The 228466-nt window shown below is 63.1% G+C and carries 214 protein-coding genes and 3 tRNA genes (2 of these 217 cut by a window edge); 107 read left to right on the forward strand and 110 right to left on the reverse strand.

The window, feature by feature from the left end:
* A protein-coding gene (locus SVXhr_RS07855) for a chorismate mutase (RefSeq protein ID WP_345799478.1) crosses the window boundary here: on the forward strand, positions 1-189 show its 3' portion. 117 nt of this gene lie to the left of the window's left edge; 189 of the gene's 306 nt are visible here — the last part of the coding sequence; the start codon falls outside the window, past its left edge; its stop codon occupies positions 187-189.
* 18 nt (positions 190-207) lie between these two features.
* Here the strand turns inward: SVXhr_RS07855 and SVXhr_RS07860 are convergent, their stop codons facing one another.
* Positions 208-597 carry a response regulator gene (locus SVXhr_RS07860; protein ID WP_275736665.1) on the reverse strand — a complete coding sequence of 130 codons (390 nt, stop codon included), beginning with the start codon at positions 595-597 and terminating at the stop codon, positions 208-210.
* A gap of 334 nt (positions 598-931) precedes the next feature.
* Between SVXhr_RS07860 and SVXhr_RS07865 the strand changes: the two genes are divergently transcribed.
* From SVXhr_RS07865 to SVXhr_RS07880, 4 genes are all read left to right on the forward strand, one after another.
* The gene (locus SVXhr_RS07865) at positions 932-1471 is read left to right on the forward strand and encodes a cob(I)yrinic acid a,c-diamide adenosyltransferase (protein WP_275736666.1); all 540 of its coding nucleotides are present in this window, start codon (positions 932-934) and stop codon (positions 1469-1471) included.
* A 52-nt stretch (positions 1472-1523) separates the two neighbouring features.
* Positions 1524-1781 carry a hypothetical protein gene (locus SVXhr_RS07870; protein ID WP_275736667.1) on the forward strand — a complete coding sequence of 86 codons (258 nt, stop codon included), beginning with the start codon at positions 1524-1526 and terminating at the stop codon, positions 1779-1781.
* A gap of 48 nt (positions 1782-1829) precedes the next feature.
* Positions 1830-1904, forward strand: a tRNA-Val gene (locus tag SVXhr_RS07875).
* A gap of 187 nt (positions 1905-2091) precedes the next feature.
* A complete protein-coding gene (locus SVXhr_RS07880; RefSeq protein WP_275736668.1) occupies positions 2092-3543 on the forward strand; it encodes a response regulator in 1452 nt (483 codons plus the stop codon).
* Between the two features lie 165 nt (positions 3544-3708).
* On the opposite strand, the gene SVXhr_RS07885 is transcribed toward SVXhr_RS07880, so the two are convergent.
* Entirely contained in the window at positions 3709-4656 is a 948-nt protein-coding gene (locus SVXhr_RS07885) for an NAD-dependent epimerase/dehydratase family protein (RefSeq protein WP_275736669.1), read from the reverse strand.
* A 134-nt stretch (positions 4657-4790) separates the two neighbouring features.
* Here SVXhr_RS07885 and SVXhr_RS07890 point away from each other — a divergent pair, with 134 nt between their 5' ends.
* Positions 4791-5876 carry a galactokinase gene (locus SVXhr_RS07890; protein ID WP_275736670.1) on the forward strand — a complete coding sequence of 362 codons (1086 nt, stop codon included), beginning with the start codon at positions 4791-4793 and terminating at the stop codon, positions 5874-5876.
* A 36-nt stretch (positions 5877-5912) separates the two neighbouring features.
* Here SVXhr_RS07890 and SVXhr_RS07895 read toward each other — a convergent pair whose 3' ends face one another.
* Positions 5913-6758, reverse strand: a complete 846-nt coding sequence (locus SVXhr_RS07895) for a universal stress protein (protein ID WP_275736671.1) — start codon at positions 6756-6758, stop codon at positions 5913-5915.
* 79 nt (positions 6759-6837) lie between these two features.
* Positions 6838-7935 carry an NADH:flavin oxidoreductase/NADH oxidase gene (locus SVXhr_RS07900; protein WP_275736672.1) on the reverse strand — a complete coding sequence of 366 codons (1098 nt, stop codon included), beginning with the start codon at positions 7933-7935 and terminating at the stop codon, positions 6838-6840.
* A 142-nt stretch (positions 7936-8077) separates the two neighbouring features.
* Between SVXhr_RS07900 and SVXhr_RS07905 the strand changes: the two genes are divergently transcribed.
* Positions 8078-8701: a ribonuclease H gene (locus SVXhr_RS07905; RefSeq protein ID WP_275736673.1), complete on the forward strand. Its 624-nt coding sequence runs from the start codon at positions 8078-8080 to the stop codon at positions 8699-8701.
* Positions 8702-8711: 10 nt separating this feature from the next.
* Here the strand turns inward: SVXhr_RS07905 and SVXhr_RS07910 are convergent, their stop codons facing one another.
* Entirely contained in the window at positions 8712-10967 is a 2256-nt protein-coding gene (locus tag SVXhr_RS07910; RefSeq protein WP_275736674.1) for an NADP-dependent malic enzyme, read from the reverse strand.
* A gap of 134 nt (positions 10968-11101) precedes the next feature.
* Here SVXhr_RS07910 and SVXhr_RS07915 point away from each other — a divergent pair, with 134 nt between their 5' ends.
* On the forward strand, positions 11102-11914 hold the full coding sequence (locus SVXhr_RS07915) for a COX15/CtaA family protein (protein WP_275736675.1): 813 nt from the start codon (positions 11102-11104) through the stop codon (positions 11912-11914).
* Here the strand turns inward: SVXhr_RS07915 and SVXhr_RS07920 are convergent.
* From SVXhr_RS07920 to SVXhr_RS07940, 5 genes are all read right to left on the reverse strand, one after another.
* Positions 11911-13392 (reverse strand): replication factor C large subunit, encoded by a 1482-nt coding sequence (locus SVXhr_RS07920; RefSeq protein WP_275736676.1) that lies wholly within the window; start codon positions 13390-13392, stop codon positions 11911-11913. The two genes, SVXhr_RS07915 and SVXhr_RS07920, sit on opposite strands and share 4 nt — an antisense overlap.
* A 57-nt stretch (positions 13393-13449) precedes the next feature.
* Positions 13450-13824 carry a PIN domain-containing protein gene (locus SVXhr_RS07925; RefSeq protein ID WP_275736677.1) on the reverse strand — a complete coding sequence of 125 codons (375 nt, stop codon included), beginning with the start codon at positions 13822-13824 and terminating at the stop codon, positions 13450-13452.
* On the reverse strand, positions 13825-14055 hold the full coding sequence (locus SVXhr_RS07930; RefSeq protein ID WP_275736678.1) for an AbrB/MazE/SpoVT family DNA-binding domain-containing protein: 231 nt from the start codon (positions 14053-14055) through the stop codon (positions 13825-13827).
* A gap of 117 nt (positions 14056-14172) precedes the next feature.
* Positions 14173-15063: a Vms1/Ankzf1 family peptidyl-tRNA hydrolase gene (locus tag SVXhr_RS07935; protein ID WP_275736679.1), complete on the reverse strand. Its 891-nt coding sequence runs from the start codon at positions 15061-15063 to the stop codon at positions 14173-14175.
* 26 nt (positions 15064-15089) lie between these two features.
* Positions 15090-15509 (reverse strand): DUF5802 family protein, encoded by a 420-nt coding sequence (locus SVXhr_RS07940; protein WP_345799479.1) that lies wholly within the window; start codon positions 15507-15509, stop codon positions 15090-15092.
* A gap of 1452 nt (positions 15510-16961) precedes the next feature.
* On the opposite strand from SVXhr_RS07940, the gene SVXhr_RS07945 reads away from it, so the two are divergent.
* A complete protein-coding gene (locus SVXhr_RS07945) occupies positions 16962-17612 on the forward strand; it encodes a metalloregulator ArsR/SmtB family transcription factor (protein WP_275736680.1) in 651 nt (216 codons plus the stop codon).
* Between the two features lies 1 nt (position 17613).
* Here the strand turns inward: SVXhr_RS07945 and SVXhr_RS07950 are convergent, their stop codons facing one another.
* Positions 17614-18195 (reverse strand): hypothetical protein, encoded by a 582-nt coding sequence (locus SVXhr_RS07950; RefSeq protein WP_275736681.1) that lies wholly within the window; start codon positions 18193-18195, stop codon positions 17614-17616.
* Positions 18196-18278: 83 nt separating this feature from the next.
* On the opposite strand from SVXhr_RS07950, the gene gatD reads away from it, so the two are divergent.
* Positions 18279-19562: a Glu-tRNA(Gln) amidotransferase subunit GatD gene (gene gatD, locus SVXhr_RS07955; RefSeq protein ID WP_275736682.1), complete on the forward strand. Its 1284-nt coding sequence runs from the start codon at positions 18279-18281 to the stop codon at positions 19560-19562.
* A 36-nt stretch (positions 19563-19598) separates the two neighbouring features.
* On the opposite strand, the gene SVXhr_RS07960 is transcribed toward gatD, so the two are convergent.
* The 3 genes from SVXhr_RS07960 to SVXhr_RS07970 form a co-directional block, all read right to left on the reverse strand.
* Entirely contained in the window at positions 19599-20924 is a 1326-nt protein-coding gene (locus SVXhr_RS07960; protein WP_275736683.1) for an FG-GAP repeat protein, read from the reverse strand.
* 118 nt (positions 20925-21042) lie between these two features.
* Positions 21043-22674 carry a hypothetical protein gene (locus SVXhr_RS07965; protein ID WP_275736684.1) on the reverse strand — a complete coding sequence of 544 codons (1632 nt, stop codon included), beginning with the start codon at positions 22672-22674 and terminating at the stop codon, positions 21043-21045.
* Positions 22671-23909 carry a TrkA C-terminal domain-containing protein gene (locus tag SVXhr_RS07970; protein WP_275736685.1) on the reverse strand — a complete coding sequence of 413 codons (1239 nt, stop codon included), beginning with the start codon at positions 23907-23909 and terminating at the stop codon, positions 22671-22673. The genes SVXhr_RS07965 and SVXhr_RS07970 overlap by 4 nt, the downstream gene beginning before the upstream one ends.
* 111 nt (positions 23910-24020) lie before the next feature.
* Between SVXhr_RS07970 and SVXhr_RS07975 the strand changes: the two genes are divergently transcribed.
* Positions 24021-25187 (forward strand): NAD-binding protein, encoded by a 1167-nt coding sequence (locus tag SVXhr_RS07975; RefSeq protein WP_275736686.1) that lies wholly within the window; start codon positions 24021-24023, stop codon positions 25185-25187.
* A gap of 55 nt (positions 25188-25242) precedes the next feature.
* On the opposite strand, the gene SVXhr_RS07980 is transcribed toward SVXhr_RS07975, so the two are convergent.
* The 3 genes from SVXhr_RS07980 to SVXhr_RS07990 all read right to left on the reverse strand — a co-directional run bounded on the left by SVXhr_RS07980 (position 25243) and on the right by SVXhr_RS07990 (position 28476).
* Positions 25243-26769, reverse strand: coding sequence for an HPP family protein (locus SVXhr_RS07980; RefSeq protein WP_275736687.1), 1527 nt, complete (start codon positions 26767-26769; stop codon positions 25243-25245).
* Between the two features lie 60 nt (positions 26770-26829).
* A complete protein-coding gene (locus SVXhr_RS07985; RefSeq protein ID WP_275736688.1) occupies positions 26830-27555 on the reverse strand; it encodes a nucleoside phosphorylase in 726 nt (241 codons plus the stop codon).
* An 87-nt stretch (positions 27556-27642) separates the two neighbouring features.
* A complete protein-coding gene (locus SVXhr_RS07990; RefSeq protein ID WP_275736689.1) occupies positions 27643-28476 on the reverse strand; it encodes a DUF63 family protein in 834 nt (277 codons plus the stop codon).
* Between the two features lie 147 nt (positions 28477-28623).
* Between SVXhr_RS07990 and deoC the strand changes: the two genes are divergently transcribed.
* Positions 28624-29265 carry a deoxyribose-phosphate aldolase gene (gene deoC, locus SVXhr_RS07995; protein ID WP_275736690.1) on the forward strand — a complete coding sequence of 214 codons (642 nt, stop codon included), beginning with the start codon at positions 28624-28626 and terminating at the stop codon, positions 29263-29265.
* Positions 29266-29490: 225 nt separating this feature from the next.
* On the opposite strand, the gene SVXhr_RS08000 is transcribed toward deoC, so the two are convergent.
* Positions 29491-31488, reverse strand: coding sequence for a PGF-CTERM sorting domain-containing protein (locus tag SVXhr_RS08000; protein WP_275736691.1), 1998 nt, complete (start codon positions 31486-31488; stop codon positions 29491-29493).
* 151 nt (positions 31489-31639) lie between these two features.
* Between SVXhr_RS08000 and SVXhr_RS08005 the strand changes: the two genes are divergently transcribed.
* A complete protein-coding gene (locus SVXhr_RS08005) occupies positions 31640-32914 on the forward strand; it encodes a tRNA (N(6)-L-threonylcarbamoyladenosine(37)-C(2))-methylthiotransferase (protein WP_275736692.1) in 1275 nt (424 codons plus the stop codon).
* Here SVXhr_RS08005 and amrB read toward each other — a convergent pair whose 3' ends face one another.
* From amrB to SVXhr_RS08025, 4 genes are all read right to left on the reverse strand, one after another.
* Complete coding sequence (gene amrB, locus SVXhr_RS08010; protein WP_275736693.1) at positions 32915-33766, reverse strand: AmmeMemoRadiSam system protein B; 852 nt, start codon at positions 33764-33766, stop codon at positions 32915-32917.
* A 140-nt stretch (positions 33767-33906) separates the two neighbouring features.
* Positions 33907-35652, reverse strand: coding sequence for a hypothetical protein (locus tag SVXhr_RS08015; protein WP_275736694.1), 1746 nt, complete (start codon positions 35650-35652; stop codon positions 33907-33909).
* Positions 35653-35713: 61 nt separating this feature from the next.
* On the reverse strand, positions 35714-35890 hold the full coding sequence (locus SVXhr_RS08020; RefSeq protein WP_275736695.1) for a hypothetical protein: 177 nt from the start codon (positions 35888-35890) through the stop codon (positions 35714-35716).
* A gap of 81 nt (positions 35891-35971) precedes the next feature.
* Positions 35972-36949 carry an aldo/keto reductase gene (locus SVXhr_RS08025; protein ID WP_275736696.1) on the reverse strand — a complete coding sequence of 326 codons (978 nt, stop codon included), beginning with the start codon at positions 36947-36949 and terminating at the stop codon, positions 35972-35974.
* 115 nt (positions 36950-37064) lie between these two features.
* Here SVXhr_RS08025 and SVXhr_RS08030 point away from each other — a divergent pair, with 115 nt between their 5' ends.
* The 4 genes from SVXhr_RS08030 to SVXhr_RS08045 all read left to right on the forward strand — a co-directional run bounded on the left by SVXhr_RS08030 (position 37065) and on the right by SVXhr_RS08045 (position 38835).
* Entirely contained in the window at positions 37065-37352 is a 288-nt protein-coding gene (locus SVXhr_RS08030) for a DUF433 domain-containing protein (protein ID WP_275736697.1), read from the forward strand.
* A complete protein-coding gene (locus SVXhr_RS08035) occupies positions 37349-37684 on the forward strand; it encodes a DUF5615 family PIN-like protein (protein ID WP_275736698.1) in 336 nt (111 codons plus the stop codon). The genes SVXhr_RS08030 and SVXhr_RS08035 overlap by 4 nt, the downstream gene beginning before the upstream one ends.
* A 105-nt stretch (positions 37685-37789) precedes the next feature.
* Positions 37790-38329: an ArsR family transcriptional regulator gene (locus SVXhr_RS08040; protein WP_275736699.1), complete on the forward strand. Its 540-nt coding sequence runs from the start codon at positions 37790-37792 to the stop codon at positions 38327-38329.
* Entirely contained in the window at positions 38329-38835 is a 507-nt protein-coding gene (locus tag SVXhr_RS08045; protein ID WP_275736700.1) for a hypothetical protein, read from the forward strand. The genes SVXhr_RS08040 and SVXhr_RS08045 overlap by 1 nt, the downstream gene beginning before the upstream one ends.
* A gap of 56 nt (positions 38836-38891) precedes the next feature.
* Here SVXhr_RS08045 and SVXhr_RS08050 read toward each other — a convergent pair whose 3' ends face one another.
* Positions 38892-40235 carry an FAD-dependent oxidoreductase gene (locus SVXhr_RS08050; RefSeq protein ID WP_275736701.1) on the reverse strand — a complete coding sequence of 448 codons (1344 nt, stop codon included), beginning with the start codon at positions 40233-40235 and terminating at the stop codon, positions 38892-38894.
* Positions 40236-40374: 139 nt separating this feature from the next.
* On the opposite strand from SVXhr_RS08050, the gene SVXhr_RS08055 reads away from it, so the two are divergent.
* A complete protein-coding gene (locus tag SVXhr_RS08055; protein ID WP_275736702.1) occupies positions 40375-40587 on the forward strand; it encodes a hypothetical protein in 213 nt (70 codons plus the stop codon).
* A gap of 83 nt (positions 40588-40670) precedes the next feature.
* Positions 40671-41648: an oxidoreductase gene (locus tag SVXhr_RS08060; RefSeq protein WP_275736703.1), complete on the forward strand. Its 978-nt coding sequence runs from the start codon at positions 40671-40673 to the stop codon at positions 41646-41648.
* 30 nt (positions 41649-41678) lie between these two features.
* Here the strand turns inward: SVXhr_RS08060 and SVXhr_RS08065 are convergent, their stop codons facing one another.
* From SVXhr_RS08065 to SVXhr_RS08080, 4 genes are all read right to left on the reverse strand, one after another.
* Positions 41679-42830, reverse strand: a complete 1152-nt coding sequence (locus SVXhr_RS08065) for a radical SAM protein (RefSeq protein ID WP_275736704.1) — start codon at positions 42828-42830, stop codon at positions 41679-41681.
* Between the two features lie 74 nt (positions 42831-42904).
* Entirely contained in the window at positions 42905-43990 is a 1086-nt protein-coding gene (locus SVXhr_RS08070; protein ID WP_275736705.1) for an ABC transporter permease, read from the reverse strand.
* Positions 43983-45839, reverse strand: a complete 1857-nt coding sequence (locus SVXhr_RS08075; RefSeq protein ID WP_275736706.1) for a PrsW family glutamic-type intramembrane protease — start codon at positions 45837-45839, stop codon at positions 43983-43985. Before SVXhr_RS08075 ends, SVXhr_RS08070 begins: the two co-directional genes overlap by 8 nt.
* Positions 45840-45841: 2 nt before the next feature.
* Entirely contained in the window at positions 45842-46762 is a 921-nt protein-coding gene (locus tag SVXhr_RS08080; protein WP_275736707.1) for an ABC transporter ATP-binding protein, read from the reverse strand.
* A 250-nt stretch (positions 46763-47012) separates the two neighbouring features.
* Between SVXhr_RS08080 and SVXhr_RS08085 the strand changes: the two genes are divergently transcribed.
* From SVXhr_RS08085 to SVXhr_RS08105, 5 genes are all read left to right on the forward strand, one after another.
* Complete coding sequence (locus SVXhr_RS08085) at positions 47013-47783, forward strand: SDR family oxidoreductase (protein ID WP_275736708.1); 771 nt, start codon at positions 47013-47015, stop codon at positions 47781-47783.
* A gap of 56 nt (positions 47784-47839) precedes the next feature.
* A complete protein-coding gene (locus tag SVXhr_RS08090; protein ID WP_275736709.1) occupies positions 47840-48553 on the forward strand; it encodes an SDR family oxidoreductase in 714 nt (237 codons plus the stop codon).
* A 145-nt stretch (positions 48554-48698) separates the two neighbouring features.
* Positions 48699-50180, forward strand: a complete 1482-nt coding sequence (locus SVXhr_RS08095) for a sodium-dependent transporter (protein ID WP_275736710.1) — start codon at positions 48699-48701, stop codon at positions 50178-50180.
* Complete coding sequence (locus tag SVXhr_RS08100) at positions 50177-50335, forward strand: MetS family NSS transporter small subunit (protein WP_275736711.1); 159 nt, start codon at positions 50177-50179, stop codon at positions 50333-50335. Before SVXhr_RS08095 ends, SVXhr_RS08100 begins: the two co-directional genes overlap by 4 nt.
* The gene (locus SVXhr_RS08105) at positions 50328-51794 is read left to right on the forward strand and encodes a sodium-dependent transporter (RefSeq protein ID WP_275736712.1); all 1467 of its coding nucleotides are present in this window, start codon (positions 50328-50330) and stop codon (positions 51792-51794) included. Before SVXhr_RS08100 ends, SVXhr_RS08105 begins: the two co-directional genes overlap by 8 nt.
* A 312-nt stretch (positions 51795-52106) precedes the next feature.
* On the opposite strand, the gene SVXhr_RS08110 is transcribed toward SVXhr_RS08105, so the two are convergent.
* The 4 genes from SVXhr_RS08110 to SVXhr_RS08125 form a co-directional block, all read right to left on the reverse strand.
* Positions 52107-52760, reverse strand: a complete 654-nt coding sequence (locus SVXhr_RS08110; protein WP_275736713.1) for a uracil-DNA glycosylase family protein — start codon at positions 52758-52760, stop codon at positions 52107-52109.
* A gap of 42 nt (positions 52761-52802) precedes the next feature.
* Positions 52803-53807 (reverse strand): DUF5784 family protein, encoded by a 1005-nt coding sequence (locus SVXhr_RS08115; protein ID WP_275736714.1) that lies wholly within the window; start codon positions 53805-53807, stop codon positions 52803-52805.
* Between the two features lie 37 nt (positions 53808-53844).
* Complete coding sequence (locus SVXhr_RS08120; RefSeq protein WP_275736715.1) at positions 53845-54669, reverse strand: inositol monophosphatase family protein; 825 nt, start codon at positions 54667-54669, stop codon at positions 53845-53847.
* A gap of 129 nt (positions 54670-54798) precedes the next feature.
* Positions 54799-56226 (reverse strand): flippase, encoded by a 1428-nt coding sequence (locus SVXhr_RS08125; protein WP_275736716.1) that lies wholly within the window; start codon positions 56224-56226, stop codon positions 54799-54801.
* A gap of 280 nt (positions 56227-56506) precedes the next feature.
* Between SVXhr_RS08125 and SVXhr_RS08130 the strand changes: the two genes are divergently transcribed.
* The gene (locus SVXhr_RS08130; protein WP_275736717.1) at positions 56507-56782 is read left to right on the forward strand and encodes a hypothetical protein; all 276 of its coding nucleotides are present in this window, start codon (positions 56507-56509) and stop codon (positions 56780-56782) included.
* 36 nt (positions 56783-56818) lie between these two features.
* On the opposite strand, the gene SVXhr_RS08135 is transcribed toward SVXhr_RS08130, so the two are convergent.
* The 5 genes from SVXhr_RS08135 to SVXhr_RS08155 form a co-directional block, all read right to left on the reverse strand.
* Entirely contained in the window at positions 56819-57775 is a 957-nt protein-coding gene (locus tag SVXhr_RS08135) for an alpha/beta hydrolase (protein WP_275736718.1), read from the reverse strand.
* Positions 57776-57837: 62 nt separating this feature from the next.
* A complete protein-coding gene (locus SVXhr_RS08140) occupies positions 57838-58662 on the reverse strand; it encodes an ABC transporter permease subunit (RefSeq protein WP_275736719.1) in 825 nt (274 codons plus the stop codon).
* Positions 58659-59468: an ABC transporter ATP-binding protein gene (locus SVXhr_RS08145; protein ID WP_275736720.1), complete on the reverse strand. Its 810-nt coding sequence runs from the start codon at positions 59466-59468 to the stop codon at positions 58659-58661. The genes SVXhr_RS08140 and SVXhr_RS08145 overlap by 4 nt, the downstream gene beginning before the upstream one ends.
* The gene (locus tag SVXhr_RS08150; RefSeq protein ID WP_275736721.1) at positions 59465-61366 is read right to left on the reverse strand and encodes a NosD domain-containing protein; all 1902 of its coding nucleotides are present in this window, start codon (positions 61364-61366) and stop codon (positions 59465-59467) included. The genes SVXhr_RS08145 and SVXhr_RS08150 overlap by 4 nt, the downstream gene beginning before the upstream one ends.
* A gap of 2 nt (positions 61367-61368) precedes the next feature.
* Entirely contained in the window at positions 61369-61989 is a 621-nt protein-coding gene (locus SVXhr_RS08155; RefSeq protein ID WP_275736722.1) for a nitrous oxide reductase accessory protein NosL, read from the reverse strand.
* Between the two features lie 140 nt (positions 61990-62129).
* Between SVXhr_RS08155 and SVXhr_RS08160 the strand changes: the two genes are divergently transcribed.
* Genes SVXhr_RS08160 through SVXhr_RS08175 form a run of 4 tightly spaced genes read left to right on the forward strand, consistent with a single transcriptional unit; the run spans position 62130 to position 64725 of the window.
* On the forward strand, positions 62130-62828 hold the full coding sequence (locus tag SVXhr_RS08160) for an SCO family protein (protein WP_275736723.1): 699 nt from the start codon (positions 62130-62132) through the stop codon (positions 62826-62828).
* 2 nt (positions 62829-62830) lie between these two features.
* Entirely contained in the window at positions 62831-63343 is a 513-nt protein-coding gene (locus SVXhr_RS08165; RefSeq protein WP_275736724.1) for a TlpA disulfide reductase family protein, read from the forward strand.
* A complete protein-coding gene (locus SVXhr_RS08170; RefSeq protein WP_275736725.1) occupies positions 63340-64014 on the forward strand; it encodes a cytochrome c biogenesis protein CcdA in 675 nt (224 codons plus the stop codon). The genes SVXhr_RS08165 and SVXhr_RS08170 overlap by 4 nt, the downstream gene beginning before the upstream one ends.
* A 48-nt stretch (positions 64015-64062) precedes the next feature.
* Positions 64063-64725, forward strand: a complete 663-nt coding sequence (locus SVXhr_RS08175; RefSeq protein ID WP_275736726.1) for a DUF420 domain-containing protein — start codon at positions 64063-64065, stop codon at positions 64723-64725.
* 29 nt (positions 64726-64754) lie between these two features.
* Here the strand turns inward: SVXhr_RS08175 and SVXhr_RS08180 are convergent, their stop codons facing one another.
* The 6 genes from SVXhr_RS08180 to SVXhr_RS08205 form a co-directional block, all read right to left on the reverse strand.
* On the reverse strand, positions 64755-65948 hold the full coding sequence (locus tag SVXhr_RS08180) for a heptaprenylglyceryl phosphate synthase (RefSeq protein ID WP_275736727.1): 1194 nt from the start codon (positions 65946-65948) through the stop codon (positions 64755-64757).
* A gap of 176 nt (positions 65949-66124) precedes the next feature.
* A complete protein-coding gene (locus SVXhr_RS08185; RefSeq protein ID WP_275736728.1) occupies positions 66125-67669 on the reverse strand; it encodes a hypothetical protein in 1545 nt (514 codons plus the stop codon).
* An 83-nt stretch (positions 67670-67752) separates the two neighbouring features.
* Positions 67753-68241, reverse strand: a complete 489-nt coding sequence (locus SVXhr_RS08190) for a hypothetical protein (RefSeq protein WP_275736729.1) — start codon at positions 68239-68241, stop codon at positions 67753-67755.
* 1 nt (position 68242) lies between these two features.
* Positions 68243-68719, reverse strand: coding sequence for a hypothetical protein (locus SVXhr_RS08195; RefSeq protein WP_275736730.1), 477 nt, complete (start codon positions 68717-68719; stop codon positions 68243-68245).
* A gap of 77 nt (positions 68720-68796) precedes the next feature.
* Positions 68797-69723: a polyprenyl synthetase family protein gene (locus SVXhr_RS08200; protein WP_275736731.1), complete on the reverse strand. Its 927-nt coding sequence runs from the start codon at positions 69721-69723 to the stop codon at positions 68797-68799.
* A 71-nt stretch (positions 69724-69794) separates the two neighbouring features.
* On the reverse strand, positions 69795-71048 hold the full coding sequence (locus SVXhr_RS08205; protein ID WP_275736732.1) for a hypothetical protein: 1254 nt from the start codon (positions 71046-71048) through the stop codon (positions 69795-69797).
* Between the two features lie 205 nt (positions 71049-71253).
* Here SVXhr_RS08205 and SVXhr_RS08210 point away from each other — a divergent pair, with 205 nt between their 5' ends.
* The 3 genes from SVXhr_RS08210 to SVXhr_RS08220 all read left to right on the forward strand — a co-directional run bounded on the left by SVXhr_RS08210 (position 71254) and on the right by SVXhr_RS08220 (position 74333).
* The gene (locus SVXhr_RS08210) at positions 71254-72627 is read left to right on the forward strand and encodes a geranylgeranyl reductase family protein (protein WP_275736733.1); all 1374 of its coding nucleotides are present in this window, start codon (positions 71254-71256) and stop codon (positions 72625-72627) included.
* Between the two features lie 115 nt (positions 72628-72742).
* Positions 72743-73531, forward strand: a complete 789-nt coding sequence (locus tag SVXhr_RS08215; protein ID WP_275740902.1) for an aldo/keto reductase — start codon at positions 72743-72745, stop codon at positions 73529-73531.
* A gap of 64 nt (positions 73532-73595) precedes the next feature.
* Positions 73596-74333 carry a hypothetical protein gene (locus tag SVXhr_RS08220; RefSeq protein WP_275736734.1) on the forward strand — a complete coding sequence of 246 codons (738 nt, stop codon included), beginning with the start codon at positions 73596-73598 and terminating at the stop codon, positions 74331-74333.
* A 42-nt stretch (positions 74334-74375) separates the two neighbouring features.
* Here SVXhr_RS08220 and SVXhr_RS08225 read toward each other — a convergent pair whose 3' ends face one another.
* Positions 74376-75134 (reverse strand): hypothetical protein, encoded by a 759-nt coding sequence (locus tag SVXhr_RS08225; RefSeq protein ID WP_275736735.1) that lies wholly within the window; start codon positions 75132-75134, stop codon positions 74376-74378.
* Between the two features lie 108 nt (positions 75135-75242).
* On the opposite strand from SVXhr_RS08225, the gene SVXhr_RS08230 reads away from it, so the two are divergent.
* Positions 75243-76394: a DUF63 family protein gene (locus SVXhr_RS08230; RefSeq protein ID WP_275736736.1), complete on the forward strand. Its 1152-nt coding sequence runs from the start codon at positions 75243-75245 to the stop codon at positions 76392-76394.
* 30 nt (positions 76395-76424) lie between these two features.
* On the opposite strand, the gene SVXhr_RS08235 is transcribed toward SVXhr_RS08230, so the two are convergent.
* Positions 76425-78137 (reverse strand): YcaO-like family protein, encoded by a 1713-nt coding sequence (locus tag SVXhr_RS08235; protein ID WP_275736737.1) that lies wholly within the window; start codon positions 78135-78137, stop codon positions 76425-76427.
* Positions 78138-78174: 37 nt separating this feature from the next.
* Positions 78175-78993: a DUF5821 family protein gene (locus SVXhr_RS08240; RefSeq protein ID WP_275736738.1), complete on the reverse strand. Its 819-nt coding sequence runs from the start codon at positions 78991-78993 to the stop codon at positions 78175-78177.
* 159 nt (positions 78994-79152) lie between these two features.
* On the opposite strand from SVXhr_RS08240, the gene glyA reads away from it, so the two are divergent.
* The 3 genes from glyA (at position 79153) to SVXhr_RS08255 (ending at position 84018) form a co-directional block, all read left to right on the forward strand.
* Positions 79153-80400: a serine hydroxymethyltransferase gene (glyA, locus tag SVXhr_RS08245; protein WP_275736739.1), complete on the forward strand. Its 1248-nt coding sequence runs from the start codon at positions 79153-79155 to the stop codon at positions 80398-80400.
* 133 nt (positions 80401-80533) lie between these two features.
* Entirely contained in the window at positions 80534-83020 is a 2487-nt protein-coding gene (locus tag SVXhr_RS08250; protein ID WP_275736740.1) for a hypothetical protein, read from the forward strand.
* Positions 83021-83124: 104 nt separating this feature from the next.
* Positions 83125-84018 carry a bifunctional methylenetetrahydrofolate dehydrogenase/methenyltetrahydrofolate cyclohydrolase gene (locus SVXhr_RS08255; RefSeq protein ID WP_275736741.1) on the forward strand — a complete coding sequence of 298 codons (894 nt, stop codon included), beginning with the start codon at positions 83125-83127 and terminating at the stop codon, positions 84016-84018.
* A gap of 19 nt (positions 84019-84037) precedes the next feature.
* Here SVXhr_RS08255 and SVXhr_RS08260 read toward each other — a convergent pair whose 3' ends face one another.
* Positions 84038-84757, reverse strand: coding sequence for a TFIIB-type zinc ribbon-containing protein (locus tag SVXhr_RS08260; RefSeq protein WP_275736742.1), 720 nt, complete (start codon positions 84755-84757; stop codon positions 84038-84040).
* 521 nt (positions 84758-85278) lie between these two features.
* Here SVXhr_RS08260 and SVXhr_RS08265 point away from each other — a divergent pair.
* Positions 85279-85554: a PadR family transcriptional regulator gene (locus tag SVXhr_RS08265; RefSeq protein ID WP_275736743.1), complete on the forward strand. Its 276-nt coding sequence runs from the start codon at positions 85279-85281 to the stop codon at positions 85552-85554.
* Positions 85555-85576: 22 nt separating this feature from the next.
* Here SVXhr_RS08265 and SVXhr_RS08270 read toward each other — a convergent pair whose 3' ends face one another.
* The gene (locus SVXhr_RS08270; protein ID WP_275736744.1) at positions 85577-85906 is read right to left on the reverse strand and encodes a hypothetical protein; all 330 of its coding nucleotides are present in this window, start codon (positions 85904-85906) and stop codon (positions 85577-85579) included.
* Between the two features lie 132 nt (positions 85907-86038).
* On the opposite strand from SVXhr_RS08270, the gene SVXhr_RS08275 reads away from it, so the two are divergent.
* On the forward strand, positions 86039-86956 hold the full coding sequence (locus SVXhr_RS08275; RefSeq protein ID WP_275740904.1) for an A/G-specific adenine glycosylase: 918 nt from the start codon (positions 86039-86041) through the stop codon (positions 86954-86956).
* A 14-nt stretch (positions 86957-86970) separates the two neighbouring features.
* Here SVXhr_RS08275 and SVXhr_RS08280 read toward each other — a convergent pair whose 3' ends face one another.
* Entirely contained in the window at positions 86971-88887 is a 1917-nt protein-coding gene (locus SVXhr_RS08280; RefSeq protein WP_275736745.1) for an ABC transporter ATP-binding protein, read from the reverse strand.
* A 112-nt stretch (positions 88888-88999) separates the two neighbouring features.
* Positions 89000-89263, reverse strand: a complete 264-nt coding sequence (locus SVXhr_RS08285) for a helix-turn-helix domain-containing protein (RefSeq protein WP_275736746.1) — start codon at positions 89261-89263, stop codon at positions 89000-89002.
* 141 nt (positions 89264-89404) lie between these two features.
* Here SVXhr_RS08285 and SVXhr_RS08290 point away from each other — a divergent pair, with 141 nt between their 5' ends.
* The 11 genes from SVXhr_RS08290 (at position 89405) to SVXhr_RS08340 (ending at position 101553) form a co-directional block, all read left to right on the forward strand.
* On the forward strand, positions 89405-90382 hold the full coding sequence (locus tag SVXhr_RS08290; RefSeq protein WP_275736747.1) for a branched-chain amino acid transaminase: 978 nt from the start codon (positions 89405-89407) through the stop codon (positions 90380-90382).
* Positions 90383-90536: 154 nt separating this feature from the next.
* Positions 90537-91115, forward strand: a complete 579-nt coding sequence (locus SVXhr_RS08295; protein ID WP_275736748.1) for an NAD(P)H-dependent oxidoreductase — start codon at positions 90537-90539, stop codon at positions 91113-91115.
* 85 nt (positions 91116-91200) lie between these two features.
* The gene (locus SVXhr_RS08300) at positions 91201-91785 is read left to right on the forward strand and encodes a YIP1 family protein (RefSeq protein ID WP_275736749.1); all 585 of its coding nucleotides are present in this window, start codon (positions 91201-91203) and stop codon (positions 91783-91785) included.
* A 73-nt stretch (positions 91786-91858) separates the two neighbouring features.
* A complete protein-coding gene (locus SVXhr_RS08305; RefSeq protein WP_275736750.1) occupies positions 91859-94054 on the forward strand; it encodes an OB-fold nucleic acid binding domain-containing protein in 2196 nt (731 codons plus the stop codon).
* A gap of 80 nt (positions 94055-94134) precedes the next feature.
* Positions 94135-95796 carry a tRNA uridine(34) 5-carboxymethylaminomethyl modification radical SAM/GNAT enzyme Elp3 gene (locus SVXhr_RS08310; RefSeq protein ID WP_275736751.1) on the forward strand — a complete coding sequence of 554 codons (1662 nt, stop codon included), beginning with the start codon at positions 94135-94137 and terminating at the stop codon, positions 95794-95796.
* 125 nt (positions 95797-95921) lie between these two features.
* A complete protein-coding gene (locus SVXhr_RS08315; RefSeq protein WP_275736752.1) occupies positions 95922-96149 on the forward strand; it encodes a hypothetical protein in 228 nt (75 codons plus the stop codon).
* On the forward strand, positions 96146-96556 hold the full coding sequence (locus tag SVXhr_RS08320; RefSeq protein WP_275736753.1) for a PIN domain-containing protein: 411 nt from the start codon (positions 96146-96148) through the stop codon (positions 96554-96556). Before SVXhr_RS08315 ends, SVXhr_RS08320 begins: the two co-directional genes overlap by 4 nt.
* A 47-nt stretch (positions 96557-96603) precedes the next feature.
* A complete protein-coding gene (rqcH, locus tag SVXhr_RS08325; RefSeq protein WP_275736754.1) occupies positions 96604-98721 on the forward strand; it encodes a ribosome rescue protein RqcH in 2118 nt (705 codons plus the stop codon).
* A gap of 69 nt (positions 98722-98790) precedes the next feature.
* Positions 98791-99858: an mRNA surveillance protein pelota gene (locus SVXhr_RS08330; protein ID WP_275736755.1), complete on the forward strand. Its 1068-nt coding sequence runs from the start codon at positions 98791-98793 to the stop codon at positions 99856-99858.
* A 71-nt stretch (positions 99859-99929) separates the two neighbouring features.
* Positions 99930-101087, forward strand: a complete 1158-nt coding sequence (locus SVXhr_RS08335; protein WP_275736756.1) for an ATP-binding protein — start codon at positions 99930-99932, stop codon at positions 101085-101087.
* 61 nt (positions 101088-101148) lie between these two features.
* Positions 101149-101553, forward strand: a complete 405-nt coding sequence (locus tag SVXhr_RS08340) for a PPOX class F420-dependent oxidoreductase (protein WP_275736757.1) — start codon at positions 101149-101151, stop codon at positions 101551-101553.
* A 10-nt stretch (positions 101554-101563) separates the two neighbouring features.
* Here SVXhr_RS08340 and SVXhr_RS08345 read toward each other — a convergent pair whose 3' ends face one another.
* Positions 101564-102319 (reverse strand): MBL fold metallo-hydrolase, encoded by a 756-nt coding sequence (locus tag SVXhr_RS08345; protein WP_275736758.1) that lies wholly within the window; start codon positions 102317-102319, stop codon positions 101564-101566.
* Positions 102320-102428: 109 nt separating this feature from the next.
* Between SVXhr_RS08345 and leuS the strand changes: the two genes are divergently transcribed.
* Positions 102429-105122, forward strand: a complete 2694-nt coding sequence (gene leuS / locus SVXhr_RS08350) for a leucine--tRNA ligase (protein WP_275736759.1) — start codon at positions 102429-102431, stop codon at positions 105120-105122.
* A gap of 8 nt (positions 105123-105130) precedes the next feature.
* Here the strand turns inward: leuS and SVXhr_RS08355 are convergent, their stop codons facing one another.
* Positions 105131-105742, reverse strand: coding sequence for a TetR/AcrR family transcriptional regulator (locus tag SVXhr_RS08355; RefSeq protein WP_275736760.1), 612 nt, complete (start codon positions 105740-105742; stop codon positions 105131-105133).
* 138 nt (positions 105743-105880) lie between these two features.
* The gene (locus SVXhr_RS08360) at positions 105881-106729 is read right to left on the reverse strand and encodes a hypothetical protein (RefSeq protein WP_275736761.1); all 849 of its coding nucleotides are present in this window, start codon (positions 106727-106729) and stop codon (positions 105881-105883) included.
* A gap of 218 nt (positions 106730-106947) precedes the next feature.
* On the opposite strand from SVXhr_RS08360, the gene SVXhr_RS08365 reads away from it, so the two are divergent.
* Positions 106948-110553 carry an MMPL family transporter gene (locus SVXhr_RS08365; protein WP_275736762.1) on the forward strand — a complete coding sequence of 1202 codons (3606 nt, stop codon included), beginning with the start codon at positions 106948-106950 and terminating at the stop codon, positions 110551-110553.
* 36 nt (positions 110554-110589) lie between these two features.
* Here the strand turns inward: SVXhr_RS08365 and glmU are convergent, their stop codons facing one another.
* Positions 110590-111771, reverse strand: a complete 1182-nt coding sequence (gene glmU / locus SVXhr_RS08370; RefSeq protein WP_275736763.1) for a bifunctional sugar-1-phosphate nucleotidylyltransferase/acetyltransferase — start codon at positions 111769-111771, stop codon at positions 110590-110592.
* 212 nt (positions 111772-111983) lie between these two features.
* Here glmU and SVXhr_RS08375 point away from each other — a divergent pair, with 212 nt between their 5' ends.
* The 6 genes from SVXhr_RS08375 to SVXhr_RS08400 all read left to right on the forward strand — a co-directional run bounded on the left by SVXhr_RS08375 (position 111984) and on the right by SVXhr_RS08400 (position 118074).
* A complete protein-coding gene (locus SVXhr_RS08375) occupies positions 111984-112661 on the forward strand; it encodes a LiaF domain-containing protein (protein WP_275736764.1) in 678 nt (225 codons plus the stop codon).
* A 297-nt stretch (positions 112662-112958) separates the two neighbouring features.
* Positions 112959-115076, forward strand: a complete 2118-nt coding sequence (gene metG / locus SVXhr_RS08380; protein ID WP_275736765.1) for a methionine--tRNA ligase — start codon at positions 112959-112961, stop codon at positions 115074-115076.
* A 73-nt stretch (positions 115077-115149) separates the two neighbouring features.
* The gene (locus tag SVXhr_RS08385; RefSeq protein WP_275736766.1) at positions 115150-115425 is read left to right on the forward strand and encodes a hypothetical protein; all 276 of its coding nucleotides are present in this window, start codon (positions 115150-115152) and stop codon (positions 115423-115425) included.
* 85 nt (positions 115426-115510) lie between these two features.
* The gene (locus tag SVXhr_RS08390) at positions 115511-116140 is read left to right on the forward strand and encodes an NfeD family protein (protein WP_275736767.1); all 630 of its coding nucleotides are present in this window, start codon (positions 115511-115513) and stop codon (positions 116138-116140) included.
* Positions 116141-116218: 78 nt separating this feature from the next.
* Positions 116219-117355 (forward strand): SPFH domain-containing protein, encoded by a 1137-nt coding sequence (locus SVXhr_RS08395; protein WP_275736768.1) that lies wholly within the window; start codon positions 116219-116221, stop codon positions 117353-117355.
* Positions 117356-117471: 116 nt separating this feature from the next.
* Positions 117472-118074, forward strand: a complete 603-nt coding sequence (locus SVXhr_RS08400) for an ArsR family transcriptional regulator (RefSeq protein ID WP_275736769.1) — start codon at positions 117472-117474, stop codon at positions 118072-118074.
* A 28-nt stretch (positions 118075-118102) separates the two neighbouring features.
* Here SVXhr_RS08400 and SVXhr_RS08405 read toward each other — a convergent pair whose 3' ends face one another.
* The 4 genes from SVXhr_RS08405 to SVXhr_RS08420 all read right to left on the reverse strand — a co-directional run bounded on the left by SVXhr_RS08405 (position 118103) and on the right by SVXhr_RS08420 (position 119990).
* The gene (locus tag SVXhr_RS08405) at positions 118103-118351 is read right to left on the reverse strand and encodes a hypothetical protein (protein ID WP_275736770.1); all 249 of its coding nucleotides are present in this window, start codon (positions 118349-118351) and stop codon (positions 118103-118105) included.
* Between the two features lie 153 nt (positions 118352-118504).
* Positions 118505-118903, reverse strand: coding sequence for a TRAM domain-containing protein (locus SVXhr_RS08410; protein ID WP_275736771.1), 399 nt, complete (start codon positions 118901-118903; stop codon positions 118505-118507).
* Positions 118904-118971: 68 nt separating this feature from the next.
* A complete protein-coding gene (locus SVXhr_RS08415; protein WP_275736772.1) occupies positions 118972-119628 on the reverse strand; it encodes a YkgJ family cysteine cluster protein in 657 nt (218 codons plus the stop codon).
* Between the two features lie 83 nt (positions 119629-119711).
* Positions 119712-119990, reverse strand: a complete 279-nt coding sequence (locus SVXhr_RS08420; protein ID WP_275736773.1) for a helix-turn-helix domain-containing protein — start codon at positions 119988-119990, stop codon at positions 119712-119714.
* A gap of 142 nt (positions 119991-120132) precedes the next feature.
* On the opposite strand from SVXhr_RS08420, the gene SVXhr_RS08425 reads away from it, so the two are divergent.
* On the forward strand, positions 120133-120837 hold the full coding sequence (locus tag SVXhr_RS08425; RefSeq protein WP_275736774.1) for a methyltransferase domain-containing protein: 705 nt from the start codon (positions 120133-120135) through the stop codon (positions 120835-120837).
* A 70-nt stretch (positions 120838-120907) separates the two neighbouring features.
* Positions 120908-121810, forward strand: a complete 903-nt coding sequence (locus SVXhr_RS08430) for a glycosyltransferase family 2 protein (protein WP_275736775.1) — start codon at positions 120908-120910, stop codon at positions 121808-121810.
* Here the strand turns inward: SVXhr_RS08430 and SVXhr_RS08435 are convergent, their stop codons facing one another.
* Positions 121811-122620: an amidohydrolase family protein gene (locus SVXhr_RS08435; protein ID WP_275736776.1), complete on the reverse strand. Its 810-nt coding sequence runs from the start codon at positions 122618-122620 to the stop codon at positions 121811-121813. It abuts the gene before it with no gap.
* Positions 122621-122779: 159 nt separating this feature from the next.
* Here SVXhr_RS08435 and thsA point away from each other — a divergent pair, with 159 nt between their 5' ends.
* The 3 genes from thsA to SVXhr_RS08450 all read left to right on the forward strand — a co-directional run bounded on the left by thsA (position 122780) and on the right by SVXhr_RS08450 (position 125425).
* On the forward strand, positions 122780-124333 hold the full coding sequence (gene thsA, locus SVXhr_RS08440) for a thermosome subunit alpha (protein WP_275740906.1): 1554 nt from the start codon (positions 122780-122782) through the stop codon (positions 124331-124333).
* 101 nt (positions 124334-124434) lie between these two features.
* The gene (locus tag SVXhr_RS08445; RefSeq protein WP_275736777.1) at positions 124435-124875 is read left to right on the forward strand and encodes a hypothetical protein; all 441 of its coding nucleotides are present in this window, start codon (positions 124435-124437) and stop codon (positions 124873-124875) included.
* Positions 124876-124939: 64 nt separating this feature from the next.
* A complete protein-coding gene (locus SVXhr_RS08450) occupies positions 124940-125425 on the forward strand; it encodes a carotenoid biosynthesis protein (RefSeq protein WP_275736778.1) in 486 nt (161 codons plus the stop codon).
* A gap of 25 nt (positions 125426-125450) precedes the next feature.
* On the opposite strand, the gene SVXhr_RS08455 is transcribed toward SVXhr_RS08450, so the two are convergent.
* Positions 125451-126221 carry an SAM-dependent chlorinase/fluorinase gene (locus SVXhr_RS08455; RefSeq protein WP_275736779.1) on the reverse strand — a complete coding sequence of 257 codons (771 nt, stop codon included), beginning with the start codon at positions 126219-126221 and terminating at the stop codon, positions 125451-125453.
* Positions 126222-126284: 63 nt separating this feature from the next.
* Complete coding sequence (locus SVXhr_RS08460) at positions 126285-126842, reverse strand: nicotinamide-nucleotide adenylyltransferase (RefSeq protein WP_275736780.1); 558 nt, start codon at positions 126840-126842, stop codon at positions 126285-126287.
* 171 nt (positions 126843-127013) lie between these two features.
* On the opposite strand from SVXhr_RS08460, the gene lonB reads away from it, so the two are divergent.
* On the forward strand, positions 127014-129152 hold the full coding sequence (gene lonB, locus SVXhr_RS08465; RefSeq protein ID WP_275736781.1) for an ATP-dependent protease LonB: 2139 nt from the start codon (positions 127014-127016) through the stop codon (positions 129150-129152).
* A gap of 2 nt (positions 129153-129154) precedes the next feature.
* Positions 129155-129997, forward strand: a complete 843-nt coding sequence (locus tag SVXhr_RS08470) for a CPBP family intramembrane glutamic endopeptidase (protein ID WP_275736782.1) — start codon at positions 129155-129157, stop codon at positions 129995-129997.
* 39 nt (positions 129998-130036) lie between these two features.
* Here the strand turns inward: SVXhr_RS08470 and SVXhr_RS08475 are convergent, their stop codons facing one another.
* Together SVXhr_RS08475 and SVXhr_RS08480 are read right to left on the reverse strand one after the other, a co-directional pair.
* Positions 130037-130501 carry an MGMT family protein gene (locus SVXhr_RS08475; RefSeq protein ID WP_275736783.1) on the reverse strand — a complete coding sequence of 155 codons (465 nt, stop codon included), beginning with the start codon at positions 130499-130501 and terminating at the stop codon, positions 130037-130039.
* Between the two features lie 77 nt (positions 130502-130578).
* Positions 130579-132609, reverse strand: a complete 2031-nt coding sequence (locus SVXhr_RS08480; protein WP_275736784.1) for a hypothetical protein — start codon at positions 132607-132609, stop codon at positions 130579-130581.
* A 174-nt stretch (positions 132610-132783) separates the two neighbouring features.
* On the opposite strand from SVXhr_RS08480, the gene SVXhr_RS08485 reads away from it, so the two are divergent.
* A complete protein-coding gene (locus tag SVXhr_RS08485; RefSeq protein WP_275736785.1) occupies positions 132784-132987 on the forward strand; it encodes a hypothetical protein in 204 nt (67 codons plus the stop codon).
* Positions 132988-132992: 5 nt separating this feature from the next.
* Here SVXhr_RS08485 and SVXhr_RS08490 read toward each other — a convergent pair whose 3' ends face one another.
* Positions 132993-134087, reverse strand: coding sequence for a rod shape-determining protein (locus SVXhr_RS08490; RefSeq protein WP_275736786.1), 1095 nt, complete (start codon positions 134085-134087; stop codon positions 132993-132995).
* 81 nt (positions 134088-134168) lie between these two features.
* On the reverse strand, positions 134169-134918 hold the full coding sequence (thyX, locus tag SVXhr_RS08495; protein WP_275736787.1) for an FAD-dependent thymidylate synthase: 750 nt from the start codon (positions 134916-134918) through the stop codon (positions 134169-134171).
* A gap of 116 nt (positions 134919-135034) precedes the next feature.
* On the opposite strand from thyX, the gene SVXhr_RS08500 reads away from it, so the two are divergent.
* A complete protein-coding gene (locus SVXhr_RS08500) occupies positions 135035-135469 on the forward strand; it encodes a DUF5788 family protein (RefSeq protein WP_275736788.1) in 435 nt (144 codons plus the stop codon).
* 43 nt (positions 135470-135512) lie between these two features.
* Here the strand turns inward: SVXhr_RS08500 and SVXhr_RS08505 are convergent, their stop codons facing one another.
* A complete protein-coding gene (locus tag SVXhr_RS08505) occupies positions 135513-137993 on the reverse strand; it encodes an MMPL family transporter (protein WP_275736789.1) in 2481 nt (826 codons plus the stop codon).
* Complete coding sequence (locus SVXhr_RS08510) at positions 137953-140811, reverse strand: hypothetical protein (RefSeq protein WP_275736790.1); 2859 nt, start codon at positions 140809-140811, stop codon at positions 137953-137955. Before SVXhr_RS08510 ends, SVXhr_RS08505 begins: the two co-directional genes overlap by 41 nt.
* A gap of 191 nt (positions 140812-141002) precedes the next feature.
* Here SVXhr_RS08510 and SVXhr_RS08515 point away from each other — a divergent pair, with 191 nt between their 5' ends.
* Complete coding sequence (locus SVXhr_RS08515) at positions 141003-141812, forward strand: helix-turn-helix domain-containing protein (protein ID WP_275736791.1); 810 nt, start codon at positions 141003-141005, stop codon at positions 141810-141812.
* A gap of 44 nt (positions 141813-141856) precedes the next feature.
* Here SVXhr_RS08515 and SVXhr_RS08520 read toward each other — a convergent pair whose 3' ends face one another.
* Complete coding sequence (locus SVXhr_RS08520; RefSeq protein ID WP_275740908.1) at positions 141857-142510, reverse strand: hypothetical protein; 654 nt, start codon at positions 142508-142510, stop codon at positions 141857-141859.
* A gap of 13 nt (positions 142511-142523) precedes the next feature.
* The gene (locus SVXhr_RS08525) at positions 142524-143108 is read right to left on the reverse strand and encodes a response regulator transcription factor (RefSeq protein WP_275736792.1); all 585 of its coding nucleotides are present in this window, start codon (positions 143106-143108) and stop codon (positions 142524-142526) included.
* 145 nt (positions 143109-143253) lie between these two features.
* On the opposite strand from SVXhr_RS08525, the gene SVXhr_RS08530 reads away from it, so the two are divergent.
* The gene (locus SVXhr_RS08530; protein ID WP_275736793.1) at positions 143254-143829 is read left to right on the forward strand and encodes an MBL fold metallo-hydrolase; all 576 of its coding nucleotides are present in this window, start codon (positions 143254-143256) and stop codon (positions 143827-143829) included.
* A 21-nt stretch (positions 143830-143850) separates the two neighbouring features.
* Here the strand turns inward: SVXhr_RS08530 and SVXhr_RS08535 are convergent, their stop codons facing one another.
* Entirely contained in the window at positions 143851-144654 is an 804-nt protein-coding gene (locus SVXhr_RS08535) for an ATPase (RefSeq protein ID WP_275736794.1), read from the reverse strand.
* Positions 144651-144923, reverse strand: a complete 273-nt coding sequence (locus SVXhr_RS08540) for a DUF5827 family protein (RefSeq protein WP_275736795.1) — start codon at positions 144921-144923, stop codon at positions 144651-144653. The genes SVXhr_RS08535 and SVXhr_RS08540 overlap by 4 nt, the downstream gene beginning before the upstream one ends.
* 118 nt (positions 144924-145041) lie before the next feature.
* On the opposite strand from SVXhr_RS08540, the gene SVXhr_RS08545 reads away from it, so the two are divergent.
* The gene (locus SVXhr_RS08545; protein WP_275736796.1) at positions 145042-146700 is read left to right on the forward strand and encodes a histidine kinase N-terminal 7TM domain-containing protein; all 1659 of its coding nucleotides are present in this window, start codon (positions 145042-145044) and stop codon (positions 146698-146700) included.
* A 76-nt stretch (positions 146701-146776) separates the two neighbouring features.
* Here the strand turns inward: SVXhr_RS08545 and sod are convergent, their stop codons facing one another.
* Both sod and SVXhr_RS08555 read right to left on the reverse strand, forming a co-directional pair.
* The gene (sod, locus tag SVXhr_RS08550) at positions 146777-147388 is read right to left on the reverse strand and encodes a superoxide dismutase (RefSeq protein ID WP_275736797.1); all 612 of its coding nucleotides are present in this window, start codon (positions 147386-147388) and stop codon (positions 146777-146779) included.
* Positions 147389-147608: 220 nt separating this feature from the next.
* Positions 147609-149021, reverse strand: a complete 1413-nt coding sequence (locus tag SVXhr_RS08555) for a deoxyribodipyrimidine photo-lyase (protein ID WP_275736798.1) — start codon at positions 149019-149021, stop codon at positions 147609-147611.
* A 112-nt stretch (positions 149022-149133) separates the two neighbouring features.
* Here SVXhr_RS08555 and SVXhr_RS08560 point away from each other — a divergent pair, with 112 nt between their 5' ends.
* Positions 149134-149916 carry an enoyl-CoA hydratase-related protein gene (locus SVXhr_RS08560; RefSeq protein WP_275736799.1) on the forward strand — a complete coding sequence of 261 codons (783 nt, stop codon included), beginning with the start codon at positions 149134-149136 and terminating at the stop codon, positions 149914-149916.
* Between the two features lie 112 nt (positions 149917-150028).
* Here the strand turns inward: SVXhr_RS08560 and SVXhr_RS08565 are convergent, their stop codons facing one another.
* From SVXhr_RS08565 to SVXhr_RS08580, 4 genes are all read right to left on the reverse strand, one after another.
* The gene (locus SVXhr_RS08565) at positions 150029-150307 is read right to left on the reverse strand and encodes a UPF0058 family protein (RefSeq protein WP_275736800.1); all 279 of its coding nucleotides are present in this window, start codon (positions 150305-150307) and stop codon (positions 150029-150031) included.
* A 158-nt stretch (positions 150308-150465) separates the two neighbouring features.
* Positions 150466-150681: a ribbon-helix-helix domain-containing protein gene (locus SVXhr_RS08570; protein ID WP_015790599.1), complete on the reverse strand. Its 216-nt coding sequence runs from the start codon at positions 150679-150681 to the stop codon at positions 150466-150468.
* Positions 150682-150766: 85 nt separating this feature from the next.
* Positions 150767-151738, reverse strand: a complete 972-nt coding sequence (locus tag SVXhr_RS08575) for an aldo/keto reductase (RefSeq protein ID WP_275736801.1) — start codon at positions 151736-151738, stop codon at positions 150767-150769.
* 312 nt (positions 151739-152050) lie between these two features.
* Positions 152051-154240, reverse strand: coding sequence for an elongation factor EF-2 (locus tag SVXhr_RS08580; protein WP_275736802.1), 2190 nt, complete (start codon positions 154238-154240; stop codon positions 152051-152053).
* Positions 154241-154596: 356 nt separating this feature from the next.
* Between SVXhr_RS08580 and SVXhr_RS08585 the strand changes: the two genes are divergently transcribed.
* Both SVXhr_RS08585 and SVXhr_RS08590 read left to right on the forward strand, forming a co-directional pair.
* Positions 154597-155346 (forward strand): DUF5781 family protein, encoded by a 750-nt coding sequence (locus tag SVXhr_RS08585; protein WP_275736803.1) that lies wholly within the window; start codon positions 154597-154599, stop codon positions 155344-155346.
* A gap of 250 nt (positions 155347-155596) precedes the next feature.
* Positions 155597-157885 (forward strand): vWA domain-containing protein, encoded by a 2289-nt coding sequence (locus tag SVXhr_RS08590; protein WP_275736804.1) that lies wholly within the window; start codon positions 155597-155599, stop codon positions 157883-157885.
* Between the two features lie 37 nt (positions 157886-157922).
* On the opposite strand, the gene SVXhr_RS08595 is transcribed toward SVXhr_RS08590, so the two are convergent.
* The 9 genes from SVXhr_RS08595 to SVXhr_RS08635 all read right to left on the reverse strand — a co-directional run bounded on the left by SVXhr_RS08595 (position 157923) and on the right by SVXhr_RS08635 (position 168941).
* A complete protein-coding gene (locus SVXhr_RS08595) occupies positions 157923-158747 on the reverse strand; it encodes a hypothetical protein (RefSeq protein WP_275736805.1) in 825 nt (274 codons plus the stop codon).
* A 1-nt stretch (position 158748) separates the two neighbouring features.
* Positions 158749-160485 (reverse strand): RICIN domain-containing protein, encoded by a 1737-nt coding sequence (locus SVXhr_RS08600; RefSeq protein WP_275736806.1) that lies wholly within the window; start codon positions 160483-160485, stop codon positions 158749-158751.
* A complete protein-coding gene (locus tag SVXhr_RS08605; RefSeq protein WP_275736807.1) occupies positions 160482-161483 on the reverse strand; it encodes a hypothetical protein in 1002 nt (333 codons plus the stop codon). The genes SVXhr_RS08600 and SVXhr_RS08605 overlap by 4 nt, the downstream gene beginning before the upstream one ends.
* Entirely contained in the window at positions 161477-162154 is a 678-nt protein-coding gene (locus SVXhr_RS08610) for a hypothetical protein (RefSeq protein WP_275736808.1), read from the reverse strand. Before SVXhr_RS08610 ends, SVXhr_RS08605 begins: the two co-directional genes overlap by 7 nt.
* Before the next feature lie 2 nt (positions 162155-162156).
* Positions 162157-162600 carry a hypothetical protein gene (locus SVXhr_RS08615; RefSeq protein WP_275736809.1) on the reverse strand — a complete coding sequence of 148 codons (444 nt, stop codon included), beginning with the start codon at positions 162598-162600 and terminating at the stop codon, positions 162157-162159.
* A 31-nt stretch (positions 162601-162631) separates the two neighbouring features.
* Positions 162632-164674 (reverse strand): type II secretion system F family protein, encoded by a 2043-nt coding sequence (locus SVXhr_RS08620; protein ID WP_275736810.1) that lies wholly within the window; start codon positions 164672-164674, stop codon positions 162632-162634.
* On the reverse strand, positions 164671-167199 hold the full coding sequence (locus SVXhr_RS08625; RefSeq protein WP_275736811.1) for a type II/IV secretion system ATPase subunit: 2529 nt from the start codon (positions 167197-167199) through the stop codon (positions 164671-164673). Before SVXhr_RS08625 ends, SVXhr_RS08620 begins: the two co-directional genes overlap by 4 nt.
* Before the next feature lie 111 nt (positions 167200-167310).
* Positions 167311-168456 carry an aminotransferase class I/II-fold pyridoxal phosphate-dependent enzyme gene (locus SVXhr_RS08630; RefSeq protein ID WP_275736812.1) on the reverse strand — a complete coding sequence of 382 codons (1146 nt, stop codon included), beginning with the start codon at positions 168454-168456 and terminating at the stop codon, positions 167311-167313.
* Positions 168453-168941 (reverse strand): Lrp/AsnC family transcriptional regulator, encoded by a 489-nt coding sequence (locus SVXhr_RS08635; RefSeq protein WP_015790580.1) that lies wholly within the window; start codon positions 168939-168941, stop codon positions 168453-168455. Before SVXhr_RS08635 ends, SVXhr_RS08630 begins: the two co-directional genes overlap by 4 nt.
* A 106-nt stretch (positions 168942-169047) precedes the next feature.
* Here SVXhr_RS08635 and SVXhr_RS08640 point away from each other — a divergent pair, with 106 nt between their 5' ends.
* The 5 genes from SVXhr_RS08640 to SVXhr_RS08660 all read left to right on the forward strand — a co-directional run bounded on the left by SVXhr_RS08640 (position 169048) and on the right by SVXhr_RS08660 (position 172468).
* Complete coding sequence (locus SVXhr_RS08640) at positions 169048-169362, forward strand: hypothetical protein (protein WP_015790579.1); 315 nt, start codon at positions 169048-169050, stop codon at positions 169360-169362.
* Positions 169363-169420: 58 nt separating this feature from the next.
* Positions 169421-170002, forward strand: a complete 582-nt coding sequence (locus SVXhr_RS08645) for a thioredoxin family protein (RefSeq protein WP_275736813.1) — start codon at positions 169421-169423, stop codon at positions 170000-170002.
* Between the two features lie 91 nt (positions 170003-170093).
* On the forward strand, positions 170094-171038 hold the full coding sequence (locus SVXhr_RS08650) for a mechanosensitive ion channel family protein (protein ID WP_275736814.1): 945 nt from the start codon (positions 170094-170096) through the stop codon (positions 171036-171038).
* 68 nt (positions 171039-171106) lie between these two features.
* Entirely contained in the window at positions 171107-171769 is a 663-nt protein-coding gene (locus SVXhr_RS08655) for an O-methyltransferase (RefSeq protein ID WP_275736815.1), read from the forward strand.
* Positions 171770-171865: 96 nt separating this feature from the next.
* On the forward strand, positions 171866-172468 hold the full coding sequence (locus SVXhr_RS08660; RefSeq protein WP_275736816.1) for a chemotaxis protein CheC: 603 nt from the start codon (positions 171866-171868) through the stop codon (positions 172466-172468).
* 83 nt (positions 172469-172551) lie between these two features.
* On the opposite strand, the gene SVXhr_RS08665 is transcribed toward SVXhr_RS08660, so the two are convergent.
* Both SVXhr_RS08665 and SVXhr_RS08670 read right to left on the reverse strand, forming a co-directional pair.
* On the reverse strand, positions 172552-172965 hold the full coding sequence (locus SVXhr_RS08665) for a universal stress protein (protein ID WP_275736817.1): 414 nt from the start codon (positions 172963-172965) through the stop codon (positions 172552-172554).
* A gap of 128 nt (positions 172966-173093) precedes the next feature.
* Positions 173094-174125, reverse strand: a complete 1032-nt coding sequence (locus SVXhr_RS08670) for a HAMP domain-containing sensor histidine kinase (protein WP_275736818.1) — start codon at positions 174123-174125, stop codon at positions 173094-173096.
* A 122-nt stretch (positions 174126-174247) separates the two neighbouring features.
* On the opposite strand from SVXhr_RS08670, the gene SVXhr_RS08675 reads away from it, so the two are divergent.
* The 7 genes from SVXhr_RS08675 to SVXhr_RS08705 all read left to right on the forward strand — a co-directional run bounded on the left by SVXhr_RS08675 (position 174248) and on the right by SVXhr_RS08705 (position 183625).
* Complete coding sequence (locus SVXhr_RS08675; protein WP_275736819.1) at positions 174248-175324, forward strand: Gfo/Idh/MocA family oxidoreductase; 1077 nt, start codon at positions 174248-174250, stop codon at positions 175322-175324.
* Between the two features lie 260 nt (positions 175325-175584).
* Positions 175585-177480 carry a 2-oxoacid:acceptor oxidoreductase subunit alpha gene (locus SVXhr_RS08680; RefSeq protein WP_275736820.1) on the forward strand — a complete coding sequence of 632 codons (1896 nt, stop codon included), beginning with the start codon at positions 175585-175587 and terminating at the stop codon, positions 177478-177480.
* Positions 177481-177482: 2 nt separating this feature from the next.
* The gene (locus tag SVXhr_RS08685; RefSeq protein WP_275736821.1) at positions 177483-178418 is read left to right on the forward strand and encodes a thiamine pyrophosphate-dependent enzyme; all 936 of its coding nucleotides are present in this window, start codon (positions 177483-177485) and stop codon (positions 178416-178418) included.
* Between the two features lie 98 nt (positions 178419-178516).
* Positions 178517-178945 carry an HTH-type transcriptional regulator LrpA1 gene (gene lrpA1 / locus SVXhr_RS08690; RefSeq protein ID WP_275736822.1) on the forward strand — a complete coding sequence of 143 codons (429 nt, stop codon included), beginning with the start codon at positions 178517-178519 and terminating at the stop codon, positions 178943-178945.
* A gap of 124 nt (positions 178946-179069) precedes the next feature.
* Positions 179070-181085 carry an acetate--CoA ligase gene (gene acs / locus SVXhr_RS08695; protein ID WP_275736823.1) on the forward strand — a complete coding sequence of 672 codons (2016 nt, stop codon included), beginning with the start codon at positions 179070-179072 and terminating at the stop codon, positions 181083-181085.
* 70 nt (positions 181086-181155) lie between these two features.
* Positions 181156-182775, forward strand: coding sequence for a bifunctional oligoribonuclease/PAP phosphatase NrnA (locus SVXhr_RS08700; RefSeq protein WP_275736824.1), 1620 nt, complete (start codon positions 181156-181158; stop codon positions 182773-182775).
* 49 nt (positions 182776-182824) lie between these two features.
* Complete coding sequence (locus SVXhr_RS08705; RefSeq protein ID WP_275736825.1) at positions 182825-183625, forward strand: CBS domain-containing protein; 801 nt, start codon at positions 182825-182827, stop codon at positions 183623-183625.
* Between the two features lie 12 nt (positions 183626-183637).
* On the opposite strand, the gene SVXhr_RS08710 is transcribed toward SVXhr_RS08705, so the two are convergent.
* Positions 183638-185344 (reverse strand): glycoside hydrolase family 2 TIM barrel-domain containing protein, encoded by a 1707-nt coding sequence (locus SVXhr_RS08710; RefSeq protein ID WP_275736826.1) that lies wholly within the window; start codon positions 185342-185344, stop codon positions 183638-183640.
* Between the two features lie 310 nt (positions 185345-185654).
* Between SVXhr_RS08710 and SVXhr_RS08715 the strand changes: the two genes are divergently transcribed.
* Positions 185655-185915, forward strand: coding sequence for a hypothetical protein (locus tag SVXhr_RS08715; protein WP_275736827.1), 261 nt, complete (start codon positions 185655-185657; stop codon positions 185913-185915).
* Between the two features lie 7 nt (positions 185916-185922).
* On the opposite strand, the gene SVXhr_RS08720 is transcribed toward SVXhr_RS08715, so the two are convergent.
* On the reverse strand, positions 185923-186405 hold the full coding sequence (locus SVXhr_RS08720; protein ID WP_275736828.1) for a DUF309 domain-containing protein: 483 nt from the start codon (positions 186403-186405) through the stop codon (positions 185923-185925).
* A 121-nt stretch (positions 186406-186526) separates the two neighbouring features.
* Between SVXhr_RS08720 and SVXhr_RS08725 the strand changes: the two genes are divergently transcribed.
* Both SVXhr_RS08725 and SVXhr_RS08730 read left to right on the forward strand, forming a co-directional pair.
* Positions 186527-186610, forward strand: a tRNA-Leu gene (locus SVXhr_RS08725).
* Positions 186611-187600: 990 nt separating this feature from the next.
* A complete protein-coding gene (locus tag SVXhr_RS08730; protein WP_275736829.1) occupies positions 187601-188797 on the forward strand; it encodes a PQQ-like beta-propeller repeat protein in 1197 nt (398 codons plus the stop codon).
* A gap of 479 nt (positions 188798-189276) precedes the next feature.
* Here SVXhr_RS08730 and SVXhr_RS08735 read toward each other — a convergent pair whose 3' ends face one another.
* Both SVXhr_RS08735 and SVXhr_RS08740 read right to left on the reverse strand, forming a co-directional pair.
* A complete protein-coding gene (locus SVXhr_RS08735) occupies positions 189277-189504 on the reverse strand; it encodes a type II toxin-antitoxin system HicA family toxin (protein ID WP_275736830.1) in 228 nt (75 codons plus the stop codon).
* The gene (locus tag SVXhr_RS08740) at positions 189501-189755 is read right to left on the reverse strand and encodes a type II toxin-antitoxin system HicB family antitoxin (RefSeq protein ID WP_275736831.1); all 255 of its coding nucleotides are present in this window, start codon (positions 189753-189755) and stop codon (positions 189501-189503) included. The genes SVXhr_RS08735 and SVXhr_RS08740 overlap by 4 nt, the downstream gene beginning before the upstream one ends.
* Positions 189756-190003: 248 nt before the next feature.
* On the opposite strand from SVXhr_RS08740, the gene SVXhr_RS08745 reads away from it, so the two are divergent.
* The 5 genes from SVXhr_RS08745 to SVXhr_RS08765 all read left to right on the forward strand — a co-directional run bounded on the left by SVXhr_RS08745 (position 190004) and on the right by SVXhr_RS08765 (position 195841).
* Positions 190004-192232, forward strand: coding sequence for a glycoside hydrolase family 3 C-terminal domain-containing protein (locus SVXhr_RS08745; RefSeq protein WP_275736832.1), 2229 nt, complete (start codon positions 190004-190006; stop codon positions 192230-192232).
* Between the two features lie 93 nt (positions 192233-192325).
* A complete protein-coding gene (gene sdhC, locus SVXhr_RS08750; protein WP_275736833.1) occupies positions 192326-192715 on the forward strand; it encodes a succinate dehydrogenase, cytochrome b556 subunit in 390 nt (129 codons plus the stop codon).
* Positions 192716-192718: 3 nt separating this feature from the next.
* Positions 192719-193087: a succinate dehydrogenase hydrophobic membrane anchor subunit gene (locus tag SVXhr_RS08755; protein ID WP_275736834.1), complete on the forward strand. Its 369-nt coding sequence runs from the start codon at positions 192719-192721 to the stop codon at positions 193085-193087.
* The gene (locus tag SVXhr_RS08760) at positions 193084-194007 is read left to right on the forward strand and encodes a succinate dehydrogenase/fumarate reductase iron-sulfur subunit (RefSeq protein WP_275736835.1); all 924 of its coding nucleotides are present in this window, start codon (positions 193084-193086) and stop codon (positions 194005-194007) included. The genes SVXhr_RS08755 and SVXhr_RS08760 overlap by 4 nt, the downstream gene beginning before the upstream one ends.
* A gap of 4 nt (positions 194008-194011) precedes the next feature.
* Positions 194012-195841: an FAD-binding protein gene (locus tag SVXhr_RS08765; RefSeq protein ID WP_275736836.1), complete on the forward strand. Its 1830-nt coding sequence runs from the start codon at positions 194012-194014 to the stop codon at positions 195839-195841.
* Positions 195842-196433: 592 nt separating this feature from the next.
* Here the strand turns inward: SVXhr_RS08765 and SVXhr_RS08770 are convergent.
* Positions 196434-196518 (reverse strand) — tRNA-Leu (locus SVXhr_RS08770).
* Between the two features lie 430 nt (positions 196519-196948).
* Here SVXhr_RS08770 and SVXhr_RS08775 point away from each other — a divergent pair.
* Together SVXhr_RS08775 and SVXhr_RS08780 are read left to right on the forward strand one after the other, a co-directional pair.
* Positions 196949-197200, forward strand: a complete 252-nt coding sequence (locus SVXhr_RS08775) for a hypothetical protein (RefSeq protein WP_275736837.1) — start codon at positions 196949-196951, stop codon at positions 197198-197200.
* A gap of 117 nt (positions 197201-197317) precedes the next feature.
* A complete protein-coding gene (locus SVXhr_RS08780; protein ID WP_275736838.1) occupies positions 197318-198457 on the forward strand; it encodes an aldo/keto reductase in 1140 nt (379 codons plus the stop codon).
* A gap of 36 nt (positions 198458-198493) precedes the next feature.
* Here SVXhr_RS08780 and uppS read toward each other — a convergent pair whose 3' ends face one another.
* Positions 198494-199423: a polyprenyl diphosphate synthase gene (gene uppS / locus SVXhr_RS08785; protein ID WP_275736839.1), complete on the reverse strand. Its 930-nt coding sequence runs from the start codon at positions 199421-199423 to the stop codon at positions 198494-198496.
* A 101-nt stretch (positions 199424-199524) separates the two neighbouring features.
* Between uppS and SVXhr_RS08790 the strand changes: the two genes are divergently transcribed.
* From SVXhr_RS08790 to SVXhr_RS08830, 9 genes are all read left to right on the forward strand, one after another.
* Complete coding sequence (locus SVXhr_RS08790; protein ID WP_275736840.1) at positions 199525-199719, forward strand: cold-shock protein; 195 nt, start codon at positions 199525-199527, stop codon at positions 199717-199719.
* A 2-nt stretch (positions 199720-199721) separates the two neighbouring features.
* Positions 199722-199916, forward strand: coding sequence for a cold-shock protein (locus SVXhr_RS08795; protein ID WP_275736841.1), 195 nt, complete (start codon positions 199722-199724; stop codon positions 199914-199916).
* A 145-nt stretch (positions 199917-200061) separates the two neighbouring features.
* On the forward strand, positions 200062-200460 hold the full coding sequence (locus SVXhr_RS08800) for a DUF5778 family protein (RefSeq protein ID WP_275736842.1): 399 nt from the start codon (positions 200062-200064) through the stop codon (positions 200458-200460).
* 124 nt (positions 200461-200584) lie between these two features.
* A complete protein-coding gene (gene hemA / locus SVXhr_RS08805; protein ID WP_275740910.1) occupies positions 200585-201904 on the forward strand; it encodes a glutamyl-tRNA reductase in 1320 nt (439 codons plus the stop codon).
* Between the two features lie 84 nt (positions 201905-201988).
* Positions 201989-202267, forward strand: coding sequence for a 4a-hydroxytetrahydrobiopterin dehydratase (locus SVXhr_RS08810; protein WP_275736843.1), 279 nt, complete (start codon positions 201989-201991; stop codon positions 202265-202267).
* A gap of 126 nt (positions 202268-202393) precedes the next feature.
* A complete protein-coding gene (locus tag SVXhr_RS08815; protein ID WP_275736844.1) occupies positions 202394-203014 on the forward strand; it encodes a hypothetical protein in 621 nt (206 codons plus the stop codon).
* The gene (locus SVXhr_RS08820) at positions 203011-203685 is read left to right on the forward strand and encodes a hypothetical protein (RefSeq protein ID WP_015790544.1); all 675 of its coding nucleotides are present in this window, start codon (positions 203011-203013) and stop codon (positions 203683-203685) included. Before SVXhr_RS08815 ends, SVXhr_RS08820 begins: the two co-directional genes overlap by 4 nt.
* A gap of 31 nt (positions 203686-203716) precedes the next feature.
* On the forward strand, positions 203717-204652 hold the full coding sequence (locus tag SVXhr_RS08825) for a metal-dependent hydrolase (protein WP_275736845.1): 936 nt from the start codon (positions 203717-203719) through the stop codon (positions 204650-204652).
* Between the two features lie 54 nt (positions 204653-204706).
* The gene (locus SVXhr_RS08830) at positions 204707-207463 is read left to right on the forward strand and encodes an ATP-dependent helicase (protein ID WP_275736846.1); all 2757 of its coding nucleotides are present in this window, start codon (positions 204707-204709) and stop codon (positions 207461-207463) included.
* Between the two features lie 32 nt (positions 207464-207495).
* Here the strand turns inward: SVXhr_RS08830 and SVXhr_RS08835 are convergent, their stop codons facing one another.
* Positions 207496-207849: a helix-turn-helix domain-containing protein gene (locus tag SVXhr_RS08835; RefSeq protein ID WP_275736847.1), complete on the reverse strand. Its 354-nt coding sequence runs from the start codon at positions 207847-207849 to the stop codon at positions 207496-207498.
* A gap of 139 nt (positions 207850-207988) precedes the next feature.
* Here SVXhr_RS08835 and SVXhr_RS08840 point away from each other — a divergent pair, with 139 nt between their 5' ends.
* Positions 207989-208405: a DoxX family protein gene (locus SVXhr_RS08840; RefSeq protein WP_275736848.1), complete on the forward strand. Its 417-nt coding sequence runs from the start codon at positions 207989-207991 to the stop codon at positions 208403-208405.
* A 22-nt stretch (positions 208406-208427) separates the two neighbouring features.
* On the opposite strand, the gene SVXhr_RS08845 is transcribed toward SVXhr_RS08840, so the two are convergent.
* The 3 genes from SVXhr_RS08845 to SVXhr_RS08855 form a co-directional block, all read right to left on the reverse strand.
* Complete coding sequence (locus SVXhr_RS08845) at positions 208428-209363, reverse strand: ring-cleaving dioxygenase (protein ID WP_275736849.1); 936 nt, start codon at positions 209361-209363, stop codon at positions 208428-208430.
* 90 nt (positions 209364-209453) lie between these two features.
* Positions 209454-211952, reverse strand: a complete 2499-nt coding sequence (locus SVXhr_RS08850; protein WP_275736850.1) for a type II secretion system F family protein — start codon at positions 211950-211952, stop codon at positions 209454-209456.
* Positions 211949-213622, reverse strand: a complete 1674-nt coding sequence (locus tag SVXhr_RS08855) for a type II/IV secretion system ATPase subunit (RefSeq protein ID WP_275736851.1) — start codon at positions 213620-213622, stop codon at positions 211949-211951. The genes SVXhr_RS08850 and SVXhr_RS08855 overlap by 4 nt, the downstream gene beginning before the upstream one ends.
* A gap of 211 nt (positions 213623-213833) precedes the next feature.
* Here SVXhr_RS08855 and SVXhr_RS08860 point away from each other — a divergent pair, with 211 nt between their 5' ends.
* Complete coding sequence (locus SVXhr_RS08860; protein WP_275736852.1) at positions 213834-214262, forward strand: DUF5793 family protein; 429 nt, start codon at positions 213834-213836, stop codon at positions 214260-214262.
* A 54-nt stretch (positions 214263-214316) separates the two neighbouring features.
* Positions 214317-214490, forward strand: a complete 174-nt coding sequence (locus tag SVXhr_RS08865) for an HEWD family protein (protein WP_275736853.1) — start codon at positions 214317-214319, stop codon at positions 214488-214490.
* A gap of 57 nt (positions 214491-214547) precedes the next feature.
* On the opposite strand, the gene SVXhr_RS08870 is transcribed toward SVXhr_RS08865, so the two are convergent.
* The 8 genes from SVXhr_RS08870 to SVXhr_RS08905 form a co-directional block, all read right to left on the reverse strand.
* Positions 214548-215564, reverse strand: a complete 1017-nt coding sequence (locus tag SVXhr_RS08870) for a hypothetical protein (protein ID WP_275736854.1) — start codon at positions 215562-215564, stop codon at positions 214548-214550.
* Between the two features lie 116 nt (positions 215565-215680).
* Entirely contained in the window at positions 215681-216757 is a 1077-nt protein-coding gene (locus SVXhr_RS08875; protein WP_275736855.1) for a glycosyltransferase family 4 protein, read from the reverse strand.
* 57 nt (positions 216758-216814) lie between these two features.
* A complete protein-coding gene (locus SVXhr_RS08880; protein WP_275740912.1) occupies positions 216815-217708 on the reverse strand; it encodes a DUF368 domain-containing protein in 894 nt (297 codons plus the stop codon).
* 84 nt (positions 217709-217792) lie between these two features.
* Positions 217793-220927 (reverse strand): oligosaccharyl transferase, archaeosortase A system-associated, encoded by a 3135-nt coding sequence (locus SVXhr_RS08885; protein WP_275736856.1) that lies wholly within the window; start codon positions 220925-220927, stop codon positions 217793-217795.
* Between the two features lie 150 nt (positions 220928-221077).
* Positions 221078-221899: a hypothetical protein gene (locus tag SVXhr_RS08890; protein WP_275736857.1), complete on the reverse strand. Its 822-nt coding sequence runs from the start codon at positions 221897-221899 to the stop codon at positions 221078-221080.
* A 73-nt stretch (positions 221900-221972) separates the two neighbouring features.
* A complete protein-coding gene (locus tag SVXhr_RS08895) occupies positions 221973-222698 on the reverse strand; it encodes a ribosome assembly factor SBDS (RefSeq protein ID WP_275736858.1) in 726 nt (241 codons plus the stop codon).
* 72 nt (positions 222699-222770) lie between these two features.
* Positions 222771-223055, reverse strand: a complete 285-nt coding sequence (locus SVXhr_RS08900) for a hypothetical protein (RefSeq protein ID WP_275736859.1) — start codon at positions 223053-223055, stop codon at positions 222771-222773.
* A 52-nt stretch (positions 223056-223107) separates the two neighbouring features.
* Complete coding sequence (locus SVXhr_RS08905) at positions 223108-223386, reverse strand: winged helix-turn-helix domain-containing protein (RefSeq protein ID WP_275736860.1); 279 nt, start codon at positions 223384-223386, stop codon at positions 223108-223110.
* A 317-nt stretch (positions 223387-223703) separates the two neighbouring features.
* Between SVXhr_RS08905 and SVXhr_RS08910 the strand changes: the two genes are divergently transcribed.
* Positions 223704-225152 (forward strand): DUF4397 domain-containing protein, encoded by a 1449-nt coding sequence (locus SVXhr_RS08910; protein WP_275736861.1) that lies wholly within the window; start codon positions 223704-223706, stop codon positions 225150-225152.
* A gap of 80 nt (positions 225153-225232) precedes the next feature.
* Here the strand turns inward: SVXhr_RS08910 and psmA are convergent, their stop codons facing one another.
* The 5 genes from psmA to SVXhr_RS08935 form a co-directional block, all read right to left on the reverse strand.
* Positions 225233-226048 (reverse strand): archaeal proteasome endopeptidase complex subunit alpha, encoded by an 816-nt coding sequence (gene psmA / locus SVXhr_RS08915; RefSeq protein ID WP_275736862.1) that lies wholly within the window; start codon positions 226046-226048, stop codon positions 225233-225235.
* Between the two features lie 2 nt (positions 226049-226050).
* A complete protein-coding gene (locus tag SVXhr_RS08920; protein WP_275736863.1) occupies positions 226051-226530 on the reverse strand; it encodes an Rpp14/Pop5 family protein in 480 nt (159 codons plus the stop codon).
* A complete protein-coding gene (locus SVXhr_RS08925; RefSeq protein WP_275736864.1) occupies positions 226527-227165 on the reverse strand; it encodes a class I SAM-dependent methyltransferase in 639 nt (212 codons plus the stop codon). Before SVXhr_RS08925 ends, SVXhr_RS08920 begins: the two co-directional genes overlap by 4 nt.
* A gap of 87 nt (positions 227166-227252) precedes the next feature.
* Complete coding sequence (gene dph2, locus SVXhr_RS08930) at positions 227253-228302, reverse strand: diphthamide biosynthesis enzyme Dph2 (protein WP_275736865.1); 1050 nt, start codon at positions 228300-228302, stop codon at positions 227253-227255.
* A gap of 146 nt (positions 228303-228448) precedes the next feature.
* Positions 228449-228466, reverse strand: the final stretch of a protein-coding gene (locus SVXhr_RS08935; RefSeq protein WP_275736866.1) for a hypothetical protein. It continues 129 nt past the right edge of the window; only the last 18 of its 147 coding nucleotides appear in the window; its start codon lies beyond the right edge, outside the window; its stop codon occupies positions 228449-228451.

Below are 228466 nucleotides of genomic sequence, written 5' to 3' on the forward strand. Positions count from 1 at the left end.
GTCGCCGATACGATCGCGGCGGTCAAGGAGGATCGAGACCTGCCAACGACGGACGAAAAACAGGAACAGCGCGTGATGGACCGTGCCGGCGAGAACGCCGAACAGTTCGACGTCGACGCCAACCTGGTAAAGGCAATCTTTCGGCTGTTGATCGAGTTGAACAAGGTCGAGCAGCGGGAAAGTCGATAGCGGCTGGTTGGGAGTTTTTCACTCCTCGACAGCGGATCGGATCTCGGCGGCGAGTTGTGCGTACTGCTCGGTTCCGGCTCCTTTTTTGATGTATCCGGTGAACGACTCCTCGTCGAGTTGGGCTTCGACATCCTCACGCTCTCGGCCGCTGAAGACGAAAAACGGCATGTCCGAATCCACCCCGCGAACAGCCTCCAGAAATGCCGCTCCAGACAGTTCCGGCATCGTATAATCGCTGATAACGCAGTCCGCAACAGTCGGGTCTGACTCGATCGTGCGGAGTGCCTCAGTTGCGCTCTGGTAGATCCTGACGTCGAGGTCGTCATCGGCCCGTTCGAGAAACGTCGCCGTAATGTCGAGGATATCGCGATCTTCGTCGACGAGGAAGACTGTGATTTCGTCTGGCATCGCCGTACGTCCCCCTTCATGCGCTATCCTATGTAATGTATCGGACTAAAAATCAAATATGATAATTAGGAGGGCTCGCGACCCGGCGATGCCAGTGGCACCTACACTGTCGAGGACCAGGGACCGATAACAACCGGAATGGGGACTTTCGGCTGCTGCAATCGGCGATTCATCTGATTCCATCCAGGGCGGTGGATACGCAGGTGTCCCGGGGTTGTAGACACGACTGCTCAGCCCCATTCAAATATGAGAATTAGTACCGATACCGCCCTCATTACCTGGGAGCGTCCAGATTCGCTCCAATATTCAAGGGCGTCGGCACCGTAGCAATGCTATGTCACTCTACACTGGCCGTGGCGACGAGGGAAAGACAGACCTCCACTCCGGCGACCGGGTCTCCAAAACGAGTCCGCGCATCGAGGCATACGGAACAATCGACGAACTCAACGCACTCATCGGGACGATCCACCCGACCGAACACGACGACGTGGCGGAGGTCCTTCGGAGCGTGCAAAATGATCTTCACGTGGTACAGGCGGAGTTCGCCACGCCAGCGGCGACTGACGACGATCCACTGATCGAAACTGAACACGTCGCGCAACTCGAAGCCTGGATCGACGGGTTTGATGCTGATCTACCGACGCTTGAATCGTTTGTCCTGCCTGGCGGGGGCGACGGCGCGAGCGCTCTCCATCACGCCCGGACGGTCTGTCGACGTGCGGAACGCCGCGCCATCGCGCTCGCGGAGACAGCGGACGACGGCGTTCGGAAGCCGCCGCTGGTCTACCTCAACCGGTTGTCGGACCTGTTGTTCGTCCTCGCCCGGACGCTCAACGACCGGGCGGGGGGTACGGAACCGACCCCGACATACTGACTCCTCCGGGACCGCCACAATGATTTTATCGCTGGTCCCCGTATCAATAGATATGAACAAGCACTTCGAAGACGCACGGTACTACCTCAAGCGAGCCGGCGAAACCGCAAAAAAGGGCGTCGAGGAAGAGCTCGAACCCGTCCGGGAACGATTCACGGAGCTGACCGGCGAAGACGAACCCGAGCCGGAACCTGGTCGCTTAGAGAAGATACGTACAGATCTCAAGGGGGTGCAGGAGAACGCCGAGGGGGAGGCCAAGGAAGCCATCAAAGACGCCCGGAAAAAGATCGACGACTACCGGACGGAGTGAGAGCGCTAAAGCAATTCTTAAGTTCGCCCTGCCAGTAGCGGGTGATGCGGGTTGGTGATCTAGTCCGGTTATGATACCTCCTTCACACGGAGGAAGTCGGCAGTTCGAATCTGCCCCAACCCACTTTTGCCGCGAACAATCCGTGAGCGGATGTAATGCAGGCAGATTCGAATGCAATAATGTACCCAGTGAGATCGACTGGTCATCGGATATTGCACTGCGAAGAGTACTATCTCCCGATTAGAACGAAGAGTATCGGATTCGAGAACCTCGGAGGCAGATATATTACCGCCTCTATGCTAGGCGGGGTATGAATGAGCCGTCGTCGATCGACGTGTTACTCGTCGACGACAGTGGATTCTTTCGGACTGTCGTCTCGGATAAACTGGCCGGTTGGGAAGGGTTATCGGTCCGAAAGGCGAGTTCAGGGCCGGAAGCCCTGGAAGTGTTGGAACGTGAAGCGATCGATTGCGTCGTGAGTGACTTCGAAATGCCGGAGATGACCGGCCTCGAACTGTACGAGCGCGTCGAAGCGGCGTACGGTTTGCCGTTCGTGTTGCTGACCGGCCAGGGCGACGAGGAAACTGCGAGCCGCGCGATCGGCACCGGTGTCGACGACTATCTGCGGAAAGAAGAGATCGCCGAGAGCGGACAACTGGACCTGCTGGCGAACCGCATCCGGAACGTCGTCGCACAGCGCCAGGCACGCGAGAAGTACGAACTGTTGGTGAACAACACGCCCGACGAGATATCCCAGGTCGGCAAGGACGGGACGATCATGGCAGCCAACGAGGCGACGGCACGGTCGTTCGACACAACGCAATCTGCGCTGGTCGGAAAACACCTGACGGATATCCTCCCGAAGGAGACGGCGGCCAGCCGCCTAGAAGAGGGGCGGAGAGCCCTGACGATCAATTCGGCAGTCACATTCCAGGACAGCGTCGGGTATCGCCACTTCCACAACGTCGCCGTGCCAGTGAGCGTCGGCAGCGAAGCGGACTCCTTCCAGTTGATCACGCGGGACATCACCCAACAAAAGCGACGCGAACAGCAACTCGAAGAGCGGACCGAGAAGTTAGCGGTCATCAATCGGCTCGTCCGCCACGACATCAACAACGACATCCAGTTGCTCATCGGGTGGGCCGATGGCGTCAGCGACCACGTCGACGAGGAAGGCCAGGCGTATTTAGACCGCATCCAGAACACCTGCGACCACATATCGGAGTTGACGACGATCGCGCGTGACTTCGTCGAGTCGATCGGGAGCGACACCGATCTGGAGTACTCAAGCGTGAATCTGCGGTACATCCTCCAGTCCGAAGTCGAAAAGGCCGAACGGCGACACGAGAATCTCGTCGTTTCGGTCGACGGCGAGGTCCCAAAAGCAACCGTGAGAGGGAACGAACTCCTGTCGTCGGTGTTCGGCAATCTCCTGAGCAACGCTGTCCGTCACAACAACGGGAGCGAACCGCGGGTAAACATCCGCGTCGAGGAGGGCGAGACGGACGTACGAGTCCACGTCGCGGACAACGGCCCCGGTATCCCTGAAGCGACTATCGACGGAATCTTCGGCAAAGGTGAAATGGGTCCCGAAAGCCCCGGAACCGGAATCGGTCTCTATCTGGTTCACACCATCGTCGATCGCTTTGGCGGGCAGGTCAGCGTCGAAAACACTTCAGATGGACTCGCTGGCGAGAAAGCGGCTGTGGCCGAAGACTCCACCGGCTGTGTGTTCACGGTCGAACTCCCGAAACACGTCTGAGCACTCGGTGTAGGGCAGTTTCTCGGGTACAGCTGGGTATGGTAGCGCCTCGAAACGACGGGCCAATGCAGGGTCGAAGTGTGCTAGCTGCGTCCGGAGTGGTGGCCCAACCAGACTGAATACGTGCCGGACCTGCCGTGTACAGAGAATCGTCGGCTCCGGAACTCAACCGAGGTGTGGCTCGTTCTCGGGATCGTTGAGAAGTTGGCGGACGCCCTGGCGGATGGCCTCGTCACTGGATGCGGACGGTTCCCAGCCGAGCGCGGCGAGTTTCTCGATCGAGAGTCGCATCTTGGGCACGTCGCCGGTCCAGCCGCGGTCGCCGCCGGTGTACTCGTAGTCGGGATCGACGCCCATCTCGTTGCTAATGATATCGGCGATCCGGTTGACCGACGTGGTCGTGCGCGTGCCCAGATTATAGGTGTTGACCGCGTCGTCGGCGTGCTCGACCACGTAGCACATCGCGTCGATGCAATCGTCGAGCGTCATGTAGGACTTCTCCTGGCGGCCGTTCCCGCGGATCGTTAGCGTCTCCGGGTCCTCGGAGAGTTTATATATGAAGTCGGGGACGACCCCCGCCCCATAGCGCGGGCCGACGATGTTCGCAAACCGGAAGTTCCAGACCGAGAAGTCGTGGCTGTGGGCGTACACCGACAGGAGACTCTCCTCGGATAGCTTCGCCGCGCCGTACTCGCTGATCGGTTCGAGCGGGGCGTAATCCTCGGGCGTGGGTCGCGGCGCTTCGCCGTAGACAGTCGAGGAAGACGTGAACGCAATCGACTCGACGCCAACGTCGTCCATGCGTTCGAGGACGTTGTACGTCATCTCGCCGTTGGCCTCGAACTGCTCGCGAGGCGCGTCGGCGTTGACGTATTTGTCCGCTGCGAGATGAAAAACAAGGTCGACGTCACCCGTAATAGCGTCGGCGACGACCGCCTCGTCGGTCAGATCACCCTCGATAAAGGTCGCTTCGTCAGGCACGGACGACCGGATTCCGTTCGATAGATTGTCGACGACGGTAACGTCGTTGTCCGCCACCAGTCGCCGGGTGAGTGCCGCACCGATCAGTCCGGCACCACCGGTCACGACGACCTGCTTGTCAGCCAGCTCCATATCCCCAAGCCAGGGCATAGCTGGAAAAACATATCGGAGTGGCCATGGCCGAGGGGACTTTCCCTGAGCCGTTCGTGCAGTCCGCGAAATTCCCACGGCGGCCTTTTTGCTGGTCGAGTCAAACAGAGAGGTACATGGTCGATTTCGAAGGGGACTATACCGTCCGTTCCCCGGGTCGCGTCAATCTGATCGGGGGCCACACTGACTACACACTCGGGTACGTGATGCCACTGGCGACGGATCTGCAGACGCGACTCGAAGCGACCGTGAGCGAGGACGTACACGTGTCTTCGAGCGCGCTCGAATCGAGCTATTCGTTCGCGACCGACGATCTGGAACCGGTCGAGGACTGGGTCGACTACGTCAAAGGCTGTTATGCTATCTTACAGGCGGCGGGATACGATCCCGGCGGCTTTCGCGGCGACATCACCACGACACTGCCGATCGGGGCCGGGTTGAGTTCCTCGGCGAGCCTGGAGCTTGCGGTCATGGCACTGTTGAACGAGGCGTACGATCTCGGCCTCTCGCGGGAGCGAATGGCGCGGCTGAGTCAGCGCGTCGAGAACGACTACGTCGGGGTCGCCTGTGGGATCATGGACCAGTTTGCCGTGGCACTCGGGCAGGACGGCCACGCACTCTCGATCGACACTGAAACACTGACGTACACGCCAGTCCCGTTTCCGGACGGAATCGAGATCCTGGTCTTTCACACCGGAGTCTCCCGGGGATTGGTCGAGTCGGCCTACAACCAGCGTCGGGAGACCGTCGAGGGTGCGCTCGAGAAGCTGGACGTCGATTCGTCGACGGCCGTGACCGAGGCCGATCTCGTCGGACTGCCCCCGCGAGAGCGAGAGCGACTCGGGTACGTCGTCCGGGAGAACGCTCGCGTCCAACGGGCGCAGGCGGCACTCGAAGACGGGGAGATTCAGACGTTCGGGGAGATTCTTCTCTCCGCACACCGGGACATCGCCGACCACTACGACGCCAGCTGTAAAGAACTGGATTTCGTCGTCGAGACGGCCCTCGAGGCTGGAGCCTACGGGGCACGATTGACTGGTGCTGGGTGGGGTGGGGCGGCGATCGCCGTCGTCGACACTGAAACCGTCGAATCGGTCGCCACGTCCATCGAAGCGGCGTATCGAGAACAGTTCCCGGAACACGATCCCCACTACTACCGCATCGAAGCTTCGGACGGCGTCCGAGTGACACACACTGGTTGACCGACAGCCCTACCGTGATCGATCGTGTGGGCGACGTCACTCACCGTCGGGTTCGCGGACGGTGAGTACCGGGACGTCGGCGGTTCGAACCAGTTTCTCGGTGACGCCACCGAAGAGATACCGGTCGATCCCGGTCCGGCCGTGGGTTCCGACGACGATCAGATCGATCGGGTTCGCCGCGACGTACGAATCGATCTCTGCGTGGACGGAGGAACCGCGAACGACGGTCGTCGAGACGTCGGAAATCGACGCCTCCCTTGCCACCTCACCAGCGGCCTCGACGGCGTCGTGGGCACGCTCGTCCATTCGATCCCGGCTGGCCGTCGAGCGGACGTTGGCGTCGTGACGTGAGGGTTCGACGACCGAGAGGGCGGTCAGCGGGACGTCGGCCACGCTGGCGAGGGTAACGGCAACGTCGAGTGCCGCTCTGGCAGACTGGCTGCCGTCGGTCGGCACCAGCACTCGACGGTAGGGATAGCGCAACTCGGCGTCAGGACAGGCAGTCAGCACGGGAACGTCCGCAAGCCGGATGACGCGCGCCGTGACACTCCCGAGGAGGAGTCGTTCCAGCCCAGTCCGGCCGTGGGTCGGCATCACGATGAGGTCGACGTCTTCCGCGTCGGCGTATTCCAGAATCCGCTGATAGGGGCGCCCCGACCGGATCGCCGTTCGTGGCGTGAGTCCGCGTTCGCGCACCCGATCGGCCGCGAGTTCGACGAGTGCAGTCCCGTCAGCCGCCTCGGCGTCGGCTGCGGACTCCTCATCCCGTACAGTGAGGACATCTACGGTCGCATCGTGGTCGGCTGCCAGATCCAGCGCGTGTTCGAGCGTCGACATCGCCCCCGCGCTCCCATCGGTCGGAAAGAGAACTCGATCCACCATGTGTCTACGAGAACTGACAGCGGGAGGTGCCAAAAGTGTGCGTGCCGAAGGTGCTTGAAGGCCGTGGCCGACGCTCCGCTCAGAACGCCCGATCGTACTGTGGCGGTACGTCGACGCGATCCAGCGCGTCGAGTTGATCGGCAGCGCGGATCGTGAAGTACGGGTCCCGAAGGTGCTCTCGGCCTACGATCGCGAGATCTGCCCGACCGTTGGCGACGATGCCGTCGGCCTGTTCGGGCGTCGTGATCTTGCCCACGGCCCCGACGAGCAGGTCCTCGGGCGTGCCGTCGCCGATCCGCTCGGCGTGCGGGACCTGATAGTTCGGTCCCGCTTCGTCGGGATACGAGGCGGGGGCAATCCCGCCGGAACTCACGTCGATCAGATCGACGCCCGCCTCATAGAGGCCCCTCGCCAGTCGGACCGACTGCTCGACTGTCCAGGACTCGCCATCGTCGATCCAGTCAGTCGCGGAAATCCGAACGAAAACGGGTTTCTCGTCGGGCCAGACGTCCCTGACTGCGGAGACAACCTCCCGAAGGAATCGCGTTCGGTCCTCGAAGCTCCCACCGTATTCGTCGGTCCGGTCGTTCGTCGCCGGCGAAAGAAACTCGTGGAGGAGATACCCGTGAGCGGCGTGGATCTCTGCAATCTCGAACCCGGCCTCGAGTGCGCGTTCGGCCCCGGTCCGAAACGATTCGATCACGGTCTCGATGTCGTCGTGATCCATCCGCCGATGGGGCGGGGCTTCGCCGTCGTACGGCCAGGCGTTGCCGCTCGGGCCGATCGTCTCCCAGCCGCCCGAATCGGGCTGGACGGGAGTGCTTCCTTCCCAGGGTCGACGCTTGGAGGCCTTCCGGCCGGCATGAGCCAGTTGGATCGCTGGAATCGAGCCTTCCTTGGCGATGAACGCCGTGACCGGCTGCCAGGCCTCGACGTGCTCGTCCGACCAAATGCCGGTATCCTCGGGTGAAATCCGGCCGCGGGGTTCGACCGCCGTCGCCTCGCTCATGACGATCCCAGCACCGCCGACGGCCCGGCTGCCGAGGTGGACGCGATGCCAGTCAGTCGGGAGACCGTCCCGATCGTCACAGGAATACTGGCACATCGGCGAAACCATCACACGGTTCGGCGCGGTCGTGTCACGCATGTCGAGCGGCGAGAAGAGATCGGGTGTCATCAGACTCGGATTGGGCTCCGGGACTGATGAACGTCCCGACTCGGGTGACACCGGTCCCGGTAGTGGGACCGCTGGTCGGATATGTTTGGCAATGATTGGCATCCAAGGAAGATTTACAAGGGCTCGACCGCGTAGATTTCATATGGCCGCATACGGCCGGCCGAACCTGAGAGACCTGTTCGACGATTCTCCGACGCCCCACATCGCCCACCCGCCACGGACTCATCATCGGGATTTCTATCTCGCCACCGACGGGTCCTTCCACGGGAACACGGGTGGTCTCGGCGTCGTGATCGAGACCCGTGATGGCGAATGTGTCGCTCGCCTGTCAGTTCCGGATAGCGTTCCGGACAACAACATTGCGGAATATCGGGCACTCCACTTCGGACTGGATGTCCTGGCTGCCAGGACACCGTCCCGCTCGCGCGTTGGCGTCCTCGTTGATCACGACGAACTGGCGGCAAACGTCAACGCGGCCATACTGGACTTCGAGACGCCCGACGAGCCGTCCCCACACCGGATGTCGATTCCGCCGTCCATTACCAACCACTGGCGGGGCATCCAGGCGCGGGTGAGCGGCTTTCACGAACTCAGGGTCGCCCGGATCGAGAGCGACCGTAATCCCGCCCATCCGCTGGCGAACGCGCCGGAAGAATACGCCCACGTGAACGACGAATGCGAACAGTGTCTGCGCCCCGAACCGCCGGCAGATGGCGACCGTCGTATTCCGCCGCCCTCACGCGCAGATCGATCAGCCAGTGATTAGGCGACTATCGCTACGTTTCCGACTGAGCGTCGACCACAGCGACACCGGCAAGGTGGACGATATCCTCGACGTCGTCGCCACGCTGGACGACGTGCACCGGGCAGTCCATGCCGGCCAGCATCGGCCCGACCGCGTCGGCGCCGCCGAGTTCTTCGAGGAGTTTGTACGCAACGTTGCCCGCTTCGAGATTCGGGAAGATCAGCACGTTCGCCGGTTCGTCGAGATCGGCAAACTCGTAGGTACCTGTCAGGACCTCTTCTACCAGCGCCGTGTCGGCTTGCATCTCACCGTCGACCGGGAATGTCACTGAGGGATCGCTCCTGAGGCGGCGAGTTGCTTCCCGCGGAACAGCCGTGTGTTCGTCCTCGACACTCCCGAAATCGCTATAGGATAGCAATGCAGCGCGAGGATCGACGTTGAACTGTCGAGCCAGGTCGGCCGTATGCTGGGTTACCTCGGCCAGCACTGCCGCGTCCGGCTCGGGATTGACGGTCACGTCGGCGACGAAGATAACTCGATTCCGGAAGGTGAGCATGTACACGCCCGCTGCGTAGTTGGCATCCGGGGCCGTCCCGACGACCTCGAGCGGCGGTCGGAGCGCAGAGGGGTAATGATCGGTCGCGCCCGTCAGCATGGCGTCCGCATCGCCGGTTTCGACCATCGCACTCGCGAGATAGTTGCCGTCGGTCAACAGCTCACGGGCCTCGTCCCGGGTGACCCCCTTTCGGTTGCGAAGTTCGTACAGTCTATCCGCATAACAGTCGACGGCATCGCCACCGGGATCGACGATCGTCGGATCGAACGAGAGCCCGAGTCTATCGGTGCTGGATCGAATCTCCGCACGATCGCCGACGAGGATCGGCTCGGCGATGCCGCGGTCGAGAAGTTGGTACGCGGCCCGGATCATCGTATCGTCAGCCCCTGCCGCGAGGACGATCCGCTGTGGGTCGCTTTTGGCTTTGTTGAGAATGATCCGCATCATCTCTCTGGACTTGCCAAGGCGCGCTTCGAGGGACTCGACGTACGTCCCGAAATCGGGCTCCCGTCGTGCGGCACCGGACTCGACTGCGGCCCTGGCGACGGCCGGGGCGACTTCGAAGAGAACCCGTGGATCCAGCGGTTTCGGGATCACGTATTCCGGGCCGAACTGGATCGGCTCGCCTCCGTAGGCCGTCACGACGGCATCGGGAACGTCCTCCCGGGCGAGTGCCGCGAGTGCCTCGGCGGCCGCGACTTTCATCTCCTCGTTGATCCTCCGGGCGCGGGCGTCCAGTGCGCCCCGGAAGATGAACGGGAACCCGAGAACGTTGTTGACCTGGTTCGGGTAGTCAGATCGGCCGGTCGCAACGATCGTGGTACCCTCCCCGGCGGCTTTGGCGTCGTCGTAATCGATCTCCGGGTCCGGATTCGCCATCGGAAACACGATCGGATCCGCGGCCATCGAGGCAACCATCGACCGATCGACGATCCCACTGACCGAGAGGCCGACGAAGACGTCCGCGCCGGCCATCGCGTCGGCCAGGTCACCCGCCGGCCCCTCGGTCGCAAACTCGGCCTTGTACGCGTTGACGTCGCCGGACTCGGCCCGCTTCTCGGTGACGATTCCGCCGGAGTCGACCATCGTGATCGCCGATCCGGGGACGCCGAGCGATTCGAAAAAGCGGGCGGTCGCGATGGCACTCGCGCCAGCGCCCGAAAAGACGACCTCCAGCTCCGAAAGGTCCTTCCCGAGGATATCGATGGCGTTCAACAGTGCCGCACCGGTGATGATGGCCGTCCCGTGTTGGTCGTCGTGAAACACCGGAATCGACAACGACTCCTGAAGCTTTTCTTCGATGGTGAAACACGCCGGCGCACCGATGTCTTCCAGGTTGACGCCGCCGAACGTGGGTTCGAGTGCCTCGACGACGTCGATCATCCGTTCGGGATCGTCGGCGTCGACCTCCAGATCGAAGACGTCGATGTCGGCAAAGCGCTTGAACAGCACTCCCTTGCCCTCCATCACCGGTTTGGATGCGAGCGGGCCGATGTCGCCCAGTCCGAGCGTGGCACTGCCGTCCGAGACGACGGCGACGAGGTTGCCCTTTGCCGTGTACTCGAAGGCGTCGGCGGGATCCGCGTCGATCTCCCGACACGGCCCGGCGACGCCGGGCGAATACGCGAGGCTGAGATCCCGCTGGGTGTTCGTCGGCTTCGTCGTGGCGATCTCGAGTTTCCCGGGCGGGTCCCGTTGATGGTAATCGAGTGCGTCCTCTTCGAGGCCCATACGGGGAACCTCTCAGGCATGGACTAAAAGGTAGGTGACAGTCGCCAAATCTTGCGATGGCGCGGAAACGACCGGGACGACGTTCGGTCGCCGGAATGACGGAGGCTAAGTGAGTTCCGGACGAAGGGGACGCCATGAACCGTCGATTTCGCTCTCTCGTCGCCACGACGCTGCTGTTCGTCTTCGCGACGATATTGCTGGGCGTCGCCACGAAGTCCTACGGCGCTGGCCTGGCCTGTCAGGCGCGCTGGCCGGTCTGTGACGGCGGACTCCTGAATCTGTTTCCGGAATCGTTTCCGAGTTTCTTCGAGTGGATCCACCGGGTCGTGGCCGGCATTGGCGGGCTGTTCATCGTCGGGTCCGCCATCGAATCCTGGCGTCGTGAGACGCCCACGAGGATCCGGTACGCACTGACCCTCGGTGCGCTGTTGACGCCGCTGCAGGTGCTGCTCGGCCAGCAGACGGTCACCAATTTCGGGATGTCCGAGGTACTGACGGCGCACTTCTGGACCGCCTTCACCATCTTTGGAGCGTTCGCCTTCGCGTTCGTCGCGACCTGGGCGGACTCGATCCGGTCGAGCCACCTCGCCGCCGCTGCGGTCGGGGGGCTCGTGCTCTTTCCGGCCAACGTCCTGTTGACGCCACCGTTCATCAGCAGCTACACGCCCGTTCTGGGCACCCTGCAGTACGCGGTGTTGCTCGTGTTGGTCCTTGCTGTGCTCGTCCTCGTCGTCGTGGGCCGCGAGAAATTGTCCGGCACGTTCCGACACGCGCCGCTCGCTTCCCTGGCCGCGTTGCCGGTCGCGGTCTATCTCGGCCGCCATCTGATCGCCGCCTCACCACTCCACCAGACGGCGTATCTGCTCGCCGGTCTCGTCGTCTATGGCGGACTGGTCGGGAGTACTGTGGGTCTATGGCGGACTGAGAATAGCGCCGACCGGATCTAGACGAAGTCGCCGAGACCGGTCTGTTGATCGTCGGCCTCATCTTCCTCGACGCTCGTCTCAGCCTCGTCCGGAGCACTGCGTTCCTCGGCTTCTTGTGAGTCGATCGGTTCCGGTTGGCCGTCCCGTTGCTCACCGTCAGTGCCCTGGGCCGACGAACTGTCGGTTTCACCCGGGTCGAACGCGCCTTCCGAGGCGTCGACGGCGGCCGTTTCCCGGCGTTCTGCCGCGTCCTCGATGATCGAGGCGATCTTGTTCGTGTCCGCACCGCTGCCCGTAATGAACGCCACGTGGTCGGCGTCGAGATCGTAGGCGGCAGTCATCGAAACCGTCAACTCGCGGTTCTTGCAGTGGTGGGTCATCGTCTCCAGATACGGCAACACCTCGCGGCGCGCGGTGGACATGCTGACGCCGCTGGTCGTCGCAATGGCGCGGGCGACATCGTCGCGCGTGTCCCGTGCGCCCCTGGTTCGACCGAGCTTCGACCAATAGCTCGGCGGGCCATAGCGCGTCCAGCCGCCCTTCTCACCGCTCCGGGCGGCGGCGACGCCGGCCGTCATGGCGTCGGAGGCGTATCGCCAGAAGGAGTAGTTCTGGGTGGCCCGCACGCGACCGAGCCACCGGTCGGCGTTCGCGAGCGAACGGTAGGCTCGCGCGAGTTCCGCGCCCTCGTAGTCCTTGGGCACGTTGTCCTCGATCCAGGAGATGAGGTCGTCGGGCGTCTCGTCGACGTCGTAGGACGCTTCGAGGGCTTCCTGGGCGTCTGCTTCCTTCAGGACGGTATCGAGAAACGAAAAGATGTCAGTGGTCCGGTCGCGTTCGCTGGTCACGACGTCGTCTTCGGTCACCGTGTCCCGGCCCTCCGCGATGGCCTGCAGATCGTTGATCGCTCCCCGAAGATCACCGTCGTTCATTTCCGCGATCTTTCGGAGTGCCTCCTTCTCGAAGCCGACATCCTCCTGTCGGCAGATATCACGGAGGACAGGGACGATCGACCGGGTGGAGACGTCCCGAAACTCGATGTCCCGGCAGGCGTTCCGGAGGCCCTTGCTCATCTCGTAGAACTCGTTGGCGATGAGGACGATCGGCTGTTGGGCCTCCTTGACCAGGGCTGTGATCGCCCGCGTCCCGCCGCGGTCGACGTTGCCGTGGAGGTTGTCGGCCTCGTCCAAGATGACGAGTCGCCGGCCCGAACCACCCTGGGCGAGCGTACCGCTTTTGGCAGCCTCGCCCGCGACCTGCTCGATGACGTCTTTGGTCCGGGAGTCACTGGCGTTGAGTTCGATCGTCGGCCAGTCCATGTCGTTGGCGAGCGCGTGGGCCGCCGAGGTCTTCCCGATGCCAGGCGAGCCATAGAGGACGACTGCCTCGCGGTGGTCGGGCCAGGACTCGGCCCACTCCCGAAGGGCGTCGCGGGCCTTGTCGTTGCCCCGCACCTCCGCGAGCGTCGAAGGACGATGAATCTCCGTCCAGTCAGTCATTGTCGGGGGAAGGTGCGACCGGCGTTTAGCTTCTGCGGTGACGGCCGGAAGGGTGAGTCACTCTTCGAGAACTGTCCTCAGATCGAGTCGGGATGTGACTTGATCGTAGGTGTCATCGCTGGAGACGATTGTCTCGCCGTCTGACTCGATATAGTGGAGCGCATCAAACGGTGTAAATCCGTAGTCATCGACGTACGTTGCCGCGGTCACGACCGTTTCGACGTCGCCGTCAACCTCAACAAGCGCGGCAGCGTTCGTCACGACTCGTTCTGCGTCCCGATCTTCGCGGTACGCGACGAGGAGCAGTTCAATAAGTGTCAGCTGAGATGTCCAGAGGTCCTCACGGTGAGTGGTATACACCTCCTCGGCAGCCTCCCCTAACCAGTCGTCGTCCTTGATCAGTGCCAGCAGAAAGTCAGCCTCGACGTACATTCACCGACCGGCCTCCTCGATGGCACCCGCCCGTGCCCCCTCACGAAGTTCACTGGCCGTCTTCTCTACGTCCGAAAACTCGTCTCGAAGCGCCCCAAGCGGATCGTCCGCGACGGGAACCAGCTTGATACCGTCATGGAGAGAAACAACGTAGTACGTCTCACCATACTCTTCACGCACTTCTTTTGGCAACGTCAACCGCCCCCGGTCGTCAAGCGTCGCTTGGGTCATGTTCGCTACTACGAGGGGCGAGTCAATAAGTATTCCCCAGATGACCGCCCACACCCAAAAAATTACTATTTACCCACCAGTGCTGGCATAGATGGACGGCAACCCAGCGTCTACCAATCAGATCGCCCACAGCGTCGTCGTCCAGAAGTCATAGAACGCATCGTCCAGCGCCGGTTCGGGATCGCCAGTGGCGTCGACAGTCGCCGTCGCGTCCGCTTCGTCGGTAAACGCGTCCAGCACGGTCCCCTCGCCGACGACGTACAGCCGGTCGGTCGAGCGCTCCTCGAGGGCTACCTGGCACCGTTCGAGGTGTGAGTCGATCTGCTCGTCGCGAAGGCGTTCAAAGCGCGCCTGCGAGAAGCCGCCTTTCGAATGATTCCGCCCCAGATCACTGTCGAAGCCGTGAAATGCGATCCGTTCGCGCCCGTGGTACTCTCCCATGGCAAAGAGGTCAGAACGGACCAGCGCCAGGGTGAATTCCCCCGTCGGCTCGAAATACGATCGATCGAAGACGAACCCGTCATCCCAGGTGACGAACGGGTCAGGCTCGATCGGCGGGTCCAGCGCCACGCTGAGGAGGCCGGCGTCGTCGGTGAACACGAAGCACGGGGCGGCCCGGGAGACAAGGCTCGCATGGTCGCCGAAAGCATCGCTGACAGCGTCCGGGAGCGGCCCGTCGTCGACGAACGCGGTTAGCGCACCTTCGGGACCAGTTTCGAACGAATCGAGACGGTCCAGGACCGCCGTGAGCCGGTCACCGCGGAGTGTCTCACGGCGTCGAACCGACAAGTCCCGATCCGATCCAGAGAGCCGTTCGACGCGATCTTCCAGTTCCTGGACCCGGTCATCGAGCCGGTTCGCGCGGCGTTCGGCCGCCTGGCGCTCCGTCTCGACGTCCGCTCGCCGGTCGGACTCAGCGTCCAACTCGCGCTTGAGATGGCGATTTTCGTCTTCGAGTTCCTCGATGCGCTCCTTGAGCCGGGCGCGCCCGAGTAGCTCGTCGAGCATCACTCTGACTCGACGGGCCTGACGGGTTAAATCCCCGTGGGTTGCCCGCCATCAGAACGGAGTCCCGACGGGGCGCCGGTGAATCTATCAGGCGGATCCACGCTGCTGGTCAGCGATAACAGCTGATCGGCTCGATCCGCCGTCGCGAGCAGCACTTCCCGCAACGATGGCGGATGCTCGACCTGGGACTCCGATAGTATCTCGGGAGGCACTGCGAGTGTGTCCGCCGGTACGGACTCGACGCCAGTTACCGGGAAGTGCTGCTGGTCGAGTTTCATCACCAGCGGCGTATCTCGACCGCCCGCATCCGGGTCGTAGAGTTGTCGTCGAACCGATTCATACTGATATCTGGCTATCGCTGGGGTCTCTCCATCACGCGGTTCGACGTACAACCGGCCGAGGTAGTAGGCTCCCGAGAACGGTTCGAACATGCTATACAATAACATACACCACACCATCGGATATAAATCTTCGGCAAACCGGTCCGAACGAACCGATAGGTGGCGGTTGGTAGTGAAAATTCCGAGCATCAAACGGATGCAGACCATAGGATGAACGCTATTGGACGATATGAGCCGCTCCTTTCGATCGCTGAACGGTGCAAACAAATATCCGGGTTTATACGTGGACAGACACAAGCAGGTGATATGAGATATCGGGTTCCCATTGCCGTGTTGTTGCTTGCGATCGGCGTTGCAGTGGGGCCATCGCTTGCGTCCGCCGTCGTCGCTTCCGCAACTGACGGGCCGGTCACCATCGCGGGAGACCCGGTCACCAACACGACGACAAACGAGAGTGTATCCTCCACTAACGAGACAGCTCCGACACTCGGGAGCAAAATGAGTGCGTTCATGCAATCAAGTACCGTCTCAGCCGATGCATCTGTCGAAAGCGGCATGTGGAAGGCGGGGGTGGCACGAGCGAACGCATCGACAGCTCGCGATGCAGTCGAACGACGTACCGCATCGCTCGAACGGCGACTTCAGGAGCTCAGGACGCGACTTGCCGCCCTCGAAAACGAAAGCGTCGACGTGCGGAATCCGAATTCCGCCGCGACCATCTCTCGGCTCGCCGCGAGGATTCAGGCGCTGGAACGATCGATCAACGAAACGGGAGAGACAGCGCGGTCGATCGGTGTCAACACGACACGTCTCGAAACGCTCCGATCGCAGGCGTCGAACATGAGTGGCCACGAGGTCGCATCGATAGCCCGGAATCTCTCCGGGGGCCCCCCACCGGGAGTGCAGCGAGGCCCGCCGGTTGAACCGCCCGGCCGATCCAATGGATCCGACAATACCGGTCCAAACGGGCCCAACGGACCGGTGGCCCCCTCGGAGCCGAATGGCGCGACGGCACCCGGAACGAACGGTTCGGTCCAGGGGGCAAACGGCACGATGTCAACGGGCCCGAATCGGACGAAGGCACCGGCGGCGAACGGAACTACCCAATCCACAGGAAACGAGACAGCGCCCGGTCCGAGCGGCGGTGATGGAAAAACGCCGGGCCAGGGTGGCGGCATGGCAGGGCCATCAAGTTCTGAAAGTGCAGTAAACGAAACTCGGTCCCCCGCAAACGGGAACGCTGAGAACAACGGGCCCGACAGGAACCGCTCACCAACCGGGACCGACACTGAACCGTCGTTCGGGAGCATACTAGCGGACATCTCTCTCGGAGAATTAGCCAATGTGGGGGACCGGACAGGCGGAGTTTTCACCGACCACCAGACGTCGGTCGGGGCCTGGTGAGTCAATTACTGGCTCTCCTCAAAGACGGGCAGTACCGCGATTGCCGAACACGCATAGAGGAATGCAGAATAGTATAGCCACGTGGCCACCAGTTCGCGGGGTGGACCCTCCCAAAAGATAGAGTTATATGTTAGAATCACTAACGTCACGTGAATGGAATCCGCCGAGTTACTCGATCTTCTGGGAAACGCGAACCGTCGACGCATCCTGCGTCTGCTGGCGCGCAAACCCTGCTACGTCACGGAGATCAGCGACTACCTCGGCGTGAGTCCGAAAGCCGTCATCGACCATTTACGACAGCTCGAAGAAGCCGGCCTCGTCGAGAGCCGAACCGACGAACGCCGTCGCAAGTACTTCTATATCTCACGCGGGTTCCGACTCGAAGTCACGGCCTCGCCGTACGATTTCGGGACCAAAACCGCGTATCCGGCCAGTTCCGGGTTGGACATCACCTCGTGTAAGCACCTCTCGATCGACGTCGACCCGGACGGTGCGTCCGAGTTGCCGGAACTCGCCGTCGAGATGCGTCGGCTCCGTCGGCTCCGCAACGAACTCTCGCTCGCCCAGCGGTGGGTCCAGGGCCGGCTGACGGACGTCATGGAGCGAGTTAGCGAGGAGATAGACGACAGCGACGATCGTCTCTACGTCGAGGTCATGGGAGCGATCGCCGATGGCGGTGCCGATCTCGATTCGATCAGTCGCCAGGTCGAGGTTCCGCCGCCGGTCGTCGAGGACATTCTCGGGTCGCTGCAATCGCGTGGCGTCGTCCATCGTGACGGCGATCAGTGGATGCTGCGACGGTAACTCAAATATCTCGCGTCAGACCGGAGCGCAGATCACGGCCCACGTAGTGGCCGATCACGGCCGCGAGCAGGCCGCTGCTGACGCCGAACAGCACCACCAGGTCACTACGACCGGCCAGCGCGACGACCAGGAATTCCATCACAGCACCCAGTACGGCCGTGGCCGCGCCCGCGAGTCCGAGTTCGAGGTACTGCCGGCGATCACCCACGAGGCCAAATCCGAGTCCAACGGCGAAAATACCGACCAGCGCGCCGAGTGTATCGACGAAGGGAATCGCGAACCCGAAACCGATCGCCGCGACGATACTTGCAACGAGGGCGGTCCCGAACGTTCGCACGGAAAAGAGTTGCCCCAGTCGGGAGCGAATCGATGCGAACGGCCGAGACACCGCTCCACCGACAGCCGACCCGAGGCGATCACGGAGGCCTGAGACCAGCCCCGAGTCAGCGTCCGCCGAGCGTGGGGCGTCAGTCGAGTCGCCCGCCACGTCGTCGACATCCGGGCCGGTGTCGAGGAGCTCTTGGAGGTCCTCGGTATCGACTTGCGATCGCTCGCGCGTTCGCTGGTCGGATCGCTCGGCCATACCCTTGCTGGGGCGGCCAGCGATATGGGCCTTTCCCGTGAGAGAAAGATGGTTTGAAGTCCACCGGTCCGGTAGCCCGGAGCATGAACCCAGGAGATCGCGTGGCGGTCGAGGACGGCGGCCGGACGTTCGAGGGTGTGTTACTCCCCTCCTCGGACGCGGAGACGCTCGTCGTCAAACTCCCGAATGGCTACAACGTCGGGATCGACCGGGCAGCGGCCGAAGCAGATGTCCTCGAATCGGACGTCTACGACATCGAGCCGGGGGAAGCAAGCGAGGAATCGAAAATCGAGTTCGACGAGGACCTCCCGACAATCTCGTTGATTTCGACCGGCGGCACCATCGCCTCCACCGTCGACTACCGGACCGGCGCGGTCACGGCGCAGTTCGACGCCGAGGACGTCCTCCGGGCCGTCCCCGAACTCGCCGGCCTGGCCAACTACCGTGGGCGCGTCGTCGCGAACATTCTCTCGGAGAATATGACGCCCGAGGTCTGGATCGATCTCGCCGAAGCCATCCACGAGGAGATCGAAGCCGGGGCCGACGGCGTCGTCGTCATGCACGGCACCGATACGATGCAATTCACCGCGAGTGCGATGGCGTTCATGCTGGAAACGCCAGTGCCGATTGTCTTCACCGGCAGCCAGCGATCGGCCGATCGCCCCTCCTCGGACAACGTGATGAACGCCGTCTGCGCGGTCGAGGCCGCCAAAAGTGACGCCGCGGAGGTCATGATCGCCATGCACGCCTCCGAGAGCGACGACACTTGCGCCCTCCATCGAGGCACCCGCGTCCGAAAGAACCACACCTCCCGACGCGACGCCTTCGAGACGATCGGCCGGGAGCCCCTGGGGGAAGTCGACTACGAGACGAGCGAGGACGACGCGACCTCGGACAGTCGAGCGGCCGACGGCCGCGAGATTGCGTTCAACCGGGCGTACGAGGAGCGCGGCGACACCGAACTGGCACTGCGGGCTGACCTCGAAACCGACGTCGACCTCGTGAAGTTCACGCCCGGTGCGGGTCCAGCGATGCTCGACCCCGTCGATGGATCAGCGGGCGTGGTGATCGAAGGGACCGGCCTGGGCCACGTCAACACGGACTGGATCGACCGGATCGACGCGCTGGTCGAGGACGGCACGACGGTCGTGATGACCAGCCAGTGCATCGACGGCCGGGTCTGCGATCGGGTCTACGACACCGGGCGCGATCTGCTCGACGCCGGCGTGATCGAGGGCGAGGACATGCTTCCCGGGACGGCGATGGTCAAGCTGATGTGGGTGCTGGCCAACCGCGACGACCCCGCGAGTGCGATGTGCGAACCGCTGGCCGGCGAGATCACCGACCGATCGACACCCTGGGAATAGGGAAGACGACTCGAAGCGCGTTCTGTCGTAACCTGTTTACTCGAAAACAAACGCCGCACCGGTGGGGATGCCGTTCTCCGTGGCTGCCCGATCAGCGCCGACGACGGCCGTGGTTCCGTCACCGGCGAGTGCCAGTGACCGCCCGAATCGACCGTCCGACCGGCCGCCCCCGGCGTCGAGTACCGCTCCCCGAGGCCACGATCCTCCCGACCGAGTGACGGCCTCGACAACATTCTTCCGTTCGGTACTCGGCCTGACGATGAGGGCCCTCTCGCCGTCGGCGGAGAGCGCGACGTGTGCGTTCTTCCCGGGGTTGTCCGTCTGGCCGGGTGAGAGTGTCGCCGACCGGGTCCACTCGCCGTCTACCCATTCGAAGACGGACGCCGGGCCGCCGTAGTCCCCGACGACCGCCATGGTGCCGTCACTGGAGATGCCGATCACACCGTCGCGGTACAGGAAGGTATCGTCGTCGATCGGGAGCGTCGATGCTTCGGCCCAGGACTCCTCAACGCGCTCGAAGACGGTGACCGAACCGCCCCCCTGGGAGGCGACGAAGGCTTTCGACCCATCACCTGTGAGTGCGACCGCCGATCCAACGTGGTCTGGCCCCCACCGTTCCTCGGGGGCGAACGTCGCGGCCTGGTGCCACTCGCCGCCGGATCGCTCGAAGACGAACGCCGCTCCCGGTGTCGGGCCGATCGAGTCGTTCACGGACGCGACCACGTCGTCGACGGCCGATCCAACGGAGACCGGCGGGCCGCCGCTGGTCGTACTGAAGGCGTGGTAGGGTGCGCCGGCCAGCACCGTCCCCCCGTCGGCCGAGACCGCGACGGATTCGCCGAGCGCATTGGCAAACGCTACTGACCTGTCGGTGGCGTCATCCGCCACGTCCTCGGTCAGTCTCGCCCCCTGGCTCCACTCGCCGTCGACCCGTTCGAAGACGTACACTGCCCCGGATATCTGCATCTCGCGTCGCTCGTCGAACCCACACCCGACGACGGCCGTCGTGCCGCCGGCCGACAGCGCCACGCCGGCCCCGAACGAGTGGATGTCTCGCGAGGCGTCGGGAACGAGTGTTTCAGCTTGGGTCCAGGACCCATTCTCGCGTTCGAAGACGTAGACTGCGCCCGTTTCCGTTCCACTGGAGGTGTCGGCTTGATACGCACTGACCAGAATCGTCGATCCGTCCCGGGAAACGGCGACTTCGTTGCCGAACAGGTCGTCCGCGTTGCCGTCATCGGGCCAAAGCGTCCGTCGGTTGCCAAAGGACTGGCCGGGGGCACCAATGCCGCTGCAGCCAGCAACCGCCGTGAGACTGGCTGTTCCAACGAGTTTGAGGGCGGTCCGACGGCTTGGGTTCATATTCGGAGGCAGTATTCGCCCCGTGATATTTTTTGGTGATACTTCCGGAAGACGGTAGCCATCTCCGTCGTAACGGGTGCTGGGCCACGCGAACGCTGACGCGTCCGTGCTGAGGAACTCAGGCGCGTTCGTCCCCGTTGGTTTCCGTTGTCGTCTCCCCCGTGGTCTCAGCGGTCTCCTCGGGAGCCGCATCTACTGCCTCACTCGTCTCCGCCGTCTCTTCGCTCGTCTCACCTGTCCCCTCACCAGTTTCGTCCGATTCCGTGGACGCCGGTTCCCCGTCGTCTGCAGCCTCTTCACCCGACTCACTCGATCCAGCGGGCGACTGTTCGGTCCGTCCGTCGCCATCAGCGTCCGCCGACTCGACGGACTCGGCCTCGTCTTTCTCGGCAGGTTCACCTTCCGTGTCGCTCGATCCGTTCGGCTCGTCGCGCGGATCGTCGTGGGTTTCAGTCGTCGTCTCGGCCGATCCGGTGGACGATCCCTCGGATTCGGAACTAGCATCGTCGACTGGCTGGGCGGACTCGACAGATTGGGACGCACGGACCTCGGAGATGGTGCTTGATGCGGACTCTCCCTCGCCGACGCCTTCGGCAGTGCCGGCCGCCTCCATCCGACGGATGGACTCCGGCCGGGCGATGACGTACACCGAGTCACCGCCCGAAAGCACGCGGTCGCTGGCGGGCAGTGCCTCGATGCGATCGTCCGGGCCACCGGCGTGGATCGCGACGACGGTGGCATCGAGCGCCCCGACCGGCACCCCGGCCAGCGAACTTCCCTCAGCGATCTCGACGACACCGAGAGTCTCGTCGGCTGCCCGGAGCAGTTCCGTGAGTTCGCGATCGGCCCGTTCCTCGACGGGGAGGGTGGCGAGTTTGTACCGCGCCTCGGCCGACAGCTTCGAGGCGTCGGCGGCGTCGATCGCAAGCGTGACGACCTCGCCGGCCGTCCCCCGGACCTCGGCGTTCAGGAGTCGGCGCTGTGGATCGCGCTCCCACACCTGGACGAGATCGCCGGCGCTGGCCGCATAGGCGGGATCGGCGCGGATCGCCATCGCCGCGCTCTCCGGGGGTAGCGTCGGCCCGATCCCCGCGGCACGACTCCCCAGTCCAAGGTGCGTGACAGTGCCGCCGTCGTCGATCTCGATATCGACGTGGCCGACGCGATAATCCTCGCGCAGACGACGGGTGAGTCGGTCGCGCAATGCGTCGACCGTGAGACCGCGCGGGAAGACGAACGTCTTCCCTTCGAGGGTCGCCCTGGTGTCGGCGTCGACGGGATCGTACCCCGGCACGTCCTCGATTTCGTCCGGAAGGTTGACAGTGATGACCCGACCGACAGCCCGGACGACACGACTCACCGAATCGTCGAGTGCGACCTGATCGGTCCCGCCGAGCACAGTTTTCGCCAGGTGATCGCCCACGGTGATTCCGAGCAGCGCCGCGGCCGTGCCGACCGCGAGGGCGCTCACGTTGAACATCGCAGCGCGGACGGTCAGGACGGCGGCCCCACCCGTTGGGCCCACGACCTGTCCGAGTGCTGTCATAGCATTGAGCAGTAGGGCGACCGCGCCAAGAGCGATGAGAACGGCCGGCGGGTTCGAGACGCGCTCACGGGCGTACCAGCGGTACGCGATCGCGACGCCGCCGGCTACCGACGCGGCGACGACAGCGAGCCCGCCGATTTCGGCGGCCGCTTCCAACACGGTGCTCGCCCTGGCGCTGATCTGCAACGGACGGGCGGGTATCACGCTACCACCGCCCCGAGACTGTCGAGTCCGTCACGCGTTCCGACGACGTACAGCTCCGTCCCTGGTTCAATCGAGCGAGTCCCCGGCGGGTCGAACTCCCACCCACTCCCGTCCCGGACGGCCAGCACGACGACGCCAAACCGGTCCCGGAGGCCGGCCGACCCGAGCGTCCCCCCCGCGAGTTCGCCGCCCGCCCGGACGGTCAGGCGGCGAAACCGCTTGCCTGCTCGCCGAAGCAACGAGATTAGCGCGTACTCCCGGCGAGTGCCCCGCGCTTCGACGATGATCGTCGCCCGGTCCGACCGGAGCAGCGCTTCGGCGTCGGTCCGACCGACAGCGACGGTTACCTGGCCGTCACCGCCGGTCGTCGTCGGTGCACGGACCGATTTGGCGGGCTGTTGCTCCGGTCCGGAAGCCGATTCCACCGGTTGCTCCGGCGAGTCCGCCGGGCGGGGCGGGCCACTGTCGTCGTGGGAAGAGCGGGCACTCAGGACCGTCCCGCGGACCTGTGCGTCGGCCGTCGCGACCGTCACCACGTCCCCGCGGGCGAGACCGGTCGGAACCAGCGCGTCGACGGAGACGGCGCGTTTGCCTGACTCGACGCGCTTGGAAAGCCCCGAGAACGGCGGTGCGGCCGCGACGGTCGCCCGGCCGCGCTTGTCGATCGTGACCGAGACGTCACCCAGGGCAAATTCGTTGGTGAGTCGCTCCGCCAGCCTGGTCTCCAATTCGGGCAGGTCGAGGTCGGCCGGGAACGTCCACTCGCCGGCCCGTATCTCCGCCCGGAGATCGTCCGGCAGCGGGGGGTAGCCTTCCACGTCGGCCACCTCACCGGTCACCCGCACGCGGACCTCGTTGCTGCCGACGGATTCGATCAGATCGAGAGCGAGCGTCCGTTCACCGAGGTTCCGAAGCGAGAGCTTCCGCGGCATTGCCGCGCCGAGTTGGTCGCCCTTGCTGTGGGCGTACAGCACCATCATCATGATTACCAGCAGGGCGAGGAGGATCGTCGGCGCATTGGCCGACCCCGTGATCGAGGGGTCCGCAAGTGCGAGCAACCCGCCGTTGACGCCAGCCAACGCGACCCCGAGGACGACCACACCGAACCCCGGCAGCGTGACACCGGTGAGATATTTGAACAGGAACCCGAGTACCCAGGCGACCAGCGCCGGGATGATGCCGGTAAGCACGCCCAGGTAGACGCCAAAGAGCAGGGCAACTGGTAGCGATGGCATGTGCGCTGATGGACGGCCCTCGCTCAAATCAGTACCGGCGATCACCCTCACCACCTGGCATGCTCCCGCCGTCCCGGCAGACTTTACTCCCGGCCTGCGGTGTGTGCGACTATGGACGAGATTCGGGATTGGTTGGGCTCAAGGCCGGCGATCTATCTGACGTCAGTCGTAGCCGTCCTGTCGGTCGCGACGGGGCTCGTACACGTCGGCTCAGCGTCGGTCTCGGGTCCTCTCGCGGAGATAATCCCGTCGACGCTTCAGCAGACTGCCGGATTTACCGGATCACTGACCGGCTTTCTCATGTTGGCGTCGGTCTTTGGCCTTCGGCGACGACTTCGGATCGCGTGGTTCTCGACGGTTGTCCTGTTGCCGGTGACAGCTTTCCAGGGACTCGTGCAGTCCTCAGTCGTCTCGATGCCGCTGGTCGTCCTCTCGGTACTGTCGGTCCCGACTGTCCTGTTGAGTTACCGGCGGTTCGACCGGAAGATCGACCTCTCGCTCTCACAGCTTGCGGCACTGGCCGCGCTCGTCGGAACGATGACCTACGGCACTGTCGGCACCTATGCGTTGCGCGAGGAGTTCGCACAGGTCGAGACACTCACGGACGCGCTGTACTACACGGTCGTGACCGCGTCGACTGTCGGCTATGGCGACGTGATCCCGTCCAGTTCCGACGGCACTCGACTGTTCGCGCTGTCAGTCGTCGTTCTCGGGACGGCGTCGTTCGCGCTCGCCCTCGGCTCGCTGATCGGCCCGATGATCCAGGCCCGGTTTGCACGCGCACTCGGCACTATGACACGCACACAACTCGACCAGCTCGAGGATCACGTCCTCGTGCTGGGGTACGGCGACCTCACGGAACCGATCCTCGAAGAACTTCAGTCCGAGACGGCCTTTATCGTCGTCACGCCCGACGACGACGCGGCAACCGCACTCGGCAATCGGGACATCAATGCGATCGTTGGCGATCCCAGCGACGACGAACCCCTTCAGCGGGCCGGCATCGATCGCGCCCGCGCGGTGCTGGTGGCAACCAACGACGACGCCCAGGATGCTCTCGCGATCCTGACCGCGAGACAACTCAATCCCGAAGCCCGGATCGTCGCCGCCGCGACTGACCGCGCAAACATCGAGAAACTCCGGCGAGCGGGGGCCGACTCGGTCATCAGCCCGGCAGTCATCGGCGGGCATCTTCTGGTCCAGTCGGCCATGGGCGGGGACGGTATGGAATCGATCGCCGACCGACTGCTCGCGGTCAAGGACGAAAACGATCTCTGAGATACAGGGGGTCGGGACCGGCCCCAACCACGGCATTCCGATCAGTGACGGAGCGCTAACGGTCGTCGACGTAATTCCGATCGACGATCGCGACATCAGTCGCTACGTCTTCGAGGCGTTCGAAGGTCGGCGGCGAGACGAACCGCGAGGTCGTACTCCGGTCCTGACTTGAGCCGATGATGACCAGATCGTATCCCGGCGCGTTCTCCGTGAGAAACGACTGGAGATCCTCGGCCGCAACCCGGGTTTCGATCCGACCGGTAAACGTCTCGACGAGGTCGGCGAGCAATTCCTCGGCCTGGCGACGTTGTTGGGCTGCGGTAATACAGTGACACACGCTGACGTGACCGGTCCGTCCAGCGAGCCGCGTCGCGAAGTCGATCATGCTGTGGGCAACGCCTTTCGTCCGGACCGGGACGAGGATTCGCTTCCAGCGGGTGCGACCCTCGTGAGATCGATGGACCAGCACGTCGATATCACCAACGAACAGCTGTTTGATCGTCGGCGACAGCCCGCCGTGGCGTTCCTGGTACGGGACGGCGATCAAGTCACAGTTTGCCTGCTTGGCAGTGCGGGAGATCGTATCTGCAGGTGAGTCACCGTCGGCGGCGACGATCACGTCACATGGTACGCCAACCTTCGTCTCGATACGGGCAGCATCGGTTTCGAGACGGTCCGCCGCGGCCGAGACGGCATGTTTCTCCGCAATATCGTCGAGCGTCGCTGCATCGAAATCGGCCGCTTCGAGATCATCCCGATCCGCTTGAGTCAGCGACGCATCGCCCGCGTTCGCCAGCCAGTCCGCATCGCCGCTGTAGGTCGCGTCAGTGTCGATGAGTTCGCGCTCGACGCTGGCGACCGCTTCGTCGTCGACGATGTCGAGCAGGACGACTTTGCCGGCGTCGTGGGCCCCAGCGAGTCGAGCGGCGAGCATCGCCGTCGCGTCGGCCTCCTCACAGAGCAACGGAACGAGCACGCGATCGTCGCCGCGGATCGAATCGTAGAGCAACTCCGCCCGGTTTTCGTAGACGCCACGACGCCAGGCAACGAAGACACCGGCGACGATCGTCGACGACACGAAGACGCTCAGGACGTACTCGATCTGTGCCGTCCCGGTGACGTGAACGAGCAGCGCCGTCGAATACGCCGATGCCTCGCGCAGGTTTAACGCCCACGTGACGGCCCCGGTCAGAAAGAGGCCAAGCGCAACCGCCCCACCGTGAACCTGATACTGTCCCGGTGGGACCTGATACCAGTACCGGGCCGTCACGGCGAGTGCGATCCACCCACAGAGTGCGCCGGCGGTCAGCCCGCCGATGAACCGGCGTGGGGAGGACGCGGGGCTTTCCGGGTTCGTGAACAGCGAGTACGACCCGGAGGCCAGCGGCGGGAACAGCAGATACGGGAGAATCCCGAGAAAGTTCGAGAGCCACGTCACGACACCCATCAACAGCGGGATCGCAACGAGGACCGAAAGGTGGACGAGATTCCGGGTGTGCTCGACCCAGCGGCGAAACGCGCCGGCTCGATAGCGCATGCGCCGACGCAATCTGCGGTAGGCAGCCCCCGACCGTCCACTCATGTGACTCGGCTATTCGAGCCGTGCATGAAAACTCCCCCGATTCCGTCAGCACCGACTGGGTTACAGTTCCGTCACGGCCGTGAGCGCGATCTCGATCATTCGTTCGACGTTATCGTGTGCTTTCGCCGGCAGTTCGTCGTCCTCGGTTTCGCCCTTCTGGGTCCCCTCGACCAGATTCCCGTCGACGGTGCAGATCGCGCCCGAGCGAAGTCCCTTCCGACGCGCCAGCGAGAAAATCGAGGCCGCTTCCATCTCGACGGCGAGCAAGCCAGCGGCTTCCCAGTCGGTGACGGCCGAGTCGTCCTCCGCGTAAAAGGCATCGTCTGTCACGATCGGCCCGACGTGGACCGGCTCGTCGCGTCGTCTGGCCGCCTCAACCAGCGTCGACACCACCTCGTGGTCCGGGACGGCCGGAATCGTCGCCGACTCGTAGCGTTTCGTGGTCCCTTCGTCCTTGGCCGCGCCGGTTGCGACGATCACGTCGCCGATCTCGATGTCGGACTGGAGTGCGCCGGTCGTCCCCACGCGCAGGAACGTCTCGACGCCGACGGCCGCGAGTTCCTCGATGGCAACTGCCGCCGACGGACTCCCGATCCCGGTCGAACAGATCGCCAGTTCCCGGCCCTCGTAGGTCGCGGTGACGATCCGGTATTCGCGGTTGTGCGTCACCGTTTCGACGTTCTCACAGTGGTCGGCGATGCGATCGACGCGGCCCGGATCACCGGGAAGTAACACGACGTCGGGCAGGTCGCCCTCCTCGACGAGCAAGTGCGGTTGTTTCGCCATGCGTGTGGCTGTGATCGCGGGGACTAAAACAGTTGAGAACTGCCATCACTCCGCGCCGTCGCCCCCGTCACGACGATCGCCACCGGATTATCCCAGCGTGAACAGCACGAAGTTGTTCACCGCCGGTCCGAGCCCGACAGCCGTGATGACAACGAAAAAGAGGCTGCCGTAGGTCGGTTCCTCCTCAACGTAGTCGGCAAACGTGACGACAACGAACGTCGCGATGAGTACCTTCACGACGAGAAACAGCCATCCGGAGCCGATGTATGCGGCTGTCGGCAGCGAGCCGGCGAAATCCATGATCGCCGCCGGGATCGGCGTTCGCTCAGTCGATCCCAGGATGTCGTAGCCGATCATCGTGATCACACCGTCGAACGTGTGGGCGAAGACGACGGCCGCGCCGGCGATCCCCGTCCGAGCGACCGCCCCGGTCCAACGGAGACTTACCAGGAAGTACGTGACTGCCGTCACCGCAAGCGAGATTACGAACGCGAGGGTCGGCCACATCGGCGAGAACTCGACCGCCGGAGCGATCCCCTGCCAGACCATCGCGCCGAGGAAGACGATCAAGACACCGAGACCAGCCGCCCCGAGATACGTCCCGACGCGACCGAGATTGCCGGTGGCTGTCCCGAGGAGGATCAACAGCAGCCAGACAGTCGCCACCAGGACGTAGGTCGTCACGTACACTGTCGGAGCTGAAAACAGCGGCGCGACCCACGCCGGGTACAGTCCCGGCACCTGATAGAACCCGTGTGTGATCCCCCCGATCGCCATCCACGGAAGCAACGCAACGACGTGTCGTTTCCCCACCGGCGGCTCGAACCCAAACAAAAGCAGTGTCGTCAGCAGCGCCCCCAGCCCGAGTACCACCAGATACGGCAGCCCCGGAGCGACCAGCCCGCTTGGAAGAATTGCCATATGTTGGTTTACTTAGGCATCCATGGAAAACGTTCCGGTCTTGGGAAACCGACGCTCCATTGTCGTGGATCGAGTTCGCCAGTCCGGTGGACCCACGACGGAAATGAGACAGTTGACCTTTATGTCCTCCGGGTTCCTCCCAGAGGTATGCTCCCGGAAGACGTTCCCGCACGAATCGAACACACCGTGCTCGGCCCGGAAACGACACCAGCTGCCGTCATCGACGTGCTCGATGACGCGATCGAGTACGGGATGGCTGCCTGCGTCCCGCCGTGTTACGTCGCCCAGGCGGGTACATACGCACCCGAGGTCAGACTCGCGACTGTCGTCGGGTTCCCCCATGGACAGCATGCGTCGTCGGTCAAAGCGGCCGAGGCAGCCCAGGCCGGCGACGACGGTGCCGACGAACTCGACATGGTCTGTAACATCGGGCAGCTCAAAGCCGGCGAAGACGAGCTCGTGAGGACGGACATTGCGGAAGTCGTCGCGGCCACGTCGCTGCCAGTCAAAGTCATCGTCGAAGCACCGCTGTTGACTGACGCCGAACTCGACCGCGTCGGGCAACTGACCGCTGAAGCTGGCGCTGACTTTCTCAAGACATCGACCGGATTCAACGGCGGTGCGACAGTGGCCGATGTCGAGCGGCTGAGTCGGTATCTTCCGGTCAAGGCCAGCGGCGGGATCGGCTCCTGGGAGAAAGCAAAGGCGATGTTCGAGGCCGGGGCTGAACGGATCGGAGCCTCACGCGGCGCGACGATCGTCGACGAATACAGACAATCCGAGTCGTAAACTACGCCACCCTACTCGCGTCGCCCTTCCGACTGGCGTCGGAAGTCCTCGCTCTCTTCTCACGGGCGCGAAGCGCCCGTTCGAACGGTCAAGAGGGACCTCCGGTCCCTCACGACTTGAGGCCGGAGGCTCCGCCTCGAAATTGCTGACACGCGGGGCGAAGCTACTCATTTCTCATCACAGCTGACGGTTCGGATAAATGACGCGAGAAAATCGAGGGCGTCGTCAGTGACGACGCAAGCCGATCATCGCCACGGCGAGCGTGGCGACCACGGCGACGACGACGCCGAACCCGGGACCAGTCGAGGTGGTCGTCTCGGTGGGTTCGTCGGTCGTCTCAGTATCGTCCTCGCTCGATTGGTCGGTCGGTTCATCGGTGGACGACGACTCACTCGTCTCGTCGTCGGTCATCTCATCGTCGGATTGCTGGGCGTCGTCGTTTGCTACCGGCAGCGCCATACTCGTCTCGGCCGAGGAGTCCGGGACCGTGACGGACTGTGTCTCGGTGTCCCATTCTCCCGGCAGGTAGATGTTCGTCTCGTCGGAGATCATCTCGTGTTCCCGGAGCGTGGTTTTGTCGGGACTGTCAGACTCGACGACGTTCTCCAGTCGGACGTACGTCGTTGCACTGTCGCCTTCCGCATCGACGTAGATCTGTTCCATCGAGCCGGCGTCCATTTGTTCGTCCATCAGGCTCGTCAGCGCCGAGAGGTTGCCGAATTCGGCGTGTCCATCCATAGCCACGGCGGTCTCGTTAACCGAGGCGTCGAGGCGCGAGCCAACGAAGTCAGCCGCGTTGAGTCGCGCGAACGGGTTGATGTCAGGCGTCCCTGCGACGGAGGAAGACTGTTCGAAACTCCGTTCGAGGCTCTGGAGGGTCTGTCCGTACATGTCCTCGCGCTGGACGAGGAACGACCCGTTCATGACCACCTGATCGGCCTCCGTGGCTGCGTCGAAGGCGAACCGCTGGGTGCCGACCGCCGGCAGGTCACGGGCATCCCGTTCGGCGACGTACGCCTGCCAGTTGTCGGTCCGCTGTTCCATCGAGGCATCCGCCTGGATGGCTCCGTCAGTCGTCGTCGAAACGGCGATATCCCACGATCCAGTCTGTGAGTAGTTCGCCGATTGCATGGCTGCGAACTGCGCTTCGAGACGATCCGACTGGTTGGCGATCATGCCACTATCGTCGGTGGCCTCCATGACATCCATGTACGCGAGCATGAGCTGGTCGTAGCCGTCGACAGCCACGTCCCAGCTTGCGGATCCGGATCCCTGATTGACGTCAACTGAAACCGAGACTCGGTCGATCGAGACGTCGTCAAGTTCGACGTCGAGGTCGTTCATCGAGTCGCCGAACTGTGGGCTCTCGGACAGGGACTCCGCAAGCCCCTGCTGGAGGAATTGGTGGATCCCCTGGAGTTCGACGGTGTATTCGACATCGAGATGTCCGCCGTCCTCGGTCGACTCGAAGTCATACGCGTCCATCGTGAGATTGCTGGACCCATTGACCATCTGTGCGACCATCGAGAACTGCCCCTCGAGGGACTCGGTGGCCTTCTCGCGAGTGTTCCACTGCTCGGCCGCGAACGAGCTGACGTTGTAGGACTGGCTGGCTTCCAGCACGTGTCCCTTCTCGGTCGCCCGCAGGTCGAACGAATGCTCCTGGGCGTCCATGCCGAGCGCGGCCGACCAATTGGCACTCCCCTGCATCTCGAGGGCCGAACCGCTCGTTGTGGCCGTGCCAGTGGTCGTGAACTCGTCGAACAGCATCGTGAGGGCACTGGAGTCCTCGGGGAGGGCAACGGTCGCTTCGAGGTCCATGTCGCTGCGGGAGTTCTCGGCATTGGTGGTGCTTTCGATGGTCGCATCAAGCGACTGGAGGTTCTCGGGCCGTGGCATCGCGAGCGAGCCCGACGCGTTGACTTGTGACTTGTTGGCGGCCATCGCGAACTCGCCCGTCACGTTTGTCTCGACTGGTTCGTGGTAACTGCCATACACCAGTCCCTCCGTGACGTTCATCCCGAGTTCACCGGTGCCCGCGGCACCCTCACTCTGAGAGACGACGATCACGCTGCCATCGTCAGTGACGTATGCCCCATCCGCAGTGTCTGTCTCGTTCGTTATCGGTACGCCTGGATCCCCATTGTCCGCAGCCGCGACGGCTGTGCCGGCGAGGACACACGCCGCGACCACTATCAGGACGGCAAGGTTTCTCTTCGTCATCGTTGCGCCTAGGTGTACTGTAATCGGCCCAATAATTGTTACGACACGATACCTGTCGAGAAACAACGCGTGAACAAGTACCACGAGATGGGTGTCTGAGACCACCGCTTTCGCCGTGCTTTTGCCTCCCGGACCGTAGTGACACCTACGGATGGCCCGCTATCACATCGAGACGTACGGGTGTACGTCAAACCGCGGCGAGAGCCAGGCGATCGAGCGCCGGCTCCGCCAGGGCGGCCACTACCCCGTCGACAGTCCCGCGCGGGCCGACGTCGCGATCCTCAACACCTGTACCGTCGTCGAGAAGACCGAACGGAACATGCTCCGACGGGCAGCGGAACTCGACGAGGGGACGCCCGGGGATCTCGTCGTCACCGGCTGTATGGCGCTCGCCCAGGGCGAGGCGTTCGACGATGCCGACGTGGACGCCGAGATTCTCCACTGGGACGAGGTCCCCGAGTACGTCCGCAACGGCGAGTGTCCGACGGCGACACCGGATACCGACGCCGTGCTCGACGACGTGACTGGCATCTTGCCGATCGCCAGGGGCTGTCTCTCGGATTGTTCGTATTGCATCACCAAGCAGGCCACCGGCACGATCGACTCCCCGCCGGTGGCGACGAACGTCCAGAAGGCCCGTGAACTCCTCGCGGCCGGCGCGCGCGAGATCCGGATCACGGGCCAGGACACCGGCGTCTACGGCCTCGAAAACGGCGAGCGAAAGCTCCCGGAGCTCCTCACCCGCATCTGTGAGCTCCCGGGCGAGTTCCGCGTCCGAGTCGGCATGGCGAACCCGAAAGGCGTCTACGGCATGCACGAGGAACTCGCCGATGTCTTCGCAGCCCACGACGAACTCTACAACTTCCTGCACGCGCCGGTCCAGTCGGGCAGCGACGATGTCCTCACTGACATGCGCCGCCGTCACCGGACGCCGGAGTTCGAGGAGATCGTCGCGGCCTTCGACGACCGCCTTGACTACTGGACGCTCGCGACAGACTTCATCGTCGGCTTCCCGACCGAAACCGACGCGGACTTCCAGCAGTCGCTGGAGCTCCTTCAGGAAGTCGAACCCGAGAAGGTCAACGTGACGCGTTTCTCGAAGCGTCCAGGGACGGACGCCGCCGAGCTGGACGGCCTCGGCGGGACGATCAAGAAAGAGCGGTCCTCGGCGATGACCGATCTGAAGATGGACGTCGTCGGCGCGGCCCACGATGCGATGGTCGGCGAGGAGCACACGGTGTTGCTGACCCAGGACGGCACCGAGGACTCACTGGTTGGCTACGACGAAGCCCACCGTCAGGTCGCCATCCCTGAGGCAGAATCGATGGGGCTGGAGTTGGGGGACTTCGTCGACATCGAGATCACCGGCCACAACACCGTCTATGCGCTCGGCGAGCCGATCCGCGCCGTCGCGAAGACGGCCTGATCAGGCTGCCTCGCTGGCCCCGTCACGGACGGCGACCGACGCGTATCCGACTACTTCGTCTCGCGAACCGGCGGTGTCGCCGCTGGTGGCGTGTGCGAGGACGTCGACCTGACTGTCCGCACCACTCGCCCACAGCATCGCGGCGATCGCCCCGTAGCCACAGACCGACAGTCCCTCGCGTTCGACGGTCTCGATCAGCCCCGCCGGATCGGTCGCGTCGATCCGATCCAGCGCCAGTTCGTCGCGGTCGATCGCCACCTCGTGTGGCTCGTAGTGGGTGAAGTCACTCGAAGCGATAACGACCGCCCCCTCGCCGGCATGTGTTTCGAGGACGTCACCGAGTGCTTGGGCCACGTCGGCGTCCTGTCGTCGGAGGGAGATCGGGAGCACCGCCAAATCGTCGTAGAGGTGTTGCAGGAAGGGGAGTTGGACTTCAGCGGCGTGCTCGCTCGCGTGAGCACGGTCATCAAGACTTGCGTCGGTCTCGGCGACAATTCGATCGCGGAGTCCTTTGTCGATCGGAACTGAGCCAAGCGGCGTTCGCCACTCGTCGTCGCCGGGAACGGCAACGGCCGCGCCGACGCCCGTGTGGTTCGGCCCGACGATGACGACCGTCTCGGGCGTTCCGGACTCGGCGAGTGCCGCGTAACTGTGGGCGGCGACGGGACCGGAGAACGGCAGGCCGGCGTGTGGCGCGACGACTCCGGCGATGTCGGGCGAGCCCGCCGCCGGCGTCGGTACCGATCCGGGACCGATCTCGTGGGCGAATGCTGCTTTGACCTGCTTGCGGAGCGACGGCTCGTCGCCGGCGTAGAACCGTCCGGCGACCGCGGGTTGGCGGGTGCTAGCCATCTCGCTCACCTCCGACCGGTCCGTCGAAACAATGCGTCGCTGTAATGGTGGTGTACGGGCGAGCCATACGAGACAGTACGACCGCCAGTAGTTCAACGTTGAGGGGGATCCCCCGATCTCGCGACAGATTGGGACAGCGTTCAGGGGCTGGTTTCGTTCGCGGCGCGCTCGTCGTCGGGCGCGACGATCTGGGTGTCCTGGCCGCGTTCGACCGGGATACGATCGACGATGTCGCCGTTCTCGTCGGTGATGAGGACGTAATAGAGGATGTTCTCGTCGTCCGGTGCCGGTTCGACATCGGTCCCGTTCTCGCCGGGTGTGAGGTCGCTATCGTCGATGTCGCCACGGAGGAACTCCCGGATCGCCGCGTCATCATTGAGTTCGATCGCATTGTTGGCATCGGCGTTGACGAAGACGCTACGGGTCACATCTGTGAAGTCGACCGGCGCGACCTTGATGTGCCACCAGAGGTCGCCGTCGACAGTCACCGGTACTGGCTCAGTGACCACGAAGTTATCTCCCCAACCAGTCTGGGAGTCTGCGTTCCGGGCCATTCCCATCGCTTTTTCTGGCCCCGTCAGCGTCTCCTCGTCGGTGCCGAAGTAGGTGTACTCCCCGGTGTCGGCGTCGGCGAACCACACCTCGTCGAGGCCGCGGGTGTCCTCGCCGTAGGGTTCCATGGCCGTGACGTAGGACATCTGCTCGCCCTCGAGATCGATCACGAACGGCTGTTCGTTGTCGGCACCCTCCGGCAGATGAGCGACCTCAATTTGTCCCTCGTGTGCGCCGATGACCGGCATCTGGTTGATGATCCCTTCGCGGTAGCCGAGCGAACCCGTCTCCGAGCGCGTCAACGTCATCGGATAGAGGCGCTGGCCATCGAGAATCTCGTTCGCCTGTGCCTCCTCGGGCGAGAGGTGCTCGATGGTCCCGTCGGGATGGACCAGGGCCCCGCCGTTCCACTTCGGCGTCGTGTGCGGGAACGGAAGGAGGTGCCACTCGTGGCCCGTCTTCGGATAGTAGAGGTACGGCGTGCCGTCGTGGCTGAACTCGACGGCATCGTCGTTGTACTTCGAGAAGAACCCGCCGAGTTTGACGTTCCACCGTGCCGAACGGTGCAGCCACATCCCCTCGCCGTACGTGAAGTCTTCTTCGTAGACGTTGATCTGTTGGGCGTCCATCGACGTCATGTTGGCGACGAGGACGCCGCGTTGGTTGTCCAGTAGCTTGTTCCGGGCGCCGTCCGGTTCGATGGGATAGGACCACGCCAGCGAGCCGTCTTCCTGTCTGGCGATGTCGCTCGTCCCGAGACGGTGCGTTCGGTAGGACACCGACCCGCGGGTCGTCACGTCCGAGACTTCACGCGGAATAACACGCGGGTTGTTCGCATTGGCCTGTGGGAACTCCTGAACCTCGGTCGCGTCGGCCATCGTCTGCTGGGCCAGGGTCCGCTGTTCGAGCGCGCCCGCCGGCACGCTTGCGAGGATCGAGAGGACGAACAGCACGCTGAGGACAGCCCCCAAAATCCGAAGTTTTCGCATCGCCGATCCACCACCCACGACGATCCCGTCGACTGACGTCTGGTCGTCCTCGAACAGCATCGAGACAAGGTTCGATTCTCGTTTCTCACGTTCGAGTCGCCAGGGCGGGTAAAACCACAGTGTCAGCGCCGTGATGGTGCCACCGCCAATCAGGACCAGTCCGGAGGGGGAAAACAGCGCGGCGTAGACCACACCGTGGACCAACGGCCGAACCAGGAATACGATTCCCACGACGATCGCCAGTATCACGATTCGCTTTCCCAGGAAGTACGGCAGCGGGGATCCGGACGACGGGGCATCCACGTCGGACCCATCGTCGTCACCGGAGATGTCGATTTCAGCCATGTATGGGGGGTCGGCCGGTTCGATTAAATACTATGGGTTGTCCGGATCGTCGAGTCCTTCCTTACCGCGATTTCGATTCCTCCCGTCGAAGGCGCGGCGGTTCGGTCTCATCTGAGAGAAAGATGCTGTCGGCGTCGGGGTCGAAGTACACTTCGAGCGCGCGAAGTGCGCCGGCGTACGCCGAAATCATGATGAAGGCGAACACGAACACGGCAGGCAGGACAAGTTGGAGGACCATACCATCAATAGGGACCCTCGTTCCCGAAAACCTTGATATTTCGGCCGCGGCCGAACGCCGTCATCTCACGCCTCGAAACGATTACTCGTGACCGGAAACCGGAACTGGCTCGTACGGTTCTTCCAGATAGGCCTGATCGGATTCGCTGAGGTCGATCTCCAGGGCTTCGACGGCGTCTTCGAGGTGCTCGACGCTCGTCGTGCCGACGATCGGCGCGTCGACGGCGTCCTGATGGAGGAGCCACGCCAGCGCGATCTGGGCCATCGTCACGCCGTAGTCGGCAGCGAGTTCGGCGACGCGTTCGTTGATCTCCCGCCCACCACCCTCGAAGTAGGGGTGCTCGCGGGCGTAGTCGTCGGTCTCGCCGCGCGTCGTGGCGTCGAATTCCTCGTGTGGCCTGGTGAGATAGCCACGCGCCAGCGGACTCCACGGGATCACGCCTATCCCCTCGCGTTCACAGAGGGGCAGCATCTCGCGTTCCTCCTCCCGATATAGCAGGTTGTAGTGGTTCTGCATCGTCTGGAAGCGCTCGAGTCCCTCGCGCTCGCTGGTCGCCAAGGCGTCGGCGAACTGGTGGGCCCACATCGAGGAGGTGCCGACGTGACGGGCCTGCCCGCGGCGGACGGCATCGTCCAGCGCCCCGAGCGTCTCCTCGATCGGCGTGTCGTAGTCCCAGCGGTGGGTCTGGTAGAGGTCGACCGTCTCCATGCCCAAGCGATCCAGGGAGTTGGCCAGTTCCTGCTCGATGGCCTTCCGGGAGAGTCCGCCCGAGTTCGGGTTGTCGTCGTCCATCTGGAAGAAGCCCTTCGTGGCGACGACCTGCTCGTCGCGGTCGTAGTCGGCCAGCACGTTCCCGAGGACACGCTCGGATTCGCCCAGCGAGTACATGTTGGCCGTGTCGAAGAAGTTGATTCCAAGGTCGATCGCGCGCTCGATGATTTCCAGACTCTCCTCCTCGTCGAGGACCCACTCGCGCCAGTCGCTGCTCCCGAAGCTCATGCAGCCCAGACAGATCCGGCTGACCTCCATGCCAGTGGAGCCGAGGGTCGTGTACTCCATGGCCGGGGCAGGTCCGGCGAAGACAAAAGGGTTCGGCCGGTGGAGCCCGGGTGACAGTCGACTGAGACAGCTTCCCGACCAGAGTTTATTAGCGATCACGGCCTACTGGGATGTAATGAGCGAAATCGTCTCGACAGCTGACGTGCTCGGCGGTGCTCCCCGGATCGAGGGGAGACGCATTGGCGTCCATCACATCGCCAAACGGGTCATTGACGCCGGTGAGTCCACGGAACAGGTCGCTGCTGATTACGACCTTGACATCGCTGATGTCCACCGCGCTCTCGTCTATTATTACGACCATCCGGACGAAATGCGTACGGTGCAGACGGAGTCTGTCTCGGACGATCTCACTATCGTTCGCGGCCCGGACGATCTCGACGAAGAGGCACAGCAACAGGCATGAGGGTGCTGGCTGACGAACACATTCCGCCAGCGTACGTTTCTGCGCTCCGGGGCGAAGGACACGATGTCGTGACCGTCGGTGACGAGATTGAACTGGGTGCAGAGGATACGACGCTGTTGGCATATGCCCGTGAGACAGATCGAGTAATCTTGAGTGAAGACACAGACTTCCGGGGAGTCGATCCTGAACTCAAGGTCAGTGACCATCCCGGCGTCCTCGCGTGTGACACGGCCGCGACGCCAGGAGAGATTGCTACAGCAGTTCGGCGGATCGAGGGGTTTGCCGACGATCTCATGGACACTGTCTTTTTCGTGCCAGGCAATTGGCTGTGAATGTGTTCAGTTCTCCATTGGGATCTACAGTGAAATTCGGCCAGGGATTTGTATATTTGACCGAGGCCAAATTATTTGAACGAGCGGCGGCAACCACGCATAGAGATGGGCGAATCGGATCAGCGAACGTGGACGGAGACGCTCAGTGGCCGTGAGCGCGTGCGCCGAGTCGCCGAGACGCTGGAGGGGGCGACACCGGTGGGGGAAATCGCCGACAGGGCGGACGTCTCCCGGGCGACGGCCGACGACGAACTCGAACAGCTGGCGAGCGACGACTGGGTCAGTGAAACGACAGTCGAGGGGACCAAAGCCTACGATCTGAACCCTGTCCGCCTGCTCTTCGACGAGGTGACGGATCTCATCAAGGAGCATTCGCGGGAGGAACTCGAATCACAGCTCGCCGAGTTGACCGAGGAGCGAGAACAGTTAGCGGCGGAGTTCGATGCCGACTCGCTGTCGGAATTTCGGGATCAGCTGGCGGAGGCGGAATTGAGTGCGGCGGAGATACGCGAGCGTCGCAACGTCATCGAGACCTGGGAAGCCATCGAGACGGAACAGCGGCTCGTCAGGCACGCCCTCCAGTTGTACGACGACGTTGTCGAACTGTCTTCACCACGGACTGACGTTCCCTCGACCTTCGCATAATGGTCGTCTTTCTCGCAAACCGAGGGAACCTCCAGAGCAAGCGCCTCCACGACCGCATCCGCAATCGGCTCGACGGCGAACTCACGGACGTGCGACGGCGACGGGCCGAACCGCGAGATGCTGGCCAGTACCGCGTGGTCGGTGAGGTGGATCCCCGACAGTTCCTCGAGAATCCGGACTATCCGGCAACGACGGCACGGATCGAAGTCGGATTTCGCCTTCGGACGGGCGACTCGTCCGAGCACTACTGGTTCAACTGGATCGAACCGGACCGGGACGTACTGGTCGGGTGGCATCAGGACGACACGCACGACGATCTCGGTCCGGTTCACGTTCAGGTGAATGACGGATCGAGGACTGTCGAGCACAGACCGACCCGGTTCATCGACGCGCATCCACTCGACGTTCTCGAACGTCGGTTCGACGCGTTGTCCGATCTCGTCAATGCTGTCGAGTGGGATGATGGACGGCCAGTCGGTTTAGACACCGCCGTCGAGTCGCTGTGACTCTTGAAGAAGTGGTGAGCGTCCACGGATAGCGCGAAACGGTCCCTGAAACAGCTCTATTCGGCCAAGCCACGCGGGAAGTTCCCGATTGTCGCCTCGCGGAAGGCCTCCTCGTCGAAGTCGACGTCGAGCCACTCCGTCAGCTGTTCGGCGTCGCGCATCGCGTTCTTCAGGCACGTCGAGGCCCCGGGCGAGGGCGTGATGTTGAAGATGACGTCGTTTCCGGTGATCTTGGCCTCGCCCATGTCCAGGGACTTCGTCTCCGTGTTGACGATCTGCGGGCGGACACCGCCGTAGCCCTTCGCGCGTTCGATGTCACCTGCCTCGACGGTCGGCACGACCTTCTGGACGTGCGGGAGGAAGGCCCGCTTGCCGACCGCGGGCAGGTCATAGAGCAGGTTCTCGAGGACGTACGGCAACAGCGTCCGATCGGCGAGGATGTTCGCGTAGCTGAGGAACGAGTCCGGCGAGAGTTCGAAAACGTCGAAGAAGTCGGCGACCGTCGAAAGGCGACCCCGCTCCAGTGCGGGCACGACCTTCGCCGTCGGGCCGAACCGGGTCAGTCCCTGATCGTGGACCTCGGCGTCGCCGTGGACCGCCGCGAAGGGGAGTTTCGCCATCTGGAGGGTGTAGACCTTGCCGTTCAGCAGGCCCTCCTCGGCGACGAAGAAACTGCCCGCGACCGGGAGCAAGGACATGTGCTCGCCGTAGCCCATCTCCTTGGCGATCTGGAGGCTGTGGGAGCCGGCGGCGACGACCGCCGCGTCGCTCTGGTACCACCCGCGCTCGGTCTCGACCAGGAACTCGTCGTCGGTTTCGTTGACCGACTCGACTTCCGTGCCCGTGAAGACGTCGACGCCCTCGTCGCCTTCGACTTCACGGACGAAGTCGATCGCGAGTTCGCCGTAGTCGACCGTGTAGCCGTCGGGCGTCTGGAGGGCGAGCATCTCGGTGTCCGGCTCACGCCCCTCGACGACCTTCGGTTCGATTGCTTCGATCTCCTCACGGTCGATCGCGTCGAGTTTCGGGAAGAGATCGCCAAAGCCCTTCTCGTGATAGCGGGCGTCGAGACGGTCGACTTCCTCGTCGCCGACCGCCAGTGCCATCTTGGAGCGCTTTGCGTGCATCTCTCGGTCGGAATCGTTGGCTTCGAGATAGCCAGCGACCATCTCGGCACCCTCCTTTACTTCCTGGGCTTTCTCCAGGGAGTAATTCGTCTCGATGTCCCCGAAGTGCAGCGTCTGGGAGTTGTTCGTGTGGTGGGAGTTGATCGCCGCGATATCAGGCTCCTTCTCGAACAGTGCGACCGACTCGATGTCGGTGAATTTCGAGACCGTATACAGCAACGACGCCCCGCTGATGCCCCCGCCGACGATGACCAGGTCGTATTCGCCTTGCATGGTAGAAGTGTCCACAAAGATGGGTGTCGGACACTTATGTCATCGGGCCGGGGAAGCCACTGCCTCGATAGCCATAGCCCACACTGCCAGCCAGGACCACGACGACAGACACTTCACGGTCATTTCCCTACCACCGGTCATGCCAGAATATCCGGTCATCGTCCGCGAGATCGGCGGCCAGAATCGACTGGGAGTCGAGGAAGCCGACGATCTGGAGGCGGATGTTCGGGAAATCGTCACCGAGGGATACGAACAGATCAACGTCGAGCGGCGGGACGACGGCGAGGTAGTTGGAACAGTGGTGGCGAGTGACGATCGCCAGCGGATCGAAGACGTCCACTGGGACGCCTAATCGAGCCGATTCGCCGGCTTCTCAGCGAATCAGGGTCCGTTTGGGGCGATCCACTTATCGGCCTGACAGCCGTTCACTGCACAATGAGTACCGAGACCGGCGATCGCCATGCGATGGGCGACCAGTCAGGACGGACTGTCGTCGTCACGGGAGCCAACAGCGGAATCGGCTTCGAAGTGACGAAAGCCTTCGCCGAGAGGGGTGCTGACGTGGTCATGGCGTGTCGAAGTCTCGATCGCGGGAATGCGGCCCGGCAGGAGATACGGAACGAAGCCGAGGTCGACGACGCAGCACTCGCGGTCATGGAACTCGATCTGGCCGACCTCGATTCGGTGCGATCGTTCGCGGAGGGCGTCCGATCGACGTATTCGGATCTCCACGTCCTGTGTAACAACGCCGGCGTGATGGCGATTCCGCGGAGTGAGACCGCAGACGGCTTCGAGACCCAATTCGGCGTCAATCACCTCGGTCACTTCGCGCTCACGGGTCTCCTTCTCGACCGGCTTCGGGACACCGAAAGTGAGACGCGGATCGTTACCCAGAGCAGCGGCCTTCACGAGCGAGGGGAGATCGATTTCGATGACCTCCACGGCAAGAACTCCTACGACCGGTTCGACGCCTACGCCCAGTCGAAACTCGCGAACGTGCTGTTCGCCTACGAACTCGATAGACGGCTTCAGGCGGCCGACGCGGACGTCACGAGCGTCGCCTGCCACCCCGGTTTCGCCGCGACGAACCTCCAGCGACGGGGGCCCGAACAGTCGGGTTCACGGCTTCGACTATGGATGATGAAAATTGCCAACGCCGTCTTCGCCCAGTCCGCCGCCACGGGCGCACTCCCGATGCTCATGGCCGGGACCGATCCTGCCGTCGACGGCGGAGAATACGTCGGGCCGGGCGGCTTGCTGAACATGCGCGGTACCCCGGAGATGCAACGATCCAGTGACCGGTCCTACGATGAGGAACTCGCCAGGGAACTCTGGGACGTCTCGGTCGATCTCACTGGGGTGGGCTATGACCTGCCGGATCCCCGCCAAACGGATGCTGCTGGCGCGGACTGATCGCAACGGGAGTGTCTCACCCAGCGGCTTTCAGACGGTGTCTCCCACCTGCCCGACCCACGGACACAGCGGGTCGCTCGCGAGCGGATTTCCGGTAACGGCGTGGGCGCGGGATCGCGAACCGCCACAGAGATCCAGATACTCACACTCCCCACAGGAACCGACGAACTGGTCAGTATCGCGGAGTCGCTCGAACAGATCGGCGTTGCGGTAGATGTCCACGAGGCTCCGGTCCGTGACGTTCCCACCGCTCTGCGGGAGAAAGCCTGACGGGTAGACCTCACCCTCGTAGCTGACGAACACGAAGCCCTTCCCAGCCCGCGTCGAACCGACGCGGACGCCATCGCCGGACTCCCGACGTTCGAGTTCGTCGGCAACCCGCCGGTAATGTGGCGCTTCGACAGTGATAACGCGATACGGGGCCTCCCGACCGCGGCGGTAGAGCCACTCCATCACCTCGACAGTCCGATCGGGATCGAGCTGGGCGAGTTCCTCGCCGCGGCCGATGGGGACGAGGAAGAACACTTCCCACATAGCGGCGTCAAACGCTTCGACCATGTCGGCGATCGCGGGCAGATCCTCGACGGTGTTCGCGGTGACGGTCGTGTTGATCTGGATCTCCATCCCTGCCTCGCGAGCCTGGCGGGCGGCCTGCTCGACGCGGGCAAACGAGCCGTCCTCGCCGCGGAACTCGTCGTGGGCGTCGGCGGTGGCCCCGTCCAGTGAGAGCGCGATCCGCTCGACGCCGGCGTCGGCGAGTTTGCCGATCACGCTCTCTGTCAGGTTTGCCGTCGGCGCGGGCGTCACAGCCGTCGTGATGTCACGGTCGGCTGCGTGATCGAGCAGTTCGAAGAGGTCCGGCCGCTCCAGGGGATCGCCGCCGGAGAACACGAGAATCGGCTGTGGGCTGGCGAAGTCAGCGATCGAGTCGATGAAGTCTTTCCCGTCCGCCGTCGAGAGCTCCGCCGGGTCGCGTTCCGGTTGTGCTTCCGCCCGGCAGTGATCACATTCGAGTTCGCAGGCCTGGGTCACCTCCCAGGTGACGATCAGCGGGCGCTCGTCGTAGTTCCGGGTCCCGGGATGACCGCCAGGGTGGCCCGGATTCGACGCTCCGGGAGGGCCGCCGTGACCCCGGCTCGATGCCGACGGCGGGTCGTCACCATGTGGATGCTCCTCGGTCATTCGTCTCGGTGGAGTGTCGTCCCAGATCGTCAAAAGTCCATGGTCGATTCCCACCGGTCAGGACCGCTCCAGGATCAATATCGTTCGGGATCGATCCGCGTCACATAGCGGCGCATCGCGGCGTACCCGACGACGGCACTCAACGTTACACCAGCGACGGTCGCGATCGTCACCGTCGTCGCGCTGCCGACAGCGAGTTTCGCCGCGACAGTAGCCAGGTGCTCGGGCAACAGGGCGAGCGCGCCGAAGGCACCCAACACTAGCACCGAGTACAGTAGCTGTGCCTGCTGGCGTTTCCCGGTCAGCAGCCCCAGGACGATCCCGAAGACGACGACCAGGACTGCGGTGGCTGCCACCAGAAGTACCAGTGCCGGGACGTTCCGGATCGCGATGCCGTTGGCACCGAGCAACACGATCCAGAGGATCGCCTGAAGTGGTGCCAGGATCGCCATCCCCAGGGCTTTCCCGTCGACGATATCCACGAGAGAGACCGGCGCGACGCGCAGGAGTTCGAGCGTCCCGCGTTCGATCTCCTCGGTGATCGCGTCGACGGCGATCGACCCGCTGATGAACGGAGGCAAGAACAGCAGGAGCGGCACGAGCACGGTGTAGGTGAACCCGAAGTACGGACTCGAACTCGTCTCCGCCGGAAGCGTGACGGGCGGCGCATCGAGGAAGTCACTTCGGTCGATCCGCTCGGTCCGTTCGAGCTCTTCGAGGACCGACCGAAGCTGGACGACGACCAGCGTCGACTCGATGCTCCCCTCGGGGACAGTTGCCGTCACCCGTATCTCTCCCCCGACAGTCTCGGCGTGTACTAGCCCCCGGACGGTCCGAGCCTGGAACCCTGCCATCGCCTCGGCCCGGTCGGCGTACGGCGTGACCTCGACCCCGTCGACGGCCGCCGCGGCGTCTTCGAGTTCGGCCGTCGCGTCACCTGAAACGCCGATATCGATCCCGCTTGCCTCGACGGACCCGGGATCGTACAACGAGGTCAGGCCCACGACGAGGAACGACGAGAACGCGGCGATGAACAACTGGATGACCAGCGCGAGGATGATCGTCTTCTCCCGGGAGAGCGAGGCCACGTCCCGCTTTGCGATGGTCAATCGGCTATCGCCGAGGAACGAGTCGCTCGATCCGGATTCTTGGTCAGGCAAGGAACGTCACCACCGTGAGGTTGTAGGCCAGGTGAATGACGATCGCGGCCAGGAGTCCGACAGCGTATCCACGTCGGCTCCGGGCCGCCCCGATGGCCGAGGTCGTCGCCGTAACCGCGTGCAGCGCGAGCGGCGCGAGCAGGAGTCCAACGGCCAACAACGGTGAGACGCCGTACTCCGCACCGCCGGTGACGAACGCGGCCTGCTGGACGGCCGGCAGGTCGGTCCCGAGCAACTGGACGATGAGGCCGAGTTTCTCCGCGAGGAAAAAGCCGAGTCCAGATAGCGACCCGACGATGACCGCGTTGAGGATCGTCCGTTCATACTTCCGGTGGACGAACCCGGCGTAGAGGTGGAGACTCTTGGCGACCTCCTCGATGACGGCGACGGCGACCAGCACGAAGACCACCGCAAGTTCAGGTGCGCCGAGCCAGATCGGATAGGCCATCGCGACCGCGACCAATTCGATCACGAGGACGAACGGCAACAGGATGATCGAGAGTTTCGCCGCGCTCGTCCGGCGCTTGATCCGGCCGGACAGTGAATCAAGCACTTTCAGCGGGACCGGCCGCTGGGTGAACATGTCCTCCTCGCGGTACAGCCCCGCGCCGAGGCCGAACAGCACGGCCGCCGTCAAAAGCGGCGGGAGCGTCGAGAAGACGAACTCCATGAGTCCGACCGCCTGACCCTGGATATCCCGGACGACGATCGTCAGCGGCGAGATGAGCGCGATCGGCGTCACGTCGGTGAAGATCGCCGGGACGAACGCATAACTGGTGAGGCCGACGGTGATCGTGACCGTCAGGAAGGTAAGCTCCTTGAACGACCGGGCGAACATCCCCGCGAGAAACGTCGCCCCGAGGAAGAGGAGCACCAGCGGTATCACCGCCAGAACGGAGATGACCCCGTTTGCCCCGTCGGTCGCAAAGACGACGAGCCCGGCAGTGATGAGTACCTCGAAGGCCATCGCCCCGAGGAAATACGGCAGCGTCTTCCCGGCGATGATATCCCCGCGAGTGACCGGCGAGACCAGCATGAGTTCGCCGCGGCGTTTGAGTCGTTCACTGAGAATCGAACTCCCGTAGGCCTGAATGATGAAATTCAGCGGGAGGACGAAGACGAACGCCAGCACGAGCGAGCCAAACGGGAAGGGGGGCGCGATGTCCGACGGCGACCCGGTCGTGCTCCCGCCACCGAGGCTGCCAGCCAATCCCCCGAGGCCGCCGGCCAATCCACCCCCACCACTGCCCGTAGTGTCACCGTCAGTTCCACCGGTACCACCGCCGGTATCGCCATCGCCGGCTCCAGGGGCGTCTCCGGATGCATTGCTGTTGCCACCGGTGTCGTCTCCGCCGGACGCTCCTCCGTCGCTGGCTCCGTCGTCAGTGCCTGTAGAATCAAGCGGTCGCCGCTCGACGGAGGTCAGCGTCACTGAGACTGGGTAGGCTGCGGTCTGGTTATCGTCCTGGTCCATCAGCCAGTCGTTGTACGCCTGAACCGAACTCCGCAGTTCCGTCAGTGCAGCGCTCCCCTTCGGCGAGTCGGTGGGTGTGACCACGGTTCCGTCGATCAGTAGGTCGACTCGGCCACTCGAAATGCCGTCCCGAGTCGGCGGCTTGACGGCGAACGTCGGGTCTCGCTCAACCACGTCGTGGTAGGGGCTGGACTCGTCGACGCCGACGCGGTACAGTCCGGCGTCGAGCGCGACGCCCTGGCTGGCAATGAGTGGCGCAAGCGCGCCGAGGACGACGAGCGCACCGATCGTGACAGCCGCCGTCCGGCGGTCGATCCCGCCGGCGTTCTTCGTGACTTCCCACCAGCCGATCCGGAGGACCTTTCTGAGACGCACGTTCACTCCCCCGGTTCGACGGCACCCGTGCCCGTCGTCCCGGTCGCGGCCGCACGGGCGGGTTCGTCGGCGACGTTCAGGAACACCTCTTCGAGACTCGCCTCCTCGGTCCGGATATCGACAACCTCGCCATCACGGTCGGCGGCCGCGGATCGGGTTTCCTCGACCTCGTCCATCGTGGCGACGCTGCGAACGTACCGTCCGTTCTTTGCTTCACTGCCGGGCAGTTCGACGGTCGTGTAGACGTGATAGGTCGTTTTGCCGTGCTCCTCCCGGAGGGTTTCGAGTGGTCCCCGGGCGACGATCGAGCCCTCGTTCATGATCGCGACCCGATCACAGATGCTCTCGACGTGAAAGAGATTGTGGGCGCTGAAGACGATCGTCTTGCCCGCCTCGGCGAGTTCGGTCGTGAACTCGATGATGAAGTTCGTCGTCAGCGGATCAAGACCGCTCGCGGGTTCGTCGTAGATCAACACGTCGGGATCGTTGATCAGCGACCGGGCGATCGCGACCTTCCGTTTCATGCCCTTGGACATGTCTCCCAGCGGCCGATCGCGGTGCTGGAGATCCAGTCTGTCGAGGGTGTCGTGGATACGCGTGATCGCCTGGTTCTCGGGAACGTCGTAGAGGTCAGCGAAAAAGGAAAGGTACGAAATCGGCGTCATTTCCTCGTACAGCGGCGACTCCTCGGGGAGAAAGCCCAATCGCCGTCGCATCGCCGAATCGTCGGCAGCGAGGCCGGCGATCCTGACGTCGCCTGCAGTCGGTTCGATCAGGCCGGCGAGCATCTTCAGCGTCGTCGTCTTGCCCGCGCCGTTGGGGCCGATGATGCCGAACACCTCGCCGCGGTCGACCGAAAAGGTACTCCCCTCGACGGCCGCGAAGCCGCCGTACTCCTTGCGGAGATCGTCTACCTCGATCATTGACCGTTCTTGCGGTCGGACGAACCTATATGTTGGCTCCAGTCATCAGATTCGATATTGGGACAGGCCCGACGGCCGAACGCGGGCCGTCACCGAGCGAGGATCGGCCCGCGAGTGATCTCAGAACATTGGAAAGGAAACTACCAGTAACATTCTCTGGAACCGACAGCGTGGAGTACTATTCGACGATCCTCAGCCTTTGAGGCCATGGTAAACCCAGATATACGGGAGAGGCGTGTATGATAACGTCATGACAAAATATGACTTCGATGGCCGCGTCGCGGCCGTCACGGGCGGAGCTTCCGGAATCGGCCGAGAGACAGCGATTCAGTTCGCCGAAAACGGAGCCGCGGTCGTGATCGGGGATGTCGACGACGAGAAAGGTGGGGCCGTCGTTGCCGACATCGAGGACGCCGGCGGCGAGGCCGTCTACGTTCGGACGGACGTGACGGAGATGGACGAGGTCGAGGCGATGGTCGAGACCGCTGTCGAGGAGTTCGGCCGGATCGACTACGCGGTCAACAACGCGGGTATCGGCGGTGACCAGGTGCCGGCGGGCGATGTCGAGGAAGACGGCTGGGAGCAAGTCGTCGACATCAACCTCAACGGCGTCTGGCGCTCGCTGAAAGCCGAACTTGCGGAGATGACCGACCAGGACGACGGCGGCGTCGTGATCAACATGGCGTCGGTCCTCGGGAAAGTCGGCTTCGAGAACTCCGCGGCGTACGTCTCGGCCAAACACGGGGTGCTCGGGCTTACAAAAACTGCAGCCTGGGAGTACGCCGAGGACGGCATCCGTGTCAACGCAGTCTGTCCCGGGTTCATCGAGACCCAGATGCTGGACGACGCCGGCATCACCACCAACGATGACGTCCGCGAGTGGATCGCCGGGATGCACTCTGAAGGGCGTCTCGGACAGCCCGATGAGATCGCTGACGCGGTCATGTGGCTGTGTTCCGACGGGGCTTCGTTCACCAACGGCGAGGCACTCACCGTCGACAGCGGCTTCACCGCTCGATAACAGTAACTTGATTCGGCGGGGCAGTTTTTATCGGTGTGACGCGCTAACGTGACACGATGTCAGTCCAGTTTGATTTCAGCGATTACGTGGTACTGGTGACCGGTGCTGGCGGCGCGCTCGGGAGTGCCACAGTCGAAGCGTTTCTCGATGCGGGCGCGACAGTGTGTGCCGCCGACGTGATCGGCCCGGACGACGAGGGATACCCCCTCGATCCCGACCAGGATCGACTCCGGACATACCAGGCCGATTTCACCGACGAAGCGGCCGTACAGGCCGCCGTCGAGGACATCGTCGCCGAACACGGTCGGTTGGACACCCTCGTCACCGTGGCGGGCACCTGGCAGGGCGGCGATCCCGTCGAGGAGACGAGTACTGAGACGTTCGATCTTCTCGCTGATGTGAACGTCCGGACGGCGTTTCTCGCTGCCAAGCACGTCCTTCCCCACCTTCAGACGACCGGCGGGTCGATCGTGACGGTCTCCTCGACGTCGTCGCTTCAGGGTGGTTCCGGGGACGGGCTCTACCGTGCCTCGAAGGCCGCCGTTCGATTGCTAACTGAATCCATCGCTGCCGAGAACGAAGGGACGGTCAGGGCGAATACCGTCATGCCCGACGTGATCGACACGCCGGCTAACCGGGAGATGATGCCCGACGCCGACCACGACGTGTGGGTCGACCCCGCGGATATCGCCGACGTGATTCGGTTCCTGTGTAGCGAGGTGGCGTCGCCGATCACGGGCGGCGCGATTCCGCTCGATCACTCGGGGTGATTCCCGCCACGACTGTCAGCTGTCGTGCGTTCCGAACGGCTGTGCATTCCATCCACGTATACGCTCCGAAAAATAGACGCCTGTCCGAACGGACCCGGCAAATATCGACGACTTAATTGGGACGGGTACGGAAGGGACGTGGCGTATGAGTGTCGACGAAACAGAGGGAGGATCGTGGTCGACCCGGATCGGGTTCATCCTCGCGGCAGTGGGATCGGCAATCGGACTCGGGAACATCTGGCGGTTCCCGTACCAAGTCCACGCCAACGGCGGCGGCGCCTTCTTGATCCCGTATTTCGCCGCGTTGCTCCTGGCGGGCATACCGGTGCTCCTTGTGGAGATCTGGCTCGGCAGTGAGACGGGACTGACGACGCCGCTCGCGATCCGCGAGAAGTTCAAAGAGAGCGAGTTCCTCGGGTGGTGGGCCGTCCTGAACGGCTTCATCGTCAACGCCTACTACGTCGTCATCCTGGGATGGTCGGCGGCGTTCATCGTGTTCTCGATCACGCATGGCTTTGATCTCGCCACCGGGGATTTCTTCACCAACTTCAAGTCCTTCCTCACGTCGTGGTATCCGGTCGCCGGCGTGATCGCGATCTGGGCGGTGAATTACGTGATCCTGCAGTTGGGCATCGAGGACGGCCTCGAACGGGCGAACAAACTGTTCGTCCCGTTCATCTGGGTGCTCGTCATCCTGCTCGCGGTTCGGGGGATGCTGCTGCCCAGCGGCCTCGAAGGTCTGGAGTTCTATCTGACGCCTGACTTCGGGGCGTTGACTGATCCGGGTATCTGGATCAGTGCGTTCGGACAGATCTACTTCACACTCAGCGTCGCATTGGGGATTATGATCACCTATTCGTCCTACCAACCGGAGGGCCAGGACATCACCAACAACGCCTTCATCATCGCCTTCGCGAACTCCGGCTTTGCATTCCTGGCTGGCTTTGCGATCTTCCCGTATCTGCTCGCGGCGGACGCTGGGGCGACCGACAGCATCGGTCTCGCCTTCGTCGTGCTCCCGCAAGCGTTCCAGACGATTCCGTTTACACCGATCGTCGGCGCGATATTCTTCCTCTTGCTGACGCTTGCGGGACTCTCCTCGTCGCTCTCACTCGCGGAGGCCCAGGTCGGCCCGCTCCGGCAAAAACTCGGATTCGGCCGCGCGACAACTGTCAACGCCGTGGCGCTGGCGGGCGTCGCCCTGAGTCTCGTGATCGCCCTCGAAGGACCGCTCGGGTTGCTCGGCAGTGGGGAAGCGGTCGGCGATTCGCTGCAGTTGCTCTCGATGTTCGATACCTCGAGTGCGACCTACACGCTGCCGATGATCGCGCTGGGCGAGACACTCATCTTCGGGTGGGTCTACGGCGTCGGTGCGTTCGACGGCGGCCAGCGGATCGCCACTGCCGCCAATGCTGTCAGCGACTTCTCGATTCCACCGCGGCTGTACGCGGCCGTCCTCCAGATCGTCGTCCCGACGGCACTGGGCTATACGATCCTCTCCCAGATCGTCGTGGATGGCAAAACCGGCCTGATTGCGCCGCTGGTGATTATTTTCTCCGCGGCGATATCCTCTTATGTCACCCAACGGGCGGACACCGTCGCCGCGAACGGAGGTGATGGTGCATGACGGCGATCGATCCGGGGGCGCTCGCGATGGCCATCTTCGGCTTCGTGTTCCTGTTTGGCGGCCTCGCCGTGACGCTGTGGATAGCCCTTCAGTCGGGTGGATATGGCGACGACGAATCGATGGATGGCGACAAAGCGACAGCGGACGATGAGTGATCGCGACGCCTGGACGACCCGGATCGGGTTCATCCTCGCGGCCGTCGGATCAGCTGTCGGACTGGGGAACGTCTGGCGGTTCCCCTGGATGACCGCCGAGAACGGCGGGAGTGCGTTCCTGGGCGTCTATCTCGTGATCGTGTTCGCGATCGCACTCCCGGGTTTGATCGGCGAGTTCGTCATCGGCCGACGCGGGGAGCGCAATCCCGTCGGGACGTTCGAACGACTCCAGTCGTCGTCGTGGCGACCCATCGGCTGGATCGCAGTGTTCACGTCGCTGATCGTCCTGACGTTCTACAGCGTCGCCGGTGGATGGGTGCTCCGGTACGTCTTCGACAGCCTGGGTGGCGACCTTCTTTTAAAAGGCATCGGCCTCGCCGAGACCACCGCCTTCGGCGCGCCGAGCGCGCACTTCGGGGCGATATCGTCCGGTCCTGCCGCCCTGGTCGCGCATCTCGTCTTCATCAGCTTCACCGGCGGAATCGTCTATTTCGGCATCGCCGACGGCATCGAACGCGCGACGAAGGTGATGGTGCCGGCGATCGTCGCCCTGTTGGTCGGCCTCGCCGTGTGGGCGTTCACCCTGGACGGGGCTGGCGCTGGCCTGTCGTATTACCTCTCGCCGGATTTTGACTACCTCGCAAACAACTTCGTGTCCGTCGTCGAGGCCGCAACGGGACAGGCCCTGTTCACCCTCTCGGTGGGCGCGGGTGTCATGTTGACCTACGCCTCCTATCTCGACGAGGATCGGTCGCTGTTCGTCGACGGCGGGTCGATCGCCGTGCTCAACACCGCGATCGGCGTCCTCGCTGGCTTCGTCGTCTTCCCGATCATCTACTCCTTCGGGTCGATCGAAGCGGGGACGGGTGGCCCGGGCGTGATCTTCGTCAGCCTCGCACAGGCGTTCAGTCAGTTGCCCTTCGGGCGAGCGCTCGGGGCGATCTTCTATCTCATACTCGCGATGGCGGCGCTGTCGAGTGCGATCTCTATCATGGAGGTGCTCGTCGCGTACCTCGTCGACGAACACGCGATCGAGCGCGAACGGGCGACGGTCGGCATCACGCTGTTGTTCGCGTCAACCGGCACGGTGTGTGCGCTCAGAAGTGACGTGTTCGCGCTGTTCGCCGACAATCTCGCGAACCTCGGTCTCGCGAGCGGCCTGCTGGCGTTCCTGCTGTTTGCGGTGTGGATCCTGCGCGAGGAGGCGACCGAGGAACTCCGCCTCGGCGGCGGGGCAGTCACCGACGCGCTCGCGCGCCCCTGGGCCGTGTTGATCGCCACGGTGCTCCCGATCTTCCTGGCGTTCTCTATTTTCAGCGGCCTGCCAGCCGCGCTGACGACGCTCGGAGAGGTACTCGGCGGCGTTCCCGCATGGGGCTATCTCGCCGGCGCGATCGTCGTGATCGGCCTCGCCCACGCGCTCGTCTTCCGGTCCGAGATCGCAGCGATCGCCGAGTGATCGGTCCCGAAACCTCTCACGCTTGGACAGTCCCGCCGCCGGCATTCTGCTCGTACTCGGGGGACTCTTGTTGCTATCGATCGTGAGGATCTGCCACACTCAGGACGGACGCAAAGAGGTGACGAAGGGATCGGTGAACTCGGCTGGATCGGTGACCGGTATCTGGAAATCGGCGGCGAGTCGGTCGTCGTCACACTCGGCGTTTCGCTGGTGCTTGGCATCGACCGGTACGTCCAGATCCTGCGGGGAGACTTCGCCAAATTCCGTGGGGACCTGGGCTGAATCGCGGCGGTCGTCCCACCGAGTCGTGGCTCATCGGACGTAATACGCCCCGCCGCCACCGGCGAGTCGACCCAGATCGGCCTCTCGTCGATAATCCTGCTGCTGGAGTTCACGGAGTGCGTCTGCGAGTTTCTGCCCGTCGTCTTCGTCCCACGTGTCCGGATCGGCGATGGGCATGACGAGCCACCCGCTGCCGACGATCTCTGTGGCGTGTAGCGCCGCCATGTCGATGTCGTGGCTCGGTTCCGTCGTCATGTTCTCGAAAACCCACCTGGTCGCACGCTCGCCGACCGGCAGGAGAACGTGGGCCGCGATCGCACGGACTTCGGCCTCGAGGAACGTCTCCTCGCGAGTGTACTCGTCGTCGCTCGGTGCTCGCTCGGGCACACTCGGGTGAAGGTACGAGAGATACGTCGAATCGACCGTCGGTGGCGTCCCTGCCTTCCGAAGCAATCCGCCCCGAACCAGCGCGTCCTGCAGGCGGTCCGCGCCAGCTGTTTCCGTGAACGGCACGCTGGTCGTGACGCCGCCGTGAATCCCTGGATGGTCGCCGATCACCTGGAAGTCCGCCTCGACGTCACCGTATCCGGGGACGAATCGCTCACCGTCAGGATCGAAACCGAATGGATTGAACGCCGCGTCCGAAACGTAAGTCACGTCGTCCACTCGGCACCTGGGTTGCATGAATCTCTCGATCACGGACGATCGAGGATACCTCGGCCCCGCTTACGCCAATTCGACGTCATCCGGGAGGTCGATCGGCACGGACCCGAGCGTGTAGGCTTCGGTGTTGCCACCGGGCCGCACGCGAAAGACGACAGCCGGCCGGTGACCGATCTCGGGCTGTTCGTCGAGGATTCGAGCCCATTCGCCGTCATCGAACGACGAGCAGTCGACGAACAGCGTCACCCCACCGCCGTGATCGGCGAGTTGCCCACCGGTCTTGGTCGCGACAGTCTCCTTGATCGCGGCGACGGCCGACCCGGCCGAACGTTTCGAGGGGGGAAGCGGGCGCGTCACTTCGACGAGTCGGCCCGTCTGTTCGTCGCCATCGACCCGGAAGTCGATCGAGTGGCCCGAGGACACCTCGTTTTCGGGGGCGAGATCGTAGCCCGCCTCGTCTAAGAGTTTCGCGACGGTAAACTCACTCATCGTCGCGCTCATCCGCGTCAGGTTGAGCGTCTCCGCGGTCCCGAGTTTCGCGGCCATCTCGTAGCGATCCGGGAAGACGCCGCCCTCCAGTAACTCCTCGTAATAGGACAGCGCCGTCTCACGGTCGCAGTCCGGAAACCCCGCGGCGTGGTCCCTGAAGAACTCCCTTGAGGTGTGTCGGCCGTCCTTCGAGAGCAACACCGGCAGGAAAAACCACGAGAGCGTCGGATACTCGGCGAGCCAGGGGGCTTCCTCGTGGAGTTGTGCGAGCAGTTCGCGTTCGGCCCACTCGGCCACGGCGTCGGGCACCTCCTCGAACGTGTACTTCTCGGTCTGCCAGAGCGCCCGCGGCGTCTCGGTGTTGCCCATCCAGTAGGCGACGTCGTCGCTCCAGGTGAACAGCGCCACGTCGCCGTTGTCCATGTCGAACCGGCGGGCGTCGTACCCCTCGGGCTGGCGGAACCACGGTCGGCCCATCGTCGCACCGATGGCCTGGTTCAGCGACTGATAGAGGGCGGATCGAACGCGGTCGGCGGTCCAGCGCTCGTTCGAACGCCGGAATCGAAGCGGCTTCGCCACGGAAACGGATAGTCCAGTGACTGATTTACGTGTTTGGTTACCGCCGGTCACCAACGACCTGGTCAATCAGGGTTTCGAGGGCGCCCTGAATCGACCCGTTCGAGGCGATCACCTGGCGGGTGCCATCCTCCAGCGCCCGATCCCGAACCCCGCCGCCGGCCTCTCGGAGGATGACTTCGCCCGCAGCGACGTCCCAGTCGTTGATCGACAGCACGACGTAGCCGTCGGCGCTCCCATCCGCGATCTGGCACATGTTGAGTGCGGAGCTCCCGGGCCGTCGAACCATGCTCTCGCGTTCGAGGAGGGATGTCGCGACCGCGAGGTCCGACGCGAGCCAGGCCCGACTCCGCTCGCTCAACCGGGCGAACACCATGCTACCGGCCAGCGTGTCGTGTTCGGAGACGGCGATCGGCTCGCCGTCGAGCGTGTGGTCGTCGCTCCGGTAGGCCCCCTCACCAGCGGCGGCGTACCACGTCCGGCCGAGCGCAGTGTCAGGCGAGTGGACGACGCCGACGACGCCCCCACCGTCGATGCGAAGGGCGACCGAGACACAGTAATACGGATACCCGGTGGCGAAGTTCGACGTGCCGTCGATCGGATCGACGATCCACTCCCGGCCTTCGCCGGTGACACCGATCTCGTTTTCCTCGCCGACGACGCGGTCGTCCGGGAAGGCCTCGGCAATGATGTCGGTGACTCGCTGTTCGCACTCGCGGTCGACGGCGGTGACGAGGTCGTTCCCGCTGCTCTTGGATTCGGTATCCTTGGAGTCACGGAAGTCAGTGCCAGCGTGTTCAGCGGCGATCGATCCGGCCTCGCGGGCCGCCCGGAGGGCGACCTGGAGTTCCTCGGAAGCGTCCATGTCCCCGGTTGCGTCCGGGGTGGGTTAGCCTTGACGTTCCAACTGAGTGGCGTCGTCGTGCTGTCAAGCTCCAATCCGTCGTACCGGCGTACGGTGAATTGCATGGGACATCACCGTCTCCAAGCCCCCTCACTCGGCGACGCCACGGGCCAGCGACTGCATCTCGCCGACGAACTTCCGGCGCATCGAGGGGTTTGCCAGGGTGAGGAGTCCGTAGACGACGACACCCACCACCAGGATACCGAGCAACCGCGGCAAGGTGTCGATCGGGATGACGACACCGATGGCGTGAATGGCCCCGGCCATCACGGCGGCCGCACCGGTCAGCCATCCGATCTCGAGCCACGGGAAGTCGATCGTCACGAACCGCGAGAGGAAGTACGCGTGCAGGACGGTGTTGAGGACGAACGACGAGGCCGTCGCGACCGCCGCGCCGGCGATGCCGAACTCCAGGATGAGCACGACGTTCAGGACGAGGTTGACGGTGATGGAAGCGACCGTCGCGTAGGCGGCCAGGTCCGGCCGGTCGACCGCCTGCAGGGACCGACCGAGGATCGTATGCACCGACTGGAGGAGCTTTTCGCCCATCAGGATGATCAACACGACCCATGCGACGGCGTACTCCGGCCCGAAGACCAGTCCCAGGATCTCCTTCGCGTAGACCAGCGTGATGAAAAACGAGGGGATCACCAGCGCCATCGAGGGCGTGATCGTCTTCCGGATCATGTCCTCGATCCGGTCGTAGGCCTCCTCGGCGTCCCAGCGGCTAGCCTGGGGGAACAGCGTCGTCGCGATCGAGCGGCTCAACAGCATCACGACCAGCGTCACCCGCCAGGCGATCTCGTAGGCCCCGACGTCGGCCTGGGTCATCAGCAGACCGATGATCGCGACGTCCATCCAGGAGTAGAAGTACCAGCCGACCCGCGAGATCACGCCCCACCGGCCGTACTCGAACAGCGACTTGGCGTGCTCGAGCGAGACGGTCCCGAGCGGGATCGACACCCGATACCAGCCCCAGACCAGCATGACGCTCAACCCGGCGAGCAGGCCGTAGATCAATGCCTCGACGCCCATGCCCTGGCTGACGAGCAGTCCGCTGACGCCGAACCAGACGACCCACCGGGTCACCCGGAGGATCGCCGTCTCGCCGACCCGAAGTTCGCCCCGGAGGACGATGGTCGACAGTCGGGAAACGTCCTGGATCACGATGGCGATGGCGAGGAAGACCGCAAACTCCGCGCCGATGTAGCCGTTGATAGCGTCCTGGAAGACGAGGATGAGCCCTACCACCAGCGCCATCGGGACGAGTTTGACGGCCAGCGCACTCGTGAGATACGTGCTCTGCTCGCTGCCCTCGCTGATGCGCTTCTCGATGGCTCCACGGAAGCCAAAGTCCGCCGGGATGGCGATCATGCCAAGCAGTGCCTGAAACAGGAAGAACATCCCCATCTCCGAGGCCCCGAGCGCCCGCGCGAACACCGCGATCCCGAGAAACCGGATCGTGGTCCGGCCGACGTTGCTCGCAAACAGCTTGAGACTAGAGCGTGTGAAGTCCATCGCTACACCCCCCGTCGGTGTCGCGGGCCGGCCCCTGTCAGCGACCGCGACGGTATGGAACGACCACCGTGCCACCAACCGATTCGCTTCCCCCACGCAGCCGTCCCCTGTTTCACGGGCGATACCTCCGCGACCCGTCGCTACGCGTAGACAACAGCATAAAAAATCGTCACCCTCACGCCTTCCTATATCTTTCGAGATACAGAAGTGACAACGGGTCCGATAAAGGGGGCAGCGATCGGACCGACACCTTCGACAGGCTGGCGTCCAAACACGACATATGACAGCGACGGAGCAGACGGATGGCGACATCACCGCCACCTACGAGGAAACGGAATCCGAACGCGTACTCGTCTTCGAGCGCCGTGGAAAAACGGCCGCTATCGCCCAGAACCGAGAAGGCTATGCGATGTTGAAGGTCCGACCGACAGCCGAGGGTGACGAACTCGAACGCTACTACGGGTTCGACATGGCGTTGGATCACGCTGGGGAGCTACTGGACGTTTCCCCGGCACAACTGCCGGTTCCCGAAGCGGCCGAAGACATGGGGATGTAGCAGGTACGTGCTTCCAGGAAAGACGCCACAGCCCCCTCAGGTGGTCGAAACAGCCGTCGAGGGGGCCTCGTCGATATCGTCGGCGACGACCCCGACGAACGCGGCGGGATGTTCGACGTGTGGGAGGAGCTTCGCGTCGTCGAAGACCACCAGGCGGGAGTCGGTCTTCTTTGCCAGCGCACGGCCGGCGGAGACGGGCGTGATATCGGCGTCCCGTCCCCAGACGAGTGTCACCGGGGCGTCGACCGCAGCGAGTGTTTCCGCCAGCGACGCATCCGGATCGAGGTAGCCGCTGACGAACGACGCCGGGGCGTAGCGTGCGCCGGGCTGGTGGGCCGTCTTCCACTGGTATTCGAGGGTCTCGTCCGTCAGGTTGTCCATGTTCGCGTAGCCGTGATCGCGGTGGAAATATTTGATCCCCGGTTTGCTGACCAGCAGATTGAACAGGCCGGTACCCACCAGCGGCGCGCGGAACACCGTCCGGAGCCACGACCGGGGTGAGTCGCTCATCGTCGAGTCAGTCGGGGCGATCAACACGAGCGAATCGACATCCGTTTCGGCCGCGGCGCTGGCGGCGTAGCCACCGGACAGCGACGACGCGACGATCCGCGGTTCCTCGACGAGACTTCGAATGGCGTCCCGCAGGAACGTCTCGTACAGCGACGACGAGTACAGCAGCGGTGGGCGATCCGACCGGCCAAAGCCGGGGAGATCAGGGGCAATGACGTGGTACTCCCGGGAGAGGGATTCGAACACGTTAGCGAACTCGCGGCTGGAGGAAGCCGCCGAGATGCCATGGACCAGCAGGACATCAGGATTGTCAGGATCGCCAGCCTCGGTGTAGGTAATGTCGAAGCCGCGCCAGCGGTAGGTTCCGTCGGCCCCGACCAGTGGCGGTTCGAGGTCGCCGGCACGGGCCATGAGAACGCGATTGACGCCAGCGATCACGCCGGCAGTGCCGACAGCCGTCGTGAGGAGGTTCCGGAGCTTCATACCAATACTCACGGGCGTACCCGGCATATAGGTGATGCTCCGGGGAGTCGCTCGCGGTCGGACTACCGCGAGTTCGTTCGGAACGCCGACCGGACCGCGACGGCAAGCGCGCCGCCCGTCCAGACGACTAGCCCGGCGAGTGCAGCCGGCGGATCGACGCCCCCGGCGATCGTGTCGCCAGCCACTGGTCCAATGGCGACTTCGAGGACGAGTCCGCGATAGGCCGAGAGCGGACTCACAGCGGCGAGCGTCGACAATGCCTCCCCGGGAACGAAGCCGCCCGCGAGACCGGCAACGAACCCGAGATCCAGGCCGACGACCAGTACCAGAACGCCGCCGATGGCCAGCGTGATCGCATTGCGGGTCGTCCGGGCGATCGCCGAGACGGCGATGGCGACCGCAAGCGCCACCGGCACGAAGATCGCGGTCAATACGACCGTCCGCAGGTAGACCAGCGGGGAATCGGCGGTCGCGTGGGTCGCCAGGACGGAAATGGACTCCGCACGGAACACACCCACGGATCCCCCGGCGATCAGCAGGGGAACGAGAACGACCGGCAGAACCGTCGCCAGCCGACCCAGGAACACGCCGAGGACGTACGATCGAGCCGACAGCGGATACGTGCGAACGATGGCGAGTTCACCCCGGACGCGATCGTCGAGGATCGACCGGTAGCCGACCGCGAAGGCCACCACGGGCACCAGCACTTCAAGCGGTGTGAGCAGCGATAGCGACAGCGAGAGATAGCCACTGCCCCGAGTCGTCCAGGCGATGGCGAAGATCACGAACGCATAGCCCGCACCAACCGCGAGGAGCGCTCGACTCCGGACAGTCGCGTCGAAAGCGCGCTGGGCCACTGCGATCGTCCGGGTCCAGGATTCGTTCATCCGCGATCACCCGTCCCGGCCCGGACGCCGATGGCGTCCTCGCGGTCGATCAGAGCGTCGATGGCGGCCCCGAGCGATTCAGCAGCCGTTGCGGACTGGATCTCCGACGGCGACCCTCCGGCGACGAACTCGCCGTCGTCGAGGACACGGATGGCGTCGGCGATTCGCGCGGCCGCGTCGAGATCGTGGGTCGCCATGAGCACGGCCGCCCCATCGGCGGCGAGATCAGCGATCACGTCGGCGATGTGTCGACGAAGTTGGGGGTCGAGACCACTGGCCGGCTCGTCGAGCACCACAACCGGTGGCGAGCCGACGGTCGCCTGTGCCAGCCCGAGGAGCCGAACCATCCCGCCCGAGAGATGCTCGACCCGGCGGTCGGCAACGGCTTCGAGCCCCACTTGCTTGAGGATCGAAGACTCGTCGACATCCATCACCACGAGGGAACCGTAGAATTCGATCGTCTCGGCGACCGTGAAGCGGGGGCGAAACGCCGGGCGCTGGGGGAGATACCCGACCTCGCGTGGGGCATCGGTTCGTCTGGTAACTGTCCCGTCATCCGGCGTTCGGAGGCCAGCCGCGATCGAAAGGAGCGTCGACTTCCCCGAGCCATTCGGCCCGAGCAGACACGTCACCGAGCCGGGCTGGACGTCGAGTGATACCCCGTCGAGGACGGAGACATCCCCAAACGCCTGCTGAATTCCCTGGAGCGTCAGGACGGCTTCCTTCCCGTCATGCGAGTCCGGTTCGCCATCAGTCGACTCGGCATTACTGGACTGTCCGGCAGCCCCGGAACCACTATCGCTCACGGCAGCACCCCCTCATTGGCAGCCGACCCGTTCCGTGCCGCCGCGATTTTGTCGGGGTTGATCGGCTCGATCCGCGGCTCGTCGTCGATCACGTTCGCGGACCGGAGACCTGGGACAGCGGCCTGGAAGCGACGAAGCACCGCGACGGCGGGCGAAGTCGCGAGCGTCGCCGCTCCCTCGGACGTCCCCACGGCGCTGTCGACTGGCCCTGTCGGTCGAAATGCCCGGTCGAACCGGCCGTCAGCGTCGGCATCACGGCCCGGAAGAGGCCCCCAGTAGTTGCCTGTCCACACCCGAACCGGGCCGCGTCCGGTGTCGACGTATCGATCGTTGTCGATCACGTCGTTGCCCGTCACGCGGTTGGTCGGGACGATCGTCCCCGTTCGAAGGCCCACCTCATTGTCGAGCAAGACGTTATATTCGACGGTCGATCGCTGGGCACCGAGATCCATGCCGTAGCGATTAGCCACGAGCGTGTTGTTGGCTACGAGCGAGACGCTCCCGCCCACCGAAATGCCCACGTCACTCGCCGAAACCCGATTGTCGAGGATCGCGTTCGATCGCGGTCGCGTCATGACGACGACGCCGATGTCCGCGTCCCGGACAGTGTTGTTCGCCACCACCGTCCCGGACGTGTACATCTCGTGGACACCAAAGCGCATCCCGGTCATGCGGTTGTTTCGGACGACGAGTCCGTCGGCGTGGTGGGTGTAGACGGCGTCCCGGCCGCCGGTGAACGTGCTGTTTTGGACCACGATCCGGGAGTCCATCGCGAGGACGCCCATGAACCCGTCCTGCCAGTGGGTTGTCCCGTCGATCGCGATGTCCTCGACGACCACGCCGTCGCTGTCCCGAACGATTGCGCCGCTTGCCGGCGTCTCGATGGCGACATTCGACAGCAGCGAGCGGTTCGCCCCGTCGAAGACGACCGCGGCGTCGCCGTAGCCGTAGGTCGTCCGAACACCCTCGTCCCAGTCGCCGGCGGTCCCGGACGCGTTGGCTGGCGTGCCCGTGTTCGCCCCACCCACACCGGTGATCGACAGTCCGGCGAGGCTGACGTTCGGTTCGGTTACCCGAAACACCGTCCCGTTGTCGCCGACGACGCGCGTCCGTTCGCCCGCTCCCCGGATCGTGATCGGCTTCTCGACGGTGACGTTCCCGTCGTAGATTCCAGGCGGCAGTCGGATCGTGGTGTTCGGCGGCGCGGCGTCGATCGCTCCGGCGAGCGTCGGGACATCCTGGCCGACCGTGACTGCGACTGGCCGATCCAGCAGTGGCCGACGGTGCGTGACGGTCCGGTCGGCCCAGGCCGCGCGATCTGTCGACGCGTTGCGGAGCCACGACGACCGCGGTTCGTCCTCGCGCGGGTGGAGGTCCTCCCAGTCCCGAACACTGCCCCCGTAACGCTCGGCGAAGTCCCCGGCGTCGGTCCCATCGCTGAACGGGACGATCGCCGGACCGCCAGGGGTCCGCGCGGGAGTCTCGACGACAAATGACGCCTCGCTGGCTCGCGTCCACCCGACTGCGGGATCGGACGCGACGGTGAGATAATCGTCGTCAGTGAGTCGGGGATCGGCACCCGAGTAGTCACTGACGTAGATGGCCACGGGACGCCCGAACTGCCGGGTCGTGGCCTCGCGGGACAGCGCCGAAACTGCCGAGTCAACGCCATAATAGCCGACGATGTACTGATACTGGGAGTAAAACACCTCGACCCGAGGGATCTCAGTGCCCGCGGCGCGGGCCTGCTGGACGTCGACGCCCGTCAGGCCGGTCGTGAGCGTGTCCGAGAACGGCACCGGCTGTGCGCTCGCGCTCGCACCGGGATCGGCCGCGAACGCGAGGCTCGCCCCGCCGATCACGACCCCGAGCACGGCGAGGACGAGCGTGACGCGCATCGCTACGTCTGGGCCAGTTCGCCGATCATCGATCTGGTCACGTCGCCGAACTGTGCCCTCGACCCGCCGTACTCGTCGGCAAACGCCGTCGCGTCGTCATCGCTGGAGAATCCAATGAGGTCCCGGCCCATCGCGCCCTCGACGGACGACGCCACGACGAACGTGACTTCGGAAGCGTGCGTGAACGCCTCGGCCGACGGATGCGTCGAGATGAACGTCGTGCCGTCGTCCGTGAAAATCTCGTATTCGACGCTCGAATAGTCAGTCACGTAAAACGCTGCGCGGGACCAGCCGCGGTCGCGGCGCTCGAAATCGTACTGGAATGCCTCCCAGGTACTGTCGAATCGAGCCGGGTTCTCGTGACCCGACGGGTCGTGGTTCCGGTAGAACACCTCGGCGCTCGGGCCGGGATGTTGGGGGATGATCATGCCACAGACGTCACAGGCGTCGTCGTCACGCACGGTGACCGGTTCGGGGGTTTGCGTCGAGAGACAGCCCGCGGCGCTGACCGCCGCGCCACCGCCGATCGCCGCAAGAAGTCCTCGCCGTGTGAGCCCATGCTGCACACACTCGGCGTGCTCCCGTGCGCTGACCTGTCCCTCGTGCCCACGGGGCCCAGGCACATAGCGACAGCCGTCCCCAGACCGCTCGCTCCTCGTCATACGTCAGTATTGGGAGTGTGCCACAATGAATCCGGTGGTCGCTCCCTGCAATTCTTTCGGATTCGCGAACGGTTTAGTGCGCTGGATGCAAGTATGCGAGCGTGAACAGACGACAATATCTCGGGGCCATCGGCGGTGGGATCGCCGCGCTTTCGGCCGGGTGTTCGACCGCCGAGTCGGATACCACAGTGACGAGCGAGCGTTCGATCGATGCATCGAATACCTATCTCGATACACCCGATCTGCGGGCCGAACCGTCGATTCTGCCGTATCCAGCGTACGGACAATCACTCCCCGATGTCACGCTGTCAGATCCGCTTGCAGGCGACTCCGTCTCGATCGACAGCGACGGTCGCGACACGCTGATCACGTTCTTCTATAGCCACTGTCAGACGGTCTGTCCCCGGTTGATCTCTGCTCTGCGAAACGTGCAGGCGAAGGCAATCGAGGACAACCGCATCGACACGACGGCCTTCCAGGCAGTCACGTTCGATCCCGAACGCGACGACGCGGATCGGCTGGGAGGCTACGCTGACCGAATGAACGTCGCCCTGGACGAGAACTGGCGGTTTCTGGCCCCGGATTCGCCCGAAGACGCCAAGGACATCGTCATGGACGAGTTCGGCGTCCGGTTCGAGCGGACCCATCCCGAGGAGATGGACAAGTACATGTTCACGCATCGCTCGCTCATTTTGCTGGTCAACGCCGATGGATACGTCGAACGATCCTACACCGACTCGACGCCGTCGTGGCAGTCGATATACGACGACCTCCGGACCCTCCGAGATCGGGAAGCATAGCGATGCGACGGCGCGATTTCCTCGCTGGCGTGGGCGGCGCGGCGATCGTCGGGGCTGGCGGGTATCTGGCGGTCTCCACCGACGACGGCAGAATCGATCCAGTCGCCGTCGACACATTCGAGACGCCGAACAGCGCTGCTGCCGAACTGCGGGTCCCCGTCGAAGGACAGGTCACCGTCGTCGATCTGTTCGCGACATGGTGTCAACCGTGCAAGCCCACTCTCGACGCACTCCGGGCAGTCCAGGCGGAAACCACTGATGTCGCGTTCGTCTCCGTCACCAACGAAGTGCTGGGCCGAGAACTCTCCCGGGGCGACGTGCTCGCGTGGTGGGACGCGTACGGCGGGGCCTGGCCCGTCGGCCACGACCCCGAGGGGAGCCTGCTGGCGAGTCTCGGAGCATCGACGTTGCCATACACGGCTGTGGTGGACCCGAGCGGGCGAGTCGTCTGGGCGGAGACGGGCGTGCCCGACCCGCAGAGAGTGAGCCAAGCGATCGCCGACGCCCGGCCATGAGCGGCCTCACGCTCGGGGCGACCGTCGCCTTCGCAATCACGACCGGCGCAACGACGTTTTTCGCGCCCTGTGCCTATCCACTGCTCCCGGGGTACGTCGGTTACTTCATGCAGGCCGAGTCCACGGAGGGGGGCTCGCTACTCACTGGGGCTCTGGTCCGCGGCCTGGCAGCGAGCGTCGGCGTGCTGGTGACCTTCGGGCTGTTGGCCGTCGCGGCGATCACGGTCGGCCGGCCGCTCCAGGCACACCTCTCGGCGCTCGAAGTGGTCGTCGGCGTCCTGCTGGTGTTGTTCGGGCTGGTGACGCTGTCAGGCCGGACGATCGGCTGGCACGCGCGACTGCCCGAACGAACCACGTCGATCAGTGGATTCGTCGGGTTCGGGGGACTCTACGCGATCGCGGCGACGGGCTGTGTCGCGCCCGTCTTTCTGGCTGTCGTCTCCCAGGCACTGACGTTCGGGCCGGCTGGGACAGCCGCAGTCCTGGGTGGATACGCCGCCGGGATGGCGGTGCTGATGATCGGAGCCACCGTCGCAGTCGCGGTCGGCGTCGAGATCACGACGGATCGGTTCGCGGGATTGACCGACCGCCTCACGCCGGTCGCGGGCGGGATTCTCGTCGCGGCCGGCCTCGCCCAGATCGGCCTCGCCGTCTTCGTCTACACTGGGTAGGGGTGCCGGAAGCCGAACACAAAAGCCGCCGGCGATCCAGGGTCGCGTATGCAGACAGATTCAGGCTCCTGGCTCCGACGAGTAGCTCGGGAGCGGCCCCTCGGCGTGACAGCCGTCCTTTCGGCGATCGGGTACGCCCTCGTGGCGGGCGCGTTCGCGGGGGCGATCCCCCTGTTCCCGCCGCTCGAACGGTCGACGGTCAACCTCTTCGGTCACCTCATCGCCGTCGTCAACGCGAGCGCGCTAAGCGCGATTCTCGTCGGCGTCTACTTCATCACGCACGACGAAGTCGAAAAACACCGCGCGGCGATGCTGACGGCGTTCGCCCTCATCGCCGTCTTCCTGGTGCTGTATCTCTGGAAAGTCGGCGGCGGCTTCGAGAAGTCGATCACCGTCACCGGCCCCCCGGAGATCGCCTACCTGCTGATGCTGGCCGTCCACATTATTCTGTCCGTCGTCGCCGTCCCGGTCGTCCTCTATGCGGTGATTCTCGGACTCACGCACACGCCGTCCGAACTCCGATCGACGGCTCACGCCCGGGTCGGTCGGATCGCCGTCGCCGCCTGGTCGATCAGTCTCTTTCTCGGGATCGTGACCTACGTTATGCTGAACCACGTCTACGGCTGGGTGCCCCGTGAATCAATGCTCCTGCTGGTTGCCGTGCCACGACCGGTATGGGATCTGGGCGGGGAATCCGGCGGTCGCGAATAGGTACGAAACCGACGAGAAAGAGCGGTCGTTTACGCGACGCTGATGTGCTCGACCGGCAGCGTCTCGGCGTCGAGGTCGAGCCGTTCGGCGAGCAGCCCAGCCACGAGCTCGCGCGGGAACGACTGCTCGTCTTCCTCCAGGACGTTCGAGAGTTCGATACCACCGGGCAGTTCGTCGCGTCGATCCAACGCAGTAGCGAGTTCGGCTTCGCTCGTCACCTCGCCCTCCAGGTCGGCTGCAAGACCCTCCAGAGCGAGGGCTGCCTCGATGGTCGCGACGAGGTATTCCCGCGCCCGGGCAGTCGGGTTCGACAGCGATGGGATCGTCGAGAGATACTCGGCGGCACTCGTCGCCGCGACGTCGCACTCGTCGCTCAACCAGGACTCGATGTCGCTCCGGGTGGCATCGGCCGAGAGGGTCTCGACAGCGTCGGCACACAACGCGGCCTCCTCGTCGGCGATTTCGTGGAAAACGTTGCCGACGACGACCGCGTCCGCGCCGGCCTCGAGGACCGCCTCGACGTGTTCACGTGAGTCGAGGCCGCCGCCGTACCAGAGCCGCGACCACGAGAGCGAATCAGAGACCTCGTCCAAGATGTCGATCGCCTCCTCGCCGCCGAACGTGCCCGAGTACTCCAGATACACGATCTCCGATTCGAAGACCGTCTCGGCGACCATCGCTCGTTGTTTGGCCGCCCGCGGACTCAGGAGATCGTCTTCCGTGACTGAGGCCTCTCTGGCGGCCGCACTATCGAGGTTCATGATGATGTACGCCTCGAAGACGGCTTCCTGGAGCGTCCACGCCGAGAACAGCGAGACGACCCGCCGTTCGAGCCCCTCTCCGAGCGGGATCGGGAGTTTGTCGTCGAGGTAGTCCGGGCCGAGTTCCTCGCGGAGATACTCGATCCCGGAGCCGAGCGTCCCGACGATGGCCTCCGTGTCGCCGTTGAGCACCTGTGGGACGGCAAAGTAATCGGCCTGCTCGCGGGTCCGCTCGGTCACCTGTCGGACGCCGCTTGGTTCCTGAATGGCAGGGCGCGGCCGTCCGGAAACGAGTTCGAGGGTCTCCTCGGTGTTCTGTCCGGTCACGTCCTTCGAGCCCCCGACCTCCAGGGCACCCGTGTGCTGGAGATAGAGCGGAAACAAAAGCGGGAGTTTCTTTTCTTCCTCCGGGTCGATCTTCGTGATGTGCTCCCACTCAGCGGGCACGGGGTTCGTGTCCACGGGGAGAACCGTTCGACCGGCCAGGGAGATCGTTCTCGTCGCCGACTCAAAGGTGCGGGCGATAGCGTCGAAACTCGGCATTGATAGCTGGTTGTGGTCGCCCCGGTATTATACCCCCCGTTCTCGACTGTCGGGTCCGTTCGATCGATCGATCCAACAAATATCCGCGCCGACGCTCAAAACAGGACGTTCGAGACGGGAAACAGCAGGGGGACCACGTTCGACGAGAGGAGACTGGCCATCTTGTTCACGTCAAGCGGCCAGGTCGGGGCGTCCTGGAGGGCAGCCCACTCGGGCCCCTCCGAATCGTCGAAAGAGTGGATCCGGTCGCCCGCGGCCGGCGTCCTGGACGCGTCAGTCTCCCGATGGGTCCCCTGGTACTTTCGAGCGATCCGGTGTTTGTCCCGGACCATCTTGGCGTGCATCGACCAAAACGAGTAGTAGCCCCACGCGCCGGCACCGAGCGCGTACCCGACGACCGGGCCGACGAAGCTGATCAGCCAGACGGCGGTCGCCAGCGGATCGCCGATCGCCATGACGCCCTCGGGCGGAACGGCCCGGCCGCCGACGACGTACAGCCGGTAGACCAGATAAAGCCCGGCCATCGAGAGGAGCAGGTTGATCCGGATCGCAAAGCGGCCGAGATCCCGGAAGCCGCCGTACCCGTCGACGTGGAACGGTTCGTAGGTTAGATCGACGTCGCTGTACTCCCCGTTTGCGTTCAGGAGCCGGTTGAAATACCGGACGACGACCAGAAACTGGAACGCAACAGTGCCGAGGACGGCGTTGAGCGAGGCGTTGACGACCAATCCAAGCCCGTACTCCAGTTCCTGTGGGCCGTTCCCGATCAGCCAGATGATGGCAAACTGGGCAGCAACGAGCACACCGAACACCCGGGACGGGGAGAACCCGTAGGCGCTCAACCGGAGGTTATCATGGAGGTCAGTCAGGAAGTGCCGGTAGGCCAGTTCGTCACCCACGATGTCGTTGGTCCGCGTGCCAAGCGTGACAAACAGATGCTCGATCCGAAGCGTCGCTTCGTAGAGAAACTGTCCGGCAACGAGCAACAACAGAAGATAGCCCGAGACGAAGACGACGTTCGGGGCAACGCTGCTGGGATGACCGGCAGAGACAGTCAGAAACACTGACGCCCCGACGCCGGCCAGCAGCCCCCCGACGAGTCCGTAGATGGCAAGTGCGGTCGGGAACTCCCGGTACTCGACGACGTCGACCATCGACAGCAGCCAGAGCAACACCGGCGTGATGGCGAGATAGAGTCCAAACAGTCCCGCATCCGGCCCCGCGATCGTCGGGACCAGGTCAGTAATGGGGGCCACGGATGGGTCGATCCGCGCCCCACCGACGAGGAGGGCACTCGCCACCAGAATCACGAACGGTGTGTGCCGGAGGAGCTGTCGTGGAACCCCGTCGATAAATGCGAACTGTGCCTCCTCACCGGTCTCGCGGTAGGTTCCGTCCGGCTCGCGCTCGACCCGCTCGAACGTCGGCCGCGCACCCGACTCGGGGCTGACCGCAAGAAACGGAAACGAGTCGCGGCGAGTGACCTGAGGGACGATCTCACAGATCCGGTGGAGGTGCAAGTCCGAGCCGCCGTCAGTCCACCGGATCCACAGCGACCCGAGCAGTTCGTCGTCGTCCGGCCGATCGGCCCGCCAGTCCTCCCGCGCCGTCGACCTGTCGGTCGCGTCCGGCTCACCCATTCGTGGTGGGTTTTCCTGCGTAGGCGGTGAAAAAAGTTCCTGTGAACCAGCCGAATGGATACGATTCGTTCGTATAAATAAATCTATAGGAACTTGCCGGAGTCGAAGTAGTGGGCGAGCACATAACCGCCGAGGAACATGCCGCTGCCGACGTTCCCCAGGAGGTGATTCTCCAGGCGGACGTACCACGCCAGAATCGCGATGCCGGCTACGAGAATCGCGATCCCGGCAAGAAAGCCAAAGGCAGCGGGTCCATCCGGCAGGATCGCCCGGAGTTGCCAGAGGACGCCGCTACCCGCGTCGCCCGAATCGGCGGCCCCGTTCATCGTCGGGGCGTCGGCACTCCCCTCACTCATGTCGTCGACGAAGACGCCCTCCTCGGCGTAGTGAGCGATGAGATAGCCGGACCAGGAGGTGAACCCGGCGACGTAGACCAGCAGCACGTGTCCCTGGCTGGCCCAGATGAAACCCGAGGACATCGAGGCGGCGGTGACCGCCAGGCCGACGATCAGGCCCAAAGCACTCCCAACGCGAGCAAGCGACGAGTCACGTGGGCGTGTCCCGGCAGCCATCTCAGAGCGTCACCCCGTTGATCCCGATGTGCCCGAAGATGTACCCCCCGATGCAGACGACGCCAGCGGCGACGCCGAGGGTCGCGTCCCAGGACTGGATCGTGAGGGCGAACAGCCGCATCCCCGCGCCGAGGCCGACGACGCCCAGAACGACGAACCCACCGCGGGCCAGGAGGACGCCGTCGACGCCACCCGAGCCACTCGTGGCGAGTTTGTCGGGGCCGTCGTCGGGAACGGGAACGAACGCCGAAACGAACGATTCGTTGGGATCGAGGTACGTCCCGACCTGCGTGAGGTGATACCCCACGAAGAAGATCGCAAAACCGATCGAGACAACGCCGACCCTGATCGCCGGATTCGAGCCGTCGAGCAACGGGAGCGACGGCGAGAACGCCGACAGCGTCGCGGTCCCCGCACCGATGCCGATCACCAGGTTTCCGGTCAACGCCCAGAACAACGCCTTCGGCTCCGGTAACATGCACGAGTCACGCCGGCAGGTTCACATAAAGCCACCGCTCCCGTCGATTTCGGCCGCGGTTGTGCCGCCAGTGAACCCTAGACGTCCCGTTCGGTAATGAACTGTCCGAGAGCTTGGAGTTTCTCCCGCTGTGGCGAGTCCGGGAGCTCGGTGATCGCCCCGCGAGCCTCCTCGATCAGGTCGTTCATCCGCTGCTCGGCGAACGCCATGCTCCCCTCGGCTTCCAGGATTTGCATGACCGTCCGGACGTCCTCCTTGGTCGTCTCGTCGAACGGTTTATCGAGGATGTCATACACTCGCTCGTCGTCGGCGTGGACAACCATCAGCGTCCGTTTGCCGGCCCGGACGTCGTTGCCGATCTGCTCGCGGCCCTTGCCCTCCTGGAAGTCCAGCAGATCGTCCCGGATCTGGAAGGCCGGCCCTAGCGACGTGAATCCGGAGAGGTCGAGGTCCGAGTCGGCGAGGGCCAGCGGCGCGTCGACACAGAGTTCCAGCAGCGCGCCCGTCTTGCGCCGGACCATCGTCATGTACTCCTCGACGGTGGTGTCACGACGGTCGGCGAAGTCGATGTCCATCTGCTCGCCGTTGGTGACCGTGATGACCGTATCGAGCGCGAGATCACGGGTTTCGGCGGGGAAACACAGGATCGCCTTCGCGAACATCATATCGCCGAGGTTGATCGCGCTCCCCTCGCCGTGTTCGGCCCACAACGTGGGTTCGCCGCGACGATACTCGTCGCCGTCGATGATGTCGTCGTGGACCAGCGTGAAGTTGTGGAGGAGTTCGACCCCTGCGGCGATGTCGAGTGCGTCCGCCTGCGGGACGTCGACCATCTCCGAGACGAGGAACACGAGCCCCGGTCGGATGCGCTTGCCGCCGGTGTCGATCGGATACCAGAGGCGCTCGGCGTACTCGAACTCCTCGAGCCACTGGCGTATTCGATCGTCGACCGTCGGTTTGACCTCGTCTTGCAACCAGGCGAAGACGTCTTCTTCGTCAGTCATTATCTCCACCGTCAGGCGCAGGGAACCTCGGTCTTTCGGTCGGTGACAATTAGCCCTTCCCCGGGGTTCGCTCACTCGCCGGCGGCGGCCCCGGGCAACACGGTCGGATCGCCGGAGCGATAGATATACTCGGTGGCGATGCCGGTCAGCGGCGAGTCCGTCTCGGTCGCGAACGTCTCGGCGAGATCGAAGTACCCCTCGCTGATCGAGACGATCCGGTCGTAGGCCGTCTCGGCGTCCTCGGCGAGGACGTATTCGGCGGTGACAGGCGTGAGTTGCCCATCGACACGGTCGTCGGCGTAGTCGTCGACATCGTCGAGCCAGATCTGTGCGCCGATGATCGCCAGCACGATCGAGCGCTTGAACGCCTCGTCGACGGGCAACCCGGCACGCCGATACATCTCGATCATGCCGTCGTAGATGACGCCGACCCGGGCGTACTGGGTTTTGAGGTACGGCAACGCCTCGATGTCTTCAAAGAGCGTAACCTCCGCGTCGAATTCCGACAGGGACGCGTCGCGGTACTCCGTTCGGATGTCCTCACGAGCCGAGGAATCACCGTCACGGGCAGCCCGAAAGAGGTCCCGGAAGTGCGGATCGCGATCCTGGTGGCGCTCCGAAAGGTCGACGGCCCACTCGTAGATCTCCCGGACTTCCCCGGGGAGGCGGTCAAATGTCGCATCAAGCTCCGACGCGAGGGTCTCCTGGGCGATCTCGGCGACGCGGCGTCGCTCCGCCGGAGTGATGTCGAAGCCGACGGAGAAATCCTCGAACTCCGCGTCGTTGATCGCATCCCGCATGTCACCGTCGATCAACGCGGCGAGCACGAGCCGAGTGAGGTAGTCCCCACCATCGACAAGATCCTGTGGGGAAGTCGGGCCGGTGGCCCACTGCTCTTCAGTGATCGACTGTCGAAAACTGACCGGTCCGGCCACGTCGTTCTCGGCGAGGTCCGTGGCTTCTGGAGTCTCGTCCTCCCACATACTCAACGCGACGGGATCGGCACCGTCGTCGGCGCGATTCCTCGCCGTCCGATAGATCTGACCGAGTGTCAACTCGGCCGGCATCGTCAACTTGGTATCGTAACTGAACGAGACGGCCCCAGGAGCCACGTCGAAGGCATCGGCGATCGCGTCTTCGACCGGCTTGAAGGCATCGTCGATCATCGCTTCGGTCCGTCGATCGACGATGCGTTTGAGCTGAATACTTTCGCGATCGAAGACGCCGGAGCCGGCATAATACCCGAAGACGGCCTGGCCAGTTGTCGGTACTGTGTCACGCTCGGCCAGCCAGCCGGCGAATCGCCGGCGAAGTGTCGTCCTCATTACGAGATCACCATCCGAATCCGGCCTGATCGTCGCCGGCACATTGGTGGCGTTCTGGCCGGTGTGAATATCATCTTTTCGCCACGGCGGCCACTCCGTCACGGGACCGTAAAGCCCGCCAAAAAATGCAAAACAAGTGTTAAGTGGCAATATTTCCTACGGATACACGGCAGTTTTTTGTGAACCCCAAGTTTACCAATGGTTCATGTCCGCAGACGCGTACGACATCGTCATCGTCGGTGGTGGGACTGCTGGTGCGTTCGCAGCCGCCAGTGGCGCCCAACAGGATCTCGATGTCGTCCTCCTGGAGCGAAAGAGCGAACAAGAGGCGGGACACATCGCGTGTGGTGACGCGATCAAGGGCAAGAGCACGTTCCCTGATGTGATCGATCTGGACTATCTACGCGAGGAAGCGTTTACCAACGAGAACATTCAGAAGGCAGTGTTCGAGGTGCCCGACGGCGGCACGATCGAGTATCCCTTCGCGACCGGCTCAGGATCGATCGTCGACCGGAAGCGCTACGGCGAAGTGTTGCTCGAAGAGGCCGACCGCGTCGGCGCGGACTTACACTTCGACACCGTCGTCCAGGATGTCGTCCAGACCGACGACGGCCGTGTCGAGGGCGTGCAGGCGACCCGGAAGGGCGACCGGAAACGCTACGACGCCGAGGTCGTGATCGACGCCGCGGGCGCGCTGTCGCTCCTGCAGGACAAGGCCGACCTCGCCGACGCCACCTTCGATACGAACGTCACCCACCGACAGTTCTGCTCGGCCTATCGCGAGGTCATCGAGGTTGAGGAACCGGTCGACTTCGAGGACGCTATCGTGTTCAAACCGACCGAAGAACTGGGGTATCTGTGGTATTTCCCGCGGACGCCGACCGAGATCAACGTCGGGCTGGGCTTCCAGATGGACCAGGAACCGATGGAACTCGTCGAGGTCCTTCGCGAAGATATCGAAGACCGCGAGGAGTTCCAGAACGCCACAGTCACGGACAAACTCGGCGCGGCGCTACCGACCCGGCGGCCCTATGACTCTGCGACTGCGCCCGGATTCATCGCAATCGGTGACGCTGCGGCCCACGTCAACCCGACCACTGGCGGCGGGATTCCGGGTGCGGCCAAAGCCGGGCACTGGGCAGCCGAGGTCGCTGCCGACGCCATCGCCGAGGGGGACGTCAGTGAGGCCGCGCTGTGGGAGTACAACCACCGCGTCCTGACGGACTTCGGCAAGCGGTTTGCGGCGATGGATCTGTACAACATCTTCGGCACGACACTGTCCGTCGAGGACATCTCAGACGTCATCTCGGCGCTGCCCGCCCAGCAACTCATCGACATCCTCGGCCGGAGCGGGACCTCCTCGATGGGCTGGGGGCTGAAAATCAAGACGATGGTCCAGACGTTCGGTCACTGGGGGACGCTGTACGACGCATACAAAGTCAACCAGCGCGCCTCACAACTCAAAGCGATCTACGACGAGTATCCGACATCGCCCAGCGGGTTCGAAGACTGGCGGGAGAAGCGCGACGCCTTCATGGACGACTTCTTCGCGGAGTTTGGGGCCGATCCGAAATACTGACGGCCAATTGACGGGCGGCCGGGAGCCGTATCCGCACCCTTTTTTCGGTGTGCCTGCTACGGCTACCCCGATGACAGGCCAGACGACTCACGACGACGTGCCGGTTCGCGATGCCATGCCCATGCTCGGGCTTGGGACCTGGCAAAACGAAGCCCCCGAACAGTGCGCCGAGAGCGTCCGGACGGCCCTGGAAATGGGGTATCGCCACGTCGACACGGCCAAGGCGTACCACAACGAGGCGGCCGTCGGCGACGGCATCACCGCCGCCGATGTCCCGCGTGAGGATATCTTCCTCGCAACGAAGGTCTGGGCGGGCGATCTCGCCCATGATGACGTCATCGAAAGCGCCGAACGGAGCGCCGATCGCCTCGGCGTCGAGACGATCGATCTGCTGTACATCCACTGGCCGTCACACGCCTATGACCCCGAAGAGACGCTGCCTGCGTTCGACGAACTGGTCGACCGTGGCGTGATCGATCGCGTCGGCGTGAGCAATTTCACCCCCGAACAGGTCGAGCGCGTCCAGGAGGTACTTGATGCACCCCTGTTCGCCAATCAGGTCGAAATGCACCCCTACCTACAGCAGGATGAACTCCGGGCGTTCGCCGCCGAGACTGATCTCAACCTCGTGGCCTACTCGCCGCTCGGACGGGGAACCGTCCTCGACGACGGAACGCTCGCCGACATCGCTACAAAACACGATGCAAGCGTGGCACAGGTCAGCCTGGCCTGGCTACGAGAGAAAGGGGTCACGGCGATCCCGAAAGCGACCAGCGAGGCCCACATCCGGGACAATTTCGAGAGTGTCGCACTCGACCTTGCGGACGAGGATATCGCGGCCATCGACGATATCGAGCGGACCGACCGCCAGATCAACCCGGACTGGGCACCTGCCTCCTGGTAACTCGGGTCCAAGCGCCGGGGACGGCTCGTAGCAATTATACGCACTGGCGATCAATCGGATACACATGTCGGGCGGGAACGCGACGGGAATCGTCGCCGGGATTCGTATCGACCTCAAGCGGCTCCACGAGACGTGGATGGAGATCGTCTATCCACGCCAGCGCAACGCGGCGGACACCGTCCTCGGGAAGTGGACCCCCAACTCACAGTCGGGCTGGTTCGCCTACCGGCTGTGGGGTGCCATCGGGGCGCTGCTGGTCGCAATACTCTACCCACTGGTGTTGCTTGGCTACGTGTTCCGCGCCCAGACGAGACGCATCGACCTGGCGGCGGCCCGGATCGGCGCGATCGGCGTGTTCGTCGTCCTGGCCGTGCTATGGGGGGCGCTGAGTGCGTTCGCCAGATATCAGTTCTCCACCAGCGGGTTCATCGCCGTCCTGGCGGCAAGCGTCGTCGCGATCGTCGCCGGTCTGCTCGCCTACGTCTTCAGCCGCATCGGCGGCCGAGTGACGACCGTCCTCCTTGCGTATCCCTTCGGTGTGACCGCGCTCTTGCTTCCACCCGTCGTCGCCGCGCTGTACTCGCCGACGCTCGCCGAGACTGTCTTCTCCCGGAGTGAAGCGATCGCCCGGTGGATCAACGACACGCTGCTCGATGTCTACAACATAAACGAGCGCCTGCGAAGCACGTACGACCTCCGTGGAGTCGCTCACGCGGTCATGTGGTTCGCCATCTCGATCCCCGTCGGTTGGCTGCTGGGGACCGTGGTCACGCTGGCAAACTACGTCCGCCCGAGTACCTGAGAGGGGTCCGTCCGGGTTTCTGTTGACTCCCGTGTGGTACTATCACGAATTCCCGATGCTGATCGATCGCGGGTCGATCCCGTCCGCACCGATCCGAACCGTCTCGTCGTCGGTACCGACCAGCATCGTCCCGCCGGCGAGTAGTGGAGCGAGAACTCCACCGACGACTGTTCCCGGTTCAGAGAGGGTGCTATCGATGGCGACGCTATCGGCGGCCGTGAGAGACGCTTGATCGAGGAAAGCCTCAGCAGCTCCGAGCAGCGTCCGGTGATCGAACTGCTGGTCGTCAGTAATCAACAGCGGTGCGTCCGGCGAAACCGTTTCAGGTGGGGCGATCGGCGTCTCGCTCCAGACTTCGGTTTCGAAGTGGACTATAGACGGATTCTCCGGCGGCCCGCCGTAGGCGATCGACGTACTGGCCGGTCCCGGTTCGTAGTCGTCCATCCAGGCGGCCGGGCCGACCAGCGCGTCGGCTTCGAGGTCCCGCGGTGGATCGAACCGGACGGTCGCGCCGAGCAACGCCGCGCCGAGCAACGCGAAGATGACCTCCGGAATCGGCGTGTCTTCGGTTCGTGACGGCGGCGTTCCCGGTTCGTAATCGGGGTGTTTGGGCGCATCGACGACACCGACGATCGATCCGTCGTGGACGCCATAGAGCCGGAGCAGATTCGCCGTTTTCCAGGCAGTTGCACAGACGCTATCGTAACTGTGTGATCGCGCCCGGTCGCCGACCACCCGATACGCGAGGTCGTCGCTCCGTCTTGCCGGGGCAACCAGATCGCCGATCACCGCTGCGTCCATGGGTGGCGTTTGTGGGCAAGCGCCAAAAGCGTTCGCGGACGGGGCCACCACGACGACATGCGCGCCGGGACCGGAACGCTAAACAGGACGGCTGACACCTGCATGAACATGGACGACCAAGCGTTCACGCTGACGCCCGGGCGGGCGTGGCTCGCGATGTTCGGGGCCGCGATCGTCGCGATCGGGGGCGCGTCGATCGCGTTCACGCGGCAGGTGTGGGACGAGTTCATCTGGCAGTACTTCTGGGGGCCGGTGTACGCCGACGCCCACAACGCCGGCTGTGCGATCAAAGACGGCGGGCAAACGCTTCTGGGCGGTAGCGGTTTCGCCGAGAACTGCGGGATCGCGATGGAACAGGGCCATATCGTCGCCGAACCGGGCTATACCCTGGTTTCGGAAGCGGGTTACATGGTCATCGGACTGTTCTTCCTGATCGGCGTCTACCTGCTCCTGAAGAATCTCGACGTTTCGTTCGGTCGGGAGTACTTCTACGCGCTGTTCCCGTTCATGCTGTTCGGCGGCGCGCTCCGGGTCGTCGAGGACGCGACCGACGCCGCCGTCGAGGCCGGCGTCGAACCGGTCGCCTCGTATCCGCTCAACACGCTGTTCATCAGCCCTATCATCTACTTTACCGTGTTCGGGATCGCCATCGGCGCGCTCGTCGGGAGTCTCCGGCTCGCCGATCGCGGGATTGTCTCTTCGGCCGAACGGGCACTCGGGATCATCGGGAGCGTCGCCTTCGGTGTGACGTTTGGCTATCTGGTCGTGCTCGGAGTGACTGTCGAACACGTCGACTTCCTTCCACACGTCCTGCTCATTATCGTCGGCGGCGCGACGGCGATGGCCTACGGCGTCTACGCCCTCACCGAGCGGTTCGCCCCATACATCAACAGCGGGACCGGCTACGTTGGATTGATCGTCCTCTGGGCGCACGCGATCGACGGCGTCGCGAACGTTCTCATCACCGACTGGGCGGATACGCTTGCCCTCCCCGTCTCGTATTACCCGAAGCATCCGGCCAACGAGATCATCATGAACGTGACCGAAGCGGTCCTGCCGGCCGGGATTTTCGAGGCGATCGGCAGCGCGTGGCCATTCCTGCTCGTGAAGCTCGGCGTCGCCCTGGGCATCGTCTGGCTGTTCGACGAGGCGTTCATCGAAGAGAATCCCCGGTACAGCTACGTCCTCCTGGTCGGGGTCGTCGCCGTCGGCCTCGGGCCCGGATCCCGTGACATGCTCCGGGCTGCGTTCGGCATCTGAGAATTTTGCCAGCAAGTCGTTGCTGTCTGCTCAAGGGAACGGATGGAACGCACGGTCCGGCCGTGCCTCGAATCCGAGACGGTCCGGGACTGTTTCGAGTCGTTCACCGAAGTACGGATCGCCGAGAAACAGCGGCTGGGCCGACGGAACAAGCACGCGAACGGCCTCGAATCCGATCGCTTCGATGTCGCGGGGCGTAAGTCGCACCGCGTACGGCGAGAGACCGGCGTCGGTGACCCGTTCGACGACGGCCGACAGCGCCTCACCCCCATCGTCGGGCGCATCGGGTGCGACATCGGCTGCCGGGACAGTGCCCGCGGCGTCGACGAAGTCCGCGACAACGTCGGGGAATGTCGCGTAGTCACCGATCGCGCCGCTGGCGTCGACGGCACCGTCCGGCCCCATCTGGCGGAGTTCGAACCAGTTCTGGACCGCTTCGGCCAGCGCCGAGCGCGCAGCGGCGGCGGGATCGAGATTCGCGCTCGATCCGAGGGCGAACCGGGGCCACTCGCCGTCCGCCCGGTGGACGGCAACCGCCACGACCGGCACGTCAATATCCTGGGTGAGCAGGAGTGGCGTGACCGAGAGCCCCTCGACGTTTACCCGCCTGGCGAGCGTCTCGAAACGATCGTCCGAAACGTCGAGTTCCAGCGGTTCGAACGTCGAATACCACGACAGCATCGACGCGTCGCGCTCGATCACCTCGTACAGTCCCGACAGCAACGCCTCGACCATCGCGTTGCCAAAGCCGAGCCCGGTCGTGTTCGCGGGCCGGAAGCGATCGTCGGACGGCGGATAGACGGTCACCGACGCCGGCACCTGCACCCCCTGGCCGGTTGCGAGATCCTGCCCCTCGATCCAGTCATAAGGGCCGTCTCCGGGCGGCTCCGGCGTCACGAACGACGACGGCGCGATCGGTCGGGCCAGCTCCTCAATGGTGGCTGTCCGGAAGCTTTCACGCCGATAGACGCCGGCACTGTATCGCTCGTAGGCTTCCCCGAGCGCTTTCATCAGTGCAGCGTTCCAGTTGACGTCGACGCCCGCGGCCGGGCCAGTCGAGGAGACGTCGCTGAACCCGTCCGTGTCGCCGTTCCGGGCGAGGTAGTAGGGGGCAGGGAAGGACTCGATCTCGCCGACCTCCTGGACGATCCCGAGACGGTCATCGAGCCCCTGCTCGGCCCGCGCGATCGTCGCCTCAAGGTCGCGGTCGACGGCCGTTCGCTCGATGGTCCGTGACGGCTCCGTCCCGCATGTACAGTGCGGGACAGGGAGCAAGCGGCGCGTCGCATCCGGAATTTCCGTTACGAACCCGAAGACCTCCGGAGCGTCGACGGAGCGATCAAGCGTGCTCGCAGCCACCCGGCCGGCGATTGCCCCGGCGAACCGTGCCGTCGTCGGCGGTGGGGCTTCCGTCGGCTCCTCCGCCGGATCGACGTTCGCCCGGACGCGCTTGCGGAGACACTCGTAACACGCTGTCTCCGGCCCAAATCCGGTGATCGCGGCGTCGACAACCGGGACGCCGCCGACACCGCCGAGTTCGATCGCGATCCAGGATGCTTCTGTTTCGAGCGCGCGCTCGTTCGCCCGTTCGAACGTGCCTGCACCGGCAACGTCGACGACGATCCCCAGGTCGTAGTCCTCGATTTCATCGGGTTCACACGTCGACACGGCGCTATCAACGTCACCGAGCGCGGATTCGACCGCCTCGACGGCCGGACCGGCACCCACGAGACCAACAGACATGGTCCTCCGTGGATGCCCGAGCGGCAAAAAGGTCGCGCTACTCCGAAAGCAGGTCAATGGCAACGCCGGCAAGTTCCGTCGCGTCAGCGTGCTGGAGTCGTTCGTCGCCGAGCAGCAGGCGGAGTCGGGGGCGGCCGACGTCGATCGGGACCTTCTCGGTGTTGAGCAGTCCCTTGTCTTCGAGTTGGGTCTTCGTCCGGGAGAACGTCGCCTTGCTCGCGAGGCCGACGTCCTCGCCCCACTTGCTGATGTCATAGAGCAACTCGCGGTTCCGGGCGGCCACGAGCAGACTGATCGTCACCTCGTCGATTCCCTCGCCGTCGCTACGGGCGGTCGACAGCGAGTCGAGGACGGCGTCGAAATCCGCGCGGGCTTCCTCGCTGATCTCCGCGGCGAGCGTGGATCGAACGCGCGACAGCGGCGGCGTCCGAAGCGTGAACTCGCCGGCTGTCTCCCAGTGGTCAGCGTAGAATTCAGCGGTCGAGGAGACGAACGACCCGTCGTCGGTCCGGAGTCCGGCCGCCCCGTCGGTCGCTGTCACGAGCGAGACGACGTTTTCGTCCGTCACGAGCAACGAGTTGACCGGCTGTTCGTCGAGCAGCCGTAGCGACAGCGTCCCCTCGTCGATCAGATCCGCGGCCGTACTTGCCACGATGAAGTCGTCCATCACCTGTTTGAGCGGGCGCTCGGGCGCGAGAAGTCGAACTGTCGGCGGCGAGTCGAGGGCATCCAGCGTGTTGACGAGAGCGACGATCGTCTCCTGGGCCGGATTGACGACGTAGATGTCTTCGGGAGACGAAACAGTCTCTGCGAGGACGTGTTCGATGTCAGACGCGATCGTATTCTCTATTGTCATGAAGTGGCCTGTCTTAAAGGCCACTAATATTTAAGGATATCGCCGTTGAGATATATCGTTCATCAAAAGCGGGGCCTCATCGAAGATTTACAGGTTGACCCGGACCAGGCCCAGCGTCGAAAGAGTAGCTTATTCAAGACTGGCCATCGAGGAACAGATATGGACGACGACAGCGTCCGTGAGACGGATCCGGCCGTCGCCGACGCGCTGGCCGGCGAACGCGACAGACAGGAAGACACGCTCGCGATGATCGCAAGCGAGAACCACGTCAGCGAGGCGGTCCTCGAAGCCCAGGGGTCGACGCTGACGAACATCTACGCCGAAGGGTATCCGGGCAAACGCTACTACGCCGGCTGTGAGTACGCAGACGACGTCGAGGAACTCGCCATCGAGCGCGCTGAGGAATTGTGGGGAGCCGACCACGTCAACGTCCAGCCACACTCGGGCAGCCAGGCCAACATGGGCGTCTACCTGGCCGTCCTCGATCCCGGCGACAAGATCCTCTCGCTGGATCTGACCCACGGCGGCCATCTCTCCCATGGCCATCCCGCGAACTTCGCCGGCCAGGTCTACGAGGTCGAACAGTATGAGGTCGACGCCGAGACGGGCTATCTCGACTACGACGGCCTCGCCGAGATCGCCGACGAGTTCGATCCCGACATGATCGTCTCGGGGTACTCCGCGTACCCCCGCGAGGTCGAGTGGGAACGAATTCAGGACGTCGCCGACACAGTCGACGCCTATCACCTGGCCGATATCGCCCACATTACGGGCCTCGTCGCGGCGGGCGTCCACGCCTCGCCGGTCGGTGTCGCCGACTTCGTGACCGGGTCGACCCACAAGACGATCCGGGCCGGCCGCGGCGGCATCATCATGTGCGACGACGAATACGCCGACGACATTGACTCGGCCGTCTTCCCCGGTATGCAGGGCGGCCCATTGATGCACAACATCGCTGGGAAGGCCGTCGGCTTCGGCGAGGCACTCGACCCCGAGTTCGAGGAATACGCCGAACAGACCGTCGCCAATGCGAAGGCGCTCGCCAACCGCCTGCAGGAACACGGCCTCGAACTCGTCTCCGGCGGAACCGACAACCACCTCGTCCTGATCGACCTCCGGCCCTCGCACCCGGACACGCCGGGCAAGGACGTGGAGGAAGCACTCGAGGACGCCGGAATCGTGCTCAACGCCAACACCGTCCCCGGCGAGACGCGCTCGGCGTTCAACCCGTCGGGTATCCGTGCCGGGACGCCCGGTCTGACGACCCGTGGCTTCGACGAGGACGCCTGCCGCGAGGTCGCCGACCTGATCTACGAGGTGGTCGACGCACCCGGCGACGAGGGCGTCATCGCCGAGGTTTCCGAACGCGTCGACGAACTCACCGACGAGTACCCGCTGTACGCCTGATTCCGCGCGGACCCATCGACGAACGCTGAATCGTCGACGCTGAGAGTTCTGCCCGTTGCCGCCGAAATGGTGTCGACAGGGGATACATTCGCATTCGAAATACTTAATCACAGACTGGTGTAATAACCCGGGTATGGTGGATCTTACCCGCCGCCGGCTTCTCGCCGGTGTCACCACGACCGCCCTGGCTGGTTGTATGGGCGACCCAAACAACCAGTCATCCGTCCCTCCAGCATCGACCGCTTCGGACACAGAGACGCCGACACCGACAGACGAACCAACGCAGACTGAAACGCCCACACCCGAGGCGGACGAGATTTCCATCCCCGAGGATGTGGTTGCGGTACTTGATCCGATCCCGGAATCAGTCGACGGCACGTCGGTATCTCGGATCAGGAGTACTGCCCCATCCCCGGACAACGACGAAAGCTTCAATCAGTTGCCGGCGTTCGGATCAGTGTCACAGATCGGTCTCGAACTGGACGAGATCGATCGTGCGGCGGCTGCCAGATACGGCGACTACCAGACACAGATCGTTACGATAGTCGGCTCGTTCGACGCCGGGAAGCCGACGCTGCCCGAAGAGGCCCCGATCGAACAGCTCCATCGCGAGGACGGCCGTTTGATCGTGGCGATGGACGACACCAAAGACGGCTGGAAGGACGGGTTGACGGCGGCGACCGAGGCGGCGGACGACGGCGAGCTTCCGCTGTCCGAGGACGCCCGACTCGCGTTATCACCGGTCAGCGAGTCAGCCGTCATCCAGTTGCTGCCATCGATCCCTGCGGACGAGACCGGGCAGCTCGACGGGGTCAACACCGACGTGATCGAGGCCTTCGCCTTCGGTGGGGATCGACTCGATCCGATGACGGCACGCGTCTCGATCACGACCGTCTACACCGAGCAATCGGACTTCGACACCGAGGAATTCAAGACGTTCGCCAAAAATATCGGCGCGGGCAACACTGACGACTTAACGGTCGAGCGCGACGGTCGCGTCGGCATCGGGACACTCACCGTGCAAGCGCCGACCCAGGAGATCCGCGAACGGGCACCGGATCCCCACCTCACGGTCAGCTACGAGCAGGAACGCGGAACGGCCAGGCTGGAGCACTACGGTGAGCAACCGCTTCAAACGGAGTCGTTGACACTGTTTGTCGACGACGAACCGGTCGAAGACGCCTGGAACGGCGACCCGATGGAGCCCGACAGTTCGATCTCCGTCGACGCCGATCCGCTCTCGTCGATCATGATCGAGTGGACCGATCCCGAGAACCCCGAATTCGAACGGATCGTCTTCCACGATGTGATCGCCAGGGGAGTAACCTTCGAGGAAACGTACGATATCGAATCAAAAACGCTGACGGTGACGTACACCGGCTCCGAACCGGTCGATCGCACGGACCACGTCGAAATCGAGCATCGGTCACCCGAGGAAGACGAACCAAGCAGCGACGAGACGACCGAATCACTGGCGGATCGTCACGACCGACTGACTGAAGGAGACCAAATCACCATCGAGGGCGTCGCGTTCGGCGATCGAGTAACGTTGATGGCCACCCACAGCTACGAGCGAGCGGGGGCCAGTGGATCGCTGTCGTCGTCGGTCTACACCTTCCGGGCACAGGTTCCGGGACACTTCAGACTCGAGACGGAAGAGGGGCCGAGACTCGTCTACTACGGCAAGGAGGGCCGTGATCCGGCGAACTTCCGGGTGACTGTCGGCGGCGAGGAGCCTGCAACGGGATTTGCTGAGAAATACGACACGCTCGAACGGGTCGATACGTTACAGCTCGACGCCGAGACGGGCGATGAAGTCGTCGTCGAGTGGGTCGGCAACGGCGGGCCGACGGAAACGTTCAGCGAGTACGTCCGGCCGTCAGCGTCCTTCGAGCTGACGCGGACCACCGACGGGTTCGAAATCGTCTACCGGAGCGAAGTGACCTACGACGCTGATGCCTTCGCCGTCCGAACGGGTGGTGGCGAGTCCGATCCCGTCTTCGCTGATGACTACGACACCCTCGAAGACGGCGACAGCGCCCCCATCGAACTGGACGGGGCAAGGCCCGTCCACGTGTACTGGACGGAGCCGGAAGAGCGGATCACTCTCACCTGGCTCCACCTGGACAATATGCTCCAGTTTGAGCTTGACGGATCCTCGCTGGTGTTCTCGGGCCAGGGTGAGTGGCCCGCCGAGGAGTTCGATGTGACCGTCGACGACGAGGACGTCGATGGATTCACGGACACCGTCACGAACGGCGACAGCATCGATCTGAGCGCCGAAACTGGATCCACCGTCGAGGTCACGTGGACCGGAACCGACGATCCGAGGACAGTGTTCTCCGAGACGGTCCATCCGCCCTTCGAGTTCACGTTCGCGTACGACGCCGAGAGCGAATCGCTTTCGATCACCTCGAAGACGGATGCGGAACTCGACCCCAGCGAGCTTGAAATCGTCGTCCACCGCAGTGACGATCGGCAGACGTACGTCGACGCCTGGAGGGAAGCGTACGATGTCGTCGAGACTGGTGACGCGGTTACGCTGTCGGTTTCCGGGGTCGAGGCAGCGGTGGTCGAACACGAATCCTGGAACGTCTACGCCCACGAGGAACTGGAGTAAGCGCCCAGCTGGTCGCGTCCATTGGACACGCCATCACGACAATCGGGGCGAGCCCGGACACGGATACTGGGCCTTTATGTTCCGCGGCCGCCCTGAATTCCGTAATGGCAAACAGCATCGACGGGAACAGAGTGGCACAGTCGATCCGCGACGACCTCGGCGACGCGATCGGCAAACTCGAGAGCGAAGGCGTGACGCCGACGCTGGCAACGGTATTGATGAGCGACGATCCGGCCAGCGAGACGTACGTCTCGATGAAGCAGGACGACTGCGCCGAGGTCGGCATCGAGGCGATCGACGTCGAGATCGATCCCGAGGCACCCGCCGAGGAACTGTTCGACGAGATCGATCGACTCAACGCCGACGAGACCGTCAACGGCATCCTCGTCCAGATGCCGGTCCCCGATCACGTCGACAAGCAGTCCGTTCTCCGTCGAATCGACCCCGAGAAAGACGTCGACGGGTTCCACCCCGAGAACGTCGGTCGACTGGTCGCGGGCGACGCCCGATACAAACCCTGTACGCCTCACGGTATCCAGATGCTGCTTGATGATGCCGGCGTCGATCCCGAGGGCAAGGACGCGGTAATCGTCGGCCGGTCGGACATCGTCGGCAAGCCGATGGCGAATCTCCTCCTTCAGAAAGCGGACGGCGGCAACGCGACCGTGACCGTTTGTCATTCCAGGACCGATGACCTCGCGGCGAAAACCCGCGAGGCGGACATCGTCGTTGCGGCCGCGGGCGTCCCGGAAATGATCGACGGCGACATGCTCACCGAAGGCGTGACGGTCATCGACGTTGGGATCAACCGTGTCGATGCGGACACCGAGAAGGGCTACGAACTGGTCGGCGACGTCGATTTCGACAGCGCAGCGGGGAAAGCAAGCGCGATCACGCCGGTCCCCGGCGGTGTCGGGCCGATGACGCGGGCGATGTTGTTGTATAACACTGTCAAAGCCGCTGGCCTCCAGCACAACGTCGACGTGACGCTTCCCTGAGCAGCAGACTGCATACGCGCTATCGCCCCGGATCGAGTTCCGTAAGCCGGTCACGGGCGCGGTCGAGCGCGTCCGGATCATCCTCGATCAGGTAGGTACCGACTGCCCGGGCGGCCTCGATCAGCGCTTCAGCCCGCTCAGGTGGGATATCCCCGTCGAGAGCAGCCACCCGTGCCCGGTGATCTTCGACGCTGCCGAGGACGGTTCGGGCCTGGTCGTCGGGTTCGTCTTCGAGATACTGACGGAGGTCTCGCCGATAGTCCGCGACCGTCGCGGCGGCAGCGAGCCCCCGAAGGGGAATCAGCGAGTCGGGCACCGACGACGGGTCCGGTCGCGTTCCCGATTGTGCCCCGTCCAGCAGTGCGAGCAAGTATCGCTGCTCAGCCTCGGAAACGTCCATCGATCGGGCGATGGCCCGGCCGACGTGTTTGAGTTCCATCGTCGCGACGAACTGCTCCGAAAGGGGCTGGAGTTTCCCTGCGTCGATGAATCCATGACGGCGGACGAACTCGGATGCGCTCTCGGCGGCGCGGGTCGCGACCGTCCCGATCGGCTCAGAATCGACCGCCGCACGAGCGTGTCTCAGGTCAAGTGAGACTGGACTGGCAGTGTGGCGCGTCCGCTCGTCGACGCCGACGCTGCGTAGGCTGCCACAGTCGGGACACTCGACACTGCCCGTCTCGTAGTACGTCCACCGACGACCACAGTTTTGACACTCGCGTTCGCCACGAATCCGCATACCTACTCAAGATGCCTCCGAGTATAAAACGGGCCTGCTACCTCGACCCGACGCCGAACGACACCGCTGTGTCGCCCGGGGGTCACTGGTTCCCCCGAGCGGCGCTAAATATCGACTGAGGTCGGTACTTTTAAGTCCATCCATCGGTGATGTTATGATGACGCTTCGCTTGGAGGGCCGAAGCGTCAGCGGGGACCAATTCAGGGCGGCAAGCGTTCACGCGGGACTTTTCCCCGCGTGAACTGCTTTCCACTCTTTCGATACTCGGAAGCGATGTGTCCGTACCCTGGCCGATCCGATATATTCCTTAGACGACTACTCCGGTAACGTAACTTACCAGTCGTCTTGACGATACGGGATGGATATGATACCAGTTCACAAGATTTGGGTGATTACTCATATCTATTATCTTTTGAAGAGGTGAGGATCGGCGGCAATAGCGACGTGAAAACCGAACGTCTCGGTGAACGAAGCGGTATATTTATACCAACCCGATAATAATCATGATGTGGACTTTACCGATGTACGACCTGACAGGATTTCAGCGTGACCTCCTATATGTCATCGCGGGGGAGGAGGAACCGCACGGGCTGGCGATCAAGGATGAGCTTGAAGACTACTACGAGAAGGAGATCCATCACGGCCGTCTCTATCCCAATCTCGACACGCTTGTTGACAAGGGACTCGTCGAAAAGGGCCAGCGCGATCGGCGGACGAACTACTACAGTCTAACACGTCGAGGGCGGCGTGAGATCGAAGCACGAAGCGACTGGGAAGACCAATACATCGACCTGTAACGGAACCCACCGAACGCCCAGTTTAAAACTGGTAGCGGCGATCGTCCGGATCGCCTTTCTGGGGGAACTGATTCGCGCTAGTCATCTCGTCGAATGTCATCCCCGAGAGGTATTCGTCGTAGGTGACGTCGTACCCACTCCGGAGGTGAAAATCGAGCGTCCCGGTCTCGACGGTGCTCTGAAAGAGCATGTGGACGGCACGCCGCAGGAGTTCGTCAGTCGACTCCGGCTGGAGTGCCGCTTCGAGCATCGCAAGCTCGTTGCGGGTCTCGCGGTCAAGATCAACGGCAATCTCCTCGCCCAGCGCACTGTACTCCGCAGTGACGTCCTCGGACAGCGCGTCGAGTGTCATATCCGAACCTGTCGATGGGTGGGCAAACTCCTTTCGGCTCGGCGGTGGGTGAGAGCGGATGCCGACCGACTCTCGCCGGGGGAACTGCCGGTGACGCCAGAGGTAAACGCCGGAATTGCCTACGACACGTCGATGAGTGAGGCCGCCGTGAATCTGCCTGCCGACAGAGATTCGATCCAGCGTGCGCTAATCGAGTGGTACGAGGCCGACCACCGCGAGTACCCCTGGCGCGAGACCGACGACCCGTACGCGATCCTCGTCTCGGAGGTCATGAGCCAGCAGACCCAGCTCGACCGCGTCGTCGACGCCTGGGCGGACTTCCTCGATCGCTGGCCGACGGCCGCGGACCTGGCGGCCGCCGACCGAGCTGACGTCGTCGCATTCTGGTCGGGACACAGCCTCGGGTACAACAACCGCGCGAAGTACCTCCACGAGGCGGCAAGCCAGGTCGTCGAGGACTATAACGGCGAGTTTCCGGACACTCCCGACGAACTGTCCGAACTCATGGGCGTCGGTCCCTACACCGCCAACGCGGTCGCGAGCTTCGCGTTCAACAACGGCGACGCCGTCGTCGATACCAACGTCAAGCGCGTGCTGTATCGGGCCTTCTCGATCCCCGACGACGACGCGGCCTTCGAGGACGCCGCGAGTGCCCTCATGCCGGACGGGGAGTCCCGGGTCTGGAACAATGCGATCATGGAACTGGGCGGCGTGGCCTGTGAGAAGACGCCGCGCTGTGACCAGGGGGGCTGTCCCTGGCGGGAGTGGTGTGACGCCTACGCGAGCGGCGACTTCACCGCGCCGGATGTCCCGACTCAGCCGAGTTTCGAAGGGAGTCGGCGACAGATGCGGGGGCGCGTGATCGGCGCGCTGAAGGAACACGATGACCTCGCGATCGACGACCTCGGGCCGAAAGTGCGGGTCGATTACGTGCCGGAGGGCGAGTACGGGCGGGAATGGCTCCGCGGCCTGCTGGAGGATCTGACTGACGACGGGCTTGTCGAGACAAGGCAACGTGACGGCGAGACCGTGGCCCGCCTACGGCGATGAGCCTTCGTGGGGGTTCACTCGCCCTCCAACCCCTGCTGGGCGACGCGCTGGCTTGCCTCCTCGAGGAACTCCTCCGGCAGCGCGCCGATCTCGCCCGCCTGCACCCGCCAGAGATTGGCGTAGAGGCCGTCGGCGTCGATCAGGTCGTCGTGGGTGCCGCGCTCGACGATCCGGCCGTCCTCGACGACGAGGATCGTATCGGCGTCCCGAACTGTCGAGAGCCGATGGGCGATGACGAACGTCGTCCGGTCGGCCGCGACGTCGTCGATGGACTGCTGGATCAGCAGTTCCGTTTCGGTGTCGACGGCGCTGGTCGCCTCGTCGAAGACCGTGATCGCCGGCCCCTGCAGCAGGGTCCGGGCGATGGCGACGCGCTGGCGCTGGCCGCCGGAAAGCTTCACGCCGCGCTCGCCGACCTCGGTGTCGTAGCCCTCGGGCATGTTGGTGACGAACTCGTGGGCCTGGGCGCGTTTGGCCGCCTCGATCACTGCCTCGCGGTCGGCGTCGAACGCGCCGTACTTGATGTTCTCGGCGACCGTGCCGTCGAATAAGAAGTTCTCCTGGCCGACGTAGCCGATCGAGTTTCGCAGGCTTGATAACGTCACGTCCCGGACGTCTTGGCCGTCGACCCGCACCGCGCCCTCGTCGACGTCATAGAGCCGCAGGAGGAGTTTGACGAAGGTGGTCTTGCCGGCACCCGTCGGCCCGACGAGCCCGACGGTCTCGCCGGGTTCGACCTCGACATCGATGTCTTCGAGGACAGTCTGGGTCTCGTAGCCGAAGGTCACGTCGTCGAACTGGACGTGACCCTCGACGTCCTCGAGTTCCGTCGCGTCCTCGGCGTCCTGGATGTCGACGGGGAGGTTCATGATCCCGAGGATGCGCTTGGTCGAGGCGCGGGCGTCCTCGTAGCGGTCGATGATGGTGCTCATCTGGGCGAGGGGCTCGACCAGGCGCTGGGTGAGCAGGAGGAAGATCACGAGGGTCCCCTCCGAGAGGTCGCCGGTGAGTGGCCCCGGCGGTCCCTCCAGGATCCAGACCCCGCCGACGATAAACGTCGCGACGAACGAGATGGAGGTCAGCGCCTGGAGGCCGGGCCGGTAGATGAAGTTCAGCCGGAGGGCGAGCCAGTCGAGCCGGAAGTACTGATAGGAGTGCTCGCGGACGCGTTCGTCCTCGTGATCCTCGGTGTTGGCGGACTTGATGACCTCGATGCCGTTGAGGTTGTTCTCAAGGCGGCTGTTGAGGTCGCCGACGGACTGGCGAACGTCGGTGTAGCGTTCCTCGGCCAGCCGCATGAACCAGTAGGTGAACACCGCCGCCAGCGGGATGACCGCGAGCGTGACCACGGCGAGCTGGGCGTTGAACCAGAACAGAATCAGGGAGATGCCGACGATGAGGACGCCGAGCTGGATCGACTCCCCGAACATGTTGTCGAGAAAGCGCTCCAGGCGGTTGGTGTCGTTCGAGAGGATCGACATGAGTTCGCCGGTCTGGACCTCGTTGAAAAATTCCATGTCCAGGCGTTGCATCCGCTGGTAGGTTGCGGTCCGGACTTCGTGTTTGACGCGGTGGGAGAAGAGGTTCAGCGACGACGCCCGGACGAAGTTGAGGATGGCCTGGCCGATCATAAACACGGCCATGAGGGCGATCACGAACCAGAACTGATCCATCGTCTCGTTTGGGAGCACCGTCCCCGGAATCAGGGGCAGCGCGAAGGGTTCGCTTCGGAAGATAGCATCGAGCGCTACGCCGAGGAGGACGGGTGGCACCAGCGACGCGAACCGGGAGCCGATCGACGCCAGGATACCGACGAGAAACCATCGGCGACTCCCGTGGCCGTAACGCTGGAACAGCTGCCACAGCGGGTGTTCGACCGCGTCACGATATCGTTCGATGTACTCGATGTCCACGTGATCGTCTGTGCTCATTCTGGGTCAGAGAGACGCCCCTCTCTCCGAGCAGGCCCCCGTTAACACTTTCGCGACTCGTAGCCGCAGAATCACGAGCAATCGACCGGTTGAGGGGCGGAGACGAGAACACCTACATCGACATGAAGTCGACGCCGTCGATGTCGCGGCCCATCTCGCCGTCCCCGCGATCCCAGTCGTACTCGTTGCGGATGATCGCACAGAGCGTCTCGCGGGGTTGATCACTGTTTTCGACCACAGAGTCGGTCCGCTCCAGATATTTTCGTACTGTCGTCCGGGAGAGGTCGAGCGCCTCGGCGATCTCCGAGCGGGTCTCACCGCGGGCCGCCCGGAAGACGATCTCCGCGCGCGTCGCGTCGTCGATGGCTGCCGGCATGGATATATCTATGCAATACGAACAGATAACGGCGTCGAAGTCCGGATTCGAGGCCGATATTCGGCCCATTTCCCACCCGCATCTACGCAATTTGGACAGATGGCCGAAATTACTTTCATCCATTCGGGATTCGCCACGGGCATGGCAGACGGGACAGGTCCGACTGGCTTCGAGGCGAAACGCGAGGCGAACGACGCCCTGGATACCATCTGGATGGACGGGGAGTTCCGACCCTGGGAAGAGGCGACGATCCACGTCCTCGCACACGCGCTGCACTACGGGACGAGCGTCTTCGAAGGAGTCCGCTGTTACGAGACAGCCGACGGGCCGGCGCTGTTCCGGTGGGACGCCCACCTGGATCGCCTCTATGATTCGGCCGCCGTCTACGATCTGGATATCGGGTTCGACCCCGAAGAGTTGACAGCGGCGACAATTGAGCTGATCAAACGCCAGCAGCTCGATTCGGGTTACGTCCGGCCGATCGCCTTCTACGGCTACGACCGGCTGGGCGTGAGTCCGACGACGCCGACGAGGGTCCCCGAGCGGGTCGCGATTGCCGCCTGGCCGTGGGAATCATACCTGGGAGAGTCGGCCCTGGAAGACGGGATCGACGCCGGCGTCTCCTCGTGGCGAAAGTACGGCCACGACGCGATCCCGCCGACGGCGAAGACCACCGGCGCGTACGTCAACGGCGTGCTCGCGACCGACGAAGCGGCGCGCAACGGCTACGACGAGGCGATCGTGCTCAACGGCGAGGGCAACGTCGCCGAGGGCCCCGGCGAGAACCTCTTTCTCGTCGACGACGGCGAGGTCTACACCCCCGGACTCGCCGAGGCCGCGCTCAATGGAGTTACCCGGCGGAGCGTCATCGAACTCGCTCGCGAGGCGGGATACACCGTCCACGACGACGCCCGGATCGGCCGCGGCGAACTCTATACGGCGGACGAACTGTTCTTCACCGGGACGGCCGCCGAAGTGACGCCGATCCGGTCGGTCGACGGCGTCGAGATCGGCGGGGGATCGAAGGGGCCGGTGACCGACGACCTGCAAACCCGGTTTTTCGATCTCGTGTCGGGACCGATGGACACCCACGAGGCGTGGTTCACGCGCGTGCGCTGACCGGGACAGCTACGTCATGTCGGCGGGTTCTTCGACTCCCAGAAGTGTGGTGTTTTGTTTCGCAGGAATCGCTTCCAACAGCCGCGACTCGCGTAACTAACCACCACCCCCCAAAACCAGGAAACCTAACACCCACGCGTCAGTGTCTTTCGCCATGAACGAGACACACGTCCTCGCCATCTGTGGGAGTTTACGGGACGGCAGTTATACCCGAAAATCACTCCGAATCGCGCTCGAAGCGGCCGAAAACGCCGGCGCAAGCACGGAACTGCTCGACCTCAGAGAGTGGGACCTGCCGGTGCTCGACGCTGACGCGGAAGACGCGGGCGAGGCCGACGCGTTTCGCGATCGGGTGCGGGCAGCGGACGCGGTACTCCTGGGGACGCCGGTCTATCACGGCTCGTTCAGCGCGCCGCTGAAGAACGCCCTGGATTACTGTGGGTTCGACGAGTTCGAGCACACGACCATCGGCCTACTCGCCGTCGCCGGCGGGCGCTTCCCGATCACCGCCCTCGAACATCTCCGGACGGTCGGGCGCTCGCTGGACGCCTGGGTCATCCCACACCAGGTCGCGATCCCGCGCGCGTCGAGTGCCTACGAGGATGGTGACCTCGTCGACGAGGAACTCCGGGAGTGGATCGAAGTGCTTGGCCGTGAGGCCGTCGAGTACGCCCACATCGAGCCGGATCCCGCGTCCTTCGAGAGCGGCGAGAACGTTGGTGCCGACGATTAAGTGATCCATCCGGTTCGAGGGTTGCCGACCCGAGCACCTTGACGAGACCCAAACCGACAAAGCCCCCGGAGGACAACGACTGGTCGTGACGCAGTGGGTCGATCCGGCAGGGCACGGTCGCGAACGCGGACCGGTCGGGTTGTTCCGGGCGTGGATCGGGATACTGACCACGCCGCGCAAGTTCTTCCGGCAGGCTGTCGCGCCGGGCGATCAGGCACCGGGGCTGGTGTTTCTGGCCGTCGTCGTGGCGATCGAGGAGAGCGTGCGGTACGTGCTGGTCCCGGGTGCGGCGCCAGTCGTGGGAAACCGTCCGGTGGCGACGGCTGTGCTGGCTGTCCTGGTGACAGTCGTCCTGATCGCGCCGACTGGACTCCACCTGCTGGCGGCGATCCAGACCGTCCTGCTGTGGCCGGTGGCGGCGGATCGCGCGGGCATCAGCGAGACCGTTCAGGTACTCGCGTACGCCACTGCCCCCTGTGTGGTAGCTGGGGTGCCGTGGCCCCCTCTTCAGGTAGCAGCTGCCGGGTACGGCTCCCTGCTGTTGATCCTCGGCCTGTCGACAGTACACGATGTCAGTTACGTGGAAGGGACACTCACGGGCGTGATCCCCGTGGTGCTGCTGTATGGCGTCGCCTTCGGTGGGTTCGATGCGCTGAGCGCCGTCGTCTGAGCGGTGGTCTTCGACAATCAGGGCCAGCGACGTTTCGACAACCGTTTTAGGCCGGACCCGTTTGCTCACATCAATGGGTTCGTGTATCATCTGCGGTACGTCTGTCGAAGGGCACATCTGTGACATCCACGAGGAAGACGCGGTCTTCGAGTTTCGTGGGAGTACACCGGAACAGTTGACGCCGGGTCGATACTACCGCGGCACGGTCGACGGCTTCGCCGAGTTCGGCGTCTTCGTCGACATCGGCGATAGTGTCACTGGACTGTTACACCAGAGCGAGCTGGATAGTCGACTGGAGAGTCTCGACTGGCAACCCGGCGATACCGTTTACGTGCGCGTCACGAACGTGCGCGACAACGGCAACGTCGACCTCAGCTGGTCGATCCGCCAGGCCGATGAGGAATTCCGCGGCGTCTTGATCGACGATCCGGACGAGGATCACGAGTTGTTGCCCGAGGAGACAGACGAACCGATCGAAGAGGAATCGACACCCGAAGACAGTGCTGAATCAACCGAGACCGAGTCGACGGAATCGAAACCGGCTGAAGCGACTGCGGCCGGTGCCGTGCGGACGCGTGACGAAGCTCAGACCGGCGGCGGGACCGTCGGCGCGGAAGAATCTGAACCGGAACCAGCTACGGAGACATCGATCACGAACGAGTCGGCGGAGGTCGAGGAAACTGCCGACACGGCAGATACCGAGAGCGAAGTAACCGAAACTGAACGCACCCCGGAACCACCGAGCGTCGATGTCGGCGACCTCGACGGGTGGGTCGGCGACACCGTTCGGATTACCGGCGAAATCGTCGACGCCCGCCAGACGAGTGGGCCGACCGTATTCGAACTCCGGGACGGCACCGGCAGCGTCGACTGTGCGGCCTTCGTCGAGGCCGGCGTCCGCGCGTATCCGAGTGTCGAGGAAGGTGCCGTCGTCGAGATCGACGGCGAAGTCCGCGAACGTCGCGGCGAGCTCCAGGTCGAGACCGAGGAACTGGAACTGTTCGACGAGGACAAACGCGAGGCAGTCCTCGAAGAGATCGAAGCGACGCTCAGCGAACGCGCCCGCCCCGACGAGATCGACCCGCTCGTCGACGACGAGGCGGTCGCCGCCGAAAGCGAATCGATCCGGGACGTCGTCGGCGAGATCCGGCGGGCTGTCCTCGAGGACCGGCCGGTGATCGTGCGCCACAGCGCGACGACCGACGGGTACGTCGGGGGCGCGGCGATCGAGCGCGCCGTCCTGCCGCTGGTTCGCGATCGCCACGACCGTCGTGACGCGGAGTATCACTACATCGATCGGCGGCCGCTCGAAGGTGACGTCTACGGCCTCGACGACGCGACCACCGACGTGACGCGGATGCTTGGCGACCGCGAGCGCCACGACGAGAACCTTCCCCTCCTTGTGTTCGTCGCCGTCGGCGGGACCGAGGAGTCCCTCGATGGGTTCGACCTGCTTGACGTCTATGACGCCCAGCGGGTGGTCATCGACACCGTCGCCGAACCGGCCATCGTCGAGGCTGTCGACGCGGCACTCGCCCCGCAGGCCGATGCAACCTCGATTGCCGTCGCCGACGGAACGACGCGTGGGCCGACCGCGAGCGCGCTTGCGGCGACGGTCGGTGCTCACGTCGAGGAAGACGTCCGACCCGATCTGGCGCACCTGCCGGCCGTGAGTTACTGGGGCGAAGTGCCCGACGCCTACGCCGAGGCTGCCGCCGAGGCCGGCTATGACGGGACGGCCGTCAGCGAGATCCGCGAGGCAGTTGCGCTCGAAGCCTACTACCAGTCCTACGAGGACAAACGCGAACTCGTCACGGACCTGCTCTTTGGCGGTCGCGAGACCACCGACGCCGACGTCCGCGGGCTGGCGAGTCACGTCAGCGAGCAGTTCCGTGAGAAACTCGACGTCGCCGTCGAAACGGCCCAGGAGAACCTCGACCGACGCAGTGTCGGCGACGAAACGATCGGCGTGCTCGACATCGATCGGTTCACCCACACCTACGACTTCCCGCCCGCCACCCTGCTGCTCGACGAACTCTACCGCCGGTGTGACGATCTGACGGCGATCGTCGGCGTCGACGAGGACGAACTCCACGTCCGGAGCGGCCACGAACTCGACGTGCGCCAACTCGTCGAGATGGCCGACGAGACCGTCGAAGGGGCCGACCTCGAACCGCTCAGCACCCGGTCGCATCGCATCGAGTTCCTCGCCGGCCAGCGCTCGACGGTCGTCGACGCCGTGCTCGACGCGATCGTCGACAGCATCTGATCGCGGCTGCTTTCTCTTCCGTTCGCTATCGCCCGTAGCGACACCCTTATTCGGGCGAAACGGCGACCTTGAGCCACGCAATGAGCACCGACGCGCCCGAGGCAGTCGAGGATCCGTTCGAACGCGCCTGTGAGGAGTTGATCGAACGGATTCTCGATGGCAATCTCGACCGCGACGGCCTCGAAGCTGCCAAACGCGAGGTCTGCTCGAAGCACTCCTCGCCGACGGTGCCGAAGAACTCGGATCTGCTCGACCGTGCGCCGGACGGTCGCCGCGATGAGCTGGCAGCTGTCGTGCGTCGCAAGCCAATGCGGACGGCCTCCGGCGTCTCGCCGGTCGCGATCATGACTTCACCGGAGAACTGCCCGCACGGAAAATGTCTCTACTGTCCAGGCGGGCCGGATTCGGAGTTCGAGAGTGCCCAAAGCTACACCGGTCAGGAACCCGCCGCGGCCCGCGGGGTGCAAAACGACTACGACCCCTACGGACAGGTGACGCTACGGCTCCACCAGCTTCGGAAGATCGGCCACCCGATCGAGAAGGTCGAACTCATCCTGATGGGCGGGACGATGACCGCCCGGAGTCACGACTACCAGGAGTGGTTCGTCAAGCGGGCACTCCGGGCGATGAACGAGTACGACCCCGACTGCGATCCCCAGCCCTCCGAGACCGAGAGCTTCGCCCAGGACCCCGAAGCGTACGACTTCCGGTACCTCGAGGACGTCATCGCCGACAACGAGACCGGGGAAATCCGCAACGTCGCCACCACCTTCGAAACCAAGCCCGACTGGTGTGGCCCCGAACAGGTCGACCGGATGCTTCGGCTTGGCGGGACGAAGGTCGAGGTCGGCGTCCAGACCACCTACGAGTCGATCAACCGCGAGATGCACCGCGGTCACGGCGTCGACGCGAGCATCGAGGCCAACCGGCGTCTTCGGGACGCGGGGTTCAAAGTCGGCTTTCATATGATGCCGGGCCAGCCTGGCATGACCGAGGAGATGGTCCGGGAGGACTTCCGGCGGCTGTTCGAACGGCCCGAGTGGCGGCCGGACTACCTCAAGATCTATCCGACGCTCGTCGTCGGCGGGACCGTCACGTACGATATGCATCGCCGCGACGAGTTCGACCCCCTCACCAGCGAGGAGGCCGCTGAACTCGTCGCCGACGTCAAGCCGATGATCCCCGAGTACACGCGCCTCCAGCGCGTCCAGCGCGATATTCCGGCCCCCCTTATCGAGGCTGGTGTCCAGAAGTCCAACCTCCGCCAGCTTGCCCGACAGCGCATGGAATCCCGTGGCGAGTCGTGTTCGTGCATCCGGTGTCGAGAGGTTGGCCACAGCGACGAGGAACCCGGCGACGTGACGCTGGACGTCGAGAAATACGAGGTTGCCGGTGGTACGGAGCACTTCATCAGCTTCGAGGATCGTGACCGGGATCTGCTGGTCGGGTTCTCACGTCTCCGGTTCCCCGGCGAGGTCGTCCGGCCGGAACTCGAAGAGGCGGCTGTCATCCGAGAACTCCACGTCTACGGCAGCGAGATCCCGATCGGCGAGGCGGGCGAGGACGGCGACGACTGGCAACACCAGGGCTACGGTCGTCGGCTCATCGAGCGCGCGGAGGAACTCGCCGCCGACGCCGGATACGGGAAGATCGCCGTCCTCAGTGGGATCGGCGCGCGGGAGTACTATCGGGAGCAACTCGGATATCGCCAGGACGGCCCGTACGTGAGCAAGCGGCTGTAATTCAGTTTTTGTCCAGAAGCGGAGCACGTCGCTGTGAGATTCGATTCGTTCCACGCCAGCAGCTACTGGGTGGGGAAAGGCATATGATGTCTGTGCGTGAATATACATGCACAGGTGATTGAGCCATGCCAAACATGACGATCCGCGTTCCTGACGACCTGAAAGCGTCCCTCGACGAACACCCCGAGATAAACTGGAGCGAGGTGGCCCGCCAATCCATGCGGGAATACCTCGCCCGGCTGAACGTCGCCGACGAGATCGCCTCCCGGAGTGAACTGTCCGAGGAAGACGCCCGCGAGTTGAGCGAGGACGTGAAGGCGGACATCGCAGCCCACTACCGTGATGACGAATGAAGCTGGTCTGTGATACGAACGTCGTCTTCTCCGCGTTGATCGCCGGCGGGAAAACCCGCGAGTTGATTCTCAGTGACCGAACCGATCTCTACGCGCCGGAGTTCTTCTTCACGGAACTCGACAACCATCGAGCGGAAATCCAGGAGAAGTCCAAGCTCCCGGGGGACGACCTGGACTTGCTACTCGCCATGTTGTTCGAGGAGACGGATATCGTCCCACGTGAGGAATTCGAACCGGAACTTCAGAAAGCACGCCACCACATCGCCGGAGCCGATCCCGACGACGTTCCGTTTCTTGCCCTCGCCCTTCATCTCGATGTTGACGTCTGGAGCGACGATAGCGACTTCGAGGACCAACGAGCCGTCACCGTCTGGAAGACCCACGACCTCGTCGAGCGTTTCGACTGAGCGACCACGAGCGACACGCTTACCACGCGCGCCCGACCAGTCCGGGCATGGACCGCAAGCGGGAACTCACCAGCGTGGACTGTGCCGCACTCGCCGGGGAACTCCGGGCGTTCGTCGGCGCGTACCACGAGAAATCCTATCTCTACGACGACGATCTGCTCCGCCTCAAGCTGAGCGGCCCGAACTTCGGCCGGATCGAACTGCTGATCGAGGTCGACGACCCCAAGCGCGTGCACACAATCGACCCGGATCGGGTTCCCAACGCGCCCGAGCGGCCGCCCAATTTCGCGATGATGCTCCGGAATCGGCTGGAGGGTGCACAACTCGAGAGCGTCGAGCAGTTCGAGTTCGACCGCATCCTCCAGTTGCGCTTCGAACGCAGCGACGACCACACGACGATCATCGCCGAGCTGTTCGGCGACGGGAACCTCGCCGTGCTCGACGAGACGGACAACGTCATCGATTCGCTGGAAACCGTCCGGCTGCAATCCAGAACAGTCACGCCGGGCTCTCAATACGAGTTTCCGTCGGCGCGGTTCAACCCGCTCACCGTCGAGTACGAGACCTTCGTCGAGCGGATGCGACAGTCAGACGCCGACGTGGTGCGGACGCTGGCGACTCAGCTCAACTTCGGCGGGCTCTACGGCGAGGAACTCTGCTCGCGGGCCGGCGTTCCCTACAACCAGGCCATCGGGGAGACCACCGACGCGGAGTTCGAGGCGCTATACGACGCAGTGAATGACCTCTCGACACGACTCCGCGAGGGCGATCTCGACCCCCGACTCTACTTCGAGACCGACGAGCAGGAGACGCCCGTCGACGTGACGCCGGTGCCGCTGGTCGAGTACGAAGACACGCCAGGCGAGTCCTTCGACTCGTTCAACGACGCCCTCGAAGCGTACTTCCTCGGCCTGGAACAGGAGCCCGACGAGGAGGAAACCGGATCGAATCGACCGGACTTCGAGGCGGAGATCGAGAAGCAAAAGCGGATCATCCAACAGCAAGAGGGGGCCATCGAAGACTTCGAGGCCGACGCCGAGGCCGAACGCGAGAAGGCCGAACTCCTCTATGCGAACTACGACCTCGTCGACGAGGTGCTTTCGACGGTCCAGGACGCCAGAGCGGCCGAAACACCCTGGGACGAGATCGAGGCGACGCTTTCGGCCGGCAAGGACCAGGGGATTCCGGCCGCCGAGGCCGTCCGCGATGTCGACGGCAGCGAGGGGACGGTGACGGTGCAGATCGACGACCACCACATCGAACTCGACGCCGATACCGGCGTCGAGAAGAACGCCGACCGCCTCTACCAGGAGGCAAAGCGCATCGAGGGCAAGAAGGCCGGCGCGGAGGAGGCGATCGAGAACACCCGCGAGCAACTTGAGGCGGTCAAGCAACGACGTGAGGCGTGGGAAGCCAGCGACGGGGACGGTGGTGACGAAGCGGACGGCGAGAGCGAGGAGGGAGCCGATGTCGACTGGCTAACTCGCGAGTCCATTCCGATCCGGACGAGCGAGGAGTGGTACGAACGGTTCCGATGGTTCCATACCAGCGATGGCTTTCTCGTGATCGGCGGCCGAAACGCCGACGAGAACGAGGAACTCGTCAAGAAGTACCTCGATCGGGGCGACCTGTTCTTCCACACCCAGGCCCACGGCGCGCCGGCGACCATCCTGAAAGCGACCGGGCCGAGCGAAGCGCCACCGGACGACATCTCGATTCCCGTATCCAGTCAGGAGGAGGCCGCCCAGTTCGCCATCTCCTACTCGACGCTCTGGAAGGAGGGCAAATATGCGGGAGACGTCTACTGCGTCGGCCCCGACCAGGTCACCAAGACGCCCGAGAGCGGCGAGTATCTGGAGAAGGGGAGCTTCGCCATCAGAGGCGACCGGACCTACTACGACGACACGCCGGTCGGCGTGGCTGTCGGGATTACCTGCGAACCCGAGACGCGTGTGATCGGCGGCCCGCCGAGCGCGATTGCGGGACAGGCCGAGACTGCGATCGAAGTCGAACCGGGGCGGTACGCCCAGAACGACATCGCCAAGCGACTCTACCGGGAGTTCAAGGGCCGTTTCGCCGACGAGAGCTTCGTCCGGAAGGTCGCCAGTCCCGACCTGCTCCAGGAGTTCCTCCCGGCAGGTGGCAGCCGGATGGTCGAGGAGTGAGGGCGTCAAGAGAGCGCGCTCCGACGACGAACCAGCAGGCACTTACTCGCCGCACGCTCACTCCGAGACATGCGCATCGCCGAGCGGGAGCGCGTCGAGGGCGGTCGCGAGCGCCTGACGCTCGTCCCCGAGAGCCTCGACGACCTCTGGCATCTCACCTACGTGATCGAGCCGGGCGACCGGGTGGCCGGCGACACGACGCGCCGAATCCAACGCAACGACGACCAGATGCGGGACACGGGTGGCGAGCGCGAACACATCTGGGCGGCCCTCGACGTCGAGGACGTCGAATTCGCCCGCTTCGCCGATCGACTCCGGGTCAGCGGCGTGATCGACGACTGTTCGCGGGAGGATCAACTCGGCCAGCATCACACGATCAACGTCGAGCAACACGACGAACTCGACGTCGAGAAGACCTGGAAGCCCGACCAGATGGATCGGATCGAGGAGGCCGTCGAGGCGACCGACGTCCCGGACGTTGCCATCGTGACCGTCGAGGAGGCCCAGGCGTACGTCCACACCGTCGAACAGTACGGCACCGAGGAACGGGCGTCGATTGCGGGGCCGACCGGGAAGGGCGAATACGCCAGACCCCGTGAAGAGTTATTCGGGGAACTCACGGACGTGCTCAAGCGAACGAACGCCGACGCGATCATCCTCGCTGGCCCGGGTTTCACCAAGCAGGACGCGCTCGCCTACATCGAAGACGAGGCACCGGAAGTAGCTGACTCGATCCGCACGGTCGATACAAGCGCCGTCGGCGATCGGGGCGTCCACGAGGTGCTCAAGCGCGGGGCCGTCGAGGAGGTCCAGGAGGAAACCCGCATCGCCGAGGAGGCGACGCTGATCGACGAGTTGATGGAACGGATCGCGACCGGTGCGAAAGTGGCCTACGGCCCGGATCCAGTGGCTGAGGCCGCCGAGTACGGTGCCATCGAGCACTTGCTGGTCCTCGATGAACCGCTTCGCCGGGCGCGTGGCGACGGCGACCAGTGGGACATCGATGTCGATCGCGCCATCGAGCGGACTGAGCAGCAAGGCGGGGACGTGACCGTCTTCTCACGGGAGTTCGATCCGGGACAGCAACTCTCGAATCTCGGCGGGATCGCCGCGCTGTTGCGATATCGCCTGAATTAGTGATAACGAGCTTCCAAAACGATTTTTTGATGTGGGTGTGATGCTAAGCCGACGGAGTATACTCACCCGAAATGTCATTCGAGAACCAGCCGGATTTCGCCAGCCAGGTTGCCGATCTGAATCGATACGGTCAGGCACTCAATAGTTGTGAGAGTGTCGACGAAGTCGTCTCGCTCACACTGGAAGCGGTGTCGCTGTTGTTTGATTTTCCCTACGCAACGTTCGTCGTGGTTCGAAACGGACATCCGGAAGTCGCAGACAGTACGAACCCCCACTTCGATCCAGGGGACGAGTCGACGCCGGTGGTGACCCAGGCCATCGACACCGGCGAGACGGTTCGTCGGACGGGAGACGAAGCCGGTGTGGTTGAGGATTCGGACGTAACGGCTACGCTTGCCGTCCCGGCGAGTATCGTCGACGAGGTCATCGTGGTGCTGGTCACACGAGCGACATCAGTCGACGAGATCGGCGCCGAACACGCCGAACCGCTCGAAATTCTCGCCTCCCACGCCGCCACCGCGATCAGTAACATCCGGTCGAGAGAACAACTCGAACGCGCACGAAAGGATCTCGAAACCCGCAAGGAGATGATCGAGCTGTACGACCGGCTCCTGCGACACGACCTGGGCAATGATCTGCAAGTGATCTCCGGATTCACTGATTTCGTCGCGGACAGCGTCGACGGTGAAACCCTGGAGTACGTCGAACGCATCAACCACGCGGCCGAGGACGCGGCCGACCTCATCGAACGCGTCGGAGATCTCGTCTCCACGCTGGAGGAGGCCGACGAACCCGAGCCCAAATCACTCCGGCGAGAACTCGAAGAGACAGTCTCGACTGTCGACACACAGTACGACGATCTCACTGTCGAGTTCGACCCCGCGGACTTCGAATGCCAGGTGTACGGTGGTGATCTACTCGATTCGGTGTTCACGAACATCCTCTCGAACGCGGCGATCCACAACGACGAACCCGTAACGGTCTCGATCTACGCTGAGGAAGTGAATGCGGATGCGGTGGTCGTCGGCCTGGCTGACGACGGTGCCGGCGTTCCCGGGGAGATCCGCGACGAGATCTTCGAGATGGGGCGAAAGGGGCCGGACAGCGAGGGGACCGGTCTGGGGCTGGGATTCGTCCGCGCGTTGACCGAATCCTACGGTGGGACGGTCGAACTCCGTGAGAGTGACGCCGGCGGGGCCGACTTCCGGGTCGTTCTCGAGCGCGCCTGAGGGGTGCGTGGCTGACACCCGCGGCGATACTGTTAATCTCCAGCGACGACAACGCCCGGCCATGGCGAGCATTCCCGCCGCGTTTCAGGACCTCTTCGAGAAACGGACCTTCGCCCACCTGACCACGATGACCGCAGACGGGGAGCCCCACACAACACCCGTGTGGGTCGACTACGACGCCGACGACGACCGGATTCTGATCAATACCGAACGCGGGCGACGCAAGGAACGGAACGTGGCTCGCGACCCGACAGTTTCGGTGAGCATGACAGACCCGGACAACCCCTATCGGTTCCTGTCGGTGACCGGCGAAGTCGAATCGACGACGACCGAGGGCGCACGTGAGCACATCGACGCGCTCGCACAGCGATATCTCGACGAGGAGGAGTATCCGACACCGATCGAGACCGAGCGGGTCATTCTTCGGATCAGCGCTGTGGAAGTCATCACGGGTGACGTAGAGTGACCCGCCTGGCCTACAACTCGGCGGTCAGCCCGTCGCGAGCGACGGCGACCGCGCCGTCGTAACGCTCGCGAACCGACGCGACCATTTCCTGATGCCGACCGTCAGTGTGGGGGTAGAGGTGGGTGAGATACAGCGTCCCAACAGTAGCGTCGGCTGCATCGAGGGCTGTCCCCAGTGACGCAGGCGTCGCGTGGTTGTCCGTCTCGATGTCGTCCGGGAACGAACAGTCGTGAACCAAAACCTCGGCCCCGTCGGCGACGGTGAGAAATTCGGGAACCGCCACGGTGTCGCCGCTGAAGACGACTGCGGGACGGTCAGTGCCGGTCGGCGAGAGTCGGTAGCCAAAGCCGGCCATCGTGTGGTGGATCTCCCGCGCCGAAATGTCGAAACCTGCGAGCATCGTCTCACCGACCTCGATGTCGGCCACCGTCGGCTCGACGTGTTTCCGGAGGTAGCCGTGGATATCGAGGAGTTCGTCGAGGAGGGATTCGGTACCGGATGGGCCGACGATCCGGAGCGGCGGGGCGTCAGCCAGCCAGCGGGCCTTCAACAGGGGTAGCAGATCCGCGACGTGGTCGAGGTGGTGATGGGTGAGAAGGACGGCGTCGAGGTCGGTGTACCCTGAGTCGGTCGCTGCCAGCGCGTCGAGGATACCGCTCCCGCAGTCGATCAGCAGTCGGTTGCCGTCGGCTTCGAGCAACAGTCCGGTCTGGTTGCGGTCGCCGGTGGGCATGGCACTCCCCGTCCCCAGAAACGTCAGTTGCATACTCGTGGGTGCGCCGACGAACACAAAAGCATTCCCGGGACTATGGGGGCTATTTGAGGAGATCGTCCCGCAAGTTTTTGTCTCGACTCCGGTAAGGACGAGCAAGGAAATGTCTCACCGAGATCGGTATTCCTCCCAGGCAGTCCAGGAGATCTGGCAGTTCGAGTGGGATCGCAAAGACATCTACGAGTGTCCACCGGACGCCGAGAATCCGACGTACGTTCTCGGCATGTTTCCCTATACGTCCGGGAATCTCCACATGGGCCACGTCCGCAACTACGCGATCACCGATGCCTACGCCCGGTATCGGCGGATGTGTGGGGACGATGTCCTCCAACCGATGGGCTGGGATGCGTTCGGGTTGCCCGCCGAGAACGCCGCCGAGCGCCAACTGACGGACCCCCAGTCCTGGACGGAGACCTGCATCGAGGACATGCGCGAGGAGATGGAGGCGATGGGGTTTGGCTACGACTGGAGTCGGGAGTTCACGACCAGCGACCCCGAATACTACCAGTGGAACCAGTGGTTCTTCGAGCGGTTCTACGAGGAAGGGCTGGTGGAGTACGAGGCTGCCGCTGTCAACTGGTGTCCGAACTGCGAGACCGTGCTGGCGGACGCCCAGGTCGAACCGGCACCCGACGAGGACGACCACGATCACGACGCCGGCGTCGACGGGCCGGTTTCGAGCCAGGGTGTCTGCTGGCGGTGTGAGACGCCGGTCGAGACCCGTGAACTCGACCAGTGGTTCTTTTCGATCACCGACTACGCCGAGGAGTTGCTTGCAGGCCTCGACGAACTCGACGGGTGGCCAGAGAGCGTCCGGGAGATCCAGCGCAACTGGATCGGCAAACAGGACGGGGCGAACGTGACCTTCGAGGTGCCCGAGTACGGCACCGTCGACGCGTTCACGACCCGTCTGGATACGATCTACGGCGCGACCTTCCTCGCCGTCTCGCCGGGTCACGAACTGGCCCGTGAACTGGCCGCGAAAGACGATGCAGTGGCGACGTATCTGGACGGAACGCGGGGACGATCGGAAGCCGAGCGGCGGTCAACGGCGAGTGGCGTCGAAACCAGCGTCCGCGCGATCCACCCACTGACCGGCGAGGAGATGCCGATCTACGTCGCCGAGTACGTCCTCGACGGCGTGGGGACGGGGGCTGTCATGGGCGTGCCCGCCCACAACGAGCGCGATCACGCCTTCGCGAGCGAACACGACCTGCCGATCGAGCCGGTCCTGAAAGGCGATACCGACGAACACGACTTCTCCTCGGCCGCCGATACCGGCGAGGGCACTCTCGAAAACAGCGAGGCGTACGACGGCCTGGACACCGAGACGGCCCGCGACCGATTGCTCGCCGACCTGGATGTCGCCGAGTCCGCCGTCACCTATCGGCTGCGGGACTGGCTCATCTCCCGGCAGCGCTACTGGGGGACGCCGATCCCGGTCGTCCATTGTGAGGCGTGTGGCCCCGTCCTGGTTCCAGAGGACGAACTCCCGGTCGAGTTGCCCGAGTACGAACCGACAGCAGGGAACCCGCTGGCCGAGAACAGCGAGTTCGTGGAAACGACGTGTCCGGAGTGTGGCGCGGACGCCCGCCGGGAGACCGACACGATGGACACCTTCGTCGACTCGTCGTGGTACTTCCTGCGATTTCTCTCGGCCGCACAAGCGGACACACCGTTCGACACGGACCAGGCAGCCGAGTGGCTGCCCGTCGACGTCTACGTCGGCGGCGAGGAACACGCCGTCCTCCACCTGCTTTACATCCGGTTTTTCGCCCGCGTGCTCTCCGATCTCGGTCTCCTCGAGGAGAGCGAGCCCGTCCAACGACTCGTCAACCAGGGGACGGTACTGCACGGCGGCGAGAAGATGTCGACGGCGAAGGGGAACGTCATCACGCCCCACGAGTACGGCCCGGAGACGACCCGATTGTTCGTCCTCGGGGCCGCTCACCCGCGCCAGGACTTCGAGTGGACTGCCAAGGACGTGAGTTCGGCCTACGATCTCCAGCAACAGCTCTACGAGATGGTACAGTCGTTCGTCGGGCGCGAAAGCGATCGGGACGAGCGCGAGCCCAGAGACGACTACCTCGACCGGGAGATCGACCGGACGATCGCCGCGACGACCGAAGAGTTCGACGCGTTCCGATTCCACCGGGCGATTTCGGAGATTCGATCGCTTGCGGGCGTGCTCGGACAGTACACCGAAGTGGGGCCAGTCCACGAAACAGTGTATCGACGTGGACTCGAGACGATTGCGGCGCTGATCGCGCCGATCACTCCCTATCTGGCCGAAGAGCTCTGGAATCTGCTACGATGTGACGGGCTCGCCGCCGAGGCCGACTGGCCACAGCCGGCGGCGGCGGTCGGCGACTACCGGATCGAGCGCTCGCTGATCGAGACGACGCGGGCCGACGTCCGGGACATCTGTGAGGTTGCCGGGATCGACGACCCCGAAGCGATCACGTTGGTCATCGCCCCCGAGTGGAAGTACCGCGCCTACGAGACAGTTCGGAGGGCCGATCCCGAGAGCGCGGTCGTCAGCGAGGCGTTCGAAGACGACCTTGTCGCCGACCACCGGGACGTAGCGGGGCCGTATCTCGCCGACTTACAGGAGCGTCGTCGGTCGCTGGAACCCGTGCTTGAACCGACCACTGAGCAGGCGGTCCTGGAACGGGCAGCGTGGCTGCTCCGAGAAGAGTTCGACGCGTCGATCAGCGTCGAGACGGCGGAAGCGACGCAAGACGCTGACCTGGCCGAGCGTGCCGATCCCGGCAAACCCGCGATCCACATCGAGTGAGCGGCTGGTTAGTCCTCGGCGACATCAGCCAAAAGCGTCGTCTCGATGTACCGGTCGAGTTCGCGACGAGTCTGGTCGAACAGTTCCCACTCGCCCAGTGTGACACACCGATCGAGCGTGCCGTACAGTGTCGAATAGAGGAAAGCAGCCGTCCGATCGGCATCGACTTCGACAAAGGTTCCTTGTTCGATACCGGCCTCGATCGTCTCGGTGAGCTCGGCGACGATGAGCGCGTCCGAGCGTTCGAATTGATCCCGATATGCCGGGTTGTGCGGCGTCTGGGCGCGCATCTCGAGCAGCGCCTGGAAGAACTGTCGCTGTGCCTCGTCCGGATCGGACGGGGCGAGTTTCTCGAAGAGCGCGGTGAGTCGCTGTCGGGGTTCTGTCATCTCGGTGTCCTGCAGATCGGCCTCGAGTCGATCGAGTAAATAGGCCAGAAAGTCCGCCAGGAGATCGTCCTTGTCGTCGTAATGATAGTACAGCAGCGACTGACTCTTCTCGAACTCCTCGCCGATTCTGGAGATGGTTGTCCCGGCGTACCCGTGGGCACACAGTGCTCGATAGGTCGCCGCCATGATCTCCTCGTCGGTCGAGTCCGTCGTCTCGAACCACCCGGTCACTGTATCACCCCCTGCCACGGTTGTGGTCGCCGGTCACGGAACCGTTTCGAAGCGGAAATCGGCTTCCGGTCGGCGTCCGTCCGGGTCACGGGATGCCGACCGATCGGGTTCGTGGCGACAGCAGTCGCCGCAGGTAACTCACTCATGGATGTTGGGGCGATGTTCGACGGCGTTCGGACACCGTGAGGTGGCAAACGACCGAAGCGTCTCGGTCGCGGACGACTGTGGGAGTGGATCCAAAAGCCCCCTGAGACGATCCGGATCGCCGACAGAGACGACATCACCAGCCGACCACTTGCCGGGCATCGTCTCGGCGACGACATCCGTCTGGTCGTCGGCAGGAGACTGTCCGTCAGGTCGCCAGCGAGCGATCCCGAGTGCCGCGCCGGCTTCTCGGAGCGCCGATCGCGAATCCGGGTCGCTACCTCCCAGCAGTCCGGCGAGATCACCCGCCGTCGCCATCACGATCGGATCGATCGGGACCGAGTCCGGCGCTGAGGAATCCTCGGCCCGTGTTTCTTCCAGTCGGCTCCACAAGGAAGCAAGCCGTTGACTCGCGTCCGAGAGTGAATCGAAACAGGCCTGGCGGACTGACGGGTCACTTTTGACGGATCCCATCGCCGTGTACGCGAGCGAATGGAGATAATCGCTGGTCAACAGCGCCTGGTCACGGTCCAACGCCCCAGTGTCGAAGCCGGCCGCTTGAGCGTTAGCTACTGCCTGTCCGTAGACGAGTTCGACACTCGTTGCTGCCGGGAGGATGTCCTCAATATCGATGTCCGCCGAACCAGTCTGTGCGCCCACGACGAGCCACTGGCCACGGATCCGGTCCGACATCTTTCCAAGCAATGTACGTGCATCGTCGACGAGGGCGTCCGGTGCGCTCGGCAGGACAGATCCGAGATGATCGTCGACTGTCTCGCCGATCACACCCGGATCGAGTGGATCGGACGAGCGCATGCTACCCACTGGCGTATTGTTCCCCATGCCGATAATTGAACGGTTAGTCAATGATCAATCTTTGGATTTTATGTATCAGCTGTTCGCGGAGACGGGGGGTAGGTTCGAAGCTCGGGTGCTGAACTCCCGAGAAAGCGGAACTATTTGAACGAACATTCAGTAAATTCCGGAAAGCCTATAACCAACTCGCCCGGAAAGGCGATACTACGAATGACTGGTTTCAGATATCGTATTGGAGGTCCACAATGAGCCTGACCGACAGGGTCGTCGACGCGATCACCGATCATACGAAAGCAGCGATCGCGGTGATGCTCGTCGTGACAGTCCTCGTCGGCGCGGGGGCCGCTCAGGTGGACCAGACGTCGTCGCTCGATCAGTTCCAGTCGGACACACCCGAAGCAGCGGACCTGGATTATATCGACCAGAACTTCTCGACTGGGGCTGAGAACACGACCACGGCACAGATTATCGTTCGTGGGGACAACGTCCTCAGCAACGAGACGTTGATCGAGACGGTAGAATACCAACAAGCCCTCAGGAACAACGCGACTGTCGGGCCCACCTTGGCCGAAGGGTCACCCACAACCGGTATCGCCAACGCGATCGCAACGGCCGCGATCCAGCGCGAACGAGGGGCCGAGTTGCAGGCCACGCTCGCGGAGTTCCGGCAGCTGAACGCGACCGTCCAGGAGCAACGGACCCAGCTACAGGAACAACGCGCTGCGCTCCAGGCGAATCGAACTGAATTCAACCAAACGCGGGAGGCGGTCGCGACACGAGCGGCCCAGCTGAACGCGACGGCCCAGAGCCTCCGGACCGCCCTCAGTACGCTCCGTGAGGACCCATCGGCGAGTGTTCGGGACCGGTTCGACGCGGTGGCCCAGAATGCGCCAGTGACGTTGAACGAAACCCACTACGCGACGTTCCGGACAGCCGCTCAGGATCTCCGGAACGCGACCGACCAGGAGTCGATCCAGTCGGCGTACGAACTCGGCACGCAGGGGGTCCTCGCCGCGGAGTACCAGGCGCTTCAAACTCGCCAACAGTCCCTCGAAGCGTGGGGCCAGGCCCTCCAGGAACGGGGCGCTGCCCTCCAAGAGCAAGGAGCGTCACTTCGCGAGCAGGGTGAACGCCTCGAAGAACTCGGCGCGACTCTCCAGGAGCAGCGTGCAGCCCTCGAGAACGTCTCCGGGATCACACTCGACGAGCAGATCACCCAACTTGCGTCGATGAACACCACCGAGCTCGAATCGACGATCGAACTCGTGCTCGGCGACGGCGAAAACGGTGGCGGGAACGGCGCCCTGGGGCTCATGTCCAGCGAGTACGAGCAGGGATCGACGACCGCCGAGGCGACGATGCTGCTGGTCACCCAGCGGACCGACAGCGCTGTCGCGCCCGGCGGGACTGTCTCCGACCGGATCGTCGACTCCCAGCTTGCGATGCAGGACCTCGGTGGGGACTTCGACGAGGAGTATCTGGTCTTCGGGAGCGGGTTGATCACCGACGAGATCAACCGCTCGATGAGCGACAGCATGCTGATCGTTGGCCCGCTCGCGCTGATCTTCGTTCTGGCAGCGCTGGCGATCGGGTACCGTGACATTCTCGATATCCTGCTTGGCCTGTTCGGTATCGGTGCGGTCCTGATCTGGACGTTCGGGTTCATGGGCTGGGCCGACATCAGCTTCAACCAGATCTTCATCGCCGTGCCCGTACTGTTGATCGGGCTCTCGATCGACTACGCGATCCACATCTTCATGCGCCATCGCGAGCGACGCAACGACGCGGACCGCGGTCCACGCGAGGCGATGCGGGTCGCATTGGGTGGCGTCGGCGTCGCGCTCACGCTGGTGACCGCGACGACAGTCATCGGCTTCCTCTCGAACCTGACGAGCCCGGTCCCCCCGATTCAGGACTTCGGTATCGTGAGCTCCGTCGGAATCGTGGCTGCGCTGTTGGTCTTTGGCGTCCTGATTCCGGCGCTCAAAGTCGAACTCGACGAGGTTCTCGAAGGCTTCGGCATCGACCGCCGCAAGCGAGCGATCGGAACCGGTGGCGGCCGACTCAGCCAGCTACTCAAAGTCGGGTCGATCGGCGCACGGAAGATCCCCTACGTGATCATCGTCCTCGCCGTGTTGCTCTCGGTCGGCGGTGCGTACGCCGGGACACAGGTCGACACGAGCTTTGCTCAGGAAGACTTCCTCGCCGAGGATCCACCGGGATGGATGGAAGACCTCCCGGAGCCGTTCAAACCCGGCGAATACACCGCGAAGAACAACCTCCAGTACGTCAACGAGCGGTTCGTCCGGGAGGACTCACAGGCCCAGTTGCTTATAAAGGGTGACGTCGCAACACCCGACGGGATCGAACGGCTAGCCGGGGCACGTGAGACTATCGCAGGGAAAAACGTCACACAAAAGCTCCCCGGGGGTGAACCCGACGTGCAGTCACCGCTGTCGGTCATGGAAACCGTGGCCGCCCAAAACGAGACGTTCAATGCGACGTTCACCGCTGCGGACACCGACAATGACCGCGTTCCGGACGAGAACGTCGCCGGCGTCTACGATACGCTCTATGACGTCGCACCCCAGCAGGCCCAGTCAGTTCTCGCTCGGGACGACGGGAAGTATACAGCTGCCCGGATCGTCGTGACGATCCAGGGGACCGCATCGAGTACTGACGTGACTGACCAGATGCGGTCGGTCGCCGATACGCTCTCGGAAAACGGCCTCGAAGCGTCCGCCACCGGCCAGACGATCATCTTCGAGATCGTCCAGAATCAGCTCCTGGAGACGGTGATCCAGAGTCTGTTGATCACGCTCGTGGCCGTCTTCGCGTTCCTGATGGTCGTCTACCGGATCAGCGACGGGAGTGCGACCCTCGGGTTCGTGACGCTGTTGCCGGTCGTCCTCAGCGTGGCGTGGATCCTGGGAACGATGTACGCCTTCGACATCCCCTTTAACGTGATGACGGGGATGATCACGAGCCTGACTGTCGGGCTCGGGGTCGCCTACAGTATCCACCTCAGCGAACGATACAACCAGGAGCTCGAAGAGACCGGTTCGGTCTTCGAAGCCCTCGACCGGGCAGTCACCGGGACCGGCGGGGCACTGCTGGGTAGTGCCGCGACGACGGTCGGTGGGTTCGGCGTGCTCGTGTTCGCCATCCTGCCGCCGCTCCAGCAGTTCGGGCTGATCACCGGCCTGACGATCATCTATGCGTTCCTCGCGAGCGTGCTCGTCCTCCCGAGCCTGCTGGTCGTCTGGACGCGCCTCTTTGGCCCCGAAGACGCGTTCGGGGGCGGCGGAGACTCCGACGATGACACAACCGATATCGAGACCGCGGAACCGACGGATGCCCCAGGACCGAGCGTCGAACGCGATCTCGCGCCCAGCCACGTGGCTCCGGGTGGCGAGGTGGCAGTGACGCTTTCGATCGACAACCCACCGGAACGACTTGCGATCAGAGAACGGCTGGCCGGTACCGAGCTGGCACTGTACGGGACAAGCCCCGATCCGACGGAGTTTGCGACCCAGGGATCGACGTTGTTTCTGGCCTTCGAGGACGTCGACGGCCGCATCGTCGTCGAATACGACGCGACAGTGCCGGCGGATACCGCCGGCGGCACGACTCTGCCGATCGACGGTGCCGTCTTCGTCGACGGTGACGACATCGCGATCGAGGGGGCGGACTCGGTTGCGGTCGTCACCGATGTCCTCGAGCGCGTCCTGGCCGAGGGACAGGTCACCGACAACGATCTGCGACTGGCGGCCGATCACTTCGCGACAGGACAACTCTCCGACGACGAGTTCGAGCGCGTCTGTCAACTGTGGGTAGCGGACCAAAACTGAGACAGCCATCAAAGTCGGGCCAACCGGTGGCGACAATCAGCGATCGCGGCTCACGCGCTCGCCGGGTTCGGTACGCACGCCGCCCGAAAGCGTGACACCGGGTTCGAGGCTCGTGTTGATACCGGTCTTGACGCCGTCGCCGACAACGACACCGAACTTTCGCCGTCCCGTCGAGAGCCGATCGCCTTTGACTGTGAGTCCAACGTCGTCGCCGTCGTGGCGGAGGTTCGCGACGTTCGTTCCGGCCCCGAAGTTCACGTCCTGGCCGAGGACGCTGTCGCCGACGTAGGAGAGATGCGGGACGTTCGTCCCCGACCGGATCACGCTGTTTTTGATCTCGACGCCGTTGCCGACGTGGACGTTCTCGCCGAGATAGGTCGCCCCGCGGAGGTAGGTGTTCGGGCCGACCGACGCGCCGGCACCGACGTACACTGGCCCCTCGATCACGACGCCCGGTTCGATCGTTGCGCCAGCCTCGACGACCACGGTCCCCCGGAGGTCAGCGTCCTCACTGACCGTCCCCTGGACGTCGCCATCGAGTTCAGCCAAGAGGGTTTCGTTGGCTTCAAGCAATTCCCAGGGACGGCCGACGTCACGCCAGCGTGAAAGCGTCACCGGCGTCACTTCGTGTTCGTCGACGACGCGGGAAACGACGTCAGTGATTTCGTACTCGCCGCGCTGGCTCTCTGGAACGTCGAGCCAGTCGATGGCCGCTTCCGGGAAGACGTACGCACCGGTGTTCGCGAGGTTCGTCGGCGGGTCGGCGGGTTTCTCGACGATGTCGGTAACGATGCCGTCGGTGACGGAAACGACGCCGTAGTTCGACGGATCGGCGACCTCGTAGGTCGCCAGCGAGGGGGCGTTGTCGAACAGCTGTTCGATCGCCCCCGGATCGTAGAGATTGTCGCCGTTCAACACCGCGAACGCGCTGTCGAGTTCCGGGCGGGCGGCCCGGACGGCGTCGGCGGTGCCCGCCTGTGTCTCCTGGACGGCGAACGTGACCGGTACGCCGCGATACGTATCGCCGAAGAACGACCGAACTGCCTCGGCCTCGTAGCCCACGACGACGACCAGCTCCGACGCGCCAGCCTCGACGGCTGCGTCCGCGACGTGGGCGACGAGCGGCCGCCCGGCGACGGGGAGCATCGGTTTCGGCGTCGACTCCGTCAGCGGTCCCATTCGGGTGCCCTGGCCGGCAGCAAGAATGACAGTTTGCATGGTCGATCTGTTTACCGGCCAACCATTAACAGTGTCGTCTCATCGTGAAACAACGGCACTTCGACTGGCCGTCGTCCGGTTGCAGACGAGTGGCGGCGCAGATCAGGGACGGCTTTGGCAGGCAACCCGACAGAAACGATTCTGTAATCCAGTGAGCGTGGTCCGGATCGGGGGAACATAGCTTTATAGAGTTTCCCGGCGATTGAGGCGGTATGAACCGTCGAAATCTGACGAATCAGTTCGTTCTCGGGGCGATCATGATCGTCGTCGGCGTGACGTTGCTCGTCGAGACCACCGACACCTACGACGCGTCGATACTGCTACAGTACGTCCCCTCGTTGTTCGTCCTCCTGGGGGTGTACGCCCTGATCAGCAGCGACTTTCGGAACCTCTTCGGGCCGATCGTGGTCGTCGCCGTGGCCGGGGCCTGGCAACTGGTCGCCCTGGATTACGTCGCGGCCGAGCAGGTCACGCAGCTCTGGCCGTTGCTCCTCGTAGCCGTCGGCATCTCGATCATCGCCGGTCACTTCCGGGGGGATTCGCGGGTGATCACCGACACCTACATCAGCTCGGTCGGGGTCTTCGGGGGCAGTGGGCAACGCACGACTACGGCGGCGTTTGCGGGCGCGGACCTGACGGCGCTGTTCGGCGGCGTCGAACTCGACCTCCGGGAGGCGAACATCGAGGATCGACCGGCGACGATCAACGCGACCGCCATGTTCGGTGGCTGTGAGATCGCCGTCCCGCCGGCGTGGAACGTTCGGATGGACATCCTGCCGATCTTCGGCGGGGCCGAAGACGAGCGGAAACGTCACGAACGTGACCACGACGAGGTTGATCTCGTCGTGACGGGCTTTGTGGCGTTCGGGGGCGTCAGCGTCACGGATTGAGCAACGTTTTTTCTCCGGCCACGAAGTGAGGGGGGTCTGACGTGGGTCTCGCTCACCCGCCAGATGCACATGCCATCCTGCTAGGGCCGGGTGGACCCTGTTCTCGCCGCGATGGACGCATACTCCACGTCCCGAATCGCCATTGGGCGGTCGGACTCGGGACAGCCCGCTCGCTGACAGTCCCGTCCACTCCGAGGCGTCGACCGTCCCGAGTCAGAAACACACCCACGGCAAACTCATCGAACCCCACGACCGCAAACCATCGCGTTAATGAATCCACTGGCGGTACACTGTAGCATGAGCCACGACGCGTTCCCCACCGAGAATCCCGCAGTGGTGACCTGCGGGTTGCCATACGCCAACGGCGACCTGCACATCGGCCACCTGCGAACCTACGTCGGCGGCGACGTCCTGACCCGTTCCCTGGAGAAACTCGGCCAGCAGACGGCCTTCGTCTCCGGGTCGGACATGCACGGGACCCCGATCGCCGTCCAGGCGATTCAGGACGATATCGACCCCGAAGCGTTCGCTCTGGAGTACCACGAACAGTACGAGGAGACGTTCCCGCAGTTCGATATCGACTTCGACAACTACGGGCACACCCACCAGGAAACAAATCGGGAATTGACCCACGAGATCGTCGAAACCCTGGAGGCGGAAGGCTACATCGACGAGCAGGAGATCAAGGTCGCCTGGGACCCCCAGGACGACCAGCCGCTGCCCGACCGCTACGTCGTCGGGACCTGTCCCTACTGCGGCGAGACCGCCCGCGGTGACGAGTGCGACGAGGGCTGTGGGCGTCACCTCGAGCCCGGCGAGATCGAGGATCCCGTCTCGAAGATCTCGGGCAACCCCGCGGAGTACCGCGAGCGTACCCACAAATTCTTCACGGTCTCGAAACTCGCGGAGTACCTCTCGGAATTCCTCGACCGCCTCGAGGGAACCGCCAACGCGAAAAATCAGCCCCGCCAGTGGATCGAGGAGGGCCTACAGGACTGGTGTATCACCCGCGATATGGACTGGGGCTTCGACTATCCGGAGGTTGACGACGCAGGTGAGGACACTGTCGAAGACCTCGTCCTGTACGTCTGGGTCGACGCGCCCATCGAGTACATCGCCTCGACGAAGCAGTACACCGATCGAGTGAGTCCCGAGACCTACGACTGGGAGGGGGCCTGGAAGGCCGACGAGCCGGCCGGCCCCGATAGCGGGGAGATCATCCACGTCATCGGCCGGGACATCATCCAGCACCACACCATCTTCTGGCCCGCCATGCTCCACGTCGCCGACTACAACGAACCCCGGGCCGTCGTCGCCAGCGGGTTCATGAGTCTGGCCGGCGATGCCTTCTCGACCAGTCGCAATCGCGCGATCTGGGCGCAGGAGTATCTCGATGAGGGGTTCCACCCCGACCTCCTGCGGTACTACCTGACGACTGTCGGTGGGTTCCAGGACGACATCGACTTCTCGTGGGATCGCTTCCGCGAGCGGGTCAACGGCGAACTCGTCGGCACGGTCGGTAACTTCGCCTACCGGTCACTGCTCTTTGCCGACCGCAACTACGGTGGTACGCCCGATGTCGAACTCTCTCCGGAAGTCGAGGATCGCATCGAGGCAGCCATCGAAGACTTCGAGGCGGGCGTCAACGACTACTCGATCCGGACGGCCACTCAGGCAGCGGTTGAACTCGCGCGCTTTGGCAACGAGTACATCCAGCGCCACGAGCCCTGGAATCTGGATGACGACGAAGCAGCGCCGGTCATCCGTGACTGCGTCCAGATCGCCAAGGCCGTCGCCGTCTTGCTCCAGCCGACCACCCCTGACACGTCCCGACGCCTCTGGGAACAACTCGACGAGGACGGGTCGATCGCGGACGTGACCCTCGACGCCGCACTCGAAGCGCCACCTGCCGAGTTCGACGAACCGACGGAACTGTTCGAGAAAATCCCCGACGAGCGCGTCGAAGCACTCAACGAGAAGCTCGAAACCCGCGTCGCGGAAGCGACCGACGGCGAGGCCGAAGACGACGCGGAAACCGAAAGCGACGACGGCGACGGGGCCGAACCGACTGGCATGGATCTCGAACCACTCGCCGAGGAACGGATCGGCTTCGATGACTTCCAGGAACTCGACATTCGCGTCGGCGAGATCGTCGAGGCCGACCCCATCGAGGACAGCGACGATCTCGTCCGGCTAGAAGTCGACATCGGGCTCGAAACTCGCCAGGTCGTCGCGGGGATCAAGCAACTCCACGACGTCGAGTCCCTCCCCGAAACCCGTGTCATCCTGCTCGCGAACATGGAAAAGGCCGAACTGTTCGGCTACGAGTCAAACGGGATGGTGCTGGCTGCCGGCGAGGAGGCCGACCTGCTGAGAACCCACGAGGACGCGCCGCTCGGATCGAAAATTCGGTAGTGACGCCACAGCCAGGTTCCGGCGGATTCGGGAACGACCAAGCACTTTAGCCGCGTGATCCGATAGTCACGGTATGGACGACGACGAGTGGAACGATGACCCAGTCGAGTTCGACGAGGCGGGGGACGGACGGAACGGGGAACCGGGAGACGGTGCGGACGACACCGCCAGTGACGACGAGTGGCGGTTCACTCTCGAGGATCTGGCCGATGACGACGGGGAGGACGACACGGACGGGTTCTCGCTGTACGCCGAGATCGAGGCTGGCTCGCCCTCGGCGGAGAACGCGCTGTTTGTCGGGCTTGGCCTCGCGTTTGGACTGGTCGTCGTCTGGCAGCTACTGTTTTGAGTCCCGCGCCGGCGAACCGGACCAGTTGGGAGAGCGACTGGTCGGTGACCGAACTGTTAACCCGGTTGGGGTCTAACTCGCGGGCATGGTATCGGTCCTGGGCGCAGACCTCTCGCTGATATTGCTGTTGGTAGGAGCGCTACTGGTCATTGGGGAAGCGTTCGTCCCGGGGGCACACTTCATCGTCCTCGGGATCGCGCTGCTGGTCGCCGGCCTCGTTGGCCTCGCCCTTCCGTCGTCGCTCGGGATCCTCTCGGTCGTGATCATGGCCGGGTTGGTGTTGGGTGTCGGGAGTATTGCGCTGTATGCCTACCGTCAATTCGACTTCTACGGCGGGAAAGGGGCCGGCCAGACGAGCGATTCTGACTCGCTCAAGGGGAAAACAGGTCATGTGACCGAGCGCGTCACCGGCACAGGCGGCGAGGTCAAACTCGACAGCGGTGGATTCAACCCGCACTATCAGGCCCGGGCGTTCGACGACGAGATCCCGGAAGGCGAAGAGATCATCGTCGTCGATCCGGGTGGCGGCAACGTCCTCACGGTCGAATCGATGGCCGTGCTGAGTTCCGACGATATTGAGGCGGAACTCGAACGGGGCCGCGAGGCGGGCGAGCAGTCACAGGCGACGGACTCGGGCTCGTCGACACGGGAGGCTGGAGACGAATCCGAAAACGAACCGACGGGCGAACTCGACCGCGAAACCGAATCCGCGTAAGCGGCGGCCGTCGGCTCTGGGATATTCCGTCGGCACGAGCCCAACACTTTTGTTGTGTTCCTCCTAAGACAAGTGCGTATGTTATCAAGTATCCCGCTACAATTGGGGGGTGCGGAACTGTTCCCCATTGTCGCCCTGGTACTGCTGGCAATTGCTGTGGTGACCGTCTGGCAAATGGTGGTCATCACCGATGCCACGGAGAAGAAGGCCCTCACGGTACTCGGGGAGTACCGGAAGCTGCTCGAACCCGGGATCGCGTTCGTCCCGCCGTTCGTCTCGGCGACCCACACGTTCGACATGCGGACACAGACGTTGGACGTGCCACGACAGGAGGCGATCACCCGTGACAACTCGCCGGTGACCGCCGACGCCGTCGTCTACATCAAGGTGATGGACGCAAAGAAGGCCTACCTCGAAGTCGACAACTACAAGCGCGCCGTCTCGAACCTCGCACAGACGACACTCCGTGCGGTGCTTGGCGACATGGAACTCGACGACACGCTCAACAAGCGCCAGGAGATCAACGCCAAGATCCGCAAGGAACTCGACGAACCCACCGACGAGTGGGGGATTCGCGTCGAGAGTGTGGAAGTCCGGGAGGTCAACCCGAGCAAAGACGTCCAACAGGCCATGGAGCAACAGACCTCCGCCGAGCGCCGCCGGCGTGCCATGATCCTCGAGGCGCAGGGTGAGCGTCGTTCCGCCGTCGAGGAGGCCCAGGGTGAGAAGCAATCGAACATCATCCGCGCCCAGGGTGAAAAGCAGAGCCAGATCCTCGAAGCACAGGGTGACGCCATCTCGACCGTGTTGCGCGCCAAATCCGCCGAAGCGATGGGCGAGCGCGCAGTCATCGAGCGTGGCATGGAGACCTTAGAGGAGATCGGCAAGGGCGAGTCGACGAAGTTCGTCCTGCCCCAGGAGCTGACGTCGCTCGTCGGCCGGTACGGCAAGCACCTCACCGGCAGCGACGTCCAGACGGACGGCGAATCGGCCCTCGAAGGCCTCGACTTCGACGACGAGACCCGCGAGATGCTCGGCCTCGACGACATCGAGAAGATCCTCGGCCAGATCGACCAGGAGGCCGAGGTCGACGTCGAAGAAATGGAAGAGCAGGCACAGGCGGTCAAATCCGGCAAAGAAACGGCCGACATCAAAGATCCGGACGAGGTCATCGAGGAGATGGACAACGAGTTCAATACCGACGAGGAGTCCTGAGAGGATCGCGTCGGTCAACCTTTGACGCCAACGGGTTGACGAACACAGCCCCGCTTTTCGTGACGAACGTCGGATCGAGCGAAGGCGTTTTGTAACTCGATGCTAATGAGTGAACAATGGCTGGGGATGGTGTCGACGAGAGCAAGCGCGCGACGCTCCGTCGGTTCGCCGCACTGGGGGCCGCCAGTCCACTCGTTCGACTGGCGGATTCGGGGAGTGACAGCACCGCCCCGGGAGCGATCGTCGGGTACCTGTCGACGACGCCGGGGGCACATTTCTCGAAGCTTCGTGACGATCTCCAACTCGGGACCGGCGAGACACAACATCACCTTCGCGCGCTGCTACAGGACAACACGATCGAAAGTCAACGCGACGGTGAATATCGACGGTTCTTCCCGGCGGATCGTTTCAGCGAGTTCGAACGGACGGCACTCGGCTATCTCCGTCGGGATACCTCCCGAGGGATGATCATCGAACTGCTCCGGGATCCGAGTGCCACCGCGAACGAACTCGCCGAACGGCTGGATGTCTCGAACCCGACCGTCAGCAAACACGCGACACAGCTAGAGGAAGCCGGCCTGCTGACACGCGAGGACGGGTACGCGCTTCGCCACCCCGAGACGCTATTGATGCTGGTCGTCAGATACGCCGAATCATTCGGCGAGGACGCCATCGTCTTTGCCGCCGAAGCTGACGAGTACGTCGCCTACGACGGTTGAAACAGTTGCTCCGTCCGGGGCTCTCTTTTCAGGCGTCGACCATCCAGGTCGTCGAGGAGGAGTACCCCCACTTCTCGACGGTCAAATCGTACTCGCCCTCCTGGAGGGCGGCCATGTTGGTCCCGACTTCCTTCGCCGAGAGACCGAGTTCTTCGCCGATGAGCCTGGACTTGAAATACGTCTGGTCGTCTGCGTTGGCTCGCAGGTAATCAAGGATCCGGCGTTGTTTCTCCGAGAGCGGTCCATCGTCGTGGGTGCCAGCCGCACTCGTGCTCATGTTTCACTGTAGTGACGAGAGTGGTATAGGCGATTTGGTATGGTCGGTTAATCGACCCACGTCTTGCGATTATCTCCGTGGCAGATGGTGTGTGGCCGTCGGGAGAAGCCCAACGGGCCTGAATGTGGTACGACTGGGAAACGATATCGTCGGTCAGATGTCCTCTTCGATGATCTCGCCCACGGCGAAGTTCGACTTCACTTCGGTGACTTCCACCTTGACGCGGTCGTTGATCTCCGCGCCGGGGACGATGATGACGTACCCGCGTTCGACGCGAGCGATGCCGTCGCCCTGCTTGCCGATATCCTCTATCTCGACGTACCGGATCTCGCCGCTCTCGACTGGCGGCTGTGGTTCGCTCGGCGCAGTATCGGTGCTCGGTTGCTCGTCTGTCGGTTCGTCCTCGCCCGAAATCAGCGCAATCCGATAGGTCTCACCGGGTTCGATCGAACCGGTTTCGATCTCCCGTCGCGGTACCTCGACGACATACCGGTCGTCCTCGGCAGTTACGTCCGCACTGAACAGACACAAGAGTTTCTCTGAGATTTCCAAGGTTAAACCTCCGTTCTCGGCGTCGGAGGCCTCCCTAAAGAACTTGTCGACCGCCTTGTGGTGTGGTGTCACTCGCTGATGGGCGTGCCATCCGGTCGCTTCTGCCCCTCGGAGTCGTGGACGACCACGCCGTCGACGTCGCGTGGCTCGTAGTTGTCACGGACGCCGATAGCCTCCTCGCGTTCGCGGATCGCCCGTCGTTTGAGCGTGGCCGCCAGTTCCTCCGCGTCCTCCCGCGAGATATCGCGTCCCAGTCCCTCACATTCGTGGGCGTGGACCGGCCCCGCACGATCGACGACACTTCCCATCGGCGAGGTCGTCCCATCCCCCTCATCCTCGATCGAGAGACTGAACGGGTAGGTCCGACAGATGAGCGGGCGGCGGTCGTAGATCGAGCACGCCTCGCTCTCGTCGTCGTAAAACGTACAGTCCCCGCAGGCATCGGTCTGGAGTGCCCACTCGAAGGTTTCGCCGGTCGTCGGCTCGCCGTCAGTTTCCGAGAGGCCAAAGGGCATTGGCCGGGCGACATCGCGCCAGTTATCCGCGCCGTCTCGTTGGATCTCTCTGATCTCGTCGGGGAAGACCGTCGCCGTGTGTTCCGCCTCGCCGAGTCCGCGACAGCAGTGGCCACACCGGGTGCACTCGAAGCCGATCGACTCGATCGCGTCCGCGATGTCTGCGACGTCGACATCCCGGGCAGCGGCACGTTCGGCTTCGAAGGTCATGGGCCCGATAATTCGTCGAAACGCAAAAGCGCGTCGGGAAGGACGGCGTCGGGGGCAGGAAGCCGGATCCAGAAAGAGGTCGTTTACTCGGTCGTAAGGTAGTATACCTGTTTGCGGGCGTCACGGTAGCTGTATCGCGAGGAAACGAGGTCAGCATCCTCCAGGCGGTTTAGCGCGTATCGGACGGTCCGATCCGGCAGCAGCGATTCGGTGGCGAGTTCGCCCTGTGAGAGCGGTTGGTCCGTCTCAAGGACCTTGGCGATCAGCTTCGCACTCGGCGGCAACTCACGGAGGCGCTCGCGAAACTCCCCCTCCGTGAGGATGATCTCCGTCCGTGACCCGTCTTCGATCGTCGTGCTCATATCCGGATTGAGTCGGAACCGACGGATAAGCATTGGCTATATGGAGGGTATAATACCTTGTATTCTTGGGTATCCCCTTATATTGCCTGTCGCGGATCGATCCAATACCGTTTTAATCACCCCGTGGTGAACAATCCATAGCGTGAAAGGACAGGAGTGGTACCAGGCCGACGAGATCGCCGAGGCCTACGAGGAGAAGCGGTTTTCGGGTGGCGGTCGGCTCATCGATCGGCGGGAAAAGCAGGCCGTACTGGACGCCATCGGACCGGTCGAAGACTCGCGCGTGCTCGAAATCGCCTGCGGGACCGGTCGATTCACCGTGATGTTGGCCGAGCGTGGGGCGGACATCGTCGGCCTCGACATCTCTTCGGCGATGCTCCAACAGGGTCGCCAGAAGGCCCAAACTGCCGGGGTCGAATCCCATCTCGATTTCATGCGGGGCGATGCCGGACGGCTGCCGTTCCCTGACGACCACTTCGACGCGGTCATCGCGATGCGGTTTTTCCACCTGGCGGATACGCCAGCATCGTATCTCAGCGAGATGCGACGGGTCTCCAAAGACGTCGTGTTCTTCGATACGTTCAACCGCTTTAGCACCCGGTCGATCTACAACTGGGCGTTGCCGATGGGATCGCGGTTGTACTCCCGATGGGAGATCGACCGTTTGCTCGGGGAGTCCGACCTCGATCTGGTCGGGGCGACCCACGACTTCATCGTTCCGTACGGGCTCTACCGGGCGATCCCGGACAGCCTGGCATCGGCGTTCCGGACACTTGATCGAGCGGTGGGTCGTGCCCCAGGCGGCGATCGCCTCTCGTCGGTCTCGTACTGGCACTGCCAGGTCTAAGCTGACGGTTGGTTGTCAGAGACGATCGATCACGCGATGTTTTTAGTCATCCGGATCCATATTGAGGTGTATGGAACTCTCGGTAGTCGTCCCGACGCTCAACGGACGAGAGCAACTCGCACGGACGCTCGACTCCGTCAACGCACACGTCTCCGAGGGTGAGGTGATCGTCGTCAACGGCCCCTCGGCGGACGGGACGACCGGAATGGTCCGTGATCGCGAAGACGTCGATGTCCTCGTCGAAATCGCGGACCGGTCGACCAACGCCGCGCGCAATGCGGGCATCGACCACGCGACCGGGGACGCGATTGCGTTCGTCAACCAGGGGCTGTCAGTCACTGACGACTGGGCAACGGCGATCCGTACGGGCCTGAGCGAGACACCGATCGTCACTGGACCGACTCACAAACGCGTTCGGGCCGGAAAGACGACCGAGTGCGCCACATCACGGACCGTTGCCGGTCGGTCCATCACGTACGTCAATCCCGACAACATGGTCATCACGCGGAAGCTTCTCGCCGATCTCGATGGGTTCGACGAATACCTGGACGTCAACGACGCACGTGACCTTTCACACCGGGCGGCCGGGATGAATCGGGCCGTCTCATGGCGGTCGGACATGGCCGTCGAGCGGCCGGTCGGTGCCGACGGTGGCACCAGCGAGACGAACTGGAACCGGGAGTATCGATCGCTCGCGTACCTCCTGGCGAAAAATTACGGATTTCGACCCGCCGTGGTCGCGAGCGTCTGCCAGCAGGCTCTTTCGGACGCTAGTGGTGGGCTCCGTGACGTCCTCGCCGGGAAGAAGTCGGCCACGGACTGGTTCAGTTCCGGCCAGGGCGTTGTGACTGGGATCCCCGTCGGTTTCAAAGACGGGCTGGCCGCCAGAGCCAGGGACCGAAGCGACCGTCGAAACCCGGGTGGCCGCTCGACCGGTCGAAATCGTGCCGTGGCGGTCTACGATTCGCGGTGACTACGGGGCAAGTGCGTCGATCACACGGCCCGGATTGTTCGAGAACGCTTTTCGCATTGCGTCTTCCGGAACGTCGAGTGTGAGGATCTCCATGATCGCCACGCTGGGGTGAGCACTCGGCGCACCACTGCCGAACAGCACGCGATCCGGATGTTCCCGGAGTGCCCGTTCGAGTGGTTCCCGGAGCCTGACGAAACTCGTGTCGAGATACAGATCGTCGTGATCGTCGAGGAGTGCGATCGTCCGTGCCATCCGGTCACGATCGAGCGGATACCCACCGAAATGGGCGATGATCGTCGGAAAGTCGGCAGTCAACAGCGTCCGTTCGATGGAGTCCGGCCCGAACACCTGACCGCCGTGAACGAGGACTGGCAGGCCGACTGCTTCGAGCGCGTCGATCACTGCTTCGTCGGGTAACCCGTCGGCCGGCGGGTGCACTTTGAACCCGACAAACCGATCGTCGTAGGCGAACTGTTCGATGTCCTCGGGGGCCGTGTGCTCCGGGGCCCGGCTTGTGGCCAGGTTGCGGAGTCGCGCGCCCGTCCCGCCGGTGGGGTCACGCGGACCGTTGATCCGGGCCAGCGCGACGAAGGGCCGCCCCACGCTCATGCGTGCGATCGCATTGTTGGCTTTCAGATACGATCCGTCACGTTCGCCCGGATAGACGAGCGATCGGACAATCCCGGCCTGGTGCATCTCCCGTTCGAGCCGCTCAGGTGTCCCTGGGCCGTCCCCCGACCGCTGGTCGGCGTCGGGTTCGAGACGGACGTGGGTGTCGACGACCCTGAACCCGTGCTCCAACTCCAGCATCTACCAGACCGTCGAGCGGTCCCGACATTAAATCATCGCTCTCCGTGATGAGCCGGACCACGCTGCAGCCCGATGCCGCCCGGTTCAAAACACTTATATAGAACCGCAAACGAGGGATAAGACGAGGCTACACATATGTCACAATCCGGTCAGCAGCGCATGGGTGGATCGCCCATGTTCATTCTCAGCGAGGACTCTCAGCGGACACAGGGAGACGACGCACAGAGTTCGAACATCTCCGCGGGCAAGGCCATCAGTGAGGCCGTACGGACGACGCTTGGTCCACGCGGGATGGACAAGATGCTCGTCGCGGACGGCGACGTCGTCATCACGAACGACGGGGCGACGATCCTCCAGGAGATGGAGATCGAGCACCCGGCGGCAAACATGCTCGTCGAAGTCGCCCAGACACAGGAGGAAGAAGTCGGTGACGGCACGACGACCGCTTCGGTACTTGCCGGGGAACTTCTGAGCAAGGCCGAGGAGTTGCTCGAGGACGACGTCCATCCGACGACGATCGTCGAGGGGTATCACGAGGCGTCCTCGCTCGCCCGCGAGGCGATCGACGATCTCGTCCTCGACGGCGATCTCGATGCCGAGGACTTGATCACCGTCGCCGAATCGAGCATGACGGGCAAGGGGACGGGCGACGTCGCCGCGGGCCCGCTCGCGGAGACGGTCGTCGATGCCGTCGATCACGTCCGAACCGAGGACGGCGCTATCGACCGCGACAGCATCACGATCCACGCCCAGGTGGGTTCGAGTTCCAGCGCGACGGACCTGATCGAGGGCGTCATCGTCGACGAGGAGCCGGTACACGACAACATGCCCCGGTCGGTCGCGGATGCGTCGATCGCCGTCGTCGACGGGGACCTCGACCTCTCGGAGAGCAACATCGACGCGGAGTACAACGTCAACAACGTCGACCAGCTCAACGCCGCGATCGAGTCCGAAGAGGAAGATCTCCGGAGCCAGGCCCAGAGCGTCGTTGACCTGGGCGCTGACGTCCTGTTTGCGAGTGGCGACGTCGAGGACCGGGTCGCGTCGTATCTCGCCAAGGACGGCATCCTGGCGATCGATGGCGTCGACGACCTCGGCGCGATCATCAGCGCAACCGGGGCAACGCGTGCCTCGGCTGTCGAAGAGCTCGAAACCGACGAACTCGGGAACGCCGACTCCATCTCGGTCGAGACCTACGGCGACGACGACCTCACGTTCATCGAGGGCGGTGCCGCCGCCAAGGCGGTCACGGTCTTCGCCCGCGGAGGCACCGAACACGTCGTCGACGAACTCGAACGCTCGATCCGGGATGCACTCGACGTCGTCACGGCCGCGATCGAACGCGGCGGCGTCGTGCCCGGGGCCGGCGCGACCGAGATCGTCATCGCCGACTACGTCCGCGACCACGCCGCCGGTGTCGAAGGCCGCAAACAGCTCGCCGTCGAGGCCTTCGCCGACGCCGTCGACGTGCTTCCGCGCACGCTCGCCGCCAACACCGGCATGGACCCCATCGACGCGCTGGTCGACCTCCGTGCCGCCTACGAGAACGAGACGCTCTCGGGGATCCTTTCGGGTGGCCAGAGCGGCGAGGTTGCCGACCCGCTCGAAGCTGGCGTTCTCGACCCCGCCGCAGTCAAGCGCGAGGCGGTCGACTCGGCGACTGAAGCTGCAACCATGATCGTCCGCATCGACGACGTCATCGCCGCGAACTGATCGGGACGATCCGTTCGGGATCCACGCACCCGCTCTTTGGCGGAAGGACGGCCACGTCGACTCAACGGAGGTTTTTTCGGGACACACTTGCTGGATTAGGTATGCGCCGTCGTGAGTTGCTTGCCGTCGCCGGGACCATCGGATGTGCCGGATGCGCCGACCTCTCGTCGATCGACGAGTCGACGACAGCCTCGTCGTTTCCACCCGCGACGGCCGTCTGGCACGTCGTGCCCCCGTATCCGTTCCGGTTCGACGGCGAAGTGACTGTCTCGGACGGGACAATCAAAGGATGGGTACTCGACGACACCATCTCGAAGCGTGTTTCCGTGACCGGCGAAGTGATCGACGGAGGCCCCGTCAGCGTCTACTTCTCGGAATATCGGATCGAACAACCCGAGATCCCGGAATCCCCCATCGAGGAATTCACGGACGTCTCGACCATCGAAACGGCCGTCGAGTTCCCCGACGGTGGCGGATCATTTTTCTTCGCGGCCGACACCGTTACCACGATCGATCTAGAGATCGAAATCGAGACGGTGTAGGGACGATCATCCGGCCTGTCGTCCGGTCGCTGGGCCCGAAAAGCGATCGGCTGACGTGCCTTGAGTGTCAAGAGAAATCGTGTTCGATCGGGATTCGCTGGCCGTCATGACTCTCGTGGTCGGTCTCGTCGGGCTCAGTCACGCGGGATTCACCTGGCCACACGCGGCGACAATCGCGCTGTTCGGTGGCGGGGCAATAGTCGCCTTTGTCGCCGAAGCCATCGTAATCAACCGCGGACTGCTACACCATCATATCGATCCGAAACTGGTGGGCGTGCCGGTATACGTTCTCCTTGGCTGGACCGGTGTCGTCTATATTGCGTTTCGCGTTGCCCTGCTGTGGACCAACGGCTGGCTTGCCGTCGGGACCGGTGCTGTCCTCGCGACCGGCTACGACGCCCTGGTCGATCACCGGGGCGTCATAGCGGGTGCCTGGACGTACACGGACGACCTGCCTGGCCCGCGATTCCGTGGCGTGCCGTGGTGGAATTACGTCGGCTGGTTCGTGATCAGTTCGGTCACAGCGGCTCTGGCGCTGCCGTTCCTGTGATCGGGGGGTTTCAGGGCCAGAGACGTTACGTCCAGCGCAACCGGACCCGCGACCCGGGTGAGACGCTGAATCGTTCGTCGCCCCGGCCCCGGTTGACGGCGAGTTCGACATTCCCGTGACTCCCGACGGTGACGAGTCGGTTGTCGACCTCGACCGCGGTGTAGGTTCGCCGGGCGGGTGCCCAGACGCCGTTGACGGTCACTGCCTCACCGAGGCGATCGGCCAGCACCTCGCCCGGCACGTTCGTGATCGCGTTGCCGAAGTCATCGACGACCAGGATTTCGCCGTCGACACCGTCTTCGCGGATCGTGGGCTCGGGGAATGTCAGGCCCTCGTATTCCTCGACGGGCACGAATCGATCGCTGGTTTCGAACCCGGACCGACCCGCCTCGTGGATCGTCGCCGCCGCCGGTGCGAACACGTCCCGGCCGTGGAAGGTGACGCTTTCGGGATCGTCATATACGTATTCAAAAATCTCGATCCCACCGCTATCCTCATCAGCAAGCGCGCGGGCAACCGGAATCAACACGCCGTTGTCGGGGCCGACGAGGACGTGCTCGCCGGCCCGAATCGCGAGGGCTGCCCGGTCGGTTCCCACGCCGGGGTCGACGACGACCAGGTGGACAGCCGGCGGGAAATACGGGAGGACTTCACGGAGCCAGAATGCGGTCGCCCGGACGTCCTGGCGGGGAAAATCGTGGGATATATCGATCAGTTGGGCGTCGGTCCGGGCGGCAAGGACGCCCTTCATCGCTGCGGGATACGGAGACCCGAAGTCGCTACTGAGGGTGATCATGACTGTACGGACGGTGAGCGAGGACAAAAGATATCGGGGCTGGCGGCGTCGCGGAGCCAACAGTCAATCGCTCGGGCTGTCGTTCGTTTTCGCCTCCCAGCGTTCGACGACGTCGGATTGGGAAATCGTTCGGAGGCGCTCGACGCCGTTGCACTCTTCGAGGACTTCGACGACGGCGTCGGGCACCCGGTCGCGCCACTGATCGCCCTCGATGATGCGCTCGCGGATCTCGCTGCCCTCCAAGCGCTCGCGGTCGAACATCCGCGACTGCCGGACCTCGATGCCGGCTTCCTCGAACAGTTGCACCACCAGCGGGTTGTTCGAATACGCCAGATCGAAATTGGGGCACATGCTCTGGACGTGGCTGACCCACACCGAGTGCCGATCGAGGTCCTCGATGGGGACGACGTAGGTCGGGAGATCGAATTCGGCGACGGCCTTGTTGACCATCATGATGCGCTCGCCGGCAGTGAACGGATCGTGGACGGTGTGGGAGTCCCCGGCGCTCCCGATCCCGAGGACGAGTTCCTCGACCTCCCCGTCGGCCGCGATACGTTCGACCATCGTGTGATGGCCGTTGTGATAGGGCTGAAAGCGGCCGATGTAGAATCCGCGTGTCATATACCCAGTTCCAGGACGTGGGCTTTCATAAACCCGGCGAGTCGTCGCTCGACGGATTCTCACCACCAATCCGAACGCCGTTTGTCTGTTTTCCCGCGACCGGCAAACCCGGTCGTGAGGAGAAAGTATATCAATCGACAGTCCCTGGATCATCGTACTTGACCCGTTAGAATGAGCGAAAACAAGGATACTGCCGACGATGCGCCGCCCGAGCACGAGGAGGTGTCCGTGTCGGACGACGGCCAGGTGGACGGGTCCGACGCGTCGTCCGAGCGATCGACGGGTGCTTCTGACCAAACAGAGGTCGAGCAGCCGGCAGAGCGGGCTGACGCGACGGACGTGGCCGACCCCGACGAGTCGGATACCGACGAGGAAGTAGCTGATCTCGGGAGCGACGTCACACTCGACGACGAGTCGACAGTCGTCGACGGCGAGGACGACGTACTGGGTGGATTGAACATCGACTCGACCGAGGATATCGAGGTGCCCGAGCGGTTGGTCGATCAGGTCATCGGGCAGAGTCACGCCCGTGACATCGTCCTGAAGGCGGCCAAACAGCGCCGTCACGTGATGATGATCGGCTCGCCCGGGACGGGCAAATCGATGCTCGCGAAGGCGATGAGCCAACTCCTCCCCAAGGAGGACCTCCAGGACGTTCTCGTCTATCACAACCCGGACGACGGCAACGAGCCGAAAGTCCGGACGGTGCCCGCCGGGAAGGGCGAACAGATCGTCGACGCCCACAAGGAAGAGGCCCGCAAGCGCAACCAGATGCGGTCGTTCCTGATGTGGATCATCATCGCGATCGTGATCGGGTACGCACTGTTCGCCGGCAATCCGCTGTTGGGCGTGCTCGCAGCGGGCGTCATCTATCTGGCGTTCCGCTACGGGGCGCGTGGTGGCGATTCGATGATCCCGAACCTGCTGATCAACAACGCCAACGAGCAGACCGCGCCCTTCGAGGAGGCGACGGGTGCCCACGCCGGTGCACTGCTCGGCGACGTCCGCCACGACCCCTTCCAGTCCGGCGGCATGGAGACGCCCAGCCACGACCGTGTCGAGGCCGGTGCGATCCACAAGGCCAACAAGGGCGTGCTGTTCGTCGACGAGATCAACACGCTGGACATCCGCTCCCAGCAGAAGCTGATGACGGCCATCCAGGAGGGCGCGTTCTCGATCACCGGTCAGAGCGAACGCTCCTCGGGCGCGATGGTCCAGACCGAACCCGTCCCGACGGACTTCATCATGGTCGCGGCGGGCAACCTCGATGCGATGGAGAACATGCACCCGGCCCTGCGCGACCGGATCAAGGGCTACGGCTACGAGGTCTACATGGACGACACCATCGAGGACGAGCCCGAGATGCGCCGGAAGTACGCCCGGTTCGTCGCCCAGGAGGTCGAGAAGGACGGACGGCTCCCACACTTCACCGAGGAGGCCGTCGAAGAGGTTATCCTCGAAGCCCGCCGCCGGGCGGGCCGCAAGGAACACCTCTCGTTGAAGCTCCGGAATCTGGGCGGACTCGTCCGGGTCGCTGGCGACATCGCCCGCGCCGACGACAAGGAGTACACCGAACGCGAGGACGTCCTCCAGGCCAAAGACCGCTCGCGTTCGATCGAACAGCAACTCGCGGACAACTACATCGAGCGCCGCAAGGACTACAAGATGACCGTCAACGAGGGCAGCGCGGTCGGCCGCGTCAACGGCCTGGCGGTGATGGGCGAGGACAGCGGGATCGTCATGCCCGTCATGGCCGAGGTCGCGCCCTCCCAGGGCCCTGGCGAGGTCATCGCGACCGGAAAACTTCAGGAGATCGCGATGGAGGCCGTCCAGAACGTCTCCGCGATCATCAAGAAGTTCTCCGACGAGGACATCTCGGAGAAGGACATCCACATCCAGTTCGTCCAGTCCTACGAGGGCGTCGAGGGCGACTCCGCGTCGGTGACGGTCGCGACGGCCGTCATCTCCGCCTTAGAGAACATCCCCGTCGAGCAGAACCTCGCGATGACCGGCTCGCTGTCGGTTCGCGGTGACGTCCTGCCAGTCGGCGGTGTCACCCACAAGATCGAGGCCGCGGCCAAGACCGGCCTCGACACAGTGATCATCCCGAAGGCCAACGAGCAGGACGTGATGATCGAGGACGAATACGAGGACCAGATAGAGATCATCCCCGTCAGCCACCTCTCGGAAGTGCTGGAAGTCGCGCTGGCTGGCGAACCCGAGAAGGACAGCCTGGTCGATCGGCTGAAGTCGATCACCGGCCAGGCACTCGAACGGAAGATCGGCCAGACCAACCCCAGCCCGCAGTAAGCGTGACCCGCTGGGCCGCCTTTGTCGGCCTCACCGGCGTCGTCGTGTCACTCGTCGTCGTTCTTGCCACACTCACCCAGCGGTTGCTCGACGCAGAGTCGTCACAACAGTCGACCGTCCGGCTGCAGCCGACGGGTTTAGACCCCGCCGTCACGCGGTCGCGATGGGTGCGGGTTCGGCCGGCCGGTCGATCGACGCCGACTGGCGGAACCACGTCGCCACGCGACTCGCCGCCGTCGATCCCGACAGTTGCCCTGTTCGTCAACGTGGTGCTCACGCAGGGCGTTTTCGGCGGCGTGCTCCTGGTCGGTGCGCTCGTGTTTTCGATCCCGATCTCGGCCTTTGGCGTCGGTCCTGCATCGCTCGGCGCGGTCGCGCCGGCCCTGGGCCTCGGAATCGGACTCGGACTCTGGATCGGGAGCGAACTCGCAGTCTCACTCGCCGATGCGGTGGGTATCGACTACGATCAGGGGTTGCAAGCCATGTTGACGCCGACGACGCAGGGTGAGTGGATCCTGTTGTTCGGCGTCGTCCTGCCGATCGTCGCCGCCAGCGAGGAGTTCATCTTCCGGGCGGCCGCCATCGGCGTCCCGGCGACCGGACTCGACGCCTCGCCGTGGGCGCTCGCGGTCGTCTCCTCGCTCGCTTTCGGCGTGGCTCACGGCGCACAGGGTCGGGCTGGGGTGGCCGTGACGGGACTCCTTGGCCTGGCGTTGGCAAGCGTCTACATCGCCACGGGGAGTCTCCTGGTGGTGATCGTCGCCCACTACGTGGTCAACGCGACTGAGTTCCTCGTCAACGCAACCGGAACTGACCCGATAGCGACCACCACCGTCACCCGGTAGTCGCCCCGGTGATCGCAGGCCGGTTCGTAGATCACTGCTTCAGGCCACCCCCTCGATCGACCGCAACTTCTGTTCGACCGCTGGCGGTTCGGCGCTCGGGCCGTCCCGAACCCGGTGGTCGGGGATAAGGAGTGGAGCCGGATTCTCTGCCAGTGCCGTCCGGACGAGACGGACATCCTCCTCGGAGTCCGGATCGAGCCCCGGCGTCATCCGCGCGAGTTGCTCGACGGTGATGCCCTCTCCATACGGGATCGACCGTAGCGTCTCCAGGACCTCACGGTGGTCGCTCGCCATCGTCAGCGCTACCGGCGTCGATTCAAAGGAAACCGTTTCGCCCTCGAAGTAGGCCTCGATCCGGTCCAACAGTGGGTGGTCGTCCCCGGCGTCGGCAGGCGGCGTCTCCGGGAACGAGACGGCGATCACCCTGTCGCCGGCGACGCCGAGCTGGACATTTCGGTCGAGATAGTCGATCTCCCGGGCGTAGATGCCGGCTGGTTCGTCCATATGCCCCGAACGGTCGACACCGACTTGAAGATATCCCGTCGCGTTCGATGCCGGCTGCCGCACGCCGAACAGCGCGGTCAGGACGGTGGAGCCGCTTGGCGTGGGGTCGGTCGATCCGCGTGCTCCGGCGGATCATCGGTCCGATACCAGAGTTCGCCAAGACTCCGGCGGTCGACGATCGTGACCCCCGCCGAGATCGCTGTCTTGAACGCCGCGGGGTCGACAGGGTCGGTCGTTACGAGCACCGGCCACGGATCATGCTCGGGTCGGTCTTGCCCGTGGGCGATCCCGCTGACGACTGCCGAGTCGACCGGATCGCCGTGGCACCGAACCCTCAAACGCAGGGTAGCCTGGACACCTGATCGCGTGGCGAGGAGTTCGGGGGCGTCCGGATCGGGCCGGTCGATCGTCCAGCCGAGGTTTCGCCAGATCCACCGGACTCGTCGAAGCAGCGTCTCCGCGTCCAGCGTCCGGAGCCGTCGGACGTACCACCCGTGTGACTCACGAACAGACCGGGGAATCGCGAGTGTCCCCTCACCGTCGTGGGCCGGCCGATGGATTGCGAGTGCCCCGTCACTGTTGTCGACCGGTCGATGGACCGCCAGCGTCACGTCGGCTCCGTTCGATGGAGCAGGGATGGCGAGGATGCTATCGCCATCGGAGTACTGTCGGTGAACCGCTGGCAGTACCTGATGGGTGCGAACTGGCAGTATTTCCTGGCGATCCCCACCAGCGAATGGCCGGATCGCCGTTGTCGTTTCGGTGGGGATGCGGGGTCTCTGATCCGCGGCCTGCGTGGACTCGCTATCAGCCGCTGGCAACCGCTCGATGCGACCTTCGAGGACACGCAGTTGCGAACGCAGACCGTCGACAGCGTCCGGATCGAGTTCCCGTGCGATCTCGATCGCAGCTTGCAAATGCTCGCTGGCTTCGGCGTAGGCCTCGCGGGCGGTTGCGGAAGCACCGGCCCTGGTGAGTCGAATCGCCGCTGCCCGGTGTTGGTCGGCTGCCCTTGAACGGGCGGCTAGCAGTTCGTCGGCGACCGTGGCCAGCCGTGCTTTGATCTGGTTGTTGCCACCGGCGAACCGCGACTCCGCCCGCCCCCAATCCAGTTCCAGAACCGTTCGGTAGCGGTCGAACGCTGCTCGCCAGTGTTCGGCGGCCTCGCCGGGAAGTGACGCGTCTACCGCAGCTCGATGACGTACCCTGGCGACCTGCATCGGGGCGACGGCCAGCCGGTCGAGGTCGCGGTCGATCGCGGACAGCATTGTCAATACCTGGGCTCTGGCTTCGTCCGGGAGTTCGTCCCGGTCCAGCAATGCCTCGCAAATCTCTCGGGCTCGTTCGAACGTATCGGCGGCCCGTTCGTAGGACTCCCCACGCCATGCCGTCCGGGCGCGTTCACGCTTCCGTTCAGCCCGGGCAAGCAACAACCGCCGACGCTCCTTGCGGTAGCGATCGTAGGTCGCCCTGACCCGATCCTGCATTGCCGGAACGTCCGCGGGGAAGGCTTCGACGGCCTCACGCACGTCATCGAAGCGGTCCGCGGCCTGATCGAGCGCCGCCGTGGCCGATTCGAACTGGCCGTTTCGCAGATCGCGTGCTGCATCGACGATCGCGTCTTCGGCCTCGCCGAGCAGGCGCTCGAAGCGAATGCGGCGCTGTGACGCTTTCGAGAGATACGTCTCGACAGTCTCTGCATCCGTCGTCTCGGGTGAGATTTCCCAGACGTGGTCGCCGATCCAGAACCGCACAGTCGACTTCCGAAACCCGGTGGACGCCGCAACGTGATCGATGTCGGTCAGCGGGATCGTTACCGGATGGTCACCGCCATCGTCTGTCGCCCCACCGACGACAAGGACCACGCGATGGGTCGTCAATGCGACCAGCGTCCGATAGCCCGACCCAGGTTCGTGTGTGGTTTGCCCTTTTGGACTTTCGTGGCGAACACCGCTGGCATCCGTCGCGAAGACGACCTGCGGTTGTTCCCGGGAGTCGAGATGGGATTCGAGCGGCGTCTCGGCGAGATAACCGTCGCGGAGCAACCCGCCGCTCCCGGTTTCCGTCAGGAGTGCTTCGCCGACGATCCCCGCGTCGTCGGTTGTCATGCAATTCAGTTCACGCCCGACTGTCTTAAAAGATGAGGCGAGACGTCCGGGATTGAGGACCCGTTCACGAGGGGCGGGGGCAACTGCGAGTCGGTCCGATCGTCCAGCCGTCGGCCGACCGACTGACGGACGTCTGACTGGCATTTACGGGGATGGTCTCAAAAGAAGCCGTCAATGCCTCGGCTCGCACTCTCGCTCCCGGCGGAACTCGGATCGCTGCAGGAAGACGTCTCACGTGGGACAAGCAACCGACGATCACTCTCGGAGTGTCGTTCGGCCGACCGGTCGGGACCACTCGATCGAACGGACGAGACGCCACAGATCGAATCGTGGCTCGCCTGCTGGAGCGATGGGGAAGCGTCCGAGAAAACCAGGTAGGAGGGTTACGACGAGTCGGCGAGCCTCGCCGCGATACGCTGGGCGCCGACCGTCGCGGCCAGGTCCGGATTCTCCGCGGCGATCACCTCGACTTCACGGTTGAGTGCGTCGCTGACGCGCTCGGTGAATTCGTCGACGATCCCCGGAATACAGGCCATGCCACCCGTCAGAACGATCGGCCGATCGAGGGCGAGTTGGTAGACTTTCATGTGGTCGTTGGCGAGTTCGGGCAGGAAGGTATTGGCGAACTCATCGACCACGTCGTCGAGGTATTCGTCGACGGCGTCCATGACGCTGCGCTCGATCGTGAACTCGTGTGAGCCGCCACCGGGTTGCTGGATCACGTCCGTGAACGGCTCGAAGCTCTCGAAGTCAGCATGCTCTTCTTTGTACTCGCGGGCGGTCTGAGTGTCGATGTTGACTCGCCCCTGGGTCTCGGCCTCGACGTAGTTTGTGATCTGCCTGTCGACCTCGTTGCCGGTCACCGCGCCGGTCGTGAACGGCGCGAGTTGCTCACCCCGGCGGTAGGCGGAGGCTTCGAGGTTGGTCGAGCCCATATTGATCGCGATGAAGATCTCGTTGATCGCCTCCAGATCGTCGCCGAAGGCGGGGATTGCGCCACACAACGACTCAGGGTAGCTCTCGATGAACGACTTGCCGACGGCGCTGTTCTCGACGACCGAGCGGAGATTGGCAAGCCCCGCTTCGTTGTCGATCGTCGGGATCGCGTAGACGACCCCGCTTTCGGCGGGGATGTCGTTTTCCTCGACCAGCGACTGGAAGAACCGCTCGGTCAACTCCGCGCCGTCCTCGTCTTCGGGCAAGCCCGACCGGAGCATGAACTGGACGCGGTCGGGGTACTCCTCGGCAGCCTCCTCACCGTAGAGAACGCGTTCCTCGCCGGTAAGTGCATCTTCATACGTTGCCAGACAGGTCAATGTCCGGACTGTTTTCATTTCGCCGTCCTCGGGGTAAGAGATGACAGTCCGTGTACTCCCAAGCTTGACTCCGACGGGCATCGGTTCGCCCGTTGCCTGTTCGTCCTCGGCCTCGGCGTCCGGTGACGACTCGTCGTCCGTGTCAGCGTCGTCAGCACTCATACGCTCGCGAGTTGACTCTCCGAAAGTATATACCTACTGTCGCTGCTCTCAGGAACGATACTGGCGCCGGGGATCGATTTCTCAGGGTGCAAGCCGGTTCTTCCGGTCTTTCATGTGTTCGTTGTAGTAGTCGAAGGTGAGCGGTGCCCACTCCGCGGCGAGCTCAAGGATGTCCTCGGTCATCTCGCGGATCTCCCACTGGGCGTCGGCGGCCGCGCGCATGTCGCCGATATGCATCAACATCCGGGCGTTCAGCGTCATCACGATGTTGACTTTCGTACCGATCGGCAGCACCATCCGGGCGTCCTGGGCCGGCACGCCGAGATCCAGCAATTCACGATAGGACTCGAAGGATTGTTCGAGTGCATCCCGGTAAGCGGTTTCTCGTTTTTCCAGAACAGTATCGTCGTCCAGGTCCTCGTATTCCTCGGCAAACTCGGCGTTACGGCCAGTAACCCCCGGGTCGGAGAGGCCGGGTATCGCGACGACAGCCTCGCCGGGTTCGGGCTCTTTTTCGTCGAAAGAGACGTACCGCATCGACTGGATGTCGAAGGTGACGTGGCGGTGGCGCGTGATCTGGGCCATACACGATCGGCTGACGCCCTTGATCGCGAAGGTGGCGTGGGGATGCTCGAACGGGCCGTAGTGGCCGTGTTCGAGCAGGTGAGAGATGATCGTCTCCTTTTTGTCCTCGAGCGTATCACCGCCGACGGATTCCATCGTCTCTTCGAAGGTCTGGTCGCCGACGAACTCCGAAAGGTAATCGTTACGTGCGGCCGAACAGATGAGTTCCTCGGGATCGTCGGTGGCTTCGAGCAACTGAACGTCCATGTACACTCGGCCGGCCGGCAGGTAGATAAATCCACTTTTCGCGGCGGGCACCAACGGGCGGGACCACTGCGTGAGGAGACCAAAAGATACGCGACACCGGGGTCCCGAAACCCTGTATGAACGAGAATGGGGACGAGGAGCCACTCAGCGATCGGCGGCGTCGGGAGTTGCTAGAGCGGGTCGAACGCAAGACCGCAACGGTCGGCCAGCAATTGCCCCAGTCCGTCGAGATTCAGGGGACCGAGATGAACCTAAAGGAATTCGTCTGGGAGACCAAACGCCAGGGGACCGTCCCGCCGGAGATGCGCGACCGCGTCCGGAAGGTGCGGGCGAAACTCACGGCCGAGCGCAAGGATCGGAAGGAACGACTCGCATCAGGCGAGTTGACCGAAGCGGCAGCCGAAGAACTCGCCCAGTCCATCGTCGGCATCGACCGGGCGATCTCGGCGCTGAAGAATCTCCACGAACCTGACCTCGAAGACAGTGCCCGACAGGCGAAAGTCGAGAGTTCCCGGCGGTGGGTCTCGTTTCTGGACACGATTCTGGACTGACGCGAGCGGCGAGAGGAGTCCGACTCTGAGACTGCCATCGAACCTACTCGAACAACCACACCCAACCACGAAGCGTCAGCGGCAGGACCGCGATCGCCGTGATGTACGAGAGGAAGGTGCTGATCCCGGTCAACAGGCCGAACTCGCCCAGGATCGGGTTCACTGCGATCGTCATACAGAGCGTGCTGCCGGACGTGGTGAGGACGCTTGCGGTGATCCCGCCACCGGTCCCGCCGAGGGTCACGAGCAGGGCCTCCTGGACGTCACCACACTCGTCGTACTCGTCGACGAACCGGTGGACGACGTGGACCGAATAGTCGATGCCGAGCCCGATCGATATCGAGAGAATCGTCGCTGTCAGGGCATTGAACGCAATGCCCAGCACCGGCATCGTCCCCACGAGAAGCACGATCGCGACGGTGATGGGGACCATCGTGACGACGCCCAGTGACGGGCGATCCTCCAGCAGCCAGAAGATGACGATCAGAAACACGGCCGAGAGCCCAAAAGCAACGAGGAAGCTCGAGACGGCCGATTCCATGAGCGCTTCCGTCAACGCCCGGAAGACGACGATATCGCCGGTCGCAACCGCGTCGTGTCTGGCGTTTGCTGCCAGTTCCCGGGCGTCCTCAGTCACTTCTTTCTGGCTTGCGCTGGCTTTGACCTGATAGACGACCTTCGTCGCCTGCCGATCTTCGGTGAGGTACTCCCGGGCCTGTTCGCCGGATTCGGACGCCAGCAACTCGTCGTAGATCGGCTCCAGGTTTCGGTCAGGGACGTCGTTTTCGGTGAGGTCGTTGCGCTGGAGACGGGCCGCGAACCCCTCGTCATTCTCGGCGTGTGATCGGATCACGTCGATGATGCCTTCTGAGACGGCGCGACCGTCCTCCCGGACGAACGAGTCGGGCGGATCCGTGCCGGTTCGATAGATCGCCTCCAGGGCGTGATTTCGCTGCAGTGGCCCCTCGAGATACAGCGTCACCTGTTCGGTGTTGGTCGTCTCGAAGGTATCAGTGATGTAATTCGAGGTGGCCGTGATCTCGAACTCCGAGGGAGCGATTTCGTCGGGAAGCACGTCGATCTGCGGTGGATGCTCGGCATACGGCAGGAAGTCGTCAGTCTCGAACTTGGACTGGACGTTGGTCGCCGAGTGGGCGGCCCCAGCGGTCACCAGCAGGATGATCGCCACGAGGACGACCGGGTGGCGCTTGGCCATCACGGCGCTGGAACGAAGCGCGGTCCCCAAACGCGATCCCTCGCCGCCAAGCGGCGTCATCGAGAACTGCCCGATGCCGTGGGCCGCGCGCCAGTGATCCGTGCGGACTTTCAGCGCCGGGAGGAACACACCAAAGACCGCGAGAGTGAATACCATTCCGATCGCGACGACCAGGCCGAACTCCCGGACGGGTGCCAGCGCGCTGGTGACGTTCGCCGAGAACCCGATGACGTTCGTCACGGCGACGATGAAAAACGCCACGAGCAGCCCTCGCGTGGCGGTTGCCATGCTTTCGTCGACCGGCCGGCCGTCGACACGCTCCTCGCGATACCGATTGACCGCGTGAATCCCGAAGTCGATGCCGACCCCGAGCAACAGGACGGGGACAGCGATCATCATGAGGTTGAACGGGATCCCAACCAGGCCCATGAATCCGAACGTCCAGACGATGGCCATGAGCAGACTGATCAGCGCGAGCACGAGGTCGATCGGATCGCGATAGGCCACAGTTAGGAAAGCGAGGATCAGGACGATCACGACCGGCACGATCAACGACAGCGACTCGAAGATGGCCCGGTCGAACCCCGCCTGCTGGATCGCCGATCCGAACACGCGCACGTCGCCGTCGCCGGTCTCGGCAGTCACTTGCACGCGCTGCTGGATGGCTTCAAGCGTCGAATCGTCTCCCTCCGGAACCGCGTGAGAGACGAGTACCATCGTCGCCGATGCCCTGGGCTGGTTGGGGTTGAGGTCCTCGCTCAGCAACTGGGTTATCCCCGGTCGTCGGTCGAGCAACGTCCGGGCCGCGTCCCGGACTTCCGCGGGCGTCGCTGTCTCGATGGTCCGGCGCTGGGCCGCCGTCGTCGTCGCAAAGGGATCGAGGACGCTTGCAGTCCCGGACGCGATACCGGTCACCGCACGCACCCGGAGCGACGGATCGGCTTCTAGCTCCGCCTGGAGTTCGAGCAGCCGAAGCAGCGACGGCTTCGAGAACACATTCTCGCTGGTGAGGACGACCTGCGTCGAGTCCTCACCGGCCTCGAAGGTCGATCCGAACTGATTGTCGACGAACGCCTGGGTGTGGTGTTCGGGGACGCTCTCGAAGAACCGCTGGGTACCGGAGTCGATGCCCACGCCAGGGATCCCGAAAGCGAACCCAGCCGTCACCACGAGAAAGGCCAGGACAACGCGGCCGGGCCGATCGACGATCACCCGACCGATCCCATCGACGATCCGCTCGTGATCAACAACCGAGGTCACGGCCATCTCACTCGGATTCGTCGACGTCCAGTCGGTCGCTGGATCCATTCCCCGAAGTCACTCGCTGGCGCAGACGACTCCCGATGGCCCGTAGTCGAGAGGCTGCGCCGACGTACCACCCAAGGGCGATGATGGCGACGAGTGCGCCGACACCGCCGAGCACGACGGGGACCCCGAGCGATGACTCCGTCCGCTCGATGACGACAGGGATACGGTACGTATCCGAGAGGGCGCTCTCGCCACGCTCGTCGTCGAACCGGAACTCCATCGAGGCCGAATAGGTCTTTTCACTAGCGCTCCCGTCGGCCGTAATATCGAGTGTGATCGTCGTCGACTCGCCGGGGTCGAGTGCCGAGATGAACGCCGAATCGTCGCCGCTGTCGAGTGGGTCGTCGGTGAAGAGACTCGCCTGGATGTTCGACAGCGTCTCGTTGCGACGGTTGGTGACCGTCAGCGTCAGTGGCCCGGACTCGCCGGGGGCCAACGTCCCGGTTGTCCGTTCGAGTGCGAAGGCGTCGCGACTGGCCCCGATGGTGACAGTCACGTCGCGTGTATCGGTCTGTCGGACGTCCATCTGTGGATCCCGATAGCGGGCGGAGAGTTCGAAGATACGAGGGCCGTGCTCGGCTTCCTCGGTGACGCCGACACGGTAGCGAACGGTCGCGGACTCGTTCGGGCTGAGTGACCCGACAGCATAGCGGCTGTTGTAAAAGTTGACGTTCCGATCCTGGGTCGAGGCCGTAACGACCAGGCCCTCGACGGAGCGATTTCCGGTGTTGGTCACCGAAACGTGCAGGTTGCCTTCCTCCCCGACGAAGAGGTCACTCCGGAGGCGGTCGAAACTGAACCGTTGTTCCGGGAGCGGCGTGATACCGACCGCTCGCGTCTGCTCCGGCATATCGTCGCCAGCCTCGTTCTCGTAAGCGACCGCCAGGTTCGCAACGTACTCCCGGACGATGGCGTCGTCGTCGAAGCCTGCCCGGAAGGAAACTGTCCGGGTCTCACCGACTGCCCACTCGCCGACGTAGGATTGGGCGGTCGGCGTCCCGGTCTGTGGCGGCTCGACGGTAACGCCCTGCGCTTCGATGGGTTCGGCCCCGCCCGTGCCGAAGAACATCGCGTCGGCGTCCGAACTGGCCGTCACGACAGACTGGGTCGCGTTCACCGGCCCATCGTTCCGAAGCGTCAGCGTCACCCGACCGCTGCTTCCCACGGGGACGTCGTGGTCGATCGACTCGACGACGAACTGTGGTTCGCCGGAGGGTCTGAACGCGACCTCGGTGGTCCATTGATTGTCGTTGTCGTCAGCGTCAGTGTACTCGAAGTCCACGTTCAGGGGGTAGGACCGATTGACGGCGTTCGCGGTCGCGCCGACCCGAAAGGTAAGCCGACGGGTGTCGTTCACTCCCCACTCAGAGACGGTAGCAGTCCCTGACCGGGAGGACTCGGAACCGACATAGATCTCCGAGTCCGGCGTCGACGCCGTCACCGAAACGTCCGAAAAGTTCGTTTCAGCAACATTGTCGACGACGACAGTGAGCGTCCCAACGCCGTTCGTGGGCACGTCGTGGGTGCGACTGACCAGCGAAAAATCGTCGTGTTCGCCCGGGACGAACTGGAGGAACTCGGTCCGGGTGTTGTCGTTATCGGCGGCGTCAGTGTACTCGAACTCGAGGTCGATCGGATACGGTCGGGCGAGTGCATCGTCGGTCGTTCCGACCCGAACCGTCACGTTCCTGGTCTCGTTTTCGTGCCACGTCCCGATGGCAGTCGTCGACGACCGTGAGGACTCGCCGCCGAGGTAGACGTCAGTCGCGGTCGTCGAGGCCGTCACGGTAACGTCTTCGATCGTCTTGCGTGCCATCTGCTGGAGTGAGACCGTCAGTGTCCCCTCCCCATTGCGGGGCACGTCGTGGGTGACGTTGACCACGTCGAACCGGGTCCGGTTCCGCGGCGTGATCCCGATCGACTCGCTCGCCGTCTGCTGGGCGTCGTCGCTGTCGACATACTCGACCGTCACGTCGACCGGATACTCCCGGGCCACGGCGCTGTCAGCAGTCCCCGCACGGAACCGGAGCGTTTTGGATTCATCTGCCCCCCACGAACCGACATTTGCCTCCGCTGTCGCGGTTCCGGACCCGAAATACAGGTTCGAGTCCCCCGAAGACAGCGAGACTGTCGCCTCCGTCACATCCTCGTCGCCGGCGTTGCTCATCTCGACGGCGACGGTCCCCTCACCGCCCAGCGGGACGTCGTGAGAGACGGCCTCGACCTCGAAGCGGGGTTGTGGCTGGATCTCGACGGTGATCGTGTCCGTATCGGAGCGCTCGGCGGTCGTCTCGTCTCGCAGCCGGTACTCGCCGGTTTCGCCTTTCTCGTAGGTGGCGCGTGACGTGTGCCGATACACGCTGGTGACCTCGAGTTCGTACGTTCCGGCCGCTGCGTCCTCGTCGACGACGACACTGAACACCTGCGGGTCGGACGCGTTCCCGTCCTGCAGTGTGCCGGCGGGTTGGGCGTCGGTCTCGACAGTGAGCGGCGCACCCCTGGTATCAGTGACGTTGACGGAAATCGAACGGGCCTCTGTGACACGGTCGCGCATCTCCTCGGTGTAGGTGCCGTTACTCCCGAAAGTCGCATCGTTTTCGAGGTAGATCGAGATGGACCCACTCTCACCAGGGTCGAGACGAGCGTCGGGGGCCGACGCGGAGAGGTCCGGCGTCCCTTCGACAGTCGTGACGTTAGCGGCACGCGCAACGCCCACACCGAACGAGACGACGCCCGCCACGGTACTTCCGACGATCATCGTGGTGAGAACGATTGCCGTCACTTTCCGTCGCGGCGCAACTGATCCAGAATGCCCCATCGTACGTTTGTGTTCTTCGAGGACCGACTAAACGATTTGCAAACGCTAAACAACTATCTATACGTTTATTTTGGTTAGTATCGATAAGAGTGCCGGGTGATGTCTCCTCTATGTGCTGAATTCACTCGCTCAGGTTCGGGACAAACAAACTCGTCGAAGTGTATATAGGTGATCGAGGCGGATTTTCGCTCATGGTTAACCTGTGTGACCTTGGATTGTCGAGCTACGAGGACCGGGCATACCGGACCATGCTGGGTCACGGCCCGGTCTCGGCGATGGACCTCGCCCAGGCGAGCGATGTCCCGGAAGGGCGAATCTACGACGTCCTCGATAGCCTGGAGACCCGGGGGCTGGTTCGCTGCCAGACTCACAGCCGACCGAAGCAGTATCTCGCGGTCGAACCGGAAGTGGCGATCGATCGACTCGTCGAAACCCGTTCCAGAGAACTGCGCGAGGAGATCAATCGCTACGAAGTCGTGGGTAATCGACTCATCGACGAACTCTCCGCGGACGGATCCGTGTCCGAACAGTTTCTGACGACGGCGATCGGCGTCGAGGACGCAACCGAGTTGTTACTCGAACGCATCGCCGTCGCCGACGAGCAGGTGGTGATGGTCGCGGACATCTTCACATCGGAGTTCGACGTCGCCGAGATGGGGCCGGACATTCTCGATCACATCGCCGACGCCATCGAACGCGGCGTCGACGTCTCGATGCTGGTTCCCCATCGGCTGGTCGACGCCGTACCGGGCGGATTTATCGACCGAATCGAACGCGAACCGTTCACCGACGACGGCTTCGCCGTGCGGACGACCGACCAGCTGTATGGGGCGTTCTTTCTTCTCGACCACGTCGAGCTGTGTTTCGATGTCGTGAACCCGATGGAACGTGACGCGATGATCGGACTGATCAACGTCAAAGACCCATCGTTCGCACTCGAACTGGAGTCACAGTTCCGAAAACACTGGGAGGAAGCTACTCGGTACGAACCCGGACTGTAAACGCGCGTCCTGCCCTGGGCTGACGCGGTTGTGAACAGGCGAAATTACAGCTCGACCCACTCGCTGGGTTCGGCGGTCAGCCCACGGACGCGAGCTTCTCGTTTCCCGTCGGTTTCGCGGATCTCGATCATGCCGTCGAAGGCCTGCTTGATGACCTGGAGCGTCTGCTCGTCGTGTGCGCTGGCGTCGATCGTAAACAGACCGAGGTATTCGGCCGCCTCCAGTCGCGAAGAGAGGACGTGACAGAACTTGAACACCGTCTTGCGGTCGGTGTAGGTCAGCATCGTCGACAGCGAGGACAGCGCAAGCCGTCCCCGATCCGCCCCGCGGCCATGGAGGGCTTCGAGTCCTTCCGTGATCCCGATGCCGATGCCAGTCAGGTCGCCGGGCGAGCCCACGTGATGGACGAACGCATCGCCCGTCTCGGACTCGGTGGTCTGTTGATCGCCGGCACAGTCGATGACGCCGAGTTCGAACTCGTCGGTGCCGGCTCGATCGGCGAATTCGTCAATGACAGTCGTCGCTCGGTCCCCCGTCGAGACGATGATTGCCCCCTGATTGTCCGTGACGCCGTCCGCCAGAATATCGTAGGCCAGCCCCTGCTTGCCGGTCATCGCGGGACCGGTGATCAGAATGCTCGACCCGGGCCTAACAGCCTCGAGGGGCTCTACATCGAGTACTGATGAGAGGTCGTACATTGTCCCAGGTTGATCAGTGTTCGTCGCCATTGCTCAACTCCCGAAGCGTTGCGATGAAGTCCTCGTCGTCTTCGACGCCGCCCAGCGTGTCCGAGAGGTCGTCGTTGAGAGCGTCGACACGCGAAGACAGTTGCTGATATTCCTCACTTTCGGCGAGTTCGGCGTGGCTCTTTGTCGCTTCTAGCGTCGCTTGCTTTTCGACCAGCGAGTAGTACTCCTGTAGTAGATCGTCATAGGTCGACCGTTCCAGCAGATTTGACACCGTCTCGTGGAGTTCGTTACTCCGGATCGGTTTGGTTAGATACGAGTCGAATCCCATCTCGAGGATATCGAAGTCGGGTTCGACGGCAGTCACCATCGCGACGCGACAGTTACTGTCGCTCTCCCGGATCCGTTCGAGTACCTCGTCGCCCGACAACCCCGGCATCATGCGGTCGAGCAACACCACGTCGACACTGTCGTCGAGACACTCGAGGGCTTCGGACCCGCTTTCGGCCATACGAACCTCGTACTCGTCCTGTAACCAGAGATTGTACGTCTCGGCGACGTCCGGCTCGTCTTCAACAATGAGGACGACTGGTGGTTCGGACCCTGACATCGGCCATCTATCTCGTGGTAATTACCTCCTGGTACATAGCCCTGTGGGTCTTGGTGGCCCGACCCGGATACGCTGACAAGTTCGGCATGCCACTCCCCAATGACAACCCGAACGGCTCAAGCGTGTTGAGGGGCTTGCCACCCGTATGATCCGGAATCTGGCGACTGGCGTCGATGGCTTCACCAGCAACGTGTTTCTCGTGACCGGCGACCGAGATGTCCTCGTCGACGTCGGCAACGACTTCGATGTCGTGGCTCGCGTCCGTGAACACGTCGAGGACCTCGACGCCGTCGTCCTGACTCACACCCATCCCGACCACGTCGGTAACCTCGGGACAGTCACGGATGCCTTCGACGTCACTGTCGAGGGATACGACATCGACGTGCCCGGCGTCGAACAAGCCATCGAAGACGGCGACGACATCGTCATGGGCGAGCACACTTACACGGCCCTACACACGCCCGGCCACAAGGACGACCACCTCTGTCTGTACGCGGCTGAACCAGCCATTCTCTTTGCAGGCGATCTGGTCTTTTCGAACGGCGGCTTCGGCCGGACGGATCTCGAAGAAGGCGATCGATCCGTCCTCGTCGAAAGTATCCAGCGTGTTTTAGAGACGGTCGGCGATGATCTTGACGTAATGTACGCCGGCCACGGCCGGAGCGTCCAGACTGACCCGTACCGCAACATCGAACTCGCCGCCCAGGCCGCCAGGTTCTGAGTCGCTCGTTCGACCCGCCACTCACTCGAAAGCTGTAGCCAGCAACGCATCGTAGGCGTGTTCGTACGCTTCGGCGACCACAACCGGGTCCTGTCGCTGGTCAGCCCCAAGGGCCGGCAACGTCACGGAAGCGACCGGATCGGTAAGGTCAGTCACCGCGGACACCCGCTCTTCGAGTTGGCCTTCCTTCGCTGACCCTGAAGCCACGCGACAGGCCTTCTCGTATCGGCTTCCCGGATAGATCCGAGCGCGGCGTGGTTCGACGACCGCGACGGCATCCGGCCGGAGATCCGACAGCGGCCGGGCGATGTTGCCGTAGGATTCGACGACGGCTCGATCGGCCGATTCGATCGTCTCGCGAATCGATTCCAACGCCGGGAGATGATGGCGCTGCATCACGCCGTTGAATTCCTGCAGCGAGTCGACGGCGACAGCCGCCGAAAGCGGCAAATTCTCGCGTGCAGACTCCGGCAGCTCGACGGTCCCGTTGACGACGTAGCGATCACCGATCCGATCGACCAGAAACTCCCGATCGGACTGGCCAAGCAAGCCAGACCCACCGCTCGGTTCCGGCCGCCAGAGGCGATGGATCGGGTTCAGTGATTCGGCCGAGCGCTCGCCTGGGCTCGCCGTGGCAAGTCGTCTGGCGTCCTTGCCATAGAGTCGTCCATCTCCGACGGCCCGGTGATAGTCGTCGTGGTCGAACCAGTAGTCGTTCCCCGCGCGCGGTTTGAACCCCACCGCTCCAGTATGTTCGAGCAACCCAGTCGAGAACGTGGTCTTGCCCGCGTCGACGCGGTCGGCCCCGGCGACGAGCAGGTTCATGCGTCGGCGGCGAGTCCGTAATAGCCCGGTTCGGTATCGCCCGATGGCTCGGCAAAGACGAACGCATCGGCGTGGTTCAACACCCAGGGGATCGCCCAGTCCAGCAGGACGTTCTCGGTCTCGACGTCGAGTTCCGCGTCAGGATCGACGCCCTGTAACAAGCGCGCAATCTCGTAGATCGTGTACATCCTATCGGCCGCAAGAACCTCCTCGGGGTCACGAAACTCCAGGGGCCGCAGGTCATCGAAGTCAGCTCTCGGTCGTGGCATAGCTGCCCGTAGCGTCCGTCGGCGCCTAAATCCCTCGAAACACGGACCGACCCCGTAAACGAGTCCGCTCGAACCCAACGGTTCCGGTTTTATTAATGTGAGTGTGTAATATGTCAGCATGGACTCGTGGTTGGCCGTCTATCAGGCCGGACTCCTGGTCGCGATTGTCGTGTCGATCGTGGCGGCCAAGCTTGCGTGGCGACATCGCGACGAGCGTGGCGGGATGCCACTCACGGTTGTCCTCGCGGCGGAGATCGGGTGGGCCGTGGCTATTCTCGTCACGACTGTCTTTCCGGGGACGTCAATTGCGCTTGCGGCCAACAAGGCACTTCTGGCTGGCGTCGTCGTTCTGGTACCCGCACTGGTGGTGTTTGCCCTGGAGTACACCGGCCGCGAGTCGCTGGTCACCCGCCGGCTCCTCGGCGCGTTGTCTGTCGAGCCTGTGGTCTTCATGGCACTCGTCTGGACCAACGAAGCCCATGGGCTGGTCTGGAAGACGCTTCGCATCGACGGGACGGGGCCACGGGGGCTCGAAACGGTCAACGGCCCGCTGTTCGGCGTCCACACCGCCTATTCCTATCTCCTGCTGTCGGTCGCCGTGTTGCTGATCGTCGTGTTTGCGCTCCGATCACGATATTTTTACCAGCGACAGATCGCGGCCATCGTGCTCGCGACCCTCGTCCCCTGGGCGGCCAACGCCGTGTCACTGGCACTCGGACTGGAGTATGACCTCACGCCCATCGCTTTTACCGTCACCGGAGTCGCGTTCACCTGGGCAGTCGCCCGCGAGGAATTTCTCGACATCACGCCCATCGCGACCGAAGTGGTCTTCGACCGCATCGACACCGCCGTCGTCGTCGTGGACACCGCCGGCCGCGTCGTCGATATCAACGAGAGCGCTCGGGAGTTACTCGGCGTCAGTGATATCGTCGGCGAGTCGATCGATGAGTGTCTCGGGGCCGTTCCGGACGCCGTCTCCGTCTATGAGTCGATCACCGACGGGCACGAACCCAATACGCAGGACCTCACTGTCGGTGACCGCGCCGTCAGGATGGAGAGCTCGCCGCTGGTCGACCGCCGGGATGAAGTTGTCGGCTACGCGCTCATCATGGTCGATCTAACCGAGGAACGCGAGCGTGAGGCCACGCTAACGCGGCGAAACGAACAGCTCGACCGGTTTGTCGGAGTCGTCTCCCACGACTTGCGCAACCCGCTTCAGGTGGCCGCCGGCCGGCTCGAGCACGCGCGCCGAGAAGGAAAACCGGAACAGTTCGCGGCGGTCGAGCGCGCCCACAGCCGGATGGAGCGCCTCATCGAGGATCTGCTCACGCTCGCCAGACAAAACGAGGATCTCGACCCTGAGCAGGTCGAACTCGAGGTGGTCGCGAAGTCGGCGTGGTCCTACGTCGAGACGGGGGCAGCCACCCTCGAACTTGACGTTGAAGGCGTCACAGTCGAGGCCGACCCGGACCGGATGAGCCAGTTGTTCGAGAACCTCTTTCGGAACAGCATCGAACACGGCGGCGAGGACGTGACCGTCATCGTCGAGGGCTTACCTGCCCGTCGGGGATTCGCCGTCACGGACGACGGCTCCGGATTCGACAAGGCGGATCCCGAGAAAGTCTTCGAGGACGGCTACACGACGACCCGTGACGGCACCGGATTCGGCCTCTCCATCGTCGCGGAGATCGCCACTCAGCATGGCTGGGCTGTTTCGGCTATCGATGTCGAAGATGGCGCTCGTATCGAAGTCTTGACCGGCGAAGCCACTGCCTGACAGCACTCAGGCTGCCACAGTGGCGACCAGGGAAACGGAACGGGTGGCAAAAATCGTCGACACGACGGACGCGTCGTTACTCGAAGTGATCGACCGACTTCTGGTACTCTTCGGCGACCTTCTCCCAGTTGACGACCTCGAAGAAGGCGTCGATGAAGCTGCCGCGGTCCGGCCCGTAGTCGTAGTAGTAGGAGTGCTCCCAGACGTCCAGTGCCAGAATCGGGTGCGAGCCCCACAGCGCGCCGTTGTCGTGTTTGTCGACTGCGAGGTTCCGGAGTTGCTTGGCGACGGGATCGTACACCAGCAGCGCCCACCCGCCGGCGGCACCCGCAGCGGCCTCGAACTCCGCCTTCCAGGCGTCATAGGAGCCAAAGTCCTCCTCGATGCGCTCTAAGAGAGCGCCCTCGGGTTCGCCGCCACCGTTCGGGGACATGTTCTCCCAGAACAGCGTGTGCAGGTAGTGACCGGAGCCGTTGTGAGAGACGTTGCCCAGCGCGCCGCCGGTCGTGCCGTGATCGCCAGACGAGCGGTTCTCGGCAAGGGTCTCTTCGGCAGCGTCGAGTCCGTTCACGTAGCCCTGATGGTGGGTGTCGTGATGCCACTCCAGGACTTGCTCGGAAATGTGCGGTTCGAGGGCATCGTAATCGTACGGCAGGGACGGCAGTTCGGGGTTTGAACGTTCGGACATGGGAAATTCCTCCATGTTTTCTGATGATCGGGTTCCTGTTAAAGCTTTAGAAGAGGGATGGTACCGTGGCACAATGACCGACAGACTGCGTGCTGTTTGATCTAAATACCGGAGGGACACTGTCCCGATCGGCTCCGGGCTGTCGGTATATCTCCAGACGGGAAATTTCGGTCGGGGACAACAACTGAGTGCCAGATTCGGCTGCAGGGTCTCGGTTGTCTCACTCCTCGCCACGTGCGCGCTCGAACATCGTGAGTGCCTGCTCGCGACGGGCAGCGTGGTCGACGATTGGGGACGGATAGTCCGGGGCATGCATCTCGCGGGTACCGGGGTCGAGTTCGTGCCATGAGTGGATGGCATCTGCCGGCACGCCGTCGAGTTCGGGGACGTACTCCCGGATGTATTCGGCGTCGGGATCGTAGCGTTCACCCTGAGTCATCGGGTTAAAGATCCGGAAATACGGCTGGGCGTCAGTTCCGGTCGAGGCCGCCCACTGCCAGCCGCCGTTGTTGTTCGCCGTATCGTGATCGACCAGCATCTCCCGGAACCAGTCGTAGCCCTCCCGCCAGTCGATCAGGAGATCCTTCGTGAGAAACGACGCGACGATCATTCGGACGCGGTTGTGCATGTACGCCTCCGCCCGAAGTTGACGCATTCCAGCATCGACGATCGGATAGCCCGTCTCGCCGGCCTTCCAGGCTTGCAACCCCTCGGGATCCGTTCGCCACTCGACCGGGTTTTCGTACGACTTGAAATTCTCAGTGACCACCGACGGATTGAACCACAGCACCTGTGTGTAAAACTCCCGCCAGGCGAGCTGGGATTGGAACTCCGCGACCGACTCCCGGTCGTCTTCAGTGTCAGCACGCTCGTGGGCGGCCTCGGTGGCCGCATACACTGCGCGGATGCCGATCGTCCCGTACTTGAGGTGGTGTGAGAGGCGGGACGTGCAGTCCTCGGCCGGGTAGTCCCGCCGGTCTTCGTACCGATAGATATCCGCAGTACAGAACGATTCGAGGCGCTCGCGAGCGGCCGCCGGGGTCACGCGTGGGATCGACGCCGCCGGCTCGTCGACGCCAAGTTCCCCAAGCGTCGGGACGGGCGTCTCGTCGACCACGTCGGCAAGAACGTCGGACTCCGGCGGGTCAAGGGCGGCTGACTTCTCACGGTCGTGCCATTTCCGCCAGAAGTAGGTGAACACCTGATAGGGATCGCCGTCGTTGGTCCGGATCGTCCCCGGCTCGTGGAGGACGGCGTCATGAACAGCCGCCCGCCGGACGTTCGCGTCATCCAGTGCTTCTCGGACGGCAGCATCGCGGTTGCGCGCGAGAGGACTGTACTCACGGTTCCAGGAAACCGTTTCAGCGTCGTACCGTCCGGCAAGTTCCGGCAGTCGTTCGGTCGGATCTCCCTGGACGATGACGAGGTCGCTCCCACGGTCACGGTAAGCGTCTCGGAGTGCAACGATGGCGTCACGGAGGGCGGCCACGCGGGGCGGACCGGCGTGTTCGAGCACTGTCGGATCGAGCACGAACACACCCAGTACCGTCTCATCGTTCGTCTCGATCCCGTCGCCCGCGAGCCCGCGGTTGTCGGCGACCCGAAGATCTCGCCGATGCCAGTGGATGCGCATACGTGGGCGTGGGTCGGGACCTACGTCAATCCACGGACGTGTCCGCCCGCCAGTTTGACTCCCGGGAAGTCCCTGCGGTCACGCTTTTGGGCCCGCCACACGACGCTATCGTATGCGCAAGCCGGTCGAATGGACTCACACGGACGGCGTGGCAACGCTGACGATCACTGCCGCCGATTCGCGGAATACCCTCTCCCCGGACGTCGTCACGGCGGCCCAAGACGCACTCGAAGACGCCAGTGGGGTCACCTGTCTCGTCGTCCGGGGTTCGGGCGAGACGTTTTGTGCCGGCGGCGATCTGGAAGGGGTCGTCGCGGGCGCACGTGGGGAGCTTTCCAAGGACGCGTTCATGGCTCGCCTTCGGCGAATCGACGCGTTGATCGAGCGCCTCTATGAGTTTCCGGCACCCACGATCGCCGCCGTCGACGGCCCGGCGTTCGGGGCTGGCGGCGCGCTTGCGCTCGCGTGCGATCTCACCGTCGCGAGCGAAGACGGGTCGATCGGTTTTGGCTTCCACCGCCTCGGGTTGCCTGTCGGAGCCGGCGTCTCGGCACTTCTCCCGCACAACGTTGGCGAATCGACCGCTGCAGAACTGCTCTATACCGGCGAACTGCTCGACCCCGAACGCGCGAGCGATCTCGGGTTGTTCAGCCACGTGTTTCCGACGCCCGAGTTCGAAGCCCGTCTCGAAGCGATTATCGAAACGGTGGCATCCGGCCCGTCCGCAGCGGCTCACGAAACTGGCAAGTTACTTACAGAGAGAAGATCCCCGGACTTACAAACGGCGATGGTTGCCGAACGCGCCGCCCGGCGGCGTCGGTTCGGGACGAGCGAGCACGTCGAAGGTGCGACCGCGTTTATCGATCAGCGGGAACCGGCGTTCGAAAACAGATGAATTGAGACGCCGGCCCAGCGATCACGCCACCGGAGCGAGTACAGCCAGGTCGAATAGCAACGATATCGAGAGCTCTCCGACCGGAATTAGCTCGACGACTCGTCCTCGAACCTCAGAGCTTGCTTTCGGCGTCCTCAGCGAGTTCCTTCATCCGTTTACCGACACGGCCGGCGTCCGAGAACTCGTCTTCACTCATCGCGTTCGCCAGCGCATTGCCAAGGACGAACACAGCGTGTTTGTGTTCACTTTTAGACATATGAACGTCGGCCGGCGTGACGTCGAGTTCCTTGTAGGGATCGAAGAGTTCGCTGTTGACGCTTTCCTGCTGGTCGAAGTACTCCATGATCGTCACCATCTCCTCGTGAAGTTCGAGAAGTTCGTCTTTGTGCATTCCTACCGGTAGATTGTGGTGAGCACGGCATAAGGATTACCCGGGAATGACTACCAGACGCCACAGCCCCGCTACGTACACTCAGACCGGGGAGTTTCCATCAATACTGCCTTGCACGATGGACCGTCGCTCCTGAGAGATGGTTTCGGCCACCCGGATCAGAACACGTATTCGTCGTCGTGTCCCATCATTCCGTCTTCTTCCAGGCCCGGGTCCTCCTCGTCGTCGATCGGGCCGCTCGTTTTGTACGCCTTCAGTCCCGTCGAGAGGAGGTCTTCGATCGCCTCCTCACGGTTGAGAAACTCACCTTCCTCGACGAGCTGGGCGATCTGCATCTCGAGATGATCCGGAATCGTGATCTCTACTTCTGGCATCGGAGTATCCGGGCTTCGACGGATGGAGAGTTAAGCCTGACGGGCGACGTCTCTCTGCCAGAAATCCGAATCAACCCCGCATAGCTTACTCGTGGCCGAAGACTTCGACCGGCTCGTAGGGTTCTTCGAGGTACTCAACGTCGGAGGCGCTGAGATCGACCTCTAGTGCCTCGACGGCATCTTCGAGGTGCTCGATGCTTGAGGTCCCGACGATCGGCGCGTCGACGTACTCGTTCTGGAAGTGCCACGCCAGCGCGATCTGGGCCATCGTCACGCCGTAGTCGGCGGCGAGTTCCGCGACGCGATCGTTGATCTCCTCGCTCCCTGGCCCCTCGTGATAGGGCGTTCCGTAGTCGAGTTCGTGTTCGCCACGCGTCGTCGCTGTAAATTCGTCGTGCGGGCGCGTGAGATAGCCCGCCGCCAGCGGCGACCACGGTAAGACACCGATATCCTCCGTCTCGCAGACGGGATACATCTCACGTTCCTCCTCGCGATAGGTCAGGTGATAGAGATTCTGCATCGTCTCGAAGCGGGCCAGCCCCTCCCAGTCGCTGACGTGCAGCGCCTCCTGGAACTGGTGGGCCCACATCGAGGAGGCCCCGATGTGGCGGACCTTCCCACGCCGAACCGTGTCGTCGAGCGCCCGCAGCGTCGTCTCGATCGGCGTATCGTAGTCCCAGCGATGGATCTGATAGAGATCTACGGTGTCCATGCCGAGCCGATCGAGACTGTGATCGAGTTCCTGCTCGATAGTCTTCCGGGAGAGTCCTTCGGCGTTGCGGTGCTCTTTTGCGCCCGAAAACCGGACCTTCGTCGCGACGACCTGCTCGTCTCGATCGTACTCTGCCAGTACATCCCCGAGAATCTCCTCGCTTTCGCCCGCTGAGTAGGTGTTTGCCGTGTCGAAGAAGTTCACGCCCAGGTCGATCGCCCGCTCGACGAGTTCCCGCCCTTCCTCCGCATCCAGCATCCAGTCGTCCTGACTCCCGAAGCTCATACAGCCCAGCGCGATCTTTGAGACCTCCATGCCGGTCGAACCGAGTGTCGTGTACTCCATGCCACCCGACACACGACGTCCGATGAAATATATCTGCCGGCGTGAACAGAGTCAGGTCCCGAGAAGAGACAACGGGATACAATCGGAAGGACTCTGAAATCAATGGAACGGAATCGTCGGCCTGCATACGACGGCGCTTGCGCCGTCGTTTCACCGTCAGAGCAGAGCTCTGACGAGCTCTCGTTCGCTGCCGCTCACGAGAACGCTGCGAGCGAGTCAATGACTCGCTCGCAGATGTTTTTGGTCCAGCTTTTTGCGAGGTGGGTTCGCGTGCGAACCCACCGAAGTAAAAAGGTGGAAACCAGGTCGTCTCTAGAAGTAATCGATCGCTTCGGGCAGTTCTGTCTTCATACCCTTGCGCTCGCGGATCTCCGTGATCTTTTCGGGCTGGAGATTGTCGGCCATGACGCGGAAGCCGGCGTTCTCCGTGTTCCAGGAGGCGCGACCCTCGGTCGCGCTCCGGATGTCGCTGGAGAAGCCGATCATCTCCTCGACGGGCGCGATGCCCTCGACGACCATGAGGTCGCCTTCCTGGTACATGTCGTCGACGCGGCCACGCCGACCCTGGATCTCGCCGCTGGCTGCGCCCATGTGTTCGTTGGGCACGTCGATGCGGACGTCCTGAATCGGTTCGAGCAGGCGGATACCGCCGTCGATCAGGGCGTTGTGGATCGCCTGACGGACGGCGGGGATGACCTGTGCCGGGCCGCGGTGGATGGCGTCCTCGTGGAGTCGGGCATCGTGGAGGCGAATGAGCGAGCCCTGGACCGGCTCAGCAGCGAGCGGCCCGTCGTTGAGGGCCTCCTCCATCCCTTCGAGGACGAGTTCCATCGTCTCGTTGAGGTGCTGGATCCCCTTCGTGTCGTCGATAATGACGTTCGTCCCGTGGATGTGCTCGACGTTCTGAGAGGTGTCCTTGTCCATGCCGCCTTCCTGTAGCGCCTCGCGGCGTTCGAGTTCGGGCATGTCCATCGAAGCCTCGCCGAGCTGGATCGCGTCGACGATGTCCTCATCGAGCGGTTGGACCGTGATGTAGAAGCGGTTGTGGCGGTTCGGCGAAATGCCCTCGACCTCGCGGCTGGACTCCTGGGGTGCCTCCCGGAAGACGACGATCGGTTCGCCGGTCGTGATCGGAATGCCCTGGTTGCGCTCGATGCGCTGGGTGACGACTTCGAGGTGAAGTTCGCCCTGCCCGGAGATGAGGTGCTCGCCGGTGTCCTCGTTGATCTCGATCTCGATGGTCGGGTCCTCCTTGCTGACCTGCTGGAGCGTCTCGATGAGCTTCGGCAGGTCGTCCATGCGCTGGGCCTCGACGCTTTTGGTGATGACCGGCTCCGAGATGTGTTCGATCGACTCGAACGGCGTCATCTCGACGCTGGAGACGGTCGATCCAGCGATCGCGTCCTTGAGCCCGGTGACAGCAGCGATGTTGCCGGCCGGGACCTCATCGACCTCCTCGCGCTCGCCGCCCATGTAGACCCCGACACTCTGGACGCGGTTCTTGCCTGCAGTTCCGGAGACGTACAGCTCCTGTCCTTCCTCGATCGTCCCGGAGAAGACACGACCCGCGGCGACCTCGCCCGCGTGAGGGTCGACACCGATGTCGGTGACCATCAGGACGAGTTCGCCGTCCTCGTCAACAAACTGCATCTGCTCGGCGACTTCGCTGTCGGCGTCACCACGCCAGATACGCGGAATACGACGGGGCTGGGCGTCGATGGGGTTCGGGAAGTGCTCACACACCATGTCGAGCACGACATCGCTGAGTGGCGTCCGCTCGTGGAGTTCCTGGCGCTTGTCGGCGCGTTCGAGCTCCATGATCTCGCCGAAGTCCATCCCGGTACGCTGCATCGAGGGCATCGAGACGCCCCACTTGTACAGCGCCGAGCCGAACCCGACGGTGCCCTCTTCGACGGAGACCGTCCAGTCCTCGTCGATATCGTCCATCTCCTCGGTCATCCCGCGAATGAGTTCGTTGACGTCGCGGATGACAGAGACGAGTCGCTCCTGCATCTCTTCGGGCCCTTCCTGAAGCTCCGAGATGAGGCGGTCGACCTTGTTGATGAACAGGGTCGGTTTGACACCCTCACGGAGTGCCTGCCGGAGAACCGTCTCAGTCTGGGGCATTGCCCCTTCGACGGCGTCGACGACCACCAGCGCGCCGTCGACAGCCCGCATCGCGCGAGTGACGTCCCCGCCGAAGTCGACGTGGCCGGGTGTGTCGATGAGGTTGATGAGGTGGTTGGTGTCCTCGTACTCGTGGGTCATCGAAACGTTCGCCGCGTCGATGGTGATCCCGCGCTCTTGTTCGTCCTCCTCGGTGTCCATCGCGAGTTGCTCTCCGGCGGTTTCGTCGGAGATCATACCCGCACCAGCGAGGAGATTGTCAGTCAACGTCGTCTTACCGTGGTCGACGTGAGCAGCGATGGCAATATTCCGGATGTGCTCCGGTTTGTCCATCAGTGTCTCACATTCCTGTACGATTTTCTTACGTCGGCCCATGATATGGGTTTCTACCGGTAGGCGTGGTAAAAGGGTAGTGTTTCCAAGTGGGTGCGACAGAGTGGAGCACCCACTTGGAAGCTCGAAAGGGAGCGACTGAATAGGAGCGATCTTTCGGTGTTTCCGCGTGAAGCGTGTCAAAGACACGCGAACGCGGAAGCTCGTCAAGGAACGGGAGGGAGTGGACTGACGGTGTGTCCGTGTGAGCGTGCGATTCGCACGCGAACACGGAAGTATGAGGCAGGGATCGAGGTATCGCCTAGCAGCGCACAAAATGACTACCGGACACGCCCGGGGACAGCGTATCAACCGCTACCCGAAGAATCATACGGCACGAGAGCATGTCACTTACCCACATGAAATTGCAGGTCGATGGATCGGGGCCGGCGGAACCGTTTCTCGGGGCACGGGATCTCTTTCAAACCGAACACGATCTCGCACGGCCGGTCACGGTCCGAATACGCGAAGATCCGGACGAGCGAACGCGGGTCAGTCACGACGCAGCCGGCCACTGCCTGACGATTTCTCGACAGGCAGCAACGAGTGCCATGGCGCGTGAACTCGCGCTTCACGAGTTCGGGCACATGCACCACGCCGAAGCGCGCCACCCATCCCATACGCTCTCGACGGAGGAGGCGATCTTCCTGGCGTTGTCGGGCCGGAGTGTCGAACGCCGGACACTGTCGCAGTGTTATCAGATTGCCAATCACGCGCGGGACATCTACGCCGACGACATCTGGATCGACGTCGCACCGGCCGAAAAGCTAGTGGACTTCCTCGAGGCCAGTCTTGCCGCTGCGGTGGCAGATCGGCCGGACGGGCCGACAGCCTGGGATCGGGTGTCAGGCGGGACAGATCCGGACATCACAGCAGTCAACGCCGCGTTCGCGCTTGCGATCGTCGAACGTCACGGACTCGTCGATACCGATCACCGACTGTACGACCTGGCACACGCCGCCGCTACCGACGCGCCACAGCTCGGTGTCAACGAGTTCCGGGAGCGCTTTCGGACGCTCGCCCGGGATCCGACCGAAAGTGAGTTCCGAGGAGAGTTGGTCGAACTCACCCGCACGTATGCAAGTCGGACCATGCCTGCGGGGGATTGAGACAAGCCGCTGGCGTGAGTGCTATATCGGTTGACGTACTGCCGGAGCGGCCCCAGCGGGGCCATCATCTCGTCGTTCTTGGGTCGAAAGGAGTGGATCGAGACAACCAATGACGTCAGTATCTCCGTGATAGTGTCACGCTGGGCTGCATACTTTTATACGCTCTCACCGACAAATAGGGGTACTAACGATGAGATTCGGGGGAACATCAGCAGCGACCTGGCGATCGGACAGGGCCGTTTCCGAACTGATGGGGTACGTTCTGTTGGTGGGGATCGTCATTGGGGGCGCGATCATGGTGGTTATTCTTGGCGCACCCATCATGGAAGGGATCCAGGGCCAACAATCGGACGATACAACGGAATTGGCGATGCAGGAAGTCGACGGACGGTTGAGCACACTGTCGGCGAAGGGGGAGACGGGGACGATGGAATTCTCGTTCGGCGACGGTGGAGAACAGATCCAGGGACAGCCAGAATTAGTTGAGAATCAGGGGTATATCGAAGTTACTATCAACGAGAACACGACCTGTTCGGCCCGTGTCGACCTCGATTCGATACGGACCGAGAACGACCGCGGCGAAATACTCGCCTACGAGGCGGGCGGTCTCTGGCGGCAGTCCGCCGACGGTGGTGTCGTGATGGTCACGCCGCCCTCCGTCTCGATCACGGACGGACACCTCGACATTTCGGTGGTGAACATGACCGGCGAAGTTGACCGTGACACCACCCGTGCACTGGTAAACGCCACGACGTCACAAGCGGACTCTACGAAGGCCATCGAATCGCTGTTACAGGGCGAATGCAAGCGGCCGGACAACGTCACGATGACGGTTCAAAGTGACTTTTACCAGGCGTGGGGCGAGCACCTCAGCGAAGAAACGGGGTATGAGGTTTTGAGCTCGAACCCAGCTGACGGCAGCAGTAATCTGACCGTCGACGATACTGCCGAGACAGCCAGAGTCTATCTCAATCAGAGTTCCCTCCCGCCGCGAACGAACGACAGTCAGAACAGCGTGATCGACGTGACCAACAAGAGTGCCTACATGCAGAACGTCTCGATCACGCAAAACGGCATCGCCGTCGATAAGAACGCCAACAACAACTACACCGTCTACGCTGAACCGGTGGTCGATGACGTGGAGATCGGGACCATTCGACGGGTCTCCGCCGACGATAACGTGACGCGTCGTCCACTTGATGTGGTGTTCGTGGTCGACGAGTCCGGATCGATGGGTGGTGATGGGCCAATGGGAACAGAAAAACGGGAATCGACCCGTGAGGCCATCCGAAACTTTACAACGTATCTTGACAGCGATATTGACCGTGTTAGTTTGGTCGGATTTCAAGAAATGGGGTCGGATTCTCGATTCCCCTACGAACACCCAAATTACGGTCGAATCTATAGAACGAATGGTAATATGTTGACAGATAATTTTGAAGCATTTAATGATACTTCAGGAGGCACCCTGGAAAAGCTCCAAGCAGACGGGTGGACCTACACGGCGGGTGGTATGAAGAAGGCAACGGCTTTGCTTGAGCTTCGCAGCAATGAATCGAGAGATAAAATCATCGTACTACTTTCAGACGGCAAAAACACTCACAACCACGAGGAAGACTGGTGGGTCAACGGAGACACGTATGAATCTTGGCAAACGTATACGCCGAATATTGAAACCTACTCGGGCGAAAGCGAGACAGGGACAAATGCTGCAACGGTCCAAATGGCAAAGCTCGCCAGGAAGACTGGTGTGACAACGTACAGTGTGGGTTTCGGGATACAGTCGAATATCCCCGATGACTTCTTGGAAGACGTCGCTGATGCGGGCGGTGGCTGGTACAACTATACGTCAAATCAAGACGAACTACGGGAGGCATTCAAACTGATCGCAAAGCGCGTCTCCAGCACCCAACAAATCGGTCGGACGCCGCTGTCGACAAACCTCTCGGCAGGCGGGACCATTCAACCGCCACAGATCACTGGCAACACCGGCAATGTTGCCAACGTGACCAAGAACGGCAATACCTTCTTGAACGCCAACGACCCGCTGGCCCCGTCGTCGTTCAGCCACTCCTTTTCGGTGGGTGGCGGTGACATGGTCAACTTCAGTGCCTCGACGTATAGCTGCAACGAGTGGGTCGCGACGAGTATGACCAAGACGCTCAACGGGTCGACATACCCAGTGACCCGATGTGCGAATATGTCGACCACGAATGCGACGACGCTCGATAAAAACAACGTCAGCGTCTTCACGAATACCGATTCGGCAGCCTTCAATCGGAATATTTCGGGCACAAACACCTCCGGATGGCAGACGAATCTCACAGATGCCGTCGTCAATCGGTCGCTCTACAACAGGACGAGCAATAAGCTCACGCTGGCCAGCAACGAGGTGCTCGTCCTCTTTGACTTCCCCGACGGGAAGAACACGGACAACAAGATGTTGATGCTCTACACGGTTGGGCTCAGCGATCGGGCGGCACCCACCGGAATAATCGATTTCGAGGTCAGCAACGTCAAACTCGAACGCGGGTCCTGAACTGAGGACGTAATCGCTATTTTGCCGTCGTAGATACCTAGCCTGCGAACGAGACCGAGACGTTCGTTTGCCTGACGTACACACGATCGAGTGATCCGCCACAGGTCGCTGTCGAACTGGAGACACTCCAGTTGTCGGCACTACTGAAGTGATCCATCCACAGGGACTCCCGTGGCGAGTCAAACTCCAGTGTGACACTATTGGCACCCGATGCGCTCCCCGATCCCGTTCGATCAACCGGATAAATTAGTTCAGTGCCGTTGTGCGTAGCTGTGATCTCTAGGGGGCCATCGCTCTGGATCGACCCCATCTCCGTGGATTCGATCGTAACAAACGATAGGATAGCAACGTCGTCAGTACAGACGAACTTCGGACCGGTATTCATGATGCCGCCGTTCTCTTGCTGGCGGAACGTCGCCCCGGTCTCGTAGGAGACGTTCGTCGAACCACTTGAGTAGACGAGCGCGTTGAGTGGAATTGAATACGTTGAACCACCTGGATTTATCGTGATATCCACCGTCGATCCCCGTTCGATGTCGATCGCTCCGCCCGACAGATCGAGCGTCTCGATGCGCGTCACAGCGGTTCCCTCCTCGATGCTTTCGAGCGATTGGCCGACAATCTCGAAGCTCTGCTCGGCGTTGTCGAGTTGTTGGCTGTCCCGAAACTCCCCGAGCTGGGAGAACCCGACCGTCGCGACGAGGCCGACCGAGAAGATGATGATCGCGAACGTAAGCGAGAAACCGACGAGTTCGGACAGGGCTCGGTCGGTAGACTCCTCGGAGAAGAACAACGACGTATCGGCTCGGTTGGGCGATTTTTCGGACCGTGTGAAGCCAGTTTTCCGGCGTTTATCCGTCATTTTATTCATCCTCGAAGACAGTGCGATAACTTTTGTCGTCGTACCAGTATCGGAGACCGACTGTTGTCTGAATTGGGTTCCCCCCACCTCTGAGCCCACGGAGTTGAATTTCTACTTCTTCATTCCTCGGAATTGAGATGTGAGGAATCTCGACTATTGTCCCGTCTCCGTCCTTCGGGAACGATAGTTTGCCGAGTTCCACGTTGTGGTCCCAACTCCCATCGTTCCCGATATCGACCATCATTTCGGCCCCGTAATTGTTTTCGAGATAGTTCGCCTCCGAATTGAGTAGCAAGTCCGATAGTGTGATCCCCGAATTCCAGTCGTTTTCGACCGTGAAGCTGAGACACTTTCCGGGGTTCTGTTGGTCAAGTTCCCATTTTTGGGAATCATCTATGGAGGTACTATCGTCTTGAACTACATTGCCAGATGATTCAGCAGTTAATGCTTTCCCGCTGTGATCGGCGATGATCCGATACGTGCCGTCGCCGTTGTCTTTGATCTCCCAGTGCTGATTGTTGCCGTTGTTGTACTCCCATTGATGTACGTTTGCGCCATCAGAGCTAGAAACACCTTCGACGTCAAGGGCTTTATCCGTCGTATGAGCCGGCGTTAGCCGATAGATGTCAGTTCCTACTGTAGTTATATTCCATAATTCGTGGTCATTATCGCTAAAGCCGCCATGCTCAACGTTCTCCCCATTACCTGTATTCGAACTTTCAACTTTTAGTACATTATTACTGTCTACATTCGTTATCTTGTATCGTCCTTCTTCAATAGCGTCTGGTGGAATATAATTGCAGGACGGGTCAGTATTCATGCTGCCCGTATCATAAGTCAGCCCGGACACCGTAATATTTCGTGACACGGTTCCGATACCACCCTCGTCGTCAACGACTTTCAACGTCACATTGGTTTCGCCGCTTCCAAGTGATGTGTTGTAGCGTGCCCCCTCATTAGACATATTCACCGGCGGGCTTACAGTCTGATTGTCGAATATCCAGTGGTAGGCGTCGATCGTTCCGTCCGGATCTCGACTGTTAGAGGCGTTGAATTGGATCGGCTGGCCGCTTTGGGGAAATGACCGATTGAGCGTGAACTTGGCGATCGGCGGCCTGTTGAACGGATTCAGCACCCGGCCGGTCGAATGAGGGTTGACTCCTTTTGCGATGCCGATAGAGAGAGTCTGGTCCATCGGGATGACGCCCGAGGTTGTCGATGTCCCGCCCGTCCGCGTCGCGGCGAGCGTGAACGTCGTCGAATCCAGACGATCTATCGAAACATGGACGTTCGAATCATTGTGGACGGGGAACCCGCGGACGAGGTTCTCCCCGCCGCGTGCCACATCAACCTCGAGACACGTATTCGCCGACGAGACCAGGGGGCATTCCCCGGGCGGTTCAAGCGAGACCGAGTACGTATCCGACATCACTGCGGCCGGTTGATCGACGCGTAAGGTCGCCTGCTGGCTATCGCCTCCGAGGCGGGCAGCATCTTCGAGCTGGGTCGCCAGTTCCGTGCCGACGGTCTCGATTTGCTGGCGTGCGCCCGCCTCCTGTTGGTTTTCGAGATACCCGTTAGCGGCCAAAATCAGCCCGAAGATCAACACGGTGGTCATGCCGATCGACAGCGAGTGAGTCACCGGGGTCGAAAGCCCCCGGTCGTCGTGGCGTATCGATCGCCCGCCGTGGGCGGGCATCGGCGGTTCAGGCTCGCTGTGGCGGTTGGTTGAGTTCATGTGTTCCCTCCGTAGACAGTGATATTTCGTTGCTGAGCGTACTGGATGGCGCTCGATCGGTACGTGAGATTCACAGACCCGTTCCAGACGGCCGGCGTGCTACAGGCTGGTGTGGACGTGGTCTGGCAGTCCGGGAACGTGAAACTCCACTGGGGAGGAGTCGACCATACTGTTTCCGTGACGATCGAATACGTCCCGTTGATCCGGTTCCCGTTCTCGATCGAAACAGTATACGGCGATTCGAGATGGTCCTCGATGCCAGTGAACGAACACTGATCGAACGCCCCCTCCCCGTCCACCAGATCGACGAGGACACGCCCACCCGTCGCCGTACAGTTGGCTGTTCCAAGAGTTCCCGTCGAATCGCTGACAGCAACGCTGAGATTGTTGCCGTTGCCGGCCTCCGAACGGTTCATCGAATATTCGAGAAATTCGGTTGTGTCTCCAGTGACCGTGATATTTGCCTGGTCCGCACTCACGTTCCGAAGATCGACGTTCAGGAGATACCAGCCGATATCGGTTTCTTGGCCCGACTGGATGACGTCCCAGTCGTGGTTGTTCGAGTTTGTCGGATCAGTGAAGTTTCGGTTCGTCGTCTGGAGGAGTCGCGTACCGTTCCTGAGTGTCTTCCGGTATGAGACGTTCGCATAGACGGTTCCCGACGTGGCGAACGAGCGGCCAAGCGCCGCGCTGTAGTTCCCAATCGATTGCGTGACGTTCTCGGTAAGGGCATCCACACCCCGGTTGTACTCGGCGTGGTTGACCCGAAGCATGATCGACCGACTCGTCTTGCCGGCTTCGAAGGCAAACCCATCGACGTTGTTCACTTCTGCCGAAACACGTTGCCCGTCCGTATTCTGGGTGAACAACACCGTGTTGACGACCAGCGACAGGACGACAATGACGACAGCCAAGACGACCGCCCCGACTAACAACAGTTGCCCGCGTCGATTTTCGGGGAGCGCTCGCCATCGGCCGGCGCTCGATTCGATCACCATACGATCAATCGCACCTCCAGGACGTTGTACACAGACCCGTCGACGGCGTTGGGTACCGGGTAGTACCCGCTCTTTCCAGGCTGCGGATTCTTGGTAGGATGAGTATCATATTGCCATAGTTCGGCCGTCCCGGCCGAGTCAGCGGTCAGCGTCATGTTGTCATACAGCACGACGCGCTGTGACGCGATGACCGAGCCCGTCGAGGGCGTCCCCTGGGAGGCCATCGTCACCGACCCGGTTCCGTTCGAGGGATCGGGCTGCAAGTACGACACCTCCACGTTGTACAGCCGACCACGGGAGGTGAATGTCTCATTCAATATCTGCCCGAGTTCGCCCGGAATCCGGGTGGTTCCGTAGCCGATGTCGGGGTTCACAGCGCCGCTAAACGTGCGTTGACTCTGTGACCAGTTTCGGACAAGTTCCGAGAGCGGTTCCTCCTCAGCCTGAGACGCGATCAAGAGGGTGTCCTCAGCCTCTTGCTGCAGATCGGTGCGGACTGATGAATCGATCGCGCCTCCGGTCGTTGGCGTGACGACGACGACCTGGACGGCATACAACAACGCCGTGATGACGAGGATCGCGCCGATCAGGCCTTCGAGGGTAAACGCCTGTCCGCGGTCGCTCTCTCGTGACCGCTCCTGTCCGGCCGGTTTGTGGGTAGACCCGGTCATCGTTACCACACCTTGACGATCAATCGGTACGCTGGCTCGGTTGACCCGGGAACGTCGACGGAGACGATCCGACTCGACTTCCCAAATTCGTCACGCGTGACGGGGTCCCCAACCATGGCGACCGGGGCCGACCCGTCGAGATATTCGACGGTAACGTTCAGATGCATCGACGAGCCGACGCCGAACCGATCTTTCAGGTCGGTCGTCGAGAGGCTGAACAGCGCCATTGCGTTGGTTCCGTTCAACGTGTTCGGCTGTGCCGGCATCGAGAGATTCGACACGATGGTCGATGTGACCCGATCAGCGGCTGCCTGTTCATTGGCGCCGACAGACGACTCGAACGGCGTCAACAGTCCCGGAATGAGCGACAGCACGAGGACGAACCCGAGCATGAAGATACTGATTCCGAGGACGAAATCCTGTAACGTCTGTCCGCGGGTATCCATCGGTCGCTGTCTTCCCTGGTCTTGCCCCATGTTACCCCCCCACAGCTATCCACACCACGAGCGAGACGGTCATCAGCGCGACGGCGTATTTCAACCCGGAGATGATCCGGACGTTCCGGATATACCCGGCGATGACGGCCGAGAAGATGGCCTGCAACGAGACGGCGTGGAAGAACAGCATCGACAGCATGTCGTTGCTGGGCATGCTCGAACCGAAGTCCTGGCCGCCCATGGCCTCCCCGCCGGAGCTGGCGGTCTGCTGGGAGAGGCCGGCCATCGTCTCGAAGAACTGGACTTTGAGCATGGCGATGACACCGAGCAGGGTCAGGAACGTCATGATGATGATGACGACCTGCATCCGTGTCCGTGACTTACGATCCCGGTCGATGTCGTCCTGGTTCTCGCTCGCCTGGGCAGCCGTCGAGAGGACGTCTTGAATCTGGTTCGAGGCCTCCTGGGCCTCGCTAATGAGCTTGACCGTCCGACTGAGTCGTGGGACGTGATACTTGTTGTTGAATTCCCGGAGTGCCTGCTTGAGGTTCGTCCCGTAGTTGACCTTCCGGTGCATGATCGAGAACTCGTCGGCCAATCGGCCGGATGAGGTCTGGGCGACGATATTCAGCGATTCAAGCAGGGTCATCCCGGTCTCGTTTGCGCTTGAGAGTTTCCGAAGGTTCTCCGAGAGCTTCCCAATGACCGACCGACGATAGCGGACGTTCCATTCGTGGAAGATCGCCAGCGGAATGAAATTGATATACGCCGGCATATACAGCCAGAAAAACGTCCCCTGGAGCGGATTAGACTGCATTCCCGCCAGGGAGGTGGGTGCCCAGCCAATCACGACGGTGAACACGAGCGCAACCAGCGTTATGGGAATCGTCACCGCCAGCACGTATGGCGGGTTGTCGCGCAGGAAAATGTGGGGCGCTCGCAGTATCTCGATTACCTGATGGGTCCCCTCCCGGCTGTTGATCCGATCGAAAATGCTGTAACTTCCGGTGTACTGCTCGATCAGGCCGAGACTGAAGAGGTTGGTCTCACCTTCGATCTGGGCGCGCTTTTTCGGGTCGTCCGGGAGCAAGAAGCCGTTGCTGCTTTCGTCCGAGGTAACCGTCGAGACGAGTACGAGGAACGCGACGTTGATCATCGGGATCAACCCGTAGACAGTGATGTACATGAGATCGGTACTCGCGTTGCCCATCATGCTCATGACGACGAGGATGATGATCAACAAAAGCGGGAACAAAGACAGCGTCATGTACATCTCCCCGAACAGTTCGAGGGTTTCGAGCATGCGCTGTTGTTCCTGTTTGCTCGTGCGCATGTACTTGTTCTTCTGATCTTCGAGGAACGACGTCATGTCCCCGCCGGAGTCGACGATCGAGAGCATGTCCGTCAGGAACTGACTCAGCTCGTCGCTCGGCGTCTGGATCGCTTGATTGCGAATCGCCGTCCGGTAGTCCGTGTCGAAGTAGGTCGTCTCCAGGACGATACTCTGGAACTCCTTTGCGACCTCGCCGTAGGTGTCGTCGGCCGCCGCGATCGCTTCAAGGATATCGAGTTGGTTGAGCCCGCCGACCGACAACGCGTACATGAACGAGACCGCATCGGAAAGCATGACGTTGATCTCACGCTCGCGAGCACTCGCCCGGAAGTAGGGAATCGAAACGAGCGAACCGAACCCGACCGCAAACCCGATCGTCCCGAAAAACAGTCCCGAGACGATCATCAGGAACGGAAGCTTGAGTGCCTGGACTATCGGGAGAATACCCTCGGGGAGTCCAAGCCCAAGAAACGACGGCATTTCGCCGGCAAATAGCGTCGCCACGAGGAGATAGCCAAGCAGCATGCCGACGAGCCACAGTGATGTTCCCGCGATCGTGCCCACGGCCAGGGCCCGTGAAAGGAACATCTCGACGTTATCTGCCATGCGCGCTTCCGCCAGTTTCGTCTCGACGTTGGCGACGAAGTCACCGTCCTCGTCGAACAGGCGGCCAAAGAGGGGGTAAAACATGTCGCCAAGGCCCCCGGACTCACCGATGGGTGACCCCCCGCGTCGCGTCTCGAGGCTCATTCCTCTTCGACCCCGTCGGAGCCTGCCTTGGGCACGAACCGGCCGAAGTCGACGTCATCGTCATCGTCCTTGGCGCTCCCGTCGTCACTTTCGACATCGGTCAGTGCGCTCACGATGTCCGTCCGGGCCTGCTCCTTGTAGCGGTCGAACAGCGGCGTGGCGTTTTCGAGGACATCCTCGGCCTCCGTCAATAGCTCGTCCGGCGGATCCGGTCGCGGAACCATCTCCTCTTTGGCCGGGTCGACCGTGATCTGGACGGATTCCATTTCCCGGAGGTCCTCCAGGCTGTGATCGAGTTGATCGTTGGCGATCAGCGTCATGATCGTCTTTGGATCGTTGATGAACGCCTGCAGCGTCGCGGCCACCTCGGTGTAGGTGTTCAGGCCCTGCTCGATGAGATACGCGAGGACGACCTTCCGCATGAACAGTTCCTCGTCGAGGGTGTCCTGGTCCCACCCGCGGTCGAACTTGATCTCCTCTAAGGTGCTCGAAGAGCCCATCTGGAGGAACTCGTCGGACTCGGCCTGCCACTGGTAGACGTCCCTGACGTTGATCTCGTCGTTTTCCGGGGAGTACTCGTTGATCTCGGTCAACGTCTTGTTCCGGCGGACCTTCCGACCCTGCACCCGGGTCTGGGTCTGGATCGAAACGAGATCCAGCGCCGTAAACAGCGTCTTCGAGACGTTGATCGGGTCGGTCGTGAACCGTTTGATGACCTCGCCGACCGTGTCGGCGTGGAACGTCGAGTAGCCGGTGTGACCGGTCGACATGACCTGGAAGAGGTCACGCCCTTCCTCGCCACGGACCTCGCCCATGACGATGTAGTCCGGGCGCTGGCGGAGCGCGGCCTCCAGCAGGTCGAACTCGTCGATGTCCCCTTGCTCATCCTCGCCGAAGGAAGGCCGGGTCACCGAGGCGACCCAGTTGCGCTGGGGGAGTTCGACCTCGCGGGTGTCCTCGATCGAGACGATCTTGGCGTTGCTGGGGATGAAAAGCGAGATAGCGTTCAGCGAGGTCGTCTTCCCCGACGCCGTGCCGCCCGCGAAGATCATCGACTTGTTGTTCTCGATGGCAAGCCAGAGAAACGCCATCTCGTCCAGGGAGAACGTGTTCCAGTTGATGAGGTCGACCGGCGTGAACGGAACGTCCTTGAACTGACGGATCGTGTAGTTGGTCCCGTGATCGGAGACCTCCCGTCCCAAGGTGAGCTGGGCACGCGAGCCGTCGGGCAGCGTCGCGTCGACCTGCGGCTGGCGCTTTGAAATACCTTTCCCTGATCGCTGTGCGAGTTTCACCACGAAGTCGTCGAGGTCGCTCTCGCCGTGCTCGACGTTGGTGATGATCTGCTCGTAGTCGGTGTGGTAGGCGAACACCCGGGAGTTGTACCCGTCACACGAGATGTCCTCGACGTTGATGTCGTGTTTGATCGGGTCGATCTTGCTGTAACCGATGTAATCACGCTTGAGCAAGTATAGCAGCTTCTCGACCTGGTATTCCGAGAGGGTGTCGGGGTCCTCTTCGAGGATCGCCGGTTCCGGTCGCGCCGCAATCCCGTCGAGCCCATCCGATTCCTCGGCTGGTTCGATTGCCTGTGTCTCGGTATCCATTCCCACGAGCTGTTTGAGCCAGTCTGTCGATCCCGTTCCCGACTCGATATTGTCGTCGTACACGTCGTAGCGCTGCAGTAAATCCTGGGCCTCGCGTTCGATGACGGCGGCGCGATCGGCGTCCTCGTCTTCGACCCCGACGCCCTCTTCGGCGTACTTGATCGCCGTCTTGAGTTTGTTCCCGAGGAACTCCTTTAATTCGCGCTCGATGTCGTTGAGCGCCGGTTCGACGACGTAGTACTTGCGTTCGTTCTCCTTTTTCGAGTGAAAGAGGACGACACAGGCGTAGGGCTTGTTGACCCAGTAGCGCTCGACTTCCTCGAAGTGACGCTTCTTTTCCATCGGGACGGCCCGTTCGAGGTCGTAGCGATTGACGACCGTCGTGTTCCCCTCGACCGTCGAGAAGAACGCGTCCTCGTCTAACTCCTCGTTGACGTCGACGGTTCGCTCCTCGACGAGGTCTTTCAATTCACTCGCGCGGTTCTGGCCATGACTCAGGCGTCCCACCGTCTCGTCGGGATCAAACCCGAGGTGTTGGCTTTTGTCGAAGGGGATTTTCTCCCCGTCCGTCCGTGGGTGGGACCCGTCGGCGTCGTAATAGTACTCCTGTTTGAAATGTTCCCAGAGATACGTCCCCTTGACGACCGGGGTGGTCTCGGGATCGAGGAACGCCTGCCAGTGGGTATTCAGGGTTCTGGCGTCACTCGCCCGCGCCGTGAGAAGGTCGGCAGTCCGGTGTGGGTCGAATCCGAGGTACTCGCTCCGGTCGAACGCACCGCCGTCGTGGAACTCACGCCGAAAATCCACCCAATCATAGGCGTCTTCGTCGTCAGTTTGGTCGTCGTCGCTGTCCCCAAGCAGCGAGGTGGCACGAGAGCGAAGCTTATCGCCCCCACCATCTTTGTCATCAATTGCCATTGCCCTATGTTCTCTCACTCATACGAAAAAAGCTTACGTAAGACGGATGTCACGTCCGCGTCAGACAGGCCGTATTTTCGGGTCGTCGATTAGTACCACCTAAAAGATCAGTCAGGAAATGAACGTCTCAAAGCGGGCCAACGCCTCTTTTAGATCGCCTAACCCCGTCGCGTAGGACACCCGGAGGTGGCCCTCGCCACCCTCGCCGAAGACGTTCCCCGGGACGACCGCGACACCTTCTTCCTCGAGGAGCGCTTCGGCAAAGGCCTCGCTATCGTCCCACGGTGACTCCGGGAAGGCATAGAAGGCCCCGCTCACGGGGAAGCAATCGACACCCATCTCCTCGAACCGGGAGAGGACGAACCGGCGTCGCCGGTTGTACTGGTTGCGCATCTCGACGACGTCGTCCTCGCAGCGTTCCAGCGCCTCGATGGCCGCATACTGGGGCGTGGTCGGTGCCGACAGCATCGTGTACTGGTGGATCCGGTTCATCGCGGCGATCACGTCCGGCGGCCCCATCGCGTACCCCAGCCGAAGGCCCGTCATCGCGTAGGCCTTCGAGAAGCCGTTGAAGACGATGGTCCGCTCGCGCATGCCGGGTAACGTCGCGACCGAGGTGTGCTCGTGTTCGTAGCTCAACTGGGCGTAGACCTCGTCGCTCAGGACCGTGAGATCGTGCTCGCGCGCGAATTCGGCGACCGGTTGGAGTTCCGCCCGGGTCATCGTCGCCCCGGTGGGATTGTTCGGGTAGTTCATGACGAGCACGTCGGCCGCGGCCGCCCCACTCGCTTCGAGGACATCCCACGTCAGTTTGAAATCGTCCTCCCGGCGGGTGACCACGTCGAGCGGGTCGCCGCCGGCGAAGATCGCGCCCGGGACGTAGGAGATATACGCCGGCTGGGCCACGGCGACGGTGTCACCGGGATCGACGATCGCCCGCAGGGCCAGGTCGACGGCCTCGCTGACGCCCGTCGTCACCAGGATCTCGTCGTCGGGATCGTACGCGAGGGCGAAGTGGTCGTCGACGTGGCCGGCGATCGCCTCACGGAGTTCGAGTTTACCCCTGTTTGCCGTGTAGGAGGTCTTGCCCTGTTCCAGGGAGGCGATGGCCGCTTCCCGGGCGCTCCAGGGGGCCGAGAAGTCCGGTTCGCCCACACCCAGGGAAATGATGTCGTCCTTCTGCTCGGCGAGTTCGAAGAAGCGTCGGATACCCGACGGTGGAATCGTCCGGGCGCGCTCGGATAGCTCGATGGTCATGGTGAGATCGAGAGACGGTCGTCCTCGTCGCCGTCCCCGAATTCGATGCCGCTCTCCTTGTAGGAGTCCATCACGTAGTGGGTGACAGTCTGGGTAATCTCGGGGATCGGCGCGACCTTCTCGCTGATGAACCACGACACCTCGCTCATCGAGTCGCCCTCGACCTCCATGAGGAAGTCGTAGTCGCCGCTCATGAGCCGCAGCGTCGTCACTTCCGGGAACTTGGCGATCCGATCGGCGATGTCGCCGTAGCTGGTCTCCCGGTCTAAGGTGACGTTGAGTTCGACCGTCGCACGGACGCGCTCGCGGTCGAGACCGTTCCAGTCGACGACGGCCTGGTAGCCCCGGAGTGCGCCGGCCGCTTCGAGATCCGCGATCGTCTCCTCGACGGCGTCTTCGTCCATGTCCGCCATCCGCGCCAGCTCGGTCGTCGAGTAGCGGGCGTTCTCTCGGAGTAACTCCAGGAGTTCGTCGCGACTGTCCATACACGGGATCCGGCGAGGATGGCCAATAAGGTTTGCTGTCTCATACGGGCCCGCGCGGCGACCGGAGACCGTCGGTTTAAGGTGCCGACTGCCCTACCCGTCGAGCATGCAGCAGGCTAATCACTCGCCCTCCGGCTGGGAGTTCGTCGCGACCAGGGAGGCCGCCGCGTCGCTTATCCGTGCCACAGTCGAGCTCGATCCGGACGAACACGTCACCCGCTCGGAGCTCGCGACGGCGGCCGACGTCCCGATGAAGCGACTATACCTCGAAGACACGGTCTCCGAGCTCGTCGACCTCGGCGTCCTCGAAGCCGTCGACTCCGAGTCCGAGCCCGTCTATACGGTCAACGAGGGGAGCGAGGTCCTCGAAGCCGCGGCCCGCTTCGAGGAGATGGCGACCGAACGGCTCGTCGGGGACTGACGTTGCTCGCCGGTGGCTCCACGTTTTTGTATGCCGGGCCAGTAACTGTCATCGACTCATGACTGCACTCGACTCCGAACGCGAGGCCATCGAACGCGGCGAGGTTGCCCCGGACTTCGAACTCCCCGGAACCGACGGCGAGACCCACGCCCTCGCGGACTTCACCGACCACGAGGCCGTGCTGGTGGTGTTCACCTGCAATCACTGCCCGTACGCCAAAGCGAAGTTCGACCCGCTGAACGAACTGGCGGCCGAATACGACGACCTCGCAGTCGTCGGCATCAATGCCAACGATAGCGACGAGTATCCCGAGGACTCCTTCGAGAAGATGGTCGAACTCGTCGAGGACGGCACGATCGCCTACGACGCCTACCTCCGTGACGAATCCCAAGATGTCGCCCGCGCGTATGGCGCAGTCTGTACGCCCGACCCATTCCTGCTGGAAAACGACGGCGGCGAGTTCCGGCTGGCCTACCACGGCCGGATCGACGACGCGATGAGTCCCGACGCGGAACCGACGACCTTCGAGATGCGAACCGTCGTCGAGGATCTGCTCGCCGGCCGGGAACTCACCGACGAGTTCCGGCCCTCACGTGGCTGTAACATCAAGTGGACGGACGGCAGCGTCCGGCCCGAGTGAGCGTCCCCGACCGCGGAAGGTGCCCGACTCCAGACGACGGTCGCCGCCCCGCAGGGCAACGGTTTTCCCGCTGCCCTGTGAGTCACGGTGTGTGACGCGACGACTTCCGTACGCGCTCGTTTTCCTTGCGGTCGCCAGCGCGAGTTCCGCTCTCGCCGTCGGTCGGATCGGCGTGCCGTGGTTTGACCCGGCCGGGGAAGCCCTGTTCGTCGAGGCGCTGACGATCGTCACGATCCTCTCGGCTGCCTTCGGCGGGTACTGGCTCGTCCTGGCGTATCTCTCGGGCCACGCTGTGGACAAGCGCCGCCGACACGACGCCCGGAACGTGCTTCGGCTCACCTTCGGGATCGTCGCGACCGTCGCGACGCTGGGCGCGCTGACCGACCAGTGGGTCGGCATGCTCGTCTCGCTGGGCGTCGTCGGCTTCGCGGTCACCTTCGCCCTTCAACAGCCCCTGTTCTCGCTGATCGGCTGGTTCTACATCCTGGTCAACCGCCCCTACCAGGTCGGCGACCGGATCGCCATCGAGGACACCCGTGGGGATGTCGTCTCGATCGGCTTTTTCGTCACTGAAGTCTGGGAGATCGACGGCGACCTCGTGTCCACGAACCAGCCCTCGGGCCGGATCATCACCGTCCCGAACAGCGTCGTCCTCTCGAGTCACGTCGTCAACTTCTACGGCGAGGGGGTTCCCTACGTCTGGAATGAACTGTCCATCCAGGTGGCCTACGAGACCGATCTCGACTTCGCGACCGAGGTGATGATCGCGGTCGCGGACGAACACCTCGGCGAGGAGATGGCCAACGAGATCACGAACTACCGCGATCGCCTCGCCGAGACCCCGGTCGAACTTGACGTGACCGAGGAGCCGACGGTCAACGTTCGACAGGCGGAGTCCTGGGTGGAGTTGCGCCTGCGATATCTCGTCCACCCGCGCCGGGGAACCCGTGCCCGGAACGCGATGTACGAGACGATTTTGGAGCGGTTCAACGACAACCCAGATCGCGTGGCGTTCCCGGTCAGCCGGAGTCGGTAACCCCGGACATTCGTGATCGCTCTCGAATGACCGACGCCATTTTGGTATGCGTGGCCCCAAAGAGACGTATGCCAACCGTCCCTGCGTGGATCGAGGACTACGCGACAGTCGTCGGCCCGGAGCCCGATGACGTTATCGAGGAAATGGACGAATACGCGGTAAAGAAGGGGTTCCCGACAGTCGGGCCCGCGGTCGGCGGCTGGCTCGAACAGCTCGCTCGCATGGTCGGTGCCGAGTCCGTCTTCGAATTCGGCTCGGGCTATGGGTACTCAGCCTACTGGCTCGCCCGTGGACTCCCGGCAACTGGCGAGGTTGTCCTCACGGAGATCGACAAAGACGAACTCGACCTGGCAAGGGAGTACCTCTCCCGGGGCGACTTCGAGACCACGATCCACTACGAACACGGCGACGCTATCGACATCGTCGGGGAGTACGACGGCCCCTTCGACGTGGTGTTGATCGACAACGAGAAGACCCGATACCGGGACGCGTTCGAGGCCGTTCGCGAGAAAGTTGCCCCCGGTGGGATCGTCGTCGCCGACAACGCGATCGCCGGCGGCGGGATCGACGCCGACGGGGTCCGCGAACTGTTGACTGGCGAGCGCGAGGCGGCCAACGAGACGACCGAGGGGATCGCCTCGTTCGTTCGGGCAATACACGGTGACCCTCGGTTCGCTGGGTCGCTGTTGCCAGTCGGCGAAGGGGTCGTCGTCGCCACTCGGGTCGAGTGACCCGTCCGATCACGGTGTCGTTCTCGTCGCTGAGAACGACGGGTGCACCACTTATTAGGCAGGACGGGGAAGGGGAGGGTAACGTTCAATTTACCCATGAGTTTGATGATCGACATCCGGAAGCTCGCGTTGTTCAACAAGATGGCCAAGGAGGGCGGCAACACGGTTGCCGACCACCTCTCGACGATGACGGGGATGGAGACCGAGATGGAGATCACCAAGATCAACTTCATCGACGTCCCGGACATCAAGACTCACGTCGGCGACGACAAACAGATCGGGATCAGCATCGAACTCGCGGAACCGCCCCACGGTCACATCCTCTTTCTGTTGAACGCGGCGAGTGCGAAGGATCTCGCTCGCGGGATGATCGGTGACATGGGTGGGAGCGACCCGGATCAGGACGGATTCACCGAGATGGAACGGTCGGCGATCCAGGAGATTGGCAACATCATGACCTCCGGGTTCATCGACGGGTGGGCGAACGTCTTAGAGACCACCATCGACATCTCGACGCCGACGTTCACCTACGGCCCGGGCAGCGGAATGGTCGACGAACTCGTGGGCGAACGTGACTCCGACATGGCGCTGATGTTCGACTCCCGGGTCCAGGCACTGGACTCCGACATCGACGTGAAGGTCTACACCTTCCCACAGCTCGACGAGCTCGTCGAGTTGATGCAGGAAATCGAGGTTTGAGTTCGGGCCATCGCTGCCCCCGCCGTTGTGTCGGCAGGAACATAAGCGCGAAAGCCAGTCGCTTCTCCGGCGTCGATTCGATCTCAGGCCGTGATCGGGGACCGTGGGTCGGCGATGCGGTCAGCCGCAATGCCCTTTCGACGGAGCTGTGCCGGGGTAACCGCCGACAGACATGGGATCACGAGATCAACGGAGAGTTCCTCGGCAGCGGCAGCGATCTCGGTGGCCGGATTACCACGCCGACAGTGTTTCTCGACGGTGACACCCTGGCGCTTGCCTTCCTCTACGAGCGAGCACAGATGGTCACGTCCCGTATCTTCAAAGCACTCGATCAGGACCTCGACACTGCTCAGGGCTGGCTCCCCGTATCGCTGGGTGTCGACCACGTACAGCGCGTGAACCGCTGCATCCTCGCGGCTAGCCAGGTCGAACGCGCGCTTGACTCGCCCGCGCGTCCGGTCAGTGCCATCCGTCGGAATGAGTATCTGTGTTCCCATACTCCACTCACTGTACTCGACTTTCGTAACCAGTGACCATATACCTTACGATTAATAATTAGGAATTCTGGCTGCCAGCAAGTGTCGAATCATCAAATAGACCATCCACGTGTATGGGTCACTGCCAATTAGACTGTGGCCAGTCGAATCGTCACCGTCGTTCCGTCGTCGGTGTCGAACGAAAGCGTCCCGTCATAGGCGTCGACGGTCGACCGGATGACCCATAGACCGACACCGGTACCGTGTTCGAGTTGCGTGATCTCTGATTCGTCGGCGATCGAAGTCAGTTCGTGGGTTGGGATGCCCGGCCCGCTATCCGCGACACGAATCTCGACATCCCCATTGCGGTGGGACGCCATCACGGTCACGGCACCACCACCGTGAACGACGGCGTTTTCGATCGTTTCCCGGAGCGCGTCGGCAAGTTTCTCGTCAGCGCGGACGGACACCCCCTCGGGTACATCCGTCTCAATATTCGCCTCGGGATACTCGTCGCCAAGGTCATCGACGACCGAGGAGACGGTTTCACTCACGTCGACGGCACGTTCGTCGGCCGGATCGTGATCGATCGCGGCCTGGAACTGCCCCAGTTTCTCGTTCATCGACGCCAGTGACGTCGCCTTGGTGGCGATGGCATCGGCCATGCCACCGAGCCGGTCATCGTCGAGTTCGGCGGCCAGCACTTCGGAGTTACCCAGCAGGACCTGGGCGTCGTTACGGAGGTTGTGTCGAACGATCCGGTTGAGGACGGCGAGTTTCTGCCGTTCGCGTGCGAGTTCACCGACCCTGATACGGCGGACATCGTTGACGCCGATGAGGACGTGGGCAACGGCGCTGACACCCAGGACGTCGGCGACGACCGCGGGTGGCAGCGACACTGATGGGCTCGCGGTGACCAAGGCGAGGACGAGGCCAAGAACCACCACGCCGAGGGCGTTCCAGCCAGCCACGCGGAGCACGTGATCGGTCCGGAGCGCGTCGAGAACGACCAGCGCCGCGCCGGCCGCGACCAGCGTGAGGCCAACGACGATCCCGAGACCCGCCAGGGCGAGATCGTACAGCGAAGCGAATCCGTTCCAAACGGCCGACAGCGCGATCGCGAAGACGACGACGCCGGTCGCACTGACCGACGCGCCACTCCCGAGACGGATGAGATCCATACAGTTCGTTGCAACGACGGCTGGATAACTGTGGCGACGCTACGTATCGCCACGATAGCGCCGAAGGGCTTCGGGCGCACGGGTCGGAACACTCTTTTCGCTGTGTCACGCTGTCCCATTCGATGGCAGCAATCCGGTACGGCATCGTCGGCTGTGGCGGGATCGGGGAGACACACGCCGAGGCTGTCAGGGCGACCGAAGGTGTGAGACTCCTCGCGTGTGCAAACCGATCCGCCGCGGGTGCTCGCGAGTTTGCCGACGCCTATGACCTCGACGCCTGGTATACCGACGTCACCGCGATGATCGAACGGCACAACGTCGACGCCGTCAGCGTCTGCACCCCGAGCGGCACACACGCGCCCGTTACGATCGAAGCAGCCCACGCCGGTGCGGACGTTCTCTGTGAGAAACCCCTGGACGTCTACGCCGACCGGATGGACCGGATGCTCACTGCCTGCGAAGACGCCGGCGTGACATTGGCGGGGGTCTTCCAGGAGCGGTTTCAACCGGCGACCCGACGGGCCAAAGAGGCGATCGAAGCCGGCGAACTCGGCGAACCGGTGCTCGGCGACGGCCAGGTCAAGTGGTTTCGGCCCCAGGCGTACTACGACGGGGCAGACTGGAAGGGGACCCGCGAGCTGGACGGGGGCGTCCTCCTGAGCCAGGCGATCCACACGATCGACCGGTTGCAGTGGCTGATGGGCGGCATCGAATCAGTCCGGGCCGTGACCGACATCCACGACCGGGAGCTGGCTGGCGGGTGTGAGACAACTGCCGGAGTGGCCGTCCGTTTCGAAAACGGCGCGCTTGGGACCGTGTCCGCGACGACCGCGACCAAAGGCGGGGACGATCGGATCGAAATCAACGGCACTGACGGCTCGATCACACTCGCCGGCGGCGCGATCGACTCCTTTGAGGTCGGGACCGGCGAACGGACCCAGTACGGTGCGGAGACCGACGAGGTCGACGTCCACGTCGAACCACTCGAATGGGGCGAGGGGCATGCACGCGTCGTCGAGGACTTCGTCGACGCGCTTCGCGAGGGACGGGAACCGGCAGTTCCGGGCACGGAAGCCAGACGGGCGGTCGACGGGATTCTGGCCGCCCATGCTGCCGACAAACGTGACGAGTCAGTCGCTGTCGAGGCCGTCCGTGCGGGCCGGATTCCGGAGGTCAACGCGACCGACCGCAGCAGGTAAACGGGAGATCCGGACGGCACCGAAAGAAGGTCCCGTGAACGTGTCAGATTCGGTTGTTATGTACGAGTTGACCCGAACGGGACCGGACGACGCCATCGCCGGAAGTGCCCGGCGCTGGATACGCTTCGTGTGTTCACCAGGATTTCGAGATTCGTTCGTGGGTAATATCACAATTATTCCAGAATTGACACAACAGAAACCCTTTTGTTCGATCCACCCCTGGCACGAGTACGGCACCTACTGGGGCCGATGATTTACCAATGACAGACACCGAACTCATCTGGCGGATCGCGGGCGGTTCCGGCGACGGGATTGCCTCGACGAGCCAGAACTTCGCCAAAGCCCTGATGCGAGCGGGGCTCAACATTTTCACGCATCGACACTATCCCTCGCGGATTCGAGGTGGGCACACGTATGTCGAAGTACGGGCAAAAGACGAAGAGGTAACCTCCCGTGGCGACGGCTATAATTTCTTGCTGTCGCTCGGTGACAGTTTCGCCCGGAACCCAGCGGAGGACGCCTACTACGGCAACGAGGAACGCAAACCCCTCGCCGAGAACCTCGACGAACTTCGAGACGGCGGCGTCATCGTCTACGACACCGGACTCTTCGACGAGGACGAAGTGGCCGAGTTGAACCTCGAGGAACGGGCCGAAGAAAACAACTGGCACGTGTATCCGGTCAATCTCCGTGAGATCGCCCGGGAACACGGCCGTGACGTCATGCGGAACACGGCCGGCGTCGGTATCACCGCCGCCCTGCTGGGGATGGACGTCTCCTACTTCGAGGAGCTCATCACCCAGAACATGTCCGGTGACATTCAGGAGGACAACCTGAACGTGCTGGCCGACGCCTACGAACAGGCCCAGGAGTTCGAGTTCACCCACGATCTCGAAGTCCCGACGGGCGAGAACGAGCAGGAACTGGCGCTGATGAACGGCTCGCAGTCGATCGCCTACGGCGCGATCGACGAGGGCTGTCGGTTCATCGCCGGCTACCCCATGACGCCCTGGACCGAAGTGTTCACGATCATGTCCCAGCACATGGGTAAGTTCGGGGGCGTCTCCGAACAGGTCGAAGACGAGATCGCCGCGGCGGCGATGGCGCTGGGCGCGAGTCACGCCGGCGTCAAGGCAATGTCCGGCTCGTCGGGCGGCGGGTTCGCGCTGATGTCCGAACCGCTGGGCCTGGCCGAGATGACCGAGACCCCGATCGTGCTCCTGGAGGCGATGCGGGCCGGCCCGTCGACGGGGATGCCCACCAAACCCGAGCAGGGCGACCTCGAACACGTCCTGTATACGAGCCAAGGCGACTCCGCCCGGGTCGTCTTCGCGCCGGCAGGCGTCAAGGAGGCCTACGAACAGACCCGGACGGCCTTCGAGATCGCCTACGACTACCAGATCCCGGCGATCGTCGTCTACGACCAGAAGATCGAGGGCGAACTCCGGTCGGTTCCCGTCGACTTCTTCGACCGGGAGACCAACCCGGACCTCGGGAAGGTCCTCTCCGAGGCGGAGATCAAGGAGGCGGCCCACCACGAGTCGGGCGCGTTCCAGCGCTTCGACCCGGACGCCGAGGACGGCGTCAGCCCGCGGACGGTCCCCGGCCAGAAGGGCGGACGCCACCTCACGTCGGGTAACGAAACCAACGACTACGGCCATATCGACGAGGACCCGGACAACCGGGTCGCCCACATGTCCCGTCGGCTCGAGAAACTCGACACCATCCGCGAGGATCTCGACGAGGGCGAGACCAACCAGGCGTATCGCGGCCCCGAGGACGCCCGTTACGGGATCGTCACCTGGGGCAGCCAGCAGGGCACGGTCTTCGAGGCGGTCGACCGCCTCAACGACGAGGGCCACTCGGTGAAGGCCATCGGCGTCAGCGACCTCATGCCCTACCCCGAGGCGGAGATGACCGAATTCTTAGAGAGCGTCGAGGAGGCGATCGTCGTCGAGATGAACGCCAGCGGGCAGTTCAAGGGGCTGACCCAGAAGGAACTCGGTCGCTTCGGCGACAAACTGTCGAGTCTCCTGAAGTACAACGGCAATCCGTTCGAACCGGCCGAGATCGTCGAGGGCTTCGAAGCCAGCATCGACGAGGAGACCGACATCCCCGGCAATTCGACAACGTTCGTCCCAGCGGCAGGTGACTAATCATGAGTGCATTCAGCGCAATCGGCGAGGATCGCGAGATAGACAGCGAGGAGTACACCCCCGGCATCGAGCCGCAGGCCACCTGGTGTCCCGGCTGTGGGGACTTCAGCGTCCTCAAGGCGCTCAAGCAGGCGATGCCCGAAGTCGGCCGCACGCCCGAGGAAGTCCTGACTGTCACCGGGATCGGCTGTTCGAGCAAGCTCAATTCGTACTTCGACTCCTACGGATTCCACTCGATTCACGGCCGGTCGCTCCCGATCGCCCGGGCCGCCAAACTCGCCAACCCCGACCTCGAAGTGATCGCGGCGGGCGGCGACGGCGACGGCTACGGCATCGGTGGCAACCACTTCATGCACACCGCCCGGGAGAACCACGACATGACCTACATCGTGTTCAACAACGAGATCTTCGGGCTGACGAAGGGCCAGACCTCCCCGACCAGCCCCAAGGGTCACAAGTCAAAGACCCAGCCCCACGGCAGCGCCAAGTCCCCGATCCGGCCGCTGAGTCTGGCGCTGACCTCCGGGGCCTCGTACATCGCCCGGACGGCCGCGGTCAACCCCAACCAGGCGAAAGAGATTCTCACCGAAGCGATCGAACACGACGGGTTCGCCCACGTTGATTTCCTCACGCAGTGTCCGACCTGGAACAAGGACGCAAAGCAGTACGTCCCCTACACTGACGTTCAGGACTCCGAGGACTACGACTTCGACATCACCGACCGCCGGGAAGCCGGCGAGATGATGCACGAAGTCGAGGACAAACTCTACGAGGGCGAGATCCTCACCGGTCGGTTCTACGTCGAGGAGGACCGTCCGTCCTACACCGAGGAGAAGCAAGCGATCGGCGAGATGCCCGAGGAGCCACTGGCCGAGAAGTACTTCGACGAGGACGCCGAGTGGGATCGGAGCTACGATCTCCTCGAACGCCACACGTAACGCCACTCGCTGCCGTCGACCGACCGGCCCCCCGTCCGAAGCCGGATACTTCTTTCACGTTCGGAAGATATTTTTCGACGTAACGGAAAGGAACGTTCATGAGCGCCGAAGCGACGGAGGAGCGGATCCTCGATGTCCTCGAGGAGGACGCCCAGGCCTCCTACGCCGAGATCGCCGACCAGGTAGGTGTATCGAAACCGACTGTCCGGAAATATATCCAGCGACTCGAAGAGGAAGGCGTCATCGTCGGATACTCCGCGGACATCGATCCCAAGAAACTCCCCGGCGAGACGATCGCCATCGTCGGCGTCGACGTCGAGAGCGAGGCGTACGTCGATGTCTCGCGAGCGCTGAAGGACGTGAACGCGATCGAAGCGCTGTACACCTCAAGCGGCGATCACACCCTGATGGCCGAGATGCGTGCCCCGGACGGCGACACACTCGGTGACGTCATCAACGACGAGATCGGCTCCCTCGACGGCGTCGCTGCCGTCCACCCATCCTTCCTCCAGGAGCGCCTGAAGTAAAGAGTCAGGCCGACATACGCGGAGTCGGACGCTTTGTCTGGCGATGATTGCTCGATAGGGGGGAATGTCGCCTCTTTGCGCACGTTCACGTTGGCCAGCGTACACGTCACGTGCGTGGTTCAACATGAACGAACATGATAGTACTGAGCTAGAAGCCCGGCTCCCGGACCAGGAGTACTACCGGCCGCCTCCGGAGTTCGTCGGACAGGCCAATGTCACCGATCACGCTGTCTACGACCGCTTCGAGGAGTTTCCCGACGGGTTCAACGAGTACGCCGAACTGCTGACCTGGGACGACCGCTGGGACGAGGTGTTCGACGGCAGCGATCCACCCTTCTTCGAGTGGTTCGTCGGCGGCTCGCTGAACGCCTCGGTCAACTGTGTGGACCGACACCTCGCGGAGCGAAAGAACCAGGCTGCACTCATTTGGGAGGGGGAGAGTGGCGAGCAACGCACCATCACGTATCAGGACCTCTTTCGGCAAGTGAACGAGATGGCGGCCGTCCTGAAGGAGGTCGGCGTCGAGGAAGGCGACGTAGTCACGCTCCATCTCCCGATGGTGCCGGCGCTCCCGATCACTATGCTCGCCTGCGCCCGGATCGGTGCCGTCCACTCCGTCGTGTTCGCGGGCTTCTCGGCGAACGCGCTTGCCGATCGCCTCGGAGACGCCGACAGCGACGTTCTGGTTTCTATCGACGGCTACTACCGGCGTGGCGAGTGGCTCGATCACAAGGCGAAGGCCGACGACGCGATCGACGCCGAGGAAACCAGCGTCGAGACGGCACTGCTGTGGTCGCGTCACGACGAACTTCACGGGGACGTCGAACTCACTGGCGAGGATCCGTACGTCCTCGTTGATGACGTCCTCGCCGAGAAGCGCGGCGCCCGCGTCGAACCCGTTTCCCGCGACGCCGAGGATCCGCTGTTTTTGATGTACACGTCAGGCACGACGGGCAAACCCAAGGGCTGTCAACACCGCACCGGTGGCTACCTGGCGTACGCCGCCGGGACCGCGAAGTACGTCCTGGACGTCAAACCGACGGACACCTACTGGTGTGGGGCGGACATCGGCTGGATCACCGGCCATTCGTACATCGTCTATGGCCCGCTCGCCCTTGGCTCGACCACCGTCATGTACGAGGGGACGCCGGACTACCCGGACCGGTCGCGGCTCTGGGAGATCGCCGAGCGCTACGATGTCGACATCTTCCACACCTCGCCGACGGCGATCCGGCAGTTCATGAAGTGGGGCGAAGAGCACCTCGCGGGCCATGACTTCGACTTCCGGCACCTGACGACCGTCGGCGAACCGATCCAGCCCGAGGCCTGGCAGTGGTACTACGACCATGTGGGCGAGGAGGATGCGGTCATCGTCGACACGTGGTGGCAGACCGAGACCGGCGGCCACCTCATCACCAACCTCCCCGCACTCGACGACATGAAGCCCGGCAGCGCCGGCCGACCCTGCCCCGGCATCGAACCCGCGCTCTACGAGGACGACGGCACACGGATCGAGCCGGCCAGCGGCCGGGCCGGCAACCTCGTGATCGAGCGCCCCTGGCCGGGGATGCTCCAGACGGTCTATGGCGACGACGACCGCTTCATCGACGAGTACTGGCGGCGGTTTTCCGAGACCGACAGCGACGACTGGCGCGACTGGGTGTACAAGACCGGCGACGGGGCCGTCCACGGCCAGGACGGTTACTATCGCGTCCTCGGTCGGCTTGACGACGTCATGAACGTCTCGGGCCACCGTCTCGGGACGATGGAACTGGAAAGCGCCGTCGCCGAGGTCGAGGCGATCGCCGAGGCCGCTGTCGTCGCCCGCGAGGATACTGAACGTGGTCACGTCCCCGATGTGTACGTGGTACTCAGAGACGGCGTCGAGGCCAGCGAGGCCGTCCGCCAACAGGTCATCGCGTCCGTCGAGGACGAGATCGGCGCGTTCGCCCGACCGGATCGCGTGCTGTTCGTCTCGGATCTACCCAAGACCCGCTCCGGGAAGATCATGCGTCGCGTCCTCGAGAACATCTCGAACAGTGAAGATCTCGGGGATACGACAACACTCCGTGACCCGTCCGTCCCCGATCAGATCCGCCAGCAGGTCCAGACCGACGGCGGCGAGTCCCCTCGGTCGTAGGACGACGAGCCGGCCGCTCCGCCGATCGATGAGACAGGGGTTTTAGGTTCCCTGGCCCGATGTCCGGGACATGCGCACGCGGCTGGTGGTGGGAACAGGCTCGATCGCCCGGGCCGTGACCGACGCGCTGTGTGACCGACCGGGCCGCCTCCTGGTGGCCGGGCCGGACGAGGAGACCAATCGTCTCTGTGAGAGCGGCGCGGCCGAGTGGCTCCCGGTCGATCCGACTGATCCAGCAGCCCTTGGCAAGATCGATGCACCTGTCGAGACAGTCGTCGTGGCCGGAGCCACGCCCGTCGGGAACCTGGCCATGGCACGGCATGCTCGCCAGGCGTTCCCATCGGCGTTTCTGCTGGCGTACACGGGGACTGACGGGCACCACGACGACAACGAGCAGCGCCACTCGGCCCGCGTTGGTCTGCAATCGGTCGCTGACCGGGTCGTCGATCCCGGCGACGTACTGGGGTCGTATCTGCAAGATCGTGTCGAAACCGGCGGGCTCTCCGTCCACAAGCTTCGAGAAGTGATCGCGAACGTCGATGGGACGCTTGCGGTCGTCATGCACGACAACCCCGATCCGGACGCCATCGCGAGCGCCATCGCCCTTGTCCGGATCGCCGAGCGGATGGGGTGTCCGGCCGAAGCCTGTTACTACGGATCGATCAACCACCAGCAGAACCGGGCGTTCGTCAACCTGCTGGATATCGACCTCACGGCCCTCGAAACCGACGCCGACCTCTCGGCGTTCGGTGGGTTCGCCCTCGTCGATCACGCCCGGCCCGGTGTCAACGACGGGCTTCCCGAAGACACGGCGGTCGACATCGTGATCGACCACCATCCGCCACGTGGGCCAGTCAGAGCGGCATTTACTGATCTCCGGAGTGACGTCGGTGCAACGAGTACACTCCTGGTAGAATATATCAGACGGCTCGATATCGATATTTCTGAGACAGTGGCGACGGCGCTTTTGTTCGGGATCCGGGTCGACACCAACGAGTTTACACGCGAAGTCTCGGCCGCCGACTTCGAAGCCGGCGCGTTCCTGCTCCAGGCAGCCGACCTGGGCGTGCTCGAACGGATCGAAGATCCGAGCATGAGTTCGGACACGTTCGAGACGATCGCGGATGCGATCCACAATCGATCGCGCCACGGCTCCGTCCTGTTGAGTGGCGTGGGCGAGATACGCGACAGAGACACGCTCGCACAGGCTGCGGATCGGTTGCTCGCCATGGAAGACGTGACGACGACGCTGGTGTACGGGATCCAATCCGGGACGATCTACATTTCGGCACGGTCACGCGGTACTGACCTCGACCTTGGTGAGACCCTGCGGGCCGCGTTCGGCCAGATCGGTAGTGCCGGCGGTCACGCCGACATGGCCGGCGCACAGCTCGACCTCGGCGTGATGGAGGCGATCAGCGACGACACCGATCTCGCTGCGATCGTCGAGGAGATCGTGACAGACCGGTTTCTGGACGCCCTGGAGATCTTCCCGTCGCAGTTACCCCCTGAATCCTACGGGATCGAAACCGAGCTGCCGGGTAATGCCACACCGACCACGCCCCGTCCGGAGGCGGATCACGGCGACGATTCGGGCGAGGACACCGCGAATCGGTATTTGGTTGGCGACGACGAATCATCGACAGAGGAAGAACCCGGGGCTGGTCGGGACACCGACAGTGGGACCTGACGGCGCTGCCAACGAGGGATTTTTACCTGCGGACCTCTCACCGTCAGTGATGGCCAGTTCCGAGGAGTCTCTGACCGTCGAGGATTACATGACTCACGAGGTCTCGACGGTCGCGCCGGACGACACGGTCGCAGCGGTCGCGAGTCGCATCGCCGATAGCGGGGGTCACACCGGATTTCCGGTCTGCAGTGGCCGAGACGTACACGGGTTCGTCAGTGCGAGCGATCTGTTGCTTGCCGAGGACGATCTCCCGGTCGCAGACGTGATGTCGACGGATCTGATGGTCGCCCACCCGGACATGGATCTCGACGACGTGGCACGGGTCATCCTCCGGTCGGGGATCCAGCGGTTGCCCGTCCTCAACGACGACGGCCAACTTATCGGGATCATCTCGAACGCCGACGTCATCCGGAGTCAGATCGAACGGGCGACGCCCGACAAGGTCGAGCAGCTCCTGGACACCATCGAGGACGTCCACGAAGTCGAAGCGCGCCAGGAGCGCCGCGTCGTCGATCTCGGCGACCTCACGCCGACCCAGACGAAGGTCTACGGCGACGAGCTCGAAGGCCGGATGTACGAACTCGAACGCGGCCTGGCCGAACCCCTGGTCGTGATCGACAACGCCGGGGACCTCCTGCTGGCGGACGGCCACCACCGGACCACGGCGGCCGCCGAACTCGGCATCGAAGAGATGGACGCCTACGTCATCGTCGTCGAGGAGCCCGTCGACTTGGAGATGGCCAAGACCGCGACCGAGGAAGATCTGCAGTCGATCGACGACATCACGATCGTCGACTATGCGCGCCATCCGCTCGTCGAATCGACGCAACGCGAGACGGGCAGCGAGTGACACACTCACCGCCTACGGGTCGCAGTAGTGATCGCGCAGCACCGAGAACGCACGCTTCTTTCGACCGTGTTCGTCGAGGAGCCCTTTGCGATTGTAGCCCCGCTGGTGTGGATTCATCCGGCGGGGGCTCTTGAAGTCAAAGAGGATCCACGGGGTCGCTCCGACGATCTGCTCGACGCTCTCGATCGCTTCGAGCGATTCGCGATAGTAGGCAGCCTGGAACTCCTCCGTCCAGCGGTCGTCCTCGTCGCCGTGATTGCCCCACTTTGCCCCCGCGCCCGTTTCCGAGACGATGACCGGCGGGCCCGTCGGATCGTCGACGAACGAACGAACGTCGCCCGCGTCGCCGACGTACCAGCCGTAGTACTCGTTGATTCCAACGACGTCGAGATGCTCGACCAGCGGGTCGAGCAACGCCAGCCCATCGTCGGTCTCGTCGAACCAGCACGCCGCAGTGACGAGCCGGGTGTCATCGAGTTCCCGGGCGAACGAGGCCATTTCGGGGAGGACGCGATTTCGGACCTCGTCCTCCGGATCGGTCTCGTTGGCGATCGACCACAGCGCGACCGACGGCCGGTTCCAGTCACGCTGGATCAATTCACGGAGCTGCTGGCGATACAGCTCCTGGACGTCTTTGTCGCCGAAATCGATGTCCCAGTAGGCCGGGACCTCCTCCCACAGCAGGATCCCCTCCTCGTCGGCCCGGCGAGCCATCGCCGCCGTGTGTGGATAATGGGCGAGCCGAACGAAGTTACAGCCGAGTTCAGCCACCCACTCGAACCGCTGATCGATATCGCCGGGAGTCAGCGCCCGCCCGCGTCCGGCGGCCTCTTCGTGCATCGAGATGCCACGGAACTCGATCGACTCACCGTTGACCAAAATGTCGCTGCCCTCGACGTCGACCGCACGAAAGCCGGTCCGTACTTCGACGGCGTCACTCTCCGATTCGACGCAGACGTCATAGAGCCGCGGGTCGTCGGGGTGCCACAGCTCGACGTCGTCCCGGTCGAGCGTGATCTGGCCAGTGAGTCGGGTAAGCGCTCCATCGGAATCGTCTGGTTCGAGCGGCACCTCTGCACCCAGGCCCGGTATCGCCGCGTGGACATCGCCCGGTTCCGGCCCGTCGATCCAGGCGGTGATCGACGCCGTCACAGTCTCGTCGACGCTGGTCTCGACTTTCACGTTCCGAACGAACGTCTCCGGGGTGGCGAGAAGGTCCACGGACCGAAAGATCCCGCCGAAGTTGAACCAGTCGGTCTGCATGGCGGGGATTCCATCCTCGCGTCGTTCGTTATCGACACCGACGACCAGAAGGTTGTCTTCGCGAGATACCGCGTCGGTGATTTCCACCGAAAAGGGGGTGTATCCTCCCTCGTGGGTCAGGAGGTGCTCGCCGTTCAACCAGACGTCGGCCTCGTAGTTGACCGCGCCAAAGCGCAGGAAGAGCCGGTCGCCGTTGTCCTCCCGGTCGAAGCGTCTGGTGTGCCAGACCATCCCCTCGTAGTACTCGAACCCCGGGAGCTGCTCGCCGACGCAGCCCGGCACCTCGACCGGGAACCCGTCGTCGACGGTATAATCGGCGGGTGCATGCGGGTCTTCGAGGAGGGGAACGTCCCGGTCGTCGAACCACCCGTCCTGGAACGAGCGGTAGGGGTCCGGGATCGCCTGCCAGGTCCCGTCGAGTGTGGTCGTTTCGCGGCTCTCGGTGTGGAGATACATACTCCAGTATGATCCCGGACACAGAACTTGATGGTTTCGACGGGGGCTGACTGTCGAGGACGGTTCCCCAAAGCGAACGCTGAAGCACCTCATGCCGCACGATTTGCGGTATCGCTCGAAGGGGACCAGTTGATCAACTCCCTTCCGACATCGACTGATCGATATCGGCGCGAGGCAAGTGAGTTACCATCACATGGAAATCACAAATCAGTGGAAACATACGACTCGATATAGAAGCACCAGCGTAGGAATGAATCGTGGGTTTGGGATATCGCGTAACTCGCTCATCTGGTCTCTCATGTTCGTCGTCATGGCGGGTCCGCTCGTCGCGATCACGCTCATCATGATACCGCAGGTCGAAGGGGTGGCCGACCTGCCGTTAGTCATCTTCTTCGGGTCGTTGGCAATCATCGCTGTCGTTGGCGTATGGCGAAAGCTGACCGACAGGGACGACGAGCATCCCCGGACCGCGGCGGATGTCGCGTACAATCCGCTCTCGCCAGGAGAGATGGCCAAAGACAACTGGCGAAAGGCAATTCGGCGCATACCCGGTGACGAGGACGACGACTGATCGCTCCTCACTCAAGGCTTTCGGCGTACTGATAATCGGCGTCCCGGGCCTCAGGGGCTTCGCCGTCAAGGGTAATGACCCACCCATCCAGCACAGCCGGATCGGCGATGGCGTTCGTGACGGTGGTCCGCACGTCGAGAATGGCAACGCCGTAGTAGTCCCGCGGAACGTCCTGCAGATACTGCAAGGCAGTCTCGAAAAGACTCCGCATGCCATCGTCATTCTCAAAGTCGTCGTGTTTGTACGCGCCGGCGGCAACCTGGACCATCCCGTGTAAGAAGGCGCTTTCAGTCGTTCCACGCCCGTAATTATACCACTCGTCCTCGAAGCAGTCGTGAGATTCGTGGAACGCGCCGTCGTTGTACAGCGCGACGCCGTGAACGACCGCACGCCGAAGAGTCGCGTGCTCCCATTGCTCGGCATCGGAATCCCACCCGGTCGGCGATCCCGCCGGCGGCCCGACGCTGTCGTCACGCGTGTGCTCGTCCATTACCCGGTCAAACGCCGCACGAACAAGTAATTCCGTCGGCTGTGACAACGACGAGACGCCCGTCGACGCCCGATCGAAACCGGGCCATTTAACCCCCAGAACGGACTGGATTCGGATGCGTGCGAGGGTAGCCAAGCCTGGAAACGGCGGCGGACTCAAGATCCGCTCCCGTAGGGGTCCATGCGTTCAAATCGCATCCCTCGCACTGGCGGGCCCACGCGGCCCCTCGCAACAGTGCAGGAAGATTGTCCCTCTCGGGGGCCATCTTCCCTCGCAAAACTTCTCGGAGACAGTGATCGAGGAGCCGAATCTATCCACGAGACCGGACGCAAGATCCGCTCCCGTAGGGTCCTCGTGAGCCGCGAGGGCGAACGGAGTGAGCCCTCGGCTTGAGCGAGCGGCAAAGCCGCGAGCGAGCCGAACGAGGGCTCGGAAGTCGAACGGCGCGAGGCGCGACCAGAGGGAGCGCCTCAATGCGAGCGGTGTAACCGCGAGCAGAGTGAGTCTTCCGGTGGTCCATGCGTTCAAATCGCATCCCTCGCACTGGCGGGCCCACGCGGCCCCTCGCAAATCAGTGCAGGAAGATCGGCGAGGTCGCGAAGCGACCTCGAAGCGAACGGCGCGTCGCGCCGTGAGCTGGAGCGGTCTTCCCTCGCAAAACTTCTCAGGCGGTAACCGGATAACCACTGGTGACGAATGCATATATTCGTTCATGCATCTGTCTGAGTACAGTCGGGACGACCCTATGAGATACAGAGCGCGTATTAGCCAACATGATGTTAATATACCAACCGAAAGAAGTCAAATTGAATGGTCGAAATGCCACCTCAATGTCCGGATTGTGATGTCAAGATGGAACAGATGAATCCGATTGCCGGTGGCCATAATTTGCGGTTCGTATCGGAAGAAAGCAAAGAAGGAATTCTTGGCTCCATCGGAGTCAACGAAAATTTTGATGCGAACGCCTTCGTCTGTTCTGAATGTGGGTTGAGCCGGCTGTACGCTAATCTGGACGATTAGCCAGCCGAACACACGAGGTACTGATAAATGCTGAGGCTCTATTCATCGCACTACTAGACGTACGAAATCTATGGCGACACCACGAACGTATTCGATCGCCCCGTATTCGCTTGGTATTCAAATAGATACTTTTCGTCGGTTTTTTTGTTTGGTGATGAAACCGCTCTTGATAGATATGCCCTCCCCCACTCGCCGCCAGTTTCTCTCCCTGCTTGGAACCGCCAGTGTCGGACTCGCCGGCTGTCTTTCCGAGGATAATGGGGAATTCGGACAGATCGACGGTGAATGGCCGGTCGAAGGGGCTAACGCCCGCAGGACCCGTACTGTCAACGACGGGCCCGCCGATCCAGCGATGGTCTGGGCGACCGAGATTGAGGAGGCTCGAGCCGTCGGCACGCCGGTTGTCGCCGACCAGACGAAAGTGCCGTCGCTCGCCGACACTCGTGTATACGTGCTCGCCGATGCCGTCTCGTCTCCAGCACGACACCGTTACAGACTGCACGCCTTCGATGCCCCAACAGGCGAGGAGCACTGGCGTGTCCCGCTCCGATCCGACCCGAACAGCCCCCCAGCCGTCGACAGCGGCCAAATTTTCGTCAGCGCTCAGCGTGGCATCGAACAGGGCCGGCTCGTGGCTTTCGAAGACCGATTCGGCGACGAGGAGTGGCTGTACGATATCGACGCCCGAGTCACTGCTCCACCGGTCGTTGCTAGTGGCACCGTCTATCTCCCTGACTGGGAGGGGAGGGTTCACGCTCTCGGGGTGGCCGACGGATCGGTTCGCTGGGCTCGACCGGTCGGATCGGACCAAGAGAGTCGAACCCTTGCAAAACCAGTCGCTGTCCAAGACGACACGCTGTTCGTGGGTTCGCACACGGGACGGACTGGTGTAGCTGCCGTGGACGCCGAAACCGGGGAGACGATGTGGACGAAGTCCACCCACCGTGTGATAGCTGGCCCTGTGGTTGACGACAGACTCGTCGTCGTCAAGGGCGGCAGCGTGCTCAGAGCGTTCGATACTGATGGTACCGATCGATGGGCGTTCAACATCCCCGGGGACGTGCCAGGAATTCCGATCGCTGTCGATGACCAGCGTGTCTACGTCTCCACCCGAAAGCGACTCTACGCGATTACCCGGAGCGGCCGAGAAGCCTGGACTTACGAACCTGACGACGAGGATATCGGTCCTCCGACAGTAGTCGGCAACGAGGTGGTCGTCCCCGTCGGGGACGGATTAACTGCACTCGCCCACGCGGACGGGGCGACCCGATGGCACACCGAGACGGACGGGTATGGGTCCGTCGTTGTGACGCCCTCGGCGATGTTTATGGCTGCGTCTGGCGGCCGCATCATTGGACTGGGGACCGGTTGACATCCGCCTCGCCCTGAAGTGCGGGGTTTTTACCTTGCAACTTCCATAACCTGGTCGGCTTGGAGAGAAATATTGTGGGAGAGAATGTTTCTTTGTGCCAGGTCTCTGCTGGTGAAGACACACCTACGCCTGATCGAACCGTCCAAGTAATCGCGCTGTAGACAACCCTCGTAACGACAAGAACGTTCCGATAAAACAGAGTTGATATTTGACGTTTTCGAATAACTGACTTTATCCAACCCCTCCGTCGATGACAGGCTTCGATACCCGTGCTGAGTTCAACCGCTATATCTCCCACACTGATTTCAGTAGTACAGAAATCTGTAACACCGGCAAGTCAAAAATTCTGTAAATACCCATCGTCCAGCCTGGAAACGACGGCGGACGCAAGATCCGCTCCCGTAGGGTCCTAGTTCACTCCGTTCACGAGAAATCGGCAGTCAGTCACGACCCGGCGTCACTCACCGGTGGTCGTCGACCTACTCGCAGAACGCCTCGAAGTCCTGGGCGCCGCACTGATCGGCGATATTTCGCAACGTTCCAGTCTGGATTTCGCCCCCCATCGGCACGGTCACGTTCCGTACTTCGCCCGTTTTGGGGTGTTGATAGCGGAGTTTGAGGTGGCTCCCGGTTCGATCAACAGGATAGTAGTCCATATCGATCAACACTGACGCCACGTCTTCGCCCGTGAACCGTCGCCGACTCATTCCTCAAACCAGGGGGCGTCGGGTTCGCGGGATTCGTCGGGGACCGTCTCCGGATCGATCCCCCACTCCCGGAGATCGTCATCGGCGACGGGGTCCCCGATCTCACCCTTGTGCAGCGCGACAGCCTCGTCGAGATTTTCGAGTGCTTCCTGGCGGCTTTCGCCCTGGCTGGCGACGCCGGTCTCCGCATCGATCGCCGACCACCGGCCGGAATCGTTCTCGATCAGGCTGATCTCCCGACCTGTGCTCATGAAACGAATTACGTGCACGACCCAAATAAACGTTCTGTGAAATCTACATAGTGAACCTCACTGCCAGCGGGAGCAACGCCAGTACGCACACGGGGAGAACCCGAAAGAGCCGGTCGACCCGACGCCACCATCTTGCAAACATCGAAGAGATAGTACAACAACTACTAGTAGCATGCTGCAGTAAGTACTGGTAGAGACAGTGGTTCGACACTGTGCTCCAACAGTCGGACCACGGCAGGACAATCGCTATGGCTACCAATAACACAGACGACACGACAGACCGGATCGAGGCACTGATCGACCGACTCACGCTTGAGGAGAAGATCGATCTCGTTCACGGTGACGATGACCCGGATGAACTCGCGACGGGATATCTCCCGGGCATCGAGCGACTGGACGTGCCGTCGCTCTCGATGGTCGACGGGCCGCTGGGCGTCCGACCGGGCACGGCGACCGCGTTCCCGGCGTCGATCGCCCTGGCTGCCGCCTGGGACGACGACCTCGCCCACGAGCAGGGCGAAGCCCTCGGTCGGGAGACGCTCGGTGCTGACCAGGACGCCTTGCTCGCGCCGGGGTTCAACATCGTTCGCGTGCCCCAGGGCGGTCGAACGTTCGAATATTACAGTGAGGACCCGTACCTGGCGAGTCGGCTGGCCGTCGGGACCGTCGAGGGCGTTCAGGACGCCGGCGCGATCGCCACCGCGAAGCACTTCGTCGCCAACAACCAGGAGCAGGATCGACACGAAGTGAGTGCCGAGGTGAGCGAGCGCGCGCTCCGGGAAATCTACCTGCCGGCCTTCGAGGCGGCGGTCACGGAGGGCGACGTCGGATCGGTGATGGCTGCCTACAACCGGATCAACGGCACGTACGCGACCGAACACGAGTGGCTGTTGAGCGACGTCCTCAAGGACGAGTGGGGGTTCGATGGCTACGTCGTCAGTGACTGGTGGGCGACAAGCGACGGCGTGGCGGCAGCCAACGCCGGCCTCGACGTCGACATGCCGGGGATCCCGGTGAGCCAGTGGCACGCCGAAGAGAGTCTCCTGCACGACGTGATCGAAAGATTGCCCGACACACTGCCGAAACAGTCGATCGCGAAACTCGCCTCGACCCCGTGGCTCCCCGAGAACGTCAATCCGAACCTCTTCGATCGAAGCCCGTTCGAAGTCGAACTTCCCGAGGCAGTCAGACGCGGGCAAGTCGCCGAGTCGGACCTCGACGAGAAGATCAGACGCGTCCTTGGCCAGATGGACCGCTTCGGGCTGTTCGACGACGAGCAGCCAAGCGGTGCACTCGGTGCCGGGGAACACCGCGACGTGGCAACGCGGGTCGCCGAGCGCGGCGCAGTCCTCCTCCGGAACGAAGGGAACGTGCTCCCGCTCTCGCCCGAAACCGACTCGATCGCCGTGATCGGTCCCAACGCCGACTCGGCAAAGGTCGGCGGCGGCGGGAGTTCGCGGGTCACACCCGATAGCACAGTCAGTCCACTCGAGGGAATTCGCGAGCGCGTCGGCGGTGACACCCGCGTCGCCTTCGCTCGCGGAACCGAACCGATCGACGACACCGAGGGTGTGGCGGGTGTGAACTTCGACCTCTCGGAGTTCGCTCCAGGAGGCTCCTCTAGCGACGATGGCGCGCCAGGGGTGGGCGACGCAGTCGTCGCTGCCCGACAGGCGGACGTCGCAGTCGTATTCGTTCAGGACGACGCGGCCGAAGGCACAGACCGATCGCTGTGGCTCCCGGGCGAACAGGATCGGCTGGTGGCTGCTGTCGCCGACGTTGCAGACCGGACCGTCGTCGTCTGTAACACCGCCGGGGCGATTCGGATGCCGTGGGCCGATGATGTCGACGCGGTCGTCGAGATGTGGTATCCCGGCCAGGAGGACGGCCACGCAACGGCGGCAGTCCTGTTCGGCGACAGCGACCCCAGCGGCCGGTTGCCGGTTACCTTCGGTCGTCGACTCGACGACTATCCGGCATCGACCGAAGATCGGTATCCGGGGGTCGGGCTGGAAGCCGAGTATGACGAAGGCGTTTTCGTCGGCTATCGGCACTTCGACGCCGAGGGGATCGAACCCCAGTTCGCGTTCGGTCACGGGCTAAGCTACACCGACTTCGCGTATTCCGACGTGGCGGTCGATCACGATGGCGAGCCGGACGCGACTGTCGAGGTTACGGTCGAGAACGTCGGCGAGCGTCCGGGCCGGGACGTTGTACAGGTGTACCTCGGGCCTGCCGATGCCCCGCTCGAACGGCCGCCGAAAGCACTCGCTGCGTTCGAGACCGTTGCGCTCGATGCCGGCGAGGCAGTGACTGTCACGTTAGATCTCGATTCGCGTGCGTTCGCCTACTACGACGTCGAGGCGGGCGAGTGGACCGCGGCGGACGGCGAGTACACTGTCCTGGTCGGTCGGTCGTCTCGCGATATCGTCGCCGAACGGACAGTTATCGTCGAGGAATCGACGATCGTCGAGTAACACGAGGCTTCGATACCGGCAATCGGTCGCGGAAACCGGCGAATCGTTGCCCGGGGACAACAACTATGATAGTCCGGGCCGTCGTGTGGCAATATGGCGCAAACGTACGACCGTGGAGCCGTCGAGGACTTCGGTCGGTGGCGGGAGTTCTCGGCCGGGATGTGGGCCTGGTTGCTTCACAAGTTCACCGGCTGGGTGCTCGTCGGATACCTGTTCACGCACATCGCCGTGTTGAGTACGGCGACAGGCGGCGAGGAGCTGTATAACGCCACCCTGGGTGGTCTCGAAGCACTGGCGATCGTCCGGCTGCTCGAAGTCGGCCTGCTCGCTGTCGCCGTCTTTCACATTCTGAACGGGATCCGGCTGCTGTTCATCGATCTGGGACTCGGTCTGGAACGACAGGATCAGAGTTTCTATGCGTCGCTGGTGATCACGGGGGCCATCGCCGTCGCCAGCGTCCCGACGTTCCTCGGGGGGCTGTAATCCATGGCTGAATACTACTCGTCGTTCGAGTCCGGGGGCAAACGGTGGTTCCTCCAGCGGATCACGGCAGTCATTCTGATCGGCACGCTTGCCTTTCACTTCTTCCTGTTGCACTTTGTCAACCACGCCGCTGACATTTCCTTTGCTGGCACGCAGGCCCGAATGAAGCAAGTTGGCTACTTTATGACGATGGTCGTCTTTCTGGTGGCGGCGACGTTCCACGGCGTCAACGGCATCTACAACGCGCTGGTCAACCAGGGCATCTCCGGGACGCCAAAGCGCGTCGCAAAATACGGACTGACCCTCGCCGGACTGCTGTTGATCGGGCAGGGTATCCGGGTCGCACTTGCAATGGCAGGGATTACACTATGAGCACAGATTCAAACGCCGAGACGGAAGTCGACGCCGAAGCGGACATCGAAACCGAGGCAAAAACGAACGCCGAATCCGAGCCGGCCGTCCCGGAAGCGGATATCTCAGCCCACCAGCAACGCCGGATGGACGAAAAGCGCGACGGGATGGCCGAACGCGACGCAGAAGCAGCGGCGGCTGCGGAGGCCGACGGGGAGACGACCCACCTCCGTATCTTTCGGTACGATCCCGAGGTCGAGGGGAAGACTGAACCACGTTTCGACGACTTTCAGGTCCCCTACGAGCAGGGGATGACTGTCCTCGACGCGTTGATTTACGCGCGCGATCACTTCGATTCGACGCTGACCTTTCGTCACTCCTGTCAACAGGGCGTCTGTGGCTCTGACGCGCTGTTTGTCAATGGCTCGCAGTACCTGGGCTGTAAGACCCAGTTGAACGAGTTCGACGAGCCGGTCCGGATCGAACCGTTGCCCCACCAGGATGTTGTCAAGGACTTGGTGGTCGACATGCAGCACTTCTACGAGCAGATGGACGCCGTCGAGCCGTACTTCGAGCCCGACGAGTTGCCCGAGGACGAACTCGAAGAGCAGCGCCAGACCCGGGAGAACCGCGAGAAGATCAAACTCTCGACGCGATGCATCCAGTGTGGGGCCTGTGCGTCCTCGTGTAACGTCGCTGCGGGCGACAACAAGTATCTCGGCCCGGCGGCACTCAACAAGGCCTACCGGTTCATCATGGACGAGCGGGAAGGCGGCGAGCGGCGGGAAGAGCGCCTCGAGATCGTCGAGGACGAACACGGCGTCTGGCGGTGCCAGACCCAGTTCTCCTGTACGGAGGTCTGTCCGAAGGACATCCCTCTGACCGAACACATCCAGGAACTCAAGCGCGAAGCGATCAAAGAAGACATCAAATTCTGGTGAAACTATGCACGAACACGACGTACTCGTTGTCGGTGCGGGCGGCGCAGGGCTCCGGGCAGCGATCGCGGCAGCCGAAGAGGGAGCCGACGTGGCCATCGTCACGAAGCTCCACCCCGTGAGAAGTCACACCGGGGCGGCCGAGGGCGGGATCAACGCCGCGCTCCAGGACGAGGACTCTTGGCAGGATCACGCCTACGACACGATGAAAGGGTCGGACTTCCTCGGGGACGCGCCGGCAATCGAGACGCTCGCGAGTGACGCGCCGGAGGACGTCATCCAGCTCGATCACTGGGGGATGCCGTTCTCCCGAGAGGAGGACGGCACGGTCTCACAGCGACCGTTCGGCGGCCTGTCGTACCCGCGGACGACTTACGCCGGCGCGGAGACCGGCCATCATCTGCTGCATACGATGTACGAGCAGGTGGTCAAGCGGGGCATCGAAGTCTACGAGGAGTGGTACGTGACGGACCTCGCCGTGACTGACGACGATGATCCGGAAGACCGGACCTGCCATGGCGTCGCCGCCTACGACATCAAGACCGGCGAAGTCGAAGGGTTCCAGGCCCGAGACGCCGTTATCCTTGCGACCGGCGGGCTCGGCCAGGTGTTCGATCACACCACCAACGCCGTCGCCAACACGGGGGACGGGCAAGCGATGGCCTACCGCGCGGGCGTGCCGCTCGAAGACATGGAGTTCGTCCAGTTCCACCCCACGTCGCTGCCCTCGACTGGCGTCCTCATCTCGGAGGCCGTCCGGGGGGAAGGTGGGATCCTCTACAACGAAGATGGCGAACGGTTCATGTTCGAGAACGGGTATGCGAACAACGAAGGGGAACTCGCCTCCCGTGACGTCGTCTCGCGCGCGGAGCTTACCGAGGTCAACGACGGACGGGGAATCGACGAGGAGTACATCCACCTCGACATGCGCCACCTCGGCGAGGAGCGCATCATGGATCGCCTGGAGAACATGGTTCACCTGGCCGCAGACTTCGAGGGTGTCGACGCGCTCGAAGAGCCGATTCCGGTCAAGCCCGGCCAGCACTACCAGATGGGCGGCATCGAGACCAACGAGAACGGCGAGACGTGCATCGAGGGGCTGTACGCCGCCGGCGAGTGTGCCTGTGTCTCGGTACACGGCGCGAATCGACTGGGTGGCAACGCCCTGCCCGAACTGTTCGTCTTCGGGAAACGCGCCGGATATCACGCCGCCGGCCGGGACATGAAGGCCGCCGAAATCCCCGTTGGCCCTTCCGCTCGAACCGAAACCAGCGACGTATCACCGGCCGTCGACCCTGGCACAGTCGAAGGCGCGAGCGACAATGTGGCCGCAGACGGCGGTGTGACCGCCGATCCGACCACTGTGGTCGAGCGGGAGGTCGAAATCGAGCGCGAACGGATCGAAAATCTCCTCGAACGTGACGGCACCAACCACGCCGACGTCCGGGCCGACGTCCAGGAAACGATGACCGAGCACGTCAACGTCTTTCGGACGGAAGACGGGTTGGAGACAGCCCTCGAAGAACTTCAGGAAGCCCGCCGAGCGTACCAGGATGTCGCCGTCGAGGACCCGTCACGGACGTTCAACACGGATCTCATCCACACGTTAGAGACGCGAAACATCATCGACCTCGCGGAGACGATCGCGCTCGGTGCGCTTGCCCGGACGGAGTTTCGCGGCGCACACTGGCGAGCCGAACACCAGACCCGCAAGGACGACGAGTGGCTCAAACACACCATGATCGCGTGGGACGACGGCGACCTCGATCTCTACTTCGTCCCGGTCATCCTCGACGGCGAGAACAAGACCTACGAACCCGTCGATCGTAGTTACTGAGGGCTCGTTTTTCGATTGTGACAACAAGACTGTCCCGCAGCTAGGGGTAGTGTCGATTGAATCGAGGAAACAGTTGCTATCGGGCAGTGGGTGCACTGAACGAATAGGGGTGGGGGTGGGGGGTGGGAAAGTCGGGCACCTTGCGGTGCCACATCCGAGATGTGGCGATGGTGAAATATAAACGTTGTCCCAAAATTATCAGATATGATTTCGAGGTGAGACCAATCCGGTGTGCTGTTCGTCGGGACACGCACAGCCATCACGGAGAGGAGCCATCTCTGACGACATCTTGTGGTCCTGGCCGTCATCGATTTCAGCGGGTTGGGAGACAATGACCGCTCGGGTGTTCCTCTCACATGTTGATATGCGACCGTCACACGTCGGTGACGGGTCGCGATTCGTGAGTCCGGACACGGAGCCTCCGGCCGTTGTCTCTCGCCGATCTGCTCGCGATAGAAGTTTGTGGGACCGGATTTGAACTGGATGAAGACATTCCGGGCGTGCGGCGCAATGCGCCGTCCCGGGCTCTGACTTCCAGGATTCAAATCCTCAGCAGCACAGCAATCGCTCGCGGTTTTGCTCGCGATAGAAGTGCGTGGGACCGGATTTGAACCGGCGGACCCCTACGGGACAGCGCCCTCAACGCTGCGCCGTTGGCCTGGCTTGGCTACCCACGCGCTCTTGCGATTAACTCCATCACATAGTTCCGGAGGGGGATTAAAATGACTGTCGATTCGTCACGTGAACCAGTCCCACTACTGAGCGACTGATGTGTCACTCACTGAAGCGTTCTGTCGCTGGTGGGATTTTTTGTCCCGCACTTGTGCCAATCGAGCCTGTCCGGTCACTACCCTGCGCCATCCTATTTAAACCCAATCAACATCTATAATGGTTTGATATCTGTCTGTAACGGTCTTCTATATCTGATAGATTTCTTATGTATGTCGTATCTATTAATATGACATTTTAGACAAAATGCGGCAAGATTGTGTTTGAGTCCGTTTTCAAACCGTGTAGTGTATAACACGGTTATTGGTAACACGTCCAATATTGCTATCCGAAACTAGGTACTTATACGGCTGGAGGAGTTTAGAATACCATAGACATATGAGTTGTAAATCACAACCCTCCCAGCCATCTGAAGCGTCGTTTACGACAACCCAGCTGTCGACTGATGAGACCGCCGAGGACGCGGTGTTGACCCGGACCAAGCGCTATACTTTTTACTGGCAGCTCGGCCCAAATGGGCCGGAGCTCCTCCGGGTCTCTGACTTCGACGGGACAAACGTGACCGCGAGTGTCGACCCGCCGGATGACATGTACGAACGTCTCCGGCAGAACAGCCAGCGGAGTGCCTGATCACCGCGATTCCAGAGGGTTTCCGACGTTCAGCTTTTGTCAGTCGGTTCGTTGAACAGAGTCACCGACAGGCACCCAAACACTCAAGAGGCAATACTTGCATGGACTTTTAACGCCATGCAATACCGTGACTTCGGTCAATCAATAGACTGGGACCCCTCGGCACTCGGGTTCGGGGCAATGCGACTCCCCACTGACGAGGATGGCGCTGTCGACGATGACCGCGCGATCGGAATGATCCGAACAGCGATCGAGGAAGGTGTCAACTACGTCGACACCGCCTGGCCCTATCACGATGGCGAAAGCGAGCGTCTCGTCGGGCGTGCGCTCGAAGACGGCTATCGCGAGGACGTCCACCTCGCGACGAAGATGCCGTCCTGGGAGATCGAATCACAGGACGACCTTGACGAGTACCTTGACGCCCAGCTCGAACGATTGGGCGTCGACTCCATCGACTGCTATCTGCTGCACGCGCTGGGCCAGGACTTCTGGGACACCTACCAGTCCGTCGATGTCTTCGAGTGGCTCGAGGAGGTTCGCGACGCGGGAAAGATCGAGCAGATCGGCTTTTCGTTCCACGACGACCTCGATCTGTTTCGGGAGATCGTCGACGCCTACGACTGGGATTTCTGCCAGATCCAGTACAACTATCTCGACGAAGCGTTCCAGGCTGGCCGTGAAGGTCTGAAGTACGCGGCCGACCAGGGGCTGGGCGTCATCGTCATGGAGCCGCTTCGGGGCGGCCGCCTCGCAACGGACCTTCCCGATCCGGTGGCCGAAGCGTTCGACACGGCCGACACCGATCGCTCACCCGTCGAGTGGGCACTACAGTGGCTCTGGGATCAGCCGGAGGTTTCGCTGGTGTTGAGCGGCATGTCGACGATAGACCAGGTCCGTGAAAACGTCGAGCTCGCGTCCCGATCCGGTGTGGGTCAGTTTTCCGCGGACGATCGGACGGCCGTCAAGGCCGCTCGCGATCGCTTTCAGAAACTCATGGCGGTGGACTGTACCGGCTGTGACTACTGTATGCCGTGCCCGACTGGGGTCCAGATCCCGCGGAACTTTGATCTCTACAACCGCCTGGAGATCGGTGACGATCCGGAAACGGTCGTTTCAGCATACGACGACATGGATGCGGAGGGCCGCGCAGACGCCTGTGTCGCCTGTGGCGACTGCCTGGAAGCCTGCCCGCAGCAGTTAGAAATCATCTCATTGCTCGAAGACGCACACGCGAGTTTCGAGGCTGCCAGGGCGTGATTCTGCCGGCGAATACAGCGTCGATACTGCCCAGTCTCAGTCGCTGCCGGGTTCGCGTTCGGTGTCGACGGAAACGTCGATGTCTTCGAGTTCACGTGAGGGCAGCGAGTCACGGAACCGCCGGAGGATGCGCTTGGCGTTGTGTAGTTCCGGATCGCTGACCGCCCGCACCAGCGCCAGGGCTCGCTTGGCTCTGGTCCGTCGCCAGGAGTCCGCACGATGTTCGTACGTCCGGATCGCCCGAAGGAAGTCGATTTTTCGAAATTCGGGCCAGTATGGCGCACAGAAGTACGCCGCCGCCTCGTTGCCGTTGGCGTGCCACGGCAGGAAGTTCGACGTTCGCTCGTCGCCCCCGGTGCGAACGATGAGATCGACGTCCCTGCTCGGCCCCTCGTAGAGTCGGCTTTCGACCGTCTCGACGTCGATCTCTGCCGGATCCAGGTCACCGCTTTCGACAGCGCTTGCGATATCTTTGACCGCACCGAGCAACTCGGCGCGACCCCCATAGGCGAGGGCGATATTCAACCGAAACTGCTCGTACCCGCTGGTTCGATCCTCGGCATAGTCGATCGCCTCGCGGACGCGTTTCGGTAGCCGATGGGTTTCGCCGATCGCCCGGATTCGAATGTTCGCCTCGTGTACCCGATCGGCGTCTGCGAAGTCATAGAGTTTCTCCTCGATAAGGTCAAAGAGGACTGCACGCTGGTCGGCCGGCCGGTCGAAGTTCTCGGTCGAGAAGGTATACAGCGTCAGTTCCTCGATCCCGAGTTCGTCACACCATTCGAGTAACGCCTCGGTCGTTTCCGCCCCCGCTCGGTGACCATCCGTGGTTTCGGCCCCTTCCTTGCGGGCATACCGGCGGTTGCCGTCCTGAATGACAGCGACGTGAGTCGGCGCGCCGTCGATCTCCCCCTTTAACAGCCGCTCGTAGACGCTGGTCGCGCGGTTGCGGATCCACGAGCGCATATGTCAACAGATCACCGTCGTCTCGCATGAGTCTTCCGTTCCGTGGTATCGAGGGGGTTCCCGGAGGATTTTAATACGTCGATCACATTTGAACGGTTGCAATGGCGAACGGTACGGTTGATTTCTTCAACGACACTGGCGGTTACGGTTTCATCGACACCGAGGACTCCGAGGAGGACGTGTTCTTCCACATGGAGGATATCGGGGGCCCTGACTTGGAGGAGGGCCAGGAAGTCGAGTTCGAAATAGAGCAGGCCGAGAAGGGCCCGCGTGCGAAGGATCTCACGAGGCTATAACCATGGCGACAGGCATCGTGGATTTCTTCAACGATACGGGTGGCTACGGATTCATCGAGACTGACGACGCCGACGACGACGTGTTCTTCCACATGGAAGATGTCGGCGGCCCTGACTTGGAGGAGGGCCAGGAAGTCGAGTTCGATATCGAGGAAGCCGAGAAAGGCCCGCGTGCGACGAACCTGAAACGACTGTAAGCCAGTTTGTGGACGGTACGGACGCGAACAAACACGGTCGAAACGGGGTTTCCCCGTTTTCTTCCGCTCTCGGATCGATAGCGACTGGTTTCTCGGCCGATCGAAGACCGTGAGTCGTATTACTGCCGGGCCTGGACAGTCGTGTATGGACGCGACTGGAGGAGACCTCTACAAGCAGACGAAAGCGTTACTCGAGCCCGGCGAGATCGAACTGCGAGGGCTGATCGTCCGGACGGATATCGCCAACAACGAGGAGTCGGAACTCAACCGGCTCACACTCGAAGTTGGCGACGTGATCGCCGAACACGCCGAAACCGACGCCGACACGTATGTTTACTCCGGGACCGACGACCCCGAGTTCGGCCTCAATCAACACCAGGGCCGGACGATCGAGGGCGAGGAGTTCGTCTGGGAGTGTCAGCAACTGCTGCGCGACGGGACGTTCGATGTGGTGTTTTATTACGAGGATTCCGCCGACACGGAAGCGATCCTGGCGGATCTCCGCGCGAACGAGTACGACGTCGAAGATGTCGAGTCCCCCTGAGCACACCCGTGGGAATGGCTCTCGCAGTGTCGCAAAGGGGGCCGGGTTAGGAAGGCTTTAGATACCAGCGGTCCCAATACCCACGAGATAGCGGAAGTGTGATTTCGGACGTGATTGGTGATACATCGTGAAGGAGCCTGGCTACATATCGGGCGTGAGCGTCGCCCATCAGAACTGCAGCGTCGAAGCGATCGACGCGGCGGCGGCCGACAGCCAGCGCGCTGGCGTCGACAGTCTCCTCGAAGCCCCAGGCGTAACAGAAGCAGTTGTCCTTCAAACGTGCAACCGCTCCGAACAGTACGTCGTCACGGAGGACCCGGCGGCGGGTCGGGCCGCATTGAAACCGGCGATCGCCGACGTGCCGGACTCGGCAGTCGTCGAGATGGGCCACGAAGAGAGCCTCCGGCACCTGCTTCGGGTCGCGGCCGGTTTGGAGTCGCTGGTCCCGGGCGAGGATCAGATCCTGGGGCAGGTCAGAGACGCCTACGAGGACGCGCGCCACGCCGACGGACTCGGTCCGGTCCTCGACGAGGCCGTAACGAAGGCGATCCACGTCGGCGAGCGCGCCCGCACGGAGACGGCGATCAACGAGGGCGTCGTCTCGCTTGGAAGTGCTGCGGTCGAACTCGCCGAACGGGAGTGCGACCTCGACGCGGCGACGGCGCTGGTCATCGGTGCCGGCGAGATCGCGACGCTTGCAGCCAAGGCGTTGGATGCACGGAGTGACGTCGCCCACCTCTCCGTCGCCAACCGGACAGTCCCCCATGCGGAACACGTGGCGTCGATGGTCGACGTCTCGGCGAGTGCAATGGGCCTGGAGGAGTTGCCGTCAGCGCTTGATCGGGCCGATCTGGTCGTCTCGGCGACGGGGAGCCCCGAACCGATCGTCGAGCCGACTACCTTCGAAGCGACCGGCGAGACCGTCGTCGTCGACATCGGCCAGCCGCGGGATGTGCCGCCGGCGGTCGATGCGGTGCCCGACGTTGCCGTGTTCGATCTCGACGACCTCGAAGCAGTGACTGCACAGACGCGGGCGAACCGTGAGGCGGCCGCCGCCGCGGTCGAAGACATCGTCGAGGACGAACTCGTTCATTTACTTACCAGATACAAACGCTCCCGGGCTGACGACGTAATCTCGACCATGTACGAGAGTGCCGAACGCGTCAAGGCTCGCGAACTCGAGCAAGCGCTCGCGTCGATGGATCTCGACGATGACGAACGCGAGGTCGTCGAGGCGATGGCCGACTCGCTGGTCAACCAACTGCTCGCCGCGCCGACGAAATCGCTCAGAGACGCCGCCGAAGCCGACGACTGGGACACGATCGACACGGCACTCCAACTGTTCGATCCCGACTTCGGCGACGAGGAATTCCCGCCGAGTGTCGCGAGTGCCGATGGGGACGTGCCAGAACGCTTCTCGGGTCTCGTCGACGCCGACGACTGAGTGAGGAGACGCCAGTCCGACCTCGATCCGGGTGCTTTCGCCCCCGCCAGAACGTTCTTGAAAGCGAGTGACGTGTGTCCATGCATGACAGACGTCCTCGACGACGCGGAGATCGACGAGCGCCTCCCGGCAGGCTGGGAGCGCGACGGAGACGAAATCGTCCGGACCTTCGAGTTCGACGCCTATCTCGACGGCGTCGGCTTCGCGGCGGCTGCGGGCGGCCTCGCCCAGGAAGCCTTCCACCATCCGGAGTTGACCATCGGCTGGCGCGAGGTCGAGATTCGGCTGACGACCCACGACGCCGGCGGCATAACCGACGCTGACCTCGAACTCGCCAGGCGATTCAACGGCCTTCGGGAGTGAAACCTCGGCGTGGAACGTGTGGGCAAGGTCGACCAGCGTGCCACTGAAGAACCGCTGGGGATGGGTTCCCCGTCGAGCGGTTCCGGAGAGAGATAGTTTTTCCCTCTCGGGGTTCGAGGGGTGCGTATGGAACCGACCCCGTCGGATCTGGCGTCGCTGTTGCGTCAGTCCCGGATCAACGCGGCACTCGGCTGGGGGCTGGTCGGCATCATCGCGCTGACGGCCCTCGGGAACCTCGTTCTGGGGAACTTCTTGTGGGCTGGCTTCGCCGCGGTCGTGGGCGGGCTGGCGGTGCTCCCGCCAGTTGCCCGCCGCGATCCGCTGGTGATGATCCCCTGGGAGGTGTTCGTCCTCGCCGCGTTGCCGTTGCTCGGGTACACCGTCGGCGTGAACGTCGCCTTCCGGGAGGTCGCGACGTATCTCTCGGTGGCCGCGCTGGCCCTGATCGTCGCCGTCGAGTTGCAACTCTTTACGAACGTCGAGATGAACTACCAGTTCGCGCTGCTGTTCGTCGTCGTGTCGACGCTGGCCTTCGCGGGGCTGTGGGCCGTCTCCCGGTGGCTCTCTGATTTCTATCTCGGGACGACACTGCTGCTCGATCCCATGCTCAGTGATGACGCCATCGAGGAGCAACTCATGTGGGAGTTCGTCGCCTCGGCGGTCGCCGGCCTGCTCGCCGGCATCGTCTTCGAGCTGTATGTGCGCCGGTACGCAAGCGTCCGTCGTGACGGTGGTGAGAACGCATGAGTCTACGCTCACGCCTCCGACTCAGCACGTATCGCCAGCAGCAACTCACCAAGGTGATGGAATTCGTCCTGACCGGTCTCTTCTTTATCGGCCTCGAACGCCGATCGGTCGGTATCTCGATCAATGCGGCGATCGGCCTCATCGTGTTGCAGATCCCGCCGCTGCTCGAACGGGACTACAGCGTTCCGATGGACCCCCGGCTGACGCTGTGGATCACGACGGCCGTCTTCTTACACTCCCTGGGAACCGTCGGCGTGCCCGGCGGGTCGGGGTTCTATCAGTCGATCCCCGGATACGATCACTTGACCCACGCGCTGTCGGCATCGGTCGTCGCCGGGGCCGGCTACGCGACGATCCGCGCGCTGGATGAACACTGGAACGACGTGCATCTCCCGGATCGGTTCGTCTTCGTGTTCATCCTGATGTTCGTGCTCGCCTTCGGTGTCTTCTGGGAGGTCATCGAGTTCACCACGAGCGCCGCCGCGACCGCCATCGGCGGGTCGCCGGTGTTGACCCAGTACGGGATCGAGGACACGATGAAGGATCTGATCTTCAACACCATCGGGGCCGTTATCGTGGCGACGTGGGGAACCGTCTACCTCAACGACTTCATCACGCAGCTTCTGACAGTGTTGGGCGGCGAGACAGAGTCCGAGCCGCCGGGAGAGTGACGTTCATATACGCCCGTCGCCAAAGATCATCGTGTTCGTCGGTCACGCCTTCCTCGCCTTTGGGATCGTCGCGTTACTGGCCCGGCGTTTCGGTCCCGCTGAACGTCTGTCACTCCGTGGCGTGACCGTTCAGTACGCCGTCGTCGCCGGGCTGGCGGCCGCACTGTTCGCCTCACTCCCGGACGTCGATGTCGCCCACGCGGCATTCCAGGTCGTCACGCTCCCGGAAGGGGCAACGGCGTTCGATCACTTCTGGACGGCGACGGGCGAGCGCCACCGGACGACGACCCACTCGCTGGTCGTCGCCGTTCTCGCGAGTGCGGGCTTTGCCGTCTCTGTTCCCAACCGATGGGGTGGCGCGGCCGTCCTTTTCGGTGTCGTCGCCCTCGCAGCGTTCACCGGCGGCGTGGTCGGTGCCGGTGTCATGACGCTGTTCGTCGTCGGTGGCGTTGCTCTCACGGCCCTCGCGGCGCGGATCGGATTGTCCGCACGCTCGATCTTCGGCGCATCGGCGCTTGGACTGGCCATCCACCCCTTCACTGATCTCCTGACGGGCGTCCCACCGTCGTTTTTCGCGCCGTGGGACGTCACGGTCATCGGCGGGCGGGTCGAGCCGTTCACGGACGCGACGTATAACCTCCTGGTGGCGTTCGGGACGGAGATCGCCGTCATCTGGTTCGGGCTACTGGTCGGACTGACGCTGCTCGGGATCGAACTACGACGGCACGTCCACCCTGCCGGGGTGCTCGGTGTCGCGTATGCGCCGATGGCGCTCGTCCTGAACGCTCCAAGCGTCGATAACGCCGCGCTGTTCGTCGGGACGATTCTCCCCGTCGGGGCAATCGGTCTCGTCGGCGTGAAACGACAGCTGACGGGCGCGCGCGTCGTGACGATCACACTTACAGCGCTCGCGGCCATCACAGCCGCCTGGTTCGGGTTCGGCGTCGCATACACGTTCATCAGCTGATCGCCGACGACCCGAGTACACAAGACACTCCGGATCAATAGGTAAACCCACTCCATGGGAGGACGGGACCTGCTCGAACACGTGGACGTGGACCTCGGCTTCGATCCCGGGTCCGTCTCGATCGACGACGGGGGCGCCCTCGAACTGTTCGAGCCAGCCGTTCGGGAGTGGTGGATCGAGACGTTCGGAACGTACGTTCCCGACAACGGCGGCTTCTTCACGCCGCCACAGAAAGAGGCGATCCCGCACATCCACGACGGCGAGAACGCGCTCATCGCCGCCCCGACCGGTTCGGGCAAGACCCAGGCCAGCTTCGCGGCCATCGTCAACGAACTGTTCCGCCGGGACCGCGAGGACGGGCTGGACAATTCCGTCTACTGTCTGTATCTCTCGCCGCTGAAGAGCCTCGCCAACGACATCCACCGGAACCTCGAAGTACCACTCTCGGAGATCACCGCAAAGCTCGAAGACCGTGGCGAGGACGTCGAGATCCGCCACGCGATCCGCCACGGCGACACCTCCGACAGCGACCGCCAGGCGATGCTCGAAGAGACGCCCCACATCCTCAACACGACGCCCGAAACCCTGGCAATCCTGTTGAACTCCCCGAAATTCAAAAAGAAGCTGGAGACGGTCGAGTACGTCATCGTCGACGAGATCCACAGCCTCGCGGCGAACAAGCGGGGAACCCACCTCTCGGTGTCGCTGGAACGACTCGAAGCGATGGCCCAAACCTCGCCGACGCGGATCGGCTGCTCGGCGACGGTCGAACCGCTGGACACGATGGCGGAATTTCTGGTCGGCCGGGAAGCGCCGGGTGGCGATCCCCGCGACTACGAGATCGTCGACGCTCGCTTCGCCCGCGAGTTCGACATGGAACTGACGACGCCGACCGACGACCTGATCCACACGGCCCAATCGACGATCAACGACCGGTTTTACGACCAGTTACACGACCTGATCGGCGATCACACCAACACGCTCGTGTTCACAAACACGCGCTCGGGGGCCGAGCGCGTTCTCCACAACCTCCGGGAGCGCTTCGACGCCTACGACGCCGAGAACTCGGGGTGTCACCACGGCAGCCTCTCGAAAGACAAGCGCCAGGCCATCGAGTCCGATCTGAAATCCGGCGATATCGACGTCGTGACGACTTCCACGAGCCTCGAACTCGGGATCGACATGCCCCACATCGACCTGGTGGTGCAGGTCGGCTCGCCGAAGTCAGTCGCCGCACTCCTCCAGCGGGTGGGACGGGCTGGCCACCAGCTCGGCGAGACGGTCACCGGGCGAGTCGTCGCGCTTGACCGAGACGAACTGATCGAGTGTGCGGTCATGCTGCAGAAGGCCGAGGCGGGCTTCGTCGATCGGGTGTTCGTCCCCGAGAAGGCCCACGACGTGGCCACCCAGCACGTCTATGGGATGGCGATCAACGACATCCGTCCCGAGTCAGAGATCATAGGCATCCTCCGGCGGGCGTACCCCTACCGGAACTACACGGACGACGACTGGGAGCGACTCGTCCGGTATCTCACTGCCGACTACCCCGGCATGGAAGAGGAGAACGTCTACGCGAAGATCTGGCGGGACGAAAACGATCCACCGGACGGCGAGTACCACTACGACGAGTTCCTGGTCGGCGAGACGTTGATCGGCAAGCGCGGTCGCCTGGCGAGAGTCATCTACATGACCAACATCGGGACGATTCCGGACTCCTTTACGTGTGACGTGCTCACGCGTGGCGATAGCGAGTGGGTCGGGCAACTCGACGAGTCCTACCTCGACACCCTGGAATCCGGGGACGTGTTCGTGCTGGGTGGGGATCGTTACGAGTATCGCTACCGCCGTGGCTCGAAGGTCTACGTCGACCGGACGAGTGCCAGGCCGACCGTCCCCTCGTGGTACTCGGAGCGATTGCCCCTCAGCTATGATCTCGGGCAGGAGATCCTGACCTTCCAGCGCGAGTTACTCGCCAAACTACAGCGGGGCGGTCAGTCGGCAGCTCGACTCTGGCTCCGGGAGTTCCCCCTCGACGAGCACAGCGTTCGCGCCATCGTCGAGATGTTCGACCAGCAGGTGCGTTACGCCGGTCCGGAGAGCGTCAGCACGGATAAACGCCTGGTCATCGAGGAGGAGCGCGACCGCGAGGCGTACGAACGCCGCTACTACGTCCACTCGAACTACGGTCGCCGGTTCAACGACGGGCTCTCGCGACTGCTGGCCTATCACGTCGCCCAGCAGGCCACGGCGAACGTCCAGGTGGCCGTCGCCGATCACGGCTTTACATTGTCGATGCCGCTCAACCGGAAAGTCGACGTAGCGGGCGTCCTCGAATCGATCGAGCCGACTGGCGTGCGGGCGGACCTGCGTGCCAGCCTCGACGGAACGGACCTGCTCGAACGGTATTTCCGAATCAACGCGACGCGGTCGCTGATGATCCTCAAACGCTACAAAGGCTATGAGAAATCGGCCAGCGAACAGCAGGTCAACAGCGAGATGCTCCTCGGCTTCGCCCAGGAACTCGACGGGTTCGCCGTGATCGAAGAGACCTACCGGGAGATCCTCGAGGACAAACTGAACGTGGCGGCGATCGAGGACGTGCTCGACGCGATCGACGCCGGAAAAATCGGGGTCGTCCACCACCGCGTCGACTCGCCGACCCCGCGGGCGTTCGGACTCGCGACGCTGATGGCCAGCGACGTCGTCCTGGCGGAAGACGAGTCGGCCGTCTTACAGGAGTTTCACGAGCGCGTCAAGGCGGCGATCGGCGAAGAATCAGCCGACACGGTGTCCGTCACCGACCGACCCTGAGGACGGTTCCGGGGACGCTCTCCGCGAAGCGGCTACGCCTCGACGCCCTCGATCCACTCGTCGGCCCACTGTTCGAGTTCCTCGAAGACCGGACACAGTGCCTGCCCCCGCTCTGTCAACGAGTAGTAGGTGGCGATCGGCTTCTCCTCGACGCGACGGTCGACGAGTCCGGTCTCCGCCAGATCGTCGAGGACGCGCGAGAGCGTCCGGGAACTCGCACCCGTCGATCGCTTGAGTTCGTTGAACCGCTGCTCGCTCTCGACCAGTTCGTGAAGGACGACGAGTCGCCATTCCGATCCGATCGTTTCGACGGCCTCGACGACCGGACAGGCTCCCTCGTTCTGTTCCTCGACCGTCTGCTCCTCGGCAACTGTCGTCGGTGACATCGATGTTACTTGATCACCTTCTTGTCGCCGAATACATAAGTAGGTTCGGATTCGAACTACGTAACGTAATGATACCAGATTGTGGATCGGAACTCGATCGGCTACAGACCGAAATCGACTCACTGGAGGTGTACTCCTGATGGCGTTCACCGGAAGCGAGGGACTCGTCCTCCTGGCAGGACGGATCCTCTTCGGCGTCGTCCTGGCGTTCATGGGCCTCAACCACTTCATGCAGCGCGAGCAGATGACGGGCTACGCCGAATATAAAGGATTGCCCGCACCGGGTTTCTCCGTGATCGCCTCGGGCGTCGTATTGATCGCCGGGGGACTCGCGGTGGTCGCCGGCGTCTATCCGGTCGTCGGCGCGGTCGCACTCGCAGGGTTCCTCCTGATCTCGGCTCTCACGATGCACGACTTCTGGGCCGTCCCCGAGGACGACCAGCAGGACGAGATGACGGCGTTCCTGAAAAACCTGGTAATGGCCGGCGGTGCACTCGTCGTCGCGGCCGTTGGCACCCAGTCGTGGGCCTACAGCATCGGTATCGGGCTGTTCTAGACGGCAGTGTTTCCGCGGAGAATCAGGGAGTGTCGACCGACAGCGGCGGCAACCCGGCCTCGATTTCCTCGCGGCGATCCTCGAACCAGTCGGGGAGAACCAACCGTTCGCCCAGTTCGTCGAGATCCTCGTCGACGGTGTAGCCCGGTTCCGCCGTCGCGTACTCGAAGAGGACGCCGCCGGGCGTCCGGGTGTACACCGACTCGAACCACTTTCGATCGACGATTTCGGTCGGGCGCAACCCGAGATTCTGGAGTTGCTCGCGCCATTCGGCCTGGTCGTCGCGCGTGACCCGGAAGGCAACGTGATGAACGGTCCCCGCTCCTGGCTGCCCCCGCCCCCGGTCCGGTTCGGCGACCAGGTCGACGACGGCCCCGAGATCAATGGGTGCCTCGTAGCGCATCCGGTCGCCCTCGTCGTCCGTGGCCTCGTACCCCATCTCTTCGAGGAGCCTGACCGTGCTTTCGGTGTCTTCGAGCGAGAGCGCAACCCCATAGAACCCACGGATCGCTCGCTCGGGCGGGACTGATCCGGCGGGCGGGTCGCCTGCCGGCGCGTCCGCGACGCCGACGAGTTCCAGCGGGAGGCCGTCGGGATCACGGAACGGGATCACGGTCTCGCCGAAGCGCTCGCGGGGTTCGTCAGCGTCGACGCCCGCTTGCTCGAGTCGGTCGACCCAGTACTCGACGGCGTCGGCCGGGATCGTGAACGCCGTGGTACTCACCTGGCCGGTCCCGACCTGACCGGGCCGCGCTCCCGGGTACGGGAAGAACGTCATGCTGGTGCCCGGCGAACCCGTGCGGTCGCCGTAGAAGAGGTGATAGACGGACGTGTCGTCCTGGTTGACGCTTTGCTTGACCAGTCGAAGGCCCAGCGTGTCGGTGTAAAACTCGAGGTTCTGCTGGGGATCGCTCGCGATGGCAGTCACGTGGTGGATTCCGGGAATGTCTTCGGGCATACTCGGAAAGAGGGGCTCCTGGCAGATAGCCGTTCGGTCACCGGCGAAGCCGACCCTGAGCGTCAATCAGAACGGCGCGCTGGGCTCGATTCATATCGGCGACGCTCCCCACGACGCCAGCGCCAACCCATTCGTCGATTGAGCCGAAAGCGCGGACTCGCGGCCAAGCGACTGGCTCGTCTCGCGTTCCACCGGTGTGATTTGGGCGTCGACGGCCACCGGATCACCGCCCGTCGCATACGGTTGGTCGATGCCGATAGTAAAGCGGTTGTCGCCGCTCGTATCAATATGCGGCACGGCCACGAGTGTCGTCTGGCGCTGGATAGACTCGTCGAGTTGGACGCGAACGTTCGTGTGCTCACCCGGCGGCAGGTAGCCGGTATGACCCACGATCGCCCCGTCGGCTGTGCGTTCATGGATCACCACGAACCCACCTTCAGAGGTGGAGACCGAGCCGATCGTGACCCCATCGCCGAGCGTCTCCTGATCCTGGATGGTCAGCGATGCCACGGGCGAGGTCACGAGCAGGATTGCGACGTAGGCGATCGAAAGCAAGATCGCCGCGTGTTTCGCGCCGTCCTTGAGCGTCCCCTCGCCGAGGAGGCCGGCGACGAAGCCCGAGAGCACTGCCTGGATCAACGCGGCGTGAAGGAAGATCAGCGTGTAGGCCGGCTTGTTGACCTGCCCGAGCCGGGCGAAGGCAGTCACGTCGACGCCCAGGCGATTGGACTCGGGGACGGGAACGTTGTCGGGTAAGCTCGGGACGAGCACCTCCTCGACGGCGAAAATGATGACCAGAAAGACCAGAAACGAGACGTAGATCACGACCAGATAGGTGAACATCTGCTGGCGGCGTTCCCGGCGGAGTTTGAGATCCGCACGCGCCTGCGAGGACGCGATCCGCAAGACTGGGCCGAGCCGTCCGCTCGCCCGCATCGCATGGGTGAGCAGCGTGACGACCCGGGCGATCGAGGCCGTTCGGACCCGCAGCCCGAACCGACGAAGCGCATCGGTCGCGTTGGCACCCATCGAAATGTCAGTCCAAATGCGGTCGACTTCGTCAGTCAGGACGCCAAGATCCGAGTCCCGAACCCGATCGAGACTTTCGACGAAGGACATCCCCGCCTCGTTGAGACTCGCCAGCCGTTCGAGCAACTCGGGTGTTGCGGCCTCGATCCGGTCGATTCGCCGGGAGTAGATCTCCCGGACGATGGCGAACGAGCCGATCAAAAAGATCGTGATCTGGACGATCACATCGTCGGCGTACCGGAGGTTGAACCCGTAGTCGGTCATGGCGGCCGGCCCGCGAATCACCAGCCATATCAGCGCGATCGGCACAGTGAGATAGAAGATCCGGGTCGGATTCCAGATGATCGTCTGGATCGGACGGCGCAGAACACGCTTGAATCGACTGATCCGGTCGTACAACGCGAGTTGGGACCGGCCAGCCGACAGCCGGGCGAGATGCCCGCCGTCCGCGGTCGCCGTCGTCGTCTCGGGTGCAGTTGTGTCCGGAGCGGCGCTCTTGAGGGTTCCCACGCCGCTCTCACGGGCGACGCCGAGTTCCTCGAGTTTCTGCACCAGGAAGACGACAAACAGGGCATTCGACAGCGGGACGATGAGATACGCGAGCAGTTGCAAGAACGGAAGGGTATCTGTCACCGTCAGCCCGAACACCAACAGGATCGTGAGCAAAAACAGGATGCCGGCGACGAGCGTCGTGACGTACGCTTCGGCGATGGTTGCAAGCAGTTCCAGCACTTCCTCCTGGCGCTGTTCGGTCTCCGCCTGAAGGCGGTCGTACTGGTCTTCGAGAAACTGCGGGATCTGCTGGCCACTGGCGAGGACGCTCGCGAGGTTCTCGGCGAATGTCCGGAAGGTGTCGCTCGGACTCCGGTGGGCTGTCCGTCTGATCGCCGAGATCATGTCCGTCCCGAAGATATCCATCTCCCGGACAGCGACGCTCATCTCGTCGGCCGCGTCGCCGTAGATTTCCCGGTTCCGGCCGAGCGTTCGCATCACGTCCGGGAACGCGAGTCCCCCACGAGACAGGGCGTAGGTGAACGCGACTGTTCGGGGGAGGGCCGCGTTGATGCCGCGTCGCCTGACCTCGGCGTCGCCGGCGGGGAGTTGCCAGCGTGCCACATAAGTCACGACCGCGGAGAGCCCACCGATGACGACCCCGCCGATCGTGAGGACGAGAAACACCTGGTCGGGCGGGAGGACGATTTCGAGGTTTCGGTTGCCCAGCACGTCACCCATGACCGAGGGGAGATCCGCAAGCACGGCGGCGATTGTCGGGATCACCACCAGCGCCCCGCCGATGAAATATACCCCGACGGTCCCCCCGATGAGCGCTGCCAGTGCCGTATAGAGGTACGTCTTGGCTGCGTACACCCGGTAGGTCGTCTCGAGGTACGCCGAGGCCAGCATGCGCTTTCGAGCGGGTGACTCGCCGATGTGCTGGCTGAAATACTGTCGGGCGATCCGCGTAAATACGCGGTCGACACGGGGGCTAACGCGGGTCAGCGCGAGCGCTCCGGCGAGTGCGAGTGCGGCGACCAGCGGCAGGTATCCCGTGAGGCTCATGGCTCCGTGGTGGCTGTTCCCTCGATCCGAGAGAGCACGGCGTCTTTGTCGGCGTAGTACCGGTTGACGAACGACGTGAACCGGCGGTAATCCGACACACCCTCCGCCTGGAGATGAGCGAGGAACCGCTCTCTGTCTTCGAGCTCCCGGAGGAGTTCCGCCTGACTCCAGCCGCGCTCCTCGCGGATCTCTTCGAGCAACGAGGAGTCCCGTTGGGCGTAGCCGTCCTGGTTTGGCTGCCACTCGTAGGCGTTGGCGTAGTCGAGTTCACCCGTCCGCTGGTCGATACCTTCGATCTCCGCCAGCGTCTTCGCCCGGCGGACGCGCTCGTCACCCTGGCGGGTCAACACCTGGACAGCCAGGATGTCCAGGCTCTGGACCATCGGCCGCGGGACGTTGATCGGCTCGTTCTCTAAGCGATTGATGACCGTCTGGACGGAGTCGGCGTGCATCGTCGAGAACGTCGTGTGACCCGTGTTCATCGCCTGGAATAGCGTGATCGCCTCCTCACCACGCACCTCACCGACGACGATGTACTCCGGACGGTGGCGCAGCGCGGATCGCAGGAGGTCATACATCGAGATGTCGTCCTCGTCGAAGCGCTCGCGGGTAACCGAGGAGAGCCAGTTGTCGTGATATAGCGAGAGTTCACGGGTGTCCTCGATAGTGAGGACCTTCGCCCGCGGCGGAATGAACATCGAGACCGCGTTCATCGAGGTCGTCTTCCCGGCCGCGGTCCCGCCGGCGAACAGCAACGACTTGTTGTGCTCGATCGCGAGCCAAAGATACGCGAGCATCTCCCGATTGAACGTGCCATACTCCAGAAGGTCGATCGGCGTGAACGGATCCTCGGCGTATTTCCGGATCGTGAACGCCGACCCTCGCGGCGTCACTTCCGTTCCCAGCGCGAGTTCGATCCGCGAGCCATCCGGCAGCGTCGTCGAGACGACCGGGTCGGCAATGCTGATGTGCCGGCCCGAGCGCTGGGCGAGTTGGACGACGACGTTCTCGAGTGCCTCGGCGTCGTAGGTGATATTCGTCTCGATGTCGGTGTAGCTATCGTGATAGATGAAGATCGGTAGCCCCGCCCCATCACAGGAGATGTCCTCGATCCCGGGGTCGTACATCAGCGGGTCGATCTTCCCATAGCCCTGGAACTCCCTGAACAGATAATAAAAGAGCCGGTGGACGGTCTCGATTCGGACGTCAACACCGTACTCCTCGAGTCGCTCCCGTAGTTCCGCGAGCAATGCCCCTTCCGGATCCTCATCGACGTCGGCGCGATACAACAGCGGATCACGGACGTCCTCGAACAATCGCTCCAGGAGTTCCCGCTCGAAGTCGTCGAGTCCCGGCTCGACCACGTGATAGCGGTGTTCGTCCCGCTCCGGGTCGTAATTGATCGAGGCGAACGCATAGGGGGCATTCAGCCAGTACCGCTCGATCTCGTCCATCCCCGGAAGGCCGGTAAAATCCGTGAGACGTTCGTGTCGATGAGGATCGTAATTCTCGACGGCCACCTGTGAACCTGAGAGCACACGCGCGACCCGGACGAGCCAGTTTTTCGCTGATCCCAATGGACCGAGCTCTCCGGCTTCCTCAGCCGTTCGCGCGGCTCTGTCAGTGGACGTAGCAGCATCGTGATCCCCAGGGTGCTCCGGTTCTGACATCGTTCGGTCACGTTCGACGCGCCCGACGCCGATCCTTATTGCGGATAACGAGTCCAGGTACTTAAATTCGGACGCCGTTTGGTTGTCGGGTCGAGAGTCACCTGTCCGAAAGCCTCCCGGGAGCGGCCACGCCCCTGTGTTCCAGCCAACCGGCCGAACCTGACGTCGCCGTCACCTTCATGCTATTCGAACACATACCACTACCTACCGGATGAAGCGCGAACACTTCAGTCTGACTGCCATCCCGGCCGGGGGGAGCCCCGACGCGCCCGATGTCCCGACGTTGCGAATTGAGTACAGTGGCGTCGCCGGCCTCCTCCGTGAGAAATTGACCGACGACGGAGGATCGACACTCGAGGATGAGGACGTCGATGTCGCGTTTCGCAAGCGTGAGGGACAGCGAGGTGTACTAAGCATCGCGGAACGCCTCACCGGCGCGTTCATCTGTGAACTCGATACCGAGGTGGCGAACGTAACGGACATCGTCGATGCCGCCGAGACCAACGACGGCCGCTACCGGATCGAAATTGTCATCGACGACGATAGCGTTCGCTTCGAGAAGGAGACCCTGCTGGTCTATGACGTCACTGGGGAGTTGCTCCGGTCCTGTAGCCTCAATCCGGGCAGCGTTGAACTGTAGGCATCGATTCGCTGACCCGAGACATTCTTGTCGATCCGTCCCGTCGACCTATCCATGATTCGAATCGCTCCCCCGAACGAGCGTAAGTGTGAACGATGTGGGCGCAAGGAAGTCTGGGACGACGACCGTGGCGTCTGGGCCGCCCGCGACGACGACTGGACCGGCAGCCCTCACTGTCTCCACGAGTGGGACATCAACGGGAGTTACAACCCGATTGAAGAACTGTAACCGTAAACATCCCGCGGGCGCCTCCGGGAGCGAGTTTCGGTATCCCTCTTTTGCGTGCTAGAATGCCGGGATGAGCCCTTGCTCGAAGATCCCGGCAGCCGTCAGCAACCCGATCACGAGCGTCGTCACTACGATGGCGAACGCGGGCGGGTCAACGTGCGTATCGGCGTGCGCATAGAGGATACGGCCACTGAATTCGGCGATCACTGCGCTGGCGAGGCCGAACCCGGCACCGAGTGCAAGCGCCACTTCGATCCCCATGGCTGGCATCGAGAGTGCGGCGATGCCGGCGGGGAATGCGATGTGATGGACGATCGGGAACCGATCGACGCCGGCGACGGTGATCGTCAGTGTGGCCATCGCGAGACCGAACACGAGATAATACCGCTGGGTCACGTACGTCACGTAGGCCCCAAACACCCCGACGACGATGCCGAGGAGTGCCTGCTGGAGCCACCGTTGTTGGTGTGGGACCCACGGCTCGACGGCCAGTCGCGTCGGGTCAGCCTCGTCGTGCCCTTCGAGTGCCGTCCTGATCTCGCCGCGCTCGTAGGGCGACATGTCCAGCAGGCCCTCGCTGATCGATCCCACGAGCGGATAGCCAAAGGCGATCCGGGCCAACAATCCCGAGACCAGGACGCTTGCCATGACCGGATCGACTGGGAGCGCGAAAGTCCGGACGAGTGCGGCCAGCCAGTAGCCGATCACGCCGAACGCCCCGCCAGCGAGCAACGCATCGACCCGCGCGCCGTTCGGCGTGAAGATGTCCTTGGCCCGGTGATAGGGGAACGAATCGGGCTCCTCGTGGCGGCCGAGATACGCGGCAGCCGCGACGCCACCGGCGAAGGCGACGTGCGGGCCGAGCGCGGGGCCGTACCCGATCTGGGACGTGAGTCCGATCGCCCCAGCGCTTCCCGTCGCGGCACCGGTAGCCGCATTGGCGACCTCGCCGACGACGATCACCAATCCCGAGAGGCCCAGCGCTGCCATCCCGCCGATGGCGGCCCCGATCGCACCGCCGGCAAACGCGACGACGAGTATCTCGATCGCGAAATATCCCGCCTCAGCGACCATGGTCCCACGCTCCTGTCCAGCGAATCACCAACCGATGCCTGCCCGAATATCGATCCATGCGTACACCTGTCTCCGTGGGTGTAGTTAGTAGTTGGCGTCTCGATTGTCCTTCAACGCTACGAGTAGCCCTCGGTCGGATCCCGTCCCGCAAGCAGCGCCTCGTAGACCGAGACGAGTTCCTCGCCGACGCGATCGAGGCTGTGTTCCTCAGCCGTCGCACGGGCGTTCGAACCCAACCGCTCCCGGAGGTCGGGATCCTCCGCAAGCCGTTCGACCGCCTCGCGGAACTCCGCGTCAGTCTCGGCTTTCAGGCAGTCCTCGCCGTCGGTGAAGAACTCCTCGAAGACCGGGATGTCCCGGATGACGACGGCCTTCTCGGCGGCCATCGCTTCGAGGACGGCGATCCCCTGGTTCTCGGTCTTCGTGGGGAACAGATAGATATCGCCCGCACCGAACGCATCGCGAATGTCGTCGATCCAGCCGGTGAACGTGACGTTCTCCGGCGGCTCTTCTGTCCAGCGTTGCACCGTCTTCGATGCCAGCGGGCTCGTGCTGTAGGGGCCAAACCACGCGAAATCGTACGGCGTCTCCTGGGCGACCCGACAGAACGTGCTCAGTCCCTTGCGCTCGAAGACCTGCCCAACGGCGAAGACGACGACGCCATCAAGGTCATACTTCTCTCTGGCGGACGCCCGGAACTTCTCGTAGCCCTCCAGGTTCTCCAAGTCGACGCCGTTGGTCATCGGCTTGATTGGGGCCGTGACGGGATACGATTCGAGCACGCGGCGGGTGTACTCACTGGGACAGAGGACGAGGTCGGCCTGGGAGTAAAACCACCGAAGATACCAGCCGAGGGGTTTCGAAACCAGGTTCGATCCCCGAAAGCTCTCCTGGAAGTCCTCGCGGGTGACGTGTGAGTGTAAAATCAGCGGGATGTCGTGGCGCTGTGCGTGCTTGGCGACGGCGATCGATCCCGGACCGATGAGGTTCGCGTGGGCAACATCGAAGTCAGCCCACAGCGATCCGTCACCGAGATTACTCACGGCTGCAGTCGCCGGGTTCCGGCCGTCCCACGGCGACGTCACGACGTCGACGTCCGTGGTCGCCAGAGCCGCGCGCTGCTGGGAGGCAGCGGTTCGGATCCCGCTGGGGCCAAGATAGGGTTCGAGTTCGAGATAGTTGAGGACGCGCATACGCTCTGTCTGGCCCAGCGTGGGGAAAACGCTACCGACTCCCGGCGAGCGATCGCGTCAATACGACAGCGACCCAGTGTATTGGTCGAGAACGAGCACCGCCCCGGCCCCGACACCCGCCGCAAGCAGCGTCAGAAATGTCGTCGTCGGGCTCCAGGTGGCAGTGTTGTCGAGGACTTCTTCGACTGGCAGCCGTAGCGCCCCGACCATGAGGCTAACGAGGAACGTCAACGTGGCTACCCGGTAGGTGGATAGCGCCCACCGGATCACCCGGGCGAACGAGAGCAAGCCGACGAGCGCGCCGATCCCGACGACGGCTACCGTCGTTGCCAGATCCAGAACGCCACCGAGAGACGCATTCCCAGTTACCAACCCGAGAAGACTGTCGACGAACTGTTTGAGGACACCCGTCAGATAATCGTACTGCCCCAGCAACAACAGCATGAAGGCACCCGACACACCCGGCAGGATCATCGCGGTGATCATGATTGCCCCCGTGACGAAGAGGACCGGCAACGCGTGTGAGTACGTCGCGCCGGCAGTCACGCCCGAGACGACGAACGCCAGCCCAAAGCCGACCACAGCAGCCCCGACTCGGCCGGGCGTCCCGACGGAGACGTTCTCGTAGAGGACGACCGCCGAGGCGGCGATCAACCCGAAGAAGAAGGCAAAGGTGAGTGCCCGGGCCCCGTTCAACGCGGCGTGCATCACACGCGAGACGATCACCAGCGCCGTCAAGACGCCTGACCCGAGAACGACCAGGAATGGCACGTCCATGGCAAGCAGCCGACGAATCAGCGCCTGGCGGCCATTCGTGTGATGGATCCGAAGCAGGTGTCTGGCTGCGCGGGGATCGAGTCCGGCGATCGCACTGATGAGCCGCTCGTAGATCCCGGTGATAAACGCGATCGTCCCCCCCGAGACGCCCGGTACCGAGTCGGCCGCACCCATCGCGACGCCCTTGAGGTAGATCACGATCCAGGCCCGGACATCTGTCGTCGACGTGGTCCGTGGTTGCTCTCGGGAAGACACGATTCAGTATCCAGTGGGAACCGCTCGGGCAATGGCCGCATCACCGGCGACAACGGGTGCGACCGCTTCGGTCGTGTTAGTGCCAGTTTCGTTCGTCGAACCGTCGGCCGGATCACTCGTCTCGGAGCCGTCTGTCGCGTTCCCGTCCGTCTCGTTTGTCGAATCGCCCTCCGACGTGTTGAGATCCTGTTCGAACAGGACTGACTCGGTCAGGTCGACCTCGACGGCCGACTCGTCGGTACCGACGACCTGCTCTTCGGAGACGTCCGCCGTGTCGGTGTAGGCGGTATACCGTATACTCTCGTTCGTCGACTCCTGTGTCGGCGGGGTCTGGAACTCGTAGGAGCTATTCGCACGGACGCTGACGTTCGTATAGCCGTCCTCGGTGCTCACCGCGTCGTAGTCCGTCGTCGAGTACGGCAGCGTCATGGTGAACTCGCCATCCCCGCCGGTCTCGGCGTGCTGGCGGTAGGTGAACGTCTGGTTCGCGTTGGGCATCTCCATCTCGACCGAGGCCGTGACGTTCGTGTTTGCTGGCCCAGTCCCCTCGACGGTCGCACCCGGGACACGCTCGAAGGTCTTTGTCCAGGCACTGTAGGGCTCCGAAAGAGTCCCACTCAACAGGGTTCGAGTGCCGACACCTGTCTGGTACTGTACCTGCTGATTCTGGGCGTTCCGTTGGGCGAGCAAGAGTAACCCTGGCTGGCTCGCCATGATCGGGTTCTGACTCGAATCGCTCACCTGCACCAGCCGGTAGTGCTCCAGGGCGGAGACTGGCTCACTCGGGATCTTCCCGAGGCCGCCGATCTGGGCCGTCCCGTCCTCAGCGACGTAGGCTTCGGCTGCGCTTCGGTTGTTGAACCATCGCAGTGCCTGAGCGGTTCCGTTCTGGTCTGTCGCGGGAACATTCCAGGTTCCCGCCGTGCCGTCCTGGAACTCGACCTGCGTTTGTTCCCAGTCGACGACCGGAATCCGGCCTTGTGTGTTGGCGCCTGGGACATCGGTGGTCGAGGCGGCGCTACCGTGATACCGGTAGAGTCTGACGACCATGGACTCGTAGTAGGCCTGTTTCTGGACCGTATAGTACTGTCGCACATACGAAGACCGGTCACCGGCCTGTATCCCCGCATGCACCGGTCGGAAGTAATCCGACGTCGAGACGTTGTCTAGGAAGGCCGACGGCGCGAAGAACTTCCCCCAGGCATAGTTTGCCCAGGGGGCCCCGTTGGCCGTGGCCATCTTCCAGTCGACCATCGCGTATTGGGGCGCTGCATCCGACTCGTTTTCACTCACGACATCGAGTGCGTCGCCAGCCTGGGATTCGTTCCCTGCAAGGAGGAACGCTGCGGCCTCCTTAGCGTTGCCCTGGAACGGGTTGGCGACCGGGATGCGTTCGCCTTCCTGGGTGATCCAGTGCCCGTAGTCCCACCATGACATCACGCCGTAAGCTCCGTCCGGATACTCGAAGTCGTCAGTTCGCTCGTAGGTACCGTAGAAGTCGAGCTCCTCTGCATTGCCGGCCCCACCGTAGTTGCCCTGGGCGGGCGTGTTCTCGCTCATCCAGTCAAGGCTACTTTGCCAGTTAGCAACGGCACCGGGACCGTTTTGGTCTGAGGTATCCAGCACGGTCGGAGAGGCCACGACCATCGGCAAGACAACGGCGATTACCACGCTCAGTATCGTCAGGACCTGGTACGTTTCGAGATCGCTACTCTCAGCGGCCGAATGAAGTGTCCGGAACAGCCACGAGACCACCAGCGCGGTCAGCGTCGCGGCCGGGACCGTGAGGTAGACGCCAAAGCGTGACTGAGTGAACGCCGCAGCGAGCATGAACAGGAACCACACCGCGACGAACAGCAACTCCGGCTTGAGTTCGTCGCTGAGATACTGATGGACGAGGGCAATCCCGACGCCGACACCGGCGATGATCGGGGCTGCTCCGTACCATCTCCAAAGTGTATCGAGACCCCCACTTATCGGCGCGACCTCAGCGACAGTACCGGCCGATTCCGTGTGTGGGTTGAAGGCGAACCCGACGAACCGGAGCAGCTGATCGAAGAAGTACCAGAACAGATCCGGCAAAACGAGTGCGAACAGTAGAACACTCACACCAAGCCCACCGAAAATCGTCGTCGGGTACAGCCAGGCGTTGAGATCACGACGATCCCACTCCCGCGCTAGCCAGGTCAATCCGATCGACCACGCGACACCCGCAAAGGCGAGCCCTGGCTGGGCGAGAGAGAGTTGAACCATATTGAGATCGAACGAATGAATCGAGAGCAGCGAGAGTACACCAGCTACCAAAAAGATGGTCGCAGTGGATATCCCGACGTGTTCGGGACTTTCGCCCCGGAGATAGACGATCGGGAGCTGAATCGTAACGTAGACGCCCAGGATTCCGAGAAGAAGGATCGCCGGCGGCCAGGTCCAGAGATATAACGCCAGCCCGACGCCACCCACCGCGGCCCAGCCCAGTGGCCGGCGAAGCGTTTCCCAGTCCCGCTCGACGAACAGTTCGTACACCGGCTTTTCTTCCTGTGCAACACGAACGGCAATCACAATGCCGAGCACGGCAATCGCCTGGAAAAAGGCTTCAGCGACCTGGTGGTCAGCAGCCCCCACGAGGCTCCGCTGAAGGAGGACGCCCGATGACAGCGCAAGCACGATTGCGGCGATGATACCGGCCATCCGGCCGCCCATCCGCTTGCCAAGATAGTACGTCGGCACGATAATCGCCGTGCCGAAGACGACCGGTGAGAACAGCGTGACGAGCCGAACCAGCTCGTCGCTTGGATTCCCGAGGCCGATGACGAGTGCTGCCGTTGCAATCAGTTGATCGAAGATCGTCCCGTACTGGCCGACAAACGTCCCGGAAGGGAACTCCGTCCAGGGATCGAACGGCATCGTCGAGGGCCAATTCGAGACGGTATAGGAGATCTGGCGCAGATGATACCAGGGGTCGTTTCCGCTAAAGAGAATCTTGCCGTCGGAGACGAATCGACCCCACGTTCTGCCCCGCACCCAGAACATGAAGCCGAACAGGCCGGCGATGACCAGCCAATGACCCCACCGAAAGAGCCATTCGACGGCACGACCGGCTGGCGAATCCTCCGTGACATAGTCGTCTAATCCACTCATGGGACAGGAACCCTCCGAGCGCTCATTAGGCAAGGAAACTGCCAACGCGCGCATAAGCCTTATGAAGTTACTAACGGACTACCGTAAGAAGCCAACCAAGCGATAGCGGGCAATCCAGGCCGTGGATCGCTCAAGTTCGGCGTTTTTGAGTTACGGGGCGGCGTCGACGGGCGATTCGGAAAGTCGGACACCACAGGCGTCACACGAGACTGTCTCGACCTCGTACTCCCGACAACAGGAGGTGGCTGTCTGCGTATCGAGCGATGTCTCGCCGCCACACGCGGGACAGATATCGAGATGCCGTCGCAGCTCGGAGACGACCTGACCACGTTCAGCCGTCGAGAGCGCCGTCCAGCCGCCATACTGGTTTGCGAGCACCTGGCCGGCCCCGAGATCCGCGAGGAGTGCGGCCCGTGACACCCATCGACCGAAGGGACGACCATCCAGGGTAAGCGTCACGGACCGGTCAGTCTCCGCTATTCGGATCTCGCCGTCGAGATCGAAAACCGTCCCCGCAGTCGTCTCGCTGTCCGAAAGCTCGTCGATCGCACTTCGCCAGGCCGTTGTGAAACCGTCCGTGAGATAGCGGTCCTCGCTGTCTGCTGATGCAACCGCGTCGGCCTCGCGAAGATGCGAGTCGACGTCGAGCGTGCTAAGTGTGCCCACGCCATCGATAACGAACGGTTCCTTCCCGAAGGCCCGGAGCAACCGCGGTGGGAAGTATCGCTTCGTGAGCGTTGGCGTCCCTGGAATCAAGTAGCCACGGAGCCAGATCTGGACGGCCGACCCCGCGATCACGGCGATGAAAGCACCGACGGCGACGGTCGGCGGGTATTCCAGTCCCATCAGAAGGACGAACGCCGCATTGCCGATCAGGAGGCCGAAAACGCCATTGGTTATCGTACACGGAATACAGCGGTTCCTGCCGGTGTACTCGGGCCGTCGGAAGCGATCGATGACTGACCAGTTCATCGCGTTGTTGACTCCCTGAAACGCCACGTGAACCGCATCGTTGCCTGGTTGGGGCCGCCGCACTGTCCTGAATTCAGCGGGTTTTGATGTCGTCTTCGTCTTTGATGATCCGCGTCTCGGCCTCGCCGCTGGAAACCTCGTTGGCGAGTCCATAGAAGTCATTCTGGAGGCCAGCGGGGAAGGTGAGCACGCCGACCCACGACCCGTCGCTTTGCCACTCTTCGCTCTCTAAGTCACCGAACTCCCTGATTTGTGCCTGGCCGCTGCCGGCGTGTTCGGGTGGCAGCTGCACGGCGACGGTTACCTCGTCGAATCGGATCGGGATCACCGGCCTGAGCGCGTCGAGCGCGTCGTCGACCTGATTTTCGACTGGTTCCATCGGATCGACCTGGAAGCCCGCCTCCTCAAGGGCCGACTCGATCCGGTCGGGCGGGTGGGGGGCGTCGTCCATCTGGGGATTGACGGCGTTGCGGGTGATCCGCTGGACGAGTTCACGGTGCTTGCGCTCCTGCATCTCGCGGCGTTGCTCGGCCGTGATCTGGATCTCCCCCTGCTCGATGACCTCGGGGATGATCTCCAGGGGCTCGGTCGTCCCGAAGACCTCTTCGAGGGCGTTCTCCGGCGGTCGATCACCCCGGGAGGCGTTCTCGAAGACGTCCTCGGCGGCGATGACGTCCTCGAGGTCGCCCTCGAAGTCGTCGCGCTTGATGGATAAGGCCGCGTCGGGATCGACCAGTACCTCGAAGCGCTCGCCGTGGGTTTCCAGACGGGCCGTGACAGCCTCGTCAAGGGATATCATATCTTACTCCTATTCGGGCCGAGTAAAAGGTGTTTCCGAACTCGCTGCCGAGGAGACGCCGGCCACGCCGACTCACTGCCAGGTGATATACAACAGCGTCGCGATGGCGAACGCTTCCAGCACCTGGAGGACCATCATGATCTCGACGGCGAACGGCGGTAACCCGGGCGTCGGATTGAAGTAATACCACAGCGCCAGAAGGTTTTCGGCGAGCAGGAACCCGGCGAAGACGATCGACCCGAGGGTGAACGTGGATCTGATCTTGCGGTACAGCTGGCCCCACACGGCGATCAACGCGCTCAACAGGATGATGTTTGTCACCGCTGCCAGCCGTGCGATGTCGAGTACGAGCGTCATCTGTCACCCTCGGCCGGTCGCCGTGCCATGCTTCCGTGTCTCTGTCGTTGACTCATTGTTCCACCTGGGAAATAATATCCTCGATCGTCCCCCAGTGTTGTCGCGCCCGCTCGCTGGGCAGATAGACCGTCCCGTAGCTCTCGTCGGCGCTCGTGACGATGTCGTTGTCCTCCAAGACGTCGAGGTGATGGCGAATCGTGTTGTACGCCAGATCGAGATCCTCGGCGAGGCGGTTGGCGTTTCGCGGCCGGTCGTCCAGCGCACTGAGGATACGGACCCTGTTGGGACCGCCGCGCGTCCCCGCGAGCGTCTGCCAGAGGACCGCCTCCATACGCTCGTTCGTTTGATGCCACGATAGAATAATCCACCGGTCGCAAACCCACAGATCGCCCGACATTGCGGCAACCATTGCGGTAACTCCGAACGGCTCCGCCCGATGGGTCGGTGGTTGCCAGACGCCGCGCTAGCCTCATTACTCGACGTACCCGAACCAGCGAAATAGGGATTTTGGTAACTTAGACTCAAATCTCTCGAAAGTAATTCGGAAGCGAGACCACTCCTCGAACGGAATTTCGGGAGATTCTCGACGAAATTGAGTCTAAATCACGAAAATTGTTAATATACTGTCAGTCTCAGGCAGAGACGCACATGACAGATGAAACGCCGACACGGCGACGGCTGCTGTTGAGTATGGGTGCGGCGACGACTATCGGCCTCGCAGGCTGTAGCGACGGGAACGAGGAGACGACGACGGATGACGAGACGACGATGGACGACCCCGAACCGACCGAGACGGATTCGGAGATGACCGAATCCGATCCGGGGGAGGGACGACTCCGTGTCGCCCACATGTCGCCGAACGCACCGAACGTCGACGTCTATCTCAACGGCGAGGTAGCACTCGAAGACGTGCCCTTCGGTGCAGTGAGTCAATACCTCTCTGTGCCTGCTACAGAGCATACGGTGACGATCACGCCCGCTGGCTCGCCGGACACCGAAGTCTTCAACGGGTCCGTAACCGTCGCGGCCGACACCGCCTACACCGTCGCCGCGACCGGAGAAATCGGCGACGACGCCGACGAGCCGTTCGCACCCCTCGTACTGGAAGACGATACGTCCGACGTTGCCGACGATCAGGCTCGTCTCACGGTCGTTCACGCGTCCCCGGACGCACCCGCCGTCGACGTGACTGCTGGCGGCGGTGACGTCGTGCTGTTCGACGGTGTCCCGTTCGGCGCAGCCGGAACCACGACCGTGGATGCCGGCGATTACACCGTCGAGGTCCGCGGCGATACGGACGGAAACGACGGCGACGTCGCAGCGGAATTTGATGTCACACTCGAAGGCGGACAGAGCTACACGGCCTTCGCGGGGGGCTATCTCACCCCCGACGACGAGCCAGCCGCGACGCCTTTCAACCTTCTCGTCACCACGCCCAGTGGCCGCGGTGCTGCCCCGGAACCCGAGCCAGCCGAGGGTCGGCTTCGCGTCGCACACATGTCCCCGAACGCGCCAAACGTCGACGTCTACCTCAACGGCGACGTCGCACTTGGGGACGTGCCCTTCGGGGCAGTCAGCACGTACCTGTCGGTCCCCGCCCAGGAACACGACGTGACGATCACGCCCGCTGGCTCCCCCGATACCGAAGTCTTCTCGGGGGCGGTCACCGTTGCCGAGGACACTGACTACACCGTCGCTGCGACAGGGGAGATCGGCGAGGATGCGGACGAACCGTTCGCGCCCCTCGTCCTCGAGGACGACAACTCCGACGTTGCTGACGACGAGGCGCGCCTCAGGGTCGTTCATGCCTCCCCGGATGCGCCCGCTGTCGACGTGACAGCCGCTGGCGGCGATGTCGTACTCTTCGACGGCGTGCCGTTCGGGGGTTCTGGCTACACGACTGTCGGAGCCGGTGACTACACGGTCGAGATCCGTGGCGATACCGATACGAACGACGGCGACGTCGCCGCCGACTTCGACGTCAGTCTCGACGGTGGCACGGTGTATACGGCCTTCGCGGCTGGCTACCTCACGCCGGATGACGAGCCAGCCGACACGCCGTTCGACCTGCTCGTCGCCCAAGACAACAGCATGTAAGTCCCGCGGGAACCGTCGCTTCGGCCCACCGCTTCGTGAGTCCGTCGTGATCGCGTGAATTCAACACTCCCCTCGGTCGATTACTCGTCGACTGAATCGTCGTCAGTGTCTCCCTCGTCTGCCGTCGTGTCCGGATCGTCGTCCGCGGTTGCGTCATCCTCGTCTGTAGCGAGCAAGTCCAGATCGGTGAGGTACGCCTCCGTCTCGGCGTCGGTGAGTTCGTGGAACTGTGCGTCCTCGACGGGGATCGTCGCGATGCCGACACCCTCCGGGGTCAGGCCGCCGTCGGCGACCGACGCAAGCGCTTCGAGTGCCAGCCCGACGCCGGCCTCCAGGGTCATGTCCTCGTCGTAGCTGGCTTCGAGGTGCTCTCGGATCGCCCCACGGTCGGCACCGATCGCGAGTGCCTTCCACTCGTAAGGCGTGCCCGATGGGTCGGTCTCGTATAGATACGGCTCGCCGTTGCTGACGCCGGCGATCATCAGCGCGACGCCGAACGGGCGCGCGCCGCCGATCTGGGTGTACTGCTGGACGTGATCGGTGACCTGCTTCGTGAGCGTCTCGACGCCGATCGCCTCGCCGTATCGGAGCCGGTTGAGCTGTGCCTGTCGGCGGGCGAAGTCGATGAGCTGGCGGGCGTCGGCGACGTGGCCCGCGCTGGCGATGCCGATGTGGTCGTCGGCCTTGTGGATCTTCTCGACGGAATCGCGCTCCATCAGCGGTGAGCGGATGCGCTTGTCCACCACGAGGACGACGCCGTCGGCGGTCCGAACGCCGATGCTCGCCGTTCCGCGCTTGACGGCTTCCCGGGCGTACTCGACCTGGTAGAGTCTGCCGTCGGGTGAGAAGATGGTGATACCGCGGTCGTAGGCCTGCTGTTGATTTTGTCCCTGCATCGTTATGAGAGATCGCGTTGCGTCGCCCCGACGAACCCGTCGTCGACGTGTACATCCACCCGGCCAGCCCGGATCACTGCAGGTCGATCGGTTCCCGCAAAGGCGACGTCGTCGTGCTCGGTGGGTTCCGGTCGCCCTCTTAAATACTTTTCCTCACACGCACGCACGGTGCCGCTGACGCCCCGGACGCGGAGTCCCACTGGGTCCTCATCGACGGATTCGAGCGTGGCGAGGACTGCCCGCGCTTGGGAGACCTCCCCCCGGCGTGTTCGGATGATCGCTGTGCCGGTTGGCCCCACTCGCTCGAACCGAACGACGGAAAGATCGACCGCCGCAGAGCCGACATCTCCGAGCAGGTTCTGGGCCGCAAACCAGAGGTGTCGCTGGAACGCGCCGCGATCGAAGTCGGCGTCCGACCAGGTTTCGAGTTCGACTGCGAGATATCGCCAGCGCTGCCTGAAGTGCTTCGGGAGGTGCTTCATTGGCCACCCTCGCCAGTTGTCCCCGTTGGTACTCGTTCGGCGACCAGCACGCCGACCTGGTCGTGGACGCGCTCGACAGCCGTGAGGGCGAACCCGACATCAGTGAACGCGTCGACCAGCGTCCCGACGGTCGCCGGATCGTCGACTTCCGGCGAGTAAAACGGCTCGTCGGGGTCCGGCGCCCCGAAGAACATCACGTCGCCAAGAACGAACCGCGCCGGGTCCAGACCGGCGATGGTCTCGATCGCCTCGCGTTTCTCGGCGTCGCTGAGGTGGTGCAGGGCGAAGTTCGAGACGACGACATCCACGTCGGCGTCGTCGGGCAGGTTGGGCTCGCGAAAGCGACCCTCACCGAACTCGGTGTTTTCCAAACCGCGATCGGCGGCCTTCTGTCGGGCCCGCTCGCGCATCCCCTCGCTGATGTCGCGGCCGATAACGCGGCCGGCCGCTGGAGCCAGTGCGAGGGCAATCGCGCCGGTGCCCGTCCCCAAGTCGAGCACGGTATCGCCATCGTCGGGATCGGCGTGTTCGATCACCAGATTAGCACACGCCCGGTACTCGGGGGAGTTGCCGTCGTCGTAGGAGTCGGCCTGCTCGTCGAACCGGGCGGCGTGTTCTTCGAGCGTTCGTTTCATGGGCCTCGTTCGGGCGGGCCCGTGAAGTACTCCACGACGTGTCTCCGGTCACGCAGAGAAGCGGACTGCAGCGTCTCGCCGACCGGCTCACCAGGTGCCGTGGAACGTGTCGAAGCTGAGCGAGTCCATCGGTTTCTCGCCCATCGCGATCTCGTACTCGCCGGGTGTGAGCATCGGCTGTTTGAACTGCGGGCCGTCGTCGGTCGTGATCCGCGGGCAAGCGGTGTTGACGTAGGCGTCCAGCCCGAAGTTAGTGAGCTTCTGGGGCGTGACGTTGTTCATCGTCAACAGGTAGGCGTCGTCGTTGTCCTCGACAATCTGGCGGGCGCGTTCGAGGCGACCCTGGCCGATCTTCGTCGAGTAGATGATGCCCCACGTCTCGGCGTCCATCGCGCGGTGGATCGCCCCGTAGCGCTGTTTGATCAGCGCGTCGGCGTCCGCGATGTCGACCACGTTGTTGACGGGGTCGGCGATGACGATGTGTTTCTCCGGTTTGTCCATCGCGAGACCCAGCGGGTGGAACTTCCCGCCGCCGACGTAGAGGATCTGGTCGGCCTCGACGTCCGCGGAGGCGTAGTTACAGCCAAGCACCTGGCCCTCGTGGGTCAGTCGCTCGTCGCCGCGTCGGGTGTGGACCGTATAGCCCCGTTCTTCGAGGAATTCCCGCATCTCCTCGAACTTGTTCATGTGCTGGGCCGTCGTGACCAGCCCGATGTCCTCGTCTTCCTCGGGGTCCTCGAACTCCGCGAGGGACTCCTCCATGATCGGGAAGACGTCGACGTTCGAGAACAGGGGTACGTAGATGATCTGTTCGGATTCGTTCATCGGGCTGTGCCCGAAGTGGACGAACACCTCACTGTGGCGCATCAGTTCAGTGTCCAGATCACAGGCCCCATAGCAGGGTTCGCCCGAGAGCATGACCGTCACGTCGTCGGGCAGCGTCCGCCGGAGATCGTCGGCCACGGCGGGGCCGCGGCGCTTGAGTCCCTCGGGGAACTGCAAGCCGACGCTGTTGGCGTTTCGCTCCTCGACAGCCTCGCTGATCCGGTCGAGTTCGTAGTCCCACTCGCGGTCGTGTCTGAGCGCCATCCCCGTCGCAGTCAGATCGCCGGGGGAACGCTCGCTCTCCTGACTCATTGAAAGCCGATAGCGGATCAGTCCGTAAAACGACGGCGTTTCCGGCACTCACGCTGGTTTCCGTGGTATCACGCGCCACATTCCGACTGGTTCGCACCGCGAGTATCTCGGGCGTCATTCGACAGTGTCGCGCGATGTCTCGGGCGTCACTCGACAGTGTCGCG

It is taken from the genome of Halorhabdus sp. SVX81, assembly GCF_029207715.1.
Taxonomy (GTDB): Archaea; Halobacteriota; Halobacteria; order Halobacteriales; family Haloarculaceae; genus Halorhabdus.

Bases quoted from the DNA above. Each gene is read 5' to 3' on its own strand.
- thyX (WP_275736787.1), bottom strand. From the start codon at position 134,918: ATGGACGTTCAGTTGCTCGAAGCCACCGACGATCCCGAGGAACTCATC.
- leuS (WP_275736759.1), top strand. From the start codon at position 102,429: ATGTCTCACCGAGATCGGTATTCCTCCCAGGCAGTCCAGGAGATCTGG.
- SVXhr_RS08630 (WP_275736812.1), bottom strand. From the start codon at position 168,456: ATGACCATCGAGCTATCCGAGCGCGCCCGGACGATTCCACCGTCGGGT.
- SVXhr_RS08265 (WP_275736743.1), top strand. From the start codon at position 85,279: ATGTACGACCTGACAGGATTTCAGCGTGACCTCCTATATGTCATCGCG.
- SVXhr_RS08615 (WP_275736809.1), bottom strand. From the start codon at position 162,600: ATGGATACCCGCGGACAGACGTTACAGGATTTCGTCCTCGGAATCAGT.
- SVXhr_RS08730 (WP_275736829.1), top strand. From the start codon at position 187,601: ATGCCCTCCCCCACTCGCCGCCAGTTTCTCTCCCTGCTTGGAACCGCC.
- SVXhr_RS08565 (WP_275736800.1), bottom strand. From the start codon at position 150,307: ATGCACAAAGACGAACTTCTCGAACTTCACGAGGAGATGGTGACGATC.
- SVXhr_RS08000 (WP_275736691.1), bottom strand. From the start codon at position 31,488: ATGACGAAGAGAAACCTTGCCGTCCTGATAGTGGTCGCGGCGTGTGTC.
- SVXhr_RS08620 (WP_275736810.1), bottom strand. From the start codon at position 164,674: ATGAGCCTCGAGACGCGACGCGGGGGGTCACCCATCGGTGAGTCCGGG.
- SVXhr_RS08225 (WP_275736735.1), bottom strand. From the start codon at position 75,134: ATGGACGCAGCGGTGATCGGCGATCTGGTTGCCCCGGCAAGACGGAGC.
- SVXhr_RS08740 (WP_275736831.1), bottom strand. From the start codon at position 189,755: ATGAGCACAGGTCGGGAGATCAGCCTGATCGAGAACGATTCCGGCCGG.
- SVXhr_RS08810 (WP_275736843.1), top strand. From the start codon at position 201,989: ATGACAGACGTCCTCGACGACGCGGAGATCGACGAGCGCCTCCCGGCA.
- SVXhr_RS08900 (WP_275736859.1), bottom strand. From the start codon at position 223,055: ATGACGCTCGTACTCGACATCGCACGGCTGGCAGCGGTGACAAACATC.
- SVXhr_RS08840 (WP_275736848.1), top strand. From the start codon at position 207,989: ATGGCGTTCACCGGAAGCGAGGGACTCGTCCTCCTGGCAGGACGGATC.
- SVXhr_RS08330 (WP_275736755.1), top strand. From the start codon at position 98,791: ATGCGCATCGCCGAGCGGGAGCGCGTCGAGGGCGGTCGCGAGCGCCTG.
- SVXhr_RS08820 (WP_015790544.1), top strand. From the start codon at position 203,011: ATGAGTCTACGCTCACGCCTCCGACTCAGCACGTATCGCCAGCAGCAA.
- SVXhr_RS08580 (WP_275736802.1), bottom strand. From the start codon at position 154,240: ATGGGCCGACGTAAGAAAATCGTACAGGAATGTGAGACACTGATGGAC.
- SVXhr_RS08205 (WP_275736732.1), bottom strand. From the start codon at position 71,048: ATGAGGACGACACTTCGCCGGCGATTCGCCGGCTGGCTGGCCGAGCGT.
- SVXhr_RS08405 (WP_275736770.1), bottom strand. From the start codon at position 118,351: ATGAGCACGAGTGCGGCTGGCACCCACGACGATGGACCGCTCTCGGAG.
- SVXhr_RS08365 (WP_275736762.1), top strand. From the start codon at position 106,948: ATGAGCCTGACCGACAGGGTCGTCGACGCGATCACCGATCATACGAAA.
- SVXhr_RS08635 (WP_015790580.1), bottom strand. From the start codon at position 168,941: ATGGACAGTCGCGACGAACTCCTGGAGTTACTCCGAGAGAACGCCCGC.
- SVXhr_RS08920 (WP_275736863.1), bottom strand. From the start codon at position 226,530: ATGAAGCACCTCCCGAAGCACTTCAGGCAGCGCTGGCGATATCTCGCA.
- SVXhr_RS08385 (WP_275736766.1), top strand. From the start codon at position 115,150: ATGGACGACGACGAGTGGAACGATGACCCAGTCGAGTTCGACGAGGCG.
- SVXhr_RS08835 (WP_275736847.1), bottom strand. From the start codon at position 207,849: ATGTCACCGACGACAGTTGCCGAGGAGCAGACGGTCGAGGAACAGAAC.
- SVXhr_RS08485 (WP_275736785.1), top strand. From the start codon at position 132,784: ATGCCTCGGCTCGCACTCTCGCTCCCGGCGGAACTCGGATCGCTGCAG.
- SVXhr_RS08015 (WP_275736694.1), bottom strand. From the start codon at position 35,652: ATGGCTGAAATCGACATCTCCGGTGACGACGATGGGTCCGACGTGGAT.
- SVXhr_RS08295 (WP_275736748.1), top strand. From the start codon at position 90,537: ATGAACGAGACACACGTCCTCGCCATCTGTGGGAGTTTACGGGACGGC.
- SVXhr_RS08030 (WP_275736697.1), top strand. From the start codon at position 37,065: ATGAGCGAAATCGTCTCGACAGCTGACGTGCTCGGCGGTGCTCCCCGG.
- SVXhr_RS08685 (WP_275736821.1), top strand. From the start codon at position 177,483: ATGAGTGCATTCAGCGCAATCGGCGAGGATCGCGAGATAGACAGCGAG.
- SVXhr_RS08270 (WP_275736744.1), bottom strand. From the start codon at position 85,906: ATGACACTCGACGCGCTGTCCGAGGACGTCACTGCGGAGTACAGTGCG.
- SVXhr_RS08435 (WP_275736776.1), bottom strand. From the start codon at position 122,620: ATGCTGGAGTTGGAGCACGGGTTCAGGGTCGTCGACACCCACGTCCGT.
- SVXhr_RS07860 (WP_275736665.1), bottom strand. From the start codon at position 597: ATGCCAGACGAAATCACAGTCTTCCTCGTCGACGAAGATCGCGATATC.
- SVXhr_RS08720 (WP_275736828.1), bottom strand. From the start codon at position 186,405: ATGGACGAGCACACGCGTGACGACAGCGTCGGGCCGCCGGCGGGATCG.
- SVXhr_RS08535 (WP_275736794.1), bottom strand. From the start codon at position 144,654: ATGAACCTGCTCGTCGCCGGGGCCGACCGCGTCGACGCGGGCAAGACC.
- gatD (WP_275736682.1), top strand. From the start codon at position 18,279: ATGAACCCAGGAGATCGCGTGGCGGTCGAGGACGGCGGCCGGACGTTC.
- SVXhr_RS08680 (WP_275736820.1), top strand. From the start codon at position 175,585: ATGACAGACACCGAACTCATCTGGCGGATCGCGGGCGGTTCCGGCGAC.
- SVXhr_RS07865 (WP_275736666.1), top strand. From the start codon at position 932: ATGTCACTCTACACTGGCCGTGGCGACGAGGGAAAGACAGACCTCCAC.
- SVXhr_RS08020 (WP_275736695.1), bottom strand. From the start codon at position 35,890: ATGGTCCTCCAACTTGTCCTGCCTGCCGTGTTCGTGTTCGCCTTCATC.
- SVXhr_RS08795 (WP_275736841.1), top strand. From the start codon at position 199,722: ATGGCGACAGGCATCGTGGATTTCTTCAACGATACGGGTGGCTACGGA.
- SVXhr_RS08895 (WP_275736858.1), bottom strand. From the start codon at position 222,698: ATGATATCCCTTGACGAGGCTGTCACGGCCCGTCTGGAAACCCACGGC.
- SVXhr_RS08055 (WP_275736702.1), top strand. From the start codon at position 40,375: ATGCCAGAATATCCGGTCATCGTCCGCGAGATCGGCGGCCAGAATCGA.
- SVXhr_RS08275 (WP_275740904.1), top strand. From the start codon at position 86,039: ATGAGTGAGGCCGCCGTGAATCTGCCTGCCGACAGAGATTCGATCCAG.
- SVXhr_RS08285 (WP_275736746.1), bottom strand. From the start codon at position 89,263: ATGCCGGCAGCCATCGACGACGCGACGCGCGCGGAGATCGTCTTCCGG.
- SVXhr_RS08305 (WP_275736750.1), top strand. From the start codon at position 91,859: ATGGGTTCGTGTATCATCTGCGGTACGTCTGTCGAAGGGCACATCTGT.
- SVXhr_RS07950 (WP_275736681.1), bottom strand. From the start codon at position 18,195: ATGGCCGAGCGATCCGACCAGCGAACGCGCGAGCGATCGCAAGTCGAT.
- SVXhr_RS07870 (WP_275736667.1), top strand. From the start codon at position 1,524: ATGAACAAGCACTTCGAAGACGCACGGTACTACCTCAAGCGAGCCGGC.
- SVXhr_RS08185 (WP_275736728.1), bottom strand. From the start codon at position 67,669: ATGGGTGAGCCGGACGCGACCGACAGGTCGACGGCGCGGGAGGACTGG.
- lonB (WP_275736781.1), top strand. From the start codon at position 127,014: ATGAGCGAAAACAAGGATACTGCCGACGATGCGCCGCCCGAGCACGAG.
- SVXhr_RS08125 (WP_275736716.1), bottom strand. From the start codon at position 56,226: ATGGACTTCACACGCTCTAGTCTCAAGCTGTTTGCGAGCAACGTCGGC.
- deoC (WP_275736690.1), top strand. From the start codon at position 28,624: ATGCTCCCGGAAGACGTTCCCGCACGAATCGAACACACCGTGCTCGGC.
- SVXhr_RS08490 (WP_275736786.1), bottom strand. From the start codon at position 134,087: ATGAGTGCTGACGACGCTGACACGGACGACGAGTCGTCACCGGACGCC.
- SVXhr_RS08610 (WP_275736808.1), bottom strand. From the start codon at position 162,154: ATGACCGGGTCTACCCACAAACCGGCCGGACAGGAGCGGTCACGAGAG.
- SVXhr_RS08925 (WP_275736864.1), bottom strand. From the start codon at position 227,165: ATGAAACGAACGCTCGAAGAACACGCCGCCCGGTTCGACGAGCAGGCC.
- SVXhr_RS08210 (WP_275736733.1), top strand. From the start codon at position 71,254: ATGTCCGCAGACGCGTACGACATCGTCATCGTCGGTGGTGGGACTGCT.
- SVXhr_RS08400 (WP_275736769.1), top strand. From the start codon at position 117,472: ATGGCTGGGGATGGTGTCGACGAGAGCAAGCGCGCGACGCTCCGTCGG.
- SVXhr_RS08005 (WP_275736692.1), top strand. From the start codon at position 31,640: ATGGCCCGCTATCACATCGAGACGTACGGGTGTACGTCAAACCGCGGC.
- SVXhr_RS08415 (WP_275736772.1), bottom strand. From the start codon at position 119,628: ATGACCTTCGAAGCCGAACGTGCCGCTGCCCGGGATGTCGACGTCGCA.
- SVXhr_RS08110 (WP_275736713.1), bottom strand. From the start codon at position 52,760: ATGCAACCCAGGTGCCGAGTGGACGACGTGACTTACGTTTCGGACGCG.
- SVXhr_RS08230 (WP_275736736.1), top strand. From the start codon at position 75,243: ATGGACGACCAAGCGTTCACGCTGACGCCCGGGCGGGCGTGGCTCGCG.
- SVXhr_RS08530 (WP_275736793.1), top strand. From the start codon at position 143,254: ATGATCCGGAATCTGGCGACTGGCGTCGATGGCTTCACCAGCAACGTG.
- glmU (WP_275736763.1), bottom strand. From the start codon at position 111,771: ATGCAAACTGTCATTCTTGCTGCCGGCCAGGGCACCCGAATGGGACCG.
- SVXhr_RS08655 (WP_275736815.1), top strand. From the start codon at position 171,107: ATGCCAACCGTCCCTGCGTGGATCGAGGACTACGCGACAGTCGTCGGC.
- rqcH (WP_275736754.1), top strand. From the start codon at position 96,604: ATGGACCGCAAGCGGGAACTCACCAGCGTGGACTGTGCCGCACTCGCC.
- SVXhr_RS08320 (WP_275736753.1), top strand. From the start codon at position 96,146: ATGAAGCTGGTCTGTGATACGAACGTCGTCTTCTCCGCGTTGATCGCC.
- SVXhr_RS08590 (WP_275736804.1), top strand. From the start codon at position 155,597: ATGGGGTACGTTCTGTTGGTGGGGATCGTCATTGGGGGCGCGATCATG.
- SVXhr_RS07925 (WP_275736677.1), bottom strand. From the start codon at position 13,824: ATGTACGTCGAGGCTGACTTTCTGCTGGCACTGATCAAGGACGACGAC.
- SVXhr_RS07990 (WP_275736689.1), bottom strand. From the start codon at position 28,476: ATGGCAATTCTTCCAAGCGGGCTGGTCGCTCCGGGGCTGCCGTATCTG.
- SVXhr_RS08845 (WP_275736849.1), bottom strand. From the start codon at position 209,363: ATGCCCGAAGACATTCCCGGAATCCACCACGTGACTGCCATCGCGAGC.
- SVXhr_RS08035 (WP_275736698.1), top strand. From the start codon at position 37,349: ATGAGGGTGCTGGCTGACGAACACATTCCGCCAGCGTACGTTTCTGCG.
- uppS (WP_275736839.1), bottom strand. From the start codon at position 199,423: ATGCGCTCGTGGATCCGCAACCGCGCGACCAGCGTCTACGAGCGGCTG.
- SVXhr_RS08600 (WP_275736806.1), bottom strand. From the start codon at position 160,485: ATGAACTCAACCAACCGCCACAGCGAGCCTGAACCGCCGATGCCCGCC.
- SVXhr_RS08040 (WP_275736699.1), top strand. From the start codon at position 37,790: ATGGGCGAATCGGATCAGCGAACGTGGACGGAGACGCTCAGTGGCCGT.
- SVXhr_RS08420 (WP_275736773.1), bottom strand. From the start codon at position 119,990: ATGAGCACGACGATCGAAGACGGGTCACGGACGGAGATCATCCTCACG.
- metG (WP_275736765.1), top strand. From the start codon at position 112,959: ATGAGCCACGACGCGTTCCCCACCGAGAATCCCGCAGTGGTGACCTGC.
- SVXhr_RS08065 (WP_275736704.1), bottom strand. From the start codon at position 42,830: ATGACCGAGGAGCATCCACATGGTGACGACCCGCCGTCGGCATCGAGC.
- SVXhr_RS07890 (WP_275736670.1), top strand. From the start codon at position 4,791: ATGGTCGATTTCGAAGGGGACTATACCGTCCGTTCCCCGGGTCGCGTC.
- SVXhr_RS08910 (WP_275736861.1), top strand. From the start codon at position 223,704: ATGACAGATGAAACGCCGACACGGCGACGGCTGCTGTTGAGTATGGGT.
- SVXhr_RS08765 (WP_275736836.1), top strand. From the start codon at position 194,012: ATGCACGAACACGACGTACTCGTTGTCGGTGCGGGCGGCGCAGGGCTC.
- SVXhr_RS08585 (WP_275736803.1), top strand. From the start codon at position 154,597: ATGAAATTGCAGGTCGATGGATCGGGGCCGGCGGAACCGTTTCTCGGG.
- SVXhr_RS08800 (WP_275736842.1), top strand. From the start codon at position 200,062: ATGGACGCGACTGGAGGAGACCTCTACAAGCAGACGAAAGCGTTACTC.
- SVXhr_RS08150 (WP_275736721.1), bottom strand. From the start codon at position 61,366: ATGCGCGTCACGCTCGTCCTCGCCGTGCTCGGGGTCGTGATCGGCGGG.
- SVXhr_RS08670 (WP_275736818.1), bottom strand. From the start codon at position 174,125: ATGGATCTCATCCGTCTCGGGAGTGGCGCGTCGGTCAGTGCGACCGGC.
- SVXhr_RS07915 (WP_275736675.1), top strand. From the start codon at position 11,102: ATGAACCGTCGATTTCGCTCTCTCGTCGCCACGACGCTGCTGTTCGTC.
- SVXhr_RS08880 (WP_275740912.1), bottom strand. From the start codon at position 217,708: ATGGGTGCGGCCGACTCGGTACCGGGCGTCTCGGGGGGGACGATCGCG.
- SVXhr_RS07935 (WP_275736679.1), bottom strand. From the start codon at position 15,063: ATGCTCGACGAGCTACTCGGGCGCGCCCGGCTCAAGGAGCGCATCGAG.
- SVXhr_RS08200 (WP_275736731.1), bottom strand. From the start codon at position 69,723: ATGACTGACGAAGAAGACGTCTTCGCCTGGTTGCAAGACGAGGTCAAA.
- SVXhr_RS08870 (WP_275736854.1), bottom strand. From the start codon at position 215,564: ATGGTCGCTGAGGCGGGATATTTCGCGATCGAGATACTCGTCGTCGCG.
- SVXhr_RS08135 (WP_275736718.1), bottom strand. From the start codon at position 57,775: ATGAAGCTCCGGAACCTCCTCACGACGGCTGTCGGCACTGCCGGCGTG.
- SVXhr_RS08175 (WP_275736726.1), top strand. From the start codon at position 64,063: ATGCAGACAGATTCAGGCTCCTGGCTCCGACGAGTAGCTCGGGAGCGG.
- SVXhr_RS07895 (WP_275736671.1), bottom strand. From the start codon at position 6,758: ATGGTGGATCGAGTTCTCTTTCCGACCGATGGGAGCGCGGGGGCGATG.
- SVXhr_RS08375 (WP_275736764.1), top strand. From the start codon at position 111,984: ATGAACCGTCGAAATCTGACGAATCAGTTCGTTCTCGGGGCGATCATG.
- SVXhr_RS08025 (WP_275736696.1), bottom strand. From the start codon at position 36,949: ATGGAGTACACGACCCTCGGCTCCACTGGCATGGAGGTCAGCCGGATC.
- SVXhr_RS08100 (WP_275736711.1), top strand. From the start codon at position 50,177: ATGACGGCGATCGATCCGGGGGCGCTCGCGATGGCCATCTTCGGCTTC.
- SVXhr_RS08890 (WP_275736857.1), bottom strand. From the start codon at position 221,899: ATGAACTGGTCAGTCATCGATCGCTTCCGACGGCCCGAGTACACCGGC.
- SVXhr_RS08140 (WP_275736719.1), bottom strand. From the start codon at position 58,662: ATGAACGAATCCTGGACCCGGACGATCGCAGTGGCCCAGCGCGCTTTC.
- SVXhr_RS08595 (WP_275736805.1), bottom strand. From the start codon at position 158,747: ATGACGGATAAACGCCGGAAAACTGGCTTCACACGGTCCGAAAAATCG.
- SVXhr_RS08520 (WP_275740908.1), bottom strand. From the start codon at position 142,510: ATGTACGACCTCTCATCAGTACTCGATGTAGAGCCCCTCGAGGCTGTT.
- SVXhr_RS07945 (WP_275736680.1), top strand. From the start codon at position 16,962: ATGGAATCCGCCGAGTTACTCGATCTTCTGGGAAACGCGAACCGTCGA.
- SVXhr_RS07985 (WP_275736688.1), bottom strand. From the start codon at position 27,555: ATGGCGAAACAACCGCACTTGCTCGTCGAGGAGGGCGACCTGCCCGAC.
- SVXhr_RS08290 (WP_275736747.1), top strand. From the start codon at position 89,405: ATGGCAGACGGGACAGGTCCGACTGGCTTCGAGGCGAAACGCGAGGCG.
- SVXhr_RS07910 (WP_275736674.1), bottom strand. From the start codon at position 10,967: ATGGGCCTCGAAGAGGACGCACTCGATTACCATCAACGGGACCCGCCC.
- SVXhr_RS08130 (WP_275736717.1), top strand. From the start codon at position 56,507: ATGACAGCGACGGAGCAGACGGATGGCGACATCACCGCCACCTACGAG.
- SVXhr_RS07900 (WP_275736672.1), bottom strand. From the start codon at position 7,935: ATGACACCCGATCTCTTCTCGCCGCTCGACATGCGTGACACGACCGCG.
- SVXhr_RS08790 (WP_275736840.1), top strand. From the start codon at position 199,525: ATGGCGAACGGTACGGTTGATTTCTTCAACGACACTGGCGGTTACGGT.
- SVXhr_RS08815 (WP_275736844.1), top strand. From the start codon at position 202,394: ATGGAACCGACCCCGTCGGATCTGGCGTCGCTGTTGCGTCAGTCCCGG.
- SVXhr_RS08240 (WP_275736738.1), bottom strand. From the start codon at position 78,993: ATGACAATAGAGAATACGATCGCGTCTGACATCGAACACGTCCTCGCA.
- SVXhr_RS07920 (WP_275736676.1), bottom strand. From the start codon at position 13,392: ATGACTGACTGGACGGAGATTCATCGTCCTTCGACGCTCGCGGAGGTG.
- SVXhr_RS08710 (WP_275736826.1), bottom strand. From the start codon at position 185,344: ATGTATCTCCACACCGAGAGCCGCGAAACGACCACACTCGACGGGACC.
- SVXhr_RS08660 (WP_275736816.1), top strand. From the start codon at position 171,866: ATGAGTTTGATGATCGACATCCGGAAGCTCGCGTTGTTCAACAAGATG.
- SVXhr_RS08120 (WP_275736715.1), bottom strand. From the start codon at position 54,669: ATGGACGCTTCCGAGGAACTCCAGGTCGCCCTCCGGGCGGCCCGCGAG.
- SVXhr_RS08190 (WP_275736729.1), bottom strand. From the start codon at position 68,241: ATGGCTGCCGGGACACGCCCACGTGACTCGTCGCTTGCTCGCGTTGGG.
- sdhC (WP_275736833.1), top strand. From the start codon at position 192,326: ATGGCGCAAACGTACGACCGTGGAGCCGTCGAGGACTTCGGTCGGTGG.
- SVXhr_RS08255 (WP_275736741.1), top strand. From the start codon at position 83,125: ATGGCAAACAGCATCGACGGGAACAGAGTGGCACAGTCGATCCGCGAC.
- SVXhr_RS08260 (WP_275736742.1), bottom strand. From the start codon at position 84,757: ATGCGGATTCGTGGCGAACGCGAGTGTCAAAACTGTGGTCGTCGGTGG.
- SVXhr_RS08250 (WP_275736740.1), top strand. From the start codon at position 80,534: ATGGTGGATCTTACCCGCCGCCGGCTTCTCGCCGGTGTCACCACGACC.
- SVXhr_RS08510 (WP_275736790.1), bottom strand. From the start codon at position 140,811: ATGGGGCATTCTGGATCAGTTGCGCCGCGACGGAAAGTGACGGCAATC.
- SVXhr_RS08830 (WP_275736846.1), top strand. From the start codon at position 204,707: ATGGGAGGACGGGACCTGCTCGAACACGTGGACGTGGACCTCGGCTTC.
- SVXhr_RS08860 (WP_275736852.1), top strand. From the start codon at position 213,834: ATGAAGCGCGAACACTTCAGTCTGACTGCCATCCCGGCCGGGGGGAGC.
- SVXhr_RS08885 (WP_275736856.1), bottom strand. From the start codon at position 220,927: ATGAGTGGATTAGACGACTATGTCACGGAGGATTCGCCAGCCGGTCGT.
- SVXhr_RS08345 (WP_275736758.1), bottom strand. From the start codon at position 102,319: ATGCAACTGACGTTTCTGGGGACGGGGAGTGCCATGCCCACCGGCGAC.
- SVXhr_RS08745 (WP_275736832.1), top strand. From the start codon at position 190,004: ATGGCTACCAATAACACAGACGACACGACAGACCGGATCGAGGCACTG.
- SVXhr_RS08675 (WP_275736819.1), top strand. From the start codon at position 174,248: ATGGCAGCAATCCGGTACGGCATCGTCGGCTGTGGCGGGATCGGGGAG.
- psmA (WP_275736862.1), bottom strand. From the start codon at position 226,048: ATGCAGGGACAAAATCAACAGCAGGCCTACGACCGCGGTATCACCATC.
- SVXhr_RS08105 (WP_275736712.1), top strand. From the start codon at position 50,328: ATGAGTGATCGCGACGCCTGGACGACCCGGATCGGGTTCATCCTCGCG.
- SVXhr_RS08340 (WP_275736757.1), top strand. From the start codon at position 101,149: ATGGCGAGCATTCCCGCCGCGTTTCAGGACCTCTTCGAGAAACGGACC.
- SVXhr_RS08665 (WP_275736817.1), bottom strand. From the start codon at position 172,965: ATGGGAACACAGATACTCATTCCGACGGATGGCACTGACCGGACGCGC.
- SVXhr_RS08780 (WP_275736838.1), top strand. From the start codon at position 197,318: ATGCAATACCGTGACTTCGGTCAATCAATAGACTGGGACCCCTCGGCA.
- SVXhr_RS08050 (WP_275736701.1), bottom strand. From the start codon at position 40,235: ATGCAAGGCGAATACGACCTGGTCATCGTCGGCGGGGGCATCAGCGGG.
- SVXhr_RS08855 (WP_275736851.1), bottom strand. From the start codon at position 213,622: ATGTCAGAACCGGAGCACCCTGGGGATCACGATGCTGCTACGTCCACT.
- SVXhr_RS07980 (WP_275736687.1), bottom strand. From the start codon at position 26,769: ATGAGTGGACGGTCGGGGGCTGCCTACCGCAGATTGCGTCGGCGCATG.
- SVXhr_RS08165 (WP_275736724.1), top strand. From the start codon at position 62,831: ATGCGACGGCGCGATTTCCTCGCTGGCGTGGGCGGCGCGGCGATCGTC.
- SVXhr_RS08235 (WP_275736737.1), bottom strand. From the start codon at position 78,137: ATGTCTGTTGGTCTCGTGGGTGCCGGTCCGGCCGTCGAGGCGGTCGAA.
- SVXhr_RS08500 (WP_275736788.1), top strand. From the start codon at position 135,035: ATGAACGAGAATGGGGACGAGGAGCCACTCAGCGATCGGCGGCGTCGG.
- SVXhr_RS07905 (WP_275736673.1), top strand. From the start codon at position 8,078: ATGGCCGCATACGGCCGGCCGAACCTGAGAGACCTGTTCGACGATTCT.
- sod (WP_275736797.1), bottom strand. From the start codon at position 147,388: ATGTCCGAACGTTCAAACCCCGAACTGCCGTCCCTGCCGTACGATTAC.
- SVXhr_RS08315 (WP_275736752.1), top strand. From the start codon at position 95,922: ATGCCAAACATGACGATCCGCGTTCCTGACGACCTGAAAGCGTCCCTC.
- dph2 (WP_275736865.1), bottom strand. From the start codon at position 228,302: ATGAGTCAGGAGAGCGAGCGTTCCCCCGGCGATCTGACTGCGACGGGG.
- SVXhr_RS08195 (WP_275736730.1), bottom strand. From the start codon at position 68,719: ATGTTACCGGAGCCGAAGGCGTTGTTCTGGGCGTTGACCGGAAACCTG.
- lrpA1 (WP_275736822.1), top strand. From the start codon at position 178,517: ATGAGCGCCGAAGCGACGGAGGAGCGGATCCTCGATGTCCTCGAGGAG.
- SVXhr_RS07975 (WP_275736686.1), top strand. From the start codon at position 24,021: ATGGACGAGATTCGGGATTGGTTGGGCTCAAGGCCGGCGATCTATCTG.
- SVXhr_RS07930 (WP_275736678.1), bottom strand. From the start codon at position 14,055: ATGACCCAAGCGACGCTTGACGACCGGGGGCGGTTGACGTTGCCAAAA.
- SVXhr_RS08505 (WP_275736789.1), bottom strand. From the start codon at position 137,993: ATGGATCCAGCGACCGACTGGACGTCGACGAATCCGAGTGAGATGGCC.
- SVXhr_RS08865 (WP_275736853.1), top strand. From the start codon at position 214,317: ATGATTCGAATCGCTCCCCCGAACGAGCGTAAGTGTGAACGATGTGGG.
- SVXhr_RS08475 (WP_275736783.1), bottom strand. From the start codon at position 130,501: ATGGACGAACCAGCCGGCATCTACGCCCGGGAGATCGACTATCTCGAC.
- SVXhr_RS08480 (WP_275736784.1), bottom strand. From the start codon at position 132,609: ATGACAACCGACGACGCGGGGATCGTCGGCGAAGCACTCCTGACGGAA.
- SVXhr_RS08060 (WP_275736703.1), top strand. From the start codon at position 40,671: ATGAGTACCGAGACCGGCGATCGCCATGCGATGGGCGACCAGTCAGGA.
- glyA (WP_275736739.1), top strand. From the start codon at position 79,153: ATGGACGACGACAGCGTCCGTGAGACGGATCCGGCCGTCGCCGACGCG.
- SVXhr_RS08280 (WP_275736745.1), bottom strand. From the start codon at position 88,887: ATGAGCACAGACGATCACGTGGACATCGAGTACATCGAACGATATCGT.
- thsA (WP_275740906.1), top strand. From the start codon at position 122,780: ATGGGTGGATCGCCCATGTTCATTCTCAGCGAGGACTCTCAGCGGACA.
- SVXhr_RS08570 (WP_015790599.1), bottom strand. From the start codon at position 150,681: ATGCCAGAAGTAGAGATCACGATTCCGGATCATCTCGAGATGCAGATC.
- SVXhr_RS08545 (WP_275736796.1), top strand. From the start codon at position 145,042: ATGGACTCGTGGTTGGCCGTCTATCAGGCCGGACTCCTGGTCGCGATT.
- SVXhr_RS08525 (WP_275736792.1), bottom strand. From the start codon at position 143,108: ATGTCAGGGTCCGAACCACCAGTCGTCCTCATTGTTGAAGACGAGCCG.
- SVXhr_RS07960 (WP_275736683.1), bottom strand. From the start codon at position 20,924: ATGAACCCAAGCCGTCGGACCGCCCTCAAACTCGTTGGAACAGCCAGT.
- SVXhr_RS08515 (WP_275736791.1), top strand. From the start codon at position 141,003: ATGGTTAACCTGTGTGACCTTGGATTGTCGAGCTACGAGGACCGGGCA.
- SVXhr_RS08625 (WP_275736811.1), bottom strand. From the start codon at position 167,199: ATGGCAATTGATGACAAAGATGGTGGGGGCGATAAGCTTCGCTCTCGT.
- SVXhr_RS08715 (WP_275736827.1), top strand. From the start codon at position 185,655: ATGGCGGGTCCGCTCGTCGCGATCACGCTCATCATGATACCGCAGGTC.
- SVXhr_RS07880 (WP_275736668.1), top strand. From the start codon at position 2,092: ATGAATGAGCCGTCGTCGATCGACGTGTTACTCGTCGACGACAGTGGA.
- SVXhr_RS08640 (WP_015790579.1), top strand. From the start codon at position 169,048: ATGCAGCAGGCTAATCACTCGCCCTCCGGCTGGGAGTTCGTCGCGACC.
- acs (WP_275736823.1), top strand. From the start codon at position 179,070: ATGAACGAACATGATAGTACTGAGCTAGAAGCCCGGCTCCCGGACCAG.
- SVXhr_RS08095 (WP_275736710.1), top strand. From the start codon at position 48,699: ATGAGTGTCGACGAAACAGAGGGAGGATCGTGGTCGACCCGGATCGGG.
- SVXhr_RS08760 (WP_275736835.1), top strand. From the start codon at position 193,084: ATGAGCACAGATTCAAACGCCGAGACGGAAGTCGACGCCGAAGCGGAC.
- amrB (WP_275736693.1), bottom strand. From the start codon at position 33,766: ATGGCTAGCACCCGCCAACCCGCGGTCGCCGGACGGTTCTACGCCGGC.
- SVXhr_RS08605 (WP_275736807.1), bottom strand. From the start codon at position 161,483: ATGGTGATCGAATCGAGCGCCGGCCGATGGCGAGCGCTCCCCGAAAAT.
- SVXhr_RS08775 (WP_275736837.1), top strand. From the start codon at position 196,949: ATGAGTTGTAAATCACAACCCTCCCAGCCATCTGAAGCGTCGTTTACG.
- SVXhr_RS08540 (WP_275736795.1), bottom strand. From the start codon at position 144,923: ATGCCACGACCGAGAGCTGACTTCGATGACCTGCGGCCCCTGGAGTTT.
- SVXhr_RS08085 (WP_275736708.1), top strand. From the start codon at position 47,013: ATGACAAAATATGACTTCGATGGCCGCGTCGCGGCCGTCACGGGCGGA.
- SVXhr_RS08455 (WP_275736779.1), bottom strand. From the start codon at position 126,221: ATGATCACCCTCAGTAGCGACTTCGGGTCTCCGTATCCCGCAGCGATG.
- SVXhr_RS08335 (WP_275736756.1), top strand. From the start codon at position 99,930: ATGTCATTCGAGAACCAGCCGGATTTCGCCAGCCAGGTTGCCGATCTG.
- SVXhr_RS07885 (WP_275736669.1), bottom strand. From the start codon at position 4,656: ATGGAGCTGGCTGACAAGCAGGTCGTCGTGACCGGTGGTGCCGGACTG.
- SVXhr_RS08700 (WP_275736824.1), top strand. From the start codon at position 181,156: ATGCGCACGCGGCTGGTGGTGGGAACAGGCTCGATCGCCCGGGCCGTG.
- SVXhr_RS08755 (WP_275736834.1), top strand. From the start codon at position 192,719: ATGGCTGAATACTACTCGTCGTTCGAGTCCGGGGGCAAACGGTGGTTC.
- SVXhr_RS08310 (WP_275736751.1), top strand. From the start codon at position 94,135: ATGAGCACCGACGCGCCCGAGGCAGTCGAGGATCCGTTCGAACGCGCC.
- SVXhr_RS08850 (WP_275736850.1), bottom strand. From the start codon at position 211,952: ATGAGCCTCACGGGATACCTGCCGCTGGTCGCCGCACTCGCACTCGCC.
- SVXhr_RS07940 (WP_345799479.1), bottom strand. From the start codon at position 15,509: ATGTTATTGTATAGCATGTTCGAACCGTTCTCGGGAGCCTACTACCTC.
- SVXhr_RS08430 (WP_275736775.1), top strand. From the start codon at position 120,908: ATGGAACTCTCGGTAGTCGTCCCGACGCTCAACGGACGAGAGCAACTC.
- SVXhr_RS08045 (WP_275736700.1), top strand. From the start codon at position 38,329: ATGGTCGTCTTTCTCGCAAACCGAGGGAACCTCCAGAGCAAGCGCCTC.
- SVXhr_RS08090 (WP_275736709.1), top strand. From the start codon at position 47,840: ATGTCAGTCCAGTTTGATTTCAGCGATTACGTGGTACTGGTGACCGGT.
- SVXhr_RS08705 (WP_275736825.1), top strand. From the start codon at position 182,825: ATGGCCAGTTCCGAGGAGTCTCTGACCGTCGAGGATTACATGACTCAC.
- SVXhr_RS08360 (WP_275736761.1), bottom strand. From the start codon at position 106,729: ATGGGGAACAATACGCCAGTGGGTAGCATGCGCTCGTCCGATCCACTC.
- SVXhr_RS08170 (WP_275736725.1), top strand. From the start codon at position 63,340: ATGAGCGGCCTCACGCTCGGGGCGACCGTCGCCTTCGCAATCACGACC.
- SVXhr_RS08645 (WP_275736813.1), top strand. From the start codon at position 169,421: ATGACTGCACTCGACTCCGAACGCGAGGCCATCGAACGCGGCGAGGTT.
- SVXhr_RS08080 (WP_275736707.1), bottom strand. From the start codon at position 46,762: ATGATCGAGGTAGACGATCTCCGCAAGGAGTACGGCGGCTTCGCGGCC.
- SVXhr_RS08875 (WP_275736855.1), bottom strand. From the start codon at position 216,757: ATGCGCGTCCTCAACTATCTCGAACTCGAACCCTATCTTGGCCCCAGC.
- SVXhr_RS08560 (WP_275736799.1), top strand. From the start codon at position 149,134: ATGCGCAAGCCGGTCGAATGGACTCACACGGACGGCGTGGCAACGCTG.
- SVXhr_RS08460 (WP_275736780.1), bottom strand. From the start codon at position 126,842: ATGACACGCGGATTCTACATCGGCCGCTTTCAGCCCTATCACAACGGC.
- SVXhr_RS08445 (WP_275736777.1), top strand. From the start codon at position 124,435: ATGCGCCGTCGTGAGTTGCTTGCCGTCGCCGGGACCATCGGATGTGCC.
- SVXhr_RS08215 (WP_275740902.1), top strand. From the start codon at position 72,743: ATGCCCATGCTCGGGCTTGGGACCTGGCAAAACGAAGCCCCCGAACAG.
- SVXhr_RS08395 (WP_275736768.1), top strand. From the start codon at position 116,219: ATGTTATCAAGTATCCCGCTACAATTGGGGGGTGCGGAACTGTTCCCC.
- SVXhr_RS08390 (WP_275736767.1), top strand. From the start codon at position 115,511: ATGGTATCGGTCCTGGGCGCAGACCTCTCGCTGATATTGCTGTTGGTA.
- SVXhr_RS08735 (WP_275736830.1), bottom strand. From the start codon at position 189,504: ATGAGTCGGCGACGGTTCACGGGCGAAGACGTGGCGTCAGTGTTGATC.
- SVXhr_RS07970 (WP_275736685.1), bottom strand. From the start codon at position 23,909: ATGCCATCGCTACCAGTTGCCCTGCTCTTTGGCGTCTACCTGGGCGTG.
- SVXhr_RS08555 (WP_275736798.1), bottom strand. From the start codon at position 149,021: ATGCGCATCCACTGGCATCGGCGAGATCTTCGGGTCGCCGACAACCGC.
- SVXhr_RS08905 (WP_275736860.1), bottom strand. From the start codon at position 223,386: ATGGAGGCGGTCCTCTGGCAGACGCTCGCGGGGACGCGCGGCGGTCCC.
- SVXhr_RS08220 (WP_275736734.1), top strand. From the start codon at position 73,596: ATGTCGGGCGGGAACGCGACGGGAATCGTCGCCGGGATTCGTATCGAC.
- SVXhr_RS08575 (WP_275736801.1), bottom strand. From the start codon at position 151,738: ATGGAGTACACGACACTCGGTTCGACCGGCATGGAGGTCTCAAAGATC.